We start from the raw sequence: 230,686 nt of genomic DNA, 5'->3' as shown, positions 1-230,686 counted from the left end.
GCAAAAAGGAATATAGAAATATTGCTTGCCGTAGAATCAGGAAGCCGGGCTTGGGGTTTTGCGTCTCCCGACAGCGATTATGACATACGTTTTATATACAGACACGAAAAAGACTGGTATCTGTCGCCGTGGGATAAAGATGAAACGATAGAATTCATGACCGAAGACGATTTAGACGGTTCGGGATGGGATTTGAGAAAGACTTTTCATCTCCTATTAAAGTCGAATGCCGCTTTGTTGAGTTGGTTCTACTCTCCTATCGTTTATGTAAAAAATGAAAAGTTTTATGAACTTTTTAAACCTTTAGCAGATTCCTGTTTTTCTCCTATAGCGGTTTCTTACCATTATCTGAGCATGAGCAAAAAATATCTCGAAGCCTGCAGAACCGATGAAGTCAAGCTGAAATCTTATTTCTACTGCCTGCGAACTGCATTGACCGGAAAATGGATATTAGAAAAAGGAACAGTTCCACCGGTTTTATTCAGCGAATTGCTGGTTTTAGTTGATGATTTTACGAGAACCAAAATAGAAAATCTTGTTGCCTTAAAAGCCACAAAAGGAGAATCTTATTATCATGCAAATGACTGGGAACTTTTTGGTTTTTTGGAGGAGATGGTGAAGGATAATGAGGAAAGAGCGAAGAGTTTGAAAGGAGGAAATTCGGATAAAAATGAAATGGAGAAAGTTTTTAGAAAAATATTACATTTATAACCATGAAACCAACATTAGAAACACTTATTGAGGAAACATTGCAAAAAGAAAAAAGAAATATCTTCACTTTTCTTACAGGAGCCGGAATTTCCTCTGAAAGTGGTTTACCAACATACCGTGGAAGTGACGGTATTTGGATAAAAGGTACAAAATATCATAAACCGGAAGAATTTGGAACATTTAGATATTTTAATCAAAATCATGAAGAAGTTTGGCAATACAATTTATTCTGGAAAAAACTGATTGAAGAAGCAAAGCCTAATCAAGGACATTTTGCTATTGCAGAAATAGAAGATTTACTTGATAGCAAATATCAGTTGATTACTCAAAATGTAGACGGACTTCATCAAAAAGCTGGAAGTAAAAATGTATTTGAAATTCATGGAAATAAACAAACCGTACGTTGTTCTTCAGAATGTAGTGGCGTAATGCAATTTTCTCCAGAACTGAAATCTAAAGAGTTGACAGAAGATCTTACAGAAAGGGATATAGAACTTTTGCATTGCCAAAATTGCGGAGATTGGCTTCGTCCAAACACATTATGGTTTGATGAATCATATAATGAAAAATTGTATTTTTTCAATTCTGCTTTAAAAACCGCAAAAAACACAGGAATTCTTTTTGTAATCGGAACTTCTGGAGCAACGACATTGCCGCAAATGATTGCTGAAACAGTTTTACAATATGGTGGTTTTTTAGTAGAAATTAATACTGAAGAAGACAGTTATTTCTTTGAGCGTTTTTCAAGAACTAAAAAATATATTCTTATCAAAGAGAAAGCAAGTGATACTTTGATTAGGATAAAAGAAATGATAGAGAAGTACAAATAAACAATCTTATGAAAAATATAATCGCCCTCTCTCCCATATACACGGAAGACAGCAACAACCTGAAAAAAGCATCCATCAATTCGCCTTACGAATTGAATCGTTTTAATGCAAAATGGAATGTTCCTGAGGAATTTCGTACAGATGTGATTGCGGTATATGGTGAAGATATTTATGCAGAAATCGTTGCGGAACAATGCAATCTGACATTAACAAAACCAAAAGATAATTGGCTTGTAGAAATCTCTGAAGAATTTACCAAACGTAAAATTTCTTACGGTCAATTGAAAGATTTTGTGAACGAAGAAAATATATTCATTAAATGTTCTGATTTTAAAAGCTTTAAAGCTGGAGTTTTCGATAAAGTCACTGACATCAAAGGTTTTGACACTTTAGATTCGGACAGCATGGTTTTTACATCAGAAGTTGTGGAATGGGAACTTGAAGTACGTTGTTTTGTTATAAATAATGAAATCAAAACTCATTCTTCTTATTGGCGAAATGATGAATTTGATACCAGTCAACTTTCTGAAATTGAGCAAAATGATCTATTTGAGTTTTTTGAAAATTTCATCAGACAATATTCTGAAACTCTACCAAAAGCGATTGTTTTAGATTTTGGAATTATCAAAGGAAAAGGCTGGGCTTTGATTGAAGCGAATCCGGCTTGGTGTTCAGGTTTGTATGCTTGCGATGCGGCCAAGGCTTTGGGGGTCATTGTGGGAAGTTGTGTGAAGAATTAGGAATATTATGAAAATTGCCAAACTAAAAGCATTAGGAACATTACAAATAAAAAACATAATTTTATTGGGTTAAGAAAAATTTTTGGCAAAACAAAAATAATTTTCTAAGGCTATTAAAATTATTTTAATAAAATTAATAGTAAATTTGTGATGCTTAAAAATACTTAAATAATAAAGGATGTCTAAAAAGGCTTTAAAAATAGAAGAGGTAGACCAAGCTGTAAAATTTAATGAAATTATTGCTCCAGATCACGAGTTTTTTACCGATTTTTCTGGTTTAAGAGGTGAATTTGAAGACAGAATTGTTTACAAGAATATGAATGTGGTTAAAAGAAATGACACCTATAAATTTAATATAGACAACAACACTTCTAACAAATCGTTATTATTTTTGGGAGGTATGAGAGGTTCTGGAAAAACATCAGAACTGGCAAAATATGCCCAAAATCTCCATAATCCAGAATGCTTTTATTGTATTACTTGTAATATAGATGTAGAATTAGACATTAATGAGCTAGAATATATGGATATATTAATTTTGCAATTGGAAAAATTAACACAAAAATTAGCAGAAGATAATGTAAATGTAGATTCTGGCATTAAAGACAAAATGCTGAAATGGTTTAGCCAAAGGGAAATAGAAATTAAAAAGGAATTAAAATCTGAGGCGGGAATAGAAACAGAAGTAGGGATCTCTACCAAAAATCCGTTTTTTAATTTACTAAGTATTGTTGCAAACTTTAAAGCTAGTGTTATAGGAAGCATTGAAAGAGCAGACGTTACAAGAAAAAATTTAAAAAACAATTTTATCAACTTTGCCAATATATTTAATGAATATATACAAGAAGTTAACGTTTCTATAAGAGAAGAAAACAAAGGTAAAGAAGTGCTTTTTATTGTAGACGGCTTGGAAAAAACAATGAGTAGCGAAACCCGAAGAAAAATTATAATAGAAGAACAAAACAGAATAGAAAAAATAAAAGCCTATACTATATTCACTTTGCCAATAGAGCTTATTAGTCAAAGACCCAATCTTACTCAGTTTAGTACGGTAGAATGTTTTCCTTTCGTAAAAATATCCGAAAGAGACGGTACTAAAAACGAAGATGCTTACCAAAGACTAAGAGAATTTGTTTACAAAAGAATAGATAAAAATATTTTTGAAGACGAAGACATAGTCAATCAAGCTATTTATTATTCTGGAGGTTCGCCTCGTCAACTTTTGCAAATTTTAGAAATATCTGCTTTTTTTGTGGATGACGACGCCACACAAATAAACCACACTGCATTGCAAAAAGGCTTACAACGTTTGGCAAACCAAACCTCACAGTTTGTAGAAATGCCTATGATAGATAAACTGAAACAGATTAATGAAAATAATTCTAACGGTATAGATACGCCGTATGACGAGGTTTTACAAAAAATGCTAGAAAACCTATATGTATTAGAATATAACAGCGGGACATATAAAAGACCCAATCCTATACTTGAACTCACCAATCTATATAAGCAATATGTTGCTAAAGAATAATAATCGAGATGAGGAATATGGTATTTTGCTAAAAGCCGTAAAAAATAAAGTATTCCATTTCATCGTGGTGCAATATAACCATTACAATTTGGTAAGGGAAGCACAAACTTTGTTACAACAAACTTATCCAAAAAAGAAAACCCAAAAGATAAATCTTTTAGAAGAATCCACAGAAAACCTTATATCTCAGTTATTAAAAGATAACAGTGACGTTTATTTTATCGAAAACTTTCAAGTGTTATTTCAGGATGAAAACCAATCTGTTGCCATTGGGATTAACCAACGCAGAGACAAATTAAGCCAAAAAAAAGGACAAATTATTGCGTTTCTTCCTAATGGAAATGCGTTTCTGCGAAATTTTCAGAAAAAAATGCCAGATTTGTCCTCTATTACAAGTATTATTATACAGCTGGAAGAAGAGCAGCTAAAAAGTACAGATTTACATAGCAATCTTTCACTTGTTACACAAAATGATGATTATGATAATATTCCTGATGCTGAAACTGAGATAAGACGAATAGAAAAACGATTAAATACTTTAAGCAACAAATCAGAAAATAATAATCTACGTATACAATTGATTTCTGACTTAGCGAAAGCCTACCGTTTTACAGGACAATATATAGAAGCAAAAAAAAGATTAGAAGATTTAAAAAAGTACGTTGAATCTTTATCTTCAGAAAGTAGGGAAGTTGTTATTAATGATATATGTAGTGATTTAGCTTTAGTTTTAAAAGATCTCGGAGATTACCAACAAGCTAAAATATATCTTGAAAAAGCGCTAAATTCTTCCATTAAAAACTTTGGAGAAGAACATCCTACTACTACAATTAGTTACTCTAATTTAGCCACAGTTTTACAAAATTTAGGAGATTACCAACAAGCTAAGATATATCTTGAAAAAGCGTTAGATTTTAACATTAAAAGCTTTGGAGAGAAACACTCTAACACGGCAATAAGTTATTCTAATTTAGCAACAGTTTTAAAAGATTTACGAGATTACCCACAAGCTAAAATATATCTTGAAAAAGCATTAGATTCTAACATTAAAAACTATGGAGAAGAGCATCCTAATACTGCAATCAGCTATTCTAATTTAGCCACAGTTTTACAAAATTTAAGAGATTACACACAAGCTAAAATATATCTTGAAAAAGCATTATATTCTAACATTAAAAACTTTGGAGAAGGACATCCTATAACTGCAATAAGCTATTCTAATTTAGCTACAGTTTTACAAAATTTGGGAGATTACCAACAAGCTGAAACATTCCTTAAAAAGGCACTTGATTCTAACATTAAAAACTTTGGAGAAGAACACTCTACCACAGCAATCCGATACGCAAATTTAGCCTCGGTTTTACAAGATTTAACAGAGTACCAAAAAGCAAGAGCTTATTTTGAAAAAGCATTGGATATTTTCGTTAAAAGTCTTGGACAAGGACATCCTAATACTGAAATTACAAAAAAAAATTTAGATTATTTAAATGATGCCATTTCTAAAATAAAAAATGACCATCCAAACCCTAAAAAATAACAACCTCATCCTCTTCGAATCCATTTCCGGAAGCCGCTCTTTCGGGCTCGCAACGGAAAACTCAGATACAGACATCCGTGGAGTATATTACTTACCGAAAAAAGATTTTTTTGGTTTAAACTATATTCCGCAGATTTCTAATGAGACGAATGATATTTCGTATTATGAAATCGGGAGATTTGTAGAATTATTACAGAAAAACAATCCGAATATTCTGGAAATTCTGGTAAGTCCGAAAGACTGTATTCAACAGAAAAATCCGTTGATCGATTTGCTGAAACCTGAAGATTTCCTATCGAAATTATGTAAAGATACTTTTGCAGGTTATGCGATTTCGCAGATCAAAAAAGCAAAAGGACTCAACAAAAAAATCTTAAACCCGATTGATAAAGAAAGAAAATCAACTCTCGATTTTTGTTATATTTTACAAAATAATAGCTCTATGCCGTTGAAAAAATGGCTTTCAGAAAACGGAAGAATTCAAGAAAAATGCGGATTGGTCAATATTGACAACACCAAAGGAATGTTTGCCTTATTCTACAATGAATTGGGAGATTTAGGCTACAAAGGAATTATCCAAAATGAAGAAGCCAATCAGGTTTCTCTGTCATCAATTCCAAAAGGAGAAAAATCGGTCGCTTTTATGTTTTGCAATCTCGACGCGTACTCCACGTATTGCAAGGATTACCGTGAATATTGGAAATGGGTTTCAGAACGCAACGAAGACCGCTATAACGTTAACCAAAATCACGGACAAAACTACGACAGCAAAAACATGATGCATACGATTCGTCTTTTGCAGTCTTGTGAGCAGATTTTCAAAGCCAATTCTTTAAACATCCGTGTAGAAAACCGGGATGAATTATTAGATATCAAAGCAGGAAACTGGTCGTATGATAACGTAATGAAAAAAGCCGAAGGATTGATTCAGTCAATTGAATACTATCATTCGATTTCGACACTTCCGGAATATCCGGATTTAGAGAAAACCACAAAAATTTTAATAGAAATAAGAGAAAATCTTTATAAATAAAAAGAAAACCGCCTCATCACTGAAGCGGTTTTGTTTTTATATATAGTTTTAAAACTATCTGATGATTTTGATATTGATCGCAGAGAAACCTTTTGGTGATCTTTCTTTCTCGAAAGATACTTTGTTTCCTTTTTTGATGATATCCACACAGTTGTTACTGTGGAAGAAAACGTTCTCTTTAGAGCTGTCTTCTGTGATAAATCCGTAACCTTTGTCGCTGAAAAATGTAACGATACCAGATTTGATCGGATCTTCTTCCTGAATCGGAGCCGCACCCAACTGAATGTTATCTAAGTTGATAGCTTCTGCATTAGAGTTATCGGGAGGAGTACTTGTCAACTGACCGTTTGCATCTACATACATGATCATATCATCAAGACTTTTTCCTTTGTCATTGCTGTTTTTTCGGTCTTCGCGACGTATCGCTTTTTCCTTTTGCTTCTGTAATTTTTTCTTAAAGTTTTCTTTTTTTGAGAAAGAATCCGCCATATATTATTGTATATTAATTGTTATTTCTTGACTAAATTTTGATTCACCATCTTTAAAATTGATAAGCTCATCAAAGGGTATTATCGATCATCATAAAAAGATTTCTGTTGAATTCTTCTAATGATTCCGCTTCATTCAGATAATAAATTTTTTAGGATTTACGATCGTTGCCGGGAAGTTGGTTTGATTACTTTAATCACTTTTGCCTCCTGAAAAAGAAGTAAAAAGGTGTTCTGGTCGTTGGTCAGTTATTGGTGATTCATTTTGCCGGCACAAGTATTATTTAGAAAAATAAAAGTGAAAAGACGGCAGTCAGAATAAAGAAAACTGAGGGATAAAGAGTATTCTAAACTGTAATAGTTAAAGAAAAGCAGAAACCTTCTTCTTAATTATAGTACAAATATACGACAATTCCACGGAATATGACGACTATTATTTAATTTATTGAATTTCAGTTAATTTCTAAAGCAAAACCAGTTGCCGGATAATATATTAGAAGAATTTCACCACAAAGACACAAAGATTTTCACAAAGGATACACAAAGAATTATAAAACCAATTTAAAAACTTACGAAAAGTCATAGTGAAACCTTGTGCTAAAGACTTTGTGACCTTTGTGATTAAAAAAAGGTTTAGTGGTTCAATTAATTTTAAACGAAAAATAAATCTTCCACACTATTAAGATAAAAAAAATCCCTCAAAAGAGGGATTCTATATACTGGGATGATTAGTCCTGTTGTGGTTCGTTCAAAGGCTTGTGTTCTCCCGGACGGTCTTTACCTTCAGGGTTTACGTTACCTTCATTTCTTGGCTTTGGTGCCGGTCTTTCTGGTCTTGGCAATAAAACTTTTCTTGAAAGTTTCATTTTTTTACGGTCATCATAACCCATAAATTTCACCTCAACTTCGTCACCTTCTTTGTAAGGAACTTTATCAAGACGAGCCCATTCGATTTCAGAGATGTGAAGTAATCCTTCAGTACCTTTTGCAATCGCTACGAATGCTCCAAAATCCATTACTTTCACTACTTTCCCCTGGTAAACTTCACCTACAGTCGGTACAAAAGTAATCTCGTTGATTCTCGCAATCGCTTCGTTGATTTTCTCTCTGCTCACTCCAGAAATTTCGATTCTACCGATTTCGCCAACTTCTTCAATTGCGATCACAGTATCGGTATCTTTCTGCATCTGCTGGATGATTTTTCCACCAGGTCCGATTACAGCACCGATGAAATCTTTAGAGATCTCCAACATTACCATTTTCGGAGCGTGAGGTTTCACGTCTTCTCTTGGAGCAGAAATCGTTTCATTCAATTTATCAAGAATGTGAAGTCTTCCGTCTCTTGCCTGTAGAAGTGCTTTCTCCATAATGTCCATAGACAATCCCTGGATTTTGATATCCATCTGGCAAGCGGTGATTCCGTCTGCAGTTCCTGTTACTTTAAAGTCCATATCACCTAAGTGATCTTCGTCTCCTAAGATATCAGAAAGTACAGTGAATTTTCCTGTTTTAATATCCGTTACCAATCCCATTGCAATACCTGAAACCGGTTTCTTGATCTGAACACCCGCATCCATCAATGCTAAAGTTCCTGCACAGACAGTTGCCATAGAAGATGATCCGTTTGATTCTAAAATATCAGAAACGATACGGATTGTATAAGGATTTTCTTCCGGGATCATGTTTGCCAAAGCTCTCTGAGCTAAGTTTCCGTGACCTACTTCTCTTCTTGAAGTTCCTCTTAAAGGACGCGCTTCACCAGTTGAGAACGGCGGGAAGTTATAATGTAAGAAGAATCTTTCGTCATAGTTTACCATTACGCTGTCTACCATGTTTGCATCTTTTACTGAACCTAAAGTTACAGCCGTTAAAGATTGAGTTTCACCTCTTGTAAAGATTGCAGAACCGTGAGCTCCCGGTAAATAGTCGATTTCGCTCCAGATCGGACGAATCGTTTGAGGATCACGACCATCAAGACGGATTTTATCATTGATAATCATCTGACGCATCGCTTCTTTTTCTACATCGTGGAAATATACTTTAGCGAAAGGAGTAACTCTTTCAAGCTCTTCAGCATGCTCTACATACTGAGCTAAAAACTCAGCCAATACAGCTTTGAATTTTTCACCTCTCTCCTCCTTTCCTGAAGGAATTTTTGCTACTTCGTATACTTTATCGTATGTTTCTTTCCATACTTTCTCACGGATTGCTTCGTCGTGATTTTCGTGGCTGTATTCTCTTTTTGGGAATGATTTGCCTACTTTTTCAGCCAATCTTTCCTGAGCTTCAACTTGTTTTTTGATTTCTTCGTGAGCAAAAGTAATCGCTTCAAGCATTTCTGCTTCAGTAATTTCTTTCATTTCACCTTCCACCATTACGATAGAATCTTTGGTTGCTCCAACCATGATGTCAAGGTCAGCCAGTTTAAGATCTTCGAAATTAGGGTTTACCGCTAATTTTCCGTCAATTCTTACTACTCTTACTTCAGACATCGGTCCGTTGAAAGGAATATCGGTAATCGCAATTGCTGCAGACGCTGCCAAACCTGCTAAATCGTCAGGAATTGACTGTCCGTCATAAGAAATTAATGAAATCATCACCTGAACTTCCGCGTGGAAATCTTCAGGGAATAATGGTCTCAGAACTCTGTCTACCAAACGCATCGTCAGGATTTCCTGATCAGATGGTCTCGCTTCTCTTCTAAAAAAGTTTCCAGGGATTTTTCCACCTGCGTAGAATTTTTCTCTGTAATCTACTGTCAATGGTAAGAAATCTACACCATCTTTTGCTTCTTTGCTGGCTACAACAGTTGCTAAAAGCATTGTTCCGCCAATTTTTACTACAACAGAACCGTCCGCTTGTTTCGCCAGTTTTCCTGTTTCTAAAGTGATCTCTCTGCCGTCTGCAAGAATGATCGTTTCTGTAATTGCTTGAGGTATACTCATAAATTGTTTTGTGTTGCACTCCGTATTGAGCGCTTTAATTATTTATATTTCGTCTAAATTTCGTTTGCAAATTTAATGCTTTTGTTTTAAATAGAAGATTTAAAGTTAATAAGAAGAAATATTCATATTAATTTCAACTAAAATATTAATTTTTCTTAGTAAAAATCCTGTAACCCAGTCTCCACTCAATATAATCAGCTTTGTGGAATTTAAATGATTTCAAACCAATTCCTATTAACAAATTCTTTCCGATTGTATATTGAAATCCTACTCTCTGATAGAAAATTGTTTTGTCATAACGTCGGTCTATCTCTTTTTTAAATAAATAAAATCCCGGCTGAATCTGAATGGCAAATTTAGAAATAGAAAGTCGGTAAGACGGAAAAATATTCAGAAGTAAATTATCATGCGTAAATCTTCTTGCAGTTTGAATTTCTCCATTTTCATCCTGATAAAACCTGTGATTATAATCTTCATCATACATGACACCAATTCCCAAACCAAGTGATGATTTGTACGTTACCTGCCTATGATAAACTGTTTCTATCCCCCAATTCTGATAATACTTACCTTCAAATTTCTTAATCATATCGACCTCTGAAGCTTGAAAACCTGGATCTACGCCATAAAAAATAGAATGTCTTACCCCGCCGAAAACATTGACATCCAACGTTGAATATTTATCAAATTTCGATAAAGAATCTTGTGGGGCGAATTGTCTATCATCAAAATGATACGTCAGAGACAATTTTGGAGAAAAAGTATTCAGACCTTTATTCGGAAGTTTCAAAGCACCGTTTGAAAAATGATTAAAATTCATTCCCAAACCTAAATCCAGATGTTTCCCTAAATAATATTTGTAACTAGCTCCTAAATTAATATAAATACTGACAGATGAACCGAATGTCTGATTATTATACCCTTTTCTTAGGTCATAAGGAGTCCAGCCAAAAGCAAATCCACCACTTGTCTCATAATTCCATGAATGCTTTTTTGTTTCTTTAATAACTCCCCCAAAAGTACCGTAAACAGCAAAAGGTCTTCCCATTTCACTGTTTTTCAAGAAATCAAAAGCGATAATTCCTCCTCCGTAATATGGTCTGCCAAATCTTTTGTGCCATTCCTGACTTCCGTCAGTTTGTACGGTAAGTTCAGCAGCTGCCCCAATAAACTCTCTATGATCAAGAGTTTTCAGATAATCATTTGTGCCTAAAAATGTTCCGATCTGCATGCTTACAGTTCCTCTCAAATTTGATTTGGGAATGGTATCTAAGTCCTGTGAAAAGAAAAAAGAAGATATGAGAAGAAAAAAATATTGGTAAAAGTGTTTCAAACTCTTTATTTAAAATGTGAAAAGCGCAAATTTAAATATTCTTTTTATCAAAGTAGATAAAGATTACGGAAACATTTAATGGTAGTTTCACATTAAACATAAAAAAGCAACTCCTTGCGAAGTTGCTTTTATTTTTGGAAATCGGATCGATTATTTTCTTAAACCAAGTTCAGCAATAATTGCTCTGTATCTTGTGATATCTTTTTTCTTAAGATAATCTAATAAGCTTTTTCTCTTACCTACTAATTTCACCAAAGATCTCTCAGTGTTGAAATCGTGACGATTAGCCTTCAAATGCTGAGATAAGTGGTTAATTCTAAAAGTAAATAGAGCTACCTGTCCTTCAGCGCTTCCTGTGTCTTGTGCAGATTTTCCATGTTTTGCGAAAATTTCTGACTTTTTTTCTGTTGTTAAGTACATTCCAATATTGTTTAATGATTATTATGTAACGGCTGCAAAAGTACGACTATTTTCTAAATCACCCAAACATTATTGATACCATAAATCTAATTTAATAGAAAAATATGTTAAAAATTTCTTAATAAAATTATGTTATCCCGTTAAAAGGCAGTAGTTTTGCATAGACGAAAAGATGAAAAAATTTTTACTTTATACATTGATTTTCACTGTCTTTATAAGCAGTCTTTCTACCCTAAAAGCGCAGAAAGCCAACACTCACGACAAAATTAAGAAAATCTTATACTTCAATCCTGAAGTTGAACCTGACTTGGAGGAAATTAAAGAACCAACGAACCACGCATTTTTCAGCGCGGTTTCAGATAATGTAAGTGCATTCAGAAGAAATAAAATGCTGAGATCGGAAGTTCAGGTTTCTTACGACAGCATTGATTCAAAAACCATTTTGGAATACAGCAAAAACAATGATGCAGACTTTGTCATTGTTCCTAAAGTAAAATATTTTAAAGTAGGATTAGGAAAATATGTATTTTCCAATCAGGTTGTTATAAGCTTAAAACTATTTGATTCGGAAGGAAATTTCATAGCATCTTCAGACTATGATACTTATCGCAAAAACATGCGTCTCTTGGGTTCTGCAGCAAATTCAATCAAGATCGGCACCAATGGAGCAATGAAAAACATCTTAAAAGAACTGCGAAAACTGAAACCCTCTTCAGAAGCAGGTTTTTAAGCTTTAATAAATCCTTAAATTTCTACTATCGTACTCGTTTGTTGAAAATTTGAATTATTTTTGCTTATCCAAAAAATTCAGGTTTTGAATCATACAGACGAACTTACCTTTAATCCAGCCGATATTGCCGAAAGACTTAGCGAACTTCATGCTGATGAAAGGCTATTGGCTTTTCTAAAAGTTCCGAAAGATTATAAAGCAGATGTTTTTTCCCACTTAGATCCTGATTTCCAAGAAGAAACCATCAGAAGCATCGGCAGCGACGAAGTTTCGGAGATTCTGAATGCGATGACTCCCGATGACAGAACTGCACTTTTTGAAGATTTCCCGGATGAATTGATTAAATACTCAATCAATCACCTTAATCCACAGGAAAGAAGAATCGCACTGAAGCTTTTGGGTTATGATTCTGATTCTATTGCCCGTTTGATGACACCTTATTACATCCAAATTAGGAAAGAATGGACGGTAAAAAGATGTCTTCAGCAAATCAAAAAAGTTGGAAAAAGAGTAGAAACCATCAACCATTTGTATGTAGTTGATGAGAGAAACCGATTGATTGACGATTTGGCATTGGGAAGTTTACTACTGGTTGAAGAAGATACTTTAGTTTCTGATCTTACAGACAATCAGTTTGTTGCCATTAAAACAACAACATCAAAAGAAGATGCAGTAACTTACTTTGAAAAATATGACCGTACCGCACTTCCGATTATTACCGATGCAGGAGTTTTGGTAGGAATTGTTACAATTGATGATATTTTAGATCAAATTGAATCCCAAAACACTGAAGATATTCAGAAATTTGGGGGTGTTGAAGCTTTGGATGATCCCTATATTCAGACGCATTGGTTTGAAATGATCAAAAAAAGAGGTCTTTGGCTGATTGTTTTATTTTTTCTGCAACTGATTACCGCTTCTGTGATGGGATATTATGAAAACGAAATTGAGAAAGCCGTTGTTTTGGCACTTTTTATTCCTTTAATTATATCAAGTGGTGGAAATTCAGGTTCGCAGGCTGCGACTTTGATTATCCGTGCAATGGCGCTTCAGGAAATTACCATCAAAGATTGGTGGGTTGTCATGAAAAAAGAATTGGTAACAGGTCTGATTTTAGGAACATTCTTAGGAGTAATCGGTTTTTTCAGAATCATGATCTGGCATGAAATGAGATGGTTTGACTATGGTGACTATTGGTTTTTTATCGCACTCAGCGCAGGAATTTCGCTTGCCATGATCGTACTTTGGGGAACTTTATCAGGATCAATGGTGCCCTTTATTCTTAAAAAATTCAATCTTGATCCGGCTACTTCTTCCGCTCCATTTGTGGCGACATTGGTTGACGTTACAGGTTTAATAATTTATTTTACGATTGCCGGAATGTTCTTAACCGGAAAACTTTTGTAATTTTAAGCAAAGTCTAAAATTTTATGAAAGTTATTTCTTTAGTTCCTTCAATTACTGAAGCTTTATTTGATTTGGGATTAACCGAAGATGAAGTCATTGGAAGGACAAAATTCTGTGTTCATCCTGAAGAAAAGGTAAAAAATATAGAAATAATCGGTGGAACAAAAAACCTTAATCTTGAGAAAATAAAATCTTTAAAACCTGATTTAATTTTAGCCAATAAAGAAGAAAATATTAAGGAACAAGTTGAAATTTTAATGAAAGATTTCAAGGTGATCGTTTACAATACGGAAACGATTGAAGACAATTATTATTTAGTTAAAAATTTGGGTTTACTTTTTAATAAAGAAGAAAGAGCGCAGATTTTTAATTTAAAAATTTACGAAATTCTCAACGAAGCAAAAGTAAATTCAAAAATAAAAGCTGCGTATTTAATTTGGAAGAATCCTTATATGACGGTTGGTTCAGATACTTTTATTCATAATATTCTTTCGGAAATTGGCTTTGAAAATATCTTTAAAAATCAAACCCGTTATCCTGAAATTCATACTGAAGATTTGGCTGAAGCTGATGTGATCATGCTTTCTTCAGAGCCTTTTCCTTTTAAAGAAAAACATATTGCAGAACTGAAAGCATTTTATTCCGAAAAGAAAATAATCATCGTTGATGGAGAAGCGTTCTCATGGTACGGAACGCATATTGCGAAGTGTGAGGATTATTTTAGGGATTTGATCGCTGAATTTAATAATTAATTAAACATAGACTTTGTCATTTTGTAGGAATCTAAATGTTTGAATTTTTCTACGCTGTTGAGATTCCTACTAAATGATAAACTTTGCGGTTGATTATATTTGCTAAAATTTCAAACAGAAAACTCCGACAAAAAATCGGAGTTTATATTTTAATTTTAATAAGATTATAAAATCTTGGAAACCTCATTACAAAGCCATTCCAGCAATTCTAAATCTTCTTTTGTAAAAGGGTCGATGGTATGAGAATCGATATCGATCTGACCGATATTTTCACCGTTTTTAAAGATAGGAACTACAATTTCCGCTTTTGTGTCGATCGAACAGCTCAGATAATTATCCTGCAAATGAACATCCGGAACGATGAACGTTTCGTTTGAAACGGCAACCTGTCCGCAAATTCCTTTTCCATAAGGAATAATGATATGATCGGTTTCTGCACCAACGTAAGGACCTAATTTCAACTCGTCTTTATCACCGTTTTTGAAATAAAAACCAGTCCAGTTGAAATAAGAAATTTCCTGGTCCAGCAAATGACAAACTTTTTCAAGTTTCTCCTCAGTATTATGTTTTGGACTTTCAAGAATAGACGAAAGTCTTTTTTTTAATTCAGACATTTTAAATTTGTTTTAAGAAAATTGTTTTAGAGAAAGCTCCTGTTTGTAACCAAACATTCCTCTGTCTTTTATCATTTCAGCAACACCTTCCGGCACCTGATTTTCCCAACCGCTTACGTTGCAGGCAATTTTTCTCAGGATTTCTCTCGAATAAATTTCCAAAAACTCAGGATCGTAGTTTTTAATATCTACAATACGGTTATTCAATTTGAAATATTTATATAATTCCTTCAGACTATCTCCAACCTTTAAGTTTTCAGAATCCAGCAATTCGTGAGTTTCAGGATCTTTGTAAGGATAAAGATACACTCTCATCCCATTTCGGAAAAATTTACCGAAGGCTTCCAAAATTCCACCAGATAAATCTTTGTAATACTTCTCGTCAAATACCATCAACATGTTATTTACTCCCATCGCAACACCAATGTCACCATTTGTATAATGAGAGAAATAGTCAATCAGTCTGTAATATTCTGAGAAGTTTGAAATAATTACAGTATACCCTAATTTACCAAGAACGTCTACTCTATCCAAGAAATCACGTTCATCAATATCTCCATCTGCACGAAGGTTTGAGATGGTAATTTCGATCAAAACTTCTGTTTCCTCCTGAGTACAAATAGCATCTTTCAGAAACATATCCATTCCGTTTCTGAGCATATCGATATTCACTCTCGTCACCGGTCTGAAACTTCCTCTTACCGCAAAAATATTTTTTTTGTACAAAACATCTGCAGGAAGCATATTGTTTCCTTGAGAGTTAAAGATTACCGCATCGGTCATGTTGTTTTTCACCAATTGAAGAGACATCAGTCTATTGTCAACATAAGCGAAAGCAGGACCGCTGAAATCAATCATATCAATTTCAAGATTGTCTGTTGCCACGTCGTCATAAAGAGACTCAATCAACCTTCTCGGATTATCAAAATAAGTAAATGCTCCGAAAATAAGATTCACCCCCAAATTCCCAAGAGTTTCCTGCTGCAAAGTAGCATCATTCTCTTTAAATTTTACGTGAATCACCACTTCATTATAATCTTCATTTTCCTTTACCTGAAAACGAATTCCTACCCAACCGTGACCTTTTACCGTTTTGTCAAAATTAATGGTAGTTACCGTATTTGCGTAAGAAAAAAACTTTCTGTTTGGGCTGTTCTCTCTGGAAATTCTTTCTTCGATCAAAGCAACTTCGTAGCGAAGCATTTTTCGAAGTCTGTTTTGGGTCACATATCTGTTTTTAACCTCTTTTCCGTAGATGGCATCACTAAAATCTTTGTCATAAGCTGACATCGCCTTAGCAATTGTACCGGAAGCTCCCCCTGCTCTAAAAAAGTGTCGTACAGTTTCCTGTCCTGCTCCAATTTCTGCGAAAGTACCATAAATAGTAGGATCTAGATTAATTGTTAATGCTTTTTGTTTAGGAGTTAGTTTCTGATACATTAGGACATTAAATTTTTCGTAAATTTACCAAAATTAAACCAACCTCAAAACAAATGAAGTTGAAATTTTTAGGAACCGGAACTTCTCAGGGCGTTCCCGTTATTGGCTGCACTTGCGAGGTATGTACCTCGAAAAATCCGAAAGATAAGCGTTTCAGGGCTTCTGCAATGGTAACAACCGATGAAAACAAAAAAATTCTCATCGATTGCGGTCCCGATTTCAGACAGCAGATGCTGATCAATCAAGAAAATCACGTGGATATTGCACTTCTTACTCATGAACATAACGATCACGTTATTGGTCTTGATGATATGCGTCCTTTAATTTTTAAGAGCGGAAAAAACATGCCTCTTTATAGCAGCGAAAGAGTGGGGAATGAAGTTAAAAACCGTTTTCCGTATGCTTTTGTGGATGAAAGATATCCCGGAGCTCCTGCATTTGATCTTCATACTATTGAAAATAAACCTTTTGAAGTTTTAGATCTTACAATTACTCCAATTGAAGTTATTCATTACAAAATAACTGTTTTCGGATATAAATTTAAAAACTTAGCTTACATCACAGATGCCGGTTTTATCTCTGAAACGGAAAAGGAAAAATTACATGATCTGGATGTTCTAATTTTGAACTGCATCCGCAAATTTGATCCTCATCCTGCACATTTTGTGTTGGCAGACGTCATAAAATTATACGAAGAACTACAACCTAAAAAATTATTTTTAACCCACATCAGTCATCATTTCGGATTGCATGATATTGAAGATAAGTTACTTCCTGCCGGAATACACTTTTCTTACGATGGTTTGGAGATTAATTTTTAAAGAAAAGTTTGCAAAAAGTTTTTGAACATATCAAAAACTTTTCTATATTTGCACACCAATTTAAAACAAGCCCAGTTGGCGGAATTGGTAGACGCGCTAGACTCAAACTCTAGTATCGAAAGATGTGCCGGTTCGATTCCGGCACTGGGTACAACAGTTAAAAGCAATCTATTTTATAGATTGCTTTTTCTATTTTTTAGACACTGAAATTCAAATACTTAGAAAATAATTAAAATCAAAAATTTTTCAAATATTTCGATAAAAATCGATAAAAAAACTAATAATCAATTAGTTAAAGTCTACGTTGTGATAGATTTTATTTTATAGTATCATATCATAATTGAACCATTAGCTAGTGCAGGTGTTTAGAAATACAGTTCGACTAGCTTACCACTAAACGCTATTCATAGCTTTGAGATATGTTTAAAATTGAGTAAATTGCAGGCCTTTAAGTATTTTTTACAATGTCCAATTTTGAAATATTTTTCGATTACATTCAAGAAATATCAGGCAAGATACTGTCGGAAGAAGATAAGCTATTACTTACAGCGCATTTTAAACCTCGAAAACTTCGAAAACGACAATATTTTCTACAGGAAGGCGACGTTTGCAAATTTATTGCGTTTATTGTGAAAGGTTCTGCCAGGACATTTACAGTAGATGAAAAAGGACACGAACATATATTGAGATTATCTGTGGAAAGTTGGTGGCTCACAGATTTCGAAAGCTTTTACCGTTTGACGCCAAGCCTCTATAATATCGAAGCGTTAGAAGATTTGGAACTACTGCAAACAACAAATGCAGAAATTGGGGAATTTCTCAAAGATATTCCCGCCTTTTCAGCAATGTCAGACATAATCAGTCAAAATAGTACTATTGCTTCGCAAAAAAGAATGAACACAATTAACTACTCGGCTGAAGAACGATATGAGGAACTAGTGAAAAACTATCCGTATTTTTTACAGCGATTTTCGCAGCAAATGATTGCTTCTTACCTTGGATTATCTTCTGAAACTCTTAGTAGAATCAAGAAAAATGCGTTGAAATAAATCCTTTGCACAAAAGTATTGAAATCCTCTCTCCTTTTGTTACAATATCTTAATAATGAATGCTTGATTCTTTAAAACCTTTGTTAATTTGTTCTTCCTGATATCTCAATTTTTATTTGTTTAAGATCACAGTTTTCAACAAATCAAAAAGTTTTAAGAAAAGATTCTAGGCGCTTGCTATTCTACTCCATCTGGAACTTTTGATTTTTTCATTTTCATAAAATTCTATTTTACAATCATTTACTAATATTTCCTGATTAAAGTCATTGGTTTCAATTGATATTTATCACCATTAAACAGTGATGAATATCAATGCACAACTTGATGTGATCCTGCAACTTTGTAATCGAATTCAGAGCGTAAAAATCTGAAAAGTATTAATCAAATTAATAATAAAATCATGAGTAAATTAGAAAATAAGGTAGCGATAGTTACCGGTGCTGCTAAAGGTATAGGCGCGGCTATTGCAAAACATCTTGCGCACGAAGGAGCAAAGGTTGTTGTAAATTACGCTTCCAGTAAAGAAGCTGCGGAGAATGTGGTAAAAGTGATCACCGATCATGGTGGTGTTGCCATAGCCGTACAGGCCGACGTATCCAATGAAGCGGACGTGAACAGATTGTTTGAAGAAACAAAAAGGGCTTTCGGCACGCTTGATATCTTAGTTAACAATGCCGTATCGCAAGGATTTGCAGCAATTGAACAAATTACGGTGGAAGATTTCCATAGAAGTTTTAACGTTAATGTATTAGGAACTATATTGACTATCCAGTCCGCTTTGAAACTTTTTGGAGAAAAAGGTGGAAATATCATCAATATCAGTTCAGGCGCAAGTAAATCGCCACTTCCTAATGCATCAGTTTATTCTGCAACCAAGGCTGCAATAGACGCTTTCACCATTGCATTGTCTAAAGAATTAGGCGCAAAAAACATTCGTATCAATTCCATTTTACCGGGTGCTACAGATACAGAAGGTGCAACGAATGCGGGTGTAACAACTGGCAGTGATTATGAAAAGATGTTTGTTGAAAAAACTCCGCTGGGCCGCAGAGGACAGCCTGAAGATATTGCGAAAGCCTCGGTATTTTTGGCTTCTGATGATGCAGCATGGATCACGGGTGAGCAGATTTCCGTTTCAGGTGGTATGTATGGTTTCTAAATCGTAGCTGCAAAAATGAAAAATTGCAAAGTTTATTCCCACAAAAATGCTCAATAATTAAATTACGAAACTATAGGTATCATCGGGGCGGAAAACATAGGTAAAGCCGCTGCCAGTCATTTTTTTGCTAAAGGTAAGTTCTGTTCAGTAACAGCAAAGGCCTGAACTTTTATAGAAAAAGTCTCAAAACCGGGGTCGGGAGCAAAAGCTGCTATTTATGTTCAAGTTGACACACCGTTTTTTTGTAAAGCAAACATTTGAAGCAGTTAGTTTTTGTTCTGTCCCGCAAAAAAAATTCAGTACAGTTTATTAAAACCTCAGTATTTTCTGGGGTTTTTAGTTTTTAATAAAAAGAAAATATCCAACAAAAAAAATTCTTAAATTGATAATGTTTTTGACATACATATAAATCCTTTTTTATCTGAAGGTCTGAGGTAAAATTATACAAAAAACAAATGGTGAAATTTTGATAATAATGTATTTAGCATAAATAAAAGTGCCAAATATTCTTATTTGGCACTTTTGATATTGGAAAAATGATTTGAATTAACTGCTACTTTACAAGATAGGTCATTCCCCCATCAACAAGTATTTCAGTACCAAGCATAAAAGATGAATCGTCGGAAGCCAAAAATACTGCAGCATTGCCAATATCAGCAGGTTGTCCGATCCTTCCAGCAGGCACAGCTCCAGCGAATTGCTGCTTTACAGCATCTATTTGCTCAGCGGGGATAAACTTTTCAAATGCTGGAGTATCTGTTGTACCTGGTGTTATTACATTGGCTCTTATTTTTCTGTCTAAAAGATCTGTAGAAAATCCTTTTGCCAAATATATTACACCAGATTTTGCTGCGCCATAAAGTGTGAAGGAAGCATAAGCACGGTGTGCTGCATTCGAACCGATAAGAATAATGGAACTACCATCATTTAAATATGGTAATGCTTTCTGAACCGTAAAATAAACAGCCTTCAGATTTAAATTCATTAATTTATCATAATCTTCTTCGGTAGTAGTTGCAACTGTTCCTACACTTCCAGCACCTGCATTGGCGACCAAAATATCAATCTTTCCAAATTTCTCAGATGTTGTTTTAAACGCTCTTTCAAGATCTTCTGATTTGGTCACATCTGCATTAATCGCTATAAAACCATCTCCAAGAAGTGCTACTGCACTATCTAAAGTTTCCTGATTTCTACCTACAATTGCTCCTGTCGCACCTTCATTCTTTAATGCCTCCGCAATACCAAGACCTATACCACTGTTACCTCCGGTGATCACTGCAACTTTGTTTTTTAATTTACTCATAATTGTACATTTTAAATTTATCAGATATTCTGTTTTGAATTATAGCACAAAGATATTTCCACAGCACTAATGCGTTCTTGACCTGAATCATTAAATACACTTGATCTAAATCAAGTCAAGGATTTGAAGTTTAGGAATTATTTTTTAGAAAGTACAAGATGGAAAATATGACAGAGAAGGCATCAAGGTAAATTTACTTTGAATTTAATTTTTTCCGTAATCTGCTCAAGGTTTCAGGAGACAAACCTAAATAGGAAGCAATCACATTTTGCGGAAAGCGTTGTAAAAAGTGTGGGTAATTATTGACAAAATCGGCATAACGTTCTTCAGCAGTATAGCGGATTACGGTTTGCATCCTTTTCTGATTGGCAATTGCATTATTCTGCTTGATGACCTCCATCATCGTTGAAAATGCAGGGATATGTTTTAAAAACTCTTCAACTTGTGCATTTGTCGTTTGCAAAACTTCAAGATCCTCCATTGCCTCTATATTGTAGCGACTTGGCGTAAGCTGATAAAAACTTTCAAAATCTGTGAGCCACCAATTCTCGAGAGATAGTTTCAGAATGTTTTCATTTCCTTCTTCATCCACAGAAAATGTTTTGGCAGAACCTTTTACGATAAATCCAGTGTATTTGCAGACATCACCTTCCTGAAGAAAATATTGTTTTTTTCTAAATTTTCTGGGTTTCATTTGAGTCTCAATCACAAATTTGTCATGTTCAGAAAGAATTTCTCCGGACAATTTTTGAATGTAATCGTAAAAAATTTCAAAATTGGACATTTATAAATATCTATTTGTTTGTAATATAGTAAGACGTCCTTTTAAATACAAATTCATTTTTGAACAAAAATTTAAACTGAATTATTCTTCTGAATGAATCTAAAAATCATCACTTTCTTAAAAACTAAGATATCCCATAAACTTACTTTCCTAATTTACTCTTTCGGATACGACTTAATGTTTCAGGTGAAATTCCCAGATATGAAGCTATCATCGTTTGCGGAAATCTTTTTAAAAATTCCGGGTAGTCTTTTGACAGGTTATCATATCGATCTTCAGCGCTCAAACTTATGGAGCTATGGATCCGTTTCTGTGTGGCAACGATTCCTTTCTTGTCAATTAGTTTAATCATTTCATCTACTGCGGGAATCTTAGAAATAAGTTCTTGTAGCTTATGATATTCAATCATTAAAACCTGTGAATCTTCAAGTACCTCAATATTATAAAGTGAAGGTGTTTTGAAATTGTAACTTTCATAATCACCCATCCACCAGTTTTCTATAGCAAAACGGATGATATGGTATTGCCCTTTATCATTTACACTATACATAAATCCCGCACCCTCGATAAAAAATGACATATACTTACAAACATCGCCTTCCTGAAGTAAATATTGTCGTTTGCGTAATAATTTAAATTTGAAAGCATCCCGAATAAGTTCTTTCTCTTCAGCGTCTAATATTAGTGCTGATTTTAACTCGATGTATATAAAAAGTTGTTTAAACGGTAATGAATCCAACAGAAATTATTTTTAATATCAACGTGAAAATACACATTATTTTCAATACCTGCTTGATAAATGTCAAGATTAATTTACTGCATTTGTCAATATCTATGTTGTCTGCTTGAAGCAATTTTGCTGCATCAAAATCATTTACAATGAAAACAGATCAAAATAATGTTATAAGAATCTTCAAACAAGGTTCCCCAGAAGTTCTTGAGTACGGAACAGATGTTATCGGAACACCATCAGCAGGTCAGGTTTTGCTTAAGCAAGAAGCCATAGGCCTCAATTTTGTCGATGTAATGTTTCGAAAAGGAATTTTTCCTTTAAGCAACTTTCCACTTATTATCGGAGTTGAAGCCTCCGGAGTTATAGAAGCCATCGGACAAGGAGTAAGCGGATTTAATATCGGCGATCGCGTCACGTACTACTTTTCTTTGGGAGCCTATGCGGAAAGAAGGATCATTAATGCCTCAAGTCTTATTAAAATTCCTGAAAATATTTCTTTTGATCAGGCAGCAGCGATCACAGCCAAAGGTCTGACCGCAAGAATGCTCGTTAAACAGGCTTATCCTGTAAAAAAAGATGATATCATTCTGGTACACGCAGCAGCGGGAGGTGTCGGTTCTTTAGTAAGCAGATGGGCAAAATCTTTAGGAGCTACAGTGATCGGAACAGTTGGAAGTAGCAGCAAAAAAGCTTTTGCCCTTAACCACGGAATTGACCATATTGTGACTCTCGATACTGAAGATTTAGAAGAATTTGTATTAAAATTTACAGGAGGCAAAACCATAGATGCCGTATATGATGGTGTCGGAAATTCAACATTCAACACTTCTTTACATCTTATAAAAAACGGAGGTACAGCAGTATTATTCGGTTCATCTTCAGGTGCGCCAAACATCGACACAAAAACAATGAACGATAATAATATTCAGCTCATCCGCCCTGATCTGGGCAGTTATTTTAATGGTCCTTCAAGTATTCAAAATGCAGCTACAGAAATGTTCGAAGCGTTTGAGAAAGGAATTCTTGGCAAAATAAATCCAATTGTCTATTCCCTGAAAGACGCTGCAAAGGCGCATCAGGATCTGGAATCTGGTCAAACAACAGGTTCGGTAATATTTCACATTTAAATTCAATTCAATTATAATTATGTCTAAATTAAAAAACAAAACAGCCTTTGTAACAGGCGGGAGCCGTGGTATCGGTGCAGGAATCGTAAAAGAACTTGCTACGCAGGGAGCGAACGTTATATTCACATATCTAAGTTCAGATCAAAAAGCTAAAGAACTCGTAGATCTTATTGAATCATTGGGTGTCAAAGGAAAAGCTATTAAAGCCGATACAGGGAATAAACAGGATATTGAGTCTGCGATCAGATCAGCAACTGAACTAGGAAAAATAGATATCCTTGTCAACAATGCAGGTCTGTTTATCAATGGAGCGGTAGACGATGAAAGTATCAATATAGAAGAAATGGAAAAACAGTGGAATGTCAATGTATTGGGCGTTGCTCATACAGTCCGCTCTATTCTACCCTTGATGAATGACGGTGGCAGAATCATTTCTATCGGCTCAACAGGTGCCAGCCGAAGCCCTTATCCCGGATTAGGCGACTATTCGGCTACAAAGGCAGCATTGGCAGCCTATACCAGAAGCTGGGCAAGAGATCTTGGAGGAAGGAATATTACTGTAAACATTATTCAGCCGGGCCTGATCAATACTGATATGAATCCTTCTGACGGTCCGTTCAGTGAGCATATGCTTCAGGCAGTTGCTTTAGGTCGTTATGGTCAGCCAAAGGACATTGGTCTTGCGGTAGCATTCCTTGCGAGTGATGATGCTCAGTACATTACAGGAACTACGCTCAATGTCGACGGAGGACAAAGTGCTTAGTAATTATAAGATTAACTACAAAAAAAGGGACATTGATGAATGTCCCTTTTTGTATTAAAATTCAATAAAATGATTTGAAAAACATCCATCAAATCATTAAAATCATCCATTTTTAGCAGGTTCCGATAAATGGAACTTTGCAACAGACAAAATCAATATATGTCCAACCAAAAAATTTAATAAAATGTCTGTTTCAGATTTATTTAAACCACTTACTTTTCTTCATGGTCCTTCAATGAGAAACCGTTTTATGATGGCACCACTTACGAGTCAGCAAAGTGATATTGATGGCACAGCTTCTAAATATGACCAATTTTGGATGGAACAATTGGCACAAGGCGGTTACGGACTCATCCAAACCAGCGCTTCTACGGTAGAAGCCGGAGCAATAGCATTTGAGCGTCAACTCGGCATTCACAGTGATAAACACTTGCCTGGATTGACGAAAATGGCTACGGTTGTTCGTGAAGGAGGTGCACTGTCTGCGGTACAACTTCACCATGCAGGACATCGTGCCGTGCCTTCTGTAGGTGGAATTCCGGCTCCTGCATCAAGCAAAACATTAAAGAATATAAAAGCAATCTCCACCGAAGAAGTCGAAAGAATCCGTGATAGTTTTATTACAGCCGCAAAGAGAGCACAATTGACTGGATTTGATGGTGTTTCCGTTCACGGTGCTTTTGGCTGGATCTTATCTGAATTTCTTTCACCAAATCTCAACGACAGAACCGATAAATACGGCGGAAATGTAGAAAACCGAGCACGACTTACGATCGAGGTCATTGAAGGAATCCGAAAAGCCTGTGGTCCTGATTTTCAGATCGGTTGGCGTCTGTCTATAGAGCGGTATGGACTTCGTTTGGAGGAATTACGGGAAATTACCGCTGAAATATTTGATAAAGAATTAATTGATTACCTGGATCTGGCGCTTTGGGATTCGGCGCAGTTGGCTAGAGAAGGAAATTTTCAAGGAAAAACAATGTTAAGTGTATTTACAGAGCTTCCGCGTAAAGGTGTACGTTTAGGTACTGCAGGGAAAATAATGAGCGCGCAGCGTGCCAGAGAACTGCTGGATGAAGGCTGTGATTTTGTCCTGATTGCCAGAGCAGGAATTCTTCAACGGGATTTTCCGCTTCAGGTAAAAGCTAATCCTTTGTATGATAGTCCGCAGCTGCCTGTGACGGCAGATTATCTTCGTGAGGGAGGACTCAGTGAGCGATTTATCGAAACGATGAGAGGCTGGCAGACCTTTGTAAAACCAGGGTCATAATGAATTTAGAGTTTTCAAAATTTATAATTAAATCAAAGCGAACTTTTTCAGTAGAGTTCGTTTTATTTTTTGTTAAAAAGTTTTAAACTGAACATTTAAATCGATAGCTGAAAACCCTAGCCCCGATAGAAGCGGCATCCTTTTTTGTTGCGGCTGCAGCGAAGCGGAAGCCGTAACAAAAAAGATATAGCGGATAGCGGGATTAAGCTCCTAAAAAAAAGAAAAATCAGGTTTAAAAATCTCCATTACAAAGTGAAAATCATCCATTCTTTAGCGGCCGTTATTCCCACATCTTTGCAGTGTAAATTAAATTTCTATACAATGAAAAAAACAGCAATTATTATTCTTTCTGACCCAAAATCTGGGTCAGAAGAATCTTTAGGAAGAGTGTTTAATGCTTTGGCATCAGCTTACGAATTTAAACACGCAGGAGAAGATGTAAAAATCATTTTCCAGGGAACGGGAATCAGATGGCCGGAACAATTGGAAAAAGCAGATCATCCTGTACACGGACTTTACAACGAAGTGAAGGCTTACGTTCACGGTCTGTCAAAAGGTTGTGTTGCGGTATTTGGAACTGAAGTTTCAGGGTATGAATCATTAAATGAAAACGAAGTTCCGGGAACTCCTGGTCTGCCAAGTTTTCTTAATTTGAGAAATGACGGTTACGATATTTTAATATTCTAACCAAACTCTGAAACTGCCCTTTGAAATTTCGGAGGGCAGTTTTGATTTAAAAATAATAATTAAATTGCAAGTACAATGTTATCACAATCTGTATACGCTCGTGAATGAGCAAAACGGGAATCTGGCTTTCAAGCTTTTTGAGTTTGATAACAACAGCTATTTTGACCATATTCAGCGTAATAATTATTTTACGTTGATCCTGATCACTTCGGGAGAAGGCGTCGCCACAGTTGACCTTTGTGATTATCCTTTCACAGAAAATACGCTGTTTGCATTCTATCCTTATCAGCCTTTTATGTTGCAGTCTGAAAAATCAATTGCAGGAATTTCTATACAATTTCACCACGATTTTTTTTGTATTTACAGACACCAAAAGGAAATTGCAGCGAACGGCATTTTATTCAATAATGTCTATCAACAACCATTTATTGGTTTAAATGAATTCAGTAAAAGTTCTATCTTAAATTTGATCAATGGTATCGCGAATGAGCTTAAAAATGATGCATTCAGAAAGGATGAAGTTCTGATCTCATACTTAAAGATTTTGCTGGTTACTGCGACAAGAATTAAACTTGAACAACAAACGATTCAAGATTCTGAAACGGTACATATTAAGCAGCAATTTGTCATCCAGAATCTTAAAAATGCCATTGAAGATCATTTTCGCACCAAACATTCAGCCAGTGATTATGCGGATTTATTAAATCAAACACCGGCTTCGCTTGCAAGAATTACAAAGAATCATTTCAATAAAACACTTTCTGACCTGATCACTGAACGAATTATCATTGAAGCAAAACGCGAATTATACCTTACCGATAAAACCATCAAAGAAATAGCCTATGAACTCGGATATGAAGACGAATATTATTTCAGCAGGCTTTTTAAAAATAAAACGGATATTTCACCTCAAATTTATAGGAATACCATCGGTTTTAACAGAGGTGCAGAATCTAACTAAAGATAAAAATGGAAAGCTACAATAAATATATGCTTGAATGCATAGAGCTCGCAAAACAGGCATTAACAAAAGGAAATCCGCCAGTTGGTTCTATTCTGGTTTTTGAAGATAAAATTATCGGCCGAGGAATCGAATCCGGAAAATCGAGCGGAGATATTACAAAGCACGCTGAAATTTTAGCGGTAAAAGATGCTTTGAAAAATGGTTACCGAGAGGTTTTGGATCAATCTGTGATGTTTTCTACCCACGAGCCGTGCATTATGTGCTCGTATCTCATCAGGCATCATAAAATTGCAAAAATTGTATTCGGAGTTTCCGTTCCATTTGTTGGTGGACAATCCTCGGAATTTAAAATTCTTGAAGCAGAAAACATTCCTAAATGGGGCCGTAAACCTGAAATTGAATCAGGAATATTACAAAATGAATGTGAGATACTGAATGAAAAGTTTGCCGAATATCTTTCGAAGCAATAAACTCCTTAGTGTTTCAAAACTGATAACAGCTCAATAATTATTTTGGCGGTTGCACCCCAAACTTTATGGTTATTTACTTCAAAGTAAGGAGTTATTACCATATCACCGGGAATGCTGATTTCACTGCAACCTATGATATTTTGGTCTAAAAAATAGTTCAGTTTTAATTCAAAAACCTGTTGAACTTCCCGTGGATCAGGTACAAAATCCGGTCGAAACGGAATATATCCGACAACAGGCAAAACATTGAAATCACTTGGACCGATAAAAATTTCAGTCAGTGTTCCTAAAATAGCAATATCTTCAGGATTTACTCCGATTTCTTCCTGCGTTTCCCGAAGTGCGGTTTGAATAAGATTTTCATCTGTCATCTCAAATCTGCCTCCCGGAAATCCAACCTCATCGGAATGAAAACCTTCGTAGGAATTTCGCAGGATCAGGGGAAAATAAACCTCATTATCAATTGGGTACAAAAGCATCAATACCGCACTTTTCCTGGTTTTCTCAGTCGGTTGTAAGGTCAGGTATTTTGCTGAAAAAGCTTCCATTATTTGGTGTGCTTTTTCTCCCGGAAGTTCTTTTTTGAGATTTTCATTAAGCCTTTTGATCAACGAAGAAAATGCCGGCTTTTTCAAATGATTATACATCAGTCAAATTTTTAATAAATGTAAATTTCATCCAATAAACTGAGTTTGTAAATGGACAAATTTAAATTTTTAATGGATGAATCTTCATTGATGACAAACCAGTTAATTTTAAAAAATGTAAAATTAAAATACTATTTATCATCAAAAATTTACAACTATTTGGCTGTTGTATATCGTTGCTTTTGACTTTTATTCGTTATAATTTTGGATACAATAGTTTAATGATTAACTTTACAATTCACCGAATTAAACTTTATCCCATGAAAAAAATTGTAATGTTTCTTTTACTGACTTTTGTTTTAACAGCTTGTGGTGATGAGTGTTACAATGCTCCTCAGCCAATTGTTTTTGAATTCGTAGATGCTGATGACAAAAATCTGATTATCAATGGAACGCTAAATCCGTATTCAGTGAGTGACGAAAATAATGTCGGAGTACAGCTAACCAAAACTGATGACGGTAGAATTATTTTGGAAAACGTGGGTGCTTATAACGGTACAAAAAACTATACTTTTTATTCTGCACTTAAAATTTTTGAATTTTCAATACAGTCTTCCGAATTTAAAGGTGGTTGTGATGGTTACCAGATTAATAAATTAACTTTTAAAGGAGTGGGAATTGATGTAAAAGATGAAAACGGATACTATAAAATTATTCTGCAATAGTTTAATAATTATTTTAAACGCCTCGTCTTTAATATTATATGACTTCTAATTCACATAAAACACCAAAGAATTCTATCAATCAACCGTGAATTGCCCTTTTTTAATTATTAGGGAAATCGTTTTTTTATAAATCATATTTAGTAATCATTTGACTGATATATATCTTATTGTTACTGACCAGATATTTATTAACTGGCGAAATATTATTTACTCCATACAGCATTTCAAATTATTTTTTCTAGGCATAAAGTCTAGGCTGAAAATAGCGCACAATCTCTTAATTATTTACAATTATTTCCTCGAAAATAATCGTTTTAAATTTTAAATAAAGAACAATATATGAGTGCCGAAAGTGCAGGACACTCTATTGATATGTTCATAGTAATTTAGCTGTAAATCAAGACGGTGAGCAATCCAAAAATTTCATACACAGAGTTTTTTGCAAATCTTTCTTGAGAAACGCAAATGCGATGATAGGATCTGTTATAAAGTAGTCAGGGTTTATTAAAAAACACCTCAGATTTATCTAAATATCAAGATGGTCTCATACAGCAATCTAAAATGAAATGAACCTCAAAAAATATGTATCAATTATTTTTTAAAGAAAAAGGATATTCACTTCTCTTCACTTTGTGTTCTGTTATTATTTCGATGACTGCCAAAGCACAAAGTATTGATCGGTTTGATTTGGTGAACAGGCATAATGTGATCTTAAATGAAATTGATCCATTGTCTCCGCTTTCGATAGGCAATGGAGACTTTGCATATACCGCAGATATTACAGGTATGCAGTCATTGGAAAAGTATTATTACACAAACGGAATTCCATTAGAAACACTTTCTACATTTGCATGGCACTCTTTTCCCAATACGAAAAACCTGAAACTGGAAGATGCCATGAAAGCAAGTGACTTTCACGGTCGCAAAATTATGTATGCAAGTCAGGAAAAAAGTGCTGCAGGCGAATATTTCAGGCAAAATCCTCACCCTGCTCCACTGGGACAGATCAGTCTGGTCAGAGGAAACGGTAAATCTCTGGAAGTAAGCGACATCAATCACGTTAATCAAAAACTCAATTTGTGGAAAGGACTATTATCAAGTTCTTATGAGATAGACGGAAAATCAGTTACTGTGGAAACAGTGAGCAGCCCGGATCAAAATATTGTTGCATTTTCTCTGAAGTCATCATTGCTAAAAGAAGGAAAATTAAAACCTGCATTTCGTTTTCCTTATGCCTATGATTTATCTATTAAAAACAAACCACCCTTCGAATGGAATAAACCCAGTCTGCATACAACCACAATAATCAGCAAAGGATCTAATAATGTACTCCTGAAAAGAATCATTGATTCTACTGAATATTATGTAACTATTTATTGGCAGGGAAAGGCGAAATTTGAATCAGACGAACCACATCATTTTTATCTGAATGCAACAGGTTCAGAAAACCTTCAGATTGTTTGCCGATTTTCTCTTAAACCTATTAAACAGTATCCTCCACAGTTTTCTGAAGTGCGTACTGCAAGTGAACTTTCGTGGAAAGATTACTGGACTAAAGGCGGTGCAGTAGATTTTTCGGGCAGCAAAGATCCGCGTGCGGGGGAATTGGAAAGAAGAGTTATTCTTTCACAATATCTGATGAAGATAAATTATGCAGGTTCTTTTCCTCCTCAAGAGACGGGTTTAACTCATATCAGTTGGTATGGTAAGCATAATTCAGAAGTATATTGGTGGCATGCGGCGCAGTTTTACCAGTGGAATCATACCGATTTATTGGAAAAAAGCTTTAGCTGGTACAAAACGATATTGCCTATTGCTTTAAAGGAAGCAAAACGTGAAGGTTTTGAAGGAGCAAGATGGCCAAAAATGGCAGGTATTGATGGGAGAACAAGTCCGGGAGGAATCAATCCTTTTATTATTTGGAACCAGCCCAACCCTATTTATTTAGCCGAATTGATATACAGGAAGAGCCCAAATGATGCAACTCTCCAAAAATACAGCGATGTTGTCTTTGAGTCGGCTAATTTTCTGGCTTCTTACGCTTTTTATGATGCGAAAACTGACAGATTTATTCTCGGACCACCTCTAAAAAGTGTAAACGAAAAGACCAATGAAAATACTACTCAGAATCCAACTTTTGAGTTGGTACAGTGGTATTACGGATTAAAAGTTGCTCAGGACTGGCGCGTTCGTATGGGGATGCCGCGAAATGTACGCTGGGACGAGATCCTGAAAAAATTATCATACCCGACAATAAAGGACGATAAATATCTGGAAATGGAAACAGACCCCGATATGTATGACCAAAGAGGAGGCTTTTCTTCTGCAATGCTGATGAGTTTAGGATATTTACCTCAAACACCTCTCATAGATCTTTCTGTGATGCACAATACTTTTAATACTATTTATGAACGTAATGGTTTAAGGAGTTTTGTGAGTTGGAGCTTAGGGAAAGGAGCCATGACAGCGGCACGCTTAGGCGAACAGGAAAAAGCGATAGATATTTTGTGTAATGCCCTTCCCGGTGCAGTATTTTTAAAGAACGGACATGTACAACGTGCTAAAGAACCATTAGCCTGCCCTGCTTATTTACCTGCAAATAGTGCTTTTCTTTCAGCTGTTGCTTTGATGGCTGCGGGATGGGATAACGGACCGGAAAAAAACGCACCCGGTTTTCCTCAAAACGGAAACTGGAATATCAAAGTGGAAAATCTAAATAAATTACCTTAAACACTATCAATAAAATTATCATTATGTTTCGAAAAATATATCTATCCTTATCTTTAGTAAGCTCATGCTTTGTCTTAACTAATGCACAGCAAATCGCATTTCCAGGTGCAGAAGGTTTTGGACGTTTTGCAGCCGGCGGTCGTGGTGGTACTGTTTATCATGTGACCAATCTTAATGATACCGGCGCGGGTTCGTTCAGAGATGCAGTAAGCCAAAGCGGCAGAACGATTGTTTTTGATGTTGCCGGTGTGATCAAAATCAAAGAAAAGATTGCTGCTGCTTCCGGAATTACCATCGCCGGACAAACTGCTCCGGGAACAGGAATTACTGTTTATGGAAACGGTGTGTCTTTTGGCGGTAACAGTATTATCAGATATATAAGATTCAGAGGAAGTATCAATATGCCGAAAGGAGCATGTACCGTAGTTGCAGATGAACTGAAAGATATTATCTTCGACCATGTTTCCATAGAGTGGGGAAGATGGGACAATCTGCATATAAAAAACAGTACCAATATTACTTTGCAATATTGCCTTATTGGCGAAGGTATAGATCCGCAGCGTTTTGGTGCCCTACTGGAAAATCCTGTAGATATAACAGTGCATCATAGTTTATGGACAGGAAATCAAAGCCGTAATCCAAAAGCTAAAGCAAAAATCGAATATCTAAATAATGTAGTGTACAACTGGGGTAAAAGTGCTTTTATAGGAGGACATTCAGCAACAGACCATTATCAGGATCTTGTAGGTAATTACTTCATTTCCGGTCCGAGTTCTACCGATGATTTTTTAAGCATGTTTACCTCTACAGATCATGTTTATCATAAAGATAATTATGTGGATCTTAATAAAGATGGTAAAATAAACGGTCGATTGGTCACCGACCAAGATTTTATCAAACAAACAGCAACTTTAGTAAAAGCACCTTCAGCAATGTCTAGAAGTAATGTAACAATAAATTCTGCGACTGATGCTTTAAAAATAATTATGAAAGAAGCAGGTTCTTCTATAAAGCGTGATGAGGTGGATAATCGCATCATCGGTTATTTTAAAAGTCTCGGTAAAAAAGGTCAGATTTTTAAAACTGAAGCCGATGCTGGCGGACAACCGGAAGTGAAACCTGAGACTTCAAAATTAAAAGATACTGATTCAGACGGTATACCAGATAAATGGGAAGCTAAAAATAAACTGGACATTCAAAATCCTGCGGATGCTGCACTTATCACCAAGACAGGTTATACAAATCTGGAAAATTACATCAACAGCCTTGTGAATAAATAGTTTCATTATCAAGAAGTCTGATATGACATATTTCTTGATTTCCTTTTAGATACAAAAAACCCTCTGAAAAATTAATTTCAGAGGGTTTTTATTTTTTAAAATCAGATGTGTTAATTTTTCTTTTTATTCTCTTGTTCTTTTAAGTTTTCCTGAAGAAATTTGCTGAATATCTTCTGCATATCCGGAAAATCAGAATCTTGCCAATATTTTGTTGTATAGTTACTGCTATCGGTATTGAAGTTTACTTTCTGTATTTTTTCGGTATTGTTAAATGTAAACTCTGTCGGATAAAAGTTGCTGTATATCGCAATCGAATTAAAATCGGTTTCGCTTTTATGCTTTACTTTTTTGTATTCTACCGTATTATATTCGAGTAAGTTTTTCAATTTTTTATCACTGTTTTTTTCATAAGCGATAGTTATGATATTTCTGAAATCAAAAAATCTGTAACCGAACATCCCGACATCTTTAGACTGCAATTTTGCTTCTGAAAATTCTACCTCATCCCGAAGATCACCTTTCAATTCACGGAACTTACTGTTTGGGTTGTTTATATGTTGCTCAATATTTCCTGCGTTTTTAATTTCAGGAACTTCCATGAACATTTCGTAGTCCCACGAATCAAGATTTTTTCTATTCATATCAGGATTATCAAGTCTGAACATTCTGTATTGCTCTACAATGGCATTCTTAAGCTTTTTGGTTTTATTATCGAAAATGTACGTGATAATTCCATCTGCAAAGGTGTTGATTTTATTGTTCAGCGTCACATATGTATTGAAATTTCCTCTGACGTAGATGTTTTTCGCAACATTATTCCCCTTGATCACAACTGCCTGAATATCTTTCACTCTGTCATTTAGCTTAATGATATTTTGATTAATATCCACTTGCGATAAATTGGCTACAGATATATTGTCATAGATAAGCTCATATTTTTCATCAGGAGAAATCAATAATTTTCTGTCTATTTTTCCGTCGATGTCAGATTTTGCGAGAATATTTCCTTTGCTGTCAAGGACTAAAACTTTTGGTAATGGTTTGTTATTTTTTTCTGAAACAAATGTTATCGTTTGTGCTTTTGTAAAAGCTGCCAAAAGGATAAATAAAAAGGTGAATATTTTTAAATTTTTCATGTCGTAATTCTATTTAGTATTCTAATTTATAACAAACAACTTTTTCCATTTTATGATGGTATTCCTGCTCAGCTTTGTATGTCTTGAGAGTTGCGAATTATTCATATTATTTTTTTTCTGGAATTGGAGCATTTCAATGATTGCGGCTTTATCATAGGACCGATGCAACTGATTGGCTGTGTTTTCCCGCTCCTGCCCCTTTCCGAAAATCATATTGTTGATCGTGATCACATCTAATGTCGAAAACCGTTTCTTTTTGAGGATTGCTTCACATGATTCTTTTTTGTGAGGATATTTCCGGCTGATCATATCGGTATAAATTCTTTTATAATCAGGCTGATTATTACTTTTCATTTTTTATTTACTTTTATTTAATCGATTTATTATTTTTTATACTTCTCAATCCATTTATAGAGTGTGGTTTTTGGGATCTTATATTCGTCTATAATCTGCAATCTGGTTTTCTCGTTATTTTCCAGAAGCTCAAGAACAAATTCGATGATTTCTTTGGTGTAAATGTTTTTCCTGAATTTAGGAAGCGAAGTTTTTTTGGCATCTTTTAAACTAGTAACCGGAGGCGAAAACAATATCAGATGCTGTACATAAAGCCTGAAAAAATCATACTTAAGCAATTTTGACCATCGAAGCAGTACTTCCGTATCTATAGATTTCTGGTTATACATCTCATTAACTTCTTTTTCTGTACAGCTGAGAAAGTTGCAGATACGCGGCATTTCTATATCAGTTTCAGCAACACATTTTCTAATAAATTCTCCAATATGTATTTCCTTTAAAGACATATTTAATTTCTTTCTGTTTCTTTTTTTATAATTAAATCCATTCTGATTATTCCATACCTTTATTTATTTTAACCGGTATCATATCGGAACCTGCCATTGCTTACTCCAGTTGAGCCAGCCTTTATCCTAATTCTGACTTTGATTGTTTTACTTCTGACAAGGCTTATTCGGGTTGCGCCAAAGGTTATTCTATTTTTGCCAAAGACTATTCGAATTGAGCCAAAGGCAGTTTTATTTCTGCCTAAGGCTGTTTGAATTATCTGTTTTTAAATTTTATTTTTGAAATGGCTTTGTACTGCGGAGAAGATGTATCCAGTATTGTAAACAAATAATCTTTTGCTTTATTGGCTGTATCTACGAGATTATCCTCAGCATTATAAAGGGTGAGATTTCTTTTTGATCTAGCATTATTAAGCGGAACAAAAGCATCTGCTACCTGCTGTGTAGAATCCAGCATATTTTGTTTTAAAACCTGCAGTGAAGCTGTGGTAAATTCCTGCTCATTGGGAAGATAAGTGGGTGTATTTTGTAAAAGTGAGATGAGCAGATCCAGATTATTCGTACGCTGATCAAAACTCAGTTGTGATGATGAATGCTGATATTCTTCTTCTCCAGGAGCAGTAGTTTCTATTATGGGTTTCTGCTTTTTCTGATTTCCTTTTATTTTTCTGGCAATCGACATAAAGTTTTCCAATTCTGCCTGATTTACATTCTCTGTAGCTTTATACGCTTTTCGCAGCTTGGTTACCAGTCTGCTAACCGGAGCAAAAACAGCCTGCCTGTCGTTTACCGCATTAGAGTACGGAGCTGATAAAGTATTTACTGCTTCCTGAGCCTGAAATGCGGCAGCATATAAAGAAAGCAAATTGGCAGGACTTAATTTTGAATTGCTCGGATTATAATTTTCTACTTCAAGAATATGCGTGTGCAATAATTTTAGGTTAGCAATATTTTTTGCGTGTCCTGTTTCTTTTGATGACATTTTAATATTTTTTTTGTGTTTGTAGACTGTTGATGTTTGCAGATTTTTAAAATAACCAGTATTACCTTTTTTACTTGTAATACTGGTTGGTTAAACAGGTGATCTACAAAACACTCTGTCTAAAGAAAATAATTAAATGAAAAAAATTTTGGAAAAAGTATTTAAAATTAATCTTAAACACTTTTTCCTATATATATGAATGTGTTTTTAAAAATTGGCTGAATTATTTATTTCCAAAAGCTCCAGACTGTTCCGTTGTATACTGCAAGCTGCTTTTTTACCGTATCATACACCATCATTCCCGGAGCCGGGTTCTGAATATTCAGATGAGGAGAATCTACTTTCGGAAGGATCATCGCTTTGTTATCATCTTCCAGTACCAGAATACCGGGAACTGTAGTCGGAGTTCCTGTAGTGATACTTACTCTTGCAGCGGGATCATCAGTCTTAGAATTCTGTATTGTTGTATCTGCGGCTCCTGTAGCATCTAATGAAAGATCTTTCCAACCTGATGCGTACTTTACTTTTACTCTATGATCCGATGTATCATACACGATGGTTCCGTTGACGGCACCTGTTACAGCAGCAGTATTGGTTACATACGGCAATACCATGCCTTTATTTCCTGCACCGAACTCCAGAGAAACTGCATTAGAAGACACCGAATCTTTTCCGATTGCCACCTGTGCCGAAGCTAAGGTTCCTATAAGTGCAAATGCTGTTAAAAATATATTTTTCATTTTGTTTTTATTTTTTGTTAATGTTTAAACAGATTGAGGGGTTTTGAGTTGGGGGGCTTGAGTGTTGGAGGGTCTGAGGGTCTGAGGGTCTGAGGGTTGGAGGGTTTGAGAGTTGGAGTGTGGGAGAGTTTGGGAGTATATAAGTTCCGATATCTCTTCTCACTAATACTCTCCCACTCTAAAACTCTCCCACTCAATTACTCTCCCACTCTAAAACTCTCCCACGCTTTAACTCATACTCTGATTAGTCCGGACAGGTTTGCGTATTGAAACATTTCCATCCTGTAGCCGTTCCGTCGGTATTGACCTGAAGACAGTCCTGATTAATATTATATATCATCATTCCTTCTCTGAGATCTCCTGAAGGGATGGCTGCAACCTGAGCATTATCGAGTCTGTTCACAACAAACCCTTTCGTTTTAGCTTCAAGAACCGTCCACGCTCCTTTTCTCAGCATCGGCCAATTATCATTATCGATACCCGCTCTTCCAAGAGCTGTGATTCCGTGCTGTGTATCCAATACTGTTCCGCCTGTAGCACCCGGTTTGTAGCAAACTTGTGCTGATTGGTTTACACCGAAATTAGCCTGACTTATATCTGCCGATACTGTACCTAAAGAAAGTATTCCGTTTGCAGTACCATCACTTCCTGTACAACCTGCTGTGTTACCACAATTATTTTCTCCCGAATTTACCCAACCTAAAGGTAATGCCACCACAGGAACGGCAGTTTGACCTACTGTTGCCGTGTTTGTCGTGATATATATGGTGTATGAGTTCCCAGGAATTACTCCGAAAGCATACGTTCCGTTTGCTGCTACAGGATTTACTGCTGCTACCGCACCCGTTGTATTGTTATACAAGATTGCATTCAACGAGTTGGTTAAATTGGTAGGGGTACCATTCACAATACCGTCTGTAAGAGCATTCGTATCGTCAAATACATTTCCCTGTACTGCATAAGCAAAAACTGCTGTCGGACAGTTGGCACCGTCCATATTGGCTATTGCGGTTGCTGATGGCATTAAAATAGCCTTGCCGGAAGGAATTTTAACGCGATAAGTTACTCCTGTATTCACATTTATTGAATAAAGAGATCCGGTAGCATCAATATAGCTGGCAACATAAGCAGAAGCATTTGCCGGAGTACCATCCGGTAAAACGACCGTATTACCAGTTGTGTATGCACCTGTTGCAATATTAAGGCTTACCAGTTTTCCTGTCAGATCCATACCGTATAATAAACCGTCTGCATTATTGTAAGCAAAATCTGCTACATTAATCAATACGTTTCCGACCGTTTCCTTATAGTAAGGTGCAGTCGCCACTGCATATCCGTTTGCAGGATCGATCACTTGGAGATACGTTGCTCTTGAAGGATTCACATCTATTACTACATAATTATCTCCGTCATTAGCATTGGCTCCGCCGCCCGGTGCAGCCAAAGGTGAGGCACTTACTTTTGCCACATAATATCCTGTGGATGTAATGGCACCAGAAGTTGGATTGGATCCTAATGCAGCCGGAAGGTTTGGAACATCAAATGTTGTTACAACTCCTGCTGCATCGATTCTTGTTAATTTAGCTTTTGAAGTGGCAGTAGGTGCGGGAGTTACCAAAATCCACAAAGTATTATTAATAGGATTGTAAGCTAAACCGTTTGCCAGTGTATTAAAACTTACTAAAGGTGTAGCATCCGTAACACCAGTCAGAAGATTATGTTTAAACAACTGTACATTGGCATTCATTCCTTTCGTTAAATATGCGCTGTTGTCACATGGGAATGGGGTAACACAATCGGTAATAACCACTGTTATTGCACCTGTTGTAGGACTATAACATCCACCTGCGATATCGTGAAAAGATGCATAATAAGTACCACTTACAGAAACGGCAGAAGGATTTGCCACTTTGTTGGCATCTGTTGCAGGAGTTCCTGTATGCCATGTGATCTCAATATTAGGGTCTGAAGAAGCTGCCACTAAAGTTGTAAGGTTAACCGTTGTTGATGGACAGGTATTCGTTACCGTCGTACATTTACTAATGGTTACTGTTACAGGAGTTGATCCCAAACTATAACATCCAAAAACCGAATCATAAAATGCTGCATAATAGGTTCCTCCCTGATTGATTGCAGCAGGATTAGCAATTTTATTAGCATCTGTAGGAACCGAGCCTGTATGCCATGTTAAGGTAACATCACTGTTTTGGTTGGTTGCCGTTATAGATGTAAGATTTGCGGTTGCAGATGGGCATACATTAGTTAATGTTGTTGCCGTCAAAACAGGATTTGGATCGTCTGATGCTGCACAAGTAGGACAAACATTGATCACTACCGTTACGGCTCCTGTTGTGATACTATAACATCCACCTGCAATATCATGGAAAGATGCATAGTAAGTTCCGGCACCTACTGCAGCAGGGTTTGCCACCTTGTTTGCATCTGTTGCAGGAGTTCCCGTATGCCATGTCACTTCAATATTTGGATTTGAAGATGCCGCAACTAAAGTTGTAAGGTTAACCGTTGTAGCAGGACAGATATTTGTTACTGTAGTACATTTACTGATACTTACCGTTACTGGAGTTGTTCCTGCGCTGTAGCATCCTCCAACTGCATCGTAAAATGCTGCGTAATAAATCCCTGTCTGATTAATTGCAGAAGGATTGGCAATTTTATTGGCGTTGGTTGGTGTAGAACCAGTATGCCACGTTAATGTCACATCACTGTTTTGGTTGGTTGCCGTAATAGATGTAAGATTGGCAGTTGCCGAAGGACACACATTGGTTAGTGTAGTTGCTGTCAGTACAGGGTTAGAATCATCTGATGCCAAACAAATAGTATTAATACTGTTAGGGCAAGTGAAAGATGTAGTCGTTAGACTACCGGAAGCATTATTGTAACTATTCGTTGCATCCATTATATATCGGTCAACCGTATTTAGTACATAAGGGACATAAGCAGCATCACTTGATAATTGCATTTTACTGTTTGTAATAGTATACTGACCGTAAGTATTTAGCTGTCCTGTGTATAATCCTACATCACTTCCTGCGGCTACAGACGAAGTTCCTATTTTATTATTTACAAAAGTACAATTGTCAATAGCTATATTACCACCACTAAAACTGTTGCTATAATATATCGCTCCACCATAACTATTAGCAGGGACACTATTATTATCAAAAACACAATAAGAAATAGTGACATTACCTGCAGCTGTATTATTACGAATAAGAATAGCGCCACCCCCTTCACCAGAAGCACTGGTTGGAGAAGTAGTCGGCGCAGCAGAATTTCCATAAAAGTCACAACGTGTAATAAGTGTAGTAGTTGTAGTACCTTTATTAAAAGCAATAGCACCACCACCCCAACAACAGCTTGTTTCTTTGTTGTTATAAAATTTACTATCACTGATGCTAAGTGTACTTCCTATGCCACCATTTAAATTGATAGCACCACCAAAATATCCGGCAGCTCTGTTATCATTAAAAGTACATCCCGAAATGGTAAGATCTACAGCACCCGCACCTCCAGCATTTGCACCTGTACCAATAGCACCCCCTGCACCTGTTGTCATTTTATTTTCACAAAAAGAGGAATTTGTAATTGTATTTGTACGGGCACCAGTTGCAATGGCACCACCGCCACCTTGCTGACCGGAGCTACTGACATTATTCGTAAATACACAATTATTAACTTTTAGTACTGTATTTGCCTGAGCCACAATGCTAAAGGCAGCACCATCATTTGCAGCACCATTGTCATGGAAATAGCAGTTTTCAAAAGAGTACATACCCATGTCCTGAGTCCATATTGGCTGTGCTCCTGATCCGGAAACAGTGTCACCAAATGCAAAAAATTCACAATCGGTGAAACTTAAACTCATAGCCGACGAACCTATTGTACCGCGATACACCATAGGACTAAAGATTACAGCATTATTACCACGAAAACGGATTCCTTTAAAAGCTGCTGTCTCATTATTATTAAGTGGACTCAGCATTCCGGAACTTGCTCCCGTAAGATAGATCGTTGTAGGATACAATTTAGGATTGTACTTGGAAATATCTGTTCCCGTAGAGGAAGGAGCATAGCCACCATTGATCTCAAAACCAGTTCCATTGGTTAAAAAACCAACAGCCTGGCTGTAGTTATAGGTAGTAGCACTTCCCATCACATATATTTTGGTATTGGCAGGAACTCCTGCCACTCCGTAGATAGTGTAAAGATCATTAATAAAAGAAGGACCTTTTGCAGTTTCCCATGTTAGTCCGTTATTGGCATTGTTCCCGTTTTGGGTAACAAAATATTTTGTCTGGGCATTGATTTGAACTAAAACCAACAACAAACAAAAAGTCAAAATTGTTTTGAGCAATCCAAAGGATTGGTTTTTTGTTTTGGTAATTTTTATATTACGTATCATAATCTGTGTTTTTAATTGAAGATTGGCGTCATAGTTCCGACATTACATATTCTTGAAGGACAACCTCCTGAAGGAGCACCCGTAATACCACCATTATTTCCGGTAGTATTATTATTATAAATTGTACCTGTCCAAGCAGAAAAAGGTAAAGCACTATTATCATTCGGGTATGAAAGATAGCTTCCTGAAGCATTTTGAACAGTATTTCCCGATCCTGTAATTTTACCACTTCCCGACAAACCATTGTAAGCGGTTATATCTGCACCATTAATAGTAGTAGAACCATTGGCCGTATTATCGTAAAAAATATTATTATTTAATATTAACTGAGTACTGCTTCCATTAGAATAAACTATGGCACCACCTCTATATGAGCTGCCAGCTTTATTACTGATAAACTTACTGTTGCTAATGCTGTAGACAGCGCCGTTGTTCCCTCCATTATTAAGATTTGTGGAAATAGCACCGCCAAATGATAAGCCATCAGCATTTGCACGGTTATTATAAAAAACAGAATTACTAATTGTTACTGAACCGCTGTTTGATGAACCATGGCCAATCGCTCCTCCATTTGACTGAATTCCTGCAGCTAAATAATTACCATAAAAACCTGTATCTGTGATTGTTGCCGTACTATGTCGAGTAAACATAATTGCGCCTCCATAACTTGATGAAACTCTAGTATAGTTATTTGTAAAAGTGTCTCCTGTAATTTGTATGGTGGCTGAGGCATTGTTCATATTTATAGCTCCGCCATATCCAAGACTATTGTTTTCACAGAAAGTACTGTAAGTAACAACATATTTGCTATTAGAAGAAACATCAATCGCACCTCCTGTTTGTCCTGCTGAAGATGTGTTTCTTACAAATCTGGAATTGTTAATTGTAACAGGAATCTGACCGCTACCACTGTGATTATAATCATTAATAACCGCACCTCCGGAAGTAGTCGAACTGTTATCTGCAAAGTAGCAATTATCTAATGTAAGACTGCTGTTTCCTGAGCTATTATCAAAACGCTGTAAATAGAAAAGAGACTGACTTGTTGTTTGGTTAGTAATCGTAATGTCCTTAAAAGTAAACTTACCTACTAGAGTAAATGTTATTGCTCCAAAAACTACATTATTTGCATAACCATTCACTAATTTAAGCCCCTGAACTGTTACATTTTTAGCAGTTGAGGTATTGGAAGTAAACATTGCATAGGCAGTTCCGTTAACTCCAGTATATCCCGAAAAAGTTGTAATGTAAGTAGTAGGATCATAATTGTATGGTGTAGAAGGATTATAACCACCTTTGATCAGAATATCATCATTATTTAATAATATCCCAGAATAATTTACGGGAATATTATAATTAACTCCACCTGTGATATAGATGTGTGTTCCGGCAGCAGCTGGAGTTGTAAGGAGAGCATTAAGATAAGTTGTTGCATCTTTACCGTTGGCAAAGCTGCTTCCACTTCCGTTTCCCTGATTCCCATTAGTAAGATAAATATCAGCGGCGCTCAATGTGCTTCCAATGAATAAGAAAAGCATTAAAAATAGTCTGTTGAGAGAAGCTGTTTTTAAAAACTTCTTCTCATACAATTTCGGAGTGTATATATTTTGTATCATAATGTGTATTTTATTAATTGAAGATTGGCCCAACTGTTCCGATATTGCAAATTGTAGTTGGACAAGCGTAAGTCGGAGTACCTAAAGAACCACCAGTATTACCGAATGTATTACCCGCACCAAAAAAATATTTGTACGGCGAAGTTGTATTATTGATGAAAGCTCTATAAACACCAGTACCAGGAGCAGCTAATTGCATTGCCGAATTGGTAATATTAATTTGGCTGTTACCAGCTCCATTGTATGCACCGATATCGCTTCCAACTGTGTTCAGTGTTGCACTATTTTTATTGTTAATAAAAGTACAGCCATCAATATTGAGTGGTGATGCTGCACTTCCGTAGTTGTTATCAAACATAACCGCACCGCCAAATCCTCCTGCTCCATTCCCCGTGAAATTACTATCGAAGACACTGGTTTTAATATCTATCGGATTACCACCCGGTCTTAAATGTATAGCACCACCACTATTCATTGAACCAGGATTCATAGCAGTAGTAGTAACATTATTGCTATAGAATTTGCTGCCTGAAATAGTAGATCCTGCAGCATAATCTACAAAAAGTATCGCACCACCACCCTGTGTTGCCTTATTGTTATAAAATGTACAATTGATCACCTCAAGAATTCCACTTTGTTTTGATATTGCACCACCGTAATTATTTGAAGTATTTCCACTGAACGTACAACCTATGAATGTTGTTTTTTTATTCATATTATTAGTCCAGTCACCATAAGCAGCCCCTCCAAATGTACTTGAGGTTACAGTATTTCCACAAAAAATAGTATTGGTGAATGTACTTGCTCCTGTACTGGCAATAGCACCACCACCTACAGAACCTCCACTATTACCTACAAATGAGGAATTTGTAACATTTAAAGTAGCATTATTACCTAGAGAAAGCGCACTTCCTGATGCACCTGTATTCTGGTCAAAATAGCAATTATCAATATTTATGGTTTTATTTCCATTTGTCCATAATGCAGGACTAAATTTGGTAAAGCGACAAGATTTGAAATTATAAACATTCACACTTGCATTACCAATATCTTCTTTCATTAAATAACCACTTGTTGCATTTACAAAGTTTAACCCACTCAAAGTAAAACCGTTAGGAACACTACTGCCCAACCCGAAAATTCCGTCAGTAGGCATTCCTGTAATCGTAAATGTTGTAGGATATAAAACAGGATTGTTGGTAGAATTGTAGTAAAACCCTGTAGAAGAAGGATCAAAACCTCCCATAATTAAGAAATCGTCATCTATACCAATTCTCCCGGAAACACCCCAGCTATAACTTGCATTTCCTTTTATATAAATATGAAGATTAAGAGTAGATGCTAAATTTCCATTTGCTATTGTGTTCAAATATGCTATTGTTTCCTTTGGAGTTGCGAAACTGTTTCCGTTGTTAGTTGCCAAACCTCCTTGTGTAGAAGAAGCTAAGTAAACGTCCGTCGCTTTTAGTTGTGGTGCAAAACCTATTAAAAGTAAAACGGTAAATAGTACTGTCTTTTTAAAACTACTTTGCTTCGTTTTAAAGCATTTTTTACCAACAAAAGTTAGATGGGAATCACTTGCTGTGCTGATACCTAATTGAGCACGCAAAGAATGTAAAGAGAGATTTTTTTTCATATAGTAGATTTTAATTGTTTCAAAACAACTTCGGTTTTTCTACGCCGAAATAATTTTGCAAATATTAAAATAACATCTACTAAACGTCGAAAATGTACATACAACAAAGGTACGCACGCTATTTAACTAACTGAAAAACAAACAACTATATTTCACCACATTTGATCATGATTTATGAAAAATTCATCATCCATTTATTAAGATCTTCTTCCGATGAGAGATTTAATTGCTTTCTTAATCTCGTTTTTTTGGTCTGCACACCTCTTACGGTTGTGTGATGATAGTGTGCAATTTCTTTGGTTGAAAAATTTAATTTCAACATTGCACAAAATCTCAACTGACTAATTGTAAGATCTGGATAAGCTGAGGTGAGTTTACAATAAAATTCTGGATATACTTCTTTGAATCTTGCCAAAAAAGCAGGATCATCGTTTTTTGCCAATTCGAGAACTTCTTCGAAAGCGTTATTGATTTTTGATTCTAAATGATTGAGTTGAGTATCTTTTTCAAGGATGGTTTCTTCCTTAAATTTTTTTTCTTTTCTCTCTTTCTTATAGATTTTAAAATAGCGATACGCAAGATAAAGACAAGCGACGGCCAATAAAACAGAAGACAGAATAATGATATATAATTTTAGTTTTGTCTCACTAAATGATTCTTCTTTTCTCTTCTTGATCTGAGTAATAGTGGTTTTAACTTCCGCTCTTTCCAACAAATCGAGGCTATCCTGAAGAATGACCGACTTTTCTAAATATTTCTGATATTTAACTGTATTATTTGTGCTTTTATAGCATTTTATCAAATTATAATAGATGTCCTTATCCAAATAGGGATCAGTTCGGTTGTTTGCCTTCAGAGCTTTTTCAAATACATCTATTGCTTTGATGTGCTCCTTCATTCCGCTGTATAAAACACCTAACTGAACAAGTGCCCTTGCTTCACTGAATTTGTCTTTTCTTTTTTGGGCTATAACAAGGGATCTTTTAAAATAATAAGCTGCGCTGTCGTATTTATTTTTCTGACTGTATGAATTTCCGATATTGATGTAAGTACCTGTAAGAACAAACTCTTCAACTTTTGCTTTGCGCAATTCTGACATCTCTTTTTTTCTCCAGACAAATACAGAATCGTAATAAGTCTGATCTTTATCTGTAACAATATTTTCTTCTACATAGCAAGAAGCCTGATAAAGCAATCCTCTGATTTTATGATATTTTTGTTTATCAGATATTTTGTGGGTATACCTGAAAGCATTTTTCATACTTTCCCGTGCCTCATCAGAAAATCCTAATTTGGAATATCCGATTGCCTGATAACGCAGAGCATTGCAAACCAGCAGATAGTTTTTTAATCGCAAAGCCATCTTTTCTTCCAATCCGGAGAATTCGATTAATTTTTGAAAATCTCCTGCTGCATAATATGCATATGAGAGCGTTTCATATATTTTCAGTTTTCCTTCATCAAATTCTAACTTTTCGGCATCCAGAAGGTTTTTAGAAGCCTGCTTTATAGCTTTGTCAGGATCGGTTAAACTTATTTTAGAAATTAAAGAATCATTTTTGAGGATTGTATGTTGGGCAGGTGTATATTTCTGGGCATTTACTCTAAAAAGTGCCGCAGTTCCCAAAAAGAAAATAAAAATCAGAAAATTTTTCATGATCAATTGCGTAATTGCAAACCTAATCTTATTTATTTTAATGACTATAGAAATGTATTAAAATTTATTAAAATTCCATCATCCACTTATTAAGATCTTCTTCAGAAGGTAGGTGGAGTTGTTTTCTTAATCTCGTTTTTTTAGTCTGCACACCTCTTACAGTCGTGTGATGATAGTGTGCAATTTCTTTGGTTGAAAAATTTAATTTCATCATTGCACAAAATCTCAACTGACTAATAGTAAGATCGGGATAAGTTGAGGTCAGTTTATCATAAAATTCAGAATATACTTCTTTGAATCTTGCTAAAAAAGCCGGATCGTCGTTTTTTGCCAATTCGAGAACTTCTTCGAAAGCATTATTTACTTTAAGTTCAAGTTCAGATATTTTTTCTTCTTTTTTGGTAAGGTGAAGTTTAGTTTCTTCTTTTTGCTGCTTTTCTTTGCGATAATTTTTGAAAAATCTGAATGTGAAGTAGACAATTATACTTATAATAATTAAAAGACTTAAAAAAATAAAATAAAACCATTTATTCTGTTTTTCCTTTTCTTCATTTATTATTTTTTTCGAAACCTCCTGTATATTATTTATTCTCCCGTGTTGAAGGCTATCTGAAAGAGTATTTACTTTTTCCAAATAATAAATATATTTTTTCTCATCTCCCTGATTTTTATAGAGAGAAGCCATACTCTCGTATATATCCAGTAAATCATCTTTTTTCCCAAACTTTATAAGATAAGCTTCTGTTTTTTTGTAATAGAAAATTGCGCTGTCATGATTTTTCATATCACGATAGGTCTCGGCAATTCCATAAGTAATATAAGTATCATTAATGCTGTCTTTCGCAATTTTCGAAGCAGATAATGCCTTTATATTATAGTATAATGCCGAATCCAGTTGTTTAAGATTAAGATATCCCATCCCTATATTATGAAACTGCATTCCTAAGAGATGATTTTTCTTCCAATTATTTTTAATTTTCTGATAAGATTCGGCACCTTTTTTATCAAAGGATAGGATGATGTTTTTTTTCGCATCAGAGCCTTTCGAATATTCGATTTCACTTCTGCTCCAATAAATTGTTCCCATCATATCAAAATATTCATCGCCCGTTAAATGATGGCAAAGTTTTTCAGCCTCATCAATAGTTTTATAGGCTTTATCATAAAAACCCAAATAGGCATAAGTAGGAGCTTTGTATCTGAGAGCATTAAGCAGAAAATAAAAGTTTTTATCTTTTGCGTTGTCTGTCAGTTGCTGTAATTTATCGGCATATTCAATCACCTTTTTGTAATCGGTCAATATGAAATAAGAGAAGACAATATTCGACAATGCCTTTGATTGTCCTTTCTCGTATTTGATTTCTGAAGATTTTTTATAGCAGTCAAATGCCATATTAATTGCCTTTTTTTTATCTGATAAATAAAAGGCTGCATTATTCAGGCTATCAATTTGCTTAACAGTATAGCTCTGAGCGTAAGTGCTCAGGGAAAAAACAAACAAAATAAAAATAAAAAGTCTCTTCACGCCACAAATTTAAGAATATGAAAAAGTAAACATAATTTTAAAATTCCATCATCCACTTATTAAGATCTTCTTCAGAAGGGAGATTGAGCTGTTTTCTTAATCTCGTTTTTTTGGTCTGTACTCCTCTTACCGTTGTGTGATGATAGTGTGCAATTTCTTTTGTTGAAAAGTTTAGCCTCAACATCGCGCAAAAACGCAGCTGACTGATGGTGAGATCGGGATAAGATGACGTTAGCTTATTATAAAATTCAGGATATACCTCTTTGAATCTTGCCAAAAAAGCAGGATCGTCGTTTTTTGCCAATTCGAGAACTTCTTCGAAGGCGTTATTGATTTTAGACTCTAATTGGCTAAGCTTTGATTCTTTTTCAAGAATTGTTTCTTCTTTGGAAAACTTGTCCAGTTTTTCTCTTTGGTAGTTTTTGAAATATCGGAGTACAAAATAAAGACAGATAAAAATCACAAGAGCCGAAAGACAAAAAATAATATAGAATTTGGTTTTAGTATTGGTAAAATCTTCATCCTTTTTTCTCTCAATTTCTTTAACAGATGTTTGTAGAGATTTTCTTTCTGCTGTTGAAAGACTGTCATTGAGATTATTGTATTTCAGCAAATATTTTTCTTTGTTTACAAGATCATCCAGTCCATTATATGATCTTTGTAAGCCAATATAAATAGCTTTTAAGGTATAAGGATCTTTATTTTTTTTCGTTAAAATATAAGCTTTGTCAAAATATTCTATTGCCGTTTTGTAATCTTTTTTACCCAAATAAAGCCATCCCAATCCATTGAGTGACTTGTATATATTGTACTCGTTATGTGTTTTATTCGCTATTACCAGTACCTTGTCAAAATAATATTGAGCAGAATCAAATTTTTTGTTATTGGTGTACGCATTTGCCAGATTAATATAAGCAGGACTAAGTGTTCCTAAACGTCTTTTTGAAGACTTAATCTGTAGAAATTCTTTCAGAGCTTTTTTATGGTAAAACAGAGTGGAATCTTCGATGCGACTTTCGCTATATATAAGCTGTTTTGCCTGATACATTGATCCTTTTGTGTTATGTAATTCGTCAGTATCGGTAATTTTATCTGCAATAACGACTGCTTCGGAAATGGTTTTGATAGCTTCATCCAATAATCCTAATCTAGAATAGCATGATGCTTTGGTACGAAGAGCACTGCAAACGAGAAGATATTCCTTCTCTTCTTTGGCTTCTTTTTCCTGACGAATAGAATATTGAATAGCAGTCTCGTTATCACCTTTCAAATAATAACTGAACGCTAAACTGTTGAGACAATTGATTTTTCCTAAATTATAATCAATCTCTTCAGCACTTTTATATAATTTTTGAACCTGCGCTATTGCTTTATCTATATCGGAATTTTGCTCAGCAACTTTTATTAAACTATCTATTTCTTTAGCAGAATATTTTTGCGCAACGAGTTGCGGTAATGAAACCAAAAACAGAAGGAAAAATAACAGCTTTTTCATAGGCGCAAAACTTCAATACCAAGTTGTGCAAATTTATTATAAAATGTTATGTTTTTGCAAGTAAAGTTTATTTTCCCGCTATAATATTTCTTTTTGAATATTTTCGAACTGTATATAACATAACTGTTCTTATGTTTTTTTACTGTCAAATTAATTGTGAAATTTTTCTAATAGTGACTTTAGACAAGATTTAATGTAGGATTTATTTTCTTCTGAACTTGCTTCAACACTTTAGAAGTAGTTGCGGGAGAAGAAAAATCAAAAAACTGCTTCAGGTCATTATAGATCACATTTGTTCCCGGTACATTTTCACCTGAAAGGAATTTTATATTTCTGTAGCAGGTGATAGAATTGTGATAGTTATCGTGGTCAAGCAGTACTTTAGTATCCGATAACTGTTCAGATACTGAGCTGAATCTCTGCAGTCTGGATTCGATCTGTTGTCTTGCAGTATAGTCTTTGTCAAATTCTGTTTTGTTAAGGAAATTAGGAACATGTTGCTGATATACTTCCATATAACTTTTGGCTTTGTTTACAAAGAGTTTATTCTGTTCTGCAATACTACCGTATTGCTGCCTTTGTTCGGGAGTAAGATTGATTGTTTTTCCGTTAAGAACAGTTTCGATATCCTGTATTGCCTGTTCTAAAGTTGCCAATTCAGTTTCTGAAAATGTAATGCTGATCAAATTGTCTAATGCCATTATGTTATATTTTTATTGTTAAACAGATCAAAAATATTAATTAAGTCAATTACGGTTTATTAACATAATTAAATTTATTTAAATAATTTTTTCCGCTGAAGATGGATTTAACATAATAAATATCAACGAAAAGGATTACCTTGAATAAATATTGAATATTTTTACGAGTCTTGTTCAGAATTGATTTTTGATTTGTAAAGTCACATTTATTCCGTCTGTTATGTCTCAATAATTAAAATTTACTTCAAAGAAATTACCTGACGCAATTTTTTGTTGATGACAATAATATCACCTGAAGCTTTTGAAAATAAGTTAAAATAATAATATTATACATGCATATGAATTAATTATTTATTTTTACTTCGCTATTTAATGCATCTTATGAAGTTTATCCTTTCACTTGTATTCGTTTTGCAATTTTGTATTTGTAATTCACAATCTACTAAGCAAAAAGAAATTGATAGTTTAATAACAATAGCTAAAACCGGCGGTTTATCAAAAAAAATGGTAAGCGATGATCAGCAATTGCTTTTTTTAAAAGAAATCTATTATAAATCAAAAGAAATAGGATATCTTGATGGGCAATTGCCTGTATTGTTGATGAGTTCTAATATTTATTACAATACAGGAAAGATCAATGAGGCACTAAGTAACCTAAAGGAAGCAGATGCTCTTTCCCGCGGTACAAATGATATTGATATTTTATCTCATATAAAACTTGGCAGAGGATATTGCTTTACGAAACTCGGATTATATGAAAAATCTTTACTTGAATTTAAAAATGCATTAAAGAACAGCCAACTTATAAAATCTGATGGAAAAAGGCATTATTTGAGAATGTGTGCTTATATCGGGATGTTCTTTAACCATCTGAAAATTAAAGAATATAATAAGGAGACACTTATTCTTTATGCTAAAAGTGCATATCTGGAAGCAAAATCATTAGATCGAAATAGAGAAAAAGTATGGCTGATTCAATGTACAAGTAATCTGGCATATGCGTATTTGGTTTCTGATAAGAATCAGGATCAAGGTGTTTTGTACATAAAGGAAGCCGAAAAGCTGCTTGAAGGTGAAAAGGAAAATAAATTTTTCAGTTCTTATTATGTTGCAAAAGGAATGCTGGCGAATAAAACCAAAAATTATGATGAAGCTGTTTCGTATTTCCAAAAGTCAATACAACTAAATACTGAAAATAAACACGAATATGATTTATTACTGGTATATCCCGAAATTTCAGCATCATACAATGGTCTTGCTGACTACAAAAATGCTGCTTTATATTTGGATAAATTCAAAAAACTTTCAGACAGTATAACTTATGTAGAGAAAAAAGCTGCTGAGAACTATTTTAATAACAGTAAGATAACAAATCAGTCATCATCTTCCATGATTTATTATTATATAGCTTTTGGATTATTAGGCGTTTTTGCTTTATTTGTCTTTCTTTATTTCAGGCTTAAACAAAAAAGAAATATATCTGTTGATCAAAATCAGCTGCCAGAAAAACCTGCAGATGATTCTCATCTTGTACCTTCAGATGATGCTGAAAAAAAAGCTTCACTCACAAAAATTGTGTTCAGTAATGATCAGGATTTTTATTCTGAATTTATTTCGGCTTATCCTGATTTTATACAAAAACTACTCTCCATCGATACGAGTTTCAAAACCTCCGATTTGGAATATTGCGCACTGATCAAACTGAACTTTGATACCAAACAGATTGCAGTATTCAAAAACACTTCTATAAAAGCTGTGGAAGGAAAAAAATACAGGCTGAAAAAAAGACTGTCAGTTCCTTCTGATACAAACCTCTATATCTGGATATCTCAGCTATAAAAATTTCTTTCTGATTTCAAAAAGTATGTTTCTCATCGCTTTCGAGTGCTTTTGAGTGTGTTTCGAGTGCTTCTAAGTGGTTGTTAATTATCGTTACCGTTCTTTTTCAATCTATTTTTGCTCTATCAATAATTTTGAAACGGAGAGGATCAAAAGCTTACTATTAATCTATTTAAAGATCAGTTTTCAGCAGTCTTTGTGATATTTTTTCTAACTCAAATTATCATACAATAAAAACATAAATAAACTATACTATATTATATTTTCATTAATCCTTATCCATCTTCAACCGAGTAATTGAGTTACGTTTTCTTTATTATTGATCTCGGTTGAATTTTTACAAAGCAAATAATGTAGATAGAACCAAACTATTTGATGATAAAAGAAATTATTAATATAATGATGAAGAATGAATTGTAATTATAAAGAGGTTCAATTTCATTTCGGAGGTTGAGTTCAGGCTCAATAGAATAATAGAAATAGTATTGATCTTTTACAGAACCAAAGTAAAATAATGGTTTATATCTTTTACTGAACATGTAGAGTGTAAATTTCATTATTCTTCAACCGAGTAATGGTGCGTTTTTACTTTTCATCTGCTGTTTTCTCGGTTGAAGTTTTAGAAAAGTTACGGAAGATGTTTTTAAGACTACAGCTTTTTTCTCCAAGCAGTTGAGTTAGTTGTTTTTAAAATATAATTTTTTCTGCATAATACTTGAAAACTTGTCATATGATAAAAAAATACAAATGGTTATATTTTTGGGTTGTATTCCTCTGGAGTCACCCAACATTGAATGCACAATCCTGTACGCCAGGTCAGCTTTATGCAGTGAATGGTAGCGCAATTACAACGCCCGCAAATCAGGCAGCAGCTGTCCAACAGGGCTTATATTTAATGAATACTACTACAGAAGCTGTTACTCTTAGGGTTCAAAATTTATTTGCGGGAGGAGCTGCATTAGCAGAAGTAAACGCGGGAGGCACTCCTGCAACCAGCGCTTTTGGGCTGGATATACCCAACAATATTATTTGGTTTTGCAATAGAGGAATCGGAACAGTTGCCCCAAATAGTCTTCCTAAAATATTTTCATATAATCTAAATAATAGTACTTATGGTACTACCGTTGCCACATTTGCAGGTATTAGTGGTGTACAAAATATTAATAAAGCAGCATATAATCCGGCAGATGGAAATATTTATTTTCATAACTCCGGTAATAATCATCTATATAAATTTAATCCCTCTACTCCTTCTGTAGCAGCAATAGATATTGGTGTTCTCTTTGAACCAACTGTCGGATCAACTGTTTCAAGCTATGGAGGTGGAGATATTGCCTTTGATGGATTAGGAAATCTTACAGGTGCATTTAGCTCAGCTAACATCTTGGCTATTTTTCCGGGATCCTACAATTCAGCAGGTGTTTATTTAGGACTTGCGGGATCAGGAACTTCTACAAGTACTATCACAGGACAAAAATTTGCTAATCTAACCTCTGCTCCGTCATCTGTTGGATTTTTAACCGATGGTAATTTTATTGTAGGAGGTCTAAATGGCACAAGTAATATCAATACAACTACTGGTGTGGAAAACGATTTAGGGTCTACTAATTTTCCATCTTCGGATTTTGCTTCCTGTGCAGCACCTACTCCCAATTTAGTGGTAAATAAAGCTGCAACGATTAATTGTGATCCTACAACATCTACTATTATCTATACTATTACTATTCAGAACACAGGATCTTTCCATGCAATTACTACAAAATTAATTGATGCCTTACCTTCTGGGATCACATTAGTTTCAGGAACATTAAACGGAACAGCAATACCGGGACTCACAGCTACAGCGCTGGCAAATGGGATAGATGTAAAATCACCTACAGGACTTTCTGGACAGATCCTAAAAGGAGAAACGGCTACAATAGTTTTAAATTGTACTGCATCTACTAACGGATCAGTTCTTACCAACCAAGCATTTGTAAAATATACCGGAGTAGAATCTTTAAATTTACCGAATGATGAAATTGTTTCCAACGACCCCAGTACATCTATAGCAAATGATGCTACAGTAATTAGATCATGTGCTATAATCGCAAGCGGAAATGTATTTAATGATATTAACGGACTTTCAGACAATACGGTTAACGGAATAGGAACTAATGCTGGTGGAGTAAACGCAGTTCTTTACAATACCACAACCGGAGCAGTATCACAAGTGGTTCCTGTTAATTTAAATGGAACATATGCATTATCAGGTTTGTTAGGAATGGGATACACTATTGTTCTTACCACGGCTAATCCTGTAATAGGTTCCACAATGCTTCCCACGTCAATACTACCCAATAACTGGACTTCTGTCGGTGAAAATATTGGTACAACAACAGGTAATGACGGAACAGTCAATGGAATTATTCCTCTTGGTACTCCGACTTCAGGTCTTACCAACGTCAACTTTGGAATAGATGAAAGACCTACTGCAAACAACAATACCTCATCTACTATTCTTAATCCTGAAGGATCTAATAGTGCAATTGTCCCTGCAAGTGTGTTTAGTGGTACGGATCTAAATGGCGGAATAATAACTTCAATAACTATCACTGCATTTCCTACAGGGATTAGTTCAATAACAATTAACGGTAATAATTATACTTCAGGAACATTTCCTTCAGTCGGAATTACTGTACCAGCAACTTCTACAGGTAACCCAACACAACAAATTTTAGTAGATCCTTCTTTTACAGGTGTAGGCAATGTGGTTATTCTCTATCAAGTAACAGATAACGCAGGTATAAAAAGCTCTAATACAGCATCGGCCACAATTCCTTTTAATAATCTTTGCGACAGTAGCTCACCTAATTTTGTAGACACCGATAGTGACGGAAATGGTAATGTCTGCGATATAGATGATGATAATGACGGGATTCCTGATTCAGTAGAATTCAACGAACAAATTAAATGTTTAGATTGGTCAGGAATTAGTGACAGCAATCCCAATATCACAACACCCCTGACACTTAACAGCAACGGGGCAGGAAGTTATTCTGTAAATTATACTGCAGTTTTTACAAAAAACGGTGTTTCCTCTACTGAAATATCAAGTTTTACTGCACCGAAAGGAAACAGTAGTGGTGATGTTTCTTTAGGAATTAATGCTACAAGCGGCACAGGAAATGAAAGCGAGTATATGCAGTATGTGATTAATTTTACGAAACCTACCATGGTACGAATATCTGAGCATGTACAAAGTTTTGGTCCTTTCAATGCTGCTGATAGCTGGAGGTTAACGGCTGCAGGAGGATTCATCATAGTGAATAGTACAGGAATAAATGTTATATCAAACACAGGAAGCGAAATAAGGTTTGATCCCGCAGCAACTGCCAATCAACCTTTTGAGATACGCACTACACAGCCTGTCACTTCAATAACGCTTAAAATGTGGACCAACAATAATACCAACAATTTATCACCTCTAAAAGTCTGTGCTGTCTTGCCAATGGACACAGATAATGACGGAGCACCGGATTATTTAGATTTAGATTCTGATAATGACGGTTGTTCGGACGCAATTGAAGGCGATGAAAATATTTTATCTACACAGTTAAATGCAGATGGAAGCATCAATACTAATTTACCATCACCTAACAATGGCGTTGGAAACACATCCGGAACTAGTTTAGGAGTTCCTAATTTGGTAAATTCCGGAGGTTCAGCAGATTTGGGAAGCGATATCGGTCAAGGATCAGGAAGTTCTTTAAATAATTTAATCAATGCATGCGCTTGTTACAATAATCCCAATACTTCAACACTAGGGATACCAACAAACCACGGTATTACCTTGTTGAAAAGAGCGGGAGCAGAAAACGGTAACTGGCCAATGATAAGAACTTCTGCGCATACTGTGTTGGAGTCGAACACTAAAGGATTTGTGATAACGAGAATGACCTCGGATCCCGCACAAACAAGTGCTGCAAATCATCTCAATAAAATTACGAATCCACAGGAAGGAATGATGGTATATGATTTATTCAGCAAATGTTTGAAGATTTACTCAGATGCTGCATGGAGCTGTTTCTCAACTCCAGCTTGTCCGTAAATTTTGTAGAACGGACACAGTATGCTGTAACAAATGTTTAGGAAGTACATTATTGATGACTGTCAGGTACTTTCTCAAACATTTTTAAATAATTTATAATTAACAAAGATGAATTCACTTAAAAATATTATCGTAATAATCGCATTTTCACTTTCAGGAAATACCTTTTCACAGGTTCTCATAGGAGGTGCGGTAGGAACTGCAACTGATAAAACTTCTGTCTTATTAGAATTTGCCAATACCAATAATAAAGGTGTTATTTTACCTTATGTGAGAGCAAAAACAACAACACCCACTCAAGGCTCAATTATCCTGGACGCAAGTATTCCCACCGATGCAAGAGTAAAGTTTTATAACGGAAACACTGCACCGGGTTCCGGAGGCTGGGTAGATATAAGTGGGCAGGGAGCAGACATCACCAATGCATTAGCAATTCAGCCAACATCGGCACAGGTACCGGAACCTGACGAAGCGAAAACCATTATTGGAGCGAATACCACAAGTATTAATGATGGTGTCATAGTATTAGAATCCACGACAAGGGCGATGGTTTTGCCGACAGTAAGTGATGTAAATAACATTCCTACCCCATCACCAGGAATGATGGTTTATGTGAATAAAGCCGGAGCAAAACGCCTCGCTGTTTATAATGGCAGTAAATGGTCGTTCTGGAAACCTTAAAAATATTTTGCTGCATGCATAATTATTTTAATTTAAAAAAAATAAGAGTCAGATTTAAAAAATTAATTAGAAAAATAATAGTGACGATCAAGAATTATCTCTTCGTAAAAGACCTGTAATAGAAATATTCTCTGGCAAACAATTATTAATTTTTTTACTATTAACTATTTGTCAGATTAGATTATAAAACCCTTTTTTATCTTCAACCGAGAGTTGTGTTGTGTTAAGCTTTCATTTTTATTGATTTGCTCGGTTGAAGTTTAAAATATTATTTATAATAAAATTTTAATATAAAGTACTGTAACTTTTGAAAAAAGATATTAAAGAATAACTAATGACCATCATAATAGTGATTTTTGGTTTGTTACAAAATCATTAAAACTCAATTGATGAGAAATGAAGCTTTCCTTTGGTAAGTTTCATGCCTCCAGCAGACATACAATCTTCTCATGCATATTTTGTGTCAATGTTGGAGGCTTATTTTATGCAGAGATTAAAACGGATGTGAATTCGTATTGACTATATACTTTTACTTTCGTGCCTTCAACATACAGTATTTCCATAGGCATCGCAAATTTTGTTGTACGGATATGTTGAAGGTTCATTTTTATTAATAAATATGCTATGAGTACAGACTTTAAAGATATTGTTATAGGAAATTTAATCAGACAGAGAGTGTCAGACAGAGATATTGGAATGTCAAGAATCTGTAAATTTTTAAATTCTACTGAAGAAGAGATCACACAAATGTACAAATCTTCAAGCCTGGATACAGAGACTTTGCTCAGATGGAGCAAATTGTTAGAATATGATTTTTTCAGACTTTACTCTCAACATCTGATTTTGTATGCACCTCCTGCCAACAGTAACTACAATGTTATTAAAGAAAAGCAATCAATATTGCCAAAATTCAGAAAGCATATTTATACTTTTGAAATCATCCGTTTTCTTTTGGAACAGATACAGACAGGACAAAAAACGAAGAAGCAAATAATCGAAGAATATCGTATCCCAAAAACAACTTTATACAAATGGATTGACAAATATGATGAAAAAAAATAATCAATCATCGGGTCCGGATTACAAAAAGATCTATATGGATATTATACACTTAAAATATCCAGAAAAGCAACAATATTGCATCAAAATATTGTCAAAAGATAAACTTTCTGCGACAGACATTATAAGACTTAATAAAATTATATTCTCTCTACATAGTGAAACAACTTTTTCTCTTAATCAGAAACATAGATGTTACGATAAGCCCGCGATCTTAGAAATACTTGATTATCAAAAAAAACATAATTTAAATAACACTCAAGTATCTAAACATTTTAAGATAAGCAGAAATACTTTAGCAAAATGGAAGAAAAAGTTTTTGGTTTAATTTAAACATTATACCTCTAGAAATTCTTCTATTTTTATTTTATTCATCTTATCACGAAATAAAACAATATTCTTTGATAGTTTCTTGATACCGAAAACACTCATTTTTGTAATCGTCAAAAATCACTTATAAATCCACATCAAGACCGGCTTCGCAGATTTTTCAATCAAAGGATCAATCTTTCTCATTGCGTTATTTGAAATCGTAGGACAACCCCAACCTTCCGGTGAACCATTAGGGAAAACCTCTTGATCACTCATCAAATTCCAGGAATGAAAAACGATGAATCTTTTCAGAGCATTGCTGTTGGTATTTTCCAAACCGTGCATAAGGTATTTGACGTTAATCCCCCAATCACTCCTACCTCTCTCGCCCAATTGATATTTCCCCAACGCTGAAAGATGACTTCCGTCTTCATTGCTGAATTCCGGGTTTTCTTTTGATTCATCGCTGCTCCAAGAATTTGTACCGCAACCGTGACCAACCAGATATTTACCTGAAATTCTGTTTTCTTTAAAATTCCATACCACAAAGCGATTCACTCCGGAATGAAGACTCATATCAATTAAAACACAGAAATCAGTATTCATCTTTTTGCTTTTGCAAAATTGTAGCGCTTCCTCCGCTTGCTTTTTTGTTTTGACTAAATCTAATTCAGGTTTGTCTGTTTCTTCTATATTTTTATTCTCAAAAATGATAGAACCGACAGATTTTTTCGGCTCATTTTGGCAAGACGAAAAAATGAATACAAAGAAAAATAAATAGAATATTCTAAACATACTTATTTATAATGCTGGAAAATCCCTGTATCTGTCGGAGTCCAAAGTGCAGCTTTTTGTCCTGCAGATTTTAATGCATTATTTGCCCAGGTATTGCAGGTATCGAGAAAACTGTATCTTCCCTGTGCATCGTAAAAAGCATCATTATCACTATATACCGCGTTGGTTGGAATTAATACATAATTTCCGTTTTCATCTTTGTCAAATTTGGAATCAACGAATTTTACCAATTCTCTGTACTGACTTTTGCTGATCATGATTTTTTTGCAATCTGCAGCTTCTGTCATTTTTTTGTAGTATGAACAGTGCATTGCCGATTCGCTCAGCCAGAATGCAGCTTTAAATGCCGTTGAGAATTTCAGGTCGGCCCAAGTCGGAGTATCCAAATAAAAACCTTTGTCGCCCCACCCGATTCCTATATAGTTGTAGTCCGTTTTTTTCGATTTTGTATTGGCAAAAGGAATTTTAGAACTCCAGTCATAAAGATCATTTTTTACAGGCATCACAATATCTGTATGAACTCCGTTGGTATAAATGTAAATGGGAATTTCCTTTTTCTCACCATCATCTTTGGCTGAAACTTCTATAAAAGGAAGTGCCAATCCCAAAAGAACATACAGCACGACAATTCCCAGAATAATTCCTAAGGTTTTTAAAAAGTAGATCAATATAATTTTAGCACTCATGTTTTTAATTATTGATTAATGAATTTTAATTTCAATTTTTCGTAAAAGTATTTGTTTTAATCGGAAAAATCAGTAAATTTAGATAGTAAACTTTCACAAATATGCACAAAAACACGAAATCTCAGAAAAGATTCAAAGTAAGAGTAAAAACAGCGCCGAAAAGAGTACCAAAAAAACGTTGATTTTTTGAGAGATCTTATCTCCTAAAAGTCATCTTTTTCTTTTTTTGGAAAGGCTTTTTTAAATTTACAGATCATGTTCTTTTAATCTCCTTGAAGCTAGAACTTCAGGGCATGATCAACAACCCTCTTTATTTTTGGAACCGAAAATTCCGAAAAGGATATTTAATCAAAAAATTTAGATTAAATTTAAATCTAAGATCAGTCTAAAAATTCAATATTTCTTTTCAATCCCGCAAATTTCGTTCTCTTCACAGGAGATTTTCTGAAAATTTCTGAGAATATTTCCTGAGTTAGTTCTTTCCATTCTCCTTTTTTGAAGTTTTTTAAAAATTCGTTAGGCTTAAATCTGCTCTGAAGATTAGGAGCCGAAAAACGATTCCACGGACAAACATCCTGACAAATATCGCAACCAAACATCCAGTCCTCCATTTTATCTTTAAAATGATCAGGAATATCATCTTTCAGTTCTATCGTTGCATAAGAAATACATTTACTTCCGTCAATAATTTTGTCTGAAACAATCGCATCTGTGGGACAGGCATCAATACATTTCCGACAGCTTCCGCAATGATCTGTCGTTTCGTTATCAGCAATTAATTCCAGATCACAGATGATTTCAGCTAAAAAATAGAATGATCCACTTTGTTTTGTAATTAAATTGGCATTCTTCCCTACCCAACCAATTCCTGATTTTTTTGCCCAGCTTCTTTCTAAAACCGGAGCAGAATCTACAAAAACACGAAAACCAAAATCACCGATTTCATCCTGTAATTCGACAACCATTTCACGAAGAATTTCTTTTATCACTTCATGATAATCTTCAGCATAAGCATATTTTGAAATTTTAAAATTCTCTAAAGTAGAAATCTTCTCTTCAGGAAAATAGTTGTAAGAAAGCGAAATCACAGATTTTGAACCTTCCACCAGCAATCTAGGATCTAGTCTTTTGTCGAAATGATTTTCCATGTATTTCATCTCGCCATGGAAACTATTTTTCAGCCACTTTTCCAAATGTCGCGCATCATCTTCGAGAAAATCTGCTTTCGAAATACCACAATTCTGGAAACCAAAACTTTTGGCTTTGGCTTTAATTAAATGTGAATATTTTTCTGCAGATGAATTCATGATTTTACATTGCAAAACTAAGATTATTTTATAAATTTGTTGGTCTTTGGATTTGTGAAAAATTCATAATCCATTTTATCAGTTTTAACTCTAAATAATAAAATACTATGTCTTTATCAGAAGTTATAAAATCAGGAAATTATGAATTAATCGACGTTCGTGAGCCAATGGAATTGGAAATGGACGGAAATATTGAAGGTGCTCAAAATATCCCTCTTGGGGAAGTAGAAGACAGAAAAGAAGAGATTTTGTCGATCGAAAAGCCGGTGATTCTATTTTGCAGAAGCGGAAATAGAAGCGGAAAAGCTTTAGACTTTCTGGAATCTCAGGGATTAAAAGACGGTTACAATGGCGGAGGCTGGGCTGAATTAAAGGCAAATCTGGAAGCAAATCAAGGAACTTTTTAAGTTCCTTTTTTTATTTAAAATCTATTAATCATGAGCCTTAAAGAAAATTTCATCAACCTCTGTCTTCAATTTAATGAAGATCATATTTTCATTGAAAATCTTTGGACAGAAATTGAAAAGAAATATTCTGAAAAAGGACGGCATTATCACAACCTGCAACATCTTGAGAATATGTTTTCTGAATTGGAATTGGTGAAAAATAAAATCCTGAATTTTAATACTATTTCTTTTTCAGTTTTTTATCATGACGTGATTTACGATGCAACTTCAAAGCTGAATGAAGAGAAAAGTGCAGAATTTGCAGAATCAAGACTTCAAAAGTTAGGTTTAAATGAAACTGATATTGCAGAAATCTCAGAGCAAATTTTAGCAACAAAATCTCATCAACAATCCGAAAAAAGTGACATCAATTATTTATTGGATGCTGATTTGTCTGTCTTAGGGAAAGATTTTAAAACCTACTTAGAATATACTAAAAAAATCAGAAAAGAATATTCAATTTATCCCGATTTGCTTTATAAACCTGGAAGAAAAAAGGTTTTGAAGCATTTTATTGAGCTTGAAAATATTTTCAAAACTGAGGAGTTTAGGAATAGATATGAAAATCAGGCGAAGGAAAATATTGAAGTTGAGATTTGTACTTTATAAGTACTTACAATTTGTTCAATATTTAATAGTATTATTTTACTGGATATTTTATTACTTCAGAAATTTCAATTGGGTTGTTATTTCTTCTAATAAACTCCTGTTTTTCTTTTGTCATTTGATTTATGTTAGGTTTGTCAAGTTCGCCAATAGAATTTTCTATCATTTCGCCGTCATTTCGCATTTCTCTATAGGGATCATTGTAATAATCTAGACTTATTTTCACATATTCTTTTTTAGAAATTTTAATTGCAACAAAATCGTTACCTGTATTATTGTTAGTATAATATTTTTTAATACTTTTAAATTCAAATAAATAGTTTTGCTTAGAATCTTCTAAATATAAAATTGCACCTGGAAGTCCATCAAATAGATATGGTCCGAAATTTAATGAAACATCACTCGTAAACCATGCGATCCAATCTCTTCCTTTGTATGTTAAAGTCGCTTTCTGACATTGATATTTACCTATTTTTTTTGTTTCCTTTAAAATTTTCCAATTAAATTTATTTTTGATTTCAGTTAACTTATATATGTTGCTGTTAGGTGGAAAGTTATAAAATTTGGTTATTGTCGAGTTTTTTTTATCATTAATAATAAAAAAATTAGAATCAAACATTGATTTATATGCTTCTTTCCCAAGTTTTATATTTTCATTATAAATCGAATCTCTTTTATAAAAATCGTATGAATAAAATTTTGAAATATTATCATTTATTTGCAGTAGTATATTTTTTCTAGATACTACATTTTTGGTAGAATCTGTCCTGTAAGTAAGCTCATAGATTACTTTATACTTTTGCGAGTAAATATGGTTATTTATCATAAAAATGAAAAAAAAATTGAATAAATATTTCATATAAATAATTTTAGAGAATGGCATGAGAGTCATGCCATTCAAATTTTAATAACATTTACCGTCAGATCCTGAAGAATATGTTTCACAAATTTGACCTGCCTTTGCGTGACATGGACCTTTTCCTGAAGATAATATTTTTCCCTTAGAACCATCTGGATTTCTAGCATAATGTACATGGCAATCATTTGCTGCACTAATGTCAAAAGATGCTTGAAGAGTACCTCCTTCAATTGTTTTTAAGCTATTTCTTGAAAGTTTTTTTTAAATTTTGCATTTTTTAATTAAATTTAAAATTATTGATTAGATTTTTGTCATACAATCCCTGACATGGGATTTTTGCTGATCAGCATTATTATTCTTTTTTGCGCGCACAATAAAAATAATTTTGTCACTCTTGACATTCCAAAAATATAGATCTACCCTGAAATAATTTCAAGGTTTTTATGTGAATTTTATGTGAATATCACAACATAAATAATATATTTGTACTACACAAAATTTAAATGATGGTAAAAAATAAACTTATTCAGGCTCGTAAGGCAAAATATACTCAGGAAAACATGGCTAAAATATTACACATGACACAATCTCAATATCAAAGAAGAGAAAAGGGAGAAATTAAAATCTCGGATGAAGAATGGGAGCGTATTGCCAAAGCTTTAGATACCAAAGTAGAAGATATAAAAGAAAATGATTCTAATCTTCAAATAAATAATTACGACAATCAGTCAAGTAATTATTCCGCGAGTAATAATTATTTTCATAATATCCCAGATTATATCCTAGAAAATCAACAAGATTACATCAATCTTTTAAAAAAGGAAATTCAAAATTTAAAAGAAGAGATTATTACTTTAAAATCGCAATAAGATTTTCTACTTTCTCATAATAATCAAATACAAAAAGCATCTCGTAAGATGCTTTTTGTATTTGAAGTTATTCATAGAATATATTTTCTCTCATTTATATATTTCCTCAACCAAAAAATTCTTACAAATAAAATCACAAAATAAAATTTACATTTTTTTTATTTATAATTTTTGATAAAAAAAATATAATCGTATTATGTTGATTGATAAATCAATATGACTAGAAAAAACACGCATAATAATACCATTTGCTGTCATATAGATAAAATTTCAAATAAAAATCAACCAGTATATTTGCATTCACAGTTAATATGTTCCTGTAAATCAAATTAACAAAACACACTTTATGAAAAAAATTTTATTTGCATTCTGTGCAGTCATCTGCTCATTTGCCTACTCACAAACCCTTTCTTTTACCGATCCTAAATTCAAAACGTTAATCCTAAGTTCTAATTCGAACAATGAAATTGCGAAAAACGCAACTGGAAACTATATCGCAGTTGATACGAACGGAGATGGTGAAGTTCAAGTTTCTGAAGCACAACAAGTGAAAATACTGACAATCAAACTTTCAGTCTTTAATTCTAATTCAGTTCCTGATAACATCAATGATGCTACCAAATTTACAAATGTAGAAGAGCTTTATATTTACCATGCAAATTCTATTATTTTAGATTATACAAACAACAACAAAATTAGAAAAACCAAATATGTGCCTACGGGTGATGTTTATCCATCTGTAATCTCATATTCCTTCAATAATTGCTTATCATTACAAAATCTTAATGATGTAATAACCTCTCCCATTAATTCATTTTTTCCAATAAATGCAGAAACTTTAACAGTAAAAAATTGTTCTGGAGTTAATATTAATCAAAATATAGAAGGCAGACTTAAGGATCTCTATATTGAAAACTGCCCTATAGTTAATTTAGGAATAATTATGGGTAATGACTTCAGGAAGCTACATGTACCCAATAATAATTCTTTAGAAAAAATTAATTTTTCCACAGTTATATTTCCATACTACACCTATTTGGAGACAGAATTAGTTGCGAATAATTGTGAAAACCTGCAGGAAATTACTACAGCAGGAGATTCTAGTAACAATTCTATGGTTTTCATTTCTTCTATTAATATTAATGGATGTAGTAACTTAAAAAAACTTAAAGGAATAAACTATCAGAATATTAATCTTTCTGGTGCCGGTCTGATCAATCTTGAAGAATTAGATTGTGCATTTTATAACAGATACGGTTACACAGCAAGTTCGATGGGAAATGTAGTTACAGGAAATGTTAATACATTAAATCTTGCAGGACTGCCTAAACTAAAAAAATTAATAGCCTTTAATCAGCCTCTCAATTCTGCAAATATAAATGTTTGCCCACTTTTACAAGAAATAAATATTGTAACATCATGTCAATATTTAAGTAATTTAGACGTTAGCAATTTAACTGCATTGCATACACTTTTAGCTTTTGACGGTGCTTCAAATGACTATACCCTACCTCAGAATTTGCAGAATATAAATGCACAAAATTGTACCGCTCTTATGACTTTAGAAATCTGGGGGAACAATGATTTGAAAAGTTTAAATTTACAAAACTGTTCAAGTCTGCAATCTCTCAATCTGGGCATCAACTTATCTGCATCTACATATTACAACTTTAATGAACTCAATACACTAAGTCTTCTTCAATGTACTTCTCTTGAAGAATTAGAAATGATAGAAACAAAAGTAAATACTTTAGATATTTCCGACTGTACACAATTAAAATCATTAAAACTTAAAGATCTTGAATTTCTATCTCAAGTAGATATATCAAATAATGTTGCTTTAGAGGACTTAGCTATAAAAAATTTACCCTTACTCTCAAATATAAATTCTTCTAATAATGTCAATTTAAAAACCGCAGTTATCAATGAATGTCCACAAATTACTCAAGTAGATTTCTCAAGCAACTCTTACTTAGAATCACTTTCTGTAGCAGATATGATCAATCTCACTTCAGTCAATATTAGGAATGGATCTATTGAGCAGTCAATTATGTTTTATGGCACGATGTACAATCCCACTCCGTCTATCAATCCCAATTTGTCAGTATGTGTAGATGATGGTCAATTGACTCAGTTATCAACTACTTATCCGGATATTAATTTTTCAAATAATTGCAACAATTTGATCACCACTATCTGGAACGGAACAAACTGGAGTAATGGCATTCCTACAGCCTCAGTAAATGCAATCATCAATGCACCATATTCTACAGCATCTAATCCTGCTTTCACGGCTAAGAATGTTATTGTTAACAACGGAGGTGTTTTAGAAATCACTTCAGGAAACACAATCAACGCATTGGATATGACACTAAAAAATGGTGGAAATCTTATTCAAAGAGATGGTTCTACTTTAAATTACACAGGAAGTTTTAGAGTGAAAAAGTTTGGCACAAGTGAAATCGATAAATATGCATTTTGGTCTTCTCCTGTTGTTGCACAAAATTTAAATACGATCTATCCAGATGTTGTTCCTGCATTCATTACAGAATACAATACGGCTACAGATTACTTTGTAACTGCAACGTCAAACAATTCAGCTTTTGCCAAAGGATATTCCATTAAAACTCCGGCTGCATATACTACATTGACATTCACAGGAGTTCCTAACAATGGGAGTCAAACGTACACTTTGGCAACTGGCGGAAACGGATTCAATTTAGTAGGAAACCCTTATCCATCAAACTTAAATCTGAACACTTTTTATACTGCAAACGCTGCAAAAATCTCAAATACTTTCTATTTCTGGGATAATACAAGTAATTCAGTGACTACTCAGAGTGGATCATCAACAACAAACATAGGATACGCTACCTATAATGCGTTAAGCCAGACTTGGGTACAAGCACCAAATGTTTCAGACGTACCAACCGGAAATGTTGCCAATATTGGTCAGGGCTTCTTCGTAAAATCGACCTCTGCAACAGATACTTCTTTAAATTTCACCAACGATATGAGAGTTGCAACTACGGGATCATTTTTTAATAAAAACAATTCTTCAACAGAAGGTAAGTTTTGGTTAAAACTGAACTCTTCTTACAATACGAGCAACACATTTGCAGTTGCTTATATAAATACAGCTTCAGATGCGTATGATAATTATGATTCTAAAGCGATTGGTACAGGATCAGACGCTTTCTACACTACAGCTGATGCACAAAAAATAGTAATTCAGGGGAAAGCCGGTTTTGATATTAATGACGTTGTTCCTGTAGGTTCTAAGCATTTTCAAAACGGAAACTTTGTGATCTCAATGGTTCAGAAAGAAGGAATTTTTGATAGTGCACAAGCAATTTATCTTCATGATAAAAACCTGGGAACATATACAAATCTTCAGAACCAGCCATATTCATTTACGGCAAACGCTGGAGAATTTGGAGACAGATTTGAGATCGTTTATAAATTGGATGTACTGTCTACATCAGAAGTGCAGAAAGATTCTTTTGAAGTTTACAGAGAGGGTGAAGATTTCTATGTAAGAAATAGTAAAAACATCGACACAGTAGAAATATTCGATGCATCAAAAAGAAAGATTCAGCAACTGAAAGCAAATTCGAAATTAGTTCGTGTAAAATTAGAAGCTAAAGGATTATATATTTTGAAAGCAGTTTCTGAAGGAAAAGAATACACTAAAAAAATAATTAAATAACAAAAATGAAAAAGATATTAATAACGTGCTCAATTGTACTTTCTGGTTTTGCTTTTGCGCAAGAGAAAACAGATAATCCATACTTATATAATGAATCTGCTGATACTTCTGCAGGTGATACTTTCCCGGGTAATCCCGGAGATCCAAATGCAGCTCCGATTGATCAATACATTCTTCTTCTTGCATTGGTGGGAATAGCTATAGCTTTCAATTACGGAAGAAGAAAAAAGATTGCTTAGCTTATTAATATTGCATCTGTACATTGCACCCGAAGTTGAACTGCGGGTGTTTTTTTTCTACAAATACTTCAAAAGTTTAGCTTTAACTTTTAATACTAAAGCTTAAGAAACATACGCCAACGATAAAAGCATCTTTTACAAGATGCTTTTTTTATTATTCACAAAAAAAAAATTTGATCATATGTTAAACGTTATTCGATTAAAATCTAGGCATTTTAGCATCTTCAAATTCTTTCAGCAAATTACTGAAAACCATTTCTACCGGCAGAATATCATTAATCAAAGCTGAAACCTGACCGATTTCCAGTTCACCATCTTCCAATTCACCTTCAAACATTCCGCGCTTTGCTCTTGCTCTTCCCAACGCAGCAATCAGAGATTCGGAATTTCTTCCTACATTATAAATTTCTTCAAGTTCGTTAAAGAATTTATTTTTAACCATTCTTACAGGAGCCAATTCTTTCAGAGTAAGATGAGTATCACCCTCATTGAGTTCGGTAATTTTTTTCTTCCAGTTTTCGTGTGCACTTGCTTCAACAGTAGCGGCAAAACGACTTCCGATCTGTACTCCGTCAGCACCTAAAATCATTGCAGCTTTCATCTGTGACCCTAAAGCAATTCCACCAGCGGCAATCAATGGTTTCGAAATATGATTTTTCACGTTAGGAATAAGACAGAAAGTTGTGGTTTCCTCTCTACCGTTGTGACCTCCTGCTTCAAATCCTTCAGCAACAACAGCGTCAACTCCCGCATCTTCACATTTCATGGCAAATTTCGTTGAAGAAACAACATGAGCTACTTTTAATCCTTCTTTTTGAAGAGTTTCTGTATAGGTTTTTGGACTTCCTGCAGAAGTGAAAACTATTTCTACTTTTTCTTCCAAAATAATATTGATGATTTCTTCTAAATTAGGGTAAAGCAAAGCGACATTCACTCCAAATGGTTTGTCTGTAGCTTTCTTGCATTTCTGAATATTTTCGCGTAAAACATCAGGATACATACTCGCAGATCCAATCAAGCCCAATCCGCCACAATTTGAAACAGCCGAAGCTAATCGCCATCCGGAATGCCAAATCATTCCTGCCTGAATGATAGGATACTGAATATTAAACAGTTCGGAGATCCTGTTTCTACCTTCCTGCATCGCTTGAAGTTTTTTGGCTGAATTGAAATCGATAAAATTGCTCATGCTGTAAAAATAGTAAAAACTGAGATTCTACAATAGTTCCGAATCATAATTGCATAAAAAAACCTCCAGAAAATTCTGAAGGTTTTAATTTTATTTTTTCATGGATTCCTTTTTCCAGTTTCCTTTGAAGTTACAACTGTCATATCGACCGTCGATTGAGATAAAAGTTGTTGATATTTTTGAATTTACAAATTTCTCAACCATCTCGCCCTGTTTTTTTCTCAGCGCCATCTGCTTGATCCTGTCGTAATCTGTTTCTAGAGTAATTTGGTGAGAAGGAATGACATCTTCAATTTTAACGATTTTAATAACCTTTCTTTTTCTGTCATCTTCATCTTCAAATGCTGCAGTGATATCACCTTTATTCAAACCAGCCAATTCATAGCTGATTGTCCCCGGAATACTCTCTCTCTCAATTTTATTAGAACCATCCGCTCCGGGAATTACTCCGGCGTTAAATTTTGTTCTTTTATCGTCAGAAAATTTAAATGAAGCATCTTTAAAAGTGATTTTTTCAGCCAAAATTAAACCTCTGATACTGTCTAATTTCTTTTTAGCAGTCGTGATCTCTTCAGCAGTAGGTGTTGCCATCAAAAGAATATGTCTTGCGTCGTAAGCTTTCCCTGATTTTTTCACCAGCTGAATGATGTGATATCCAAATTCAGATTCAATAGGATCAGAAATTTCGCCTTCCTGTAAATTTAAAGCTGCAGCTTCAAATGGTTTTACCATCTGACCCTTGAAAACATTCTTCATCAAACCACCATTTGGCGCCGAACCCGGATCTTCAGAATAGATTCTTGCCTGGCTTTCAAAACTTTCTCCACCTGCAATATCCTGCTTGATTTTCTTTAATTTATTGATCAGTTCTTCTTTATGAGCTTCTGTCAATTTAGGATTCATCACAATTTGAGAAATTGAAACTTCATCCTTTATTTCAGGAAGCTGAGTTTTAAACATATTAAAGAAGTCTGTTACCTCATTTGGAGTGACATCTGCCTTTTCTGTAATTCTCTGATATTTTGCCTGACCGTAATAAGTATCTGTATCTATCTTTTCGATAGCATTTTTCATTTCGTAGCCGGTTCTGAATTTATAAGCCGTCAACATTGTTTTTTCGTCAGGAAACTGAGAAAGCAACTGGTTGTATTTAGCATTTGCCTGATCTTTGATTGCCGCAGAACGGTTTTCTATAAGTGTGTCTTTTTTAGCCTCATAAACAAGAAATTTGTTGTTGATAAGATTTTCTAAAAAGTCACATTTATCTGTGGTACCTGCACCTTGCTGTTTACCATAATTCATCTGCTCCTCAACATCAGATTCCAGCACAATTTCATTGCCTATCACAGCCGCAATACCGTCGATTAATTGACCCGGCTTTAGCTGAGCATTCACTTTTGTTGAAAACAACAAAGTAAAAATCCCAAAAAGAAAAGCAATTTTTAATTTATTTATCATTTTACTATTTTAAACGAGTTGCAAATTTATAATTCTTAACGAATTACACTCAATTTTTTATTATAAATATTTCTTAAAAAAGCCTGATTGATTACAACTCAACAGCAAAAGTCGTCAATTCTTTGAATTGATTGATTCTTTCCAACATATCAGCTTCATTTACTTCTTCAATTCTCTCTGTTCCGAATTTTTCTACAGTGAAAGATGCCATCGCAGAACCTACGATTAATGCAGACTTCATTGTTTCGAAATCGAACTTTCCTTTTTTAGCCAAATATGCCGCAAAACCACCTGCGAAAGTATCTCCAGCTCCTGTTGGATCAAAGACTTCTTCTAAAGGAAGTGCAGGAATCGCAAATATTTTTCCGTCGTGGAAAAGAATGGCTCCGTGCTCACCTTTTTTGATAATTACAAACTTAGGACCCATTGTATGAATCTTTTTTGCCGCTTTTACCAAAGAATACTCTCCTGAAAGCTGTCTTGCTTCTTCGTCGTTGATGCTTATCACGTCAGTTTTAGCAATCATATCTTTCAAAATATCCATTGCAGAATCCATCCAGAAATTCATGGTATCCAGAATAACCAATTTCGGACGCTGATTCATTTTTTCAAGAACTGAAAGCTGAACACCCGGATGAAGATTTCCTAGCAGTAAAATCTCAGCATCCTGCATAGATTCAGGAATTTTTGGATCAAAATCTGCAAGAACGTTCACTTCAGTTGCTAAAGTATCTCTAGAATTTAAATCGTTGTGATATTTCCCAGACCAGAAAAATGTTTTTCCGTCTTTTACAATTTCCAATCCTTCAATATTGATATCTCTTTTTGTGAACATATCTAAATGTTCCTGTGGAAAATCTCCTCCAACAACAGAAACAATTCCTGATTTTACTCCCATTACAGATGCTGTAATTCCGATATATGTGGCAGCTCCTCCTAAAATTTTATCTGTTTTACCAAATGGTGTTTCTATTGCATCAAATGCAACACTTCCTACAACTAAAAGTTTCATATGTATTTTTATATTTTTTTTTAAAGATCATATGTAATCTTGCGATGTCATATGTATTTATATTTTTTTTATTAAATCTTAGAGATTTATATAATTATCAATGTATTTTTTTAATTAGTTCTTCCATTCAAAAGTATCCAGCATGTGCTTAATATCTTTTTTGATATAATCAATTGCCGGAGCCAGAGAATCCGGCTTTGGTCTTGTGTCGAAATATAGATATGCCGTAACAAAATGTTTTGTACTGTCTGTAGCATAAAACTGAAGATTAGAAGCACTTTGTCCTTTCAGTTCATAAAAATTTCCGTAAACTTTCTTTTCAGGATATTGAAAAGATTTAGCGTCAATAGAACTTGCTTTAATCGTATGTTCGTAAACCATTTTTTCAGATTCTCTCACATGATCTGCAAAATCACCTTTCACAGGAAAATAAGTAATGAAAACTTTCGCTTTCATTTTTGGATAATTCATGTAGTACCAACAAGGTTTTTTGGCGTCAACAATCTTAGCAAAATCTGAATATTCAAAAGTGTATGCACAATTTTTGTCAAATTTCTGATATTTCGGCGTGGGATATTCTAATCTCAATTCACCATAAGGTTTTGGCTGAGTCTCTTTCTCACAAGAAATAAGGAGCAGTGAAGCGAAAATAAAAATGACTTTTCTAATCATTTTGCAAAAATACAAATTACATTTCAGATTTTAAGACACAAATTTCAGCATTTCAAGGAGTTTATATTTCAATTTGACAAATTAAGCTTTACATTGAAACATCATATTTGTCATTCTGTAGAAATCTCGACTCCTTTATTCAAATTATTATTTTAATATTATTGCTTAGATTCCTGCGGAATGACAAACTATATATTATTTTTAATTAAAAAAACCTATAAGCCGTTTGATAATTCTGAATATAGTTTTCCAAAGGTTTCGGAAATGATTTTTCCTGAGAATTTTTAACGTCTGTGATCATGTAATCATTTGTAGCAGTAAAATTTTTCCAAATCTCTTCTGAATCAACCTCAACATTAAAAATTTCTATGCTCAAATTCTTGTGAGTCAATTTATGATTGATTGTTTTTACACTTTTAATAAAAGGCATTAATTCTTCTGATATTTGAAGCGGAAATTCAAACAGTTTTTTCCAGATGAAGTCATCTTTTCGCTGCTGAATCAAAAATTCTCCGTTTCTGTGAACGAAATAATATTGTAATCCTAAATCTGTCGCTTTTACTTTTTTGGTTTTAACTGGAAATTCCGAGGTTTTATTTAATGAAAAAGCAAGACAATCTCGATTTAAAGGACATTCTCCACATAAAGGATTTCGTGGTTTACAGATTTCTGAGCCTAAATCCATCATTGCCTGATTGAAATCTCCTACATTTTCGGGCATAATTAGATGCGCCAATTCTGAGAAATAATTAAAAGCTCTGGAATTTGAAACATCGAAATCATCGGCAAAAATTCTGCTTAAAACTCTGTAGAAATTCCCATCTACGGCAGGCATTTTTCCATTAAAACAAATACTTGAAACTGCTGCTGCTGTATATTTTCCGACTCCTTTTAATTTTAAAATTTCTTCGTATTCAGGAGGGAAAACTCCATCGTAGTCATTTATGATTTGCTGTGCCGCTTTGTGAATGTTAATTGCCCTTGAATAATAGCCTAGACCTTTCCAATATAATAAAACCTCATCTTCCGGAGATTCTGCCAAAGTTTTCACATCCGAAAATCTTTTTATAAAATTATTGTAATGATTTAAGCCCTGTGCAATTCTGGTTTGTTGAAAAACAATTTCGCAAATCCAGATTTTGTAAGGATCTTTTGTATTTCTGAAGGGTAAATCTCTTGCATTTTTATCATACCACATCAAAAGTTTGTTTCCGATATGAAGAAAGTCTGATGTTTTTTTGTTGTTTTCCAAAAAGCCGTCTCATTTATATTTTGCAAAGATAATTTATTATTCTTCGTTTTTTTATGATTTTAAAATATGGAATTTGAAAAATCAACACAGAGTTTTGCAGCAAATTCAAAGAGATAGCGCTCCTACGGAGCGCAGGATTTTTCTAACTTCTTTTTCTACAAAAATATTGCTCCTACGGAACATATTTTTGTTGCTGTAATTGTGTGAACAAACATTTCGCTCATACGGAGCTGAAACGTTTTGAACGTTTATCTGTAATTTATCCAATAAAAAAACCGATGCTTTTTGAACATCGGTTTTTTTATATTAAAATGGTTAATCCTGAATATATTCAGCATCCCACTCATTACCGTCATCTCCTTTATGACCATCAAGCTTGATCACAAAACTTTTAGTTGGGAAATATGGTGTCAAGCGAATGTCTAACCAAACTCTGTCTTTATTTACTTTATCCTGCTCAAAACGAACAATTTTGAATTTCTCAATCAATTTATCCGCACCTTTAATTCCGTCTAAGAATGTTACAATCTGCTTTCTCAGATCATCTTCGTTTCTGGCATTCCAGTTTTCGAAGGCTCTCCTGTTTAAGAAATCCAGTAAAACTTTAGTTACATAATCGAATACACGAACTACAGAATACGTTTGAAGACCAATATTATCACCTGTAAATAATGTTTTTGCGGAGAACGCCATGATTTTACCATATTCGTTTACCATTGGAACCAGTCCCATTTTTTCCAACTGAGAAATTTCACTTTTCTTCAATTCGAATTTTACGGCGTCAACTTCATTAATGTTACCATGTTTTTTACCTGCAGCAACCTGTGACATTAAAGTTTTGTGGATTTTCCCAGCTAATGAAGTTGAAGGCGGAAGTTCTACGTTTTCTTCTTCACCAACTTCTTCTGCTCTTCCACGACCGACAAGCCAGTTACAAGTCATGATCACATTACTTCTGTGCAATTCTCCACCTGTAAGATTTGCAGAATGGAATAAATCTACTACGTCGTCCGGTTTATCCAAATTCGCAAAATCGGTAACCATCATTACTTTATTCTCGTTACAGATTTTCGCCCACTTTTCAATTACTTTATTCGATCCCAAATATCCCGGAATTGCTAAAATTGAATAGTTATCACGTAGATCTAATCGATCATAGTATTGCTTAAATTCTTCAGCAACAGCATCAATAAACAAAGGATTGTCAAGATCAGAAACCTGCTCCAAACTTGCATTGACAATACTAACATTATCAACTTTATCTAATTCTGTATTTTTATAAAACTGTGCTACTGTTCTGTAAGAAGTTTCTAGCTGACGAACCGCATCCAACGAATTTTTTAAATTTGTCTTTAAATTCTGCTCGGCTGCCTGTGCTTTTGTTTTGCAGGTATCTGCCATTTTTTCTGCAGATTCGTTACTTCCTAAAAGCTCTACCCAAAGATTAATTTTCTGAAGTAGTTCTTTCCTTTCATCTGTTTTATTGGCATCATTTAAAAAGATTTCCTTTCTAGCCTTTCTGGTGGGATTCATGTTGGCAATTCCGTCTACGACAGATTCTATAAAGCCAAAACCACCTATCTTATTAAGTTCTTCAACAGGACTTACTTTCGGTTTCCCGGTTTGTTGCTGCTGATTATGTTGTTGGCTTTCCGCAGCCTGTAACTTACTATCCATAATATTTGTGTGTGGTGTTTAATTATTTTTCAAGTTCTTGAGCAACTTCTTTCAATGCTTCAATAAATGCAGCTCTTGACTGCTCATTCTCGAGCATATTGCGTAGAATTTTATTGGTTTTCAGCTGGCGTACAATTTTATTGTACTGTTCCTGCTCCATACTGAGCTGCTGAAGATAGTCTGATTTCTGAACAAGATTTTTGGGAGTAAAGTCTGCAAGATTCTGAAAACGAAATTCTTCTTCCACTACATTTCCGTCTTCAGTTTCGTGCTGTACGGATACTGCGGGTTGAAAATGTCTGAAAACGTCGTCAACAGTTTTTAGACCTGTTACAATTTCGGGAACATACGTTTCATCTGTTGTAAGCTGACTTACGATGAGGGATTTGTTTTCCTGGATTTCCTGAATAGCTTCATTAGCGTCGACCTTGACTTCGTTTCCGCCAACACCGTAATTAAACATTGCCATATTATTATTGTTTTGTGATTGTTGATTTTGGTTTGAATTAGCAAATTTTTGACCAATCCATTGTTTAAATTTATAAAAAAACTGTAACATACAAAATTTTGTGATGGTTTTTCTTTAAATAAATGAAAATCAATGCAGATAATCTAATGATTATTAATACTTTTTGGTATCACTAAGCTATGAAAAATAAACAAAAAAACGCACCTTTCGATGCGTTTTCTGTATTAATATTTGTTTAAAAACCTACCAGATTTTAATTCTTTCTGAAGGAGCTTTATATAACTTATCACCCGGTTTTATATCAAATGCTTTCATAAAGCCATCCTGATTCACCAAAGGCCCAAATGCTCTGAAATAACCCGGCGAATGCGGATCTGTTTTCACCTGATTGATCATATACTGATCTGTTGATTTGGTTCTCCAAACTGTTGCCCAGCTCATAAAAAATCTCTGATCCTGGTTGAATCCGCTGATCAATCCCGGATTTCCTTTATCTTTCAAATACATTTGAAGCGCATCGTAAGCTACGGCTACTCCACCAAGATCTCCAATATTCTCTCCACTTGTGAATTTACCGTTTACAAAACTTCCTTTTACCGGCTCGTAAGCATTGTATTGAGCTGCTAACTGTCCGACTTTTGCATCGAAGTTCTTACGATCCTGCTCCGTCCACCAATTATTAAGATTTCCGTCACCATCAAATCTTGATCCGCTGTCGTCAAATCCGTGAGAAATTTCGTGACCGATAACGGCTCCGATTCCACCAAAATTAACGGCTGCATCAGCTTTCGGGTTGTAGAAAGGCGGCTGAAGAATTGCTGCGGGGAAAACAATCTCGTTATTCGAACCGCTGTAATATGCATTGACCGTTTGTGGAGACATTCCCCATTCTGTTTTATCAACAGGTTTTCCTACTTTTTCAAGACTCTTTTCATATTGCCAAGCCGAAACATTCTGCAGGTTTGAATATAAAGTTGCACCTTGAGCCGGAGCTTCCACTTTTAATTTGGAATAGTCCTTCCACTGATCCGGATAAGCGATTTTAACTGTGAATTTAGAAAGTTTTTCCTGAGCTTTTACTTTGGTTTCAGGAGACATCCAGTCCATTTCACTGATATGATTTTTGAATGATTTTAAAATGTAATCAATGTAGATTTCCATTTGCTGCTTGGATTCTGCTGTAAAATATTCATCCACATACAATTTTCCGAAAGCTTCACCCAAAACTCCATTGACAAGGGCCAAACCTCTTTTATCCATCGCACGTTGTTCTTTTTGACCCTGAAGATATTTAGAATAAAAATCAAAACGGATCGTGTCTAAACTTTCACCCAAATTGCTTGCATTTCCATTTACAACATGATATTTCAAATAATCTTTCAGCAACGGAAGATTTCTCTGAGTGATAAACTGATCCATATTCTGGTAATATTTCATTTCACCAACGATCACTTTATCAGTGTTTACTCCTGCATCTTTGAGGTATTTTGCAAGATTTACATTTTTCACCAACCCGGATAATTCAGAAACTTTTTTAGGATTGTATCTTAAATTCGCATCTCTGTTCTGCTCTAAAGTCAATAAATAATTGGCCAATTGCTTTTCGAAATCAACCACATTTTTTGCTGCAGCATCAGAATTTTTGTAGCCTAAAACTCCAAACAATTGTGCAACGTACTTTTGATATTCTGCCAAAGTTTTTGTATTGGCCTCGTTCACTTTCTGGTAATAATCTCTTCCCAAACCAAGATCCGGACCACCAAGATAAACCGCATTCATTTTAGAATCTTTCATATCGGCACTCACTCTCCATCCATAGAAAGAATTGTCGCCCAATTTTGTAGCTTCCAAAAGATATTTCTGCAGATCATTTACATTTTTAATAGCATCAATTTTTGCCAGATCAGATTTTATAGGAGATATTCCTGCTGCATTTCTTTTTTCAACATCCATAAATGACGCGTACAGATTCTGTATTTTCTGACCTTCAGAACCTTCTGCATATTTTTCAGTTAAAATTTTATTTAAAATACTTAAAGAAGCATCATCCACATTCTCTCTCAAAGCATTAAAAGATCCCCAACTCGCTTTATCAGACGGAATCTGCGTAGTTTTTACCCAGTTTCCATTCACATAACTGAAAAAGTCATCCTGTGGACGAACCGTAGTATCCATATAAGATAAATTCAGTCCTTCTTCTTTAGTTTCCTCTTTCACAGGTTCTGGAGTTGCTGTTACGGTTGTTTCTTCTTTTGGTGTTTCGACTGTTTTTCTCGTTCCGCACGAGTTTAGAAATACAATACCCGAGAATGCAAGTACTGCAATATTTAGTTTTTTCATTAAATTAATTTAGATTGTAATCAGTTTGATCAAATATAAGAAATTATGTTAAATGATAATTTATCATAATCAGGATTTTAAAGAAAATGATGACTCTGAGAACCTGAGTCATCACTAATAAGAAATAATATAAATAAAAAAACCGCTCATTTCTGAACGGTTTTGATATTGATTACCAGATTTTAATTCTTTCTTCCGGTTTTTTGTATAATTTGTCACCAGGTTTCACATCAAACGCTTTGTAGAAAGCATCAACGTTGGTCAACGGACCGAAACTTCTGAAATACCCAGGAGAGTGCGGATCTGTTTTTACTTGGTTCACCATATATTTTTCGCTTGATAAAGTTCTCCAAACCGTTGCCCAGCTTAAGAAAAATCTCTGATCCTGAGTATAACCACTGATTACGCCCGGATTTCCTTTATCTTTTAAATACATCTGCAATGCATCGTAAGCAATGTTTACACCACCAAGATCGGCAATGTTTTCACCGTTTGTGAAAGTTCCGTTCACGAAAGTTCCTTTTACCGGCTCATATTTGTCATATTGACCAGCCAAAGCTTTTGTCGCTTTTTCGAAGTTCGCTTTATCTTCCGGAGTCCACCAGTCAACCAAGTTACCGTCTGCATCGAACTGCGCTCCGGAATCATCAAATCCGTGGCTCATTTCGTGACCGATTACAGCACCAATTCCACCGAAATTAACAGCTGCATCAGCTTTAGGATTAAAGAAAGGCGGCTGAAGAATCGCAGCAGGGAAAACGATCTCGTTGTTTACCGGATTGTAATATGCGTTGACAGTCTGTGGAGTCATTCCCCATTCTGTTTTATCAACAGCTTTTCCGATTTTTGCTAAATCTTTATTGTATTGCCATTCTGAAAGGTTCTGAAGGTTTGCATATAAATTTCCTCCTTTTGCTTCAGAAACCACATTTAATTTTGAATAATCTTTCCACTTATCAGGATAAGCAACTTTCACAGTAAATTTATTCAGCTTTTCTGTTGCCTTCACTTTAGTTGTAGAAGACATCCAAGCTAAATTATTGATATGAACTGCGAAACTTTTCTTTAAATAATCGATCAATTCAACCATCTGAGCTTTTGCTTCAGCCGGGAAATATTTTTCAACATATAATTTTCCGAAAGCTTCACCTAAAGAACCATTGATCAACTCATATCCTCTTTTGTTAAGTGCTCTCTGTTCTTGCTGACCTCTTAAATATTTGCCATAGAAAGCAAACTTCATATCACCTAATTTTTCGCTCAGGTAAGATGCACTTCCGTGGATCATGTGGAATTTCAAGTAATCCTTGATTACAGGAAGATTCTGAGTGCTCACCAATTTGTCGAAATCTTTATAGTAACCAATTTCTCCGATGATTACTTTATCAGTGTTTACTCCAACTTTTTTAAGATAAGCAGGAATATCAACACCTTTCACCAAAGTTTTAAGTTCAGCCATTGTTCGTGGGTTGTACTGAAGCGTATTATCACGGCTTTGCTCGTTGGTAAGGTAAGTTTTTGCTATACTTTTTTCATATTCTACGATACCTTTTGCTGCTGCATCAGCATTTTTGTAGCCTAATTCTGTAAGCATTGAAGCTACATATTTCTGATATTCAGCAAGAGCTTCTGTATTTTTTTCGTTTACTTTCTGGTAATAATCTCTTCCTAAACCTAAAGATGCATTACCTAAGTAAACAGCATTCATTTTAGAATCTTTAAGGTCCGCATCAATTCCCCAACCGTACAATGTATTATCGCCGTCTTTCGTTACAGAAATTAAATAATTTTGAAGATCAGAAACGTTTTTTATCGCATCAATTTTGTTGATATTTGCCTGAATAGGCTTGATTCCGTCTGCATTTCTCTTATCCATATTCATGTACGTTGCGTACAGATCCTGAATTTTTTTACCTTCGCTTCCGTCTGCAAATTTATCTTTCAGAAGAGAATTTAAAATCGTCATCGAACTGTTGTCTGTATCATCAGCCAATTTGTTGAAACTTCCCCAAGTCGGTTTATCAGAAGGAATTTTAGCAGTTTTCATCCACGTTCCACTTACGTAATTGTAGAAATCATCTTGCGGACGAACAGATTTATCCATCAAACTAAGGTCTAAACCTTTATCCGTTGAAGTTGCTGTTTGAGTTGATTTAGCCTGCGCGTTCAGCGTATTTTGCGAACAAATTCCAGCTAATAAAAACAAAGAAAGCGTTAATTTTTTCATTATAGAAACTTTTTATTTTTTTTAAATGTCATATATAATCGCCAATAATTCCGTGATCTTATTCACTGAAAAACATAGTGATTTCATTATGATAATAATTTATACAATAAGTATATTTAATTTAAATTTTGTTACGGTAAAGTTAATTTATTTTTCGAATTAGATTTTTCGAAAATAACATCTGCACTGTCTTGTTTTTTTAACGAAAGTCCACAAAGTTTTTTTACCATTAATCGTTTTAAAGTTCGCAAAGGCGTTTCACTTAACGAAGATCTTTTATGTATAGATTGGCTTATTTCCCAATTAATATTCCAATCAAATCCTGAATGATTTTCTGAGAAACAAAATAAATAAAATCCTGCCTTTCCAAATGTGGAAGATGAAGTTTAAAAGTTTCGGACTCATTATTTACTCTAATTGTATAATAAACCAATCCCACGTCTTTACCATCCTCACCTTTTCCGGGACCGGCAACTCCCGTTGTAGAAAGAGAAATATCTGTTTTAAATAAATTCTGACAACCTTCTGCCATCTCACGCGAAACTTCTTCACTTACCACTGTAAAACGTTCAATTGTACCTTCAGAAACATGAAGAAGATCGATTTTCTTTTGTGTTGCGTAAGTCACAATTCCACCGATGAAATATTTTGAACTTCCGGGAACAGAAGTTAACAAAAGAGACAATTCTCCGCCGGTACAACTTTCAGCTGTAGAAATTGTCAGTCCTTTTTGGTTTAAAATTTCACCTAAAATCTTCTCGATTTTATCTTCTGAAGTCGCAATAATATTTTCACCAATAATTGGAAATAATTTCTGGATTTCATTTTCAAGCTGAACCTGTAATGAATTTTCATCAGTTCCGGTTGCGGTCAATCTCAATTTCACTCTAGTTCCTACTGGAAGATACGATAAAGCAAGATTCTCGGGTAAAGCGAGTTCCCAATTTTCAATCTGATCAGCCAAAATACTTTCCGGAATACCGACTACAGAGACAATTCGGGTAGAAATATAATTCAGATTAAATTTATCTTTTAAATAAGGAACAATTTGATCTTTAATCAGAGGTTTTACCTCGTAAGGAACGCCGGGTAAACTGAAAGACAATTTCCCATCTTGTTCCATCATCATACAAGGTGCAGTTCCGTAATGATTTTGAAAAACGGTAGATTTTGTCGGTACAAAAGCCTGTTCGCGGTTTCTTTCTAAAATTTCGATGCGTCCACGTCGTTCCATGTATCCTCTAAGATGTTCAAAAGTCACCTCATCCAAAGCAATTTCATCATCAAAAAATTCAGCTAAAGCTTTTTTGGTTTTATCATCTCTGGTCGGTCCCAAACCTCCGGTCGTAATGACTAAATCTCCGATTTCAAAAGCTGATTTCAAAGTATTTTTAATGATTTCAATTTCGTCTGAAATGGTGAAAATCTGTACCACTTTGACTCCGATATTTTTGAGTTCGGTTGCGATAAAATTGGAATTGGTGTCAACTGTATTTCCTGAAAGAATTTCGTCACCAATAGTGATAAGAACTGCGTTTTGCATAATTTAAATTTGAATAAATTCATTACAAATGACGTGAAAATCTCTGTAGCGAACAAAAGAAAATGATTTTTTATATCTTTGGTTTGAACTGTCTACAACTATAAGTAAGATTATGACCAAATATGATGATGCATCGTGGCATTATGGCGGAGATTTCCCTCAAGAGTTACCTCAAAAAAACAGCGCAACCCACACCGGAATGTTCCTTAATTGGTGCATTAATAATAATTTACATTCTGATGAACTCAGCGAAGACCACGAAAATGAAATTGAAAGTCTGAAAAAACGTGAAATCACGGGAGCAGACTTTGTAATCGATGCCCTAGATGGAAAATTTTCTGAATATGATCTGAACGATTTGGGAAATGCTTTCGCCAAAGATTATTATGTTGATGAGACAGATTTCGGAGATAAATTCAGTTCATTTGCTACTGATTACATTAATATTTTTGATTCTTTAGCGGAAGAAAATGATTTTGAATACGAAACATTTTATCATATTGAAGACACTTATGAAAATTATGATCTGATGAAACAGATTATTGATCACCGTTTTTTGGAGTGGAAAGAATATAAGAATTTGAATTAATCTTCTAGTTGTCATTCCAGAGGAATCTAAGCTATTATTAAATTCTTTGTTGAGATTCCTCCGAAATGACAAATTGTATGTGTATTTTTTGAAATTGCTTTTTCAATTTGTTTCTCACAACAATTATTAATTATGCTTTACCCAAATCAAATCATCTGTATTATATCCCAATTTCTGAGCTTTTGCTAAAAATCTTTCTCTGATGCTGTTTGGAATCTCTTTATTTCTTGATAAAATCCAAATGTATTTTGTGCTGTTCCCAACGACTAAAGCATTTTGATAATCGTCATCAATATCAATCACATTATAACCAGCCCAAATCGGTTTAAAAAAAGAAACCTTCAATCTCGCCTCAGATTTATCATTGAAAAATCTTGCTTCCCCAATTGATTCTTTCCATTCTTTTTTGACGTAATCGTAACCTCTGTTCTGAACTTTAATTGTTCCATCAGGATTTAGTGAATAATTAGCAGTCACATTATCCATATTTTTCTCGAATCTATAATCAAAACGGGCAATTTCGTACCATTGTCCGAGATATTTTTCTGAGTTGAAATTTTTGATTGCTGTTGCACCTTTCGGAATTCCTACTGAACAGGAATTGAAAATCAAAAATCCGATAATTCCTAAAGAAACGGGAATGGCTATTTTTTGAAAAGTTTTCATATTGAATATTTTAGACTGTTAAAAATTCAAAAATGATGCCTTTTAAATTAAACCATTAAGATTTATTTAGAAGTTGAAAATAGTTAAGTTGAGCTTCGCTTTAATTCAAACTTAATAAAAATTTATTTGATTTACTTAAAAAAACTTAACTCCTAAAATGATCTTAATGGTTAAAATAAATTTTTTGATTTGAAAATTTTCAAGAAAAAACTTTCAAAAACTGATCTTTAAAGCTTGAGGAAACTTCAATTTCTGTGTCATCAGATAATGTTGCAGTACCGCTTTTGTGATAAGATTTCACAAAGTTGGTGTTGATAATATGGGAACGATGAACGCGTACAAAAGGACTTTCGAGCAGATCATCAAAATGTTTCAAAAATCTGCAAACCATCTTTTTAGAATGATCAGTAAGATACACCTGTGTGAAATTTCCATCCGCCTGAAGTCTTACAATATCTTCTGTTTTTACCACGTCGAAACCTTGCAATGTCGGAAGGATTAATTGCTGTTTTTCAGGTTTTAATTTTAAATTTTCGAGGAGAATTTTATTTCGGTTAAGTTCTTCGTTCTTTTCAATACTTTCAGAGACTTTATTGACCGCCAAAATAAGTTCCTGAATATCAATTGGTTTTAAAATATAATAACTTGCAGATTTGTTTAAAGCCTGTAAAGAATATTGTGGAAATGCGGTGATAAAAATCGTTTCATAGGAAAAGTCTTTGGTCGCTTCCAACACATCAAAAGCATTTCCGAAAGGCATTTCAACATCCAAAAAAACCAATTGTGGCTGCTTTTCAGCAATCAACGGAACGGCATCTTTGATATTTTCGGCTTCACCCAAAATCTCTATTTGCGGACAGTATTTTGTGAGATAATTTCTGAGAACATCTCTCGCAATTTTTTCGTCGTCTACGATTACGGATTTTATTTTCATTGTTGAGGTTGTAGATTGTAGGTTGCAGGAACTAGAAAATTATTTGTAAGTAGATTTATTGAATTTCAATGTTTTATAAGAAATTTTCGACTTTATATCTTCACTGCATTCTCCATTAAGCTCTTTGCTGATCGTCTTTGTACTTTCTGTTTTGATTTTAAGGTTGGCAAAACCATTAGTTTTCGCCTGATCTACAATGATCACAGATGTATCACCTTCAAATTCTCCGGAGCAATTCGTATCCCATTCGCCGCTAAATGTTTTCAAATTATATCCATCAAGAACTTTTTTTAAAGTTTTTCCGTCAGGATAAAATAATGAAAGATTAGAAGAAGAATACGGATTGGGTCTGCTGCTTCCGTAGTATTCAGCTATAATCCCAAAAGCACGAACATTGGAATTTAAATTATAAAGTCCGGTATCTATCGTAAAACTTTGCAACATGATAGCATCCGAACCAAATTCTGTCGGATCTATATATTTGTTTTTAATAATTCCTTCATTGTCCGTAATCAAAATAGTATTTTTCACCGAAAAACCGTCAACTTCAAGCTTGCCCTGCAAAACAGGCACAACAATGATGAACGAGTTTTCAGCATTTGGCATTTTCTTTTCCGTATACAATTCGTTGTGAATTTGGGTCGAACTGAGCTTTAATTGATTTAAAACTTTCGTATATCTTCCCTTATCATATTCTTGTGCAGAAAGCATTAAAGTAATGATAGTCAGTAATAAAGTTGTCAGTTTTCTATGTAATTTCATTTGCAATTCGATTTAAATAATCATTATAATCTCAACTAAAACTCCGTTTTCAGAATCTTTTATCGCACAAAAAATATTTTTTTTATATAAATCATTGAGCAGTCTGATTCTTTCCAACGTATTTTTCATTCCGCGACCTTCTCTGTTTTTCTGGTGAATGGTTTTCTGTTTTTTGCTTTCTTCGATTCCGATTCCGTTATCCTCGATGGTGATTTTTAAATACTGATTTTCTTTTTTAAAACTAAGTTTCAAAAATCCTTTTTCAGTTCTGTAACGCAATCCGTGCCAGATTGCATTTTCCAAAAACGGCTGCACCAACATTCCGGGAATCAGTAGATTTTGTTGGTTTAAATTTTCATCAACAAAAATTTCGTAATCAAATTTATCTGCAAAACGTGTTTTTTCTAAAGCTAAATAGTTCTGCAACAAATCTAATTCCTGCTGAAATGGAATAAAATCTTCGGCAGAATTTTCCATTACGCCTCGCATCAGTTTTGAGAATTTAGTTAAATATTGATTGGCCTCCAGTTCATTATTGGTTGAAATAAATTGGTTCACAGAATTTAAACTGTTAAAAATAAAATGCGGATTCATTTCACGTCTCAATGATTGCAACGCAATTTTTTTATTTTTAATCTGAACTTTATTAAGTGTTCTGAATATAAAAAATATTAAAACTGATAATATCAACAGAGCTCCAATTAAACTGTAATTAAAAATATTTTTCTTGCGAATCAATTCATCTTTAAGCTTTTTTTCCTTTTCGAGCTGTGAAATTCTTTGTTCGGTATCTTCAAGGATTTTATTATCAACCAAACTTCGGTCTTTCGAAACCAAATCGGGAAGTTTCCCTAAAAAATCACGGTAAAGATTCACAGAAGCAGCCGTATTTTCAGAAATTGAATATAAGCTGTCGAGTTTTTTTACACTTTTCTGAGCTTCCAAAGTATGACCTTTATTTAACGCAATATCATAGGCTTTTTTTAATAAAATAATCGCTTCTTTCGGATCATTTTTCTTGATGTAAATTTCTGCCAATTCCTGAATCTGCTCGACTTTTTTCTGAGAATTATCTTTGACGAAATCTTCTTTTAAGACTAATTTTTTAGCTTCGATTGCCTTATCAAAATTCTTATTTTCAACATAAAAATCAGTTAATTTCTGGTTGATTGCCAAAGCTTGTTGCGGAGCCTGATCTTTTGAAATTCTATAGGCATTATTAAGATTTTCCTCGGCTTTCGGAATATTTTTATTTTCAATGTTTACATCCGCCATTTGGCTGTAACTGGCAGCGAGATCTTCTTTGTTATTTTCTTTTTCGCTGATATTGATATTATTCTGAATTGCTTCTGCTTTTTGAGAAACTGATGGTGATGAAAGTCTGGAAGCATCATTAGAATTCAGCGCTTTGCTTTTCTTAGAATAATTGACATTCGATGCAGTCTCATAATTACTGACTGCTTCTTTCAGCTTATTTTGATTTTCCTGAGACTGAGCAAGTTTTCGGGTTACTTTTTCAAGATTCTGCTTATCATTCAGTTTTTCGTAGATATTTTTTGATTTGATAAAATATTCTTCGCTTTTCGGGAAGTTTCCATTGTTATAAAATGTTTCTCCGATGTTGTAATAAGAATCTGCTTCAGCGGATTCGTTTTTTGTGTCGACAGCCTTTTTGAGTTTTGAGGTTTCAGCGATAACTTCCTGCGTGGCTTTATTTTGCGAATAAAAACTATTTGCAGAAATCATCATCAAAATAAACGTAAAAAACCGAATCAAATTCATAAAACAAAGATATACATATCTATACATCTTTCAAAAATTACTCACCAAGTGGAAAGTGGTGTTCGCCAAGTCTTCTGTCTTAAAAATATTTCTGACCAGTATGTTTGCAGTGTAATTTAAACTTAATTATTATGAAAAACATTTCAATTTTAAACAGAAACAAATTTCTTTATCTTCTTTTTGCCTTCGTTTTTATCTCAAATATGAAAGCTCAGTACGCAGTTTCATCAGGTTCAGTTTCGCATACAGTAAGCAACGGTTTTTACAGTACCAATGAACGAGGTTTTATCAATGAAAATACCATTATCGTAGAAGATTTTATGAATTATCATAAACATCAGATAAAAATTCCGAAGAAAAATGAAGTAGCTGTAAGCATTGATTATGACAACAAAATTCTTGATTCTGATGACACATTTCTATTGCAGATCGGAGTTGCCACACAAAATGTCGTGAATAGAGAAAAATCAAATAAAGTAAATGTATCTCTGGTCATCGACAACAGCGGATCAATGGGCGGAGGAAAACTTGAAAAAGTAAAAACCGCTTTGAAAGTATTTGTAAAAGGTCTGAAACAGGATGATATTATTTCAATCATCAAGTTTGATGGAAATGCGCATCTTGTTTTGAACTCAATTAAAATGAAAGACGTCACAGCTTTAGACAAAATGATAGACGGAATTTATCCCGCAGGTTCCACCAATATTCATGACGGAATGATGCTTGGTTATCAGGAAGCGCAAAAGCATAATACAAAAGAGTACAACAGCAAAGTGATTTTATTGACAGACGGAATGACCAATACGGGAGTTACCAATCATGAAATTATCTTGAAAGACTCAAAAGAATTTAATGATAAAGGGATCGATATCAGTACAATCGGAGTCGGTTCGCAACTCGATTTTGATCTCTTGAGGAAAATCGCAAATAATGGAAGAGGTTCAAATTATTTCATCGGAGATACCGAAAAAGACATTCAAAAAACTTTTATCGATGAGCTGGAAAGTCTTCTTTACAATATTGGGAAAAGACCAAAACTCAGCATCAATCTTCCAAAAGGGATGAAAATTAAAAAGTTTTATGGCTATCAACCGCAATATGTTTCTGATCATCAGGTAAATGTGGAACTTGAAAATTTAGATTGTGGTCAGACGCAGATTTTTCTTTTGGAAGTTGAGAAAAACGAGATTGAAAGTCGCACAATTTCCACAACATTGACCTATGAAAAAAATGATGAAATGCAAGTGTCAAATTCCAAAAAAAGTTACAATTCTTTCACAGAAACCACAGATATAGAATTGAAGAAAAATTATCAAATCGCAAAAATGATTTCTGAATTAAAACAGGCCGCAAAAGATTTCTCAGAAAACAATGCTGGAAGTGCAAAAAGAACGATTCAAAATATTATTGATTATTATAATTCATTCTCGGATAAAAATGATGAAGACCTAAAACGGGTTTACGATATTGCGTTACAATATTCTCCAAATTACTATCCAAATTACTATTAAACCAAACAAATATAATATCAAAATGACAACTTGACAGTTGTCATTTTTCATTTTAAAAATCTTTACCAAGTGAAAACCTCAGTTCACCAAGTCTGTAAGATTTCGGTTGAGATACAGTGTAATTTTACTTTAGAAATCAAAAAAATAATAAACAATGCGACACTATTTTTTAATACTCATTCTTTCAGTTTCGTTTTTTAAATCTCAGGAAATTAAAAAGGAAATTGATGTAAAACAAGCAACCGTTTTTCTACAAGGTGCTAAAGTTTTTGGAAGTACAAACGTGAATCTTCAAAAAGGAAGAAACACCGTGAAAATCATTAATCTTCCAAATGATCTTGACGAAAATACCTACAGAATCAATCTTGAGAAAAATACAACACTTCTCTCAATTACTCCACAAAGCAATTATCTGAAAAATGATGAATTATCAGATGGCGAGAAAAAACTGGATGATGAAAAGAAAAAATTTCAGAGACAGGTCAATTTATTGAATATTCAAATTAAGAATCTTTCTGGCGAACAAAATATCATTAATGACAACTTAAAAGTTTCTACCAACGACAAATCTACGCCGCAAGAACAGTTGATCAAACTTACAGAATTCTACAGAAAAAGAATGCTGGAAATCGACAATCAGGTTTTTCTTCTGAACGAACAAAAAATGGTGTTGGACGAAAGCATTGCCAAAATCAATAAACAGTTTTCTGAAGAACAAACGCACAAAAATCAAAATAAAAAAGAGCTTATTCTCGAAATTCTGGCTGAAAATGAGATGAATCTGAATCTTGGAGTGAGTTATATTGTTTCCAATGCAGGTTGGGTTCCTTCTTATGATTTGAAAGCTTTATCAACGAAAAAACCTCTTGAAATTGTCTACAAAGGAAAAATTTATCAAAAAACCGGACAGGATTGGAACAACGTAAAACTTTTCGTTTCCACTTACAGACCATCTTACAACCAGGACAGACCGATTCTACTACCACTGTATGTTGCGGAATACACGGCTCACAATTATGATGATGCAAAAGTTGGATATACTCAAAAAGCGAAAGCTGATATGTCAAATTCTTATCAAATGCGTGAAGAAGTTGCAGCGCCAAGTCAAATCCCTGTAGCGACAGTTTCTGATAATCAGATGAACGTTTTGTATGAGTTGAAATTTAGCCAAACCATCGTCAGTCAGGAAAAAGAACAATATGTAATTCTTGATAAAAAAGAAGTTGATGCAACGTATAAATATCACACCGTTCCGAAGCTTAACAGTCAGGTTTTCCTAATGGCATTTGTGAAAAATTGGCAGAATTTAAATCTAATTTCGGGCGAAGCGAATATTTATTTTGAAGATAATTATATCGGAAAAACCAATATCACAAGCACTTATGTAAAAGAAGAGTTCCCGATTTCTTTGGGTGTTGACGAAAGAATTGTTGTGAAAATAATCAAGCTTGAAGATAAAACTTCACAGAAAACACTCAACTCCAACAAATGGGAAACAGAATCTTATGAAATCACTGTAAGAAACAATACAAAAGAAAATATCGAACTGGAAATTCTTGACCAGCTTCCTATAAGTGAAAACTCAAAAATCACCGTGAAATCTCTAGAAATCGGCAACGGAATTTACGACGATAAAACAGGAAGTATTCTTTGGAACAGAAAAATTAACAGCGGAGCTTCAGATAAAATCAATTTTTCTTATGAAGTTAAATATCCGAAGGAAATGCAGATTCAGTATTACAGCAGATAGTTTTAGAGAAAATTAAATAAAATATTAATCAATTATTAAAAACATATGTTATGAATACCTTAAAATTTTTAACAATCACAACAAGTGTAGCTGCTTTTTTAAGCGCAGGAAAAATATCAGACATCCGTTGCAGCAACAAAGCCAGCGAGAGAGAAGTGGTGGAAAGTAATATTTCTGCTCAGCCAAAAATTACGGTTTCGAAAGATAATAAAATTCAGGTTGCATTACTTTTGGACACTTCAAATAGTATGGATGGATTGATCGATCAGGCAAAATCAAGACTTTGGAACATTGTAAATACTTTAACGACTTTGAAGTATAACGGACAAGCTCCACAAATTGAAATTGCTTTATATGAATATGGAAATGACGGTTTAAATGAAGAAAATTACATCAGACAGGTCACCGCATTGACTCAGGATTTGGATCTGGTTTCAGAAAAACTCTTTGCTTTGAGAACCAATGGCGGAAGCGAATATTGTGGTGCCGTAATTCGTGATGCTTCAATGAATTTGAAGTGGGACGGAAATGAAAAAAGCATGAAGCTAATTTATATCGCCGGAAATGAACCTTTTGATCAGGGAAAAATCAGTTACAAAGACGTGATTTCGAAAGCCAAAGCAAAAAACATTTACACCAATACCATTTTCTGCGGAAGTCGTGATGAAGGAATTCAAACTTTCTGGCAAAACGGAGCTAATCTTGGTGATGGGAAATTTTTCAATATCGATAGCGACCGGAAAGTAATTTATATTGAAACGCCTTATGACGTGAAAATTTCACAATTTAATTCCAAACTCAATGAAACTTACATTTCTTACGGAAGTCGTGGTTCTGAAATGAAAAACAAACAGGCTGTTCAGGACGTCAATGCAGAATCTCAATCGGCTTCAAATGCTGTTGAAAGAGCCGTAAGTAAGTCTAAGAAAAATGCTTACAAAAACGATCATTGGGATTTGGTTGATAAAGTAGAAAAGGACAAAAGTTACATTTCATCTATCAGAGAAGAAGAATTACCTTCTGAATTAAGAGGAAAAAGCAAAGAGGAAATCAATAAGATTGTTACTCAAAAATCTGCAGACCGCGATAAAATTCAGAGAGAAATTGAAATTCTTGCAAAACAGAGACAATCTTTCATCGATGCAGAAATGAAAAAGCGAGGAAGCTCTGAAAGTGATGATTTAGGAAAGGCAATTGAGAAGTCTATTTTGGAATTGGGTAAGAAAAACGGTTATAGTTTTTAATTAAAAATACTTAGTTTATTATTTTTTGTTTCGGGGTTCGGCTTTGCCGAACCCCGAAACTTTTTCAGTCAATTTTCAAATCAGCAAAAATTAAAAGTAAAACTATCTCCCAAATTTAAAATATTCAGAAAGTTGATGTTTTTTATTTTTCATAAAAGCAGAAGCCATTTCCATACCGGTTACCGAAAAAGTAATTCCGTTTCCGCCAAAACCTAAGACAAAGTATGAGTTTTTAAAATTCTCATGAGTTCCGATATACGGAAGTCCGTCTTTCGTTTCCCCGAAAGTTCCGGCCCACACAAAGTCGGTATAAAAATGATAATCCGGTTTTATTCTTTTCAGGTTTTTGAGAATTTCTTTTTCTTTCTTATTTAATAAAGAATCTCGTTTTTCAGGATCACTAAAATCTTCATCACCACCACCGATTAAAAGTCGTTCATCATCGGTAGATCTCATGTAAATATAGGGTTTATCGGTATTCCAGACGAGTGTGTTTTCGATATTTTTAAATTTATCGGTATCCACTTCAGAGACAATGGCAAAAGTACTTTTGAGATCAACAAAGTGTTCTTTAATCATATTTTTACTTTCGTAGCCGACACAGTAAATGACTTTTTTTGCTTTAATATTAAATCCATCCGTTGTCAAAACAAGGTTATGATCTCTCAGATATTTGACTGATTTCATTTCTGTTTTATCAAAAATTTTCAAGCCTTTACTGACATTAAATCTTAAAATTTCGTGGGCGAATTTAAAGGCATCAACACTTGCGCCCTGTTTAGATAAAATTCCACCATATGTATTCTGAAAACCGAATTTTTCCTCAATATCCTGATCGCCAAGCCAGGTCACATCAAATCCGGCCTTCCTTCTCGCCTCATATTCTTTCTCAAGCCAGATTGCATCTTTCTTTTTTGAAGCAAAATACAGTGACTGTTTTCTCTTGAAACCTGATCGTGATTTTATTTCCTTTACTATTTTTTCGATATCATCAATAGCTTTCGAACAAGCCTTATAACTTTCCAACGCTCCTTTTTCGCCAATCATTTCAATCAATTCATACAACGGCGTATCAATTTCATATTGCAGCATCGAGGTTGTTGCTGAAGTACTTCCGTTGCATATTTCACGTTTATCAATTAAAATGGTTTGGTATCCGTCTTTTATCATTTGGTGAGCAATAAGACTTCCGGTGATTCCGCCGCCGATGATAAGAACATCACATTCTTCATCAGATTTAAGAGACGGATAGGAAGAAATAATACCATTCTTTAAAAGCCAGAAAGGTTCGTTAGATTTCAAGTCCATAGATTATTTTTCAAAACACAATCAATAACTGCGCCTTAAACGTGGTATTACGTTAATTGTGGTTTAATTATTGATAAACTAAAATCACCAAAACCATTTAAAATATACATTATGATATCAATAATTAATGATGCTCCGGAAAATGTAGCAGCATTCAACGCTACAGGCGAAATTACCAAAGAAGATTTTGAAAATTTAGTTATTCCCCACGTAAAAAACAAAGTGGATGAATTCGGAGAACTGAACTACCTGCTTTACCTTGACACAGATTTAGGAAATTTCACTGCAGGAGCATGGCTTCAAGATGCATTTTTAGGCATAAAAAACATCACAAAATGGAATCGTGCAGCAATCGTGACCGATAAAGAAGGGGTACAGAATTTTACTGACATTTTCAGTGTCGTGATGCCGGGAGAATTTAAATCTTTTCCAAAAGAAAATTTATACAACGCTTTATATTGGTGTCAAAACGGTAATGAAGTTCAGGATTAAAAAACAAAAAGAGAAGCAATTGCTTCTCTTTTTTTATTGGTCACACGTAACACATTCTGCGACAATATCTTTTTCTGCAAGATCCGAAGATCGGTATAAATAAAAGTAAAAAATACTTATTACTAAACCGATAACAGTCATTCCCACTCCCACAAGCGACGGATAATTATATGGCAAACCATGTTCTAAAGGAATTCCGCCTAAAAAAGCACCCATTGCATTGGCAATATTAAACGCAGCCTGCATAAAAGCTGCAGCCATCATTTCACTTTTCGGTGCAGCTTTCATCATCATAATATTAATTGGTGCGGCAACTGACATTGATAATGCCCCACAAACGAATGTCAATACTAACGAAATACTTTGATATTGAGAAAGGAAAAATACTCCAGACAAAGAACACATCATCAGAAACAATAATAATACACAGGTCTTTTCCGGCCCCAATTTATCTGAAAGAAAACCTCCTGCTAAATTCCCTACAACCATTCCGCTACCGGCAAGAATCATGACATATGCCATATAACTACTTTCGATTTTTGAAACAACGGTCATCAACGGCGTTATATAACTAAACCAAGTAAACAATCCTCCAAAACCAATTGCAGTGATCATTAAAACCAACCAAGACTGTTTACCTTTCAGGAATTTTAATTCTTCCAGGAAATGACTATCCTCCTTTCTCTCCATTGCCGGAAGCCAAAGTTTTAAAGCCAGTAAAGTGGCAAGACCAATCACACCAACAATGGCAAAATACCAACGCCAATGAAATGCATGTCCGATATAAGTGACTAAAGGAACCATCGCCAAATTAGCAACCGTCAATCCGGTAAACATTAATGAAATATACAATGCCTCCTTCCCTTTTCCTGCCATTCTTGAAGCAACCACAGTTCCGACTCCGAAGAATGCACCGTGCGGTAAACCAGACATAAATCTGATGATGAGCATCGAATTGTAATCAGGTGCAATTGCTGAAAGTGCATTAAAAATGGTAAAAATCACCATTAAAACAAGCAATACTTTTTTAGGTGGAAACTTCACCGAATATCCAATTAAAATTGGTGCACCAATCACAACTCCCAAAGCATAAGCCGCAATCAAATGTCCCGCCTGCGGAATTGTAATTTGCAACGTTTTTGCAATATCGGGAAGCAATCCCATAATCGTAAATTCTGTAGTTCCGATTGCCAAACCACCGATTGCCAAAGGCAATATTCTTTTATCAAACATCTTTTCCTATTTCTGAATGCAAAATTCGAGAGAAATAATGGTTTTTATTTGTTCTGAAATGATTGATTATTGCTCTGTATTGACAATTTTAAATAAATTTGTAATAATAATCAATCAAAACAGAACCTAATGAAAATCCAGAAAGAAATCATTGATTTTGAAGAGGGTAAATCTTTTAAAATTTTCGAGGCCTCCATGAAACATCATTTTTTCTGGCATTATCACCCTGAAATTGAATTGGTCTATGTGGAAGCAATAAGCGGAATTCGTCACGTCGGTAAAGATATTTCCGGTTTTATGGAAAGTGATCTTCTTTTGGTAGGCTCAAATGTTCCGCATTTAAATTTTGATTACGGAATTAAAACCGAATACAAACAGCTTGTATTACAGTTTAAAGAAAATTTTCTGGATGAAATAATTCTTCCCGTTCCTGAATTTGATGATATTAAAAAACTTTTAGACCGCTCTTACCTTGGACTATCATTTTTTGGAGAAACTAAAAAAATTGTAGCAAAAAAACTTCATTTAATGAAACAAAAAAATCCTTTTGAATCACTTATCGCTTTGATGGAAGTTTTGCAAATCCTTTCTCAATCAACAGAAGTCAAAGAACTGAATAAAGAAGATACCCGCGTAAAGTGGTTTTTAAATGATAAAATCAGAATGGGAACCATCTATGATTACATCAATGAAAATTATGATAAAAATCCAAATGTGAATGTGATTGCCGAAATGGTGAGTTTGAGTACTCCCGCATTTTGCCGATATTTTAAAAAGCAGACCAATATGACTTTTACAGATTTTGTAAACAATTACAGAATCAATCAGGCAAAAATGTTGCTTTTGCAGAATTTATGCATTTCTGAAGTTTCTTTTCAGGTAGGTTTTGAAAGCCTTTCTTATTTCAATAAATTATTTAAAAATTACATCGGAGAAACTCCAACCGCTTTTAAGAAAAAGCATTTGAATAAGGTTGAAAGTTAATTTAAATAAAACTTATTACAAATTTAATTTCTCAAATTTGTCATTCCGGAGGAATCTAGGCTTCTTTATTAGAGTTCGAATAACAACTCTATGTTTAGATTCTTTCAGAATGACAAACTGTATGTTTATTCTCAATAACCATAAAAAAAATCGCTCCAAAACGAAGCGATTTACATTTTTAATGAATATGTTTCTCAGCGTGGTAAGAACTTCTTACCAAAGGCGAACTTTCAACGTGTCTGAAGCCTAAACTTCTTGCAAAATCTCCAAACTCATCGAACTCTTCAGGAGTGATGAATTTTTTCACAGGCAAATGTTTTTTAGTCGGCTGCAAATACTGCCCCATCGTAATTACATCTACATTCGCATTTCTGATGTCTTCAATTGTCTGGAAAACTTCATCTTTATTTTCTCCCAAACCAAGCATCAATCCTGTTTTGGTTCTGTTTTGTCCTGCTTCTTTTAAGTATCTTAAAACCTCAAGGCTTCTTTCATATTTCGCCTGAATTCTCACTTCTCTGGTCAAACGTTTTACCGTTTCCATATTGTGAGAAATCACTTCCGGAGCTACATCTACCATTCTGTCAAGATGTTTAGTCAGTCCCTGGAAGTCAGGAATTAAAGTTTCCATTGTGGTTCCCGGAGAAATTCTTCTTACTGCATTTACAGTTTCACCCCAAAGAATTGAACCCATATCTTTCAAATCGTCACGGTCGACAGAAGTCAAAACTGCGTGTTTGATTTTCATCAATTTGATCGAACGAGCTACTTTTTCCGGTTCGTCCCAATTTACATCCATTGGTTTTCCGGTTTTCACACCACAAAATCCACAGCTTCTGGTACAGATGTTTCCCAAAATCATGAAAGTTGCTGTTCCTTCTCCCCAACATTCACCCATATTTGGGCAGCTTCCACTTTGGCAAATTGTATTTAATTTATATTTATCAACCAAGGTGCGGAGTTCTCTGTAATTTTTTCCGGTGGGAAGTTTTACGCGAATCCATTTTGGTTTTTGAACGGTAGTATCCTGAACTAAATTCTCCATTTATTTCTAAAATTGACTTCAAAGTTAAGGAATTTTTTATCGAAACAATCAAAGACAAAGATTGATGAAACGTATAATTTCGTAGTTTTAAATTTTATTTTAAATTTATGAAAAATATATTTTGCTTTTTATCTCTAATTTCGACAGTATTCTGTTTTGCGCAAAAAGAATTTCAACCAAAAAACTCAACAATCAATGAAACTGTTGATGGTGATCTTGATGGTGATAAAATTTCTGAAAAAGTCATTATTTATAATATTCCAACAAATGATGATTCAGGAGACATTCGTGAAATTCAGATTTTGAAAAAGATTAATAATAAATGGACGATTTTGGAAAAATCCAGAAAAGCAATCTACGGAAGCAAAGATGGCGGAATGATGGGCGATCCTTATCAAAGTACAACCATTGAGAATGGTATTTTGAATATCTCTCATTATGGAGGAAGCAGCTGGAAATGGGGAGGTACAGACAAGTACATATTTCAAAACGGGCATTTTGAATTGATCGGAATTTCTTCAGAAAATGGCAAACCCGAAGAATATTGGACTACAATTGATTTTAATCTTTCAACAGGAAATCTGATTTTTGACAAAGAAGTTACAAACACCAAAGAATACGGAAAATCTAAAAAGGAAATTTTTATTAAAAAAGGAATTAAAATAAATCTTCAAAACAGACATCAGGAAAAGCAAAGAGAAATTGCACTTCCTAAAACTAAGGAAAAAGTATATTTATAATTAAAATTTACATTGCTTTTGTCATTCCGGAGGAATCTCAACAAAGTTTTAAAAACATAATTTAGATTCCTCCGGAATGACAAAACTTTGTATATAAAGTTAATAAGTTTACTTTATATATTAATTATCCTCAAACTCATTATTTTTCAGCAATTCAGCTAAGACTTTTTTAGCACGCATCACACGAACTTTTGTATTGGCAACAGAAATTCCCAATTCCTCGGCAATTTCTTTAATACTTTTTTCTTCAAAGAATCTCAATTTGATAATATCCTGATAATTACCATCTAAAGACTCGATGGTTTTAATGATTTTTTTCTGCTCTTCATCAGAAATCATCAGTTCCTCAGGAGATTTTGCATAGTGATTTTTTACTTCATCTAAATTCTCTGTCGGATCTTGATTTTCTCTGCTTTTTCTTCGCCAAAAATCGATAATGGTGTTTTGAGCTATCGTAAGAATCCAGGTTTTAAATTGGAAATGAGGATCGTACAAATCCAATTTAGATAAAACTTTTGAGAAAACATTGACGGTAATTTCATCGGTATCATTTTCGTCATGTACTTTTTTCATTACAAAAGAAAAAACATCTACCCAGAAAACATTGATGAGTTTTGTCTGAGCTTTTTGATCTTTTTCTTTTGCCAGCTGGATGAGCGAAAATAACTGTTCGTCTTTCATTACTAACAAATTTATTAAAATTAAAAGAGTAAAGAATTAAAAAATTTAAAGAAATTTAATTTTAGAGATTTAAACTTTGTAGCAGATGAAGCCTATTTTATTTAACATTCTATATTTTACTTATCTTTGCACCTTAAATTTTAAACAAAAAATAATGAACTCTTTTATTGAAGAACTGAAATGGCGAGGTCTTTTTTCTGACATGATGCCCGGAACCGACGAACAACTGGATAAGGAGATGACAACTGCCTATATCGGGTTCGATCCTACCGCAGATTCTTTACATATCGGAAGTCTTATTCAGATCAAAATTTTGGCTCACTTTCAGCAGCATGGTCATAAGCCGATTGCTTTGGTTGGTGGTGCGACGGGAATGATTGGTGATCCCTCAGGAAAATCTGCCGAAAGAAATCTTCTTGATGAAGAAACTCTTTTGCATTATGTTGATTGCCTGAAAAACCAGCTTTCAAGATTTTTAAATTTTGAAGGAAACGAAACGAACAAAGCAGAATTGGTAAACAATTACGATTGGATGAAACAGATTTCATTTCTTGATTTTGCTAAAAACGTTGGAAAAAACATTACCGTTAATTACATGATGGCGAAAGATTCTGTGAAGAAGAGACTTTCAGGAGAAGCAGGTGTTGACGGAATGAGTTTTACAGAATTTACTTATCAATTGATTCAGGGCTATGATTTCCTTCATTTATACCAAAACAATGGCGTAAAACTTCAAATGGGAGGTTCTGATCAGTGGGGAAATATCACTACAGGAACAGAATTGATCCGTAGAAAAGCTCAAGGTACAGCATTTGCATTGACGGTTCCTTTAATTACAAAAGCAGACGGATCAAAATTTGGAAAATCTGAAAGCGGAGAAAATTACTGGTTAGATAAAAAGAAAACTTCACCTTATAAATTCTACCAATTTTGGTTGAATGCAACCGATAGTGATGCAGAAAGATTCATAAAATTCTATACGTTCTTAGGACAAGAAGAAATTGAAAGTTTAATTGCAGAACATCAAACAGATCCTGGCGATAGAAAATTACAAAAGAAACTAGCTGAAGAAGTTACAGTTTGGGTTCACAGTAGAGAGGATTATGAAAGATCTTTAAGAGCCTCTGAAATTCTATTTAGTAAAGGAATGGAAAATATGACTAGCGAAATTTTTACGGAAATTTTTGACGGAGTTCCGAATAAAGAAATACCAAAATCTCAAATAATTGGGTTAAATATAGTTGATTTACTTTCCGAATCAGGTTTTCTGAAATCTAAGAGCGAGGCTCAAAGACAAATAAAAGGGAATGCAATCTCTGTAAACAAACAAAAAGTAAATAGCACATTTGCAATTAATGAAACAGATCTTGTTGATAGTCAATTCCTTTTGTTGCAAAAAGGCAAAAGAGAGCAATTTATTGTAAAAGTGATTTAATTCTTAAATATATACAAAACAAAAAACCGCCAATCTGGAGTGCCCCCAAAAAGTTAGACACTTTTTAGGGGCATTTTTATTTTATGGGACAATCAAAATATAGTTTAGAATTTAAGAAAAGTTGTGTGGATAAGATTCTGCAGGATCATCTTTCGTTGAAGGCATTAGCAAATGAGCTTGGATTGGATAGGACGATGTTGCATAAGTGGTGCAGATTTTATGAGTTACACGGTACTGCAGGACTGCAACGCAGAAGCAATCGCCTGTATGATGTAAAATTCAAGTTGAAGGTTTTGAAAACGATTAAGACAGGTCAGTTTTCAATAAAAGAAGCGGCTGTAAAGTTCAACATTGCTGCAGAATCCAGCATCCTGAATTGGCAACGGGATTACAAAAAAAGTGGTATTTTAGGGTTAGAAAACAAACCCAGAGGAAGACCCAAGATAATGAGTGATTACAAACGTAAGAAAAGAAAGTCTGACCAGCCATTGACCAGGGAAGAAGAACTTTTATTGGAGAATGAAAGGCTGCGTGCCGAGATTGCAGTTCTAAAAAAGTTGGACGCCTTAATTCTGGCAAGGAAAAAACCAAAATCATAGGAGAATTAAGGCAGGAATTTGATCTTGCAGTATTGCTGGATTGTACATCTATGGCGAGAAGTAGTTTCTATTACCATCAGAAAATGCTTCGGAAGAACGATAAATATGCTGAAATAAAAACGATGATCAAGCAGATCTATCACAGACACAAAGGATGTTTTGGATACCGTCGCATCACTTTGGCCATGAAAGAAAAAGGAATTATAATCAATCATAAAACGGTGATGAGACTTATGAAAGTTCTGGGACTGAAAAGCATTATCCGGATCAAAGAATACAGATCCTACCGTGGAGATCTGGGCAAAACAGCACCAAATATACTGGAAAGAAATTTTAAAACAAACCAACCGAACAAGAAATGGGCAACCGATGTGACGGAGTTCAACGTCTCAGGAAACAAACTGTATTTATCACCGATAATCGATCTGTTCAATGGCGAGATCATCAGTTATGAACTTGCGGAGAGACCCGCTTTTGCACAGGTAGTGAATATGCTGAAAAAGAGCTTCAGAAAGATAAAAAACACTGAAAACATCATCCTCCACTCGGATCAAGGTTGGCAATATCAGATGAAGGCCTACAAGCACTTATTAAAACAGAAAGGAATCATCCAAAGTATGTCCCGCAAGGGAAATTGCCTAGACAATGCTATCATCGAAAACTTCTTCGGAACTTTAAAATCCGAAATGTTTTATACCAAAAAATTTAAAACCATTGAGGATTTGAAAAAGGAAATAAAAGAATATATCAATTACTATAACAACGACAGAATAAGACTCAATTTAAAAGGAAAGAGTCCGGTACAGTACCGAACTCTTTCCTATCAAAATATTATTTAATTTTGTCTAAACTTTTGGGTGCAGTCTAATCGGCGGTTTTTTTTATTTTATTTTAATTTTTTATAGTTCTAAGAAGCTATAATCGATAGATGCATCTTGGGTTCCTGATCCTGTAGCGGTATCAGATTTTGCTACTACTCCATCAACATATAGAGTAACGATCAATTGAGAGTCTGCATTAGGCAAAACTGCATTTGCGTCTAAATTAAGCTGAGACTGACTTGAATTTACAAAAAATTCGTCACTTTTCCAGCTAATTCCGGGAGGATCAAAAGTCGTATTCTGGCTTACCCCAACCTGTGTAACGATCGTTTTCAAAACCGGATCTCCAGATCCTGTTCCCTTTACTGCTTTTACTTCAAACTGCACAAGGTGATCCTGAAACTCGTCTTCTTCGTCATCTTTACAAGAATTCATAAGAGATACAACTGAAAACAATGCGACTACTAAAAATGAAAGTCTATGTAATTTTTTTGATTTGTAAATTTGCTTCATTTCTCCAAATAGATTTTTAATGTTTCAAATATAGGTTTTTTATCAATATAAAAATAACTTTTATGAAAAATTTCCAATAAAGATTTGCAAACAATATCAAATCAATAAAAGATTCTCAAGCAATTATACTCTAAAATTTAAATCTTTGAAGAGACATTTTAAAATTAAAATAAATCATTATTAATTATCTTTGTTCCTTCAAAATCGCTGAAAATAACAATTAGAAATAATCTACAATAAAGCGGTTTCAAATAAATAATAAAAATAGATTCCTAATTATATGAATTTAGATTACATCGTAAGAGAACCGGAAAATATTACTTCAAAAACACCTATTCTCTTTATGCTTCATGGTTACGGCAGCAATGAGCAGGATTTGTTCAGCTTCAGAGAAAGCCTTCCGGCTGACTGGATTCTGGTAAGTTTCAGAGCTCCCAAGACAACTCAGTTTGAAGGTTATTCATGGTTTGACATTGATTTTAATAATCCTGAACAGTTCATCGATATTGATCAGGCAAAAGAAGCACTGGAAAGCGTTTTGGAAAACATCATGGCCATCACCAACAAATACGGACTTACAGAAAACAAAACACACCTTTGCGGATTCAGCCAGGGAGGAATTCTATGCTATAGTTTAGCTTTAAAATATCCTGACCTTTTTAATTACGTAGCTTGTTTGAGCAGTTATCCTGAAGAAAAACTGTTGACAAATATTGTAAAAGATAAAAAGAAACTTGAAAAACTACGATTTTTCGTTTCTCATGGTACAGATGATGCGATCATTCCTTTTGATTGGGGGAAAAAAGCAGCAGATCTATTGTATGACTTAAGTTGTTATTTCACTTTCAGAGAATACATGAGCGGTCATGGAGTCAATCAAAAAAATTACATTGATCTGATGGAATTCTTTTCGAAATAAAAAAGTTTGCATCAATAATATAAAGACATTCTCATCAATTGAGAATGTTTTTTTATTTCTGTATGAATTATTTTACTACATTCATTAGATGAAATTTTCGCAATTTTTATTCATTATTTTCTTTAGCATTTTTACGAGTGCTCAAAATAGTTTTGAATTAAAAGATGCTAAAAAGACAGTTATTCCTTTTAAGTTAATCAACAATTTAATTTTCATTCCGATCACGGTAAATGGTGCCGAACTCACTTTTCTGTTGGATACCGGAGTTGCCGAAACTACAATTTTCAGTCTCGAAAATAAAGAAATGAAACTTTCTCCATTAGAAAAAATGAAATTTTCTGGATTGGGAGGAAGTGAAAGTATTGAAGGATTTAAATCTGATCACAATCTTGGCAAAATCGGAAAGCATTTCATTAATGATTCTTTTACGTTATTTATCATTCTTGATCAGGATTTTAATATTTCATCTCACGTAGGAATTCCCGTGAATGGAATTATCGGCTATCATTTCTTTAAAAATCATCCTGTGATTATTGATTATGCTTCAAAAAAAATAACGATTTATCAGGACACGGAACTATTTAAAAAAAAGATCAAAAAGTTTGATGAATTGCCGATTTCTTTGGAGAGAAACAAACCGTACATTTTTGCCGATGTCGAAATGACGAATGACAAAAAAAGCTCAAAACTTTTAATAGATCTTGGAAATAGTGATGCAATCTGGCTCTTCCCTACTTTAATTAAAAATTTTGTTTACAACCGTCCCAATATTGATGATTTTCTTGGAAGAGGTTTCAACGGAGATATTTATGGTAAAAGAAGCAGAATTCATAATTTTTATTTAGGTGATTTTAAATTTGTAAAACCGTTGACGGCAATGCCTGATGAATTTTCGATTCAGCATGTAAATTTGGTGGGCGATAGAAAAGGTTCTGTAGGTGGAGAAATTATGAGAAGGTTTACTGCAGCTTTTGATTATCCGAATCAAAAATTATATTTAAAGAAAAACGGAAATTACTATGATCATTTTCATTTTAATATGAGTGGTTTAGATTTTCAGCAGGATGGAATGCAATGGGAGAAAGATCTGGTAAACCTTGAAAGTAAAAGAAGAGACAATGGCACAACAGGAGTTGAATTAATCAACAACAGTTTGCAGTATAAATTTGTCTTAAAACCATTATTTTCGATTGCAGGAGTACGAAAAGATTCTCCATCCGACAAAGCAGGTTTAAAAAAAGGAGATCAGCTAATTACCATCAATGGAAGAAAAACTTCGGAGATGACTCTTAATAAAATCATGGAAATGATGAAATCTGATGAAGGCAAAACAATTAATATGGTTATTGTGAGAAAAAATCAGGAGCTTCGCCTTACCTTTACATTGGAAGACCCAATCCCTTATCAAGAATAATATGCAGACAGAAGAAACGACATTAGATAAAATAAGAAACCGCCCGAGATTTAAGATGTTTACCCATCTGAGTAAAGAAACTTATGCTGAAAATCTTAAAAAATATCTCGCAGAACATAAAGGCGAATTTTCAGGTAATATCAATCAAGAAATAGCAACTATTTGTGTAGAGACAGAATATGATAATTACTGGAAACCAAGATTATCACTTCGTACAGAAATTGAAGACGATCAAACCGTTATCCGTGGAGTTTTCGGACCAAGTTCCGCAGTCTGGACTTTTTTTATGTTTCTTTATTTCCTCTTTTCAATCTTCTGGATGACTTTTTTCACCATGTATTATGTCGAAAAACAAATCAAAAGTTTTGAATATCCATGGGCTCTGAATGCTTCTTTTGTGATGCTGTTCTGTATTGCTGCAACGTATGCCGCAGCAAGATTCGGTCAAAATAAAGCCAAAGGCGAAATGAGAAAACTTAGAAAATTCGCAGAGGAATCGACACTTCAGTTTGAGAAGAAAATTTAGTTGGAAGGTTCCGATTCTTTAATCGGAGCTTTCACTTCTATCGCTTTTGCAGATTGTATAGAATCGGCAACCTTTTCTCTATTCGTTTGTTCAGCAACCATTTTTTCAACGTGAGGTTTGATCAGATTGGTCATTTCTTCTACAGAAATATTATTAGCATTAGGATCGTTCAAAAGTTTTCTCCACGGTTTTCTTTTCCCCCAAGGATAATCTCCGAATACTATTACGGGAGTACCATTGGCTTTTTTTGTAGCTCCGCCAGGATTTAAAATCCAGGTATCTGCATAATTATATAACCATTTTGCGTCATTCATTAATAATCTCAAACAAGAATGTGATGCAGGATAACCTGGAAGATCATACTGATGCCACCCGATTCCGCCTGTATTGTGAATATTAAAATTGTAAGGTAATTTCCATTCGCTCTTCACAGTTGAGATCGCTAATTTCTTTTTCCAGTTGGCGAACATCAAACCTCTTGTTGTCTGAGCAGCTTTTTTACCCATACTTGTCGGTCCCCATTTTACCAAAGCTCCATTCGAATAAACCGCGTAAGCTTGGATAGGATAAGAGAAAACTACAAACTTCTTCACGTCACTCAATACATCCAATTGCATCGGAAATGGTGAATAAGCCATTAAGGTTGTATCAATTTTTGCAGGAACAACCAACGTGTCGGAATTCCATTTGCTTTTTGAGTCTAATCTATTAAGAGCTAAAATTGCGTAACGCTCTCTCTCAGTATATTTTTTACTGAAAATTGCATATAAAGAATCTCTTTGCTTTTTATCTTTGGGAATTGGAAATGCATTGTAAAAGCCATTTTCCTGAATTGCGGGCGGTACAGATTCCTTCACTTCAGCTTTAGTTGCCAATGAATCTGATTTTTCTTCGTCCGATAAAGTTCCTGTAGAAGTATTTTGTTGCTGATCGTTTATTTTTTCGTTGTCTTTCTTACAAGATGTAAGCAATAACGCAAATAATAGAGTGTATAAGAGTGATTGTTTCAAAAATAATTTTTTCATAAATATAAAGAGGTCATTGAGTTTGAACTAAAGATACAAATATCAGACCTAAAAATATTTTAAACACAAAAAATATTTCCCAACATCACGTACTTAATTTAGATTGAAGAATTTAGATCATGAATTAAAAATTTTTAATCACAATAGTTCAATGATTTAATATGAGTTAAATGTTTTTTGATGAAATTTCATTTGTTTCAAATAACAATAGAAGGAATCTTTTGAAAATTAATTTATACGAACTATCCAGACAAATTCAGTCTTTCCAAATTGATAACAGACTTGAATAAAAGTTGTAAATTTGTAACATTAGCAAATTATATAAAAAATAATACAACGTAATATGTCAAAAGCAATTTCGCAAGTACCATTTGCAGTAAACGAACCGGTAAATTCTTACGAGCCGGGTTCTCCGGAAGTAAAATCTTTGATCGCTCAGTACAAAAAAATGTGGGCGCAAAAGATCGAGATTCCAATGGTTATCAATGGTAAAGAAGTAAAAACTGATGATAAAGTACAGCTTCAGTCTCCTCAGGATCATGCTCACGATTTCGGGTTTTATCACAGAGGAACAATGCAGCATGTAGATGATGCCATCAATTCTGCCTTAGCTGCAAAGAAAAAATGGAACGAACTGGGTTGGGAACACCGCGCTGCGATTTTCTTAAAAGCTGCTGATCTTTTGGCAGGACCTTACAGAGATGTAATCAATGCTGCAACGATGATCGGACAGTCAAAAAATGTTCATCAGGCTGAAATTGACGCCGCTTGTGAGTTCGTCGATTTCTTGAGATTCAATGTAGAATTCATGACAGAAATGTATTCTGAGCAGCCGGTTTCCGATGCAGGAATCTGGAATCGTGTAGAATACAGACCATTAGAAGGATTTGTTTTTGCAGTAACTCCATTCAACTTTACAGCAATTTCAGGAAACTTACCGGCTTGTATGGCAATGCTTGGGAATGTTGTGGTTTGGAAACCTTCAGACAAACAAATTTATTCTGCAAAAGTAATCATGGATGTTTTAACTGAAGCGGGTCTTCCTGCAGGAGTTATCAACATGATTTTTACTGACGGAAAGGAAACTGCTGAGAAAGTTTTAGCTCACAGAGATTTTGCAGGACTTCACTTTACAGGTTCAACAAAAGTTTTTCAGGGAATGTGGAAAATGATCGGTGACAATATTCATAATTACAGAACATATCCTAGAATTGTTGGAGAAACCGGTGGAAAAGATTTCGTAATCGCTCATCCTTCTGCAAACGTAGAAGCTGTAGCAACAGGTTTGGTAAGAGGTTCTTTCGAGTATCAAGGACAGAAATGTTCTGCAGCTTCAAGAGCTTATATCCCAAGATCACTTTGGGCAGATGTGAAAAAAGTAATGGAAACTCAGATTGCTTCAATTAAAATTGGTTCGCCTGAAGATCCTTCAAATTTTGTCAATGCTGTAATCGACAAAAATTCATTCGAAAAATGTAAAGGTTATATTGAAAGAGCTGAAGCATCAAGCAATGCTGATGTAATCATCGGTGGGAAATGTGATGATTCTAAAGGTTGGTTTGTAAGTCCTACAGTAATCGAAACTACAGATCCTCAGTACGAAAGTATGGTTGAAGAAATCTTTGGTCCTATTTTATCAGTTTACGTTTACGAAGACAAAGACTGGACTGAAACACTTAAAATCGTAGATTCTTCATCTCCTTATTCATTGACGGGTTCTGTATTTTCACAAGACAGATACGCAACTGACGAAGCTTTCAAAGCTTTAGAGAATGCATCAGGAAACTTCTATATCAATGATAAACCAACAGGTGCAGTTGTAGGACAGCAACCATTCGGTGGTGGTAGAGCTTCAGGAACCAACGACAAAGCTGGTTCTAAAATGAATCTTCTAAGATGGACTTCTGTAAGAAGCATCAAAGAAACTTTTGTATCTCCTAAAGATTATAAATATCCATATTTGGGATAATAATAAGTATAAATAATTTGTAATAAGTAATTAATTATTATTTAAATTTAAGTATAGCCTCGGAATTTGATTTCCGGGGCTTTTTTATTGAATTTAACAATTATTTAATACTTTTAAATTATAATTAATAATAAAACAATACTTTTCGGAATAGTTATTGAATAGGAACTGATAACACCATCTAAAAATAATATTATGAAAAAGTTATTGTTATTAACCTTAGGAATAGGATTTATTGCAGCAAGCTGCGGCACAAAAGAAGCTCAAATGTCATCCAGTAACACAGATTCTACGGCAACAGATTCAACGATGAGAGTTGCACCACCCGTAGCAGATACGATGACAACAACAGTTCCGATGGACTCTACGAAAGTAGATTCAGTTGCTACACCTGCAACCAGATAAAAAGTCTAATGGAAAAATGGAAGATCCGCAGATGAAAGTTCTGCGGATTTTTTTATATTTGAATGATAAACATTAAAAAAATTTACTATGAAAAAATTATGGATAGGAGCAGTTTCAGGATTGTTGGTTTTTGCAAGCTGTGCAGATAAAAAAGAAAATCGAGAAGAATTTAAAGCTGACCACAACAAAGATTCTATGAGAAATCATCTTGGAGATTCAGCTGTAGCTAACTCGGAACATAATGCTGCTGATACTACAAATCTGGCAAATGATACTGTCAAAAAGCCAACAGATTACGAAAGCAAAGAATCTCGACCAAATACTAAAGTAGGCGGTTCAAGATAAGATACAATCCACAGAATTTCTGTGGATTTTTTATTTTCAAAGAATTTATTCAAATTATTTCTAAAGATTTTAACTAAATTTTATGAATTGAATTATCAATAATTATAAAGCCTTATGTTGACATAATTATTACATTTGTATTCAATAAAATATTTCATGAAAAAAACAGCAATATTATCACTTCTTTTCTTTGCAGTGATCGCTTTCGGACAAGGAATCAAATTTGAAGAAGGCAATTTTAAAAGTCTTTTGGCAAAAGCTAAAAAAGAAAACAAACTTATTTTTATAGATGCTTATGCAGTTTGGTGCGGACCGTGTAAACTGATGGTAAAAAACATATTTCCTCTAAAACCTGTCGGTGATTATTACAATTCAAATTTCATCAATGCAAAAATTGATATGGAGAAAGGTGAAGGCATTGAATTAGCTAAAAAATACAATGTAAGAGCTTTCCCAACTTATCTTTTCATCAATGGTGACGGTGAAGAAGTACACAGAACATTAGGTTACGTTGAAGAAAAAGATTTTATCCAGTTTGCGATGGATGCAGGAGATCCGAACAAAAGACTGACAACTTTAAAACAAAAATTCGAAAAAGGAGAAAATGATCCTGAATTTTTGAAAAACCTTGCAAATCTTACGATTTATAATGATGCAGATTTTGCAGGAAGAGTTTTAGACCGTTATTTCAGCGCAAAAACAACTTTCGATAAAGATGATGTTCAAATGATTCTTTCAGGAACGCAAAGCACCGAAAGTCCTTTGTACAAGATTTTCCAAAATAAAAAAGAAGAAATCATTAAGGTTTTCCCGGCTGAACGTTATGAGATGTTTGATAAAAACGTAAAGCTGAATACAATCATGAAAAAAACGTACAGCGCTGATACGAAAAAATGGGACGATGCTTATTTCTACGCAGAAACTCAGAAGTTTTTGACAAAAGAAGAATCTGAAAAACTATTGAAGAGAGCAAAATCTAACAGAGCTTTAAAAGATAAAGACTTCACAACTTATGAGAAAATGACTCTTGATCTTTACAAAGATTATTCTGCTGCAAGTTCAGAAGAATTGAATTCAATCGCGTGGAATTTCTTTGAAAATGTCAACACAAAATCTTCTCTTGAAACTGCTGTAAAATGGGCTCAGGAATCTGTAAAGAAAAATGAAGAATATGCAAATACAGATACATTAGCAAATCTATACAATAAAATCGGTGACAAGAAAAATGCTAAGCTTTGGGCTGAAAAGTCTATCACACTAGGCAAAGCAGAAGGTCAAGATACTGCAGACACAGAAAAGATATTGAAGAGTTTATAAGCTTTAATTTAAATCATAAAAAAATCCGCTGAAATAAATTTCAGCGGATTTTTCATTTATCGACTAACTGTAAGTTTCGTCAGTTCGAGTAGCGAAGCGTATCGAGAAATTTTTGCATTATTTAATGGAAATTTCTCGATACGGTTTTCTTCAAAAACGTACTCGAAATGACGTAGCATTTGAAATTTTCTGTAAAAATATTTATTTTAATATTGAAACAACACACTTCCCCAGGTAAATCCACTTCCGAAAGCTGAAAGAAGAACCAAATCTCCTCTTTTAACCTTTCCTAGTTCTATTGCTTCACTCAAAGCAATCGGAATAGAAGCTGCAGTCGTATTTCCGTATTTCTGAATGTTGTTGTGAATTTTTTCATCCGGCAAACCAAATTTCTGCTGAACAAACTGAGCAATTCTCAAGTTCGCCTGATGCGGAATAAACATGTCCAAGTCTTCAACCGTTTTTCCAGCTTTATTTAGAGCTTCCATCATTGTTTCAGGAAATCTTGTCACCGCATGTTTGAAAACAAAATTTCCATTCATGATCGGGTAAACTTCTTTGTCGGTTACATTTTCAGGTTCCTTTCTCATTCTGTCACTCCAACCAAATTTTGAACCTGGAAACTGCGTACACAATTCGTCTGCATATTTCCCTTCAGAATGCATATTCATGGCTAAAATATCTCCGGCATTTTCATCTTCAGTTGCAGAAAGCACAATGGCTCCTGCCCCATCTCCGAAAATTACTGAAACTCCTCTTCCTTCATCCGAAAAATCAAGTCCGAAAGAATGAACTTCAGCGCCTACAACCAGAATATTTTTATAAGTACCAGATTTGATAAAAGCATTGGCAACACTCATCGCATAGACAAAACCAGAACACTGATTTCTCACATCCAGTGCACCAATCGTATCACAACCCAACATATCCTGAAGTAAAACGCCACAACCAGGGAAATAATAATCCGGTGATAATGTTGCAAAAACAATATAATCAATATCTTTTGCCGTCAAACCAGCTTGTTGAATTGCTTTTTCTGAAGCTTTGAAACCGAGGTATGCTGTAGTCTCCTGCGCATCATTTCTGTTGGCTCTGTGTCTACGCTCCTTGATGCCCGTTCGCTCTGTAATCCACTCATCATTGGTGGTCATTAATTTTGCTAAATCATCATTGGTGACAACATGATCCGGAACATGAAATCCGATCCCTTTTATTGTACTTTTAATCATATAGTTTGTTTAATTTTGGTAAAGATAAAACTTTATTTTACACATAGGTTTTTTTAAAATTTATAGTATTTTTACTTTATGCCTATCAATACACTTTACAGAGATTCGGGATGCGAATGGATAGACGTAGAAGCACCTACGGACGAAGACATCAAGTACCTTCATGAGAGATATGAGATCAATAATCTCCTTTTGGAAGACACTTTAGATCCCAATCACTTACCCAAATACGAGGAAGACGGAAATGTCAAATTTTTCCTTTTGCGTGAAAGCACTGAGCTCGAGCGCAAAAACCTCAATACCATCAGCGACATCAGTACCAAAATCGGAATTTTCCTTTTAGAAAAAACGATTATTACGGTGCACAGAATGAAGGCTAAAAGTATTACTGAAACCAAAAAAGAGCTCACTTCAAGTAAGGATAAAGTGCACACTCACAAAATTGCATTGATGATCACTTTGGTTATTATGAAAAGTTTTGATGATGAAGCGATCAGCCTTTTTGAAACAATGGACAATATCGAAAATGAAATTTTCCTTAAAAATACCAATCACACCAATCAAATCAGAAGGCTTTATAAACTGAAAAGAAAGTCAGGGTTAAATTCGAGAGTTTTAACGATCTCCAATGATGCAATTGATAAATTCAAATTGTTACAGCTTGAAGATTCTGAAGTAGTCGATTTAAAGGACAAACAGAAAGATGTCGTTGCCGATTTTGATCATTTAAATATTCAGATCACCAACTTAATTTCAATGTTTCTTGCGTTGTCTGATCAGAAAGCGAATCAGGTAATGAAAGTTTTGGCAATTTACTCAGTGTACTTTTTACCAATCACCTTTATTGCCGGTCTGTACGGAATGAACTTCGACAATATGCCCGAACTTCACACAAAACATGGGTATTTTTATACTTTGGGATTAATGGGCATGATTGTGATTTGTACGTTTATTTATGCGAGGAGGAAACAGTGGTAATTCATTTTAAATTATAAAATACCGTTTGTCATTCTGTAAGAATCCCAACAGCGAAAATTTCAAGCATTTAGATTCCTACGGAATGACAAACTGAGTGTAGATTTTTTTTTAATAATTAATCGAAATTCAAAAACAAAAACACCAAACCAAAATCATGAAAACCGAAATCCTTCAAAAAATCCTTGAGGACGACGTACTTTCTCAGGAATCGAAAGAAAAGCTCAACGCTTTGCACGAAAACATTTCGACCAAAGAATTTTCCGACATTCTTGATGCTGAAGGAAATCAGTATATTGAGTTTGTGCAGGAAGGAGGCGGCGTTTGGGGAAGTGCACTGGTCGGATATCTTTATGCTTTAGAAATTTTCGGAATTAGATTTCTGAAAGTTGCAGGAACAAGTGCCGGAGCCATTAACACCATGCTGATTGCTGCATGTAAAACTAAAGAAGAAGCAAAAGCCGGAGTCATTAAGGACATTCTTTTCAACTGGGATTTTTCAGATTTTATGGATGGTAGACCGTATGTGAGAACCACCATCCACGCGATGCTCAACAATAAAAATTTCATTAAAATCAATGTGATTATTATTTCTGTAGTCATGATAATTCTCGTTGCGCTGCCGTTTATCATCTCATCTGAAACAATTGTTAATGCTAAACTTTTATTTTTAGTACCGCTGATTCCTATTATCATTGGCTTTATATGTTTTAAAAAATTTTATAATGATTTCAGAAAAAGCAACAGCGGACTGAATCCCGGAAACGTCTTCCTCAAACAAATGACCGATGTAATGAACGGATTCGGAATTAAAACAGTTGCCGAACTCAACCAGAAATTCATTCAGAAAGAAGAGAAGATGAATCTGAATTACCGTTACGGAAACGGTATGGAGTTTTACACTAATGCACTCAATGGAATTGAAGAAATCAAAATGAATAATCTTGAACACATCGACGAAACCCGCTATCGAATATTCTTTGAGAGTGCCGAAAACAATGATTACTATAAAAATAATCCTTTTTATCAGCTTCAAACAGAATATATTGTCATTGCAACCGACATTAATGCAAAAATAAAAGTCGAACTTCCCACAATGTCGAATCTTTATTGGTCGGAAGAAGAACTGAAACACATCAGTCCGGCTGAATTTGTTCGTGCTTCGATGTCTGTTCCTTTCTTTTTTGAGCCGATGCAAAAGCTCATCAATAAAGACGATGATTCGGTAAAGTACGCCTGGAAATTCTGGATGAACACTCAAAAAGAAGACATTTATCCTGTCGGGATTTTCATTGATGGCGGTACACTTTCCAATTTCCCGATTGATCTTTTTCACATGAATGATATTTTTTATCCGAGACTTCCTTTGTTTGGTGTACAACTTACAAGCGATTCTGAAATTTTAGGTGAAAAAGGAAAAACGAGCGAACAAATTCTGAAAACTCCTCTCTCCTATGCCGTAAATATCATCGGAACTTTAAAAGGTTTCAACGATAAAACATTTCTGACCAAATACTCTTTTTACAATCTTTACAGCATCAAAACCGTGAATTGCGGAACGAGCAGCTGGCTTAATTTCTTTATGAAAAGAGATGAAAAAGAACAGCTCTTTAACGCCGGATTTTCTGCAGCTTTAGATTTCCTCAATCAATTTGACTGGGCACAATATAAATGCGAAAGAATGATGGTTGCCATGAAAGAGAAAAAGATTTTGAAGGAGGAGGATACGAAGACGGTGGGGTGAGTTTGGGTTGGAGAGTTATAGAGTTGGAGCGTGTTGGCGTTATAAAGTTTTCGATGTCGGGATTTGCAATCTTTTCGTATTTAAAAAATTATCATCGTTTAAAAAGGAAAATTTAATCAATGATAGCAAATCTAATACATCATTTAAAAAATGAAAAACCGATGGTTATAAAAAATAAAGTTATAAAATTTTTAACAGAAAAATATTATTTAATACTTCTTTTAATACCTTCATTTATCATTTTTGGATTCATAGATGAAAAAATGTGGGTTACAAAAATGTTAAAAAACCCGAGATATAAAATTGGAGTTGCAACAACAGATTGGCATCAGAAAAACAATAATGGTGTTGGTACTGATTATAAATATTATTTTAAAAAAGTCGAATATTTACATACTACAAGCTATTCATATAAAAAAGGAGATTCATTTTTAATAATTTTTGATTCTCTTAAACCCAAAAACAACAAAGTACTTGGATTTTATAACATTGAAAATTATCTGATTGATTTGAAAGTTCCTGATAATGGCTGGAAATACAATGAAGTTCCATTTAATGTTGATAGCTTAGAGATAAGAAATAAATTGACAGAATAATGTTCATCATTAAACAAAAACAATTTTCCAATACATTAAAATTTAATAATAGATTATTGAGATTCTTCCTTCGTCAGAATAACAAATAACTAATTATATTTTCACAGACATAAATTAACCAACAAAATCATATGACCTCAAAAATAAACCTCAGAGAATCCCTCAACCTACCCAACTCTGAAACAACCTCTCCCGCAGAAATATTTCAAAACCAAACCCTGCGTCCCATTTTAAAATTACAGAACGATCTTTATCTTTCGCTGTTTACAAATTATGCATTACGACAAAAAGCGGATTTTCCTACATTATCATCTTTTAAAAAGCAAAATTTTATAGAACAAAGCCTGCAAAAAGATGCAGTTCTGAAAAACACGTTCATTGGGATGACCATCGGAATGTTTACTTTGGAGGAATTGGAGGTGTATCAATCTGACAGCAAAGTCTTCAATAAAAGAATCATCACAATGCTGATTGAGAGATTGAAGAGTCAGATGAAATAATAAACATATAGTAGTTTTTATTATTTCGCTGTTTCTGTATTCCAATCATGATAAATTATTGTATCTGTTTTGTGAATAGCAAAAATGAGTTCTCCTTTCTTTTTAACAATTGTATCTCCTACATCCATTTGAAGAGCAAACATATTCCACCACCTATTGTGAGTTCTACATATTTTTGGTTTCTGTGTTATCGGGTCATATCCTTTTGCTTTAAACCATACAGAATTGTCGAAAGGCGGAGATGAGATCACGAGATTACATTCTTCATTGGCAAGAATTTGAGCATAATTTTTTCCTTTCTTCCTCTGTATTTCTGCATGATACTAGAAATAGGAAAACTATACAATATTTCATAGAATCAAAAGTCTGAATAATTATCTATCCTCTCCTCCAAATCGGATCAAACTTCAAAATCTCCTCATTCACCACACAGTCTTCCGCATGAGCACCTTTGAGAAAACCGATACTCATCAAAAATTCATTCACAATTTCTCCGCCTGTGAATTTGAAAGTTTTTTTGAAGAGTTTCATCCATTCCTGTAAAGTTTTGGGATGATGATGTTCCAGCCATTTTTCAAAAGATCCGAACTCTTTTTGTAATTCAATAATTGTTTTTGCGTTCTCTATTGCGGCGTTAACTTTCAATTTATTTCTGATAATTCCGGGATCAGCTAATAATCTTTCACGGTCTTCTTCGGTGTAAGCGGCGACTTTTTTAATATTAAAATTGTCATATGCTTTTCTGAAACCTTCTTCTTTTTTCAGGATCGTTTCCCAGCTTAGACCTGCCTGATTGATTTCCATGATCAATCTTCCAAACAACTCATTATCATCATGAATCGGAAAACCGTAATGATTGTCGTGGTATTTTTTGTGCAGCTCTCTTCTGCTTTCTGGCTGCATTCTTTCGATTACTGAACAATAACTCATGAGAATAGATTTTCTGTTTTGGTTAAAAATTTATTTAAAGCTTCTTTCATATCAATTCCGGTCCGGTCAGCGAGGACAATCAGCCACCAGAAATTTTCGCCTAATTTATGCTCCAACTCTTCTGCGGAATTCTTTTTCGACCATGTTTTTTCGTGCGACATGACGTTTCTTCCTACCAATCCTGCGTTGGTAAGATAAGCCAAAGCATCCTGTTCGGCAGTCCACTCTTTACCATTTTGCCGAATTTCCAGTTCGTGATATTTCTCTCTGATTGCCAAAGAGCTTTCTATGATTTTGTCGAGATTATTTTGATCCATTGTTTAATTAATTTTAAAGTGTTGTTTAAATTCGTTGGGAGTCTGTTCCGTTTTCTTTTTAAAAAGTTTACTGAACGACTGCGGATGCTCAAAACCCAACTGATACGCCGTCTCTGAAACCGAAAGCTGATGATCAGACAGATATTCTCTAGCCTTTTCAATCAACCTGTTATGAATATGTTGCTGAGCATTTTCTCCGGTGTGTTGTCGCAACATATCACTGAGATATCTTGGAGTAAGATTTAATTTTGAAGCTATATATTCTACAGTCGGCAAACCTTTGATTCCTTTTTCTTTATCAAAATAATCATTCAGAATGGTTTCCATTTTAGATAAAAGATCATTGTTAACAGATTTTCTGGTAATAAACTGTCTGTTATAAAAACGATTGCTGTACGTTAACAACAATTCGATTTGCGAGATAATCACATCCTGACTAAACTGATCGATCCGCTCATTCAGTTCATTTTGAATCTGGCTAAAAACCTCAGCAACCGTTTTCTTCTCTTTTTCCGAAAGATATAAAGCTTCTGCCGCCGAATAGGAGAAAAATCCGTAATCTTTTATTTTCTTTAAAACAGAATAAGACCTTAGAAAATCCGGATGGATGTGCAGAGACATTCCGCTGTAATCTGCTTCTTCATCACCCATTTTGAGAATCTGTCCGGGAGCTACGAAAGACATTCCTCCTGACTGAAAATCGTAATAGCCTTGTCCGTACCGTATTTTTCCGTTGAATTTTGTTTTAAAGGAAATTTTATAAAAATCCAGCTTGATACCGTGTTCAAAATCTTTAGGATCAAATACAGCTTCCCCATAATTGATAATACTGATCAGCGGATGCAAAGGTGGTGGAATTCCCATCGCGTCATGCAATTCAGATAAAGACTGAAAATATACAGGTGATTTTGCGGTTTTCATAATACAAAGATAAACAGGTTTGTGACAACAGTCAGTCAGGAGGGATTTAAAAGTGAATGGTCAATGGTGAATTTTTTTCGCTTGTCAATTTAATGCAAAACATTTTTAAAAATGACCATTTAGAATTTTTAAAATATAAATTGAGATCTGATATTTTGAATCTGATTTTCAATTCCGTTTTCATTTCTTTCATTATATAGAGTATTTGCATCATTTCCGGCAATATATCTGAACTGATTTTTATCGTCGGTTGCTGCTTTATAGATAATTTCAGCAATATCTTCAGGTTTTGAGTAATTGGCAACCTGTTCCGGACTGTAGCCTTCCTGAACTTTTTGTGCCAGTTTCTGATAAGATGCATGTTGAGAACGATCCAAAGATCGTCCTGCAAAATCAGTCTGAATTCCGCCTGGAGCAACCACTTTTACTTTTATTCCGAACTGTGCCAATTCATAAAACAACGATTCCGAAAACCCATCAACCGCAAATTTTGTTGCACAGTAAACCGAACAGGTAGGAAATCCCATTAATCCGAAAGTCGAAGTAATATTAATAAAAATTCCGTCTTTTTTCTCTCTGAAATAAGCAGTAAAAGCCTTTGATATACGGATAACTCCCATCAAATTGGTTTCAATCTGTTTGCCGATCTGTTCATCAGTAAAACTTTCCAAAGGACCGATTAAACCATAACCGGCATTATTTAAAACAACATCTACGCTTTGATTTTCCACAACATAAGAAATTGTTTCGTCGATTGTTTTTGAATCTGTAACGTCTAGTTTTAATAATTTTATATTTTCTAAAAGATTCAGTTCGGTTTCTTTTTCCGGATTTCTCATCGTTGCAATCACAGTCCAGCCTTTGCTCTGAAATAATTTTGCTGCCGTTTTTCCTAAACCTGAAGATGCTCCTGTAATAAAAATTGTTTTTTGCATTGTAATTTGTTTAATTATTATGAAGCAAAGATCCTGAGATTTTAAGTTTTGAAAGTAGCCAAACCGAGTTTGGTTGTAGTTGTTTTGACGGAAATATATTTGAGAAACATAAGATAAAGATGTATTTTTATCTTTTAGTACATAAATTAATTTATGCAATATTTTCTCTCTCATTGACATTCTTATTTTTTGAGTTGTAAAAGAACTTGATAATTTTAAATTTTAACAAATACTTTCAAAAGTTCAGGCTTTAAAAATTCAAAGAATTTGCTTAAAATAAATGATGAGAAACTTAATGAAATTTATAGCGAAATCAGATCTCCAAATGAGGGTCTAGCTCTGTAATTCAACAAATAATTTAAAATGCTTCGATTACTTTTTTTTATATTCACAATTCTTTCAATAAATATTTTAACATCTCAAACGATTCAGGAGTATGACAAATTTTTAAAAATTGAAAACCTGAAATTCAATAATAATGAAATACGTATTTATAAAAAATATGCTACTTCGACAGGTTTGGAACTTTTCAGATTGTATCAGGATGAAAAAGAAAATTGGAAAGCAGAGTTTTTTGAAACTGTTGCTTCCAAAAATAATAATGATTTTAAGATAAGAACAAGAAAGTCTAAATTAAATTCTTTGAAAAATTTTGAATTGATCTGGGCTCAAATTTTAGATACTGATGTCATAGATCTTCCAAAAATTGAAGAATTTGAATATAAACTAAAAAAGAAAAATAAAGATTATCAAATTGAGGATGGAGAAATCATATCATCTATTTCCAGAACAGCCGTAATGGATGGAACATCATATTCTGTGAAAATAAAAAATGCATTACAAGAAAATGAATTTGAATATCATAACCCTGAATCTTATTTGAAAATCTATCCGGACGTTGATGAATTGCTTTCTTTTCAGGAATTATTGGATCTGCTTCGTAAAGATTTTAAAATTTTTCTAAAAAATTAATTTGCAGATAGATCTACCCTTCATATTTTATGATCTCGTGAAAAGTCTTTTTATAACTTTCGCCCCAGCTTTTCATGGCATATAAAACTTCAAGAATGCTTTCGCCTCCGCTTGTTAAAGAATACTCAACTTTCGGAGGTAAAACATTGTGGATTTTCTTGGTGACAATTCCGTGAAATTCCAGTTCGGATAATTGTTGATTTAATACTCTCGCTGAAGCCTGAGGAATAGATTTATGCAATTCTGAAGGTCTTTTGATTCCTTTATTGATATTGGCTAAAAGGTTGGATTTCCATTTTCCGCCAATCACTTCAATGGCGATATTCAGACCGCAGCTCAGATCTTTGGGTATCTTTTTTTCGTACATTTTCAATCATTTAGAATACAAATATAGCAGTAAATCCATTTAATTCCATACTGCGAAAATTATCAGTATAGGACAATTTTAACCTTGATTGTAATTGATCTGATAAAACTTAATCTTTACATTCTAAATTTATAATGATGAATACAACTTTCAACACCTTAACAAAATCACTTGTCTTTTTTGTAATTCTTGATTTCTTTATGTTTTTTGTACTTGAAGTAATCTTTTGGATGCAGCCTTTTGTTTATAACATTTTGCTTGAGATGTTTAATAATCCGCCCAAAACTTTAGACTTTTCCATGCATGCTTTAGTTCTGAAAAAACTCTTTATCAATCAGGGATTTTATAATCTTTTCTTTGCTTTTGGAGGTCTTGCAGGACTGTATTATTTAAATAAAAATAAAGCAGTCGGCTATGCTTTGACCGCATTGGTTTGTTTCTCCGCAGTTGGAGCAGGAATTGTTCTCGCCATCACTTCAAAGGCTTATATTCTGGCATTTTTTCAGGCTGTTCCGGCAGCAATTGCTCTCGCGAAAGTTTATCCTTTATTTAAAAATGAATTGAATCAGTTGAATTAACTAATGAACGATTTGGGATCATTCCAGTCAGAACCATTTTTAGTTTTCGCAAATCACGATCGGATGATGAGAACCTATTCAGAGGGAAGCAAAAATGATCTCATACTTGCTTGCCTCTGTTTAGAGGGAAGCTTTCTGAACTTCAGACGATGCAAACTACTTCAAGGGCAAGAATTCTGAGATTCAGACGAAGCAAACCAATTCAGGGAGAAGCTTTCTGAACTTCAGACGAGATGAACCTTTAGAGGGGCAGCAAATCTGAACTTCAGACGGCGTGATTTTTTATCAATTCAATAAAAAACCTCTGAAAAATTTCAGAGGTTTATATTTTTTAGTGTACTCCACTCAAATCTATTTTTTCTTTGCTCTTCCGCTCTTTGATAAAAAGAATAAACGGAATACATATCAGAAATGCGATTCCCAGATATAGGAAAACATCCATATAAGACAAAACGGTTGCCTGTTTGGTGACCGAAAGATCCAGAACTTTGTATGCGGCATTCATTGCTGCATCGGGAGTCATTCCTTTTGCTATGAAACTGGCTTTCAGTCCGGCCAATCTTTGTTGGACATCCAAACTATCTGCGTCTAAGTGCGAAATCAAATTCACCCTATACTTCTGACTTGCATTGGCAATAAATGTCGTAATTGCTGCAATCCCGAAAGAACCTCCAAGCTGTCTCATCATTCCTGTAAATGCTGCACCCTGACCAATCTCCTGACCTTTTAATGTACTTAATGACAAGGAAGTAATCGGAATAAATAATAATCCTAATCCCATTCCTCTCACGATAAGCATCCAGAAGAATGCATCTTTACTCGTATCAGGAGTCAAAATTTTGTAACCCCAGAAACTGTAAACAAAGAAGATAAATAGTCCTAATGAAACCAAAATCTGTTGTTTAGCACCCTTGGAAAGCAATCTTCCGATAATCGGCATCATGAAAGCGGTCGTCAACGCTGCCGGAATCATCAAAGCTCCTGACTGAAGTGCCGTCCAACCCAAAATACTCTGCGTATACAACGGAACAATAAACGTGGAACCATACAAACCGAATCCTAAAACAAAGGACATGACCGTACCAATTCTTAAATTACTGTTTTTCAAAACGCGAAGTTCGACAATAGGATATTTGAAGGTAAGCTCTCGCCAAAGGAATAAGATAAATCCTAAAACTGCAGATACCGTCAAAACTACAATCCATCCACTTGCAAACCAATCTTCTTCATGACCTCTTTCCAGAATATACTGTAATGATCCAACAGTAACTGCCAGTAATGCAATACCAAGCCAATCGACATCTGAAGCTTTACGCTTTTCAGCAAATTTCGGACTTTTTACAAACTGCAACGTCATCAAAGTCGCCGCTATTCCGATCGGAATATTGATATAGAAAATATATGGCCAGCTAAAATTATCAACAATATAACCTCCCAATGGCGGACCTAAAGTAGGACCAATAATTACTCCCAAACCGTAAATCGCCTGAGCCATACTTCGTTTTTCAACAGGATAAGATTCTGTAATAATGGTTTGTGAGGTTACGAGCAGTGCTCCACCTCCAATTCCCTGACAAAGTCTAAAGAAAACCAACTCCCAGATATTGTCTGCATTTCCGCAGAGAAATGAGAAAATGGTAAATATTACGATGGATGCGGCAAAGTAATTTCGTCTTCCAAACTGCTGAGAAAGCCAACTCGTCATTGGTACAACGATCACGTTACCAATTGCATAAGCCGTGATCACCCAACCCACTTCGGAAAGTGTGGCTCCCAAGTTACCTTTCATCTCGTTCAGGGCAACGTTCACAATCGTGGAATCCACAATTTCAAGCAGAGCACAAAGAATAGCCGTGATCGTAATGATCACTCTTCGGGCTCCATATTCTACTAATGAATCTTGCATAGTTTTTTACATTGTAAAAAAGTGAATTGTCAATAGTCAACCAACATCGTCGTCAATTTTACTACTTCATTTCCAAATTAACATCAATCATACTGCATTTTCAATTAATCATTGACTGCTTCAGCAAAATTGACAATTCACTATTTCAATATTATTTTAAAGAAACTTCTGCTTTCACATTCATTCCTGTTCTTAATCTTTTTGCAATGTTTGGATCCAGTTTCACAAAATCGATTTTAATAGGAAGTCTTTGTACAACTTTTACGAAGTTTCCGCTTGCGTTATCCGGAGGCAAAATTGAGAATGTAGAACCTGTAGCCGGAGAGAATGAGCTTACCACTCCTTCAAAATCAGTATCAGGAAAAGCATCGATCTCGATTTTCACTTTCTGTCCTTCAACCATTTTAGCAACCTGCGTTTCTTTAAAGTTGGCAATTACCCATTTCTGATCGTTTTTAACCAAGCTGAAAAGTTGAGAACCTGCCTGCAAAAACTGACCTGCCTGAATCGGAACTTTTCCTACGAAACCATCTTCTGGAGCAACAATCACAGTGTAAGAAAGATTTAATCTAGCACTTTCCACATCCACTTCTCTTTGTTTAGCCACAGAACCTGCAACAGAAATCTGTTGAGAACTCGCTTCAGTTTGAGAAGAAGCAATACCTGTTTGTTGTGCAATCTGGTTTCTTGTATCAACCAAAACCTGTAATTGCTTATCTGCAGACTGTTTTGCTGCCAAAGCCTGCTCGTATTGTTGTTCTGTGATCGAATGATCTTTTACAAGAATTGAATATCTTTTTAAATCCTGAGAAGTTTTCCAGACATTTACTTTTGCTGCTTCGATCTGCGCATTTGCAGTTGCTACAGCCGCTTGCGAACTGTTAATATTTTTTGAAGTCGCATTGGTAGAAGATTGTGCAGAAGAAATATTGCTTTTTGCAGTTGATAACGCTGCCTGAGCCTGTTCCAAAGCCATTTTCTGATCTTTATTATCTAAAATAACCAAAGTATCGCCTTTTTTTACAAACTGGTTATCTTTTACTTTCACTTCTGCAACGTAACCTGAGATTTTAGAAATTACAGGGTTTAAGTTTGAAGCGATTTGCGCATCATCTGTTTCTTCGTGAATCTGCCCGTAAGTATATGTTCTGTAACCGTAAATTCCTCCTACTACGATGATAACGGCTAAAATAATAGGGAAAACTAAACTTTTTTTCTTTTTAGGTTCAGTTGCTTGAGTATTGTTATTTTCCATTTGGATATTATTCTGTTTTTATTTGATTGTTAAAGTTCCTGTAGTTTGTAAAAGTTTTCTGTAAGCCAATGCTGCATCAGCTTTAGCGTTGATCACTCCAACGTTTGCAGAAATCTGAGCTGCATCTGCATCCAACAATTCTGTCATTGTTGCAAGACCGTTATCATATTTATTTTTGGTAATTCTGTAATTTTCATTAGCCTGAACAGCCGCTTTTTCGAAAACTGCGATTCTCTTTTTAGAATAATCGGTGTTTTGAAATTCTCTATTGACGTCTAATTTAATATTGTCATTCAACAATTCATTGGTTGCCGACAATTGCATCTCTCTAGCTTTTGATTGCTTCAATGCAGAATTTTCCTTCCAGAGATTTGATAAATTGTAAGAAACTCCTACTCCAACATTTACTGCATTATAAATCGTTAAAAATTTCGGAATATCTGCTGCAACATAACCACTTGTAAACGCTATTGAAGGAAGATTTTCTGCTTTTGCCGATTTCGTTCCCAATTCTGCTGCTTTTCTCTGTTGGTCTAAAGCCTGCAAATCCTTACGGTTTTCTCTTGCTTCATTTAAATAAAAATCAACAGGTTTCACGTCATCCGCTTCATCAATATATTGCTGATCCACTTCAATTTCGGTAGCTTCGGGAAGTCCTAAAAGCAAATCCATATTGATGTTGGCAATGTTGTAATTGTTTTTTGCTTCCAACAATTGCAATTCGATATTTGAAGTCTGAAGATTTGCCTTTAAACGGTCGTTTCTTGCAATGACTCCGTTGTTTTCTAGCTTAAGAAAAGTTTCGTCTCTTTTTTGAGACGCACTTAAATTTTCTTCTAAAACTTTAATTGATTGATTGGCTTTAAATAAATTATTATAAGCCTGTGCAACATTATAAGCAATAGCAACTTTGTCGTTTTCAGTGCTTAATTTTGATGCTTCCACCAAATATTTTGCCGACTGAATTCCGTATTTGATTCTTCCTCCGCTGTAAATCGGAACACTTAAATTCGCTGATCCGTAAGCAACCTGATGAACTGAAGGTCCTCCAGCAGATGCAACTCCCGGAATTTTGAGATCAATCGTCGGTTTGATCGGAAGGTAAAGATAACTTCCTGAAATAGAAAGATCGGGAAGCTGTCTGTTCTTTGCTGCCAAAAGATCTGCCGTAGCTTCTTCTATTTTTGCAGCATCAATTTTTAAACTTTTGCTGTTCTGGATTCCCAACTGTACGGCTTCATCGAGGCTAAGCTGTTTTTTTTCCTGAGCATTTGCGTTTGCGATTCCTATGAACAAGGAAAGAGCAATAACTGAGTTATTTATTCTCTTCATAACCTAAAAGGTCTTTTAAAATGTATTTAATATGTTTATTAAGTTCTGTATAATATTTCTCCTCAAAAACTTCTTCGTCTTCTGTATTATTCAGGAATTCTTTGTACATCTCTTTTGCATTGGATGCGTAGAATAATGTTCCGCTCACTGTAGAATGCAACAAATAGATCGGTGGATTTTTAGTAAAAATTCCTTTCTGAAGACCACTTTCAAGAATTTTTGAATACATAGAGATAAAACTAAGTTTTGTCTGCTTAAGAAATTCTACAATCTGAGGATTTTCTGTGTGAAGCTGCTCTCTCTGCATGATTCTGTAAAAACATTTGTGATGCCTTACTCTACCCGAAAACTGATCTACAATCTTCTCTATTTTTTCCCATTCGTTGATGTCAGTTCTTTCTAAAATATCTTTTGAGAAGAACTGACTTTCATTCATTCTAAACTCAACTAATTTCTCATACAACTTTTCTTTTGAGCCGAAATAATAAGAAATCATTGAAATATTTACGTTTGCCGCTTTGGAAATTTCTCTTGTTGAGGTTCCCTGAAACCCGTGTTCAGCAAAAAGCTTTTCAGCGGCAAATAATATATTTTCTTCTTTTGAAATCATTATGTTTTCATTTTTGAAGGCACAAAGATACACAAGATTTTCATAAAATCAAACGATTGATTGATTTTTAATTAAAATTTAATATTGGTTAATTTATTTTCTGAAAAATTTACATTTTGAAAATAAAAAAGACTCAAATAAAATCTGAGTCTTTGGAAAATTATTTTATTAATTATTTTTATGAATATACCTCGAAAGCTTGATTCCGAGATCAGTCCAGACAATTTTGGGATTTCCGTTTCTAGTTAAATGAAGATCTGCTGCGTTGATTTCTTCTAAAATACTGATGATATTTGCGCCACTGATAAATTTAGAAAAACCAGCCCAGTTGAAGCCGTTTGCATCAATTTTTTTATAAACCAATTCTTCCGACTGATAATTCTGTAGCAAAGCTAATCTGAAAATTTCTGAAGCATAATTGAGAAAATTTTTCTGTTTTTCTCTGTTCCAACCTGCGATTTCTTTTGCCCAGATAATGATATTTTTTAGAAATTCAGGTTTCTTTTTTACCTGAAATGCATCACGAACCCATTGTACAAAAAGTCTTTCAAATTCCGGGTTTTTGATCTCAGCATTCAGAAGTTTTATCGCTTCATTCAAATTTCCTTGTGCTTCGTGAGCAACAGCTTTTGCCTGATCGTCAGAAGCTGACAATTGATTTTTAAGATGATTCATTAGATCTACATCCGCAATTCTGGGAACTTCAATAATCTGAGTTCTTGAAATAATAGTTGGAAGAATATCATCCGTGCTTTCTGCCGTTAAAAGAATAATAGTTTTTGCAGGTGGCTCTTCAAGAAACTTTAGAAATTTGTTTGAAGCCGCAACGTTCATTTTATCTGCTCGCCAAACGATGAGAATTTTGGTTCCGCCTTCAAAACTTTTCAAAGCAAATTTCTGATTCTGATCATCAATTTCATCTGCCGAAATAAAAAGCTGCTTATTTTCAGAATCTAAAAAAGCTGTCCAATCGTCATAACTTGCATACGGCGACTCCAACATCATCTCCCGAAACTGCTCGAATTTATTTTTACTTAAAGAATTTTTGTTATCGGTAAATACAGGAAAACTGAAATGTAAATCCAGGTGATTCAGGTGTTCCACTTTTGACGCGGCGTGTTCGTTTTCACGTTTCAGGATTTCTCTTGCATATGCTAAAACCAATGGCATCGTTCCGTACCCTTCTTTTCCGATGAAAAGCTGAGCGTGGCTTACTCTGTTTTCGGCAATGCTGTCCTGAAGAAGTTTTTTAAGATTTTCCTGTCCGGCGATGTTTTCCCAATTCATGTTTCAAAGATAAAAGAATTTTACGGAAAAGGGAATTGGTCAATTGTGAATTTTGCGGAGCAATTGAACTGTGAATTTCTTAAAGACGGTAAAAAAATTGACAGCGAAGCGGATTCAGTACTGACAATTCACTATAAAATCCCCTTAACAAACTTTAACCTCGGTAAATTTTTACAATTCATTAATATTTAAGATATTTGCGCATTATTTTAAAAATCTAGAATGAAAAAAATTTTTGTACTATCATTCATTTCTGTTGGGTACTTCCTTAACGCGCAAAGTTTGAGCAATTCACCTTATGCGACTTATGGAATTGGTGATGTTAAATATGATAATACGATTGAAACTTCCTCAATGGGAGGTATCTCAACTGCTTATATCAGTGACTTTACAAGTAACTTTAATTTCGGAAACCCTGCGAACAACAGCAATTTCGAACTGACGAGCATCAAACTAGAAGCTACAAACGAGAATAATTACTTTAAAACTGATTATAACAATACAAAGTCTACAAAACATTCTACGTATTTATCTAATATCTCATTGGCTTTTCCGATTTCTTCGAAAATAAAAATGGGACTTTTGTATCAACCTTACAGCTCTAAAAGCTATGATATTGTGAATACAAAAACAATGGACGACGGAACTGTTTACGGTAACCGTTTTACAGGTAGCGGAACTTTGAACACTGCACAAGCTGCAATATCATACAAAGTAAATTCTCAATTTGCAGTTGGTGCACGCGCCAATTACTATTTTGGAAATTTATATGACACCAATGAATTTACTACTTCTAATGCTGAGTTGATCAACGGATATGAAACTAAAAACAGTATCAGAAATTTTAATTTCACTTTAGGAACAAGCTACCAAAACCTAAATACAAGTACTGACCGCAAACTTACTTTAGGTGCGACAGCTACTTTTGGGAACACCAGTAATATGTCTACAGAATATCTGAACAGTACCTATTACTATACTGATGGTGATGTAAAAGCAGGACAAACTACTATTGAAACCAAAAATAAGAGTTCTAAAAACTTACTTCCGCTCCAGGCTTCTTTAGGAGTTGGTTATGGAAGCGAGAATCAATGGTTTTTATCTGCTCAGTTAGATTACAAAAAAGGAGAAACAGTAACTTATTTCGGAGATACATTTGATTTTAATGATTCTTACAGAGTTTCTGCCGGTGGTTGGTATCTGCCAAATTACAATAACTTCAGAAGCTATTTTTCAAGAGTCGTTTACCGTTATGGTGCATTCTATGAGAAAGGAAATCTGAAAATTGCAGGAACCGACATTAACAAATTCGGAATTTCTGCAGGAGTTATGCTTCCTTTCAAAACCAGCAGTATCACAAGAATGAGCGGTCTTGAAATCGGTGTAGAATTAGGAAAAAGAGGAACTCTGAAAAACAACCTGATCAATCAGAATTTCGTTAATTTAAAAGTAGGATTCAATTTTGCTGATAAGTGGTTTAGAAAATCACTTTACAACTAATCATGAATTTGATTTCAAACATATCATATAAAAATATAGCATACCTTTTTAGTTGTGCTATATTTTTTGTGTTCACATCCTGTGAAGAAGATTTGACCAAGCAAGATAAAAATCAGAATAAAAATTTTCCTTCGCAGATCATCAAAAATGCTAAAATCATCCAGAGAGATTCAGGATTTGTGTCTTTGAGAGCGTCTGCTCCTATCATCGAAAAATACGAATTGATAGACAGTCCTTATACTGTAGCAAGAAAGGGTATGAAAATCGAATTTTTTGATAAGAAAAAACCTAAAAATCCCGGAAACATTACTGCAAAGTATGCTAAAATATATGACTATAAGCAGTTTTTTGAAGCCCGTGGAAATGTAAAAATTTTAACAAGCGACGGACAGCGATTTGCTACACAAAGTGTTTTCTGGGATCAGAGAAAAAAGAGAATCTATACGAGAGATACTGTTTATGCCACAATGGAAGACGGTTCTACTCTAGTTCATGCCAATGGAATGACGGCAAAAGACGACTTTTCTGAATATACCTTCTACAATAATTCCGGTGATCTTGACATCAGCAAGACCAAAATTGCAGAATCTAAAAGATAAATTTTAAAAATGACGACTTTTCAGGCAATAGGATTGATGTCAGGAACAAGCTTAGACGGTTTGGATATCTGTTTTGCAAGGTTTGAAAAGCAAAATTCAGTCTGGGAATTTCAGATTTTAAAGGCTGAAACGATATCTTATTCAAAAGATCTTGAAGATCAACTGAGAAATTCTATCCATTTATCTGCTGAAAAACTTTTGGAACTTCATTCAGAATACGGCTTTTACTTAGGAAAAGAGGTTAAAAATTTTATTTTAAAAAATAAAATTGAAAATATTGACATCATTTCGTCACACGGACATACCGTTTTTCATCAGCCTCAAAAAAAATTCACCTTACAAATCGGTGACGGAAGAGCCATTAAAATCGAAACTGGTTTACCCGTCGTCTATGATTTTCGTTCTCAAGACGTTTTACTGGGCGGAAACGGAGCTCCCTTAGTTCCGATAGGAGATGAGCTTCTGTTTTCAGAATATGATGCCTGTCTGAATCTGGGAGGATTCTCAAATATTTCATTAAAATTAAATGACAAAAGAATCGCTTTTGATATTGCTCCTGTCAATATTGTTTTAAATAAACTTGCTGAAAATTTTGGTAAGAATTTCGACGAAAACGGAGATTTAGCAAGAGAAGGAAAAATAAATACAGAAGTACTCATTAAACTTAATTCAATCGAATTTTACGGTCAATCTCACCCAAAATCACTGGGAATTGAATGGTGTAATGAAAATATATTTCCTTTATTCACTGATCTAGATCCTAAAGATCTTATAGCAACATTTACAGAACATTCTGCACAACAGATTTCAAAAGTTTTCAATCAATATCGATTGAAAAAAGTTCTTTTAACCGGAGGCGGAACTTACAATTCTTATTTAATTGAAAAAATTAAAGAAAAAACAAATTCACAAATTATTATTCCTGAAAGAGAAATAATTGATTTCAAAGAAGCTATGATATTTGCTTTTATGGGAGTTTTGAAGATTAATAATGAAATCAATGTGCTTTCTTCTGCAACGGGAAGCAGTCATGACCACTGCTCCGGAATTATCGCATAAAAAAACCTTCATTTCTGAAGGTCTGATCTTATTTATAAGCTTCAATCTTATCTGTCAAAGTATTAATGAAATTCTGAAGCGGCTTTTCGACCATCATTTTGATGAAAGGATTAAATTTCCCTTCAAAAATCATCTGAACTTCGGTCTGATTTTCACTAAGAGGCTTTAAAGTTGCTGTAAGAGCGAAGTCTAAACTTGAACTTGCAGACTTTAAAACTGCCTTTTCTTCGGTCACTTCATCAATCTTCAAAGCGATTTCGGGCATACCCTGAAGTCCGAATTTGAACCCATCTTCTCTGCTTTCAAACTTCTGAAGACCGTCTGGCATAAAATCTTTGTAATTTTCCGGTGTTTTCAGCAACTCAGATAACTCTTTAGATGATTTATTGACAACAATTTTTCGTCCTTCTAAATTCATTTTTTTATTTTTGTATTTAAATTCCTACAAATGTATAAAGTTTTTGTGAACGAAAAAAAATTATTACTCTCTAAGCAGTCCGAAGACTTAGAAAAAACTCTGAAATATGAAAGTTTCACAACTTTAGAGATTGCGCTTGATCTCCTGCAAAATACATCGGTAAAAGAACTGAATGTTTTTGGAGAGCAGATTGACGAAATTTGGGAAGAATTTAAAAAACTTTTCAGAATCATTGAAGCAGCAGGCGGTATTGTCAACCGACCAAATGGGGACATCCTTTTCATTAAAAGATTAGGAAAATGGGATTTGCCAAAAGGTAAAATGGAAAAAGGCGAATCGCGTGAAGAATCTGCCGTTCGAGAAATTGAGGAAGAAACTAATTTACAAAATGTAGAACTTTTAGATTTCATCAATACAACCTATCACATTTATATTGAAAGGAATGGCGACAAAGTTCTAAAATACACGCATTGGTTTGAGATGAACTTCGAGGGTGAAGATACTTCAAAACCACAATTGGAAGAAGGTATTACTGAAGTCGCATGGAAAAACACCTCACAGATAGAAAGTGAAGTTTTTCCAAGTACATTTAAAAATATTCAATTGATTATCAAAGAATTCTGGGAAACGAAAGCTAAATAAAATCAATCGCTTTTTCTAAAGAAATTCCTCGTGAAGCTTTTAACAAAACATTTTCTGACTGAATTTTGTTTGAACGGAGGTATTCAATCAACTCGGCTGTATTTTCAAAAGATTTTGAGGAATCATCCACTGCTTTAAAATGTTTTCCTACAGTAATAATTTCGTTAAAACCTAAATCGTGAGCTGTTTTTAAGATGTTTATATGCTCGACTACACTTTCTTCACCCAACTCAAGCATATCGCCAATAACAATGGTTTTTGTGCCTTCAAAAGTGATGAAATTATGCAGTGAAGCAGTCATTGAACTTGGGTTTGCGTTGTAAGTATCTAAAACCAAAGTTTTATTGTCTTTTTTAACAATTTGGGAACGCATATTGGTCGGCGTATAATTTTCAATTGCTTCTTTAATTTGATCAATTGGCACACCAAAATGTAGTCCGAAACTTGCTGCTGCGCAAAGATTAGTGAAATTATAATCACCCGTAAGTTGTGACAATGCTTTTACATCTTGGAAATCTAAACCAACAAAATGCACATCTGAAAAAATCTGGAAAAAATAATCTGAAGTTATTTTTCCAAAAGTTATTTTTGAATGATAATCAGACGTTTTTTCAGCCTGAATATGATCATTTTCGTTGACCAAAATGGTTTGCTGATTACTTTTAAGATAATCGTACAATTCTGATTTCCCTTTTATTACTCCTTCAAATCCTCCAAAACCTTCTAAGTGTGCCTTTCCGAAATTGGTAATGTACCCAAAATTAGGTTTTGCTAAAGAACACAGAAGCTCAATTTCCTTTTGATGATTGGCTCCCATTTCGATTACAGCCATTTCATGTTCAGGTTTTATTGATAAAATGGTAAACGGAACTCCGATATGATTATTTAAATTCCCGTAAGTATATTGTACATTGAATTTTTGTGAAAGGACCGCATGAATCAACTCTTTTGTTGTTGTTTTACCATTACTCCCAGTAAGTCCAATTATAGGAATTTGCAAGTGGTTTCTGTGATGTACAGCAAGATTCTGCAGAAACTCTAAAGCTGATGGAACATAGAATATATTTTGATCTTTATCTTCAAAATTTTCATCTTCAACAATTACTGCCAAAGCTCCGTCTTCAATTGCTTTTTCAGCTAAAGATGCTGCATTGAAATTGTCACCTGAAAAAGCAAAGAAAATATCATTCGTATTGATTTTTCTACTATCGATGGTTACTTTTTCTGCTTTTAAAAATAAAGGATAAAACTGTTCTACATTCATGCATCAAAAATAAAAAAACCTCCCGAAAAATCGGAAGGTTTTTTATAAGTATTTTGAAATATTATCTTCTTGTTCTAGCTTTGTCGCTAACTCTTGCATCCTGAGCTACACGGAAACCAATCCATCCGTAACCAGAATCTTCTTTCTTGTATCTTCTTTGTCCCGGGTCTAACCAGTACGCTGAATCTTGCCAAGAACCACCCTTGATTACTCTGATGTCATTAGTCATCGCTGAAGTTCTGTCTTTAGTATCTTTCTGCATAATCACTCTTCCGTTTCCGTCGACTACAAATTTTGTAGTTGGAGCATTGTACATGTTGTAAGAAGCTGAAGAATCACTTGCATTTCTATAATCTAATGAAGACATTCTGTCACCATCTCTATAGTTTCTGTAATCAGCAATTGTTTGTCTTTCAAACTGACCCGGTAAGTTTTTGTAAACTAATCTTCCGTCAGCCAAAGTATCATATTTAATAGTACCTTCGTCTACCATTTTGTAAGTTCCGTCACCGTTTCTTACGATAGCTTGAGGCATATTTCCTCTGTAATAATTGAAGTCTGTAAAGTCTTCGTCAATGATTGGTCTGTACACATCAGCCGTCCATTCTGCAACGTTTCCGTACATACCGTAGATACCAATATCATTTGAAGGGAATTGTCTAACATCAGAAGTCTGAGCAGCACCGTCATTTTTCCAACCTGCAGGTCCAGAATAATCTCCTCTACCTTGCTTGAAGTTAGCTAAGATCATCCCTCTGTCTTTACCCTTAGTTCCTCTAAGTTTATCGATCTGTGGTTTCTTTTCAAGATAGTTGTTATACTCTCTGTTTTTCTCCATACCAAGAGCTGCATATTCCCATTCAACTTCTGTAGGAAGTCTGAATTTTGCAACCATTGCTGAGCTAGGAGATCTGTTAGCAGCAAGTAACCTTTGGTTGGTAGTTTTCATACCGGATTTCTGTGCCAATCTTTGCTGATTGATATAACCTTGCATTTCAGGATCATTCGATTTGAATTTATCCATGTTGAATGCAGTTCCACCTTGGTTGTTAGATTCGTTGATATACAAATCTTTTGCAATAATACCTGCTTGCATTAAAGCTTTTTCGTTCGCTCTGTCTGTCAACCATTCACAGTATCTGTTGGCTTGTGTCCAAGAAACACCTACTACCGGATAATAATCATAGTTCTGATCTCTGAAATAAGTTTCATTAAGATCATTTCTAGATAATTTATTATCCCACAATAAAGTATCAGGTAACGCACCATTGTAGATTTCCTTGAAACTTGGATCACTTGGAGGAAATACATACTTCAACCATGTAAGGTATTCGCGGTATTCGTAGTTAGTAATTTCTGTTTCACCAACAAAGAACGAACTTACCTGCATTCTGCGAGGCGAGTTATTCCAGTCGTGCATAACATCATCTTTCACTAATCCCATGGTAAAAGTTCCACCTTCCACATATACCATTCCTGGCCAACCTTTCTGCTTTTGTTGCTTTCCTGCAAAAAACCAACCTTGTTTTTCGTTTGGTTTCCAACCTGTCTTGCTGACAAATTTTTTAGTACCGCCTCCTTTGCTGGTACTAGACCCTCCACAGCTGGTTAATGCAAGTGTAGAACTTAATGCTATTAATGAAAACAACTTTAGTTTTTTCATAGTCGATATAAATATTATTCAAAGTACAAAGAAAAAATAAATTATTCAATAAATCAAGTAAAGATTTGATTTTTTTTGAAACGTTAACAAATTAATTTTATTGTATCACGGTTTAATTCTAAAATTTTCATTTATTTTGTAATTTAGAAATTTCAAAAACCAACATGAGACTAAAAACGACTCTTTTCTTTCTATTTGCTTTCATATCAGCAACTTGGGCTCAACGAATCTCCATAGAATGGAACGGATCAAAAGTTGAAGACTTCGGCGACATCAAAAAGACTCTACCCAATTTTAAAAATGAGGGTTTTTCTTACGGCCAAAATAACATTTTCATTCTTAATAAGCAAAAAATTGGTGAAGGTCAGTTCAGAGTTACAAATCTTGTATGGGAGTCGATCTCTCCAAAAGATTTATTTGACATTAATAAAGATCTGCTCCCCGATTATGAAATTGCAGATATTAATTATTATTATGTCGAGGGTGAAAGAGTAGCCAATACAACAGTTGGATTATTTAAAAATGTAAAAGGAAGAGTGCAAAGACTTTCTTCTTTTGAATTGGCTCCTTCCAATACACCTTCAAATTTTAATGCACTGAAAGTAGGATCAACAGTAAATCCTTTAGCAACAGGAGGTTTTTATAAAATTAAAGTTGATAAATCGGGGATTTTTAAAATTACCGCACAGTTTTTAAGAGATATTGGAATCAACCCATCAAACGTAAATCCTAAAAATTTCAGAATATACGGAAATGGTGGAGTTATGCTTCCTGAGCATAATCAGGATGTGAAATACAGTGCACTTCAGGAAAACTCAATCCAGGTAGTTGGTGAAGATGATGGCGTTTGGAATGATGGAGATTATGCGTTATTTTACGCTCAGGGACCAAATGGTTATAATCTTTATAACAATACTAACGGAAACGGGTTTAAACGAAGAGAAACCAGATCTGACCGATACGAAAATGTAAAAAATATTTATGAAGATTTTTCGTATTATTTTATTAATTATGATAAAGGAGCAGGAAAAAGAGTGCAGAATGTCGATTTAAATTTGCCATCTTCAGCTCCTATTACAAGATATGACAATTATCAGGTAGTTAATAATGACCAGAAAAATCTGCTTAAGGTCGGAAGAATTTGGGTAGAAGATACCTCTTTTACTACTGATAAAACGGTGACTTTTAATCTAAACTCTCCTATTCAGGGCGGAGACAACATCAGATACACGGCACAAGTTGTTGGTTATAGATCTCAGGGAAACAATATTGGATTTAATATCAACAATCAAAATGCGGTTTCACAAACTTCTCCATCTAATGATCTGGATTTCAGACCTTTCACATATACGGGAATCGTTAATAACCTGAGTGGGAATCAACTTTCGATCAACATCAAACCCAGTATTACAACAAATCCTAACGGTTTATTCTATTTAGATTTTATTGAAGTTCAATATAAAGAAGATCTTAAATTCAATGGAAGTCAGATGAATTTCAGAGATTTCTCACTGCAAAGCGGAACGAGCACCAATTATGGTTTCAGCATTTCGACAGCAGCTAATATAGAACAGGTTTGGGATGTCACAGATATTACCAACGCAAACAGAAGGGTCAATAAAGCAGTAGGAAGTGGCTCGTTTAATTTTGGCTATTCAACTGTAGATCCTAATTTTAATAATGAGTTTGTAGCCTTTAGAGCAGATGCTGCATTTACTCCACAATTTGTTGAAAGGATCAATAATCAAAATCTATCTGCATTACAGAATGTAGATTATCTTATTATTGCACCCCCAGAAATGATGTCTCAAGCACAGAGATTATCTACTTATCATCAGACAAAAAATAATTATAATGTACAGATTGTAGACCCTTCAAAAATTTATAATGAATTTGGCAGTGGAAGCCGCGACCTTACAGCAATCAGAGATTTTGTTACTAAGTTGAATACTCCACTGGGAAGTTTAAAATATGTTTTCATCTTGGGCGATACATCTTATGATTATAAAAATAGAATTCCAAATAATTCTAATATCGTATCAAGTTATCAGAGTGAAAGCTCTGCAGATTTTATCTCTTCTTTCGTTACTGATGATTATATCGTAATGACAAAACCGCAGACCACATTTTTCATCGCCAATAATTTACCGGATCTTCCTGTCGGAAGAATTCCTGCAGCAAACCCTACAGAAGCAGGAAATATGATAGATAAAACATTAGCCTATTATAACTCATTATCAGGACAGTCAACACCTTTTGGAGAATGGAGAATGAAGCTCGATTTTGTAGTAGATGATGATGATGACAATGATAATTTCCCTGGAGGAACTCCTTTTCATACGACAATGAATAATACTTTAGCAAGTATTTTTGAAACAGGAACTGCACTTAAAGAATATAATGTAAGAAAACTATATCTGGATGCATTTCAGGCACAAAGTACAGCGGGTGGACAGAGATACCCCCAAGTAAATCAGGCTATTTCGAATGATTTAGGTAATAGTTTATATCTTTTCTATTTCGGACACGGAGGAATTACAGGTTGGGCACAGGAAAGAGTTTTCACTTTAGATGAAATTCAAAATGCTAATAATTTTTCTCCGGTATATAGCAGATTCCCGTTTGTATCAACAATTACATGTGAATTTACACTTTGGGATGAACCAGGAACATCATCTGCGGGAGAACAATTACTGAAGTTGAAACAAGGCGGTGCAGCTGCAATGATTACTTCAAGCCGTGCAGTAAGTATTGCCTATGGCGTTCTTTTTACAGATGATTACACCAAAGATATTTTTAAGTTGACTACAGATGATTTTCTATCTTTAGGTGATTCTCATTTAAATGCTAAAAAAGCTAGAGGTGCAGATTCAAATCACCTTAAAGTAAATTTTCTTGGGGATCCTGCTATGAAATTGAGCAGACCAAAAAGATTATTAATGATTGATGCAATTGAAACACCAGTTCCTGGGTTGATAAGAGGGTTGGATTTTGTGAAGATAAAAGGTCATATTAATAATGCTAATGGATCTATAAATACAACATTCAACGGAAGAGTAGTTATTAATATTTTTGATAAAAGACTCAATAAGGCAACCTTAAACAATGATGGAGCTTTGAGCCCTACATTAAATTACACAGAAGAAGGAAGCGCCATCGTAAAAGCATCGGGAACTGCCGTAAATGGAGTTTTCACCGTAGAATTTTATGTTCCCAAGGATATCAACTATGCTGTTGGAGAAGGCAGATTATTAGGATATGCGGACAACAAAGCGACTGATGTATTCAATAATCAGGCAGTTCAGGTAGGTGATCTTAATCCCAACGGAATTAATGATAATGAGCCACCTAAAGTAAAACTGTACATGAATAATACCAATTTTGCAAACGGTGGAATTACGGATCAAAATCCTATGCTCCTTGCTTGTGTTACAGATGATACAGGAATAAATTCTACAGGTTCTGGTATTGGTCACGATATTACTGTATATTTGGACGGACAAATTATTAATACCGTAGTTTTGAATGATTTCTACGCTTCAGGTGAAGGAAATGGATGTCTTAGTCCGAGTTTGGCAGATTATCAAAAAGGAAATGTAAGCTATCCCTTCAGAAACCTGGCAATAGGACAACATCAGTTGACATTTAAAGTTTGGGACATAAACAATAATTCGACAACTGAAACGTTAAACTTTGAAGTTAAAGATGAAGCAGATCAGCATTTAGTAATCAACAGACCGCTAAACTGGCCAAATCCGTTTACAAATAAAACATATATTCATTTCGAACATAATTGTGATGATATTTTAGATGTAAACGTTCAAATCTATACCATTACAGGAAAATTGGTAAGAACTTTAAGTCAACCAGTGGTTGCAGAACCGTTCCTACAGGGCTTTAGAACACCACGTCAGGCAATAGAATGGGACGGAAAAGACGATTTTGGCGACACAGTAGCAAAAGGTACGTATATTTTTAAGATATTTGCAAAAAGTCAAAATCAAGAAAAATGCAAAGGAAGTGCTACAGCTGTAGAAAAAATGGTACTTTTGAAGTAAAAATAATAAGTAATTAAGAATATCAATAAAAAACTGATAATATATAAAAGACAACATATGAATTTAACTACTAAACTGCTTTTGGGGATTGGTTTGAGTGCTGGGTTTTTAGGCTATGCACAGGATTTGAGTCAGGTAAGACCTGTGTTAACCGGAGCTCCATTCCTGAGAATTGCACCAGATGCAAGATCGGGAGGTATGGGAGATCAGGGAGTCGTTACTTCCCCAGATGCTTTCTCTCAATTTTGGAATGCAGCCAAATATCCTTTTAGCAGAACAAGTTCTTCTGTGGGTATTAACTACACACCATACATGGGAAAACTTACAAATGATGTATTTTTACTATATGGAGCTTTCCATAAATTTTTAGGTTCGGAGGAAAGATCTACAATTTCTGCAAGTATTTATTACTTTAATATGGGTGAAGTTGATCTTACTTCTCTTGTAGGAAATGAAGTAACTTCTAACGGTACTTCGAAACCAAACGAATTCTCAGTAGATATTGCTTACGGTCTGAAACTTTCTGATTCATACTCAATGGCTGTTACAGGTAGATTTATTCGTTCAGATTTGGCCGGAGGATTCAACACAGATACTACACTAAAGCCTGCAAATAGTTTCGCAGTAGACGTTTCAGGATACTATACTTCTCCTAAATTCTCAAGTTTTGGAGGTTATGATGGTAAATTGAATGCTGGTTTTGCAGTAACTAACTTAGGTCCGAAATTAGATTATACAGGAAACGAAGAATCTAGATCTTATCTTCCAACAATGGCAAGATTAGGTGTTGGTTATGATATGTATTTGGATGATGTAAACAGAGTAGGTTTGAGCGTTGAAGGTTCAAAAATTCTAGTACCGGGATCAGAATTCGTAGGAAACGATCCTAATACAAGACAACCAATTTATGCAGTTCCAAATGTTGGAGTAATGTCAGGAATTGGAAAATCTTTCAAAAATCCTGAATCAATCATGTATAGTGGTGCTTTAGAATATTCTTATGACAATGCATTTGCTGTAAGAGGAGGTTATTTCCACGAAAGTGATGTGCAGGGAGCAAGACAGTTTGCAACTGCAGGTATCGGTTTAAAATACCGTTCTTTCGGATTAGATATTTCTTATTTGATCAATATGTCTAAAATCAACACAGCTTTGGATAACACACTACGTTTCGGTCTTACCTGGAATATCGGTGATGAAACTTCTAATGTAGATAACTAAGAAAATCAAACATAAGATATAAAAGCTCCATTCATTGGAGCTTTTTTTGTTGATCTAAATTCACAACTCATTTTGAAGAAACTCGGAATTCATATATTAATAAAATATGTTAACAAAAGTCTAGCAATTATGGGGCTTTTTGTTTTTCAATAATTATTTTTGTAGCATGAACTATTCTGCGGAACTAAAAAAGATCGTCACCAGTCAATATGTGTATTCTTCGATAAGAATTACCTTGGCAACGGTGCTTCCTTGTTTGGTACTCTCCCACTTTGGGATTTTAAAAGAATATTTCTTATTCCCTTTGGGAACAAGTTTCGTAGCGCTCACAGATCAACCCGGTCCTTTTATCCGAAGAAGAAATTCATTAGCTTTTGCTATTTTCTGTTTTGTGATAGTCTCCTCAATTGCAAGTTTAGTCAAAGGAATTATCCCACTGGTGATTTTGGAGATCTTCGTCTTCGGTATGTTTTTTTCTCTGATTGGCATTTACGGTCAGCGACTCGCAGCAGTTGGATCTTTGGCATTGGTTGTATTGGCGATTTTTATTGACGGACATTTAACCGGAGCCAATATTTTAAAAAGTTTAATAATTTTCGCCGCAGGTTGTATTTGGTTTTTATTGATTTTTTTAATTGTAACCACTATTCAGCCTTATAAACTCGCCAGTCAGATGATTGGTGAAAATTATCTTCAGCTTGCGGAATTCCTGAAAATTAAAGCCAATTTTTACCAGAAAAATCCAGATTTTGACCGTTTGAATATACAGGTTATTGCAAAGCAGATAGAGATCAAAAACCTACAGGAAGAAACCCGCGAGACTGTTTTTAAAACCCGTACGATTGTCAACGAATCTACAACCATAAGCAGACTTCTGATGTTGACGTTTTTGAATTCAATGGATTTGCATGAGAAACTCATGACTTCAGAAAGTGACTACAAAAAACTGCAGCAAAGTTTTGAAGACTCTACGATTTTAGTTAAAATTCATGATTATTTAAATATCCTTTCAGAAGAAATTGCCAACATCGGAATTTCGCTTCAAAGCAGCACAAGAGCAAAACCTGTCTTTAATCTGGAAGTGCGTTCGCAGGATTTGAATGTCCATTATTTTGAACTCAGAAACAAGCAGATGACTCCTGACAATCTCGAAAATTTTATGGTTTTGAGACAGATCATGATGCGTATCAATGAGATCACAAAAGAGATCAACGAAATTTACAAAGTATTTGCTCAAAACGTAAAACTGGCCAAAAGTCTTTCGACAGGTCTAGATCTGAAAAAATTTATGCCGAATGAAGAGAAAATTAATTTTAAAGTTTTAAAAAGTAATATTTCTCTCACCTCATCACATTTCCGTCATGCAATAAGAATTACGGTTGCATTATTCTTAGGATATTTGGTTTCCTTTCTTCCATTTTTAGTGATTGGTCATACGTACTGGATTTTAATTACCATCGTTGCTATTCTGAAACCGGCCTACTCTATTACCAAACAACGGAATTTCCTGCGTTTCTGCGGTACAGTTGTCGGTGCGGTGGTCGCTTATGGAATTTTGTACTACGTTCATATCAATGCCATTTTGTTTGTCATTCTTTTGCTGAGCATGATCCTATGTTTCAGTTTACTGAAAGGAAGATATTTTTGGGCAGTCCTTTTTATGACGATGTATGTTTTTATGAGTTTTAATTTTTTAAATCCCGGAAACGTCAATGTGATATTTAAAGACAGGATTGTAGATACCATCATTGCAGGAATTATCGCGTTTCTGGTTTCTTATATTGTGCTTCCGGTTTGGGAGCACACACAGAATTTAGAATTAATGAAAAAATCGGCAGCATCTAATCTCACTTACTTTCATAGTGTAATGGCTAAATTTCTGAATGAAGATTTTGATATTGAAGATTATAAAGTAAAGCGAAAAAATGCCATTATTTCATTGGCAAACCTATCGGATAATTTCCAAAGAATGATTTCTGATCCTAAAAATCAACAGAAAAAACTGGAAGTCGTGCATCAGTTTGTGGCAACCTCACATCTGATTACAGCTTATACAGCTTCACTTTCACAATATTCTAAAAACAACAAAAAATATCCAGAAATAGATTCTGAAAGCTGGACAAAAAAAATAGAAGCCGAAATGAATCAGGTTTCCGCATTGCTAAACGATGAAAAAATCACAGAAACTCTGAAAATGGACAGCCGTTTGGAACCGGAAGATTCATCAATAGAAAATTTGTTACTTCAAAGAAAATCTGAACTTTTGGAAAACGAAATCTTCGACCGCAGAGATCCGAATAAAATTTCACATTTAACAGAACTTAAAAACATTCATGATGTTTTGGAGCTGATTTATGATGTAGCAAAAGAACAGCGAAAAGTAATTCAGACTTATAAAGCAGAAACCTCTACTCTTCCACAATCGTAAAGCAGTAATCGTCAAAAAACTTCACACTTGCTTTAAACTCATCCGAAATATTTTCGTCATGCACTCTGCAACTGATGTCGAAAAGATGTTTGAGTTCGAAAGGTTTGACTTCGTAATGCTTTTTCAGTGACCAGTGTTTCGAATGGTGAATTTTATACATACTTTCTTTCACGCTCCAGATAATCGTATAAAAAGTCACTTCATTATCAAAAGGTATAAATCCTCTCTCGTTTTCATACGTAAATTTATCAATCACCCTTAAAATTTTAGGATTAAATTTTTCAATATCAATTCCTATTTTATTTTTTGAAATGGCAATTGCTGCAAACGGGAAAGAATGGGTAATTGAAATTTCAGCATCTTTCGGTGAAAGAAAAGGCTCTCTTTCTTTATATAATATCTTGGAATTTGGCTTTAAACTCTTTAAAAGTTTTCTCACCATCAATACCTCCAATAATTTTTTCGGATGATAATCTTTTACTTTTTCGGCATTTTCCGGCTCCAGAAGTTCATCAGGATTCAAATCTTCATCTTCCTCATATTTCCATACGAGAATGGTGGCGTTGTCATCAGAAAAATCGCGGTAAAGAGGCATTGCTTAATTTATTGAGTAAAAGTAATAAAAATTACAGGAAGTTTTTCCGAATAGAAAGTATAGAAGACATTGAGCAACGAAAAATCCATTATAACAAAAACATTTATTTTGCTATAATGGATTGTACTATTGAATTTTATAAAAAAACTACTGATTATTTTTCAGCAATTTAAAAGATAGTATTAGACTAAAGGTTCCTGCTGACTCAAACAGTGAAAGCTTCCCAATCCCCAAATAATATCAGTAGAATCTATCCCAACCACTTTTCTGTCAGGAAAACAGCTTTGAATAATATCTAATGCTATCTGATCTTTTTCACATCTGTAAGTCGGTACAATGACCGATTTGTTGGCAATATAAAAATTAGCATAAGAAGCCGGCAATCGCTGATCGTCCCAAATTACAGGATCAGGCATTGGAAGTTCTATAATATTTAAAGGACTTCCGTCAAGCAAACGCATTTCTTTCAACTGTCTCAGATTGGTCTGAAGAATTTCATAATTTTCATCTTCCACATTATCTTCTATTACAGTAATAACTGTATTTTCATTTACAAATCTGATGGTATCATCAACGTGACCATCGGTATCGTCACCAATAATTCCGTCTTCTACCCAAAGAATTTGTTCTACACAATAGTAATTTTTCAAATATTGTTCTATTTCTTCCTGTGATAAATGAGGATTTCTGTTTTTATTCAGCAGACAGGATTTTGAAGTTAAAATCGTTCCTTTTCCGTTAAATTCTACCGAACCGCCTTCCATAATAATTCCTGGATAAATGACAGGAAGATCAAACTCTTGACCTATTTTTGTTGGAATGACATCGTCCAATTCAAACGGTGGATATTTTCCGCCCCACGCGTTGAAACCCCAATCTAGAATGATTTTTGGTTCGTCTGCATCTTTATTAATTAAAAAAGCAGGACCGTGATCTCTGCACCACGCATCGTTGGTTTCGTGAAAGTAAAACTCGATGTTTTCTAATTTTGCTCCGGCCTGCATAATGCAATCCATCGCAAATTTTCTCATCTCTTCGTCTTTAACATTAATTCTCACGAACTCATCCTGAGAAATAACTTTGATAAATTCGGCATAATTCGGATAAATTTCCTGCAATTTATCTGGCCACGATTCTTTTTTGTGAGGCCAAGATAACCAGGTTGCTTCATGCTCTTCCCATTCTGCCGGAAAACGGTAGTTTTTTAAATCTATATTTTTTGTATCGTTCATTTTAAAAAAATTAAAAGTTGGGAGATTTATGAAAGATTATTAAAGTTTCTGAATTCATTTTCAATTTCTTCAATGGTCGGCAAACTGCTTTTCAGATTTTCCGGTAAACTTTCTACAAGATGAATTTCGCTGATGCCTATCGGTTTTTTTAATATCCCGTAATGCAAATTCTGCCTCAATATTATTTTTGTCTTTACAAAGTAAAATACCAATAGTAGGATTTTCAGTTTCGTCTTTTATTAAACTGTCAACAGCCGATAAATAAAAGTTTAATTTTCCTGCAAATTCAGGTTTGAATCGTGTGTTTTTTAATTCAATTACAATATAACATTTGAGTTTGATATGATAAAAAAGTAAATCGATATAATAATCCTGATCAGCGATTTGCAAATGATACTGATTTCCAATGTACGCAAAACCTTTACCTAATTCCAGTAAAAATTTTGTAATATGCTGTATCAGTTGTTTCTCAACATCTCTTTCACGAAAACCTTTATCCAATGTAAGAAAATCGAAGATATAAGGATCTTTAAGTGTTTCATTTGCCAAATCTGAAAGTGGTTTTGGCAATGTACTCTCAAAATTATTAATAGACTTACCCTGTCTTTCAAATAAACTTGATTTGATTTGAAGATCTAATATATCTCTGCTCCAATTATTCTCTGCACATTTTTCGACGTACCAAAACCTAATATTTTGATCTTTTATTTTTTCTATTAATAAAATATTATGCCCCCAAGGTAATTTTGCCACAGCTTGTGGCAAAATTACCTCGTTAGGATATTCACGATAGAATGCAAGCATTCTTCCTAAATTTCTTTCAGAATAACCTTTTAAATTTGGGAATTCTGCTTTTAAATCTTTAGATAATTGCGGAATTACACCTGCAGACCAGCCTTGTACACTTTGTTTTTGAGCAATATCATTTCCTATTTGCCAATACAAAAAGATCATTTCTGCATTTACAGACAGAGCCGCCTTAAGCTGAGCGCTTAAGATTTTTTGTTTAATGTCTTTAAATAAGGTTTGATAAATGCCTACTTCCATTTTATGGTTTTATATCAAGAAAAAGTTTAATATTAAAAACTTTGATCATTAATCTTCGTCAATAAAACGTTTGGTAATCGGGGAATAAGTTTCGATTCTTCTGTCTCTCAGGAAAGGCCAGTGTTTTCTCATATAATCGGTTTGAGTCAAATCCACTTCCGTTACAGCTACCTCTTCCTGATCATGAGAACCAAGATATAGTAATTTTCCCTGCGCATTGGTTACAAAACTTCCGCCCCAGAATTTCATTGCTCCGTCCTGTTCAAATCCTACTCTGTTTACGGAAACTACAGGAAGTCCATTGGCTACAGAATGAGAACGCTGAATCGTCTGCCAAGCATTATATTGATCCTGATTGGTTTCTTCATCCTGAGTGGTGTCCCAACCTATTGCAGTCGGATAAAACATAATATCGGCTCCCATTAATGCAGTAATTCTTGAAGCTTCCGGATACCATTGATCCCAACAGATCAAAACACCTACTTTGCCGAACTTTGTAGGAAAAATTTTGTATCCTAAATCTCCAGGTGTGAAATAAAATTTTTCATAAAACGCAGGATCATCCGGAATGTGCATTTTACGGTATTTTCCTAAATAAGTTCCGTCTGCATCTATAACAGCCGTTGTATTGTGATATAAACCTTGAGCTCTTTTTTCAAAAAGTGAAGCAATAATCACCACGCCCAATTCTTTTGCCACTGGCGAAAGCGCATCTGTAGATGGACCTGGAATCGGTTCTGCCAAATCAAAATTATCGTAATCTTCTACATCACAAAAATAAAGCGAGGTGAATAATTCCTGTAAACAAACAATCTGTGCACCTTTCGCTGCGGCTTCTTTTATTTTTTCGATGGCTTTATTCAGATTTTCCTGCTTATCTGCAACACAAGACATCTGAACGGTACCTATTTTTACTTTTGACATGTTCTGAATTTTTATGGTACAAAAATAATATTTTTAAAATTGATACTAAACTACTTTAAGGAATGATGGCTGCTTTTATAATAATTTAAGAGAAACTTAATGTATAAAATAATTTAAACAACAAAAAACCTCACAGCTTAAAATCTATGAGGTTTCTTGATGGTTCAGATCAAAAAATATTCTTTGCGAAAATTTAATGATCAAAACTGAGTTTATTATTTAGACTGATGATTGGTTTCGTTTCTATGCTGCATAATTTCAAGATTCTCATCTACGAAATAAGCACTTCCAAATCCGTTTACATAAGCGCCTTTTACAGGGTTTAAAGCAATTAAGATAAAATCTTTCATTTCAGAAATTACCTCCACAACTTTTCCGTGAGTTTCTTTTAAAAGTTCTACAACCTGATTCCAAGTTTCAGAATCTCTTTCGATCTGCGTTGTTGTTGCTTCGATTGTTAATCTTTCACGAGCGTAGATCTGTTTTGTTGCAGACTCATCTTCGATGAACATCATAGAAGTTTTTCTACCTTCCGAAAGATTCTTTGTATGTTTTGCCATGAAAGAAACCAAAATATAAAATTTATTATCGATTTCTACAAACGGTGCATAGCTGGAGTTAGGAGTTCCTTCTGCATCTACGGTTGCCAAAATAATACTTTGGGTTCTTGCGATTAATTCTTTCACTTTTGGAGCAAGAGGTTTAGCCTGTCTTTGAGCTTCCTCTTGAGTATTGGTATGATTCATAAAAAGATTTATTTCCGCAAAAATACGTAATTTAGAATAAATAAAAATTAAATTTTGATATATTTCATTTCATGATGGTTATCAGGAACATTGTTTTTTTATCTTAATTATATGTTGTAATTTTGCACTTTAATTATTTGAATTTAAACTTATTCATAAGATATGAGTACTACAACACAATACATTCCTTATAAAGTTAAGGATATTTCTCTAGCAGAATGGGGAAGAAAAGAAATTACTTTGGCAGAAGCAGAAATGCCGGGTTTGATGTCAATCCGTGAAGAATTCGGACCATCTCAACCATTGAAAGGAGCAAGAATAGCAGGATGTCTTCACATGACGATTCAGACTGCAGTTTTGATCGAAACTTTGGTTGCTCTTGGAGCTGAAGTTACCTGGTCTTCTTGTAATATTTTCTCTACACAAGATCACGCTGCTGCTGCTATTGCTGCTGCAGGAATTCCTGTTTATGCTTGGAAAGGTCTTAACGAAGAAGAATTCGACTGGTGTATTGAGCAGACTTTATTCTTTGGTGAAGACAGAAAACCATTGAACATGATTTTGGATGATGGTGGAGATTTGACAAACATGGTTTTTGACAGATACCCTGAATTCACGAAGGACATTAAAGGACTTTCTGAAGAAACTACAACAGGTGTTCACAGATTGTACGAAAGAATGAAAAACGGAACTTTGGTAATGCCTGCAATCAACGTAAATGATTCAGTGACTAAATCTAAGTTCGATAACAAATACGGATGTAAAGAATCTGCAGTTGATGCTGTAAGAAGAGCTACTGACATTATGCTGGCTGGTAAAAGAGTTGTAGTTTGTGGATACGGAGACGTTGGTAAAGGTACTGCTGCATCTTTCAGAGGAGCTGGTTCTATCGTTACGGTAACTGAAATCGACCCAATTTGTGCGCTTCAAGCTGCAATGGACGGTTTTGAAGTGAAAAGATTAGATACTGTTGTTGATAATGCAGATATCGTAATCACAACTACAGGTAACTTTAACATTGTAAGAAAAGAACATTTCTTAAAATTAAAAGATAAAGCAATCGTTTGTAACATCGGTCACTTCGATAACGAAATCGATATGGCTTGGTTAAATGAGAACTACGGTCACACAAAATCTGAAGTTAAACCTCAGGTTGATATTTATACTTTGGAAGAAGGTAAAGAAGTGATCATCCTTGCAGAAGGTAGATTAGTAAACCTTGGTTGCGCAACAGGTCACCCAAGTTTTGTAATGTCTAACTCTTTCTCTAACCAGACTTTGGCTCAGATCGAACTTTGGACTAATTCTGAAGCTTACGGAAACGAAGTTTATATGCTTCCTAAGCATTTGGATGAGAAAGTAGCTGCTTTACACCTTAAAAAATTAAGTGTTGAGTTGGAAGTTCTTTCTACTGAACAAGCTGAATACATCGGTGTTGATGTGAAAGGTCCTTACAAACCGGAATATTACAGATACTAAGATTTTCAATCCTTATAAATACAATCCCATTATTCTAAATAGTGGGATTTTTTATTACCAAATATTTTCAATCCCAATAAGGAATTCTTACTTTTGAAAAACTAAAATTTTAACATGAAAAAGTATTTTTTCCTAAGCTTAATGACTTCAGTTGTATTCCTTAACAGTTGTGAAAGTGAAGACGTGATTGATTTAAGTAATGATTTTGAAGAGCCTAAAATATTACTGAGTAAAGTCACAACAACTTATTACGCTAATCCTGCAAATCCTGATATAGATGTTGCTAAGCTTATTTATAATAATCAGGGAGAATTATTAAAAATACTCTCGGAAGATAAAAGTTCAAGTTTTGAGTACGACAATGCAGGCAAACCAGTAAAAACAAATTATTACAAAGCTGACGGAACTTTAGATTACTATTCAACATACACTTATAACGGTGATCAGCTTTTAAATATCAAAGCTATTTACACCAATCCTGATTTCAACAGAACCATCAGTTACACTTATGAAAATGGTAATATGGTAACTTCTACTCTATGTCAATCAGCGAATTGTTCAAATCCGAGTACATCATCTTATACTTATAATGGCGAAAATATTACTGTAGAAACTTCTGTGATTGGTGGTACTTTTTCTACATCAACAAAACATGAATATTTATATGACAATCAGCTAAATCCTTTTACTTACACCAATAAATATTTTAAAGTTTCAATGGGTGGAGCTTACGTTTTGAGTAAAAATAATTACACGACAGATAGAATCAGCTATAAAGACAGTGCAGGAAATTGGATACAGAATCAATATGTCATCTATGATGTTCAATATAACAGTGCTCAGTTACCGACTCAGGTTGTCGGAAAATTATCAGACGGTAGTAACTACGTCAAATATAATTACGAATATATTACTCAATAAAAATTTGATACGTTTTTTGATGAATATTAAATCCTTCAAAGAATGGTGATAAAAATTGAGTTTAATTATAGGTTTCCATTTAAAAATAATATATTTGGCTCAAATTAAATATTAAAAACAAAATAATGAAAAAACAAGGAGTATCAAATGCATTTGTCGCAGCTTCATGGGTAGCTTTAGGAGCCGGAATGGTTGGCTACATTGTAGGTTTGGTAAGAGCAGAAATGCAGTTGAATGAAAAAGGATATTATTTTACAATCCTTCTTTACGGATTATTTGCTGTAGTATCTTTACAAAAAGCTGTACGTGACAGAATGGAAAATATAAAAGTAACAGATATTTACTACGGAATCTGTTGGTTTGCCACTTTATCATCGATTGTTTTACTGACTGTTGGATTATTTAATGCAACTATTTTACCGAGTGAAAAAGGGTTTTATGCCTTTGCTTTTTTATTGGCATTATTTGGTGCAATAGCCGTTCAGAAGAATACTCGTGACAATATGATGGAAGATTAATTATCAAAAAATAAATCATACAATGCTCATCAAATTGATGAGCATTTTTATTTTTCAAATAATTATTTCACAAATAATTGACATGCTTAAAAAATTCTTATCTTTGCGTTTCATAAGATTAACAAAATCGCAAAACAAATTTATTATCATTAGGAATATTCATACTTTCACGAAAAATATATTATTTAAAAATAAAAAACAGGACAGAAAAACAAATTCTGTATTAAGTCTCAATTAATACTAAACACCAAAATATTATTTATGCAAAAATTACTATTCGTTGTTATTTGTATTTTTTTCTTTCAGATTACAAAAGCGCAGAATGAGTTTATTACTGTTTGGAAGCCCGGTAATATTTCTACGCAGAATATATCTGGCGGAATTCCTTCCACTTCTACACAGATCTGGTTTCCGGGAAGAGGCAACAATTTTAATGTCACTTGGGAAGAAGTAGGATATCCTTCTCATAATGGTACTTTGTCCAATGTCAGTTCAACGATCAATTTTTTAATAGATTTTGGAACTCCGCAAAATCCTGTTGCAACTGATGCCACTTATAAAGTGAAAGTGAGTAACGGAGGAGGGAGTTTTAATGCAATAAAATTCCCCGATACTGTCTTTATTCTACCCATTGACTCACCTCCAATTGTCAATTTACATGCTGGTGATATTAAAAAAATTCTCGAAGTATCTCAGTGGGGAAACATCAGTTGGGACACTTTTACCTTTGCATTTTTTAATTGTTCGTATCTTGATGTCACCGCAACAGATCTACCCGATTTATCGAATGTAACGACTACAGAAGGCATGTTTTTTTCGACGGGAATTATAGCAAACTCCAGTATTTCTTCCTGGAATACTTCTAATGTTACCAATATGAGATATATGTTTGCGCAGACAACATTCTTTAATCAGCCTGTGGGAAATTGGGATGTGTCCAACGTAACAGATATGGGCTGGATGTTTCACGCATGCGTATCATTTAATCAACCATTAAATAATTGGAATACTTCTAAAGTCATCCTTATGGATCACATGTTTCATTATTGCAATGGTTTTAACCAAGATCTTTCAAACTGGAACACTTCTAAAGTTACCAACATGAATTTGTTACTGGGTGGAGCCAATATTTTTAATCAAAACTTAGGAAATTGGGATTTATCGTCTTTGGCAAATGGGTCTCAGATGCTGAGTGGAACCAATTTAAACTGTAGCAATTGGGATCAGACACTTGTCGCATGGATGAATAATATTACACTACCCTCAAGTTTAAATATAGGAAATGTTTCTACTGCTAAATACTCTCATCCGAGTGCGGTAAACGCAAGAAATTACCTGCTCAATATCAAAGGCTGGACTTTTTCCGGTGACGTTTACGATCCCAGCTGCGAATCAAACTTATCGACTTCTGAAAACATCAGCATTAAAGAAATTTCGATCTATCCAAATCCGGCTACCAATTTTATTTTCATTAAAAATCTTCCGAAAGAGAATGTAAAATACAGAATTACAGATTTTAACGGAAGGCTCATTACTCAAAATATTTTGGAAAGAGAAATGATTTCTATTCAACAGTTGGATCCTGGAAATTATATTTTAACAATCACAATAAAAGACAAGGCTAAGAATTTTAAGTTTATTAAAAATTAAATAACCAATCAAAAATATTATTTTCCTCAAACACCTGATTTTAAAATTATCTTATGAAAAAACTAATATTTTTCTTCACTGTGATGCTTTCATTTCAGATTGCAAAGGCACAGAATGAGTTTATCACCATTTGGAAACCTTCGGGAATTAATCCGAATTTTATCACCTCAGTTTCCGGTCAAAATCCTTCCACATCGAGTCAGATATGGTTTCCCGGGACGGGTCTTAATTACAAGATTCAATGGGAAGAAGTAGACTATCCGCAGCACAACGAGACGCTGAACAGCGTAACGTCGATAGGTCAGACATTAATTAATTTTGGCACACCACTCAATCCAAATCCTGCTGCAGCTACATACAGAGTAAAAGTAAGCAACGGAAACGGGGTTTTTACCCAAATAAAATTTGCCACGGTTGCGAATCCAACAACGGGAGGAACTATTTGGACTCACCACGGAAATTCAGACAAATTACTTGAAGTAGCGCAATGGGGAAATATTCAATGGCAAACGATGTACAATGCATTTTCACATTGCAGATATCTACAGATCACAGCAACAGATTCACCTAATCTTTCGGGAGTTACAGACGCATCTTACATGTTTTATAATGCCAATTCATTAACAGGAAATGCTTCAATGGCAAACTGGAATACTTCAAATATTGAAAATTTCCGAAATATGTTTTCTCATTTAAGCATGTTTCAGATCCCCGATACCTTTAATGCTCCCATTGGTTCTTGGAATACATCAAAAGCGACTGACTTCAGATATATGTTTGAAAACAGAGCTGCATTTAATCAGAACTTAAATAACTGGAATACGTCGAAAGTTACCGACATGGGCTATATGTTTTCCGGAACTCAGGCTTTTAACCAACCTTTAAATAACTGGAATACCTCAAATGTGACCAACATGATGTGGATGTTTCATTTTAATCAAAACTTTAATCAACCTTTGAATAGCTGGAACACTGCTAAAGTAACGGATATTTCTCACATGTTTCATGGCTGTAGCTCATTCAATCAACCTTTGAACAATTGGAACACGAGTGTTTTAACAGATTTCAGCACTTCATTTTCTGGAGCTACCAATTTCAATCAGAGCCTTCAAACCTGGAATCTTCCTGCACTTACATCTGGATCACTCGCACTTTTAGGGGCAGGTTTAGATTGTGATAATTACAGCGATACGCTTTTCGGTTGGGGAAGTAATCCTAATACGGCCAATAATATCAATCTGGGATTTGTACCCAATTTTACATACTCTGTTGATGTTATACCAAACAGAAATATTTTGCTCAACAAGGGCTGGACGATTACTGGCGACACCGTTGGCGAATGTAGGAAATTATCTACTCATGAAAGTCAGTTAAAGAATTTAGGCTCGATTTATCCTAATCCTGCGGAAAATTTTATTTATTTAAAAAATATTAAAGACGCAAAAGAATACACGATCACTGATTTAAGCGGAAGATTGATAGCCAAAGATTCTCTGACAAAAGATTACATCAAGATCCAAGATCTTTCACCCGGAAATTATATTTTACAGATTTTAACGAAAGAAAAAATTCAGACTTTCAAATTCATTAAAAAATAAAAAAAATGCCTCGTCAATTTGCGAGGCATTTTCTTATATCAAATTTAAATTATTACAAGTCGTAAAGATTTGGATGTTTAGCTTTAATGTCATCCACAGTTCCCAAAACTTTATCTTTCAAAGTATCCTGATAAATCTGAAGTTTTTCAGCTACATTTTCGTCTCCTGTTCCTAAGATTTTCGCAGCTAAAATTCCGGCGTTCAAGGCTCCGTTTAAAGCAACAGTTGCCACAGGAATTCCGCCCGGCATTTGAAGAATCGATAAAACAGAATCCCAACCGTCAATCGAATTGCTTGATAAAATCGGAACTCCTATTACAGGTAAAGTTGTACAGCTTGCAACCATTCCCGGAAGATGCGCTGCTCCTCCCGCTCCAGCAATAATTACTTTTAAACCTCTTTTTTTCGCATGTTTTGCATAATCAAACATTCTTTCAGGCGTTCTGTGTGCCGAGACTACTGTCAATTCATACGGAATGTCTAAACTTTTCAAAAAATTCGCCGCCAGTTCCATGATTGGCAAGTCACTCTGACTTCCCATGATAATTCCTACCATTTCTTCAATTTATTAGATTGTTCAAAGATAAGAATTTTAGAAAGGTGATTGTTGAAAAGTGAATTTTGCTTTGCAAGTGAATATGTGAAAAGTCAATCCGCTTTCTTTTCAATTTTTAATCCAAGCATAGAAAATTCACATTTAACAATTGACTTATGCATCGGATTGGCATCATTTTTCATTCTAAAATAAATATCTTTACATCATTATTTCACATCATTTTGAAAGACTACAAACTTATTTTTGCCGTTCTTACCGTTGCTATCGTTTGGGGAACTACTTTTTTGGCGATTCGTGTTGCGGTAGAAACTATTCCGGCCTGGTTTGTGGCAGGAATCCGTCAGTTTTTAGCAGCAACCATCATGCTTATTATTCTACTTTACCGAAATGAATTCAAATGGATTGGGTGGAAGAATTTAGGATATCAATTAATTTTCTCAACATTAATGCTGATTGTTGCCAACGGAATGACCACGGTAGCTGAAGAAGAGGTGACAAGCAGTTTAACTTCTCTTATCAGTGCATGTTCTCCCATTGTAGTCTTTCTGGGCAGTGTTGCAATTGGGTTACAGAAATTTACTTTTAGAGCATTTTTTGGAGTTTTAATGTGTTTCAGTGGAATCCTTTTTATTTTCTGGGACGGCTTGAGCGATCTGGAAAATCCTGATTACACGATGGGAATTATTTTCTTATTTATCGCAATTGCAGGTTGGGCTTCCGGAACGATTTTCACCAAAAAATTAAATATTCAGAGCAAAAATATTTCGTTAAATCTATTTTATCAGTTTGCTTTTGCAGGTCTTATTCAGCTTTGTTTTGCATTCCTGTTTTCAGATAATTATAATTTTGAAAGCTGGAGTATCAAAAGTATTTCGGCAATGCTTTATTTGGCAATTTTCGGATCTGTTTCGGCATTTTTTGCGTTTCATTATGCTTTGACCAAAATTTCTCCTGTTCAGGTTTCTATTTTAGCCTATGTGAATACGGTGATCTCCATTTTCCTGAGCTGGCTGATTTTAGATGAGAGTATTTCAGTTAAATTTATCGTTGCGGCAATTTTAATTATTTTGGGTGTTTTTATTATTAATTACAATCCTGAAATGTTTAAAAGAAAGAGACTTGAATCATAATTCATACCTCAAATATTCATCAATCCACCAATTCACATGTTTTTTTTAGATAATTTCTCTTCACTTGTCATAATTTTTGCATTTGTATTCGGATCAAATAGTGCATTATGACCAAAAAATATCTTTTTATACTGTTCATCTCTTTTTTTCTCCTTCAAAGTTGCGAAAACAAAGAAAAACAGCAACAGCTGACTGAACGAGAAACAAAACTACTGGAAAAAGAAAAATTATTTGCCCAAAAAGAATCAGAATATCAGACTTTACTAAAAATGCGCGACAGTATTTTTAAAAAGAAAGATTCTATCCAGATTGTGTTATGGCCACAGGAAATTTCCGGCGCGTGGAGCGGAAAAGTGATCTGCACAGAATCTAATTGCAGCGATTATGCAGTTGGAGATCAACGGGTTGACAATTGGGAATTTGACAGCGATTCTATCCAGCTTTCAACCAAAATCATTAATAACAGTAACCTCATAAGAACTTACATCGGAAAATTTGAAAACAATGAGGTTAAATTAAATTATAAAACAGATTCTACAGCCAAAAAAAATGTAGAAATGAATATTTTACTGAATGAAATTTCGTCCAACAAAATCAGAGGAATACGAACGGTAACCGTAGACAATAACTGCACTGCAAGGTTTTCTGTAGAGCTTACACGAATTCAAAAATAACAACTATGATTCTAAGCATACACAACCTGAGTCTTCCCATCGAAGATCCCGTACTGAAATTTCTGCTGGTTTTAATCATCATTTTGGCGGCACCGCTTCTTTTAAATAAAATAAAAGTTCCGCATCTATTAGGATTAATTATCGCAGGAGCCATCATCGGACCAAACGGTTTCAATGTACTCGCGAGAGACAGCAGCATCGTAGTCACCGGAACTACAGGATTGCTCTACATCATGTTTCTTGCCGGACTGGAAATCGACATGGGCGATTTCAAACGAAACAAGTGGAAAAGCCTCACTTTTGGATTATATACATTTATCGCACCTTTCGTTTTAGGATTTATCGGAGCGTATTATTTACTAAATTTCTCAATGCTCACCTCTATACTGTTTGCAAGTTTATTTTCTTCGCATACTTTAATTGCCTATCCTTTGGTCAGCAAACTCGGAATTGCTAAAAATCTTGCTGTAAATATTACCGTTGGCGGAACGATGATCACTGACGTACTTGCACTTTTGGTTTTGGCAATCATAGTCGGGATGTCGCAAGGAGATGTTGGAACTGCATTTTGGGTAAAACTTTCAGTTTCATTTATCGTATTTGCACTGGTTGTATTATTCGTGTTTCCGATGATCGGAAGGTGGTTTTTCAAAAAAGTGGATGATAAAATTTCACAGTATATTTTTGTTTTGGTAATGATTTATCTTGCTGCAATGTTGGCAGAATTGGCAGGAGTTGAGGCGATTATCGGAGCATTTTTCGCAGGTTTGGCTTTAAACAGATTGATTCCGCATACTTCATCTCTGATGAATCGGGTTGAATTTGTCGGAAACGCTATTTTCATTCCTTTTTTTCTGATCAGTGTAGGAATGCTGATTGATTTTAATGTATTTTTTAAAAGTCTGGAAACCATTGGAGTTGCAGCCATAATGCTCGTTGCTTCGATTGGAGGAAAATATTTGGCAGCCGTAGCAACACAAAAAACTTTCAGACTTTCCAAAGACGAAGGAAAACTGATTTTCGGATTGAGTTCTGCTTCAGCCGCAGCGACTTTAGCTTCCGTGATGGTGGGTTATAACATCATTATTTCCGAAAGTGAAAACGGAGAACCCGTAAGATTATTAAATGAACATGTTCTGAATGGAAGTATTCTTTTGATTTTAGTTTCTTGTACCATTTCATCGTTTATCTCGATGGCAAGTGCACAGAAAATTGCAGAAATTGATAATGAAGACACCGTTTCCGGAAACAATCATGAAGAAGAAAATATACTTTTGGCCATTAATTATGAAGAAACGGTTGAAAGGATGGTGAATTTGGGAATTCTCATAAAAGCACATTCAAATACCGAAGATTTTTTTGCTTTAAATATCATTAATGAAGATAAAAATGAATCTTCCGTAAAAAATGCCGACAAACTTCTCCATCAGGCAATCGACACTGCGGTAGCTGCAGATGTTAAGCTTCAGGCATTAAAAAGATACGACAATGATGTTATAAACGGTGTCAACAATGTGATTAAAGAACAGAAAATCACAGATTTAATTATTGGACTTGAAGATGAAAAAGGCTTCTCACCATCATTTGTATATAATCTTTACAACGGATATCTTCAGAATGATGATGTGAATGTTTTAGTTTATCACGCTGCACAACCGCTTTCAACGATTAAAAAATATGCAGTGATGATTCCTGAAAATGCTCACAAAGAAGCCGGATTTTTCCATTCGCTTTTAAGGGTTTGGAATATTGCGAGAAATTCTGGTGCTATACTTGTTTTTTATGCTCCGGAAACGATCCTGAATATTCTTCAGAGAATTATAAAAAAAGCCAACATCGAAGCTGAATTTATTATCATGAATACCTGGAAAGACGGTGAAAAAACTGCAGCTCAGTTAAAAGATGACGAAGCGCTAATTCTTTTTATGGCTAAGAGAGGAATGCAGTCGTATATTCCGAGAATGAGACTGATTCCTGACCTTCTTAATAAAAGCCTGAAAGACAACAATTATCTGCTCATTTTTCCTTTTTCAAAGTATGATGATGAAAATAATGCTGAAATACGTTCAGTAGGAAATCACGATGATTTTACGGAGATCGGAAATGTGATTAAAAGGATTTTTAAGTAGCAAGAAATAATATTATTTTAATTTTTGAGAAAAAGATGTTTGATGTATTTTTATCAATTAAATACAAGCCTTAATATAAAACAAATTATTAAAAAAACACTTAAAGATGTCCGAAATTAAATATTATAAAACATTCTTTAATTATGATGAAATTGATCATTATAAAATTGAAATTGATGATGCTGATGATTTATACTTTGATCAAAATATATCATCCATTGATCAGCTCAAATATAAAGTAATCTATCAAAATACACCTGAAAACATTGATGATCTTGACTTTCTGAATTTCTTGAATGAGATAGGTTATCTAAAGCAAAAAATAAATTCAACTGATTTTAATAATATTGATAATATATTTATTGAGAAGCCAGAAGAGGAAATGATGACTGCAGGTTGTATTGCAATTTTCAGAGATATTTTAGTTTTTAAAAAGAATAACGAAGTTACTGGTGTGGCCAAAATATGTTTTAGCTGTCATAAATATCAAATTGTAGGCACAGAAACCAATACTGATAATTTTGGATCTAATAACGATTACTCGCAGCTTGCAGATATTTTGTACAATACATAATTTAATTCATGAAAAAAGCTCTCATCATCTCAATTTCAGTAATAATTGTAATCATTCTATCTTTTATAATTTATTGGAATTTACCCATTGAAGTAACAAGAAAATCTGACATCAAATTTGGAAATGAACTGATACTAAAAATTGAAGATTATAAAAAAAACAATCGCAAACTTCCAACAAACCATGATTGGCAAACTTTTGAAAAGTTAGTATTTAAAAAAGATGAAGCCGCAAATCCTGTTTATACATCTGATGAAAAAGGTAATTTTGAGCTGGTTTATTTTGAAGGTTTTGACGGTCCCTATTTGATGTGGAGTTCTCAGGAAAGAAAATGGACGATTGATTTTCCAAAAATAGTATCAAAATAAAAAGACTGCCCAAAAGCAGTCTTTCATATTTTTAAGCAATCACTCTCACCATCGCTTTCACTTCCACCAATTTCTCCATCAATTCTTCTCTTGAATCTGCCAAAACATTGATGTGTCCCATTTTTCTCCCAGGTTTGGTTTCTGTTTTTCCGTAAAGGTGAATGTAGGTTTCAGGAAGTTTTAAAACCTCTTCCATTCCTTCATAAATTACTTTTCCCGAGAAACCTTCTGCGCCAACCAAATTTAGCATTCCGCTGTAAATAATGGCGTCGGTATCGGCTAAAGGTAAATTTTTTACCACACGATACATTTGTTCGAACTGCGAGTTGGCGTTTCCTTCCTGACTTTGGTGTCCTGAATTATGCAATCTCGGAGCCGTTTCGTTGACCCAAACTTTTCCTTCTTTATCTAAAAATAATTCAATCGCAAACAATCCCGGAGAATTGACCGCTTTCAAAAATTTGTCTGTAATTGAATCGATCTGATTTTCAATTTCTTCACTTAAAAAAACCGGACAAATATTAAAATCAAGTAAATTTAACTTAGGATCGGCAACCATTTCTGTCACAGGAAAAGTTTTTGTCTCTCCGTTTTCGTTGATGGCAACAATTATAGAAAGTTCCTTATCAATATCTACCAGATTTTCCAAAACAGAATCTTCAGTCCACAGGTTTCTCAAATCATCAGAATTGCGGATAATCTGAACGCCTTTTCCGTCATAACCTCCTGTGTTTAATTTCTGAACAAAAGGAAACTCAATTTTTATTTCGTCTGAACTTCCGTCCATAATTTCAAAATCCGGACTTGGAATGTCGTGCTCCTTATAAAATTCTTTCTGAAGGATTTTCTGTTGGATGGTTTTAATGATTTGTGAGTTCGGAACTACTTTTACCCCTTGATTTTCCAGTTCAGCTAATGCATCTGCGTTTACGTGCTCAATTTCAATCGTCACTACATCTTTATCTTTTCCGAAATCTAAAACGGTTTCGTAATCATTAAAACTTCCCTGTGTAAAATATGAAATATTGTGACAAGGCGCATCTGAAGCCGGATCTAATGTGTAAAACTCATCATCATACTTCAACGCTTCCTGAATTAACATTCTACCGAGCTGTCCGCCGCCTAAAATTCCTATTTTCATTTTTTATTTTATTTATTTTTAATTATCCTGATGAAACAAATTCGCCGCTTTATCAGTTATTTAATTTTATCGAGCATCAAATACCCTAAAAAAGTGTAATTTTCCTGATTATCAGCGTCTGATTTTCTTAATTTAAGAGAATATTTCTGCTTCATTTCTTCCGGAAGAATTTCGTTAACACTGAAAATATCATCAATATCAACCCCGAATTTTTCATCAATATGACTTCCGGCACCTTTAAAACCCATCGTCTGATAAAATTCTGTCGCCTTTGATTTTTTTACGACTTCACCCAATGTTTTCCCAACCATCAAATGCTGTTCGTGAAACTCTTTAAAATGATCTGCCTTGTAACCTCCGAGATTCACAAAGAATAATTTTTCTTCATTCTCAAACGAGTTTTTTGGCTCTACAGAAATTTCATATCCATCGGCAAACTTCACCTCCTGATATGCATCAATATGAATTTTCCCTTTAGCTTCAGTCCAAAATTCTTTCATCGCAGGAACCAAATCCTTCAAAGATTCTGCAATACCGAAAAAAACATCGTGCTGCTCTATATTTCTACCTTTTGGAGTTGCCCCAAGAATGATATAAAATAACTTCATTTTGAATTTTATTTTTGCAAAAATACGGCAAAAAATAATCTTGAGTTAATGTTTGCCTGAAAACCGCAATAGTTTTACAGCGACAAAATCTAAAAATCATATATCTGTGTAAAAAGAATTGTTTGGATTGTTCACAGTTGGTTATTTAATGAAACCGAAAAGAATTAGATTTTTAAAATTTAAATAGACTTTTTGCGTTAGATTAAAAACTTTTCTAATAACACATGAAACTATCTTCCACAACTACCATATTGGTACTGCTCCTTTTTTCGGAAAAATATTATTCTCAATCTGATTATTCTTTGGGAGTTACTGTAGGATCAGGCATGAACATTTATAGAAACAATTTATCGAGTGACAAAAGTCAGTTCAGCACAAACAAACCCATATCTTTTTATTTTGGAGCAAAACTGGTGAAAAATTTAGACGAAGAAAACAAGTTATTCGCTGATCTTTTAGTCACCAGGAAAAAAATAGAATACGAGTACAATCTCAATGAGCCTGAAATTCCGTTTACGAATAAAGAAATTTTTGGACAAAAATATGATTGCATCTCGCTTTTTGTAGGCTATAGGAGGTTGTTTCCTTTCAATGAAAATTTCATTTACATTGAAGGAAGTGTGGGTGCAGACTATAATAATAACGTCATGATTTATAATCGTGGAAATGGACAATCGCAGGACGGGCTAACCGAAACCATTTACTATGAAAGCTCTTACAACACCAATATTGGCGAAAAAAGCTATACGATCAGTTCAAATATAGGATTTGGTTTAAATTTCGGGTTGAGAAACCAGTTTGACTTAGGGATATCTATAAATGTACCTTTTCAAAAAATCCAGACCAAAGAATCTAATTTTCAGTATTTATGGACATATAAAAATAAAGAATATTTGCATCAACTGAAATACATCGGCACTATATATTATCCAAGTTTAAGGCTCACTTATTATGTTTTTTAAGAATTTACGATTGAATTCATTAGCTTAAATCCACTAAAAAAAATAAATTTTTCATTCAATAAAAACCAATTAAGAGAGCTTGTTTTCGTTACAAAAATTGTCAAAAAATAATCTTGAGTGAATGTTTGCCTGAAAACCGCAATAGTTTTATATTTGTAGCATGTCGGAGATCATTATTCTTTTTCTTGGCGCTATCTCAGCAGGTCTTTTGGGTTCACTTACAGGTTTGGGAGGAGGAGTTATCATCATCCCTTTACTGACGCTGGGTTTTGGCGTTCCGATGCATTACGCAATCGGTGCTTCACTGATTTCGGTAATCGGAACTTCTTCCGGAGCAGCCGTAGCTTTTGTAAAAGAAGGATTTACCAACATGAGAATCGGGATGTTTCTGGAGATTGCGACGACTGCCGGTGCTATCGTTGGTGCATTAGTTTCCGGAATGCTGAATCCAAATACGATTGGAATTATCTTCGCAAGCATTCTTTTGTTGACCGTAATTTTAAATCTGAAAGGTAAACCAGATCATCAGGAACCCCGGATTAAAGGAACTTTGGAAGATAAATTAAAATTATACGGCACTTTCCCAGATAAGGGAATTCTTAAAAGTTATTCAGCAAGAAATACTGTTCCCGGATTTTTTATGATGATGTTTGCAGGTGCAATGTCCGGACTTTTAGGTATTGGTTCCGGAGCCTTGAAAGTTTTGGCAATGGATAATATGATGAGACTGCCGTTCAAAGTTTCTACGACGACGAGTAACTTTATGATTGGCGTGACTGCCGTTGCCAGTTCATTAATATATTTCCAAAGAGGTGAAATCATCCCTGTAATTGTTGCTCCGGTTTTAGTTGGTGTTGTAGTCGGAAGTTTCATCGGATCAAAAACTTTAATGGTTTCTAAAACTAAAAAACTGAAGACATTTTTCGCTATCGTGATTACGATTCTCTCCATTTATATGATGTATAACGGTCTAAGAAGCAATTTCTCATGAGAAAAAATTTCACTGATGTTGATCTGAACCGTTCTGTCGGAAATTTGCTGAGATTAGGGGTAATTTTATCGGTAATTACTTCGTTGATCGGTTTCATTAAGCTTTTTACGGAAGGCTTTAAAATGCCGAGAAAGTACAAACTTCTCGACATGGGAACTTCTTCGGAGAAAGTTTGGGGACATTTCTGGGAAACCCTTTGTAAAGGTGAAGGAATGGCCATTATTCAATTGGGAATTCTGATGCTGATTTTCACGCCTTTAATGAGAATTATCTTTGCTTTAATCGGATATTTGAAAGAGAAAGATTATTTATATGTTGCAATTTCTTCTATTGTTTTAATTATTATGGTCATCAGTTTTGTGACCGGATATGCACATTGATTTACTTTTTAATTAAATTCTCCAAATGTTAGTATTTATGCTGAAAAAAGTATTTCTATTTATCATCATATTTCTTAACTCAAATTTCCTATCCGGACAAAATCAATATTCCAAAAGAGAGCTCGAAAGACTTCAAAATCAAACACACCTCTGTAGTGAGCCAACATCATCTACTACCACTACCGCAAAAGATTGGTATGAGATGGAGTATGTTGAAGATAAAAATTTAGTTCTTATTATTAAAAGTAAGATTAAAACCGTAAAGTTTTTTTTAAAGAAATAATAAAAAGAAAAGATAATCTTCACATTATTAAACTTGTTAAAATTTGATTTTTACATTTGATAAAATTCTAGAGGCAATTGATCGGGATCCTGAGTAAAGAAAAACTCTTTTCCGGTAAATTCATCAATGCGGATCTCTTCACAGCTTAAACCTTTTCCAATTAACTCTTCCCGCTCTTCATTGACATTCTCAACAGAAAAAGCCAAATGTCTCAATCCGCAGGATTCCGGTCTTGACGGTCTTTGTGGAGGATTTGGGAAAGAAAATAATTCGATAACATAATCATTTCCGATGGCTAAATCCAATTTATAAGATTGTCTTTCTTCACGATAAACTTCACGAATAATATTTAAACCTAAAACTTCGGTATAAAACTTTTTTGAAATCTGATAATCTGAACAGATAATCGCAATATGATGAATTTTCATTTTTAAAATTATTTTTTACAGTCTTTTCTTCTCGTATCAATCAGATACTGAATTTTCCAGACATTATTTTGTTTTATCAATTGGAAACTGTTGGCTCCGCAATGTGAGAATTTTCCTTTATAATAGAATTCATAGGGTGTAAAAACGCTCGCTAAATTTCCATCAATATGAATACCTTCGAAAGTAATTCTTTCGTCTGCATCATTTTTTGAAAGTTGAGAAATCGAAGCTATAAAATTTTCAATATTTTCATTTTTCAAAACACCATCTTTCGTTATACTTTGCATGATCGGACTTTCTGCAAAGGTAGATTGAATAATTTCCGCATCTGCATTTTTCATTCCTGTAAAGAGCTTTTCTACCGTTTGCCTTACTAAATCATTTTCAGATAATTGCCCAAAACAATATGAACTTAATAAAATAAAAATTCCAATAAATATTCTCATAGTGATCATTTTTGAACAATAAAAGTAAGAAATATATTACTCGGAAACAGCTTTTATTCTTAAACTTTAGATGGAAAGAGAGCAAAAAATGTATCAAAATATCTTACATTTACGTGTTATTAAAAAGATATGTGGGAAGTTTATCTGGTATTTGTTGCTTTATTATTGATTTTAACGGTGTTACCCAAAATTCCAAGTTCACATTGGATTTTTCGTGTTCCTGATTTTGGTAAAATTCAGATTGCTTACATTACTTTAATCACTTTTGCTTCTGGCTTTTTTTTAAGCTTTGAGTATTTTTGGTATTACCAGGGATTGTTGCTGGCAATTTTTATTTACCACGGAATTACTCTGGTTAAGTATACTCCACTTTATAAAGTAAAAAAACATCCGCAAAGTCAAAATTCGTCAGAAAAATATCATTTTATTTCGGCAAATGTTTATCAGTTTAATAAAGATTACAATCAGTTTATCGCTCTCATTAACAAGAACAAACCCGAACTTTTCCTGACTATGGAAAGCAATGGTGATTGGGAAAAAGCGTTACAGATTTTAGAAAAAGATTATCCTTTCCAACATAAAGTGACCCTTGAAAATACCTACGGAATGCATTTTTATTCTAAAATGAAAATTGAAGAATCAAAAACGCATTTTTTCGTAGCCGATGACATTCCAAGTATAGAAGCACATCTGAAAACCGAAGATGGCTTTGAATTTGTCTTTTTTGGAGTTCATCCACCGCCACCAAGTCCTACCGAAGAAGAAACTTCGAAAGAAAGAGATGGTGATCTTTTAAGCACCGCAAAACGCGTTCAGGAAATTGAAAAGCCAGTGATCGTAGTGGGAGATTTCAACAATGTAGCGTGGTCACAATCTTCTATTTTATTCAGAAAAACAAGTCATTTGATCGATCCGAGAGTTGGTCATTCTTTCGTTTCGACATTCCATGCAAAATACCGTCTTTTGAGATTCCCTATCGATCTGATGTTTCATAGCGAAGATATTTTCATTAAAGATTTAAAAACACTTGAAAATTTTGGTTCGGATCACCTTCCTGTTTACTGCGAATTTTTTATCGATCATCACAACGACGATCAGGAAGAACGTGTAGAACAAGCTGATGCTGAAGAAAAAGCTAAAGCTGAAGAAATTATTGAGGAAGGTAAAAAAGAGGACGGAGAACGTGATGCTGTGGTTACTGAAGATTGATCATTTTAACTCCCCCGTTAATTCCCCTCGTTTGGAGGGGTGGCGAAAATTCAAAGAATTTTTGACGGGGTGGTTTGTTACGTTCAGCTAAAGCTATAATGTTCACAAAAAAAAGCGAACCAAAGTCCGCTTCTATTGATATTTATTTAATTAAAAACTCATCACATCCTTCACTACTCCGTTCTTCTGAGTGTGTTGCAGCAATTCATTTTCAATAAAAGTTTTTATTTTCTCTTCAGAACCATCATTTGGGAATAATAGGTGAACATTCGCTCCTGCGTCCAAAGTAAAAAACAATGGAAGTTCTGTCTCTCTCCTGAAATCCCAGATTTTATTGATCACCTCTAAAGTTCCTTTTTTCATCAAGATAAAAGCAGGATCGCTCATCATCATCATAGCGTGAAGCGTTAAAGCTTCGTGTTCGACCAATTTGATGAAAGCTTTCATATCCCCACTTTTAAGAATTTCTTTCATCGGAACAAAATTCTCTCTTGCTTCCTGAAATCTTCTTTCTGCATAAGGATTCGTATTCATCAAACCGTGACCAACTGTTGAAGAAACGCTTTTTACACCTTCATGAATCAATAAAACCCAGTCGTTAAAATCTTTGAAAACTGAATGAATTTCATCGTCAGAATATTTAACCGCAAATAAATCTGAACTGCCTTCAACCTCATCAGATTCGCCCCAAACTACCAATCCGCTATAAAGGCTTCTACAAGCACTTCCGCTTCCTAATCTGGCTAAAAAGGATGCTTTTTGTAGAGAAACTTCGTCTGAATCTTTTCCTGAAAAAGTTTCATCTAATTTCATCATACATTTAGCAATAGCTCCAAAACCTGAAGCTGAACTTGCAATTCCTGAGCTGTGAGGGAAAGTATTCTCAGTTTTGATGATGTATTTTCCTTTTAAAATCCAGGGAAGATATTGTTCAATATTTTTAAAATACTTTTCTATTTTCTCGGCGAATTTTACTTCTTCGTTTCCAGAAAGAAAAGTCTGAACAGAAAATACTTCATTTGCTAAAAATTCTATTGTCGTATTGGTTTTACAGTGATTTAAAGTGTAACTGATACTCGGATTTGCCGGAATCTGATCTTTGTATTTCCCCCAATATTTAATTAAGGCAATATTTGACGGACAGCTTTCTGAAACTGTTTCTGAGCTTATATTGTAATTTTCTTTTCCTAAGAAGTCTCGTGTTGTCATAGTTTTATTTTAATGATAACTTATTATTATCACCACAAAAGTCACAAAAGTTTTAGATTTATTATTGAAGTTTACTTAAACTCTTTTGAAAGTTCAAATAAGCTTTGGAAATATTTGAACTGTTTTTGTAAACGTTAAAGATTTAAAATTTCAACTTACTTTATCTTTTGTGACTTTTGTGGTTAATGTTAATACATTTTTTCGATTAAATCAGCATATTTTTTCAGCACTACATTTCTCTTTACTTTCAAAGTCGGAGTAATTTCTCCGCTGCTGATCTCAAATTCTGAAGGCATCAAAGTAAACTTTTTCACCTTTTCAAAATCTGAAAGTTCGTGCTGCAATTCTTTAATTTTATCTTTATAAAAATCGATGATTTCTTTCTTTTGAACAATTTCTTCCCAATTGGTAAAGGCAATATTATTTTTCTTTAAATGATCTTTTAAAAATTCAAAATTCGGAACGATCAATGCAGAGACAAATTGTCTTCCTTCCGCAATTAAAACAATCTGCTGAATAAAATTGTTATTGGTTAGTATATTCTCAATCTGCTGTGGTGCAATGTATTTACCATTGGAAGTTTTCATTAAATCTTTGATACGGTCTGTTATGAATAGGTTTCCGTTTTCATCTATTTTTCCTGCATCACCGGTTTTAAACCATCCATCTTGTGTGAAAACTTTTTCAGTTTCTTCAGGTTTATTGTAGTACCCTTTCATGATTCCGTTTCCTTTTGCCAGAATTTCATCATTTTCTCCGATACGAAGTTCAACTCCTGGTAGAGGTTTTCCGCAAGATCCATGCTCAAAATGAGTAAATGGGAAAGCCGTCAAAGTCGCTGTAGTTTCCGTTAAACCATAACCAACGGTGATATGAAGTCCCATTGCTTCAAACAATTGCGTCACATCGGGCGAAACGGAAGCTCCACCACAAGGCATAAACCAAAGTCTTCCTCCCATTTTCTGTTTCACTTTACTGAAAACTAAAGTGTTGGCAACAGAATGTTTTAGTATTAGTCCAAAAGGAACTGATTTTTCAACTCTTCTCAATTCGGCAGTCTGTTTTCCTACTTCAAGAGCCCAATCGAAGATTTTCTTTTTAAATGATGAACCTTCTTTTGCTTTTTCTAAAACTCCGGCATAAACTTTTTGGAAAAATCTTGGAACAGCGCACATCATTGTTGGTTTTACTTCTTCCAAAGTGGCTGCAATGTCCTTCGGATCTTCAAGAAAATAAACTCTTGCACCACCATACAAACATAATAAACTCCAGCATCTTTCGAAAACGTGAGTTAGAGGTAAAAACGCCAACGATAGTTCATCTTCGAAATTTTTAAACTTAAAATATTCAAAATGAGCATCAAAAGCCTTGATGAAATTTCCATGGGTTAACATGACACCTTTTGGCGTTCCTGTTGTTCCCGAAGTATAAATAATTGTTACTAAATCTTCAAATTCCTTTTTAACGATCTCTAATTTTGGGGAAGTTTTAGCAATAAAATCTTCTAAATAAAAAGTATGTTCTTTTTTTACCCAAACTGCTTTTTTAGAAACAATGATGGTTTGAAGGCTGTTTTCTTTTTGTACAATTTCAAAACAAGCATCATATTGAGCCTGATTTCCTACCAAAATAATTTTGGATTGAGAATCATTGATGATATATTCTGCCTGTTCGGTATTGTTGGTGGAATAAATGGGAACCGTAATCGCACCAATCGACATCGCGGCTAAATCAAAAATCAGCCACTCAGCAGAATTGTCTGCGTAGATGGCGACTTTGTCGTTTTCTTCGACTCCGTTACTTTTTAATGCGTTTGCCGTTTTAAAAATAATTTCGCTGAATTTTTTCCAACTCAATTCTTTCCAGCTTTCTTTCTTTTTGAAGCCGACAGCCGATTTGAAAGAATGCTTTTCTACATTTTTACTGATAATTGCTTCTGCAAGATTCATTATAATTGATTCAGCTTTTTGTCATTAATATAATTGTTGAGATGGAAATCTACACTTTCCTGAACGGGAATAAATTCGTAATTCAAAGTATCTTTCACTTTTTGATTTGAAATAATATTGGAAGAATTCACCGATTCTATATTGGTTCTGGTTGCCATTTTCAACTGTGGAATCAGCCACCCAAAAAAGATATTGAGCCATCTTCCGATATTTAATATAGATTGAGAAAGAATTTTCGCATCCTTTAAACCTAATTTTTTTCTGATCTGATTTCCGATTTCTGCATATTTTTTACTTTCAGAAATAAGAATAAACCGTTCTCCGAATTGATCTTTTTCCATCAAATCGATGGCAATTTTTGCAACGTCACGTACATCAACATATGCCGAACTTCCTGAAAATGTAAAACTATTCTTTTCAAAAGTCGAAAACAATTCTCCACTACTCTGTTTCCAGTTCCCTGTTCCGACGATCATTCCGGGATTGATGATGATGGTATTTAAACCTTCGGCGGAAGCTCTCCAGACTTCCATTTCTGAAAGATGTTTTGAAATTGCATATGCGGAATGTTCAATTTTCGGATTAAAATCTGACTCTTCATCCAACTCTCCTTTTTCATTAAAACCATCCAAAACAGCAATCGAACTTACATGAAGAAATTTCTGAACACTTGAATTTTCGCAGGCAAATAAAAGATTTTCTGTGCCTTTGATGTTGGTGTGATACATTTCCTTTTCATCTTTCGGATGAAAACTTACTTTTGCAGCACAATGATAGACTTCTGTAACGCCAATCAAAGCGTCTTGTAAAGAATGAATATCGTCAAAATCAACATTTACCCATTCAATTTTATTAAAAAAATCTTCCGGATTTTCTGTATAAAACTGATAAGAATGTTTTACTTCATCAATATTGCTCGCAGATCTTTTTGCAGCACGAACTGTTTTCCCTTTTTTCAAAAGTTCCAAAACGATGATTCTGCCTAAAATTCCTGTTGCTCCTGTTACAAAAACCATGAATTTATTTCCTGCTTGATTAGTGAATTACAAATTCCTGCAAATTTGCAAATTTTATGTGGTTATTTGATTGAATTTGCGTGATATAATTAATTAATTTTAAACGCAAAGTTCGCTAAGATTTTTTTAACTACTAACTGTTTTTAAGCTCGCCAAGGCGTTCCACTCAGCTAAGATCTCAAAGATTTTGATCCTATTTTAATTAAATTTAATTTAAACCTAAAAAATTTCTTACCACTTGACTGAATTCCACGGGATTATCTGCCTGAACCCAATGTGCAGCATTTTTTACCGTCACAATTTGAGCTTTTGGAAACTGCTGCTTGATCGCAAATGCATCTTGTGGTAAAATATAATTTGACTTTTCACCTGCAATAAATAATGTTTCACCTTCAAAAACTCCGAATTTGATCGCATTTGAAACAAACTGATTGTATTTTTCTGAAAGTGTTTTCAAATTGAATCTCCAGTTAAGTTTCTTTGCATCACCAATTTCTTCCCAATACAAATTTTTAGCTAAAAATTGAATAGTCGATTTTTCAGGAATGTATTGAGTGAGAATTGCTTCAACTTCATTTCTTGATTTTACGGTTTCAAAATCAACCGTTTCAAGAGCTTTAATAATTCCTTGATGATGTGGAGGATACGCTTTTGGACCGATATCAACCACAATTAATTTTTCAACTTTTTCAGGATAGCTCAATGCAAACTGCATCACGGCTTTTCCGCCTAAAGAATGTCCCAAAACATGAGCTTTTTCAATTCCGTAATGAGTCATATAATTGGCAATATCATTTGCCAAATCATCATGCGACATATTTTCAGAATGAAAACTTCTTCCATGATTTCTGAGATCAATTAAATGAACAGGCAAAAACTCGCCCAGTTCTTTCCCAAAACTTCCCCAATTATCGAGCATTCCAAACAAACCATGAAATACTAAAAGCGGTGTTGACGATAAATTTTCGCCAAATATTTTTGAATGCAGTATATTATTTTCCATTATTTTTTAATCTAAAAATGCCGAGAAAAAATCTCCAATAGCTCCGAAGATTTCTCCCAAATCTAACCAAGATGAATCTATATTAATATCCGAATCTGTAAATTCTAAAAAACTAAAATCAAAATTATTTCCAGAAATTCCTTCCAGCATGGTTTGTTTCATTTCTACATAATCACAAACTTCACCTTTACTATTATGATAAGCATCAAAATCTTCATGTGAAGAAAAAACTGACATACTCCAGCAAGAAAAATCTGTTCCAGAGCTGCCCCACGATGTTTTCTGATTGGCCTTTTTTACATCTTCCGGTTTATAGAAATCTTTTTTGCCGTAATCATTTACAAGAACAGTCCCAATATCTTTGATGTACTGTTTTTTATTTTCCGGTAAAGGTGTGCAAAAATCTTTCATCGAAAATTACCATTTTGCCAATCGCTTCAGATATGCCTGAACTGTGTTTTCCATCCCCATATACAACGATTCTGAAACTAAAGCATGACCGATGGAAACTTCTAAAAGATTTGGGATATTATCCGCAAAATATTTTAAATTGTCTAAACTCAAATCATGACCTGCATTAATTCCCAAACCAAATTCATTGGCAATAACGGCAGTGTCGTAATAAGGTTTTATCGCTTCTTCTTTATTTTTAAAATAATCTTTTGCGTAAGCTTCGGTATACAATTCAATTCTGTCGGCTCCTGTTTTAAAAGCATATTCTACCAATTCTGGAGTCGGGTCAAGAAAAACAGAAGTTCTGATTCCTGCATTTTTAAATTCAGCAATAATTTCAGTTAAAAAATCAAAATGCTTTTTCGTGTCCCAACCTGCATTTGAAGTAATTGCGTCATCTGCATCCGGAACCAAAGTTACCTGCTCAGGTTTTACCTCCAAAACCATATCGATAAAATCTCTGTGGGGATTTCCTTCAATATTAAATTCTGTCGTCACCAAAGGTTTCAGGTCATAAACATCTTTTCTTGTGATGTGCCTTTCATCAGGTCTCGGATGAATTGTAATTCCGTGTGCTCCGAATTCCTGAATTTTGACTGCAGCTTCTGTCACGCTCGGTGTTTCTCCGCCTCTTGCATTTCTTATGGTTGCAATTTTATTGATGTTTACGCTTAGTTTTGTCATTTCTATAGTTGTTAGATCGCAGATTTCAGATATCAGATTTAAAATGATTTAAACTAATACTTAATCTATAATCTTATTTATTTTTAATTTATTTCGGCAAACCGATTTGCATTATCTGAAGATCAAATTCTTTTGAAGCAACCAACAGGTGATCAAAAATATCTGCCTGAATCTGCTCAAATTTTTCCCATTTCGAATCGTTTGCAAAACAGTAGACTTCCATCGGCAGACCTTGAGTGGTAATTTCAAGCTGACGAACCATGATCGGACTTTCTTTAGCTATTTCAGGATCGTTCTCAAGATATTTCTGAGCGTAGTGTCTGAAAACTCCAATATTTGTCAACTGTCTCCCGTTGATGATTTTATCATTATGCTCAATTTTTTCTTTTTCTAAATTGATTTCTGATGTTTTTTCGTTCAGATACTGTTCAATCAGATTGATCTCTTTCAATTTCTCAATCTCTTCAACATTTAAAAATTTAAATGAATTAATATTAAAGAAAATTGATTTTTTGATTCTTCGGGTATTAGATTCAGACATTACCTGAAGATTTTTTATTTCAGTAGTCAATAAATCATAAGTTGGAATTGACGAAATCGTTTTATCAAAATTTGTAATTTTCGTTGTTAAAAGATTGATGTCAAGAATATTACCTTCAATATTGTATTTTGGAATTCCGATCCAATCACCAACCTTTAGACTTTTTGATGTCGCAACGTGAATACCTGTAATAAATCCTAAAATCGTATCTCGGAAAACCAAAACCAAAACTGCAGTAATTGCTCCCAAACTTCCGACAATCGTAGTTCCTTTAATCCCGAAAACCACACAGATACTGACAATCGAAAAGATGAAAATTCCAAGAATCTTAACCGTTTCAGAAATAGCATTGATTGCCATCACTTTATAATAATCCTGCTTAATAGTAAAGTAGTACCTAAAACCTGTCAAAGATCTGTACAACATACCCGCAAGAATCAAAACCAATCCCAGATTTACAGATCTGTGAATAAAAATGGTTGTCTTTTCTAAAGCGCCTACAAAGATTGATTCGTGTATTGATCCGATAATCGCTAAAGCCACAAAATGTGCAACGGAATTAGTAATTCGTGATTGATAGACCGATTTTACAACAGGGAATTTCTCTTCATTATGAAAGAAACGAAAGACATAATTGATAATGATTTTAAAAATTAAATCTAAAACCATGAAAATACCAAACAGCATAGCCATTTTTACAATAATATGAAAAATCCACTCAAATCCAGTCGGAGAAATCTTCGATATATAAATATAGAGCTGCTCGCTAAGTTCCTGCAAAAAACTTTTGGTATCTTTTATTTCGTCTTTCATTATAGCAAATTTAATAAAATTAGAATCAGCAAAACCTTTACCATAACAATTTTTCACAACAATTGTCTTTTAAAATTACAAATACAATAAATTTTTATCTGAAATATCGATAATTTAATGTTAAATTCATTAATTTAGTAGTCTAAACCAAAAAACTACTATTATGAGAAAATTCAACCTTCTTTTTATTTTCATTATTCTATTATCTCTCGGAGCATGTCGTTCCGAATCTGAAACTCCCGCAGAGCTAACTACAGAAACTGTACTGAAAACCGGAAAACTATCCGGAAAGGTAATGTCACAAAACGGAAGCAAACCAATTGGCGGAGCTTCGGTTTTTACATTTGATGACAAATACAAAATTTACCACACCTTGTCAGATTCTGACGGTAATTTCGTTTTAGAAGCTCCTGTTGGCGCAAAAACAGTCTACATCCAAACCGGAAATGGAAGTAATTTCCGAACAGAAATTTCGGCAACCATCAAGGATAACGAAACGGTAAATCTAACTACAAATCAGACAAAACTAAATCAGGTTGCGAAAATAGCGTATGTAAAGGGTTCGTATGATAAAATTGAAGATATCATTACAAACTTAGGATATACTGCAACAGAAATCACCAATGCTGATCTTGCAAACATCAATACCATTGCGCAATACGATATTATTTTCCTTAATTGTGGTTCTAGAAATTACGCAACCAACCAATCACTTTACCCTTTGATCGACACTAATTTAGCAATTTTCGTTGCTAATGGGGGAAGTATTTATGCTTCAGACTGGGATGTTTCATATCTTGTTGGCGGAACCGACAATACCAACAACTGTTCTCTTTCAGGGGGATTTGTTCCTGACTCAAAATTATGCTCGAAAAATATTGGCTCCACCGGCCTTCTAGCAGCAAGTGTAAATAACGCCGGTTTGACTGCTGCGCTTGGATTTAACACCTTAAATATTAATTATGATTTGGGAGCGTGGCAAAAAATCATCAATTATGATCCTGCCTATTGGGAAGTTTTAGTAAAAGATGCAACAACCAATGATGCATTGATGTTGAGAACAAACCAGTTTACAGCAACGGGAATCCCTACTACACCGATCGGAAATGCACCCAATACAACTTTTACAACCGTTTGTATTACACTTCCAGGGAATATTCAGATCACTCTTTCTGTTCCTACAGTTGCAGTTCCTTATTTGGTAGCGCTTGGAGCAACCGTTGGTCCGTGTTCAGGGGCATCAGGAAGTGGTTATATTTACTACACTACTTTTCATAATCATGCCACAGGAAACATCGGAAATGCTGGTGTAATTTTACAATATGTAATTCTGAATCTCTAAAAAATCGGCTTAAAAATTGATACTTATCAAAAGTGGCTTTTCGAAGTCACTTTTTTTTATTAAAAACTAAATTATGGATCACGCTTTAATCTCACTAATCAGTATTGTTTTACTTGTTTTAGGAGTACTCGGAACATTTCTTCCTGTTTTACCCGGATTGGTTTTAAGTCTTGGTGGACTTTTAATTTACAAATACGGAACAGATTCTGATATGCCGATGATTTACATTTGGGCATTTGTCTTTCTTACCTTGGCTTCGGTAGTTTTAAATTATGTAATTCCCGCAAAAACCAATAAAAAATATGGCGGAACAAATTGGGGTAGTATAGGATCAATCATCGGAACTTTCGTAGGAGTTTTTCTACCAATTCCTTTAGGATTTTTGGTAGGGATGTTTGCCGGAGTTTTTATCGGAGAACTTTTGCATGACAGCAAAGACATGAAAAAAGCATTGAGATCTACAAAAGGAGCTTTCATAGGATTTATTTACGGAACAGGTTTTAGTCTTGTTGTGGGTTTGGCAATGTTATTTGTTGTAGTTTTGGATATCACTAATGTAATTTAAAAATATGTTTTACAAAATTATAATATCCGGTTTTGCTTTATTGTTTCTAACGAACTGCAATGCGCAAAAAGAAACGAAAAATTCAGGTAAAGTGGCTACAAAAGATAAAATCAGCAAAAGCATAGAAGGAAAAATCATTTATTTCACAGAAGGAGAAAATAAATTCCTGCCAGAATATCAAATGAATGTCACTTTCAAAAATATTTCTGAAGACAGCCGTTGTCCGGAAGGCGTAACTTGTGTGTGGCAAGGTGCAGCCGTGGCGAATATTGAGTTTATGGGAACGACAACAAGACCAATGACGATTCCATTAGCAACAACAGAAAATGCAGGAAGAAATTATCACAAATCAACTTTTTTCAACGGATATACGATTTCTTTGGTTGAAGTAAATCCCGCTCCAAGTGCAGGAGAAGGAGCAAAATCTCTCGCCGGAAAATACAGAATAGGAATTGTGATTACAAAAGGTGGAGAAGATTCTACCACGAGATAGGCTTCTTTCCTTTTGAAACTAAATATTCATTAATTTTTGAGAAAGGTTTGCTTCCGAAAAACCCTTTATAAACAGAAAATGGTGACGGATGCGCCGATTTTAATATAAAATGCTTAGACGGATCAATGAGTTCGGCTTTTTTTTGTGCAAAAGCGCCCCATAAAACGAAAACCACATTTTCTTTTTTATCAGAAATTTCTTTAATAATATAATTGGTGAATGTTTCCCAGCCGAGATCTTTATGAGAATTTGGAGAATGTGCACGAACCGTTAAAGTTGCATTGAGCATCAAAACGCCCTGTTTCCCCCAATCGTCCAATTCTTTTGAAGTTCTTTCAATTCCCAAATCATCTTTTAGTTCAATAAAAATATTTTTAAGAGACGGCGGTGCAGTCACCTGTTCGGAAACTGAAAAACACAAACCGTTTGCCTGAAAATCATTATGATATGGATCTTGTCCTATAATCACAACTTCGATATCATCAAAAGGCGTAATTTCCAAAGCTCTGAAAATCTGTTTTTTTGGCGGAAAAACTTTTGTGGTCGCATATTCCTGTTTTACTTTTTCCCAAAGATTGGTAAAGTGAGGTGTGCTTTTTATTGGGGCTAAAATTTCGGTCCAGGTCATGTAATTTATTAATTTATGGGTTTCAATTCTAAATATTGATCTTTTCCAAATGTAATATAAAATAATGCCAAGAAAGGGTTTCTGCCGTTTAGATTGTATCTTAAAATTTCATCTTCCTTAATATTTAGATTAATCAAATTTGAATTACACCAATCAATTTTTGCTTTCAAAGCATGATTTCCCGCAGCAATTTCAAATTCCTTCGCTTCTCCATCTCTTATTTCTCCTATTTTTTCATTATCAAGATAGATTTCTATTGAACGTAAACTATTTGAAAATTCTGATGAACGGTTAATAATTATTTTTGCCATACTCTTGGTGCAATTTTAAAATTTTTATTAGGATTTTTTCTCGATAAGATTGAAATACTTAACCTTATTTCTTCAAACTAAAAACCAAATTATCCGGAAAACCATCATCAGTTCTTCCCTCTTCCAAAACAAAATCATGTTTCACAAGAAGTCCTTTCGAGTTTTCATTAAATTTATTGGTCATTGCTACAATCTCCTGCAAATTTAATTCATTAAAACCAAAATTTAAAACTGCAGATAAAACTTCAGACATGATTCCTTTTCTGTGATGATCGGGTAATAATTCGTAACCTACTTCCGCTTCGGTTCTGTCTTCTGAAAAGTTCCAAAGACAGATAGTTCCGATAAGATTTTGTTGATTTTTGTAAGTAATTCCCCAATAAAGAGATTCATTATTCTGAATTCTTTTTTTTATCGTTAAAATAAAATCCAGCGCATCGTAATTTGTTTTTGGCGGAATTCTTTTTACAAATTGATTGACTATTTCATTGCTTCGAATCTTTAAAATATCCTCGACATGGCTTTCGTCAATTTCCTTTAAAATCAAACGATCTGTTTCTATTCTCATATTTCAAATGTACTAAAAACTAAACCTAGAGAGAGAAGTTTTTTAATTACCACGAAGTTTGTCATCCCGTAGGGATCTCAACTCGAATCTTACCAATCTATTTTCTAATGCTAAGCTTAGATCCCTACGGGATGACAAAGCGTATGGTGAAAATTTGACTTATAAAACTGTATGCATTAAATTTTTGAATTTTTTTTGGTTAAATACTGTGTAAAGAAACTCATTTTCAAACACCACAACATCACATTCACATTTTCTCACTAAATTTGCAATGTGTATATAAATAAAGAAGATTTAAACGAATTAGAGTTTCCGCAATTGCTCGCGGAAATTGCTCCTTTTGCATATTCTCCGAAAACGCGAGAAAAAATCCTTGAGCTTCGTCCGATGAAGATTGATGAGGCTGAGCTTTCGCTGAAAAAAACTTCAGAATATCTGTCGAGTTTTGAAAGTTCAAATGCGATTCCGTTTGACGAATATGAAGATATTGAGAGCGAACTGAAACTGATGCTGATCGAGAATTACCGTCTTGAAAACGTCGCTTTCATCAAAATAAAAACGCTTACCGAACAAATAGGAAAACTTCAGAAGTTTTTCCCGACAATGCCCGATACTTTTCCAAATCTGATGCAGGATGCTTCTGCTTTGGAATATAAAAAAGAGATTATTGATAAAGTGGATAAGGTCTTTAACCGTTTTGGAGAAGTAAAAAGTGAAGCTTCCCCAATTCTGAAAACCTTGAGAGCTGAAATTCAGGTGTCGAAAAAAGCTATTCAGGAAAATTTCAACAGAGTTTTATTCAATTACAGTCAGAGTGATTTTCTGGATGACATTCGTGAAAGTATTATAGAAGACCAAAGAGTTTTAGCGGTAAAATCTGCGTATAAAAAAAGAGTTCCGGGAAGAGTTTTAGGACTTTCAAAAACGGGTTCGATTACTTTTATTCAGCCGGACAGCGTTGTGAAGCATTACTTCAAACTTCGTGATGATCAGGAAGAAGAAAAGAAAGAAATCGATAAAATTCTGAGACAGCTTACTGCAGAACTGGCGGTTTTTCAACCACAACTTTGGAGATATCAGATCTATATTTTTGATTTAGATTTAACGAGAGCTAAAGCAAAATTCGGTGAATTAGTCAACGGTATTTTACCTAAAATCAACCGTCACAAAACTCTAAAGCTGAGAGAAGCATTTCATCCGTTACTTTGGCTGAGAAATAAAGCAGAAAATAAAACCATTTTCCCACAAACATTAAGTTTAACCGAGCATAATAGAATCATATGTATTTCCGGACCAAATGCAGGTGGAAAATCGATTACTTTAAAAACAGTCGGATTGCTTCAACTGATGATTCAGAGCGGAATTTTGGTTCCTGCGCATCCAAAATCTGAAATGTTTTTCTTTGATAAAATCATGACCGATATTGGTGATAATCAATCAATTGAAAACCATCTTTCGACCTATTCGTCAAGATTAAAGAAAATGGGTGGAATAATTCGTGAATCTAATCCCGATACGCTTTTATTGATTGACGAGTTTGGAACGGGTTCTGACCCGGAATTGGGAGGAGCTTTAGCCGAAAGTTTCCTTGAATTTTTCTATGATAAAAAGAGTTTTGCGATCATTACAACGCATTACACCAACATCAAACTGGTTGTAGAACAGCTTCCAAATGCCATCAATGCCGCAATGCTCTTTGATGAAGAAACTCTTGAACCGATGTACAAACTGGAGGTCGGACAAGCCGGAAGTTCGTTCACTTTTGAAGTTGCCGAAAAGAATAAAATTCCGAGATTTATCATTCATTCTGCAAAGAAAAAAGTGGAACATGATATCGTCAATTTAGATAAAACGATCGTTAAGCTTCAGCAGGAAAAGTACGAAGTTGAAAAACTGAAAACCGATCTTGCCGAAAGAAAAGGTTCTGTAGAAGACAAACGAGACAACCTTCAGAAGTTGAATGAGCAACTCCAACAAAAGTTGTTCAATTTTCAGAAATTGTATGAAGATGAGCATCGTAAACTTCAGTTCGGGACAAAAATTGAAGGTTTTATCGACAGCTATGTAAAAGGAAAATCCCGAAAAGATGTTGTGAAAGATTTTGTAAAGATTCTAGAGCAGGAAAAATTCAGGAAAATAGGAGCTGATAAAGATGAGACAAAACGTATGCAAATCGTTAAAAGAAAAATCACTCAACAACTTAAAAAAGAAGATGTTATTGAAAAAATAAGCGAAACCAACGAAAAAATAGAGGAAAAACGCAAAACTGATCGCGCTGTCTGGATGAAAGTGGGACAACGTGTAAGAATTACAGGAAGTACAAGTGTTGGGACAATTGAAACGATTTCTAAAAACAAAGTAACTGTCAATTATGGAAGTTTCAAAACCGTGATCAGCTCTGATGAATTGGAAAGAATTTAAAATTTATTTATGATTGTCAGAACTCATATTACATTCAAGGATTTTTTACATTTCAATGTTAAAAATTCATTTTCCCGAAGTATTATTTTTTCAATAATTCTATTATTATTTTTAGGCCTGAATTTTTATAATGCTGAAAACGATACACAGGAAATATTCAAATCTGCTGCAATCTGGTTTGCTGCCTTAGTTGTTTTCATTTTCGTTCGCACTTATTTCCGGTTAAAAAATGCATTTTACTCAAATAAGAAAATTCAGGAAGAGATCATTTATACTTTTACAGATGAAAAAGTTCAGACGAAAGGAGAAACTTTCGAAGGAGATTTTACTTGGAATACTGTTTTTAAAGTAAGAGAATTAAAAGATTGGTTTCTGATCTATCAAAGTGCAAAAACCATGAATATGATCCAAAAATCAAAAATGGGAAAAGATCAAATTTCAGTACTCAGAAAAATCATTACTGAGAATGGAGTCAAGGCAAAACTCAGAAAAGATTAATCAAAAAAAGAGAGTGTTTTTTATACACTCTCTTTTTTGTTTTATTTTTTTATAAATTTCAATCGACCCGTTTTTTACTTTGTCATTGATCTGAATAAAATAAACACCTTTTAAAAACTGATGAACATCTACTTGATAATCTTTAGTTTTGCCTAAACTAACTTTTTGTCCGGTTATATAGTAAATTTCAAAGTCTGTTTCTGTGGAAATTCCTGCAATATTTAAAATATCTGAAACAGGATTTGGGAAGATGCTGATTTCTTTGGTTTTTTCTGTTTCATTAGTAGAAAGATTAGCAGTTGGCAATATATAAACTCCGTAATCTTCAACTTCTCCATAGCCAAAATTTCCGCATCCGTTGGAAACAAAAGTATTTGAAAAGATAACCCTCATTGTTACTGCACAATTGATGACACCTCCTACAGCTGCTGCAGTTGGAACAGTAAAAGAACTAGTGATTGTATTGTTTGTATTGGATGTAGCACTTACAGTCAATTCAGAATTTTCAAAAATTCCGTTTGCATTGTAATCTATCCATACATTAACATAAGCAGCTGAAGGATTCACAGAACCACTTTTTGTCATAGAAAATAAATTCCCTGTAGATCCATAAACCAAATTTACTTTTCTCGTGGGGTCAGGACGATAATCTGTATAATTAGAATTTACGGAATTACTTATCATCGGAGAAAAACCAAATACTGGCAATGGTGTAACTGTTACATTTGAAATATGCATTAAACCCGAATCTGTAGACGCAGATGTACAATTGTCAACCGACAATGTCGTAAAGACTATAATAACAGAAACATCAGAAGGATTGCTCACATCTTTTACTCTTACATCATATTTTGTACAAGATTGCAAAGAATTTATGGTGAGTATCGGTACATTGGTTTGGGCAGAAGTCCATGCAGCTCCTACTCCAGAAAGCCTGTATTCAAATAAGTAATTTGAACTTGGTATAGAACTGCAAGTTACTGTAGCTGAAGTTGCTGTAATATTGGAAACTAAAACATTTGTAGGAACAGTAAAGGCTGCTTCACTAAAATTCTTATCAAAATTTTTACTTTGGTAAAATGAAATTCCCGATAAAACAAGTAATAAAAAAAGTAGTTTTTTTGTCATATTTTCTGATTTTGAGTTATTTGTCTAAAATTAGTATTAAATTGTTAAATATTAAGTCAAACATATAAAAAATAATCCAACATAAGTGATAAATAATACTCTTACTTTTGAAAAATGCTGACCGATCTTAAAATTTTATGGATCTTTTACAGAAAACTGCTGATTCCGGCGGTTTTATTTTCTGTATTACTCGCCTTTCAATTAGGATTCAGTTTTGAAAGTTTCGGACTATGTTTTGTTTTGCTTTTACCTTTGATGCATTATTTTATTTACGAATTGAGATTTAAAAATGAATATTTCTTCTACGCCAATTTTGGGTTTTCCAGAGTATTTCTGTGGATTTTCACATTTGCTTTTGGTTTAATTATAAAAATCATAACCCATATTTTATGAGTACGCTTCACATTGACAGCATCACAAAATCGTTTGGTGAAAAGAAAGTTTTGCAGGATATTTATTTAAGTTGCGAAACCGGTAAAATTGCTGGAATTCTTGGCAGAAACGGCTCGGGAAAATCAACGCTTTTTCAGATTATTTTCGGCACTCTAAAAGGAGAAACTCAATATGTGAAATTTAATGAAATCATTTTAAAGCATCAATTCGATCGCAAAAACAAGATTTCTTATTTACCGCAATCTTCTTTTTTAGCAAAAAATATTAAAATAAAAAAATTGATCGCATTATTTTGTAATGATGAAAACTCTGCAAAAATTATAAATTCAGAATTATTAAAACCTTTCATCGATGAAATTCCCCGTAATCTTTCCGGTGGAGAACTTAGAATTTTGGAAGTTTTATTAATTATTTATTCAAATGCAGAATTTATTTTACTGGATGAGCCTTTTTACAGTCTTTCTCCAAAAACTGTAGCTGAAATAAAGAAGAGCATCAGAGAAGAGTCAAAAAATAAAGGTTTCCTCATTTCAGATCATCAATATCAAGATGTTTTGGATATTTCAGACAATATTTATCTACTTACTGATACTTATTTAAAACCACTAAAAGATTTAACAGAATTGCAAAGGTTTAATTATCTTCCGAAAAATATTTAATTTATATCTTTGAGGTATAAATATTCTTTCCAAATGACTTTCATCAACAAAGCGATTTATTTATCGATATTCAGTATTTTCTCTTTCTCGCTGCTTTTTGCACAGAATAAAGTGCCTTTCGGTGTTGTAAAAGCAACAGAAGGTTACGCAATGGTGCGTGTTCACAAAGAAGATTACCGAAAAATCGTAGACAAAATCCGAATGAAAAGAGGTGATGTTTTTGTTTATGTAAAACCCGCTCCCGGAGAAACCGACTGGATCTGGATCAAGTATCCAGAAAAGGATGAAGTAGAAAAGCCATTTGTAAGATATGACAGTCTGATGAAAGAAGGTATGGTGAATAAAGACCGTATTGCTTTTATTGACCAACTTCCGCAATACACTCCAACAAAGTCAAAAAACGGAAAATCAATCATTTTCACAGACAATAACAATCCTAAAATCCCGACGGCGCAGAGAAGTAAAGTCGTGATTGATATTTATCCGTCAAACGCCGGATTCCGTAAGCAGGTAAAAGATGCTGATGGAAATATTACAGCCATCGATAAAGTAAAACCGTGGGGAATTGATAAAGAATTACCTGTAGGAATGACCGAAATCAAATCGATCAGGGTACAGCAACCCGGAAGAGGTTCTGTTTTTGTGAGAGAAGCTATTAAAAATATGTTTCAGCCTACAATGGATTTTGAAAATATGGGAGTCACTTCTATTGATGACGATCATATTTTCCTATACATGATCAATGGTTCCGGATCAAACAGATACATTACTCTTTGGACAATCAAGGAAGGGAAAGTAATCAGCCAGATTATTTTCAAAAATCCTGAATAATTCATCTAATTATCATTATTTTTGCAATCGGAAAGTTAGTATATAACTTTTCTGAAATTGGTTTTGCTTAACCGCAAATGAAAAGGGGAATCGTGTGAAAATCACGAGCTGTCGCGCAACTGTAAAGTAACCGAAATCTTTATTAAAAACCACTGTGCAAAATGCATGGAAAGGAAATAAGGATGTTACAAGTCAGGAGACCTGCCATTTTTCTTTAGACAAAAACTTTCGCGATCTGAAGTTTGTTGATCTTATGGTTTTCAGGAATTTTCGTGTTCCTGATATTTCTGTTTGTTTCAATATATTTCATTTCGTTTTAATTTAATAATGAAATATGACTACTGAAGAGAGAATTGAAGCCTCCGAAACCCGAATTTTTAAAGCGGTTTTTCCCAACACAACCAATCATTACGACACTCTTTTCGGCGGAACGGCAATGCAGTTGATGGATGAAGTTGCATTTATTACTGCAACCCGTTTTGCAAGAAAACGCGTGGTAACCGTAAGCAGCGACAAAATCGATTTTAAAAAACCTATTCCTGCAGGAACGATTGTTGAATTAATCGGAAGAGTTTCTCACGTTGGAAAAACGAGTATGAAAGTGAATGTAGAAATCTATACCGAACAAATGTATTCTTACGAAAGAGAAAAAGCTATTGTCGGTGATTTTACTTTTGTAGCGATTGATGAGTTTAAGAAACCAATTCAAATACTATAATTTCAGAGAGGTTTCGGCGGGCTTTGCCCGCCGAAACCCATTTTTTTTATATCTGTAATTAGACCTCATCGTCTACAATCTCAAGCCGAATATCGATAGGAATCGTCGTTATAATTAAAATATCATGTTCTTCATCACGCACTTCAACCTCTGCATCGGAAAAACTTCCGTCAGGATTTTTTTTCAAAACCTTTAGATCTTTTGCGCTCAAAAACTTTTTGGGTATTGAAAGTGTGTAGTTGTTTTCACTTTGATGATAGTGTAGCTCTTCTCTGCTGTAATCTTTTATCTGCATAATATTTTTTTTTAAGCTATATAACAATCTGTACACCAAAGTTTTTTAAGATTAATTTAAACTTATCTCAGAACCTTCTCCGTTTCAAGATTTTTAATCATCAAAAACTGAAAAGCCTCTCCCATTTCGTCTGAAGCTCTGCTTATAGCATTTTCTAGCATACTTCTTACCTGCTTTTCGGTTACAGCAGCTTCTGTCCAGCTTTTTCCTGACGTATGAGAATTGAGAATGAAAGGCATTATTCTGTCGATGGCGCAGGCGAAAATCGCATCGGGAGTCTGCTCTTCTTCAAATTCCAGCCAGAGATTAAAGAATTCTGAACGGATTGGTTCGTCTAAAATACCGAAAATATTCTGAGCAGATAATTTTTCTCTTTCAAATTTCCCAACCATTGCTGCTTCGTCAAAAATAAAAGTATCACCCGCTTCAATTTCTACTAAATCGTGTATTGACAGCATTCTGATCACTCTCAACAAGTCAATATCTGCACGGTTTTTCGCGTAGGGAAAGAGAATTTGAGCCAAGATGATAATCTGCCACGAATGTTCGGCGGTATTTTCTCTTCTTGAATCGTCGGCGTTGTAATTTCTTCTTTGTACGTTTTTGAGTGCGTCGACTGCGACAATAAAATCAATTTCCTTTTGTATTTTCATCATTATTTTCTTTGTAATAAACTTCTCTTGGATATGTTGTAGTTTTTGTGAACCATTTGTAATCTATAAATTCGGTTTTTTTAGTGATTACTGTTTTAGGATCTCGCGTGTCTTCTTCAAATTCATATACTTTGAGAGGATCTCTTCCCTGAATCACTTCATATTCTTTTGTAATATGAATACAGCAACCTGATTTCGAATGAATAACCAATCTTTTCCTTCCCGCATCTGCTGTAAACATTCCTGAATTGTCTTTGACTAAGTCTGTCAATCCTTCGCTGAGCAAAAACTGTTTCTGAATAGAATCGTAAATAAAAATATCATATAAAGACTTATCAGCGTTTCTCGAAGATCCGTTAATCAATGCGAGATCTTCATGGCCGTCAAAATTAAAATCGTCAAAAATTAATGGAATCTGAGCATCTTCAAAGTTAATCTTTTTCGAATTTACTGAGTCTGTTTCAAAACTGAATGTAAAGTTTTCTGATGTGAGAGTCGGTAATTTTTCCAAAGTATTTTTATTGATAAAATTAATTGAAGTCTTTCCAAAGCATTCCTTTTCATTGCATGTTGCTATATCAATACTTACACGATAGTTTTTGGAAATCTCATCCATTTCAAAATGAGTTTGAGCTAGACATAAAGTTCCCAAAAGGATAAACAGAAGTTGAAATTTAAGTTTCATCGGGATTAGTTTTTAAAGAAGATTATTTAACATAATTATAATCGGCAAAACAAAATGTCAAAGATGTTAAAACAAAGTGTCCAAAAATTTCTTTCTCATTACATTAGATTTCAACTTAAAAAGCACTCAATTTGAGTGCTTTTTTTTATCTTTAAATGACATTTAAACAGTATTTAAAATGAAAGTAAGAGCCACAATAGTAGAAGAAGTAAAACCTGCTGATAAATCTGTAATCGTCGAATTTCATGGAGATAAAGAAAGGCAACATTTTGAGCTGCACTGTAACTTTAGTCCGTTTTATCAGGAATTGAAATTGTTGGATTCTTGGATTTTTACTTTCAAACTTAAAAGTGAAATTTTCACTGATTCAAAAACTGGTAAAAAATCCTACTTTACACATTTAATTTGTAAGCGTGTGGATGATAAATTAGGTTTTGGTGAAATTCCTGACAAATACAAATAATTACTGAAACCCGTAAACTACCAACTCTCTAGTATATGTTGCAACATCAAGATGATTCAATGTCTTTTCTTGCATCTTCAACAAGATAAGATTAATTATCTCTTGCTTTTTAGTTTCTTCGGATGTATTACTGTGCAATTTGTCAAAGATTGGTGCAATTTCAGTCATTAATCGTTCTGTTTCTTGCGTGTTATTTTCTTCCATTGCAGAAACATAATTCATTAAGTAATCTGTTAGATATTTAATATTCATTTTCCACTCCGTCTTGTTAGCTATTTTTTCCGCTTTATCATTCAAAGTTCTGAACCATGATTCTTTTGTCACATTCTTTCCTTTGATTTGAAAATTAACTACGTTCTTTTTCATATAATTATATTAGAATATCTCTAATATAATATTTTTTTTGCGAAAATGCAATCTTTTATATTAAAGTTCTACTATTGACTTCAAACCATGATTTTCATCTAATTTATTTTTAATTCTATATCTTTACTTGATAATAATTTTATAATATGTATATCTATTTGATTGGTGTCTTTATGTCAAAAAAACAAGTTGATTCTTTTCTTGAAAAAAGAGTAAAAAGTTTGAATGAATGGCTCAATATTCAAGATCAAAACTTAGATGAAAAAGAACAGCAGGAAATTGACAAACTATATGAGAAAATAAAATCTTCTAAAAATAATAAGTGGAAGAAAATTTATTTGTCCGTAGTTATTGACAACATTGCTACTCGTTACTCACAAGTTGATGTTTGGTGATTATTGAAAAATCATTGCTCTATAACCGTCTATTTGAATATCAGCAGCATCTTGGTTCTGATGTATATCATCTCCACAATTATACTGAGCTGCTAAATTATCATTCCCATCACTAAGCAGAGAAACGTGATAATTATTTCTTTTGTTAACCCCCGTAATCGTAGTCATTTTAGCGTTATTTAAAGTCACCCAATTAGCGTAAGCTTGTGGTTTACCTGCATCCAAATAAGCTTTTTTCGCCGGATTCATACAGCTAATCCAAATCTCTGCATCAGGTCGTATATCTGATCTGATTTGATTTATGTAATTTTGATAGTTTGTTAAGACTGTATTAATGTTTTGCTCTACATCATTCAATCCGATTTGAACTAAAACGACATCAAAGAAATTTTTGTTAGATAAAGCATTCCAAGCTGCCAGCTGTTGATTAATTGTGTGACCAGGCACTGCTATATTTTGCGCTGAAAACCCCTGACTAATTTCATTTTGTGTAAATAATTGAGATGCTATTGTTTGACTTCTACAAGCGTATGCTGCAATTGTTGAATCACCTGAAATCAAAAACTTTTTTTTAATATTATGATTTTCAATTCCGTCAATCGTCATATTTAAAATCATAATTATAGGTTTAATAATTTGACATACTCGGTAGTTGCAGTGCCTCCCACGGGATTAGACAATTTCAGCCAAAGTTCTCCAGATATTGCATTTGGGTAGTTGTACAAATCGGTGAAATTTGTCCCATCCGTCGATTTTAATAACTTGACTTGTGTCCCAGTTCTACTTAATCTATATTTCAATATTCCTGAAGGACTTCCTTGTTGACTTTGTGATCCATTGCGATAATTAACATAATTATCACCTAAGCTATTTCCTACTATAACATGACAATTCCACACTAAAGGATTGCCGTATGATCTTAAAGTGGAAACATCGTCTAAACCAAACATCATACTTCCTATAACATTACCGCCAAACTCAAAGTAACCATCACCAGTTAATGTTTGATCTGATACTCCAACCTCATTTTGATTGGTTATACGATGCACTCCATCTGATAATGTCGTAAATGATCCATCATGTACTGAAAACGTCAAACTAGTAGGTACTGCTTGAGCAAGAGTTGTGGCACTTACTATATTACTAAAAACAGACACATTGCCTGCTGCGTCTTTAGATTTAACTTTAAAAGAATAATTTGTATTTAAAGCTAATCCTGTTACTTTATAATTATTCAAATTAGTTGAAACTAAAAAAACGTTGTCTTTATAAATGTCAAATCCAACAACTCCAACATTGTCAGTAGCTCCGGTCATAATTAAATTGACTGAATTATGTGTGATATTTTCTGTCGTTAATGTTGCTGGGCTTGGATTTTGAGAATCAGGAATTGCTACGGTTGTTTCAATTAAATTTTTATTAATTGAAAACATTAATTCAGTACCTATCAATATATAACCTATTAATGTTTTTTGATTTGCTAATAGATTAATGTCCAACAATGTACTCTCAACAGTTAGGGTTTTATTTCCGGTTGAATCTTGCTTGACAATTAAATACCCCTGTTTCTTGGTCTTATCAATATTTAAACTTCTATTAGCATTTAAGTTTAAAAAATTATTTCCAGACCACAAATTATTAAATTCTGTAAATTCTGAATTATTACTATTATTTGTAGCACTTATTTCAACAGAAATAATTTCCCACCCTCCAGAAGATAAAAATCCAACATTCCATTTATTAACTTCAGTTGTTCCAAAAGCATAATCTCCTATTTCAGCTAAGATATATCCACCAATTTGTGTAGGTACTGGGTCAGATATTTTTAAAGGTTTTTCATGTAGACCTGAACCGAAAAGCATTTGTAATCTTTGCAACTTTACATCGGTTTCTGTTTTACTATAAGATGTTGTTAATCCCATTTTATTAATCTGTTTTTAAATGTGTGTATTGAACCTCAACCACATTAGCAATTGGAGGTAATAATGTATATTTTCTGACGGATAAGATTCTAATCCTTGTAGGACTTATGATTTCATATTCGTTAGTATTCAGTTTTAAACCACCATCATAAACGCCCAAAATTTGAATTGCAGAAAAGTTTAAAACAACAATATCTGTCATTAAACTTTCAAACTGATCAGAGAATAATGAGACATTTGATTCTATATTTTTTGTGCTATTTTCAATTAAAATAGATTCATCATCACTTGTAAGAGTAACATCAAAATTAAGATTAGCAATCTTTTCTTCAATCTGATCTTTGTTATAAACATCTTGAGATTCACCGTTATCGACTAAAGCTACATTATCAGGAATGCTGCCAACCCCTAACGCTGTTTTCCAAAGTTGAATATTATCATAATTTAAATTTGATGCATCAAGCTTTGCAAGTACTGAATTATGAGCGTTTGCATCTGTACTGTGATTAGAACCGAGTTTATTATTTAAAGCAGATTCTAAACCTGTAATTTTATTTATTGTGATACTTTCTTCACGATGAATAAAAGATGAAAAAGTCTGCTGAAATTGCTCCTGTGTCGGAATATCTCCAGTTTCAAACCAAGAGTATATTTGTTGTATTGTTGCCATTATTGGAAATTTGGTTCAATGAAATTTGCTATCCTTGAAGGTTGAATATTGTTGTGAGGTTGATTGTTTCCAAAATTTAATCTCAATGTTTTATGTTGAAATTGTCCATTATTACTACCTAATATATAGGCTGCAAAACCTGACTGAACAGTTATAAAACCATTACCACTACCATTGTAACCATTTCCTGTTATAGTTAAAAAATCGCCGTTAATATTAGGTAACTCCTCTTTAGTCAAAGTGTGAGTTTTCGATCCTACATTAGCACCCAAAGTTGAAAACATTGGATCATTTGGATCAAGACCCACAATCGTTTTTCCTGCATAATCAGTTGCCTCTTTCCATCCAATAGGTATTTCGTTCACAGGACGACCAAACGCCCAAATTACACCTCCGTTGATAATTGGTGCTGTTTTCAGTTCCACGATATCAAGTCTGCTTTTTACAAGATCAAGTTCAGATTTATCAGCTTTTAAAGCTAAATCCTCCTTAATTTTTTTGAGTGTATCAATTTTTACAAATTCTGACCAATTATAAACAGTTGATGCATTACCGAATTTGACAGTTCTCTTTTCAATTAGAACTTTTGCCTGCTGATTTTTAAATGTCTTCAAAATGTCTTCCTGATGAATAAATACATTTTGATTAACAGTACCACCCTCAAAAAACAATACGTCGCCATTAATCACAACAATGCCGGGATTAACTAAAGTACCGTTGATCTCACAACCTGAAAGGATCGTAAAGTTTCCGGCAACACTTCCGATCACGTTGAAGATAGCGTACGCTTCCTGAATCTGATCCATCAGATCAGCAGTCAACGGCACGCCGTCCGTTTGCATAAATTTAAAATTCAGTCTCATATTAATTCGATTCTGTAGTTTTTTGATTGCAGCATATAATATTCAATTTCTGCACGTAGTTGTAATTCGTTAATTCCTGTGTTGGGTATCTTAACTATGAAATCATAATCACTATTTAATTCGGCTTCAGTGTAAAGATAGATTGGTAAATTGTCTACATAAAGCCATTGCGTTTTTGTTTTCCATTGGTCGTCCTCTGCTTCTGTGTACAAGTAAACACCATCAAACAAAACCGCTTTTATTATCTCAATTCGCCTTTCTAACGGATCAAAATAATCATTCAGCCTTTTTTGCATTGAAAACTTTTGACAGGTTGTATTGATCCGGATTAAGTTTTGCTTTCGAGATCGCAAAAAATCAATATAAAGAGATTCTAGAGGAACAATGAGAACCGAAATACAGGCAATCCAGAATGAAGTTCTTAAAAAAGTTTCACGCCATTCGATAGCCAATTTTTTAAAATTAATATTGTAAACTTTTTCCATTATGCCACATATTGAAGTCCTGTGAAATCTTCTATTTTAAATCTTCCGGATGCAGGTAAAACCGACATGTTAACAGGCTGATAAAAGCCATAACCATTTTGCGCCGGGTCAATCCATTTTGATTGAATTTGCAGGGTTTGTAAGTCTTCCACACCGTCAACGGCTAATATTGCAGTTTCTAATCTTTGTACGCTTAACTCGCCGTTGAATGGAAGATTTTTTAAAAATGTTTCAATAGCTTCCTGCACCGGATATTTTGCCGTTATTATATTCATTCCATCGGCTTGCAAAACCATTGGATCATATTTAATTTTAAACGCAAACTTTAAAATATCCGGCAGATAATTGATGATTGTTACATGATCTCCGGCAGGCGATATTTCTTCAATATATTTTGCAACGGCTGCCATAACTTGAGCCGGGAAAATATCATCAAGAATTGCGGGTGCGATCTTCATCACAATTTTTGCCCGACCGCCATCAATAACACGGTTACATGCAGCATATTTAATTATTTTTGAATTTTCGATTTCTTCGTCTGTGGCAATTACATCAATGCCATTATCTTCATAAGTGGGCTTAAATTGATCACTTTCGTTGATCAAATCAAAACCGTATTGAAATCTTAAAGCTTCTGATCTGTATCTTCGAAGATTGAAAACTTTTTGATTAGCAATCAAATCCCTTATTTCCTGCAAATGTAAATTTGCAGCTTGCATGAAATTAAAAAAAACGTAGGCAATGACTTTAAATAAACCTAACCAAATAGATGTTTTCGACGTACTATCTAAACCATTTAATTCAGCTTTTTTTTCTTTTTCAGCTTGTAATTCTGCCAATATTTCTTCAAACGTTTTATCCATTTTTAATCTGCTTTAAAAGTGCTGCCTATTTTCATTTTTCCAATACCGCCACGTTCAGGAAGTAATTCTAAATTTGTTAATGAAGTTGCAGGTTCAATTTTGTTTTTTTTATACTTGCTATACACATCCATATTTGTATCTAAAATCGGAATTGCTAAAGATTGTCCGGTCGTTAAAGTTTCTGTGACAGGAAGCCCATTAGCTACAGCAATAGCAAAAGCATTATAAACACTTCCTGTGTGCTGAATTGCTATATCCAATAATGACTGATTAGGAAGGACTGTTATCGTCATTAGTTATATTTTTAACTGATTTAACAGCTGTTTTTATTTTTATAAAAATCAATTTGACCTTACTTTCAATACTAAATCCGGCTTTTGGTAGATTTTCAAAAAAAATAGAATAAAATTCAATAGCACATGCTACAGCAATAGCAAACAATGTCAATGTAATTTGATGCTCTGAATAACTTTCGACTTTAAATGTTTTGATTTTGAAGGTCGTTTCAATCCAATAGGCACACATTATCAAAAGAAAATACGTTACACTTTTTACAACCGATTCTCTTATTCTTAAACTCGAAAAACCGTACTTCCAAAAATTACTTTCAATCTTTGAATCTTTCCATAAATTCCAAGAAGCAAGAACTCCGGTCAAAAAATCGAATGCCATCAAGCCAAATAATAGAAACATTCCCCATTGGCAATCTGACAGCGTGAGCATTCCAATCGCCGGAACAGCTACAGCAGGTTTTTTAATTGCAGTTAACAAGCTAAAAGCATGTTTTTTATATAATAATAGTTCTCTCATTTTATCAGTATTGAGCATCAATATTTATTTCAAAATTCTCCTTAATTTCTATTTTGTTTACCGTCATTCCATCGGCGTAAAATTGCTGTCTGATTTCTCGTGCAAAATCGTTTTGTTTCGAAGTTTCCAAAAATCTTCGGGAGCCTACTCCGACCAACGGATCGGCTTTAAATTGTCCTTTGTCGGCATACAATAACATCTTTTGATGCTGATATGTGCTTTCACCAATTGTAAAATCGCCATTACTTAAAACGGGATTAAAATTTTCATCTAAGAGAATATCGTAAGGCATTTATTCTATATTTCCTGTTCCTGTTCCGGTTTGGGCTGCTGCCGTTCCGGTGGTTGCAACGGTAACTTTTACCATTCCTGTTTTTACAAAATCATAAATTGCATTCGTCAGCTTTTCGGCAATTCTCTCACGGGATTGTTCCGGGCTTTCATTTGCTTGAGCTTCAATCTCAAATATTTGTAAAATTGTTTGTTTTAAAATCGGTTTTCCTGCTGCTAAACTCATTTTAAATACTGTTTAAACACTTTTAAAGCTATTTTAAAAGCTTTTTAAAATCTTGTTTTATCAATTCAAATTGTGGTTGCAAAACCAATTGAATTGTTACACCTGTGTTGGTTTGATAACCTCTGTCTAAAACCGTGAATAGTCTTTCCATCAGACTTAACAGGTTTTGATTATTTGCTTCCATGCAAATTTTATCTGTAAGCTCCAGCTTAGTATTTCCAACGATCCACAGAAATTTGTCAACTTCATCACATGCGATAACCATCCAGTCGTCATCATCTTCAACTCTGACAGCCAAAACGAAAGTTCCGACTTTCGGAATCTGAAGAAAACTTTTATTTTCAGATAAAACAGGTTTTAACCTTACATCCAAAAACTCCTGATCATCCTCATCTATTAAAATACAAGTACCTTCCTCTTCATCTACAGATTTTACACGAGCAATATTGCTCACAGGTGGAGCCATGCTTCTTGCATAGCTATCAAATCCTCTACGAAGTTGTTCCGCTGTTGTCATGCCAAATAAATCCTAATTGTGCTGTCTGCCGACCGCCACTCATTCCATATTCTCCGGAAACACTTTCGATGAAATAATCTCCAGATTTTTCAGGAAACATACCGCCATCAACTTGTAAAACCATACCTTTATTTATGTAAGGCTCTAAAAAGAGCTGAATACTTCCTTCGTAGCCTGCATAATTCTCTTTAAGCTGTAATCTGTTCACAATTTCCTGTACTAATTTTGAAGGGATTCCCGCTTTGATTTTAATTTCTTTCTGATCATCGTATTTTCTTGTAATTCTATTTATAGCGTTTTCCTGACGCTTTTTTTCTCTTGCAATTCTTTCTCTTTCCTTTTCTTCATCTGTCTTTTTAAGCTTGCTTTTTGTTTTTGTGACAGCTCCTTTTTTATCTTTTTCCCGAACTACAATTTTTACATTTTTATCAACTTTCCTTTTTTGAAAATCATCATCTTTAACGGTATTCCAACCAATTCTAATAGGAACTTTTTTCTGAACTTTACCGTAAAGTGTTCCGACATACAGTTCGTTGAAATTAAAATAAACTGATAACTGACATTCTTTTTTTAAATATTCAAGAACCTGAATTCCGGTTGCGTTTTTAAACCGTACATTCTTTAATGGTACATCTGCCATTTCCTGTGATAAAACTATATCCGTTCCTGCTGTTACGTCCTGCAATAATTGTTTTACCGTAACTGTAGAATATGTTTTATTGAATATGATATCATACAACTGATAGCCGTAGCCTTCACATTCCAATTCGACAGGAATACCCATTTTTACATTTCTTACAAAACCTTCAAATCGCTTTTCAAAACGTTTATTATATCCCAGTGATACAGAAACTTTGTCGCCTTCTTTAAATTGATAGATTTTTGTTCCGCCTAAATCTTCTGTTTTATCAGGAAATTCGTTGATCATGTGCGTTATTCTTGGAAGTGTAATCATGCAGCTATCAATGAATGAATTAACATCTGTTTTCCAAGAAACTTTATTAGGTTTAATATTAGAATAGCCACCTATTGAAATATTGCTTGTTAGATAAAATGCCATTATCTGAAATTTAAATCGACAATAAAATCACTTTTGCAAGTCATTGTAAATGGTCTTATCCAATGATTTTTACCCTGAACTTCCGGAAATTCTAAGTCTGGAATAACAATTCTACAGGTTTTATCAAGAAATAGTTCAGGATAACCGCCATGTAAGAACTTCTCTTCAGTACTTTCTTTCAAATCAACTAAATCTAAAATTTGTTGATCAGGTACTTTTCTGTTTTTATCAATTAAAAAACCTCTGATTGTAAATTTGTAATCGTCAATACTTACAATTTCATTTACAGTGCCTTTTCTTTCAACCACTGGAGTGCTAACGATGTTACTTACCAAGTTCACAGAAACTGTACAAATGTCAATTGGTAAAATTATTTCTTGTAATTCTCCAGATTTATCAACCCTATAACCTCTTAATTCTATAGGAAACCAAATATCCTGACCATAACTCCCAATTTTATTAAACTGCTGACCTCTACGACCACCATAATGTAGTGTGCCTCTTGGATTTGGATTTTGTGGAAGTCCGGAATACAAAATTTCTTCAGCAGGTTTTGCGACACCTGAATTATCAACGTAGTAAGAACCACGCCCGAAATATTCTTTATAAAGAGTAACTAAATTAAAAACGTTTGCCGTTGTTGGTGTCATTACATATTATTTGATCCGTTAAATAAAACTCTTCCCATGCACTCCATTAATATTCTCTCAATATCCTGTTCGCTTTCTTTCATATTCATGGTTGTAAACTGAATGTTATCAAAGAATTTTCCTAAATTGATTGTGATATACTTTGTCCCACCGCCTCCGATGATATCGCCTTTTTCCTTGGATTTTTTCTTGTTCTTTTCTTTTTCATCTTCACCTGCAGGTTTTAAATCCTTGAATCTTGTTAAGTCCGCAAAGTAGCTAGGTGAATCAGGTTCCTTGTCGTTCGGGTTTTTTCCGGTTGTTTTTTTAACTTCAACTGATAATTTATTATCACCTAAACCTATTAACTCTTTAACCCACTTATAAGCACTTTCAAGACCGTCGAGTATTGGTTTTAATACATTTTCCCAAATCCACACTAATGCATCACCAAGCCATCCGATGATAGGTTTTATCACTTTTTCAAGCAACCAACCAATAATTCTGAAAACATCTTTTATAATTTCTGATTTCCAAACCCACTGTACAATTCCTGATAAAATTTTAAATACCGACATTCCTGCAGCTTTTAAAATATCCCAAATTGTTGTCAGGTAATCAACACCAATTATAATGTAGTCAGTCCATCCTCCAGTACCGCTTGAAAGATTCATCACGTAATCAATTGCGATTCCCAATCCTTTCGAAATCATGTCAATATAGGGAGCAGCCTTAGCAAGTAATGGAGCGATATAACCACTCATTTTTAGTGCGACATCAAGAATTCTGACAATTATTGGAGCAAAAGCATCACCGATATCGGTGAGAGCATTTTCGCCTCTATCCTTCACCTGTTCCCACTTTCCGGACATTGTTTTTCCCATTTTTTCCAAAGCTCCTTCGTACAAACCTCCTTGACTACGTGCCATTGCCAATGATTTCGCAAGAAGATCATAAGAAACGTCCATCTTTTTGACTTCATCTGCACTTTTTCCGGTTGCTTTTTCCAATATTTTATAAATATTGATACCTGCATATCCGAACTGCTTAATATCCATTGCTGAAGCTTTTCCGAGTGATTTGATCTGTTGCATATTGATTGCCATACGCATCAACTCATCGTTTCCGCCTCCAGTTGCTGAAATTGCATTTGCCAAGTTCATTGCATCCTCCCTCGCATCTTTGGCATTTAGCCCGGAAGAAATCAAAGCACGGTTTACTTTTAACAGTGAAGCCGTATCGAAAGGTGTTATTTCCGCATCTTTTCTGATATTGGCGTATGCATCTTTAGCTCCTTTTTCGCCAATGAAAGTGGAAAGACCTACTAAGTCTTTTTCCTTCTGCATACTTCCGGCGATTGCAGCTCCGATTCCGTCTTTAACAGCTCCTAAAAATGCAGATGCTGCATTAGTTGCGAAATTCCCGAGCATATTTCCCATAGCCATTCCGCCAATAGAAAACCCGCCTCCTCCTCCAGAACCACCGCCCGAATTCCCACCAAGATTACCTCGATGCGTTGAAGCTTGACGTTGAAGCCTTTCGAGCTCACGTCTCGCAGCTGCAATCTCACGAGGAATTACTGAGTTTCGAATGGTAGCCTCAACATTCCGCATATTTCTTTGAATCTGATCAAAGCTTTGACCCAATACACGGTTTCTTCCTGTTGCTCTGTCAGCGTGTTGAGACATTGCAGTAAATGAAGACCTTGTCGTAGCGCTTAAACGATTTAAGCCACCACTCATAAGGTCTTTCATTCTAACAACAAACTCAACAATATTACTCACCGTTACATTTTATTTTCGCTTTCTTTTTTCCAAATTTCGAGAGCAATTCCCGTTCGGTAAAAGAATTTTTCTTCGCCCCATTCTTTAAGAGCATTTGCTCCAAATTTCATGGAGCCGAAAACGATCATAAATTCAATACCGTCTTCTCTTTTTTCAAAGGATTTTGCGCCTTTGTCGCTAAGCGCGAAAAAATTCTCCTTTCTTTGATTCTAATATATTGTTCATCTGTAGGAATACAGCGATAAATAAATCTTCGTCTTCGATCAAAGCGTAATCACCATCAAGCCATAAAGTCTCAATAATCATTACTACAGCTTTTGACATTCCATCCATTCCAATACCCGTCAGATAATCACCTAAATCATCTGCCATTGGTGGACGTAAAACCGCTAACTTATCGTCAACTTTCAAATAAATTAGTTCACGACCACCGTATGCAATTTTCCAGTCTTCCAACTGTTTTTCGCCAAACCTTTCAATAAAAGGAGTACGGTCGTATACTTTTGATTTTTTAGCTTTAGCATCTTTATCCGCTTCAGCAGATTTTCTCTTTGCAAATAGTGATTGCAGTGCTTCTGATTTATTTTCAGTTTGCAATTCTTTTTCTTTTGTTGACATTTTTTGAATATTTGTTGTTAGTGAATCATTTGTCTTGACATTGCGATATAAGGCAATGTGATTTCGCGCATTTTTGCGTTTTGTTCCATGGAAAAACCATCTTCAGTGAACTGAACACCTGTAGTAACGATAGTTTTAATTTTGTCCGTAAGCCTTCTTTTGTAAGAAATTGTAATTACGATTAATTCGTGAGGCACTTCGGTAAGATCATCATAACCTGCATCCTGTGCAGCTTTGTTCATTGCGTCTCCCTCGAATCCTAAAACTTTGATATTTCCTTCGTACTTATTATTTCCGGTTGTAATATCAATAGGCTCACTACCTGCACCGTAAAGATGTTCCGCTTCCTTCGTTTTTTTAGATTCAAAACCTCGCAAACCTTTGATAACACGATTAAGGAATTTTACTTCAAAATGCGACCATGCACACTCTGAAGATGTAATATTTACATTCATTTTTTAGATTGTTTTAGTAAGTCCAAGGTCAATGATGATCCAAGTCATGTAACCTAATGGAATAATTTTGATCTGTTCCCGAAGTGTACTTCCGTTTATCAAATCCTGATCGGGATTGATAATCACATCAGCATCACTAATTTGTCCAGCCATCTGCGAAAGCAATTGCTGTTTAATGGTCTGTTCCAAATAGACTGCATCTGCATCGTTTATTTTTCCTTCCTTCGTCATTCTGACATTCGATTCCAAAAAAGGAGTAGTTGAAGATGTTGCAACTCTCTGAGCTTTGTCAATCAATCGACCATGAACTAAAATTTTGAAATCGTCATTTCCTGCCATTTTATCGACTGAGAAAAAATATCCGGAAACACCTTCACGGGTGTGATAATGAATGTACCCGGCGTTTGTGAAATTATCCAGTTCAACAGGATCAATCTCATCAATTGCACGACTGCCAATAAAAGCAGATGTAATACTTAAAACACCGTTAAGACCGTCACCTAATTTTACATGAGCAGGATATTTTACAGCACGTCCCAAAGCAACTCCTACAGATGCAGAACCATCATTTAAAGTACCACCCAAAGCAACACCTGAAAAAGTATTTTCAGCGGTCACAGGTTGATAAATTGGCGTTACATCCTCATCATTTACTCTACCTTCAATAATAAATCTTACAGGTCGGTTAATTGATTGCTGATGCAAAGCCAATACTTTTGAAGTAATCAAAGCTTTTGCAACATCCTGATCCAAAAATCCTGCACCTGCATTGTATGCAACAGCCGGATTTCTGCAAACTCCTACAAGATTTACACGACCTTTTGAGACAGTCAACATTTTTTTTACTCCGTTGGCATTGGTTGAAGTACATGCACTTTCCATGCTCATGGTGTCTTCAGTTCCCAAAATCCACAATTCCATGCTTCCGCCAACTTCATTGAAAAATTCAAGAATATGACGGTGCAGATAAGGTTCTGCCGTTGCTGTATATCCTTTAGTTTCGGCATCCGTTAATGAATAAACAGTCGCAATTCTTCCGATATTACCGGAAACTTTTGCCGTGCCTACAATTCCTGCAACACCGTCGGTAATCTGAACCTGACGTTGCAGGTTGCCGTTGGTAACATTTGCCGTTACCGATGGCGTTCCAGTTCCTTGTGCCATTATTGTTGGTTAAGAGTGTTTTTGAATTCTGTTAATGCAGTGATTAAAGTTTCCGCTTTTTGATTTTCAACTTTTAAATCGAAAAACTTCACAAGAGCTTTCATTTCATTGTAGTTTGCAGTCACGAGTTCCAAAGCTTCTAATTCTTTGATTTTAGCTTCTCTGTCAGCAGCCCCATTTTCAAGAACTTGTTTAACCTGTTCAGCAACCTGTTCTTTAGTAGGAATCAATGTATTAATTGTAACCTCTAAAACTTTATCGTTTTTTACATTTACAATCTCTTCACTTAAAGATTTTTCTTTTTCAAGAACCTTTCTCGAAAAAGATTCGATGTCCTGATTGTCTAGTGTATTGGCAAAACTTGTGGCGTTACCTTTTTCGTGAAAAACACGACCGTCAGAAGTGATATGACATTCATTGCTCGATGGGTGTCTATCGAAATAGTCCTGAGCAGATTCAGTGAATTTTTTCATTGTATGATTAAGTATTAATTATTATTTAAATTGATTTTTAAACGCTTTTAAACACTATTTAAATAATGTTTTTCCAACGTAAAATAAAACAGAGAACTCCAAGCGAGATCAGACCTAAAAAGATTCTTCCGAGCCATTGTTGTGTGTTTTGCCACCATGTTAGAGGTTTATCCTTATAGACTAATTGTGGTACATAGATTGGTTTTTGCTCGTGTTCTTTGATATAGGTTTCCTCCCATTTTGCGTGGAGTTCTTCTAAGTTTTTATTGCAGTCGACTTTGAGTTTATCACCGTCAATTTTTGCTGTAGGTTGTTTAAGACTTTTACCGGGTTTTGAATTGGCTTTTGTTTCCGGTGTGTCGACTAATACGGGTTTTCCGTTGACGCACTTGATGTAAGCTTCATAATACGAGCTGTCGGCTTCCACTTTGAAAACTGTATCTCTTACAATTTTTGTGATTTCTTTTGTGTTGGTAATGATCACCGGATCGAGTGGTTTCTTGCTTGTACAGGAAACCACAGCTCCAATGAATAAAAACAAAAAGATTATGAAGAAAAATTTACGTTTCATAATTAAAAATTTATTGATTTAAGCCATGCTTTAACGTCGAAACTTGGACATGCTTTATTGACTTTTGGGAAATCCCTGTGACCTTTAATTTCCGCATTGGGAAACTTCTTTCTAAGCTCTTTTAAAAGCTTGATTTGTGATGCTTTTTGCGCATCTGTTCTGTTGTCAATAGGTTTTTCGTTTTGATCTACACCTCCGATATAGGATATGTGAATACTTGGCGTGTTATATCCTGCAACGCCATTGGATATTTGTTCAATTGGTAAAGTGTTTACGACTTCGCCGTCCGCTTTGATCATAAAATGATATCCCGGACTTTTCCAGCCTAATGTATTTTTCCAATAGTTTTTTATACTTTCTATTGTTGTGTTTTGAGGTGTTGCTGTACAATGCAGCACTAAGTATTTGATAGATCGCATAATTGAATTTTAATAAAAATCGCCTGCCTAAAAACAGGCGATTTATATAATATTTATCTTATTTTATTTTATGAAGCTTGAACCACGACTAAAACGCCTTTCCAGTCTTCACGTCTGCATCTGCCTCCCATTTTCAAAAGAGTTGAGAAAATATCACCATAGTATAATGGGTTTCCTTTGTCGTCAAACATTTCAGTATCTCCCATTGCTTTCGTTACTGAATTTTTTTGCCAGAAAAGACATCCAAGATTATCAGTTGCTGCAAGAGCTTCACCCGGCATTACAGCAGTTCCTGCTGAAGTAAATGCCAAAACTGAACTTCTGTCTAAGATTTTAAAACCTGCAAACATTCCTACAATACCTTTTTCCAAATCAGCAGAACCTTGAAAGGCTGCCATCTGATTGTCAGATAATGAGTCCAAAAACTGCTGATACATATAAGATTCAATCATTGCATATCTTTCGGTTTTTGCAACATTGTCTTTATTCATCATCGCCTGAGCCTTCTGAATATCTCTGTAATGTAAAGCTTTACGGGTTCCAGTTTGACCATCATCACCGTTTACGGCAGTTGCTGCACCACTTGTAGGGATTTTTTTATTTGCGGGTAAATTATCAGCCGTTACACCGCCATTTACAGCAGGTTTGAAAGCTCTCACCCAGTTGTATATTAATTCGTCTCCGACAGCTTCAATAAGTGTGTTAACATGATCACCTAAAACAGAATCTGTTTTTTGGTATGAAAGTTCTAACTGTTCAGCCAATGGTAAATGTGAAGGATCAGTCGTCCAAACATCCAGTGCATAAACCAAAGCTGTGTCTGCTCTCTTAGTTGCCGTTGCAGGATAAACGTTCCTGTTTTTTTGCGTTGCAGGTTTTGCTCCTGCTTGTGGAATGTAAACCACTGAACCACCTTTTACAAACGAAGACTCATCGTAGCAAAGTGCTAAATGTGGGTTTTCTTTCCATAGCTTTTCAACTACATATGATGCCCACAATTCTTGTGGTACTTTTGGATTTTGTGCCATATTTTAATTTGATTTTAAATTCGGGTATTTTTCAGCTCTCAACTTATCGTACAAGTCAGGAAACTTTGTCATAATACCTTGCAGCTCTTCAGAAGCATAAAGATCATCCCAAGATTTACCTGTGTACTTTTTAAGCTCTTCGTCTTTGTTGATTTCGTCAGTAATGGAAACCTGTGCAGGCATCTTGTCGATCAAGTCTTTCAAGCCATCTGGATTTTCAGCAAAGTTTTTCTTTAAAGATGCTGCAAGTTCATTCGTCAACTTCTTATCAGTTGTACCTTTGGCGATCAGGTCTTCAACCTGTTTTGTAACTGATTCCGCTTTCAGGTCATTTAAGTCCTTTTCGAATCCGTCGGCTTTGTCAGCCTTATCAACAAGGTCTTTAATTGCGTTAACCACATCAGATTCGTCACCGTCTTTAAGGTTTAGGGCTGCATATATTGAAGCAGCAAGTAGAGTATTACTCATATTTTCGATTGTATAATTTTTGAGATCAGACAGGTTCAAATCTTTATCATCCTTATCATAAAGATTTGCTAAAGCACTGTAGTTTCCGGGAATATCCACAAGGGAAATCTCACGGGGAAACCACTTAGTTACGGTTGCTTTATCCTGTTTTGGAAGCATTAAGTTTTTTGCATTTGACGCCTCTATAACCTTAATTTTCCCAACTGAGGCAGCGTTTAAAAATCCCGATTCCACTTCATCGGCTGTTCTTTGTCCTCTTGGGTGCGATAAGTTGACACATGGTTTTGCAAATACTTTGTCACCGTCTTTTCTGAAATCATCCCAACGAACCAAAACACCCGCCTCTCGTGGAAATTCATCAGTTCCGTGCAGGTAGTACCCGATAGGATTTTTTTTGACTTCATCAAGCATTAAACCTGCTGTCAGACATCTATATCCATATACATTGACTGAATCATCAGTAATGCAAAATTCTTTGTCAATTTTTTTAAACTTATCGCTCATTTAATTATTTATAAGTCAGGTTTGTAAAAGTTTTACCGTTTTCTGTCATGATGTAATTGCAATGATCTTTATATAAAGGAACTAACTCACTTCCGTCATTGTAGACCACAATCCCCTGACATTTTTTTGAAAATCTGTCGCTCGTTTCATCGAGATCAGCAACATGAGTAATTCCAAACGCAGCTTCATAAGCTTTGCAGAATTCATCGTATTGAGTTTCTCTGTTTACATAGGAATAATTTTTCCCGATTGCTCTGTTGTGTTCGTACCCATCCGGGGTAACTGTTCTTAAATAAAAGCTCATAATGTATGTGTGTATTTTAATTCTGAAGCAAACTTCCGAAATCCTGCAAGCCTTTGAAATTAAGTACGCAAGGATTGCACAACTATTTCACAAACAAGCCTTTAAACTTCAATTTTGTATCGAGAAATACTATATATGGCAGTAAGCAAGGTAGAACAGAAGGAACACGCACGCCTTTTATATGTGAATGAAAAAATCACATTAAAAGAAGTTGCTGAGCGTGTGAAGGTCACAGAAAAGACCGTTGGTAAATGGTGCAAAGAAGACAATTGGGATGAACTCCGAAAAAGCCTTCTAAACACTCGTGAAAATCAATTGGTTCATTTTTACAATCAGTTGGATGCAATCAATATGGATATCGCCAACCGTCCTGAAATCCTGCTGAATGGAAAGCCTATACAAAGACCTCAAAAAAACATTCCTACATCTGCTGAAGCTGATGTATTGATAAAAACAACTTCTAATATTAAAAGTTTAGAAGTTGAAATCGGTTTGGGTGAAATTGTAGAAACAGGAAAAAAAATGATCACTTTCATTCAACAGATCAACCTTCCAGATGCCAAATTATTTAAAAACTATTTCGACGAATACATTAATAATCGTTTGAAAAATGGCTAAAAGAAAAAAGTCGGATAAAGAATGGCTGACCGAATGGAAAGAGTTTGGAGCCAATATCGACAACGCTACACCAATAGACCTGACAGAGTCTTCCGTGGACAGACTTAAAAGAGTAAAACGTTTAGAGGCAAATGATGAGGAATGGTTTAAATATTATTTTCCTAATTTCTATACTTCCGAACCTGCTGATTTTCATTTAAAGTCTACAAGAAAATTCATGAACGTTGCTGAATATTATTTGGTGCGGTCATGGGCTCGTGAGCTTTCAAAATCCGGAAGGACAATGATGGAAGTTTTGAAACTTACTTTAACAGGAAAAAAGAAAAATGTCATTCTTGTTTCAAATTCTTATGACAACGCTGAAAGGTTATTAATGCCTTACATGGTGATTCTCGAAAGAAATAACAGGATTATCAGCGACTATGGAAATCAGAAGAAAATAGGCTCATGGGAGGCGGGAGAATTTACCACACGGAAAGGTGTTGCATTCCGGGCATTGGGTGCAGGACAATCACCGAGGGGTACACGTAACAACGAAATAAGACCCGATGTCATTATCATTGATGATATAGACACCGACGAAGATTGCCGTAATTCTGAAATTATTGAAAAGCGTGTAAAGTGGATTGATGAAGCTTTAATCCCGACACGATCTATTTCTAACGGATTATTGATTATCGCATGTGGAAACATTATCGCAGATTATTGCTGCATTACGGAAATGGGATCGAAAGCCGATTCGTGGGAAATTATCAACATCCGGGATGATGAAGGAAAAAGTACATGGCCACAAAAAAACACAGAAGCGTTAATTGACATTGCTTTAAGAACTACATCATATGAGTCCATCCAAAAAGAATATTACAACAATCCAATGGATGGCGGAAAAGTATTTAAAAACATCATAGACAAACAGCCTTTTAAACTAAAGCAATGTGATTATGTTGTGATTTATGCCGATCCTGCAACCAGTAACAGCGAAAGTAAAAAATCATCTTCCAAAGCTATTGGTATCATTGCTAATAAACTTTTTGACTATAATATTCACAAAGCATGGGTTGACCAAATGACCAATGCAAAATTTATTGATTATCTATTTGAAGCTTTTCAAATCTGTGTTGCAGCAGGTGTTGAAGTTATCTACATATACATCGAAAACAACACACTCCAAAATCCTTTTTATGAGCAGGTTTTATTACCTCTTATCTACAAAAAATCACAGGAGACAGGGATCATTTTGCCGATCCGTCCAGATGAGAGAAAAAAGCCTGATAAATGGACTCGTATTGAGGGAAAACTGGAACCATTGGTAAGATTAGAACATCTGACATTTAATGAAAAGGAGAAAGACAATCCTCATATGATCAGATTAAAAGCTCAATTCAAAAATGCCAACGCAAAAGCGAAGTTATTAGATGGTCCGGATATGGTGGAAGGAGCAGTCGCAATTATCGACGAAAAAAGAGCAGCTGAAGCTTTGGGAGCTGTAGAATCATTCAGACGTGAACCAAGTAAACACAGACTTTAAAATATGTTAGTAAAAATACAAGATTTAGAAACCGAACTATATCCGGAAGTAATCGAAGAAATTACAAGAGCTTCAGAACAGGAAAAAATAACGCAGATTCAAGCTGCTGAAGATTTTGCCAAAGGATTTCTATTTAAATACGATTTAACTGCTCTATTCGGCACAAAAACAACGGACGCAACACATGTTGACGAAAGTCTTAAAAAATGTGTAAAAATTATTGCTGCTTATTTTCTTGTCAGAAAAGCAAATCCCAATGTTCAGATGTCAATATTCAAAGATGATTACATGATGATGATCGGAACTAAAGAAGAGCCGGGTTGGTTGTATGAAGTACGAAACGGTGCAATAAATCCTGCATGGCCATATAAACAGGACGATCCGGAAACTCCTGAAGATGAAAGCCAACAAAACAATGATTTTTACTGGACATCTGATATTAAAAGAACAAACCGATTTTAAACCATGGAAAAAAATAGAATGAAACCAAAAGCACCGGAAACGGCTGCTCCAACATATCTGATTCACGACTTAACAGTTGTTTCACCTGACAGACAAAGAAAAGATGTTCAGTCTTTAAAAAACGCCGTAATAAGTGGTGAACAGGTGCATTTTCCGAACCGTACTTTACTATACGATTTATATCATGACGTTTGGTCTATGGATGGTTTTCTGCGTGGAATTGTCGATAAAAGAATCAATACTGTTTTAAACAAAAAACTAAAATTTATTGATAAGTCGGGAAAAGAAAATATTGAAGTGTCAAAACTGATGCGTTCCAAAGCCGGAAGAGGTCTTATCAAAAAGATTCTGGAGTCTATTATTTGGGGCGTTTCAGGAGTTGAATTTAAAATCGGTCAAAAGTTCGAATGGGAGGAAATACCTAGAAAACATATAAAACCGGAAAAAGGCTTAATCACAAAAAGTCAGTACGGAGTATCAGAAGACAATGGATATAAAATCGATGATCTTCCTTTTGCATGGGTGATTGGTGAAAAGACCGATTTAGGTTTGCTTTTAGCGTGTTCTTTATACGCAATTTACAAACGTGGTAATTTCGGTGATTGGGCTCAATATGTTGAGATTTTCGGTCAACCCGTCCGAATTATGGAATACGATGCTTACGATACCAAGACGAAAGAAGAACTGCGAAAAGTACTTAATGAATCCGGGAATTCTTTGGCGATGATGATTCCGAAACAAGCAACATTTCAAATGTTGGATGGCAAACAAAGTAATGGTGACGGACAACTACAAAAGACTTTTAAAGATGCCTGTAACGAAGAAATGGCAATTGCTATTTTGGGAAATACCGAAACGACTTCGAGTTCTTCATCTTCCGGTTATGCTCAATCCAAGGAACACGGTGAACAACAGGACGAGATCACAGCTTCAGATTTGATTTTTGTCGAAAATTATCTTAATTCTGATAAGTTTTTAACAATTCTAAAATCATACGGGTTTGACGTTGAAGGAGGATTTTTTGAATATGACCTTGATATCAACCTCGCAAAACTTAAATTACGAATTGAGATCGATATGCAGGTTTCGATGAAAGTTCCTATAGGTGATGATTATTGGTATGATACTTACAGAATCCCAAAACCCGATAATTACGATGAGCTAAAAAAGAAGATGGAAGAAAAATCAGCAGTTGCAACACTTCCAAAAGCGGAGGAAAAAACCGACAAAAAAGAAGATCCCGAAAAAGAAGATCTTGCAGATTTTTCACAGCCTAAATTTTTAGATAAATTCTTTACAAGACTTGCAGATTTTTTCGACCAAGCCCGACGCTGATCGGGCAGTTAAACCAAATGTATTCGCATGAATGCGAGGTTTGCGGAGGATTTAAAGACCTGTCTGATTTTTATGATTTAGGCGATCCGCCTTTAGACCCGATTTACGAGCAAATTACAAGAGATTTGTTGGCAGGTAGAATAACGCCTATCAATGCAGCATTGCATTTGCAAACAGCAGCGAAATTAAATAAAGCAATCGAAGTAAGCGAAAAGCCAACTTCTTTAGAACCTTATTTAAAACGAAATATTTACCATTTTTCGGCTGCAAAGAGTTTTGCTCAAATGCAGTATTATCGCGATGGAATGGTTGACGAAAATGGAAATATCAAGAGTTTTCAGACCTTCAGGAAGTGGGTTGCCAATGCCGGGGAAATGTTCAACGAGCGACATTTGAAGGTAGAGTATGATATGGCTCATTCATCGGCTTTGATGGCTCAATCGTGGGATGAAATGGATTCTGAACTGATTGAGTTCTCAACAGCAGGAGATAGACGTGTAAGACCAAAACACGCTCTGTTAGATAAGTTCACCGCTCCGAAATCTGATCCGATCTGGAGACGTATTTGCCCGCCACTTGATTGGGGATGTCGCTGTATAATTGTTCCGGGTAATCCAAATACAAAAAAGAAGCTTACCAATACTGAAGCTTATAACATTGTGAAGGAAGATGTGAAAGGAACTGTTTTCGAGAATAATTCTGCTGTTTCAAAAATCATTTTCAACGATAAACATCCTTATTTCCAAAATGCAAACGGAAAAGAAAAACAGTTGTCTTGGTCACAGTACGGAATGGAACCTATCACGAAAATAAAAACCCGTGAATTGGAAATTTTTCAAAACCGTGAATCAGGAGCAAATGAAGCGATAAAATCACCTCATGAAAGTTGGATGAATCCGGACAAAGGCACTACTAATCATGTTCGCTATTATGAGGATAAAACGGTTATTGTAACTATAGGAAAAGATAATGAAGTTGAAAAAATAAGAGTGATCGGTATCAGTCGGGAATCGACCATTAATCAATATCGTAAAGGCGTTTTAATGCATCGGGAATAGTATGACACCACAAGAATCAGAATCTGTTATCAGAGGAAAAGCCTACAGGCTTCAAAATTATATGCAGCACACTTTGCCAAAAAAACAGGCAAATGTGATGCTCCGATATGTCAACGGAAATTTTCGTGCACAGGGATTTCAGGGAACCTACTTTAAAAAATGGAAACCGACTAAAAATAAGAAAGGCAGTACATTGATTGACAGCGGAAGATTGAGAGCTGCAACACGAGCAATTATCGGGGTGGGTGAAGTGACACTAAGAAATGATTTGCCATATGCAACTGTTCACAATGAAGGTTTTAAAGGCAAAGTTTCCGTAAAGGCACATTCGCGAAATAAATATTCTAAAGGAAAATTTGGAACAGGAAAGTTTACAAAGAGCGGAAAGGAACGACAAAAAACAATGAAGTTTAAAAGTGGTGAAAAAAGCATAAAGGCTCATTCAAGACGGGTAAACATTCCAAGAAGGCAATTTATCCCAACAGCTAAAAGACCATCTAAAACTTTGGAAAACTCGCTGTTAAAAATGGTAGATAAGGATATTCAAGAAATAATGAAATAATGAATAATTTTTTTGCACAATTTATATTAGACATTCAGGCACGCATCAATTTGAAAATGCCGGAAATAAAATACATTGATCAGGATTTAGGTCAATTAGGTCAAGTTGGTGAAGACGAAAGACCGTCAATAACATATCCTGCTATCTTGATCGATTTTCCCGATACTGACTTTTCTGATCTTTCAGGAGGCGCACAATTGGGAGTTGTTCAAATTTCAATTCAGTTGATCTTTGCGCCTTTCAGTCAGTCATGGCAAAATGCTCCTTTATCTGTCCGCGAGAAAGCACTTGAATATTTAGCCACCGAACAAAAATTACATAAAACTTTGCAGAATTGGGAAACCGAATATTTTCAAGCTCTTAACAGATCGAAAATCAGAAGTCAAAATAATAACGATCTTGGTTTGCGAGTAAGAAATATTATATATACAACACAATTTGAAGATTATAGCCCGATTGATGAAGAATTTAAAGAGATTGAATTCACTTTTAATGGGAGTTTAAATACTAATTAAAAAGCGATAATTGAGACTCGTCAACTTTTGGAAAAACCATTCCTTTTATATTCATCCATTGACGATATGAGATATAAATATTATGGTTGGGAAAATAGTTATTGAGGATTCTTGTATCAGGCACATCGACATGCTTATACTGGTTGTACACCGATATAATGTATTGAGCACGTTTGATATAATTACGTCGATTGTACGCCATTGTGACAAAAGTACACTCAAAAAGGTTACAAGTCAAGTCGGCGTTACATGGCATGAAAAAACCCGCTTAAATGCGGGTTTCATTATTTAATTTTTGAAACTGAACAATTTTTATAGTCCGTTTCTGTAGTTGTTAGGTAGTACTTTACTTTTATTTCAGGATTGTCATAAATAAAACTATTTCGTTGACCTTCTACAATTTTTGTATCTGGCTTAATTTCAGTGATCCAAAAGGGTAATATAATACTACACTTAGCCTTTATAGAATTAAATTTGAGTGTTGAGCCATAAGCCCTATATGATAGAGTTACAGCTTCACTATCTAAATTGTTTTGCAAGTAAAGCGTAATATTTTCGTCTGAAGTTTTTTTTGGAAGATAAATGAAATAAATTTGGTCTCCATATACTGAATCGATTTTTTTTGTTTTTATCAGTTTATACTCAGGGATAATTTTTGTCGCAAAGAATGTTGGTGTATTTTCGTCTCCGTTATCAAACTTTTGTATGAGTTCAACATTCTGCCCTAAAGCAAAACCTGAGAATAAAAGTAGTAGAAATATATTTTTCATTGTAGCATTTTTACAAAATCAAAGATATAAAAAAAGGCGTGAACCCGTCGGTACACGCCTCAAAAAATCAACTACTTATTTGATTCGGAAACAAAATCAAATATTTTTTTACAATCTTCTTTTGAAATCTCTTCAGAACCGATTGGCGTAATAACCAATATCTGTTCAAAATTCGGCTTTACAACTTTTAAATTAAAAGTAATCGTCCGCTTAATGCTGTTTTCACTAATAATGAAGCCCATAAGAGCTTTGAAGACTCCTTTTTTTCCTTTGAATTGTATTTCTGTCATATAATAATTATTTAGTATTGTAAAAGTAGAACCAAAAAAAATACCTGCATTACGGGAAACCGTTTTTTAGATATTTTTTATATATTATGAAGTTTAAATGTGAATCAAAATCTTAAATAATCATAAAAAAAATAATGTCTATTTTTTTTCTAACATTATAAACATCGATGAATAGGAGGTTGTAGAAAGTTTCGAACAAAATTTAGGTATTACCAACGATACAAGTTTGCATTTACCATTTAAAAATGTAAAAACTCTTTAGTATCTTTGGAATAGAAAAGCTCAAGAAAACTCGAAACGTTTGAACTGTCTTGAATCCTTGAGCTTTGAATATTAACACTTTAACCGTTTGCTTATGAAAAAGAGAACGACTAAAATTGTTAAAGCATTGATTCTTTTGTTTGAATTAGCACTGTTGGTCGCATCGCTAATTTATCAATTGAAACAAATTTTTTAGCTTTTTTCCCACCTCCTACTGTGAGGTGGTTTTCTTTTTTTTTAGTGAATGAATGAATCATTATCTTCATCAAAAATATAACAATATTTTATATTACCAAAACAATTTATTATAACTTAGCCCTTATGTTTAATAGTAGTTACATCAATAGTAACATCCATCGGTCTTGCAGGAGTATGTTAAATTTTATCTAATTGTTTTAATAATTGCTTCACCTCCTTATCAAAAACTTCAGTATAAATAGTTTCTTCACACTGATCATCACCTTCTTTAGTAGCAGTAAAAGTCCAACTTTCATGTAAAGTTACTCCGTTGGGAAAAGTTTCATCTTCATATTCCCAAAGCCAACTTTTAACCTCGTAGCCTTGTTTTGACAGAAACTCAAAAACTTCCTGTTGTAGTATTATCATTTCAATCTTCATCTTTATTGTCTTTTCGTTTACTGTTAGATTTATCATTTTTCCGTCTCTCTTTTTCCTGCAGCAAAATTTCCCATGCAGTTTTATTGTTGTATTCAGTTCTTTTTATCTCGTAGCTCAAATCACTATCTGAAAGTTTTTTGCAGCTTTCCGGAAGAGAATCGAGATAATTGTCAACGCTTGACAAAATACTTTTCACGCTGAAAACCTCTTTTGATTTTTTTACAGGTGTGCTGATCCGATTCTGCAACTCTGTAAATTTTTCGTAGGCTTCATCTGACATTCCTTGCGGTTCCGGTGGGTTTTGCTTCCGCTTTCTTACCTTAATGAGCCTTTCTCTTTCGGCTGACTTGAAATCGAAAAACAGAGGCACATATGACATTATTTTCTCGTGAAAATTATCTGTGTAATGTGGTTTTCCCAAATCTCCTGTTCGGATCATCTGAAACATCAATATCAAATCTTCAAGTGTATCATGTATAAACTTTTTATAGAGATCACCCGCCAAAATTCTTATCTGATAATTTTCAAGCTTCTTTCCGGTGACTTCAAGATAAAACTCTATAATTTTTATGATCTCAACAATGATGTCGATTTTTGAACCTTGAGACGCAAGCAACTCACCGTTTTTTAGACTTTCTGTTACGGTGAGTGACTGCTCTATTTTTGCAATCTCGTTAAATGCCTTTTTTTTATCCGAACATTGCTTCAAGATCATCAACGTCGTCGGCTGCGCTTGTTTTGATGTTGTTAATTGTTTTGAAGTATTTGGCATACATTGTCGGATTTTGCTTTATTCTTTCGATTTCATTGATGTAATTCTCAAAATTGCTTTCTAAAAATAAAGTGCTTGGTCTGAGATACATTGCCATTTTCGGGTTATTCTTCCACTGAACTACTTTCAGTTGGATCACTTCAATAATCTGCTCTTTGGTGAAGTCCTGTTTTAAAAGTGATGTTATCTTCGAGATATTACTTTTAATCTCCCTGAACTTCGAGCCTGTAACTTCATTTAAGAAGTTTAAAATTTCAATTTCGTTTGTATTCATTACATTTGATAAAACTTTTACTATGATTGATCATAAATATTTAGATGCAGCTTTAAGACATTTGCTAATTTCTGAAGACTGGAATAAATCTTGTTCTGATTTGCCTCAGTTCGATAAAGAACAAAATGATAGTCTTTTTGCAGCATATAGAAAAATGGAAAAAGATGGTTTTACATATAGTGTCTATACCAAAATAACAACATTTTATATTTCTTTGGATGGAATTATTGCTTTGCAAGAGTCCGGTGGAATGCCATATCAGGAAAAAGCAAAAAAAGAAAGGCTTTTAAAATATTGGAACGTTGCTAAAATTGTTGCAGTTGCTATAAACGCCGCCGTTGTTCTATTTTATACAATTATGTCATTTTATAAAAACTAATTCATTTTTAAAACATCATTCACCAGTTTAAAAGTAGGGGCTTTATTGACTGTAAACTCTCTATCTGTCGAAGTGCTTACTCCTTTAAAAAGATAAATTGTCTTCTTAATTCCCTGCTTTTTTATGGTTTGCTGACCTTTGTATTGATAACTGTGATTGTCAATCATTACAACTTTATCAAGTGCCAATCCTGAGACTGGAATACGTGTTATTTGTTCCACTGTTTTTGGTTTGTTTATGTGATACATTCTGATATTGTCACGTTCAGGAAAAAGAACGTCAAGCGGTGATTTTCTTTTCTTGAGCATTTTTAATTAAGTTTTACATTTTTCTCTGCCTTATCCCACCATGCCTTTGTCATTGGTCGGTTTGCGCTTCTTGCATTGTTGGTCTTTACAGCATGGAGCTGTCGGTGAACTTCTTGCAGCTCCTCAATTGAATGAGCGTTTAAATGCTTTTTAAACTTGCTTGAAACGTACATCCAACCGTTGAATTTTTCAAATCTTCCTTTTTCCTTGATTCCGGTTTCTTCAGCAATTTTTAAAATTTTAGAAATCCATCCGTTACGCAGAAGCTCGTGTTTTAAAGCGTTGTTTTCCTCTTCTACAGATTTCTCTTTCGGGACGTGAATGGAAAGTAATTTCATTGCTTCCTGCTCTGTCAGTTCATCAATTAACGTGGTTCTGAAACCTGTATAACCGTTAATTTCAATTGCCACATCTATGGGTTTTCGATCGGCAAAAAGTTGTTTTAATTCTTCTTTTGGGTTCATATCTCTAATTTTTATTGTTTAAAATATATTCCGTCCATTGCTCAGCCATTGCGGTAGCTATACCTTGATGAAATTTTGATCTTTCGTGACCGTGTCCTTTTCCTAATTTCCATAAAACACTGTATTTACTTTTTCCCGATTTGGTTGTTTTAGAGTTGTAGTAAACGTATTCAGGTTCAACAGCGGTTTTAGTCTCAAATAGATTATCATGCATTGCGTAAGTAAGAGGCGGTAAATTTTTTAACCAAAGACAGGTTTTTTTTGGGATATTATCACCGAAATAATAAGGGTGAATAATTTGATCAGGCTTTCGTATGTATGTCGAAACTACTCCTACAGGATTTTCAATGCCTATATATTTTATATTTGAATTAAGCAGATTATAAAAAAATGTAAGTGCTTCAACCTGCTTTTGCCAACGATCCGGATTATTGGGAATATGTCGGTTTGCTGCAACGGTCAAGTATGTACACGGAGGAAAAGCTATCATCAAATCATAACCATCATTAATGATATCGAATACATCACCTTGATAATGTTTTCCCGGCTTTTCTGATGGCAAAATATCGCAGCTTGTAACATCCCAACCTTTTGCAACAAAAGCGTCACTTACAATTCTTGAATATTCACAGGCAATTAATGCTTTCATAAATTTTATTTTTGTTCCCATTGGCGGACTCGAACCGCCAATTAAAACCGTTTGGGATTATTTTTTAATGCTTTTATAAAGGATGGTAAATGTTGCAGCTACTCCTAAAAGAAAACCTCCGAGAAAACAAGCTGTTCCTACTATTGCTAAATGTTCCATAATTACAGTGATGAGAAATTAAGTTCAATAGCTTCATATTTGCCCTCTTCATTTTTCAACCATATTTTATGATATGATTTGCTTTTCGGTCGAGAAATACTTTCGTCAATCAACGTCATAGCCTCCTCCCAACCTTGCTTAATGGCTCCGTTTTTAATTCGGCTTGAGTGTTTCCGTAAACTCAGGATTCGTTTTGCATCCAGTTTGCCTTTGGAAGTCTGGAAGGCATCTTCTACAAGAGAAATTATAAAATCATCACCTGAGATATTGGTACGGATCAGATTCATCAGTTTTTCTTTGGCAGATGCAATTTTGATCTCATCAAATTTGATGGCTTCGTTGATATCTACCTGAATCTTGATTGAGCGGTCGAAGTTGTACCAAGTGTAATTTCCTTTTCCGTCTAATTTTACATTGTTGGCTTCACGTTCGTCGTTCAGAATTTCATCAGTTGCAGTGGAAACCGCATCTTTTACTTCTTTTAAAATCTTGTGAGCGTTTTGCGCTTTTTTTGCCACTGAAAAAGCTGTTTTTTCTTTTTTCCGTTCGGTGGCTGTGGTACGGTTGTACGGAATCTGCATTCCGCTTTCATCCGTCCAGAATTGATTTTTTGCTGTTTGCTGATTAACTGTGTTCATTGATGTAAATTTTATTTATTGAAGCTTTTGTCAAATCAAAAGTCACTGTGATACCTTCGCCTGATCTTTTCATGTTGCACATTCCTAAAGAGAATAAGTGACCCAACTCATGACGGCATAATTCTCTTTTGATATTGTATTTTACCTGATTAATGTCATTATCACCAGCCATAGAAACAAGAACCGCATTTGCTTCCGGGATTATTTTTTTTAATTCTGTTTTGTGAGCGTCGTAATTCATAATATATTATCGTTTATTGTTAATTGTTTTAGTTGTTTTTCTTTGATCATCAGCTCATCGTGGATTTTTACCCACTCTTCCTGATAACTGTCATCTTCTAATCTTGCTTTAAGACCTTTGATGATTTCTTCAAGCTCTTTCGCTGTTAGAGGAAACATTTCTGATTGTGACATTAATTTTCCTTTTGTTGTTTGATCATTAAAGCGTTTTGTTTTTCATCCGTTGCTTTATTATAACCCCTCATAAATTCCTTTGAAAATTCATTCTTCAGAATACTTTTTACCTCATTAAAAGCACTGACAAAATCTGTCATTTTACCAGAGGCTCCTTTGTTGAGAATTTCCTTGAAAATATTATCGGCGATTGAGTTTAATTTATCTTCTTTCATAATAAAATATTTAGTAATGTAATTTTGGTAAATCAGGCTTTATATATTTTAATTCCTCAGTTAAAACCCATTCATCAGGGCTATTCTCAAAATACTGAAGGCGATCCTGTCCGTATTTTAATTTTGGCGGTAACCACATCCATTTTACACACCAGTCATACAGAATTTGGATATTTGGCGTTACTTCTGTGTTTTTATCTTGCAGGAGAAAATGAATTCTCACTCTATCTTTCCAATCCAAAAGCTTATAAATGCTGTCGAGGATCAATATATTTTTTAGTATTTCTTTATTCATATAGTTTTTTTATGATGATGTTGTCCAGTATTTTTGCGCTCCCTCTTCCCAAATCGTCAATCCTTCAGCATAATATTTTCCGAGAGATCGTCCTTTTGAAAATGCTTTGAATCCCTCAACCCATATTTTCAAATCTGCATCATACTGTACTCTTAATGCTGTTTTTCCCATTGGTTTGTTACCGTCCATCTGACTATTGTAGATAAAAAGCTTTTTAGGAAACTTCCTTTTCAGTGCTAAATATTTTTCAAAAGTCAATCCTGTGTATTGAAAACTATCCATGATGATAAATCGGGGACTTTGGCGTTTATCAAGGCGTTTTATCAATTCTTCAGGCTCTTCTTTGATCAGTTGAATCTTTCGCTTACATTCTGAGACTTGATGCCTTCGCCACGCTTTCTGCATTGTAAGGCTGTCTCCCTCTTCTAATGAATTATAAAGAACTCTGTCAAACTTTGATAATGCTTTGGCGAGTTCAAGAAGAAAAGAGGTTTTACCGTTTCCTGAGTGACCGCTTATGAACCAAGTTCCGGAAGCTTCAGGCTCATCAAAATTGTCAAACCATTCGCCATCCCATGTGATCAGATCATACTTCTTTGAGAGTAGGTCTGTTGATGATATGGCTTTGCTCACACTGACTGTTTTGGAAGGTTCAACACTTTTCTCACTAGATTCTCTGTCAATGGCTCATTCAATCTTTCAGCTTCACGCATTGCAGGAAGTAATGCATCATGCAGCTCACCGTAATTTTCGCATTCGTCTTGAAGGAATCTCTTCAAATCTCTATCTGCAATACTTGTTAAAAACTCTTTAAAGCGTGTATCAATAGGTTTTAATTCTCTGATTCCGTATTTTACTCGTCGATAAAACTGAGGCATTCCGGAAGCGTTTTTATTTTTGAGCTTTTCAATTTTGGTAAGAAGCTGATTGGTTCCGATCATTACAAGTCCGCACTTTCCGTAAAGGTGGTCGTGCATTTCCTTGACATTGCAAAGTGTAGCCTGTTTCATGTACTCTGACTCGTCCCATACTACCGTTGGATTTCTGCCGTCAAGTTTCAGCCTGATAAGTTCCTTTGTAATGGTGTTCAACTTTTTAGACTTGGAACCGGAAAGAGGCAATCTCATAGCAACTCCGAGTTTATCCATCAAATCTCCGATAGTGTCCATAGAGCCGACAGTGATTTTAAAATTGTCTTTAGGATTTTGCTTGATAAAAATATCTGTACAATATGTTTTTCCGCTTCCTGTACTTCCAATGATTATCGTTGTATATCCGTATTGTTTTGCATCTTCGAGATAAGAAATCATCTGCATAAATTGCGGGGTTTGTCTTGGCTGCCAAGAAACTTTGTTTTCGGGATCAAAACCAGTTACTTCGCAGATCATTCTGAAATACTTATCATCAATCTGTACATCTTTACTACCCGAATTGATGAAATACTGATTTTTCCTCATGTATGACAGATAGCTCGAAGGAACGCCCGATTTTGTAGCAAATTCATTCGCAGAAAAATTATTTTCCGATAACCATTTTTCCAATGATTCTATAATTTTGTCTTTAACTGTATTATTCATGATCTAAGTTTAAATATTTGTTAAAATCCGTTTTGCTACTCAGGTAATCATTCTGTTCCTTTTCCCAATTCGTTTCTACTGTTTTTTGTTCTGTTTTATTTTGTTTTGCTAAAAGCTTCTGAGCGGGTTCCAATCGTTTGGAGTTTCGTTGATCTTTGTGTTGTCCTCTGCTGTCAACAATCAGCATTTTTGCGAGCGTGTGATCAAGCTCCGGACTCTGAATAAACATCTGATTAACTATTCTGCTGTCCTCTGCCTGAGTTTCCAATACTATTTTTTTTGCATCTTTATTGAAATCTCTGATCTTTTCAAGCTGCTCACTGTCTCCGTCTTTGCGGTCATAAAGTGCCATTGGCTGAACGTATTTCTGTTGGAGAATGAAGCTTATATTTTGCTTTTCATTGTAGGCTAAAACTTCCTGAAGGTTGTTTGAATCAAATTTGATCGTCCAATCTAAATGAGCATTCATTCTGAAATTGATATCAAAACTGTCGTACTCCATCTTTCTTCCGTTGATTGCTACATGCAGACCGTTGTGGCTTAATTTATTGGTGAATCCTGTAGTTTCTCCGAAATGCAGTAAATACTCTTGTTGTGAAATTGCTTTTTTAGCATCTTGAGGCATTTCTGCATAGGCTTGAAGATATTGATCCTGTAATCTTTCACGCTCCATTTCAATCATTCTCATCAACTGCATCATGCAACCTTCCTGATCGGGGAATGAGTGGCGAATTTTATTCAGGTACTCATCATTTGGCTGAACCTTCGATTTGATTCCCTGACCGCTCCAGTTTGGTGCGAGTTGGCAATACGTTTTATTAAAATGCTTAAACCACGGCTCAATTACTTTAGATTTTGCGTTTCCAACTTTGGCAGGTGTAAATTTGTCTGAAACAATCTCGTAAAACGATGTCATTTCCTTTTTTGCGTAGTTATCAGCCTGAATCTGTAATACTTTGTGCTTTGATCCGAATAACTCTTCTGTGTGTTGCACTGCATTTCTTAAAGCTGCTTTGATCAACTGTGCATTTTCCTGCGTTCCAATCGCATAACCTACAGGATATTTTACGGAAGGATCAAGAACAACCACCATCGTCAATCTATTGTGATAAGTCGTTGTAGAATTACCTTTTAAGTTGGTAGACGATTTCTGATAGAGCAATTCAGCATCCCAACCATCGACAGTCCAAAATAGCATTGGTGAAGTCGGAGCTGATCTCTTAACGTGCATTGCGATTGCGTTGTCAAATCCTTTTTCTCCTTTGGTTCCTGCATAAACCAGTAAATTCCATTTTTTTCGGTAGTTCCCGATTGTCGAAGCAGATAATTCCGGAAACTGTTGAACTTTTGCAACCGAATTGTAAACCATTGCGATCTGTTCGTTATCAAAAGTCCTGTGATCTCTCAATAAACTTCTCAACAATGCTTCCTGCTGACTGTCTTTAACTTTTGAAGCTTTTTTGTTTCCAAAATTTTCAGAGACCAAAGCTGCATAACTCTCTTTTTTAAATTCATCAAGCTTTTCCTTCAATCGTCTTGATGATTTCGGCAAGGTATGTCCTATCTGATCTTTTACTTCAGCAACGGCAACCGCTGCATCGTTCCAAATTTCGGTTAAACCTCTTTTTCCGTTTCTGCTCTTTACAAACGCTAAAGTTTCTTTAATGTAAATCTCTAAAGCCTGAAGCATTTGAGCGTTTTTTACATACTCTTCCTGCTTTTCTGTAGACAATGTTCTATATTCATCGAGCAGATAGTAAGCGTAAAAATCAACCGCTTCATAATCATCTTTGTAATAATTTAAAATCAGATTCTGAGTGCATTTCTTTGGAGGATATCCAAGTTTCTTTACAATCTGAACTCTGAACCGTTCTGGGATGCTATCGAATTCTACCTGAGCCTTATTTCCCAAACCACGACCTGTGACCATCTTGTTTATTTTTCCAAGACTGCATAACTTTTTATAATTAGATTCTGACATGATATCAGAATTTTCATATAGTGTGGTAGCGGGTATTGTTAAGGTATTTTGGTAAAAATTATACATCTTTTAAACGGTGTTTAAATTGCTCCTTACGGTAGAATCGAACTACCGAGAAACCATTAAGGAATTATTGATATTTTATACTGATTGGAAAACCGAAAAGTAAATTGTAAGAAGCTTTTTGCTTTTCCCCTGTTTTTGCATCTGTAACAGGAATTGTCTTGATGCGAAAGATGAGTTGAATGAATTTTTTCATAACTTTATTGTTTTAGTAAATTTTTACGACTCTCTATAACGGTCTGCAATGCGTTGACAGATTCAAAATGATTCTTCTGATACACCCTAAAAAAGGATTTCTCTGCCGAACCTGCTGAAATACTAAGCATTTCACCGACTAACTTCCAATCACCTCTTCTTTTATCAATTAAAAGAGATTCTAACACCTGTAAATGTGCTTTTTCTTCGTCCGTCTTTGGAACAAAAGAAAACTTTGATTTTGTAGGTATTTCTACGGTATTTACGGTTTCCCCCATTTTGATATATTTTAATGTCGTATTTTTGTCTTGTTAATGATACAAATATCGTAAAGTTTTGCGAAACACAAAATAATTAGTCGTATTTTTTTGCGATATTATCATAAGTGATTGAATATGAATGGAATAAATTTGCGAATAAAACAATTAATGGAGGTTTTCGCTGATGGAAACAGGTCAACATTTGCGAAAATGTTAGAAATTGGCGAATCAAATGTAAGAAGCTATCTCAATGGAACTGAGCCAAAAGCAAATGTAATTGAAAAAATATGCGTTTCGCTCGCAATAAATCCCGAATGGATAGTTTTGGGTTCCGGACCAATGCAAAAGTTAAATAATATTGTTGCTGAAGGTAAGTCTGACTACCAAAAATTCCCCAAAGTTATTACCGTTGATTCATCAAATCAGGATAATATAGTACTTGTACCTCAGACTTTAAAAGCAGGATATTTATCAGGCTACAACAATCCTCAATTTATTCAGAAATTACCTTCTTATAGGATGCCGGGATTAAATAACGGTATTTTCAGAATGTTTGAAATAGAAGGAAATTCAATGTTTCCTACACTGCCAAATAAAAGCTTTGTGGTTGGTCAATTTGTAGATGATTGGATTAAATCCATTAAAGACAATCAGATTTACGCAATTATTTCTAATGAGATAGAGGATGGTTTTGTAAAAAGATGCACGAACCGTATAGAAAAGTACGATAATTTAATGTGTAAATCTGATAATAGAAGATCTTATCCAACGCAAAATATTAATCCATCCACTATAAAAGAAGTTTGGGAGATTAAACTTCACTTAAATTTCGATCTACCTGATCCTGCTGACATTTATGACAGAATGAATGATCTGGAAGCTGAAGTACAACAAATGAAACGTCTACTACCTAAATAATACCCCACAGTACCATTAAAATTTCTGAAACCTCCTATTCATGGTAGTTTTCGCTATTTTATGCGTTATAAATAGGGTGTTGAGTTTTACATAAATCTACTTTTTTATGCTAAAAATAACATCAATTAACATTCAAGTTCACATTTTTTAACTTAGTTATGGTAACTCCAAAGGTAACCGCTAAGGTAACCGCTATACTTTTCTTTGTCAAAATCATATGTATTTTTAAATCCTGTTTAAATCCTGTTTAATAGCTTGCAGAAGCTAAGTAAGTTGAATGTATTAATGCACGAAAACGCCCAAAAGCTACTATAAAAACACGTTTTTGGGCGTTTCGTTGTTTGTGTGGTAGATGAAGGTTTAGATGTAGTAGTTAATGTATTTGACTATGGTAGTAAAATGGTAGTAAAATGACGTTTTGTTTTTTATTTTTTTTCTTAATGAATTTCACTTTTTCTCTTATTCATCGGCTTTTCCGCTTTTTTTTGACCATTCTTTTTTTGACCTTTTGTTTTATGCCCTATATAATCTAGATAAAGATAAGACATTTTGCCCTGAAATGTTATTTCTGAATAGTAATTTTTCAAAACTTCAAAATCGGTTTCAAATATTTGTAACCGAAAATCAAAGACTTAAATAAAATTTAAAAATAATTTCACTACTTTGTATTGCATATTACCATTTTAATTACATATCTTTGTAATGTAGAATCAGAGAAAGTTTATCTAGCTAGGAACCAAAACTGATTTTATATAACTAATTAACAAACTTAATAAAGATGAATACTGAAAATACCAAAGCGCAAATGCGAAAAGGGATTCTGGAATTCTGTATTTTAAGCCTCATCAACAATCGCGAAATGTATGTTTCCGATTTAATAGATGAACTGAAAAAAGGAAAACTGGATGTAGTGGAAGGAACCCTCTATCCTCTTTTGACCCGATTGAAAAACGGAGAATTTCTCTCTTACAGATGGGAAGAATCTACGGGAGGACCGCCAAGAAAATACTACCAAATCACAGAAAAAGGCAAAACTTTTTTAGCTGAACTGCAAAACACCTGGAAAGAACTGACAGATTCTGTAAACCAAATCACTCAAAAAATTTAAAAACAAAAGCTATGAACAAGACACTCTCAATAGGACTCGCAGGTTTTTCTTTCACAATAGAAGAACACGCATACATAAAGCTCAGCGATTATCTTAATGCACTGAGAAGCTCTTTGGACGCTTCTGAAGCAGATGAGGTAATGCACGACATAGAAATCAGAATGGTTGAAATCTTCAGAGATACTTTAGGAAAACGTGAAGTAATCAATGATGGTGATGTAGAAAGAGTAATCGCTCAAATCGGTTCTCCGGAAAAAATCGAAGAGCAGGAAGAAGCATATTATTCTGAAAAAAATACTAACTCAAACAGAAATAATTTTTCAGGAACTACCCACACTGACAAAAGACAATTGTTCCGTGATCCTGAAAGACAAAAAATTGCCGGAGTTTGTGCAGGTTTGGCTCATTACGTTGGAATGGATATAACTGCAATGAGAGCAATATGGCTAGGAATCTTCGTTCTTGGAATCTTTACTGCAGCAATTTCTTCGTCATTAATTGGCCTTTTGTACATAATTCTTTGGATCGTTTTACCAAAAGCAGAAACTGCAGCCGATTTTTTGAAAATGAAGGGAAAACCAATGAATTTTGATAATTTAAAGGAAGAATCTAACAAATTGGTTCAGTTTGCGAACGAATCCACGCAAAGAGTTGGTGAAATTTACATCGAAAACAAACCTTACATTAACAATGCAGGAAGTGGGATTTGGAATGTGATCAAATATTTTGTAGGTGCAATATTTGCCATCATGGCAGTAAGCAGTATTATTGGAGTATTTGTAGTATTCGGTCTTTTCGGAATAGATTCAAATTTTCCTGGAGCTAATGAGATGAAGTTCTATTTTGATGACGATGGTCTGTATAAAGTTTTAGCAGCTTTAATTATTATTGGTTCATTAATTCCAGCAATTCTCTTTAGTTTATTGAGCATCAAAATTTTCTCGCCAAAAACCAAATTGAGAAATATTGGTTGGGTAATTGGGGCTTTATTTATTTCATTAATGGCTTTAGGTGCTTATTTCGGAGTAAGCATGGCTAAGAAAGAGATGTTTATGAAAGGTCACAAGGAAGACACGGAAGAAGTTGCAATCAATACTTTGTCAGACAGCATTTATGTTGATGTGAAAAATGTAACGATCCCACAAAACTTCATTGGATATGATGATGATCTTTATTCTGATAAAGTTTCTGTTTTCAAGAAGGATTGGATTCATGTTGATATCACAAGAAAAGCTAACATTAAAACTCCTTATTTAATCATTAAAAAAGAAGCGAAAGGTTATAATATACCTTTGAACGCAAGTGTTCCTGTGGAAATCGTTGGCAATAAGGTGATTCTTCCAAACTATATCAAATATCCTTATGAACATCGTTTCAGAGATTACAGCATTGATTATGAATTGGTAATTCCTCAAAATGCAGTCGTAATTCCATTGAAGAAAGACGGAATCAACTTTGACGGAGACACCGACGGAAACGGAATTAATGATAATGATGAAGAAGACAATGATGATGAAAACGGAAATATTTCTATTGAGAAAAACAAAATCTCTATCAACGGTTCCACCATAGAATACAGCGATAACGACAAAGACAGCGTAATTATCAACGGAAAGAAATATCAAAAGAATGAAGCCGAAAAAATAATGGATACCATGAAGATGAATATTGATAAAATGAAAGATGTCGACATCAAAATAAAAGACGGTAAAAAAGAATTTTCTATCAAAACCAAATAATTAAACTTGAGAGAGTGGCAGAAGGTGTGGATGAATAGCAACAGTTTGAAACCCACACTCTTCTACTCTCAATAAAAACGAAAAAATTTTCAATAATTAGTGGTTTATATGCCAAAATAGTCTTATATTCGTAAAAAATTTAACCAACACAAAAACATCAAATCATGGTACAAGTAGTTTTAGAAATCGCAGTAAAAATCGCAGATTTAATCAGCGGATTATTTTAAGAGCCATAATATTTCAATATATTTGTAAAGTGTAACCATTGTTTGGTTATACTTTTTTTTGTTTTAAAATTAAATTCATGAAAAAGCTGATTGGCAAACTGATGCTAAAAATTCTTGGGTGGAAAGTCGTTCTTCAGGGCGATGTCAACAGTCTCAACCGTTGTATTCTGGTTGTAGCTCCTCACACCCACAATATGGAATATCTTTTGGGAAATCTTGCCTACTGGACTTTAGGAAAGCCTTTGAAAATAATTATCAAAGATGCTCACACGAAAGCTTGGTATGGTTCTGTAGTCAGAGGTTTGGGAGGAATTGGTATCGACAGAAGCCAAAAAAATGATCTGATCAATTTTGTAGCCAATGAATTTAAGAAAGATGATTTCAGTTTAGTAATAACTCCTGAAGGTACAAGAAGCTGGGTTCCGAAATGGAGAAAAGGTTTTTACCATATGGCTTTAGCTGCAAAAGTTCCAATCGTTTTAGCTGCAGGAGATTTTAAAAGAAATATTGTTTACCTAGGTTACACGATTCCATACGAAAGAATTGAATCTGCATCGTTTCTGGAAATCATGGAGGAAATTCAGAATTATTATATCAAATACGACATCGGACCAAAAATTCCTTCTAATTGGAATCCTAATATAATTGGGGATGAAGTTAGAAGTTAGAAGTTAGAAGTTAGAAGTTAGAAGTTAGAAGCAAAATTACTCATTACTCATTACTCATTACTCATTACTCATTACTTATATAAACATGTATACAGAAGGCAAAACAAAAGAAGAAATATTAGAATTTATTAATAATTGGGGAGAAGAAACTTTTGCAAAAACTCTAGATATACAATTCATTGATATTGATCTTGAAAACGAAACATTGACTGCAACAATGTCTGTTTCACCAAAAATACACCAACCTTTCGGAATTATGCACGGTGGAGCAAGTTGTGTTTTAGCAGAGACGATGGGTTCTAGCCTTTCTAATATTTTCATCGACGGAAGCAAATATTTCGGAGTAGGAACAAATATCAATTCTAATCATTTGAGAAGTAAAAAAGACGGAATTGTAACGGCTGTTGCAAGATTCATCAGGAAAGGAAAAACAATGCACGTTTCAGAAATTGAAATTCGGGATGAAAAAGGTCAGCTAATCAATCATACGACAATGACGAATAATATTATTAAAAGGTGATAAGCAAAATTAAAATATAGAAGGCTCAAAAAAATTTGAGTCTTTTTTTATTTATTAGCTGCAACCTTTTGAGTTTTCAGCATCTTATAATAAAATAACGACCATGAGAAATTTAATTTTACCTTTTCTACTTATACTGACTTTACTGTTTTCCTGTAGAAGTGAGGATTATGGATTGCTTGAAAAGAAAGTCAACTCGTATGATGTATATATCGCTGGTAAAGAAAATAACATTGCTTGCTATTGGAAGAATGGGATTAAAACCAATTTAGTCAACGGCAATGCTATTACTCCTACCAAAATTATTGTTGAAAATAATGATATTTTTATTTTCGCAGTAAGTGATGTCTCCCCAGATAACTTTTATATTTGGAAAAACAATGTTAAGATTGACATTAATCAGTATATAGGAATTAATATCAATACTTCAAATCCATCAGAATATCACCATATTATCAGTGATATGTGCATTGACCAGGGAAATATATATCTTTTAGGAGTAGTGCGTAGTCCCATTATTCAAATATTTCCAAGCGGAAGTAATGTTTATACTACTGAACTTTGTTATTGGAAAAACGGTATAAAAACATCTCTATTTGTTGCGAATTCTCCATTTGACCAACCATATATTACAATAAGAAATTTTACAGTATACAATGGAGAAGTATACGTCCCTGTTCATAAAATTTTAAATAAATTTATCGATTCTCCATATGAGTTGGGTTATTTTAAAAACAATACTTATCATATGATTGCATCATTATCTGAACAGAAAAGTTTTAGACATATTTCAAAAAACTTAAATGGTATTTATCTATCAATTTACGATAATATTAATAACAATACTTATTATAAAAATCTTATAAACAATACTGAAAGCTATTTTTCTCTATCGACAAAAAGTAAATTCCATATTGATGGAAGTGATATATATGACTTTAGCAGTGGGCAGAATTACTTTAAAAATGATATTGCAATATCTGTAACATATGCAACAGGATTTAATAATATTGATGATTTAAAAGCACTCGATCAAAATGTTTATCAAATCAGATCCAATCTGATCAATGATAAAAAAGAATCGTATAAAGTCTATATAAATGATACTGAAGTTCAACACATTAATGCCATCAATGGTGTTTTCACCTCCATTTTTGCCGTTCAAAACTAAATAGTATATAAATAAAAAAAACTTACAACGAGCTCACCTAGATATACAGAAATTTTTTCTTATCAATCAAAACAGCTGCACAAAACTTTAAAAAAAACACAAATCAATTATATTTCAAATCTATCTGCAACCTTTTTAGTTTTCTGCATCTTATAATAAAATAACGACCATGAGAAATTTAATTTTATCGCTTTTATTAATACTGAGTTTAGTATTTTCTTGTCGTGCTGAGAGAGATGAGGTGCTTGAACAAAAAAACACATCATATGATGTTTATGTCGCCGGACTGGAAAATAACAAAGCCTGTTTTTGGAAAAACAATATTAAAACTGATCTTGCTAATGGTGACAATTTAAACACCAGACAAATAATTGTTGAAAATAATAATGTTTATATTACAGGTATTCAAATAAACAATACTGATAATGGAATACATTTTTTTTGGAGAAACAATGTAAGAACAGACGTTAAACAATATCTTAATATTCCCAATAATGCTCAATATAATATTGAAAGATTTACTGTCAGTAACGGAGATATTTATTTTGCTGGATATGTTGAAAACCCAATTCCCGCAAGTCCATTAGAAAAATATGAACTTTGTTTTTGGAAAAATGGAGTAAAAACTGTTCTCTCTAAAAGTCAATACGTTTCCACAGCTCGGAGTATTTTTGTAGATGGCTCAGATGTTTACGTTTCTACACACAAATTTGACGGAATAGGATACTTTAAGAATACAACATTCAGCATGGTAACGGCATATTACATGCATAATTTTGCTAAGAACAATAACGGTATACATCTCCTATTTCATAAGGACAATAAATATTATTCGAAAAATCTAAATACAAATGCCGAAACCTTAATTGGTGACTACATCAATCCCATTGCTATTTGGGGGAAAATCATCTCTCATAACGCTACTAATGATTTATATACAATAGAAAGTTCCTATGGAGATTCATATTTTAAAAATGGTTCACAAATTTCCCCTGCATTTTCTTCACTACCATACATTCAAGACCTTTTTGTCTTAGACAATAATATCTACATGATAAAATATGATCCAAATATAAATAATCCTAATTCAACTTATAATGGAAAAGTATTCATTAACGGCATAGAATCGCAAAATATTACGAATATAAATGGTGGAGGATATTTCAATTCTATCTTTGTTGTCCAAAACTAATACAAAATGAATACACACAACTGGCAAAAAATCTATCTCGAACATTCCCCAAAACTTTTGGGGATTTGTCGAAGATATATCGCAGACTTACAGACTGCGGAAGATCTTTTGCAGGACAGTTTTATCTTGGCAATGCAAAAAAGCCATCAGCTGAAAGATGAAAAAGCTTTATTTGGCTGGCTCAAAACCATTGTTGTGAATAATGCTTTACAATATATTCGAAGCAGCTCCAAAGAAATTTTCGTATCAACAGAAATATCAGAAATACCGGAACAATTGACCGAAATGAACAACTCTTCCACAGAAAAAAATCACGTTTTAGCCTATGATTTCACCAGAGAAGAACTGTTGAAGTCTATCGACAGTCTGCCATTGCATCACCGTTCGGTTTTCAATTTATATTTTATCGAAAACAATTCTCATCAGGAGATTGCAAAATTATTAGGAATCAATGTAAATACTTCAAAATCGCATTTACTGAGAGCAAAAAAATCTGTTCAGAATTATTTATTAAACAATTTCGTCAATCAGAATACTCCGAAGAACAGTAATAAGATCACACAACTGTTTATATTTTTGGGATTGGGCGGCTTGATGTGGGCACAGACTTTTCAAAGCAAATTTTCCGATTTCAAAATTACTCCGTCAAATAATCTTTCAATTCCGGATGATGTTTCGTTAAATACCGTTTCTTTTTCAGGTTCGGGCAAAAGTTTACAGAAGAAACTGGTTATTACCGCTACATTATTTCTTACACTTTTTATTTCAATTGTGGCATTTGAAGAAAATAAAGCATCTAAACAATCAGTTTTACAAGAGAAATCTCTGGTAAATAATGAAATAAAAAATAATTTAATTGATAATAAAAGTAATTTTTCCTCAGAATCAAAAACAGAAAGTATTAAAAAAACCGATCCTCAAAATGAAGGATTAAACAAAATCAATGTAGATCAACAAGAAGAAAATCAAGAGACAATTTCAAAATCTATTCTTACAAAAGAAAAAAAATTACATCCAAAAGATTCCGCCGAAACTGTTTCTCACAAAGTAATTGTCATAAAAAAAGTCATCCAGAGAGACACCATTTTTATTGAACGATCAAACTAATAACCTCAACATGTTTTTAAAAACCATAATTTTCATTTTTACAATTTTATCATTACAGTTCACAGCGCAAAAAAGAAAAACAGATACCGTATTTTTATATGAAAAAGTGATTGTCTACGATACCGTTTATTTGGAGAAAGCAGTGAAAAGCAGATTCAACGATGTCCAAATTTCTCTTCCAACTGTAAAAGATCAACCTGTAGAAAACAGAATTTTCAAAGCAAGGAAAACAACAACAACGAAAAAAACTTTTCTGCAAAGCTTTCAATACGGTATGGAAGGTGGAGTCGGTTTTAAAAACACAACTTGGGCAAGAGAACTGAATAATGACAAACAGCAATTCGGAGAAAATTTAGGAATATGGGTTTCCAAAAGTGTAAGTCAAAATTTATATCTGCTGTTATCTGCCAACGTCTATCGCTGGAACTCCACATTTGATCTGGATGCTAATAAAGAAGAGACTTATCTTGACGGATTTTATTTCACTCAAGACAGTCAACCTCTGCTTTTTCAAAGATTTAATAACAAGCATTTTGAATATACAGCACAGCTAAAAGTCTTGTATGAATGGAAAAAATTCAGACCGTTCGTAGGATTTGCTGTCAATAGAAACAGTTACAAAATGCAGTTTTTGGTTCCTGAAAACCAAGTTTTAAACAAATTAGATGATTTCAAAAGCAAAAACTTCAATCTGGGATTTTCATTCGGACTTCAATATCAAATTTTGCCGAAAATCATGATATCAGCAGATTATCAACAGTTTTCTCTGAATAATTTATCTTTAAAAAACAGCTCATTTGATTTTGACATTTTTAAGACTAATAATACCTTTGCTGAACGAAAACTGAATTTTGGAATTTCTTATTCCATTTCCAGATAGTGGTTTTCAAAAAGCATTGAACTTATGATTTATTTCAAATTTCCTTTTGACGAAAAACTTTATTCAACAGACGAAAGTTCAGATCAAAAATCGGTTATTTTCAAATCTTTTGATCAGATTGAAAGTATTAATTTTAACGGAAATATTTTCGAAGTAAACAACGTTGCAGAAACTTTCTCCAGCAAATTATTAGTTCAAGAAAAATCTAATTTTTCAGAAGAAATACATGAAGAATATTTAGAAAAACTTCAGGAAGTAATTCAGGTTATTAAAGAAAACGATCTTCCAAAATTGGTTCTTTCACGAAGAAAAATTTTTAAAGATTTTACTGACATCAATTTAAATGAAAGTTTTAAAAATCTTTGCAAAGCTTATCCGAATGCGTTCAGATATATTTTTGTAAAGGGTGAAGACTCATGGATTGGCGCTTTCTCGGAAGTTTTAGGTAAATTCAATAAAACGACTTACGAATTTGAAACGATGAGCTTAGCAGGTACGATTCCTGTATCCGAAAACTGGTCTGAAAAAGAAATTGAAGAGCAAAAACCTGTGTCTTCTTACATCCGAAATGTTTTGGAAAAATTTGATTCACAAAATGATATTTACGAATCGGAAACTCACGATCATATTTCAGGAAACATCAAACATTTGAGAACCGATTTTATGTTAAAAATAAATCCGGAAGATCTCGATTCGATTATTCAGGAACTTCATCCGACTCCGGCAGTTTGCGGAATTCCAAAAGAATTCTGTAAAGAGAAAATTGAGCAATTTGAAAAATTTCCGAGAGAATTGTATGCAGGATTTATCAGAATTGAGACTGACGAATTCATCCAATATTTTGTGAATTTACGTTGTGCAAAATTGTATAGCGACTCTGTACATCATTTCGTAGGCGGCGGAATTACGGCTCAAAGTAATCCTGAAAAAGAATGGATTGAGACTGAACTGAAATCTGAAGCAGTTTTGAAAAATTTGTCATTTAGAAATTAATAAACCTTAAACTTTGTCATTCCGCAGGAATGCAATGCAAAAGATTCCTGCGAATGACAAACATACTATTGATTTTTAATTGCGAAAATATTCAATAAGGAATTAATATACACAAAAAATCCTCTCTCAGAGAACTAAAAGAGGATTTATTTTTATAATTTATGTAAAATAATTTGATTATTGTTTTTCTAAAACAATCCTGCTTATTTCTACGATATCTGTTTTATCGACATTCAGTTTTATTTTGGTTATCGTTCCATCAGTGTCATTTTGTCCAACATTATCTAAAGCAAAAAACCTCTTTTTACAGAGGTCTTATTTTAAGGCACTTTAGTCATGATCACATTATTTGGAATACTAAATACAGGCTTCCCATTGTATGCAGGATTTTTATCCTCTCCAAAATGCGATGCTCGTAAGAACAATTTAATTTTAGGAGCTTCAGCAGCACCGTTTAATGTTATTAGAGAAGGAAGTAATTCAATCCTGCAATCTGCATTAAATACGCCATCGCCTATCTCTTTGATTTTAATCTGTGAAAATATTTTTTTTGATTTTTTACATCATCATAAATAAGATAAAAACCATTTCTTTTTGGTACCAGCTTAATAGTATTTGTAGACCATCCTCTTTGAGGATGAAGCAACATATCTTTACTCATATAAATGCTATATAAAAAGTTATTATATTTTATGCTATCTTTCTGAACAATGAGGTCTGCTTTTTCATCAATTGATATAATCAAACTATCTTTATATTTTAGCCTTACTGTATCATAGAGGATTTTAGGTGTCAGAAATAATGTATCCTTTCTTTGCTCCCAAATTCCATAAGAAAAGCTTTCGTAAGTATCATATGAATACCAATATCTGTATGAGTTATCTTTCTTCAAATCTATAAAATAGCGTCCCCAATCATTATCTCTATATTTACCTATGAAGTTGCTTTTGCAGGATAACAAAATACTAAAAACAATGAATAACCAAATAAATTTTCTATACATTATGGCAATTTAGTCATGATCACATTATTAGGAATACTAAATGTAGGCATCCCATTGTATGCAGGATTTTGATTTTCTCCCAAACGTGATCCCAGTAAATAAAGATCAAACTTAATCTTAGGAGCTTCAGCTCCTCCATTTAAAGTTAATACAGAAGGAAGTAATTCTATTCTGCAATCTGCATTAAAATACGCACCGCCCTCAATAAAAACTCCACCACCTATTGCCTGTGGATAATTTACTGTTACTGTTACTCTGCCATAATCTCGTGTATTTCCTCTCAACAGTTTACCGTCAACGCTATTGAACGAAGGGTAATCTTTAGTCGGTGATTCGAAAACTAACGTGTTATTAATAAATTTTTTATACTTAAAGGATATGCCATCTCTGTAAACATTTCTATTCATATCTGGAATATTAAAATGATGTTTTGTAATTTTAGTCAAAACAATCTGAAATTTCTCGTTACCATTGACATACTCCCATGTTCCCGTAAAGTTATTAAGATAGTTATTAACATCTTTGAGATAATAATTTCCTGTTTTATCATAATCTTTGGGCAATGGAGTATTAGAGGCATAGTCTACTACAATTTGTCCTTTCATAAATGATGTTATACTTATTAGTATCAACAATAGATTTCTTGAATATTGTATCATAAATATTTTATCTTTCATAATTGAGTTTTTATAAATTGCAAGGTATCTTAGTAAAGCTAAACGTACCATTTCCGTTGTCTATTAATTCTAATTTTTTCCAACCTCCATAAGTATCTTTATTACCCTCGTATAATTCTATACCAAGATCTTCATCTTGCATGAAACGAAGAAATCCTGTCACCTGCTGCTCATAAGTCGAGGTTGGTTTAATATTATAATCTTTATTTCCTGTAAATTTTTCTATAAATTCATCATATTTTGTAGTGTTTGAATCTTTCACCATATTCGTATATCTTATAAGAAAAGCATCAAGTTTTGTCATATCAGTAATTTTCATTGCAAAAAGACCTATATTGGTAATCGCTATATCAATTGCGTTTTCCGGTTTGTTTTTTCTGAAGGGATTAATTGAACCTGTTTCAATAGCTCCGGACCAGAGAAGTTCATTCAAATCTCCTGGTGTGAATATACCAATATGTTCCGGATTACTTGCTAAATGATTGTGAGCTGTACCATACGATTTATAAAGTAAGTTAATATTTTGAAGCTGTAAAAGCTTATAGTAATCTCCAAAAGAAACATTACCATCGTTGCCGCCACCTTCTACAACGGGAGACGTAGGTGCTGTAGAATCATCATGAAGTACAAAACCTTTTTCCATTGCTCCATTAGGAATATTACTTTTCAATGTATTCATTTTATCGGTAAAACCTGTCTTATTTTTCAAAGATTGTAATTGGGTACACGGTGTACTGCTATTACCCAATTCCAGATTTGGTAAGGTAGGTACACCTTCACAACCGCCGCTACCTGTTCCCGTTGAAGGATCTTGCGGACCTGTTAAAACTCCTGGACTGGTGCAGTTACTCGGTGTTCCCGGTTGTTCTATTGCAGGACTTCCCGGGTTGCCTGCATATCCGGGACCTGTGGCTACAGGATTTCCTGCACTCGGATTATTCGGGTCTTCAATATTATTGCATTTATATACAGATATGGTATATACTTTCGGTGGTCTTTGTCCGGTTGCCGTGGCATCACAAGATCCCCATGTTTCTACATTAGAACCGTTGTGATCTCCCGAGTAGCAAGATTCCCATATCGTTTCGTCTACATATCCGCAAATCCATGAGGTGGTTTTATTGATGAGTCCGCCATTGTTATAAGTACCCTTGTTCAGTTCTGTAATCGTTACTTTTCCTTTGGTATCTACACCATTTCCGGCTGCCAAAATCTGTTTTTCCTGTGGCGTAAAATTATAAACAAACAGCAATTCTTTATACGTACCGTCTGTAAGAGGAGTCAGCACCAAATTTTCTAAAGGAGCATCGGCAGGAGCGTTCTCTCTCTATTGATTCGGAAAGTGTAGGTATGATAATTCGGTCCGTTCTCGATATAGATCACATCATCGGTATTGATGGTAACACCGTTTCCGTAATTCACAACTTTACCTTGAGTATCGTTTTTTTCAAAAGACTCAATCCCTATTTCTGCTTTCTTTAGCTTAGGAAGAAGTTGAGCTTTGTGCTTAGATTCGTCAAGCGAAATTCTTTTGGAGGCGAGCTGAAATGCGCTCGTGTTGTTGTAGGTTTCCTGCTCATGGAGAATATCCTGTCAGCATGAATTGAGAAACAGTGCGACGGTCATTACCAGACAGAGTCTGAGAAATAAATTTTTCTTCATTATTTTATTGTGTTAGAAAATACTTTTACAATATTAAAACATTTTTACAAATCATTACATAACTTTTTCGAAAAAAATATTACTTTTGCTGCTATAATTACAATTTATAGTTATGGATACTATGGAAACCATCATTGAAAAAATAAAAGAATACCGCAAGAAGAAAGGCTTTTCTCACGAAAACATGGCAGAAGAGTTACACATCAGCCAGGCAGCCTACAGCAAAATAGAAAAGAACGAAACAAAACTGACAGTCGACCGATTGTATCAGATTGCAGAGATTCTGGAAGCTCCGGTTTATGAATTATTGGACGCAAATCCAAATAACATTTATAATCAGCAGAATTTCTATGATGCTTCTGTAGGTTATCAGGATATTCAAAATCTTTATCAGGAAAATAAAGACAAAACAGAAAAGATAGAATCTCTGTACGAAGAGAGACTAAAAGACAAAGATAAGATGATACAACAACTGCAAGATATTATCACCACTCTAAAAAAGTAAACAAAAAGCAGTAAATATTGATTTATTTTTTATCATTGCGCAGTAATCTTAATATTCAATGTAATGCAAAAGATTCCTCCGGAATGACAAACATAATGTTGATTGTTTAATTGTATCAGATGAAAAAAAACTCATTAAACATAAAAATCCTCTCTCAGAATCTGAAAGAGGATTGTATTTTATATCTGAAAAAGATTATTTCTTTACTCCGATTTTGCTCCATGTATTCATGATGAAGAGTACAAACAGTCCGATAACACCACAAATAATAGAAATTACATACTTCATGTTGTCTTCTGAAGAAATCTCAGAATGCCAATCTATTGCGTAAATATTGATTGCGATAACTACAATAAAAATGATTAAAAATACTTTATAAAACTTCTGCATGACTTAAAAATTAATATAATTCTGCACTAACTGTGCAAAGTTTGCTGTAAATAATTTAATTGAAATTGCTAAAAGGATAATTCCGAAAACTTTCTGTAAAATCGACAAAGTCGCCTCTCCCATTTTTTTCTCTAACCACGGAGCT

General features: G+C 34.2%; 240 protein-coding genes, 1 tRNA gene and 1 riboswitch (2 of these 242 only partly in view). Of the genes, 106 read left to right on the top strand and 135 right to left on the bottom strand.

Going from position 1 to position 230,686, the window contains the following annotated elements; translation table 11 throughout:
• The 6 genes from NZ698_RS01465 to NZ698_RS01440 form a co-directional block, all read left to right on the top strand.
• Positions 1-711, top strand: the 3' portion of a protein-coding gene (locus tag NZ698_RS01465; protein ID WP_263001154.1) for a nucleotidyltransferase domain-containing protein. It extends 39 nt beyond the left edge of the window; the window shows 711 of its 750 coding nt (coding positions 40-750); its start codon lies beyond the left edge, outside the window; its stop codon occupies positions 709-711.
• 2 nt (positions 712-713) lie between these two features.
• Positions 714-1,541, top strand: coding sequence for an SIR2 family NAD-dependent protein deacylase (locus tag NZ698_RS01460; protein ID WP_263001153.1), 828 nt, complete (start codon positions 714-716; stop codon positions 1,539-1,541).
• 8 nt (positions 1,542-1,549) lie between these two features.
• Positions 1,550-2,281: an ATP-grasp domain-containing protein gene (locus NZ698_RS01455; RefSeq protein ID WP_263001152.1), complete on the top strand. Its 732-nt coding sequence runs from the start codon at positions 1,550-1,552 to the stop codon at positions 2,279-2,281.
• Positions 2,282-2,459: 178 nt separating this feature from the next.
• Positions 2,460-3,812 carry a hypothetical protein gene (locus NZ698_RS01450; protein WP_263001151.1) on the top strand — a complete coding sequence of 451 codons (1,353 nt, stop codon included), beginning with the start codon at positions 2,460-2,462 and terminating at the stop codon, positions 3,810-3,812.
• Positions 3,796-5,349: a tetratricopeptide repeat protein gene (locus NZ698_RS01445; protein ID WP_263001150.1), complete on the top strand. Its 1,554-nt coding sequence runs from the start codon at positions 3,796-3,798 to the stop codon at positions 5,347-5,349. The genes NZ698_RS01450 and NZ698_RS01445 overlap by 17 nt, the downstream gene beginning before the upstream one ends.
• Entirely contained in the window at positions 5,324-6,382 is a 1,059-nt protein-coding gene (locus tag NZ698_RS01440; RefSeq protein ID WP_263001149.1) for a nucleotidyltransferase domain-containing protein, read from the top strand. Before NZ698_RS01445 ends, NZ698_RS01440 begins: the two co-directional genes overlap by 26 nt.
• Positions 6,383-6,436: 54 nt before the next feature.
• Here the strand turns inward: NZ698_RS01440 and NZ698_RS01435 are convergent, their stop codons facing one another.
• The 4 genes from NZ698_RS01435 to rpsO form a co-directional block, all read right to left on the bottom strand.
• Positions 6,437-6,871, bottom strand: coding sequence for a cold-shock protein (locus NZ698_RS01435; RefSeq protein ID WP_263001148.1), 435 nt, complete (start codon positions 6,869-6,871; stop codon positions 6,437-6,439).
• A gap of 727 nt (positions 6,872-7,598) precedes the next feature.
• Positions 7,599-9,815, bottom strand: coding sequence for a polyribonucleotide nucleotidyltransferase (locus tag NZ698_RS01430; RefSeq protein WP_263001147.1), 2,217 nt, complete (start codon positions 9,813-9,815; stop codon positions 7,599-7,601).
• A gap of 145 nt (positions 9,816-9,960) precedes the next feature.
• Positions 9,961-11,148: an acyloxyacyl hydrolase gene (locus NZ698_RS01425; protein WP_263001146.1), complete on the bottom strand. Its 1,188-nt coding sequence runs from the start codon at positions 11,146-11,148 to the stop codon at positions 9,961-9,963.
• A 150-nt stretch (positions 11,149-11,298) separates the two neighbouring features.
• Positions 11,299-11,568, bottom strand: coding sequence for a 30S ribosomal protein S15 (gene rpsO, locus NZ698_RS01420; RefSeq protein ID WP_263001145.1), 270 nt, complete (start codon positions 11,566-11,568; stop codon positions 11,299-11,301).
• A gap of 172 nt (positions 11,569-11,740) precedes the next feature.
• Here rpsO and NZ698_RS01415 point away from each other — a divergent pair, with 172 nt between their 5' ends.
• The 3 genes from NZ698_RS01415 to NZ698_RS01405 all read left to right on the top strand — a co-directional run bounded on the left by NZ698_RS01415 (position 11,741) and on the right by NZ698_RS01405 (position 14,457).
• Entirely contained in the window at positions 11,741-12,298 is a 558-nt protein-coding gene (locus NZ698_RS01415; protein WP_263001144.1) for a pyruvate decarboxylase, read from the top strand.
• Between the two features lie 84 nt (positions 12,299-12,382).
• A complete protein-coding gene (gene mgtE / locus NZ698_RS01410) occupies positions 12,383-13,705 on the top strand; it encodes a magnesium transporter (protein WP_263001143.1) in 1,323 nt (440 codons plus the stop codon).
• 23 nt (positions 13,706-13,728) lie between these two features.
• On the top strand, positions 13,729-14,457 hold the full coding sequence (locus NZ698_RS01405; protein WP_263001141.1) for an ABC transporter substrate-binding protein: 729 nt from the start codon (positions 13,729-13,731) through the stop codon (positions 14,455-14,457).
• 164 nt (positions 14,458-14,621) lie between these two features.
• Here the strand turns inward: NZ698_RS01405 and NZ698_RS01400 are convergent, their stop codons facing one another.
• A complete protein-coding gene (locus tag NZ698_RS01400) occupies positions 14,622-15,071 on the bottom strand; it encodes a GAF domain-containing protein (RefSeq protein ID WP_115950968.1) in 450 nt (149 codons plus the stop codon).
• Between the two features lie 12 nt (positions 15,072-15,083).
• A complete protein-coding gene (locus NZ698_RS01395) occupies positions 15,084-16,511 on the bottom strand; it encodes a TonB-dependent receptor (protein ID WP_263001137.1) in 1,428 nt (475 codons plus the stop codon).
• A 53-nt stretch (positions 16,512-16,564) separates the two neighbouring features.
• Between NZ698_RS01395 and NZ698_RS01390 the strand changes: the two genes are divergently transcribed.
• The 4 genes from NZ698_RS01390 (at position 16,565) to NZ698_RS01375 (ending at position 19,540) form a co-directional block, all read left to right on the top strand.
• Positions 16,565-17,332, top strand: coding sequence for an MBL fold metallo-hydrolase (locus tag NZ698_RS01390; RefSeq protein WP_263001136.1), 768 nt, complete (start codon positions 16,565-16,567; stop codon positions 17,330-17,332).
• A gap of 69 nt (positions 17,333-17,401) precedes the next feature.
• Positions 17,402-17,483 (top strand) — tRNA-Leu (locus NZ698_RS01385).
• Positions 17,484-17,796: 313 nt separating this feature from the next.
• Positions 17,797-18,381: a Crp/Fnr family transcriptional regulator gene (locus tag NZ698_RS01380; protein WP_263001134.1), complete on the top strand. Its 585-nt coding sequence runs from the start codon at positions 17,797-17,799 to the stop codon at positions 18,379-18,381.
• Positions 18,382-18,781: 400 nt separating this feature from the next.
• On the top strand, positions 18,782-19,540 hold the full coding sequence (locus NZ698_RS01375; protein WP_263001132.1) for an SDR family NAD(P)-dependent oxidoreductase: 759 nt from the start codon (positions 18,782-18,784) through the stop codon (positions 19,538-19,540).
• A gap of 553 nt (positions 19,541-20,093) precedes the next feature.
• On the opposite strand, the gene NZ698_RS01370 is transcribed toward NZ698_RS01375, so the two are convergent.
• The 3 genes from NZ698_RS01370 to NZ698_RS01360 all read right to left on the bottom strand — a co-directional run bounded on the left by NZ698_RS01370 (position 20,094) and on the right by NZ698_RS01360 (position 22,369).
• Complete coding sequence (locus NZ698_RS01370; RefSeq protein ID WP_263001131.1) at positions 20,094-20,846, bottom strand: SDR family NAD(P)-dependent oxidoreductase; 753 nt, start codon at positions 20,844-20,846, stop codon at positions 20,094-20,096.
• Between the two features lie 193 nt (positions 20,847-21,039).
• On the bottom strand, positions 21,040-21,630 hold the full coding sequence (locus tag NZ698_RS01365; protein WP_263001130.1) for a Crp/Fnr family transcriptional regulator: 591 nt from the start codon (positions 21,628-21,630) through the stop codon (positions 21,040-21,042).
• Positions 21,631-21,772: 142 nt separating this feature from the next.
• Positions 21,773-22,369 carry a Crp/Fnr family transcriptional regulator gene (locus NZ698_RS01360; protein ID WP_263001127.1) on the bottom strand — a complete coding sequence of 199 codons (597 nt, stop codon included), beginning with the start codon at positions 22,367-22,369 and terminating at the stop codon, positions 21,773-21,775.
• Positions 22,370-22,509: 140 nt separating this feature from the next.
• On the opposite strand from NZ698_RS01360, the gene NZ698_RS01355 reads away from it, so the two are divergent.
• The 6 genes from NZ698_RS01355 to NZ698_RS01330 all read left to right on the top strand — a co-directional run bounded on the left by NZ698_RS01355 (position 22,510) and on the right by NZ698_RS01330 (position 27,644).
• Positions 22,510-23,490, top strand: a complete 981-nt coding sequence (locus tag NZ698_RS01355) for a quinone oxidoreductase family protein (protein ID WP_263001126.1) — start codon at positions 22,510-22,512, stop codon at positions 23,488-23,490.
• A 19-nt stretch (positions 23,491-23,509) separates the two neighbouring features.
• Positions 23,510-24,253, top strand: coding sequence for an SDR family NAD(P)-dependent oxidoreductase (locus tag NZ698_RS01350; RefSeq protein WP_263001124.1), 744 nt, complete (start codon positions 23,510-23,512; stop codon positions 24,251-24,253).
• Positions 24,254-24,437: 184 nt separating this feature from the next.
• Positions 24,438-25,523 carry an NADH:flavin oxidoreductase gene (locus NZ698_RS01345; RefSeq protein WP_263001122.1) on the top strand — a complete coding sequence of 362 codons (1,086 nt, stop codon included), beginning with the start codon at positions 24,438-24,440 and terminating at the stop codon, positions 25,521-25,523.
• A 321-nt stretch (positions 25,524-25,844) separates the two neighbouring features.
• Positions 25,845-26,210 (top strand): DsrE family protein, encoded by a 366-nt coding sequence (locus tag NZ698_RS01340; RefSeq protein ID WP_263001120.1) that lies wholly within the window; start codon positions 25,845-25,847, stop codon positions 26,208-26,210.
• 100 nt (positions 26,211-26,310) lie between these two features.
• Positions 26,311-27,171: a helix-turn-helix domain-containing protein gene (locus NZ698_RS01335; protein WP_263001119.1), complete on the top strand. Its 861-nt coding sequence runs from the start codon at positions 26,311-26,313 to the stop codon at positions 27,169-27,171.
• Positions 27,172-27,179: 8 nt separating this feature from the next.
• Complete coding sequence (locus NZ698_RS01330; protein ID WP_263001117.1) at positions 27,180-27,644, top strand: nucleoside deaminase; 465 nt, start codon at positions 27,180-27,182, stop codon at positions 27,642-27,644.
• A gap of 5 nt (positions 27,645-27,649) precedes the next feature.
• On the opposite strand, the gene NZ698_RS01325 is transcribed toward NZ698_RS01330, so the two are convergent.
• Positions 27,650-28,291, bottom strand: a complete 642-nt coding sequence (locus tag NZ698_RS01325) for an NUDIX hydrolase (protein ID WP_263001116.1) — start codon at positions 28,289-28,291, stop codon at positions 27,650-27,652.
• 260 nt (positions 28,292-28,551) lie between these two features.
• Between NZ698_RS01325 and NZ698_RS01320 the strand changes: the two genes are divergently transcribed.
• The 3 genes from NZ698_RS01320 (at position 28,552) to NZ698_RS01310 (ending at position 32,966) form a co-directional block, all read left to right on the top strand.
• Positions 28,552-28,956, top strand: a complete 405-nt coding sequence (locus NZ698_RS01320) for a membrane lipoprotein lipid attachment site-containing protein (protein WP_263001115.1) — start codon at positions 28,552-28,554, stop codon at positions 28,954-28,956.
• A 582-nt stretch (positions 28,957-29,538) separates the two neighbouring features.
• Positions 29,539-31,686 carry a hypothetical protein gene (locus tag NZ698_RS01315; protein WP_263001114.1) on the top strand — a complete coding sequence of 716 codons (2,148 nt, stop codon included), beginning with the start codon at positions 29,539-29,541 and terminating at the stop codon, positions 31,684-31,686.
• Between the two features lie 23 nt (positions 31,687-31,709).
• Complete coding sequence (locus NZ698_RS01310) at positions 31,710-32,966, top strand: hypothetical protein (protein WP_263001111.1); 1,257 nt, start codon at positions 31,710-31,712, stop codon at positions 32,964-32,966.
• A 110-nt stretch (positions 32,967-33,076) separates the two neighbouring features.
• Here NZ698_RS01310 and NZ698_RS01305 read toward each other — a convergent pair whose 3' ends face one another.
• The 12 genes from NZ698_RS01305 to NZ698_RS01250 form a co-directional block, all read right to left on the bottom strand.
• On the bottom strand, positions 33,077-34,102 hold the full coding sequence (locus NZ698_RS01305) for a hypothetical protein (RefSeq protein ID WP_263001109.1): 1,026 nt from the start codon (positions 34,100-34,102) through the stop codon (positions 33,077-33,079).
• Between the two features lie 21 nt (positions 34,103-34,123).
• Entirely contained in the window at positions 34,124-34,456 is a 333-nt protein-coding gene (locus NZ698_RS01300; protein ID WP_263001107.1) for a helix-turn-helix domain-containing protein, read from the bottom strand.
• Positions 34,457-34,485: 29 nt separating this feature from the next.
• The gene (locus tag NZ698_RS01295) at positions 34,486-34,902 is read right to left on the bottom strand and encodes a transposase (RefSeq protein WP_263001105.1); all 417 of its coding nucleotides are present in this window, start codon (positions 34,900-34,902) and stop codon (positions 34,486-34,488) included.
• Between the two features lie 256 nt (positions 34,903-35,158).
• The gene (locus NZ698_RS01290; RefSeq protein WP_263001103.1) at positions 35,159-35,884 is read right to left on the bottom strand and encodes a hypothetical protein; all 726 of its coding nucleotides are present in this window, start codon (positions 35,882-35,884) and stop codon (positions 35,159-35,161) included.
• 227 nt (positions 35,885-36,111) lie between these two features.
• Positions 36,112-36,624 (bottom strand): phage tail-like protein, encoded by a 513-nt coding sequence (locus NZ698_RS01285; RefSeq protein ID WP_263001101.1) that lies wholly within the window; start codon positions 36,622-36,624, stop codon positions 36,112-36,114.
• A 244-nt stretch (positions 36,625-36,868) separates the two neighbouring features.
• Positions 36,869-41,047, bottom strand: a complete 4,179-nt coding sequence (locus NZ698_RS01280) for a hypothetical protein (RefSeq protein WP_263001099.1) — start codon at positions 41,045-41,047, stop codon at positions 36,869-36,871.
• A gap of 11 nt (positions 41,048-41,058) precedes the next feature.
• Complete coding sequence (locus NZ698_RS01275) at positions 41,059-42,663, bottom strand: hypothetical protein (protein ID WP_263001097.1); 1,605 nt, start codon at positions 42,661-42,663, stop codon at positions 41,059-41,061.
• A 13-nt stretch (positions 42,664-42,676) separates the two neighbouring features.
• Positions 42,677-44,299, bottom strand: a complete 1,623-nt coding sequence (locus NZ698_RS01270; RefSeq protein ID WP_263001095.1) for a hypothetical protein — start codon at positions 44,297-44,299, stop codon at positions 42,677-42,679.
• A 172-nt stretch (positions 44,300-44,471) separates the two neighbouring features.
• Positions 44,472-45,956, bottom strand: coding sequence for a tetratricopeptide repeat protein (locus tag NZ698_RS01265; protein WP_263001093.1), 1,485 nt, complete (start codon positions 45,954-45,956; stop codon positions 44,472-44,474).
• A 67-nt stretch (positions 45,957-46,023) separates the two neighbouring features.
• Entirely contained in the window at positions 46,024-47,349 is a 1,326-nt protein-coding gene (locus tag NZ698_RS01260; RefSeq protein WP_263001091.1) for a hypothetical protein, read from the bottom strand.
• A gap of 169 nt (positions 47,350-47,518) precedes the next feature.
• Positions 47,519-48,976 carry a tetratricopeptide repeat protein gene (locus tag NZ698_RS01255; RefSeq protein ID WP_263001089.1) on the bottom strand — a complete coding sequence of 486 codons (1,458 nt, stop codon included), beginning with the start codon at positions 48,974-48,976 and terminating at the stop codon, positions 47,519-47,521.
• A gap of 179 nt (positions 48,977-49,155) precedes the next feature.
• On the bottom strand, positions 49,156-49,677 hold the full coding sequence (locus NZ698_RS01250; RefSeq protein WP_263001087.1) for a hypothetical protein: 522 nt from the start codon (positions 49,675-49,677) through the stop codon (positions 49,156-49,158).
• 504 nt (positions 49,678-50,181) lie between these two features.
• Between NZ698_RS01250 and NZ698_RS01245 the strand changes: the two genes are divergently transcribed.
• The 3 genes from NZ698_RS01245 (at position 50,182) to NZ698_RS01235 (ending at position 56,287) form a co-directional block, all read left to right on the top strand.
• Positions 50,182-51,516, top strand: coding sequence for a tetratricopeptide repeat protein (locus tag NZ698_RS01245; protein WP_263001085.1), 1,335 nt, complete (start codon positions 50,182-50,184; stop codon positions 51,514-51,516).
• A gap of 730 nt (positions 51,517-52,246) precedes the next feature.
• Positions 52,247-55,606, top strand: coding sequence for a beta strand repeat-containing protein (locus NZ698_RS01240; RefSeq protein WP_263001083.1), 3,360 nt, complete (start codon positions 52,247-52,249; stop codon positions 55,604-55,606).
• Positions 55,607-55,714: 108 nt separating this feature from the next.
• Positions 55,715-56,287, top strand: coding sequence for a phage tail-like protein (locus tag NZ698_RS01235; RefSeq protein ID WP_263001081.1), 573 nt, complete (start codon positions 55,715-55,717; stop codon positions 56,285-56,287).
• Between the two features lie 482 nt (positions 56,288-56,769).
• Here NZ698_RS01235 and NZ698_RS01230 read toward each other — a convergent pair whose 3' ends face one another.
• Positions 56,770-56,892 (bottom strand): hypothetical protein, encoded by a 123-nt coding sequence (locus tag NZ698_RS01230; protein WP_263001079.1) that lies wholly within the window; start codon positions 56,890-56,892, stop codon positions 56,770-56,772.
• A 19-nt stretch (positions 56,893-56,911) separates the two neighbouring features.
• Between NZ698_RS01230 and NZ698_RS01225 the strand changes: the two genes are divergently transcribed.
• Positions 56,912-57,349 carry a transposase gene (locus NZ698_RS01225; protein WP_263001077.1) on the top strand — a complete coding sequence of 146 codons (438 nt, stop codon included), beginning with the start codon at positions 56,912-56,914 and terminating at the stop codon, positions 57,347-57,349.
• A 447-nt stretch (positions 57,350-57,796) separates the two neighbouring features.
• Here NZ698_RS01225 and NZ698_RS01215 read toward each other — a convergent pair whose 3' ends face one another.
• The 3 genes from NZ698_RS01215 to queG form a co-directional block, all read right to left on the bottom strand.
• Positions 57,797-58,453 carry a murein L,D-transpeptidase catalytic domain-containing protein gene (locus NZ698_RS01215; RefSeq protein ID WP_263001075.1) on the bottom strand — a complete coding sequence of 219 codons (657 nt, stop codon included), beginning with the start codon at positions 58,451-58,453 and terminating at the stop codon, positions 57,797-57,799.
• 2 nt (positions 58,454-58,455) lie between these two features.
• Positions 58,456-59,139, bottom strand: a complete 684-nt coding sequence (locus tag NZ698_RS01210) for a TIGR02117 family protein (RefSeq protein ID WP_263001073.1) — start codon at positions 59,137-59,139, stop codon at positions 58,456-58,458.
• Between the two features lie 380 nt (positions 59,140-59,519).
• Positions 59,520-60,446 (bottom strand): tRNA epoxyqueuosine(34) reductase QueG, encoded by a 927-nt coding sequence (queG, locus tag NZ698_RS01205; RefSeq protein ID WP_263001071.1) that lies wholly within the window; start codon positions 60,444-60,446, stop codon positions 59,520-59,522.
• A 107-nt stretch (positions 60,447-60,553) separates the two neighbouring features.
• On the opposite strand from queG, the gene NZ698_RS01200 reads away from it, so the two are divergent.
• Positions 60,554-60,853: a rhodanese-like domain-containing protein gene (locus NZ698_RS01200; RefSeq protein WP_263001069.1), complete on the top strand. Its 300-nt coding sequence runs from the start codon at positions 60,554-60,556 to the stop codon at positions 60,851-60,853.
• A gap of 30 nt (positions 60,854-60,883) precedes the next feature.
• Positions 60,884-61,501, top strand: coding sequence for an HD domain-containing protein (locus NZ698_RS01195; protein ID WP_263001067.1), 618 nt, complete (start codon positions 60,884-60,886; stop codon positions 61,499-61,501).
• Positions 61,502-61,532: 31 nt separating this feature from the next.
• On the opposite strand, the gene NZ698_RS01190 is transcribed toward NZ698_RS01195, so the two are convergent.
• Positions 61,533-62,357 (bottom strand): GLPGLI family protein, encoded by an 825-nt coding sequence (locus tag NZ698_RS01190; RefSeq protein ID WP_263001065.1) that lies wholly within the window; start codon positions 62,355-62,357, stop codon positions 61,533-61,535.
• Positions 62,358-62,863: 506 nt separating this feature from the next.
• Between NZ698_RS01190 and NZ698_RS01185 the strand changes: the two genes are divergently transcribed.
• The 3 genes from NZ698_RS01185 to NZ698_RS01175 all read left to right on the top strand — a co-directional run bounded on the left by NZ698_RS01185 (position 62,864) and on the right by NZ698_RS01175 (position 67,174).
• Positions 62,864-63,226 carry a helix-turn-helix transcriptional regulator gene (locus NZ698_RS01185; protein WP_263001063.1) on the top strand — a complete coding sequence of 121 codons (363 nt, stop codon included), beginning with the start codon at positions 62,864-62,866 and terminating at the stop codon, positions 63,224-63,226.
• Between the two features lie 346 nt (positions 63,227-63,572).
• Positions 63,573-66,935: a T9SS type A sorting domain-containing protein gene (locus NZ698_RS01180; protein WP_263001061.1), complete on the top strand. Its 3,363-nt coding sequence runs from the start codon at positions 63,573-63,575 to the stop codon at positions 66,933-66,935.
• A gap of 5 nt (positions 66,936-66,940) precedes the next feature.
• Positions 66,941-67,174: a hypothetical protein gene (locus NZ698_RS01175; RefSeq protein ID WP_263001059.1), complete on the top strand. Its 234-nt coding sequence runs from the start codon at positions 66,941-66,943 to the stop codon at positions 67,172-67,174.
• 199 nt (positions 67,175-67,373) lie between these two features.
• Here the strand turns inward: NZ698_RS01175 and NZ698_RS01170 are convergent, their stop codons facing one another.
• The 10 genes from NZ698_RS01170 to NZ698_RS01125 all read right to left on the bottom strand — a co-directional run bounded on the left by NZ698_RS01170 (position 67,374) and on the right by NZ698_RS01125 (position 81,013).
• Positions 67,374-68,363, bottom strand: coding sequence for an NAD(P)H-dependent flavin oxidoreductase (locus tag NZ698_RS01170; protein ID WP_263001057.1), 990 nt, complete (start codon positions 68,361-68,363; stop codon positions 67,374-67,376).
• Between the two features lie 90 nt (positions 68,364-68,453).
• Positions 68,454-69,821 carry a peptidylprolyl isomerase gene (locus tag NZ698_RS01165; RefSeq protein WP_263001055.1) on the bottom strand — a complete coding sequence of 456 codons (1,368 nt, stop codon included), beginning with the start codon at positions 69,819-69,821 and terminating at the stop codon, positions 68,454-68,456.
• A 91-nt stretch (positions 69,822-69,912) separates the two neighbouring features.
• On the bottom strand, positions 69,913-70,833 hold the full coding sequence (locus tag NZ698_RS01160; RefSeq protein ID WP_263001053.1) for a PfkB family carbohydrate kinase: 921 nt from the start codon (positions 70,831-70,833) through the stop codon (positions 69,913-69,915).
• Between the two features lie 114 nt (positions 70,834-70,947).
• On the bottom strand, positions 70,948-71,505 hold the full coding sequence (gldD, locus tag NZ698_RS01155) for a gliding motility lipoprotein GldD (RefSeq protein ID WP_263001051.1): 558 nt from the start codon (positions 71,503-71,505) through the stop codon (positions 70,948-70,950).
• A 205-nt stretch (positions 71,506-71,710) separates the two neighbouring features.
• On the bottom strand, positions 71,711-72,757 hold the full coding sequence (gene mutY / locus NZ698_RS01150) for an A/G-specific adenine glycosylase (RefSeq protein WP_263001049.1): 1,047 nt from the start codon (positions 72,755-72,757) through the stop codon (positions 71,711-71,713).
• A 315-nt stretch (positions 72,758-73,072) separates the two neighbouring features.
• Positions 73,073-74,434 carry a DUF5458 family protein gene (locus tag NZ698_RS01145; protein WP_263001047.1) on the bottom strand — a complete coding sequence of 454 codons (1,362 nt, stop codon included), beginning with the start codon at positions 74,432-74,434 and terminating at the stop codon, positions 73,073-73,075.
• 22 nt (positions 74,435-74,456) lie between these two features.
• The gene (locus NZ698_RS01140) at positions 74,457-74,993 is read right to left on the bottom strand and encodes a type VI secretion system contractile sheath small subunit (RefSeq protein ID WP_263001045.1); all 537 of its coding nucleotides are present in this window, start codon (positions 74,991-74,993) and stop codon (positions 74,457-74,459) included.
• A 153-nt stretch (positions 74,994-75,146) separates the two neighbouring features.
• Complete coding sequence (locus NZ698_RS01135; RefSeq protein ID WP_263001043.1) at positions 75,147-77,243, bottom strand: M13 family metallopeptidase; 2,097 nt, start codon at positions 77,241-77,243, stop codon at positions 75,147-75,149.
• Between the two features lie 172 nt (positions 77,244-77,415).
• Entirely contained in the window at positions 77,416-79,470 is a 2,055-nt protein-coding gene (locus NZ698_RS01130; RefSeq protein WP_263001041.1) for a M13 family metallopeptidase, read from the bottom strand.
• A 292-nt stretch (positions 79,471-79,762) separates the two neighbouring features.
• On the bottom strand, positions 79,763-81,013 hold the full coding sequence (locus NZ698_RS01125) for a CinA family nicotinamide mononucleotide deamidase-related protein (protein ID WP_263001040.1): 1,251 nt from the start codon (positions 81,011-81,013) through the stop codon (positions 79,763-79,765).
• A 112-nt stretch (positions 81,014-81,125) separates the two neighbouring features.
• Here NZ698_RS01125 and NZ698_RS01120 point away from each other — a divergent pair, with 112 nt between their 5' ends.
• The gene (locus NZ698_RS01120) at positions 81,126-81,602 is read left to right on the top strand and encodes a DUF7832 domain-containing protein (protein ID WP_263001038.1); all 477 of its coding nucleotides are present in this window, start codon (positions 81,126-81,128) and stop codon (positions 81,600-81,602) included.
• A gap of 126 nt (positions 81,603-81,728) precedes the next feature.
• Here NZ698_RS01120 and NZ698_RS01115 read toward each other — a convergent pair whose 3' ends face one another.
• From NZ698_RS01115 to NZ698_RS01100, 4 genes are all read right to left on the bottom strand, one after another.
• Positions 81,729-82,268 carry a lipocalin family protein gene (locus NZ698_RS01115; protein WP_263001036.1) on the bottom strand — a complete coding sequence of 180 codons (540 nt, stop codon included), beginning with the start codon at positions 82,266-82,268 and terminating at the stop codon, positions 81,729-81,731.
• Between the two features lie 199 nt (positions 82,269-82,467).
• Positions 82,468-83,202, bottom strand: coding sequence for a LytR/AlgR family response regulator transcription factor (locus tag NZ698_RS01110; RefSeq protein ID WP_263001034.1), 735 nt, complete (start codon positions 83,200-83,202; stop codon positions 82,468-82,470).
• 39 nt (positions 83,203-83,241) lie between these two features.
• Positions 83,242-83,964 (bottom strand): PA3715 family protein, encoded by a 723-nt coding sequence (locus NZ698_RS01105; protein ID WP_263001032.1) that lies wholly within the window; start codon positions 83,962-83,964, stop codon positions 83,242-83,244.
• Between the two features lie 12 nt (positions 83,965-83,976).
• A complete protein-coding gene (locus NZ698_RS01100) occupies positions 83,977-85,773 on the bottom strand; it encodes a histidine kinase (RefSeq protein ID WP_263001030.1) in 1,797 nt (598 codons plus the stop codon).
• Positions 85,774-85,877: 104 nt separating this feature from the next.
• Between NZ698_RS01100 and NZ698_RS01095 the strand changes: the two genes are divergently transcribed.
• The 3 genes from NZ698_RS01095 to NZ698_RS01085 all read left to right on the top strand — a co-directional run bounded on the left by NZ698_RS01095 (position 85,878) and on the right by NZ698_RS01085 (position 90,251).
• Entirely contained in the window at positions 85,878-87,257 is a 1,380-nt protein-coding gene (locus NZ698_RS01095) for a vWA domain-containing protein (protein WP_263001028.1), read from the top strand.
• 154 nt (positions 87,258-87,411) lie between these two features.
• On the top strand, positions 87,412-89,007 hold the full coding sequence (locus NZ698_RS01090) for a DUF4139 domain-containing protein (RefSeq protein WP_263001026.1): 1,596 nt from the start codon (positions 87,412-87,414) through the stop codon (positions 89,005-89,007).
• 50 nt (positions 89,008-89,057) lie between these two features.
• Positions 89,058-90,251: a vWA domain-containing protein gene (locus tag NZ698_RS01085; RefSeq protein WP_263001024.1), complete on the top strand. Its 1,194-nt coding sequence runs from the start codon at positions 89,058-89,060 to the stop codon at positions 90,249-90,251.
• A 102-nt stretch (positions 90,252-90,353) separates the two neighbouring features.
• Here the strand turns inward: NZ698_RS01085 and NZ698_RS01080 are convergent, their stop codons facing one another.
• Positions 90,354-91,559: an NAD(P)/FAD-dependent oxidoreductase gene (locus NZ698_RS01080; protein WP_263001022.1), complete on the bottom strand. Its 1,206-nt coding sequence runs from the start codon at positions 91,557-91,559 to the stop codon at positions 90,354-90,356.
• Positions 91,560-91,670: 111 nt separating this feature from the next.
• On the opposite strand from NZ698_RS01080, the gene NZ698_RS01075 reads away from it, so the two are divergent.
• Entirely contained in the window at positions 91,671-92,051 is a 381-nt protein-coding gene (locus NZ698_RS01075; protein WP_263001020.1) for a SpoIIAA family protein, read from the top strand.
• A gap of 33 nt (positions 92,052-92,084) precedes the next feature.
• On the opposite strand, the gene NZ698_RS01070 is transcribed toward NZ698_RS01075, so the two are convergent.
• Entirely contained in the window at positions 92,085-93,284 is a 1,200-nt protein-coding gene (locus NZ698_RS01070) for an MFS transporter (protein WP_263001018.1), read from the bottom strand.
• Between the two features lie 129 nt (positions 93,285-93,413).
• On the opposite strand from NZ698_RS01070, the gene NZ698_RS01065 reads away from it, so the two are divergent.
• Complete coding sequence (locus NZ698_RS01065; protein ID WP_263001016.1) at positions 93,414-94,268, top strand: AraC family transcriptional regulator; 855 nt, start codon at positions 93,414-93,416, stop codon at positions 94,266-94,268.
• A gap of 178 nt (positions 94,269-94,446) precedes the next feature.
• Here the strand turns inward: NZ698_RS01065 and lipA are convergent, their stop codons facing one another.
• A complete protein-coding gene (lipA, locus tag NZ698_RS01060; protein ID WP_047445627.1) occupies positions 94,447-95,313 on the bottom strand; it encodes a lipoyl synthase in 867 nt (288 codons plus the stop codon).
• A 107-nt stretch (positions 95,314-95,420) separates the two neighbouring features.
• On the opposite strand from lipA, the gene NZ698_RS01055 reads away from it, so the two are divergent.
• Complete coding sequence (locus NZ698_RS01055; RefSeq protein WP_263001014.1) at positions 95,421-96,053, top strand: hypothetical protein; 633 nt, start codon at positions 95,421-95,423, stop codon at positions 96,051-96,053.
• Positions 96,054-96,173: 120 nt separating this feature from the next.
• On the opposite strand, the gene NZ698_RS01050 is transcribed toward NZ698_RS01055, so the two are convergent.
• Positions 96,174-96,734: an RNA polymerase sigma factor gene (locus NZ698_RS01050; RefSeq protein ID WP_263001012.1), complete on the bottom strand. Its 561-nt coding sequence runs from the start codon at positions 96,732-96,734 to the stop codon at positions 96,174-96,176.
• 154 nt (positions 96,735-96,888) lie between these two features.
• On the opposite strand from NZ698_RS01050, the gene tyrS reads away from it, so the two are divergent.
• The 3 genes from tyrS to NZ698_RS01035 all read left to right on the top strand — a co-directional run bounded on the left by tyrS (position 96,889) and on the right by NZ698_RS01035 (position 99,607).
• Complete coding sequence (gene tyrS, locus NZ698_RS01045; protein WP_263001010.1) at positions 96,889-98,169, top strand: tyrosine--tRNA ligase; 1,281 nt, start codon at positions 96,889-96,891, stop codon at positions 98,167-98,169.
• Between the two features lie 83 nt (positions 98,170-98,252).
• A complete protein-coding gene (locus NZ698_RS01040) occupies positions 98,253-98,768 on the top strand; it encodes a helix-turn-helix domain-containing protein (RefSeq protein WP_263001008.1) in 516 nt (171 codons plus the stop codon).
• The gene (locus NZ698_RS01035; RefSeq protein WP_368407652.1) at positions 98,762-99,607 is read left to right on the top strand and encodes an IS3 family transposase; all 846 of its coding nucleotides are present in this window, start codon (positions 98,762-98,764) and stop codon (positions 99,605-99,607) included. Before NZ698_RS01040 ends, NZ698_RS01035 begins: the two co-directional genes overlap by 7 nt.
• Positions 99,608-99,667: 60 nt before the next feature.
• Here NZ698_RS01035 and NZ698_RS01030 read toward each other — a convergent pair whose 3' ends face one another.
• The gene (locus NZ698_RS01030) at positions 99,668-100,102 is read right to left on the bottom strand and encodes a hypothetical protein (protein WP_263001006.1); all 435 of its coding nucleotides are present in this window, start codon (positions 100,100-100,102) and stop codon (positions 99,668-99,670) included.
• Between the two features lie 280 nt (positions 100,103-100,382).
• Between NZ698_RS01030 and NZ698_RS01025 the strand changes: the two genes are divergently transcribed.
• The 3 genes from NZ698_RS01025 (at position 100,383) to NZ698_RS01015 (ending at position 102,961) form a co-directional block, all read left to right on the top strand.
• A complete protein-coding gene (locus tag NZ698_RS01025; protein ID WP_263001004.1) occupies positions 100,383-101,021 on the top strand; it encodes an alpha/beta hydrolase in 639 nt (212 codons plus the stop codon).
• A gap of 88 nt (positions 101,022-101,109) precedes the next feature.
• The gene (locus tag NZ698_RS01020; RefSeq protein ID WP_263001002.1) at positions 101,110-102,435 is read left to right on the top strand and encodes a PDZ domain-containing protein; all 1,326 of its coding nucleotides are present in this window, start codon (positions 101,110-101,112) and stop codon (positions 102,433-102,435) included.
• Between the two features lies 1 nt (position 102,436).
• The gene (locus tag NZ698_RS01015) at positions 102,437-102,961 is read left to right on the top strand and encodes a hypothetical protein (RefSeq protein WP_263001000.1); all 525 of its coding nucleotides are present in this window, start codon (positions 102,437-102,439) and stop codon (positions 102,959-102,961) included.
• On the opposite strand, the gene NZ698_RS01010 is transcribed toward NZ698_RS01015, so the two are convergent.
• Positions 102,958-103,971, bottom strand: a complete 1,014-nt coding sequence (locus NZ698_RS01010; RefSeq protein ID WP_263000998.1) for a L,D-transpeptidase — start codon at positions 103,969-103,971, stop codon at positions 102,958-102,960. The genes NZ698_RS01015 and NZ698_RS01010 overlap by 4 nt on opposite strands.
• A 358-nt stretch (positions 103,972-104,329) precedes the next feature.
• Here NZ698_RS01010 and pruA point away from each other — a divergent pair, with 358 nt between their 5' ends.
• The 4 genes from pruA (at position 104,330) to NZ698_RS00990 (ending at position 108,022) form a co-directional block, all read left to right on the top strand.
• Positions 104,330-105,955, top strand: a complete 1,626-nt coding sequence (gene pruA / locus NZ698_RS01005; protein WP_263000996.1) for an L-glutamate gamma-semialdehyde dehydrogenase — start codon at positions 104,330-104,332, stop codon at positions 105,953-105,955.
• A 195-nt stretch (positions 105,956-106,150) separates the two neighbouring features.
• Positions 106,151-106,360, top strand: coding sequence for a cytochrome C551 (locus tag NZ698_RS01000; RefSeq protein ID WP_263000994.1), 210 nt, complete (start codon positions 106,151-106,153; stop codon positions 106,358-106,360).
• Positions 106,361-106,447: 87 nt separating this feature from the next.
• A complete protein-coding gene (locus NZ698_RS00995) occupies positions 106,448-106,705 on the top strand; it encodes a hypothetical protein (protein ID WP_263000992.1) in 258 nt (85 codons plus the stop codon).
• Between the two features lie 156 nt (positions 106,706-106,861).
• A complete protein-coding gene (locus NZ698_RS00990) occupies positions 106,862-108,022 on the top strand; it encodes a thioredoxin family protein (protein ID WP_263000990.1) in 1,161 nt (386 codons plus the stop codon).
• Between the two features lie 206 nt (positions 108,023-108,228).
• Here the strand turns inward: NZ698_RS00990 and NZ698_RS00985 are convergent, their stop codons facing one another.
• Positions 108,229-109,251, bottom strand: a complete 1,023-nt coding sequence (locus NZ698_RS00985; RefSeq protein WP_263000987.1) for a 3-oxoacyl-ACP synthase III family protein — start codon at positions 109,249-109,251, stop codon at positions 108,229-108,231.
• A 78-nt stretch (positions 109,252-109,329) separates the two neighbouring features.
• Between NZ698_RS00985 and NZ698_RS00980 the strand changes: the two genes are divergently transcribed.
• The 4 genes from NZ698_RS00980 to NZ698_RS00965 all read left to right on the top strand — a co-directional run bounded on the left by NZ698_RS00980 (position 109,330) and on the right by NZ698_RS00965 (position 113,066).
• Positions 109,330-110,229 carry a magnesium transporter CorA family protein gene (locus tag NZ698_RS00980; protein ID WP_263000985.1) on the top strand — a complete coding sequence of 300 codons (900 nt, stop codon included), beginning with the start codon at positions 109,330-109,332 and terminating at the stop codon, positions 110,227-110,229.
• A 154-nt stretch (positions 110,230-110,383) separates the two neighbouring features.
• Positions 110,384-111,970: a patatin-like phospholipase family protein gene (locus NZ698_RS00975; protein ID WP_263000983.1), complete on the top strand. Its 1,587-nt coding sequence runs from the start codon at positions 110,384-110,386 to the stop codon at positions 111,968-111,970.
• Positions 111,971-112,089: 119 nt separating this feature from the next.
• Positions 112,090-112,566 carry a hypothetical protein gene (locus NZ698_RS00970; protein WP_263000981.1) on the top strand — a complete coding sequence of 159 codons (477 nt, stop codon included), beginning with the start codon at positions 112,090-112,092 and terminating at the stop codon, positions 112,564-112,566.
• A gap of 131 nt (positions 112,567-112,697) precedes the next feature.
• Complete coding sequence (locus NZ698_RS00965; protein ID WP_263000979.1) at positions 112,698-113,066, top strand: glyoxalase; 369 nt, start codon at positions 112,698-112,700, stop codon at positions 113,064-113,066.
• A 20-nt stretch (positions 113,067-113,086) separates the two neighbouring features.
• Here the strand turns inward: NZ698_RS00965 and NZ698_RS00960 are convergent, their stop codons facing one another.
• The 5 genes from NZ698_RS00960 to NZ698_RS00940 form a co-directional block, all read right to left on the bottom strand.
• Positions 113,087-113,317: a hypothetical protein gene (locus NZ698_RS00960; protein ID WP_263000977.1), complete on the bottom strand. Its 231-nt coding sequence runs from the start codon at positions 113,315-113,317 to the stop codon at positions 113,087-113,089.
• A 127-nt stretch (positions 113,318-113,444) separates the two neighbouring features.
• Positions 113,445-113,996 (bottom strand): DNA-3-methyladenine glycosylase I, encoded by a 552-nt coding sequence (locus NZ698_RS00955; RefSeq protein ID WP_263000975.1) that lies wholly within the window; start codon positions 113,994-113,996, stop codon positions 113,445-113,447.
• Positions 113,993-114,313 (bottom strand): nucleoside triphosphate pyrophosphohydrolase family protein, encoded by a 321-nt coding sequence (locus NZ698_RS00950; RefSeq protein WP_263000973.1) that lies wholly within the window; start codon positions 114,311-114,313, stop codon positions 113,993-113,995. Before NZ698_RS00950 ends, NZ698_RS00955 begins: the two co-directional genes overlap by 4 nt.
• A 3-nt stretch (positions 114,314-114,316) precedes the next feature.
• Positions 114,317-115,234: a helix-turn-helix domain-containing protein gene (locus tag NZ698_RS00945; protein WP_263000971.1), complete on the bottom strand. Its 918-nt coding sequence runs from the start codon at positions 115,232-115,234 to the stop codon at positions 114,317-114,319.
• Positions 115,235-115,362: 128 nt separating this feature from the next.
• Complete coding sequence (locus NZ698_RS00940; protein ID WP_263000969.1) at positions 115,363-116,169, bottom strand: SDR family oxidoreductase; 807 nt, start codon at positions 116,167-116,169, stop codon at positions 115,363-115,365.
• A gap of 363 nt (positions 116,170-116,532) precedes the next feature.
• On the opposite strand from NZ698_RS00940, the gene NZ698_RS00935 reads away from it, so the two are divergent.
• Positions 116,533-117,141 carry a hypothetical protein gene (locus tag NZ698_RS00935; RefSeq protein ID WP_263000967.1) on the top strand — a complete coding sequence of 203 codons (609 nt, stop codon included), beginning with the start codon at positions 116,533-116,535 and terminating at the stop codon, positions 117,139-117,141.
• A gap of 13 nt (positions 117,142-117,154) precedes the next feature.
• Here the strand turns inward: NZ698_RS00935 and NZ698_RS00930 are convergent, their stop codons facing one another.
• A complete protein-coding gene (locus NZ698_RS00930) occupies positions 117,155-117,508 on the bottom strand; it encodes a winged helix-turn-helix transcriptional regulator (protein WP_263000965.1) in 354 nt (117 codons plus the stop codon).
• 137 nt (positions 117,509-117,645) lie between these two features.
• On the opposite strand from NZ698_RS00930, the gene NZ698_RS00925 reads away from it, so the two are divergent.
• Positions 117,646-118,086, top strand: a complete 441-nt coding sequence (locus tag NZ698_RS00925; RefSeq protein WP_263000963.1) for a DUF1304 family protein — start codon at positions 117,646-117,648, stop codon at positions 118,084-118,086.
• Positions 118,087-118,417: 331 nt separating this feature from the next.
• Here the strand turns inward: NZ698_RS00925 and NZ698_RS00920 are convergent, their stop codons facing one another.
• The 5 genes from NZ698_RS00920 to NZ698_RS00900 form a co-directional block, all read right to left on the bottom strand.
• Positions 118,418-119,992 (bottom strand): DHA2 family efflux MFS transporter permease subunit, encoded by a 1,575-nt coding sequence (locus tag NZ698_RS00920; protein ID WP_263000961.1) that lies wholly within the window; start codon positions 119,990-119,992, stop codon positions 118,418-118,420.
• 151 nt (positions 119,993-120,143) lie between these two features.
• The gene (locus tag NZ698_RS00915; RefSeq protein ID WP_263000959.1) at positions 120,144-121,247 is read right to left on the bottom strand and encodes an HlyD family secretion protein; all 1,104 of its coding nucleotides are present in this window, start codon (positions 121,245-121,247) and stop codon (positions 120,144-120,146) included.
• Between the two features lie 18 nt (positions 121,248-121,265).
• Positions 121,266-122,579: a TolC family protein gene (locus tag NZ698_RS00910; protein ID WP_263000957.1), complete on the bottom strand. Its 1,314-nt coding sequence runs from the start codon at positions 122,577-122,579 to the stop codon at positions 121,266-121,268.
• Complete coding sequence (locus tag NZ698_RS00905; RefSeq protein WP_263000955.1) at positions 122,563-123,189, bottom strand: TetR/AcrR family transcriptional regulator; 627 nt, start codon at positions 123,187-123,189, stop codon at positions 122,563-122,565. The genes NZ698_RS00910 and NZ698_RS00905 overlap by 17 nt, the downstream gene beginning before the upstream one ends.
• Positions 123,190-123,357: 168 nt before the next feature.
• On the bottom strand, positions 123,358-124,476 hold the full coding sequence (locus NZ698_RS00900; protein WP_263000953.1) for a DNA polymerase III subunit: 1,119 nt from the start codon (positions 124,474-124,476) through the stop codon (positions 123,358-123,360).
• Positions 124,477-124,698: 222 nt separating this feature from the next.
• Between NZ698_RS00900 and bamG the strand changes: the two genes are divergently transcribed.
• Genes bamG through NZ698_RS00885 form a run of 3 tightly spaced genes read left to right on the top strand, consistent with a single transcriptional unit; the run spans position 124,699 to position 127,634 of the window.
• Positions 124,699-125,976, top strand: coding sequence for a BamG family beta-barrel-assembly machinery protein (gene bamG, locus NZ698_RS00895; RefSeq protein WP_263000951.1), 1,278 nt, complete (start codon positions 124,699-124,701; stop codon positions 125,974-125,976).
• A gap of 2 nt (positions 125,977-125,978) precedes the next feature.
• On the top strand, positions 125,979-126,575 hold the full coding sequence (lptC, locus tag NZ698_RS00890; protein ID WP_263000949.1) for an LPS export ABC transporter periplasmic protein LptC: 597 nt from the start codon (positions 125,979-125,981) through the stop codon (positions 126,573-126,575).
• 9 nt (positions 126,576-126,584) lie between these two features.
• Complete coding sequence (locus tag NZ698_RS00885; protein ID WP_263000947.1) at positions 126,585-127,634, top strand: anhydro-N-acetylmuramic acid kinase; 1,050 nt, start codon at positions 126,585-126,587, stop codon at positions 127,632-127,634.
• 28 nt (positions 127,635-127,662) lie between these two features.
• On the opposite strand, the gene NZ698_RS00880 is transcribed toward NZ698_RS00885, so the two are convergent.
• Positions 127,663-128,052, bottom strand: a complete 390-nt coding sequence (locus NZ698_RS00880; protein ID WP_263000945.1) for an SRPBCC family protein — start codon at positions 128,050-128,052, stop codon at positions 127,663-127,665.
• 30 nt (positions 128,053-128,082) lie between these two features.
• Between NZ698_RS00880 and NZ698_RS00875 the strand changes: the two genes are divergently transcribed.
• The gene (locus NZ698_RS00875) at positions 128,083-128,694 is read left to right on the top strand and encodes an NUDIX hydrolase (protein WP_263000943.1); all 612 of its coding nucleotides are present in this window, start codon (positions 128,083-128,085) and stop codon (positions 128,692-128,694) included.
• Here NZ698_RS00875 and NZ698_RS00870 read toward each other — a convergent pair.
• Both NZ698_RS00870 and gldJ read right to left on the bottom strand, forming a co-directional pair.
• A complete protein-coding gene (locus tag NZ698_RS00870; protein WP_263000941.1) occupies positions 128,687-129,958 on the bottom strand; it encodes a UDP-N-acetylmuramoyl-tripeptide--D-alanyl-D-alanine ligase in 1,272 nt (423 codons plus the stop codon). The genes NZ698_RS00875 and NZ698_RS00870 overlap by 8 nt on opposite strands.
• A gap of 61 nt (positions 129,959-130,019) precedes the next feature.
• A complete protein-coding gene (gene gldJ, locus NZ698_RS00865; RefSeq protein WP_263000939.1) occupies positions 130,020-131,621 on the bottom strand; it encodes a gliding motility lipoprotein GldJ in 1,602 nt (533 codons plus the stop codon).
• 164 nt (positions 131,622-131,785) lie between these two features.
• On the opposite strand from gldJ, the gene porU reads away from it, so the two are divergent.
• The 3 genes from porU to NZ698_RS00850 all read left to right on the top strand — a co-directional run bounded on the left by porU (position 131,786) and on the right by NZ698_RS00850 (position 139,328).
• Positions 131,786-135,679 (top strand): type IX secretion system sortase PorU, encoded by a 3,894-nt coding sequence (gene porU, locus NZ698_RS00860; RefSeq protein WP_263000937.1) that lies wholly within the window; start codon positions 131,786-131,788, stop codon positions 135,677-135,679.
• A 57-nt stretch (positions 135,680-135,736) separates the two neighbouring features.
• Complete coding sequence (gene porV, locus NZ698_RS00855) at positions 135,737-136,900, top strand: type IX secretion system outer membrane channel protein PorV (protein WP_263000935.1); 1,164 nt, start codon at positions 135,737-135,739, stop codon at positions 136,898-136,900.
• A gap of 166 nt (positions 136,901-137,066) precedes the next feature.
• Positions 137,067-139,328 (top strand): FUSC family protein, encoded by a 2,262-nt coding sequence (locus NZ698_RS00850; protein WP_263000933.1) that lies wholly within the window; start codon positions 137,067-137,069, stop codon positions 139,326-139,328.
• Here the strand turns inward: NZ698_RS00850 and NZ698_RS00845 are convergent.
• From NZ698_RS00845 to NZ698_RS00825, 5 genes are all read right to left on the bottom strand, one after another.
• The gene (locus tag NZ698_RS00845) at positions 139,309-139,923 is read right to left on the bottom strand and encodes a 4'-phosphopantetheinyl transferase family protein (protein WP_263000932.1); all 615 of its coding nucleotides are present in this window, start codon (positions 139,921-139,923) and stop codon (positions 139,309-139,311) included. The two genes, NZ698_RS00850 and NZ698_RS00845, sit on opposite strands and share 20 nt — an antisense overlap.
• Before the next feature lie 182 nt (positions 139,924-140,105).
• A complete protein-coding gene (locus NZ698_RS00840; RefSeq protein ID WP_263000930.1) occupies positions 140,106-141,155 on the bottom strand; it encodes an agmatine deiminase family protein in 1,050 nt (349 codons plus the stop codon).
• Between the two features lie 69 nt (positions 141,156-141,224).
• Positions 141,225-142,202, bottom strand: coding sequence for a PDDEXK nuclease domain-containing protein (locus NZ698_RS00835; RefSeq protein WP_263000929.1), 978 nt, complete (start codon positions 142,200-142,202; stop codon positions 141,225-141,227).
• A 48-nt stretch (positions 142,203-142,250) separates the two neighbouring features.
• Entirely contained in the window at positions 142,251-143,126 is an 876-nt protein-coding gene (locus NZ698_RS00830; RefSeq protein ID WP_263000927.1) for a carbon-nitrogen hydrolase, read from the bottom strand.
• Between the two features lie 215 nt (positions 143,127-143,341).
• The gene (locus tag NZ698_RS00825) at positions 143,342-143,872 is read right to left on the bottom strand and encodes a HugZ family pyridoxamine 5'-phosphate oxidase (protein WP_263000925.1); all 531 of its coding nucleotides are present in this window, start codon (positions 143,870-143,872) and stop codon (positions 143,342-143,344) included.
• Positions 143,873-144,034: 162 nt separating this feature from the next.
• Between NZ698_RS00825 and ahcY the strand changes: the two genes are divergently transcribed.
• From ahcY to NZ698_RS00800, 5 genes are all read left to right on the top strand, one after another.
• Positions 144,035-145,351 carry an adenosylhomocysteinase gene (gene ahcY, locus NZ698_RS00820; RefSeq protein ID WP_263000924.1) on the top strand — a complete coding sequence of 439 codons (1,317 nt, stop codon included), beginning with the start codon at positions 144,035-144,037 and terminating at the stop codon, positions 145,349-145,351.
• Between the two features lie 114 nt (positions 145,352-145,465).
• On the top strand, positions 145,466-146,272 hold the full coding sequence (locus NZ698_RS00815) for a hypothetical protein (RefSeq protein ID WP_263000922.1): 807 nt from the start codon (positions 145,466-145,468) through the stop codon (positions 146,270-146,272).
• A 125-nt stretch (positions 146,273-146,397) separates the two neighbouring features.
• Positions 146,398-146,790 carry an inner membrane protein YiaA gene (gene yiaA / locus NZ698_RS00810; RefSeq protein WP_263000920.1) on the top strand — a complete coding sequence of 131 codons (393 nt, stop codon included), beginning with the start codon at positions 146,398-146,400 and terminating at the stop codon, positions 146,788-146,790.
• Between the two features lie 261 nt (positions 146,791-147,051).
• Positions 147,052-148,440, top strand: a complete 1,389-nt coding sequence (locus tag NZ698_RS00805) for a BspA family leucine-rich repeat surface protein (RefSeq protein WP_263000918.1) — start codon at positions 147,052-147,054, stop codon at positions 148,438-148,440.
• Positions 148,441-148,493: 53 nt separating this feature from the next.
• The gene (locus NZ698_RS00800) at positions 148,494-150,038 is read left to right on the top strand and encodes a BspA family leucine-rich repeat surface protein (RefSeq protein ID WP_263000916.1); all 1,545 of its coding nucleotides are present in this window, start codon (positions 148,494-148,496) and stop codon (positions 150,036-150,038) included.
• A gap of 52 nt (positions 150,039-150,090) precedes the next feature.
• On the opposite strand, the gene purE is transcribed toward NZ698_RS00800, so the two are convergent.
• The gene (gene purE, locus NZ698_RS00795) at positions 150,091-150,594 is read right to left on the bottom strand and encodes a 5-(carboxyamino)imidazole ribonucleotide mutase (protein ID WP_263000914.1); all 504 of its coding nucleotides are present in this window, start codon (positions 150,592-150,594) and stop codon (positions 150,091-150,093) included.
• A gap of 221 nt (positions 150,595-150,815) precedes the next feature.
• Here purE and NZ698_RS00790 point away from each other — a divergent pair, with 221 nt between their 5' ends.
• The 5 genes from NZ698_RS00790 (at position 150,816) to NZ698_RS00770 (ending at position 155,469) form a co-directional block, all read left to right on the top strand.
• Positions 150,816-151,724 (top strand): DMT family transporter, encoded by a 909-nt coding sequence (locus NZ698_RS00790; RefSeq protein WP_263000912.1) that lies wholly within the window; start codon positions 150,816-150,818, stop codon positions 151,722-151,724.
• A gap of 107 nt (positions 151,725-151,831) precedes the next feature.
• Complete coding sequence (locus tag NZ698_RS00785; RefSeq protein ID WP_263000910.1) at positions 151,832-152,398, top strand: hypothetical protein; 567 nt, start codon at positions 151,832-151,834, stop codon at positions 152,396-152,398.
• 5 nt (positions 152,399-152,403) lie between these two features.
• Positions 152,404-154,527, top strand: a complete 2,124-nt coding sequence (locus NZ698_RS00780; protein ID WP_263000908.1) for a cation:proton antiporter — start codon at positions 152,404-152,406, stop codon at positions 154,525-154,527.
• Positions 154,528-154,633: 106 nt separating this feature from the next.
• On the top strand, positions 154,634-155,101 hold the full coding sequence (locus NZ698_RS00775; RefSeq protein ID WP_263000906.1) for a hypothetical protein: 468 nt from the start codon (positions 154,634-154,636) through the stop codon (positions 155,099-155,101).
• A gap of 8 nt (positions 155,102-155,109) precedes the next feature.
• Complete coding sequence (locus tag NZ698_RS00770) at positions 155,110-155,469, top strand: hypothetical protein (RefSeq protein ID WP_263000904.1); 360 nt, start codon at positions 155,110-155,112, stop codon at positions 155,467-155,469.
• 31 nt (positions 155,470-155,500) lie between these two features.
• Here NZ698_RS00770 and NZ698_RS00765 read toward each other — a convergent pair whose 3' ends face one another.
• Positions 155,501-156,610 carry a 5-(carboxyamino)imidazole ribonucleotide synthase gene (locus tag NZ698_RS00765; RefSeq protein ID WP_263000902.1) on the bottom strand — a complete coding sequence of 370 codons (1,110 nt, stop codon included), beginning with the start codon at positions 156,608-156,610 and terminating at the stop codon, positions 155,501-155,503.
• Between the two features lie 56 nt (positions 156,611-156,666).
• The gene (locus NZ698_RS00760; RefSeq protein WP_263000900.1) at positions 156,667-157,218 is read right to left on the bottom strand and encodes a DUF1543 domain-containing protein; all 552 of its coding nucleotides are present in this window, start codon (positions 157,216-157,218) and stop codon (positions 156,667-156,669) included.
• Positions 157,219-157,442: 224 nt separating this feature from the next.
• Here NZ698_RS00760 and NZ698_RS00755 point away from each other — a divergent pair, with 224 nt between their 5' ends.
• From NZ698_RS00755 to NZ698_RS00740, 4 genes are all read left to right on the top strand, one after another.
• A complete protein-coding gene (locus tag NZ698_RS00755) occupies positions 157,443-158,180 on the top strand; it encodes a hypothetical protein (RefSeq protein WP_263000898.1) in 738 nt (245 codons plus the stop codon).
• 160 nt (positions 158,181-158,340) lie between these two features.
• Positions 158,341-159,171: a sulfite exporter TauE/SafE family protein gene (locus NZ698_RS00750; protein ID WP_263000896.1), complete on the top strand. Its 831-nt coding sequence runs from the start codon at positions 158,341-158,343 to the stop codon at positions 159,169-159,171.
• The gene (locus NZ698_RS00745) at positions 159,168-159,551 is read left to right on the top strand and encodes a DUF1634 domain-containing protein (protein WP_263000895.1); all 384 of its coding nucleotides are present in this window, start codon (positions 159,168-159,170) and stop codon (positions 159,549-159,551) included. Before NZ698_RS00750 ends, NZ698_RS00745 begins: the two co-directional genes overlap by 4 nt.
• Before the next feature lie 37 nt (positions 159,552-159,588).
• Positions 159,589-159,834, top strand: a complete 246-nt coding sequence (locus tag NZ698_RS00740; RefSeq protein ID WP_263000893.1) for a hypothetical protein — start codon at positions 159,589-159,591, stop codon at positions 159,832-159,834.
• Between the two features lie 50 nt (positions 159,835-159,884).
• Here the strand turns inward: NZ698_RS00740 and gloA2 are convergent, their stop codons facing one another.
• Both gloA2 and NZ698_RS00730 read right to left on the bottom strand, forming a co-directional pair.
• A complete protein-coding gene (gene gloA2, locus NZ698_RS00735; protein ID WP_263000891.1) occupies positions 159,885-160,262 on the bottom strand; it encodes an SMU1112c/YaeR family gloxylase I-like metalloprotein in 378 nt (125 codons plus the stop codon).
• An 8-nt stretch (positions 160,263-160,270) separates the two neighbouring features.
• Entirely contained in the window at positions 160,271-160,708 is a 438-nt protein-coding gene (locus NZ698_RS00730) for a nuclear transport factor 2 family protein (RefSeq protein WP_263000889.1), read from the bottom strand.
• A 129-nt stretch (positions 160,709-160,837) separates the two neighbouring features.
• On the opposite strand from NZ698_RS00730, the gene NZ698_RS00725 reads away from it, so the two are divergent.
• Positions 160,838-161,917, top strand: coding sequence for an endonuclease/exonuclease/phosphatase family protein (locus NZ698_RS00725; protein WP_263000887.1), 1,080 nt, complete (start codon positions 160,838-160,840; stop codon positions 161,915-161,917).
• Between the two features lie 150 nt (positions 161,918-162,067).
• Here NZ698_RS00725 and NZ698_RS00720 read toward each other — a convergent pair whose 3' ends face one another.
• The 7 genes from NZ698_RS00720 to NZ698_RS00690 form a co-directional block, all read right to left on the bottom strand.
• Complete coding sequence (locus tag NZ698_RS00720) at positions 162,068-163,126, bottom strand: diphosphomevalonate decarboxylase (protein WP_263000885.1); 1,059 nt, start codon at positions 163,124-163,126, stop codon at positions 162,068-162,070.
• A 188-nt stretch (positions 163,127-163,314) separates the two neighbouring features.
• The gene (locus NZ698_RS00715) at positions 163,315-165,075 is read right to left on the bottom strand and encodes an AMP-dependent synthetase/ligase (RefSeq protein ID WP_263000883.1); all 1,761 of its coding nucleotides are present in this window, start codon (positions 165,073-165,075) and stop codon (positions 163,315-163,317) included.
• On the bottom strand, positions 165,075-166,091 hold the full coding sequence (locus NZ698_RS00710) for an NAD-dependent epimerase/dehydratase family protein (protein ID WP_263000881.1): 1,017 nt from the start codon (positions 166,089-166,091) through the stop codon (positions 165,075-165,077). Before NZ698_RS00710 ends, NZ698_RS00715 begins: the two co-directional genes overlap by 1 nt.
• Before the next feature lie 208 nt (positions 166,092-166,299).
• Complete coding sequence (locus NZ698_RS00705) at positions 166,300-167,094, bottom strand: alpha/beta fold hydrolase (protein WP_263000879.1); 795 nt, start codon at positions 167,092-167,094, stop codon at positions 166,300-166,302.
• Positions 167,095-167,100: 6 nt separating this feature from the next.
• On the bottom strand, positions 167,101-167,505 hold the full coding sequence (locus NZ698_RS00700) for a DUF6559 family protein (RefSeq protein WP_263000877.1): 405 nt from the start codon (positions 167,503-167,505) through the stop codon (positions 167,101-167,103).
• Positions 167,506-167,511: 6 nt separating this feature from the next.
• On the bottom strand, positions 167,512-168,231 hold the full coding sequence (locus NZ698_RS00695) for a pyridoxine 5'-phosphate synthase (RefSeq protein WP_263000875.1): 720 nt from the start codon (positions 168,229-168,231) through the stop codon (positions 167,512-167,514).
• Between the two features lie 88 nt (positions 168,232-168,319).
• Complete coding sequence (locus NZ698_RS00690; protein ID WP_263000873.1) at positions 168,320-169,585, bottom strand: mechanosensitive ion channel family protein; 1,266 nt, start codon at positions 169,583-169,585, stop codon at positions 168,320-168,322.
• A gap of 163 nt (positions 169,586-169,748) precedes the next feature.
• On the opposite strand from NZ698_RS00690, the gene NZ698_RS00685 reads away from it, so the two are divergent.
• From NZ698_RS00685 to NZ698_RS00675, 3 genes are all read left to right on the top strand, one after another.
• The gene (locus tag NZ698_RS00685; RefSeq protein ID WP_263000871.1) at positions 169,749-170,927 is read left to right on the top strand and encodes a carboxypeptidase-like regulatory domain-containing protein; all 1,179 of its coding nucleotides are present in this window, start codon (positions 169,749-169,751) and stop codon (positions 170,925-170,927) included.
• 73 nt (positions 170,928-171,000) lie between these two features.
• A complete protein-coding gene (locus tag NZ698_RS00680) occupies positions 171,001-171,492 on the top strand; it encodes a DUF456 domain-containing protein (RefSeq protein WP_263000869.1) in 492 nt (163 codons plus the stop codon).
• A gap of 4 nt (positions 171,493-171,496) precedes the next feature.
• Positions 171,497-171,985, top strand: a complete 489-nt coding sequence (locus NZ698_RS00675; protein ID WP_263000867.1) for a hypothetical protein — start codon at positions 171,497-171,499, stop codon at positions 171,983-171,985.
• Here the strand turns inward: NZ698_RS00675 and NZ698_RS00670 are convergent.
• The 3 genes from NZ698_RS00670 to NZ698_RS00660 all read right to left on the bottom strand — a co-directional run bounded on the left by NZ698_RS00670 (position 171,972) and on the right by NZ698_RS00660 (position 173,492).
• Entirely contained in the window at positions 171,972-172,613 is a 642-nt protein-coding gene (locus NZ698_RS00670; RefSeq protein ID WP_263000865.1) for a uracil-DNA glycosylase, read from the bottom strand. The two genes, NZ698_RS00675 and NZ698_RS00670, sit on opposite strands and share 14 nt — an antisense overlap.
• Positions 172,614-172,621: 8 nt before the next feature.
• Positions 172,622-172,924, bottom strand: a complete 303-nt coding sequence (locus NZ698_RS00665) for a YusG family protein (protein WP_263000863.1) — start codon at positions 172,922-172,924, stop codon at positions 172,622-172,624.
• 64 nt (positions 172,925-172,988) lie between these two features.
• Positions 172,989-173,492: a GNAT family N-acetyltransferase gene (locus NZ698_RS00660; RefSeq protein ID WP_263000861.1), complete on the bottom strand. Its 504-nt coding sequence runs from the start codon at positions 173,490-173,492 to the stop codon at positions 172,989-172,991.
• A gap of 273 nt (positions 173,493-173,765) precedes the next feature.
• On the opposite strand from NZ698_RS00660, the gene NZ698_RS00655 reads away from it, so the two are divergent.
• Both NZ698_RS00655 and NZ698_RS00650 read left to right on the top strand, forming a co-directional pair.
• On the top strand, positions 173,766-175,913 hold the full coding sequence (locus NZ698_RS00655) for an endonuclease MutS2 (protein ID WP_263000859.1): 2,148 nt from the start codon (positions 173,766-173,768) through the stop codon (positions 175,911-175,913).
• A gap of 9 nt (positions 175,914-175,922) precedes the next feature.
• On the top strand, positions 175,923-176,411 hold the full coding sequence (locus tag NZ698_RS00650; protein WP_263000857.1) for a YcxB family protein: 489 nt from the start codon (positions 175,923-175,925) through the stop codon (positions 176,409-176,411).
• On the opposite strand, the gene NZ698_RS00645 is transcribed toward NZ698_RS00650, so the two are convergent.
• Positions 176,412-177,539, bottom strand: a complete 1,128-nt coding sequence (locus tag NZ698_RS00645; RefSeq protein WP_263000855.1) for a GEVED domain-containing protein — start codon at positions 177,537-177,539, stop codon at positions 176,412-176,414.
• Between the two features lie 114 nt (positions 177,540-177,653).
• Here NZ698_RS00645 and NZ698_RS00640 point away from each other — a divergent pair, with 114 nt between their 5' ends.
• The 4 genes from NZ698_RS00640 (at position 177,654) to NZ698_RS00625 (ending at position 180,140) form a co-directional block, all read left to right on the top strand.
• Positions 177,654-177,932: a hypothetical protein gene (locus tag NZ698_RS00640; protein WP_263000853.1), complete on the top strand. Its 279-nt coding sequence runs from the start codon at positions 177,654-177,656 to the stop codon at positions 177,930-177,932.
• Complete coding sequence (locus NZ698_RS00635; protein WP_263000851.1) at positions 177,929-178,591, top strand: ATP-binding cassette domain-containing protein; 663 nt, start codon at positions 177,929-177,931, stop codon at positions 178,589-178,591. Before NZ698_RS00640 ends, NZ698_RS00635 begins: the two co-directional genes overlap by 4 nt.
• A 33-nt stretch (positions 178,592-178,624) precedes the next feature.
• A complete protein-coding gene (locus NZ698_RS00630; RefSeq protein WP_263000850.1) occupies positions 178,625-179,422 on the top strand; it encodes a hypothetical protein in 798 nt (265 codons plus the stop codon).
• A 41-nt stretch (positions 179,423-179,463) separates the two neighbouring features.
• Positions 179,464-179,645, top strand: a riboswitch (cobalamin riboswitch).
• A 111-nt stretch (positions 179,646-179,756) separates the two neighbouring features.
• Positions 179,757-180,140: an acyl-CoA thioesterase gene (locus tag NZ698_RS00625; RefSeq protein WP_263000848.1), complete on the top strand. Its 384-nt coding sequence runs from the start codon at positions 179,757-179,759 to the stop codon at positions 180,138-180,140.
• Positions 180,141-180,198: 58 nt separating this feature from the next.
• Here the strand turns inward: NZ698_RS00625 and NZ698_RS00620 are convergent, their stop codons facing one another.
• From NZ698_RS00620 to NZ698_RS00610, 3 genes are all read right to left on the bottom strand, one after another.
• Complete coding sequence (locus tag NZ698_RS00620; RefSeq protein WP_263000847.1) at positions 180,199-180,435, bottom strand: hypothetical protein; 237 nt, start codon at positions 180,433-180,435, stop codon at positions 180,199-180,201.
• Positions 180,436-180,497: 62 nt separating this feature from the next.
• Positions 180,498-181,088: an HD domain-containing protein gene (locus tag NZ698_RS00615; protein ID WP_263002581.1), complete on the bottom strand. Its 591-nt coding sequence runs from the start codon at positions 181,086-181,088 to the stop codon at positions 180,498-180,500.
• Entirely contained in the window at positions 181,066-181,773 is a 708-nt protein-coding gene (locus tag NZ698_RS00610; RefSeq protein WP_263000845.1) for an XAC2610-related protein, read from the bottom strand. The genes NZ698_RS00615 and NZ698_RS00610 overlap by 23 nt, the downstream gene beginning before the upstream one ends.
• 178 nt (positions 181,774-181,951) lie before the next feature.
• Between NZ698_RS00610 and NZ698_RS00605 the strand changes: the two genes are divergently transcribed.
• Positions 181,952-182,236 (top strand): hypothetical protein, encoded by a 285-nt coding sequence (locus tag NZ698_RS00605; protein WP_263000843.1) that lies wholly within the window; start codon positions 181,952-181,954, stop codon positions 182,234-182,236.
• Here NZ698_RS00605 and NZ698_RS00600 read toward each other — a convergent pair whose 3' ends face one another.
• The gene (locus NZ698_RS00600; protein ID WP_263000841.1) at positions 182,237-182,602 is read right to left on the bottom strand and encodes a hypothetical protein; all 366 of its coding nucleotides are present in this window, start codon (positions 182,600-182,602) and stop codon (positions 182,237-182,239) included. It abuts the gene before it with no gap.
• Between the two features lie 173 nt (positions 182,603-182,775).
• Here NZ698_RS00600 and NZ698_RS00595 point away from each other — a divergent pair, with 173 nt between their 5' ends.
• Positions 182,776-182,997 (top strand): hypothetical protein, encoded by a 222-nt coding sequence (locus tag NZ698_RS00595; protein ID WP_263000839.1) that lies wholly within the window; start codon positions 182,776-182,778, stop codon positions 182,995-182,997.
• Here the strand turns inward: NZ698_RS00595 and NZ698_RS00590 are convergent, their stop codons facing one another.
• The 24 genes from NZ698_RS00590 to NZ698_RS00475 form a co-directional block, all read right to left on the bottom strand.
• Entirely contained in the window at positions 182,998-183,615 is a 618-nt protein-coding gene (locus NZ698_RS00590) for an SGNH/GDSL hydrolase family protein (RefSeq protein WP_263000837.1), read from the bottom strand.
• A 2-nt stretch (positions 183,616-183,617) separates the two neighbouring features.
• Complete coding sequence (locus NZ698_RS00585; protein WP_263000835.1) at positions 183,618-184,919, bottom strand: fibronectin type III domain-containing protein; 1,302 nt, start codon at positions 184,917-184,919, stop codon at positions 183,618-183,620.
• 4 nt (positions 184,920-184,923) lie between these two features.
• The gene (locus NZ698_RS00580) at positions 184,924-185,589 is read right to left on the bottom strand and encodes a hypothetical protein (RefSeq protein WP_263000833.1); all 666 of its coding nucleotides are present in this window, start codon (positions 185,587-185,589) and stop codon (positions 184,924-184,926) included.
• Positions 185,589-186,431 (bottom strand): phage baseplate protein, encoded by an 843-nt coding sequence (locus NZ698_RS00575; protein WP_263000831.1) that lies wholly within the window; start codon positions 186,429-186,431, stop codon positions 185,589-185,591. The genes NZ698_RS00580 and NZ698_RS00575 overlap by 1 nt, the downstream gene beginning before the upstream one ends.
• A 17-nt stretch (positions 186,432-186,448) precedes the next feature.
• Entirely contained in the window at positions 186,449-186,937 is a 489-nt protein-coding gene (locus tag NZ698_RS00570; RefSeq protein ID WP_263000829.1) for a hypothetical protein, read from the bottom strand.
• A complete protein-coding gene (locus NZ698_RS00565) occupies positions 186,937-187,800 on the bottom strand; it encodes a baseplate J/gp47 family protein (protein WP_263000828.1) in 864 nt (287 codons plus the stop codon). Before NZ698_RS00565 ends, NZ698_RS00570 begins: the two co-directional genes overlap by 1 nt.
• Before the next feature lie 2 nt (positions 187,801-187,802).
• Entirely contained in the window at positions 187,803-188,093 is a 291-nt protein-coding gene (locus tag NZ698_RS00560; protein WP_263000826.1) for a hypothetical protein, read from the bottom strand.
• Positions 188,071-188,610, bottom strand: coding sequence for a phage holin family protein (locus NZ698_RS00555; RefSeq protein WP_263000825.1), 540 nt, complete (start codon positions 188,608-188,610; stop codon positions 188,071-188,073). The genes NZ698_RS00560 and NZ698_RS00555 overlap by 23 nt, the downstream gene beginning before the upstream one ends.
• A 4-nt stretch (positions 188,611-188,614) precedes the next feature.
• A complete protein-coding gene (locus NZ698_RS00550) occupies positions 188,615-188,902 on the bottom strand; it encodes a hypothetical protein (RefSeq protein ID WP_263000823.1) in 288 nt (95 codons plus the stop codon).
• Positions 188,903-189,127 carry a hypothetical protein gene (locus NZ698_RS00545; RefSeq protein WP_263000821.1) on the bottom strand — a complete coding sequence of 75 codons (225 nt, stop codon included), beginning with the start codon at positions 189,125-189,127 and terminating at the stop codon, positions 188,903-188,905. It abuts the gene before it with no gap.
• A gap of 28 nt (positions 189,128-189,155) precedes the next feature.
• Positions 189,156-189,644, bottom strand: a complete 489-nt coding sequence (locus NZ698_RS00540; RefSeq protein ID WP_263000819.1) for a hypothetical protein — start codon at positions 189,642-189,644, stop codon at positions 189,156-189,158.
• Complete coding sequence (locus NZ698_RS00535; RefSeq protein ID WP_263000818.1) at positions 189,619-190,704, bottom strand: hypothetical protein; 1,086 nt, start codon at positions 190,702-190,704, stop codon at positions 189,619-189,621. The genes NZ698_RS00540 and NZ698_RS00535 overlap by 26 nt, the downstream gene beginning before the upstream one ends.
• Positions 190,704-191,354: a DUF6046 domain-containing protein gene (locus NZ698_RS00530; protein ID WP_263000816.1), complete on the bottom strand. Its 651-nt coding sequence runs from the start codon at positions 191,352-191,354 to the stop codon at positions 190,704-190,706. Before NZ698_RS00530 ends, NZ698_RS00535 begins: the two co-directional genes overlap by 1 nt.
• The gene (locus tag NZ698_RS00525; RefSeq protein ID WP_263000815.1) at positions 191,354-193,117 is read right to left on the bottom strand and encodes a tape measure protein; all 1,764 of its coding nucleotides are present in this window, start codon (positions 193,115-193,117) and stop codon (positions 191,354-191,356) included. Before NZ698_RS00525 ends, NZ698_RS00530 begins: the two co-directional genes overlap by 1 nt.
• Positions 193,118-193,119: 2 nt before the next feature.
• Positions 193,120-193,245 carry a hypothetical protein gene (locus NZ698_RS00520; RefSeq protein ID WP_263000813.1) on the bottom strand — a complete coding sequence of 42 codons (126 nt, stop codon included), beginning with the start codon at positions 193,243-193,245 and terminating at the stop codon, positions 193,120-193,122.
• Between the two features lie 49 nt (positions 193,246-193,294).
• Positions 193,295-193,735: a hypothetical protein gene (locus tag NZ698_RS00515; protein WP_263000811.1), complete on the bottom strand. Its 441-nt coding sequence runs from the start codon at positions 193,733-193,735 to the stop codon at positions 193,295-193,297.
• 17 nt (positions 193,736-193,752) lie between these two features.
• Positions 193,753-194,190, bottom strand: a complete 438-nt coding sequence (locus NZ698_RS00510) for a hypothetical protein (RefSeq protein WP_263000809.1) — start codon at positions 194,188-194,190, stop codon at positions 193,753-193,755.
• Between the two features lie 3 nt (positions 194,191-194,193).
• On the bottom strand, positions 194,194-195,354 hold the full coding sequence (locus NZ698_RS00505) for a DUF2586 family protein (protein ID WP_263000807.1): 1,161 nt from the start codon (positions 195,352-195,354) through the stop codon (positions 194,194-194,196).
• Positions 195,354-195,827, bottom strand: a complete 474-nt coding sequence (locus NZ698_RS00500; RefSeq protein ID WP_263000806.1) for a hypothetical protein — start codon at positions 195,825-195,827, stop codon at positions 195,354-195,356. The genes NZ698_RS00505 and NZ698_RS00500 overlap by 1 nt, the downstream gene beginning before the upstream one ends.
• A gap of 58 nt (positions 195,828-195,885) precedes the next feature.
• On the bottom strand, positions 195,886-196,398 hold the full coding sequence (locus NZ698_RS00495) for a hypothetical protein (protein ID WP_263000804.1): 513 nt from the start codon (positions 196,396-196,398) through the stop codon (positions 195,886-195,888).
• Positions 196,399-196,400: 2 nt separating this feature from the next.
• The gene (locus NZ698_RS00490) at positions 196,401-196,817 is read right to left on the bottom strand and encodes an N-acetylmuramoyl-L-alanine amidase (RefSeq protein WP_263000803.1); all 417 of its coding nucleotides are present in this window, start codon (positions 196,815-196,817) and stop codon (positions 196,401-196,403) included.
• Between the two features lie 68 nt (positions 196,818-196,885).
• A complete protein-coding gene (locus NZ698_RS00485; protein WP_263000801.1) occupies positions 196,886-197,845 on the bottom strand; it encodes a major capsid protein in 960 nt (319 codons plus the stop codon).
• A gap of 3 nt (positions 197,846-197,848) precedes the next feature.
• Complete coding sequence (locus tag NZ698_RS00480) at positions 197,849-198,817, bottom strand: phage protease (protein ID WP_263000799.1); 969 nt, start codon at positions 198,815-198,817, stop codon at positions 197,849-197,851.
• 4 nt (positions 198,818-198,821) lie between these two features.
• A complete protein-coding gene (locus NZ698_RS00475) occupies positions 198,822-199,121 on the bottom strand; it encodes a hypothetical protein (RefSeq protein ID WP_263000797.1) in 300 nt (99 codons plus the stop codon).
• Positions 199,122-199,256: 135 nt separating this feature from the next.
• On the opposite strand from NZ698_RS00475, the gene NZ698_RS00470 reads away from it, so the two are divergent.
• Genes NZ698_RS00470 through NZ698_RS00440 form a run of 7 tightly spaced genes read left to right on the top strand, consistent with a single transcriptional unit; the run spans position 199,257 to position 205,199 of the window.
• Positions 199,257-199,739 (top strand): DUF1804 family protein, encoded by a 483-nt coding sequence (locus NZ698_RS00470; protein ID WP_263000795.1) that lies wholly within the window; start codon positions 199,257-199,259, stop codon positions 199,737-199,739.
• Complete coding sequence (locus tag NZ698_RS00465) at positions 199,732-201,267, top strand: hypothetical protein (protein WP_263000793.1); 1,536 nt, start codon at positions 199,732-199,734, stop codon at positions 201,265-201,267. Before NZ698_RS00470 ends, NZ698_RS00465 begins: the two co-directional genes overlap by 8 nt.
• A 3-nt stretch (positions 201,268-201,270) precedes the next feature.
• Complete coding sequence (locus NZ698_RS00460; RefSeq protein WP_263000791.1) at positions 201,271-201,729, top strand: hypothetical protein; 459 nt, start codon at positions 201,271-201,273, stop codon at positions 201,727-201,729.
• Between the two features lie 3 nt (positions 201,730-201,732).
• Positions 201,733-203,064 (top strand): phage portal protein family protein, encoded by a 1,332-nt coding sequence (locus NZ698_RS00455; protein ID WP_263000789.1) that lies wholly within the window; start codon positions 201,733-201,735, stop codon positions 203,062-203,064.
• 17 nt (positions 203,065-203,081) lie between these two features.
• Positions 203,082-204,122, top strand: a complete 1,041-nt coding sequence (locus NZ698_RS00450; protein ID WP_263000787.1) for a phage minor head protein — start codon at positions 203,082-203,084, stop codon at positions 204,120-204,122.
• Between the two features lies 1 nt (position 204,123).
• The gene (locus NZ698_RS00445; protein ID WP_263000785.1) at positions 204,124-204,684 is read left to right on the top strand and encodes a hypothetical protein; all 561 of its coding nucleotides are present in this window, start codon (positions 204,124-204,126) and stop codon (positions 204,682-204,684) included.
• Positions 204,684-205,199, top strand: a complete 516-nt coding sequence (locus NZ698_RS00440; protein WP_263000783.1) for a hypothetical protein — start codon at positions 204,684-204,686, stop codon at positions 205,197-205,199. The genes NZ698_RS00445 and NZ698_RS00440 overlap by 1 nt, the downstream gene beginning before the upstream one ends.
• Before the next feature lie 284 nt (positions 205,200-205,483).
• Here NZ698_RS00440 and NZ698_RS00435 read toward each other — a convergent pair whose 3' ends face one another.
• The 5 genes from NZ698_RS00435 to NZ698_RS00415 all read right to left on the bottom strand — a co-directional run bounded on the left by NZ698_RS00435 (position 205,484) and on the right by NZ698_RS00415 (position 208,184).
• Positions 205,484-205,969, bottom strand: a complete 486-nt coding sequence (locus tag NZ698_RS00435; RefSeq protein WP_263000781.1) for a hypothetical protein — start codon at positions 205,967-205,969, stop codon at positions 205,484-205,486.
• A 71-nt stretch (positions 205,970-206,040) separates the two neighbouring features.
• Complete coding sequence (locus NZ698_RS00430) at positions 206,041-206,259, bottom strand: hypothetical protein (RefSeq protein WP_263000780.1); 219 nt, start codon at positions 206,257-206,259, stop codon at positions 206,041-206,043.
• Positions 206,260-206,895: 636 nt separating this feature from the next.
• Complete coding sequence (locus NZ698_RS00425) at positions 206,896-207,126, bottom strand: hypothetical protein (protein ID WP_263000778.1); 231 nt, start codon at positions 207,124-207,126, stop codon at positions 206,896-206,898.
• 1 nt (position 207,127) lies between these two features.
• Positions 207,128-207,910, bottom strand: coding sequence for a hypothetical protein (locus NZ698_RS00420; protein WP_263000776.1), 783 nt, complete (start codon positions 207,908-207,910; stop codon positions 207,128-207,130).
• A complete protein-coding gene (locus NZ698_RS00415) occupies positions 207,828-208,184 on the bottom strand; it encodes a conserved phage C-terminal domain-containing protein (RefSeq protein ID WP_263000774.1) in 357 nt (118 codons plus the stop codon). The genes NZ698_RS00420 and NZ698_RS00415 overlap by 83 nt, the downstream gene beginning before the upstream one ends.
• A gap of 22 nt (positions 208,185-208,206) precedes the next feature.
• Here NZ698_RS00415 and NZ698_RS00410 point away from each other — a divergent pair, with 22 nt between their 5' ends.
• On the top strand, positions 208,207-208,563 hold the full coding sequence (locus NZ698_RS00410; RefSeq protein ID WP_263000772.1) for a hypothetical protein: 357 nt from the start codon (positions 208,207-208,209) through the stop codon (positions 208,561-208,563).
• On the opposite strand, the gene NZ698_RS00405 is transcribed toward NZ698_RS00410, so the two are convergent.
• From NZ698_RS00405 to NZ698_RS00345, 13 genes are all read right to left on the bottom strand, one after another.
• A complete protein-coding gene (locus NZ698_RS00405; RefSeq protein ID WP_263000770.1) occupies positions 208,560-208,871 on the bottom strand; it encodes a hypothetical protein in 312 nt (103 codons plus the stop codon). The genes NZ698_RS00410 and NZ698_RS00405 overlap by 4 nt on opposite strands.
• A 2-nt stretch (positions 208,872-208,873) precedes the next feature.
• Positions 208,874-209,335 (bottom strand): hypothetical protein, encoded by a 462-nt coding sequence (locus tag NZ698_RS00400; RefSeq protein WP_263000768.1) that lies wholly within the window; start codon positions 209,333-209,335, stop codon positions 208,874-208,876.
• A 4-nt stretch (positions 209,336-209,339) separates the two neighbouring features.
• On the bottom strand, positions 209,340-209,984 hold the full coding sequence (locus NZ698_RS00395) for a hypothetical protein (protein ID WP_263000766.1): 645 nt from the start codon (positions 209,982-209,984) through the stop codon (positions 209,340-209,342).
• 161 nt (positions 209,985-210,145) lie between these two features.
• The gene (locus tag NZ698_RS00390; RefSeq protein ID WP_263000764.1) at positions 210,146-210,781 is read right to left on the bottom strand and encodes a DUF3164 family protein; all 636 of its coding nucleotides are present in this window, start codon (positions 210,779-210,781) and stop codon (positions 210,146-210,148) included.
• Complete coding sequence (locus tag NZ698_RS00385) at positions 210,768-211,022, bottom strand: hypothetical protein (RefSeq protein WP_263000762.1); 255 nt, start codon at positions 211,020-211,022, stop codon at positions 210,768-210,770. Before NZ698_RS00385 ends, NZ698_RS00390 begins: the two co-directional genes overlap by 14 nt.
• Complete coding sequence (locus tag NZ698_RS00380) at positions 211,019-211,195, bottom strand: hypothetical protein (RefSeq protein ID WP_263000760.1); 177 nt, start codon at positions 211,193-211,195, stop codon at positions 211,019-211,021. The genes NZ698_RS00385 and NZ698_RS00380 overlap by 4 nt, the downstream gene beginning before the upstream one ends.
• The gene (locus NZ698_RS00375) at positions 211,195-211,410 is read right to left on the bottom strand and encodes a hypothetical protein (RefSeq protein WP_263000758.1); all 216 of its coding nucleotides are present in this window, start codon (positions 211,408-211,410) and stop codon (positions 211,195-211,197) included. Before NZ698_RS00375 ends, NZ698_RS00380 begins: the two co-directional genes overlap by 1 nt.
• 10 nt (positions 211,411-211,420) lie before the next feature.
• Positions 211,421-211,705 (bottom strand): hypothetical protein, encoded by a 285-nt coding sequence (locus NZ698_RS00370; protein WP_263000756.1) that lies wholly within the window; start codon positions 211,703-211,705, stop codon positions 211,421-211,423.
• Between the two features lie 9 nt (positions 211,706-211,714).
• Positions 211,715-212,338, bottom strand: coding sequence for a P-loop NTPase family protein (locus NZ698_RS00365; protein WP_263000754.1), 624 nt, complete (start codon positions 212,336-212,338; stop codon positions 211,715-211,717).
• Positions 212,335-213,282: an AAA family ATPase gene (locus tag NZ698_RS00360; RefSeq protein WP_263000752.1), complete on the bottom strand. Its 948-nt coding sequence runs from the start codon at positions 213,280-213,282 to the stop codon at positions 212,335-212,337. The genes NZ698_RS00365 and NZ698_RS00360 overlap by 4 nt, the downstream gene beginning before the upstream one ends.
• Entirely contained in the window at positions 213,275-215,263 is a 1,989-nt protein-coding gene (locus NZ698_RS00355) for a hypothetical protein (protein WP_263000750.1), read from the bottom strand. The genes NZ698_RS00360 and NZ698_RS00355 overlap by 8 nt, the downstream gene beginning before the upstream one ends.
• Before the next feature lie 130 nt (positions 215,264-215,393).
• Positions 215,394-215,522, bottom strand: a complete 129-nt coding sequence (locus NZ698_RS00350) for a hypothetical protein (protein WP_263000748.1) — start codon at positions 215,520-215,522, stop codon at positions 215,394-215,396.
• Between the two features lie 4 nt (positions 215,523-215,526).
• Entirely contained in the window at positions 215,527-215,799 is a 273-nt protein-coding gene (locus NZ698_RS00345) for a hypothetical protein (protein ID WP_263000746.1), read from the bottom strand.
• A 117-nt stretch (positions 215,800-215,916) separates the two neighbouring features.
• Between NZ698_RS00345 and NZ698_RS00340 the strand changes: the two genes are divergently transcribed.
• From NZ698_RS00340 to NZ698_RS00295, 10 genes are all read left to right on the top strand, one after another.
• Positions 215,917-216,699 (top strand): S24 family peptidase, encoded by a 783-nt coding sequence (locus NZ698_RS00340; protein ID WP_263000744.1) that lies wholly within the window; start codon positions 215,917-215,919, stop codon positions 216,697-216,699.
• 778 nt (positions 216,700-217,477) lie between these two features.
• Positions 217,478-217,807 carry a PadR family transcriptional regulator gene (locus NZ698_RS00335; protein WP_047442550.1) on the top strand — a complete coding sequence of 110 codons (330 nt, stop codon included), beginning with the start codon at positions 217,478-217,480 and terminating at the stop codon, positions 217,805-217,807.
• 11 nt (positions 217,808-217,818) lie between these two features.
• Positions 217,819-219,546, top strand: a complete 1,728-nt coding sequence (locus NZ698_RS00330) for a PspC domain-containing protein (protein ID WP_263000742.1) — start codon at positions 217,819-217,821, stop codon at positions 219,544-219,546.
• Positions 219,547-219,850: 304 nt separating this feature from the next.
• Positions 219,851-220,441 (top strand): 1-acyl-sn-glycerol-3-phosphate acyltransferase, encoded by a 591-nt coding sequence (locus NZ698_RS00325; RefSeq protein ID WP_263000740.1) that lies wholly within the window; start codon positions 219,851-219,853, stop codon positions 220,439-220,441.
• 85 nt (positions 220,442-220,526) lie between these two features.
• Positions 220,527-220,961 carry a PaaI family thioesterase gene (locus NZ698_RS00320; RefSeq protein ID WP_263000738.1) on the top strand — a complete coding sequence of 145 codons (435 nt, stop codon included), beginning with the start codon at positions 220,527-220,529 and terminating at the stop codon, positions 220,959-220,961.
• 103 nt (positions 220,962-221,064) lie between these two features.
• A complete protein-coding gene (locus NZ698_RS00315; RefSeq protein WP_263000737.1) occupies positions 221,065-222,132 on the top strand; it encodes a hypothetical protein in 1,068 nt (355 codons plus the stop codon).
• 169 nt (positions 222,133-222,301) lie between these two features.
• Complete coding sequence (locus tag NZ698_RS00310; protein WP_263000735.1) at positions 222,302-223,324, top strand: hypothetical protein; 1,023 nt, start codon at positions 222,302-222,304, stop codon at positions 223,322-223,324.
• 6 nt (positions 223,325-223,330) lie between these two features.
• Positions 223,331-224,431 (top strand): RNA polymerase sigma factor, encoded by a 1,101-nt coding sequence (locus NZ698_RS00305; RefSeq protein WP_263000733.1) that lies wholly within the window; start codon positions 223,331-223,333, stop codon positions 224,429-224,431.
• A 10-nt stretch (positions 224,432-224,441) separates the two neighbouring features.
• On the top strand, positions 224,442-225,311 hold the full coding sequence (locus NZ698_RS00300; RefSeq protein ID WP_263000731.1) for an outer membrane beta-barrel protein: 870 nt from the start codon (positions 224,442-224,444) through the stop codon (positions 225,309-225,311).
• A 24-nt stretch (positions 225,312-225,335) separates the two neighbouring features.
• Positions 225,336-226,304, top strand: coding sequence for a chorismate-binding protein (locus tag NZ698_RS00295; RefSeq protein WP_263000729.1), 969 nt, complete (start codon positions 225,336-225,338; stop codon positions 226,302-226,304).
• A gap of 514 nt (positions 226,305-226,818) precedes the next feature.
• On the opposite strand, the gene NZ698_RS00290 is transcribed toward NZ698_RS00295, so the two are convergent.
• Genes NZ698_RS00290 through NZ698_RS00275 form a run of 4 tightly spaced genes read right to left on the bottom strand, consistent with a single transcriptional unit; the run spans position 226,819 to position 229,406 of the window.
• A complete protein-coding gene (locus NZ698_RS00290) occupies positions 226,819-227,307 on the bottom strand; it encodes a hypothetical protein (protein WP_263000727.1) in 489 nt (162 codons plus the stop codon).
• Positions 227,307-227,966: a DUF6705 family protein gene (locus NZ698_RS00285; protein WP_368407640.1), complete on the bottom strand. Its 660-nt coding sequence runs from the start codon at positions 227,964-227,966 to the stop codon at positions 227,307-227,309. Before NZ698_RS00285 ends, NZ698_RS00290 begins: the two co-directional genes overlap by 1 nt.
• A 28-nt stretch (positions 227,967-227,994) precedes the next feature.
• Positions 227,995-229,272, bottom strand: coding sequence for a hypothetical protein (locus NZ698_RS00280; RefSeq protein ID WP_263000724.1), 1,278 nt, complete (start codon positions 229,270-229,272; stop codon positions 227,995-227,997).
• Positions 229,273-229,280: 8 nt separating this feature from the next.
• Positions 229,281-229,406, bottom strand: coding sequence for a hypothetical protein (locus NZ698_RS00275; RefSeq protein WP_263000722.1), 126 nt, complete (start codon positions 229,404-229,406; stop codon positions 229,281-229,283).
• Positions 229,407-229,758: 352 nt separating this feature from the next.
• On the opposite strand from NZ698_RS00275, the gene NZ698_RS00270 reads away from it, so the two are divergent.
• Entirely contained in the window at positions 229,759-230,151 is a 393-nt protein-coding gene (locus NZ698_RS00270) for a helix-turn-helix domain-containing protein (RefSeq protein WP_263000720.1), read from the top strand.
• Positions 230,152-230,346: 195 nt separating this feature from the next.
• On the opposite strand, the gene NZ698_RS00265 is transcribed toward NZ698_RS00270, so the two are convergent.
• Together NZ698_RS00265 and NZ698_RS00260 are read right to left on the bottom strand one after the other, a co-directional pair.
• Positions 230,347-230,541: a hypothetical protein gene (locus NZ698_RS00265; RefSeq protein WP_263000718.1), complete on the bottom strand. Its 195-nt coding sequence runs from the start codon at positions 230,539-230,541 to the stop codon at positions 230,347-230,349.
• Between the two features lie 3 nt (positions 230,542-230,544).
• Positions 230,545-230,686, bottom strand: the 3' end of a protein-coding gene (locus NZ698_RS00260; RefSeq protein WP_263000716.1) for a MarC family protein. 461 nt of this gene lie beyond the right edge of the window; the window shows 142 of its 603 coding nt (coding positions 462-603); the start codon falls outside the window, past its right edge; it ends in the stop codon at positions 230,545-230,547.

Origin of the sequence: Chryseobacterium edaphi (genome assembly GCF_025628985.1) — a bacterium.
GTDB classification, from domain to species: Bacteria; Bacteroidota; Bacteroidia; order Flavobacteriales; family Weeksellaceae; genus Chryseobacterium; species Chryseobacterium edaphi.
This window is presented reverse-complemented; position numbering and strand designations above follow the sequence as displayed.

Excerpts from the sequence above, each read along its gene's own strand:
- NZ698_RS01460 (WP_263001153.1), top strand. The coding sequence starts at position 714 with ATGAAACCAACATTAGAAACACTTATTGAGGAAACATTGCAAAAAGAA.
- NZ698_RS01455 (WP_263001152.1), top strand. The coding sequence starts at position 1,550 with ATGAAAAATATAATCGCCCTCTCTCCCATATACACGGAAGACAGCAAC.
- NZ698_RS01450 (WP_263001151.1), top strand. The coding sequence starts at position 2,460 with ATGTCTAAAAAGGCTTTAAAAATAGAAGAGGTAGACCAAGCTGTAAAA.
- NZ698_RS01445 (WP_263001150.1), top strand. The coding sequence starts at position 3,796 with ATGTTGCTAAAGAATAATAATCGAGATGAGGAATATGGTATTTTGCTA.
- NZ698_RS01440 (WP_263001149.1), top strand. The coding sequence starts at position 5,324 with ATGACCATCCAAACCCTAAAAAATAACAACCTCATCCTCTTCGAATCC.
- NZ698_RS01435 (WP_263001148.1), bottom strand. The coding sequence starts at position 6,871 with ATGGCGGATTCTTTCTCAAAAAAAGAAAACTTTAAGAAAAAATTACAG.
- NZ698_RS01430 (WP_263001147.1), bottom strand. The coding sequence starts at position 9,815 with ATGAGTATACCTCAAGCAATTACAGAAACGATCATTCTTGCAGACGGC.
- rpsO (WP_263001145.1), bottom strand. The coding sequence starts at position 11,568 with ATGTACTTAACAACAGAAAAAAAGTCAGAAATTTTCGCAAAACATGGA.
- NZ698_RS01415 (WP_263001144.1), top strand. The coding sequence starts at position 11,741 with ATGAAAAAATTTTTACTTTATACATTGATTTTCACTGTCTTTATAAGC.
- NZ698_RS01405 (WP_263001141.1), top strand. The coding sequence starts at position 13,729 with ATGAAAGTTATTTCTTTAGTTCCTTCAATTACTGAAGCTTTATTTGAT.
- NZ698_RS01400 (WP_115950968.1), bottom strand. The coding sequence starts at position 15,071 with ATGTCTGAATTAAAAAAAAGACTTTCGTCTATTCTTGAAAGTCCAAAA.
- NZ698_RS01395 (WP_263001137.1), bottom strand. The coding sequence starts at position 16,511 with ATGTATCAGAAACTAACTCCTAAACAAAAAGCATTAACAATTAATCTA.
- NZ698_RS01390 (WP_263001136.1), top strand. The coding sequence starts at position 16,565 with ATGAAGTTGAAATTTTTAGGAACCGGAACTTCTCAGGGCGTTCCCGTT.
- NZ698_RS01380 (WP_263001134.1), top strand. The coding sequence starts at position 17,797 with ATGTCCAATTTTGAAATATTTTTCGATTACATTCAAGAAATATCAGGC.
- NZ698_RS01375 (WP_263001132.1), top strand. The coding sequence starts at position 18,782 with ATGAGTAAATTAGAAAATAAGGTAGCGATAGTTACCGGTGCTGCTAAA.
- NZ698_RS01370 (WP_263001131.1), bottom strand. The coding sequence starts at position 20,846 with ATGAGTAAATTAAAAAACAAAGTTGCAGTGATCACCGGAGGTAACAGT.
- NZ698_RS01365 (WP_263001130.1), bottom strand. The coding sequence starts at position 21,630 with ATGTCCAATTTTGAAATTTTTTACGATTACATTCAAAAATTGTCCGGA.
- NZ698_RS01355 (WP_263001126.1), top strand. The coding sequence starts at position 22,510 with ATGAAAACAGATCAAAATAATGTTATAAGAATCTTCAAACAAGGTTCC.
- NZ698_RS01350 (WP_263001124.1), top strand. The coding sequence starts at position 23,510 with ATGTCTAAATTAAAAAACAAAACAGCCTTTGTAACAGGCGGGAGCCGT.
- NZ698_RS01345 (WP_263001122.1), top strand. The coding sequence starts at position 24,438 with ATGTCTGTTTCAGATTTATTTAAACCACTTACTTTTCTTCATGGTCCT.
- NZ698_RS01340 (WP_263001120.1), top strand. The coding sequence starts at position 25,845 with ATGAAAAAAACAGCAATTATTATTCTTTCTGACCCAAAATCTGGGTCA.
- NZ698_RS01330 (WP_263001117.1), top strand. The coding sequence starts at position 27,180 with ATGGAAAGCTACAATAAATATATGCTTGAATGCATAGAGCTCGCAAAA.
- NZ698_RS01325 (WP_263001116.1), bottom strand. The coding sequence starts at position 28,291 with ATGTATAATCATTTGAAAAAGCCGGCATTTTCTTCGTTGATCAAAAGG.
- NZ698_RS01320 (WP_263001115.1), top strand. The coding sequence starts at position 28,552 with ATGAAAAAAATTGTAATGTTTCTTTTACTGACTTTTGTTTTAACAGCT.
- NZ698_RS01315 (WP_263001114.1), top strand. The coding sequence starts at position 29,539 with ATGTATCAATTATTTTTTAAAGAAAAAGGATATTCACTTCTCTTCACT.
- NZ698_RS01310 (WP_263001111.1), top strand. The coding sequence starts at position 31,710 with ATGTTTCGAAAAATATATCTATCCTTATCTTTAGTAAGCTCATGCTTT.
- NZ698_RS01305 (WP_263001109.1), bottom strand. The coding sequence starts at position 34,102 with ATGAAAAATTTAAAAATATTCACCTTTTTATTTATCCTTTTGGCAGCT.
- NZ698_RS01300 (WP_263001107.1), bottom strand. The coding sequence starts at position 34,456 with ATGAAAAGTAATAATCAGCCTGATTATAAAAGAATTTATACCGATATG.
- NZ698_RS01295 (WP_263001105.1), bottom strand. The coding sequence starts at position 34,902 with ATGTCTTTAAAGGAAATACATATTGGAGAATTTATTAGAAAATGTGTT.
- NZ698_RS01290 (WP_263001103.1), bottom strand. The coding sequence starts at position 35,884 with ATGTCATCAAAAGAAACAGGACACGCAAAAAATATTGCTAACCTAAAA.
- NZ698_RS01285 (WP_263001101.1), bottom strand. The coding sequence starts at position 36,624 with ATGAAAAATATATTTTTAACAGCATTTGCACTTATAGGAACCTTAGCT.
- NZ698_RS01280 (WP_263001099.1), bottom strand. The coding sequence starts at position 41,047 with ATGATACGTAATATAAAAATTACCAAAACAAAAAACCAATCCTTTGGA.
- NZ698_RS01275 (WP_263001097.1), bottom strand. The coding sequence starts at position 42,663 with ATGATACAAAATATATACACTCCGAAATTGTATGAGAAGAAGTTTTTA.
- NZ698_RS01270 (WP_263001095.1), bottom strand. The coding sequence starts at position 44,299 with ATGAAAAAAAATCTCTCTTTACATTCTTTGCGTGCTCAATTAGGTATC.
- NZ698_RS01265 (WP_263001093.1), bottom strand. The coding sequence starts at position 45,956 with ATGAAAAATTTTCTGATTTTTATTTTCTTTTTGGGAACTGCGGCACTT.
- NZ698_RS01260 (WP_263001091.1), bottom strand. The coding sequence starts at position 47,349 with ATGGCATTTGACTGCTATAAAAAATCTTCAGAAATCAAATACGAGAAA.
- NZ698_RS01255 (WP_263001089.1), bottom strand. The coding sequence starts at position 48,976 with ATGAAAAAGCTGTTATTTTTCCTTCTGTTTTTGGTTTCATTACCGCAA.
- NZ698_RS01250 (WP_263001087.1), bottom strand. The coding sequence starts at position 49,677 with ATGGCATTAGACAATTTGATCAGCATTACATTTTCAGAAACTGAATTG.
- NZ698_RS01245 (WP_263001085.1), top strand. The coding sequence starts at position 50,182 with ATGGTAAGCGATGATCAGCAATTGCTTTTTTTAAAAGAAATCTATTAT.
- NZ698_RS01240 (WP_263001083.1), top strand. The coding sequence starts at position 52,247 with ATGATAAAAAAATACAAATGGTTATATTTTTGGGTTGTATTCCTCTGG.
- NZ698_RS01235 (WP_263001081.1), top strand. The coding sequence starts at position 55,715 with ATGAATTCACTTAAAAATATTATCGTAATAATCGCATTTTCACTTTCA.
- NZ698_RS01230 (WP_263001079.1), bottom strand. The coding sequence starts at position 56,892 with ATGAACCTTCAACATATCCGTACAACAAAATTTGCGATGCCTATGGAA.
- NZ698_RS01225 (WP_263001077.1), top strand. The coding sequence starts at position 56,912 with ATGAGTACAGACTTTAAAGATATTGTTATAGGAAATTTAATCAGACAG.
- NZ698_RS01215 (WP_263001075.1), bottom strand. The coding sequence starts at position 58,453 with ATGTTTAGAATATTCTATTTATTTTTCTTTGTATTCATTTTTTCGTCT.
- NZ698_RS01210 (WP_263001073.1), bottom strand. The coding sequence starts at position 59,139 with ATGAGTGCTAAAATTATATTGATCTACTTTTTAAAAACCTTAGGAATT.
- queG (WP_263001071.1), bottom strand. The coding sequence starts at position 60,446 with ATGAATTCATCTGCAGAAAAATATTCACATTTAATTAAAGCCAAAGCC.
- NZ698_RS01200 (WP_263001069.1), top strand. The coding sequence starts at position 60,554 with ATGTCTTTATCAGAAGTTATAAAATCAGGAAATTATGAATTAATCGAC.
- NZ698_RS01195 (WP_263001067.1), top strand. The coding sequence starts at position 60,884 with ATGAGCCTTAAAGAAAATTTCATCAACCTCTGTCTTCAATTTAATGAA.
- NZ698_RS01190 (WP_263001065.1), bottom strand. The coding sequence starts at position 62,357 with ATGAAATATTTATTCAATTTTTTTTTCATTTTTATGATAAATAACCAT.
- NZ698_RS01185 (WP_263001063.1), top strand. The coding sequence starts at position 62,864 with ATGGTAAAAAATAAACTTATTCAGGCTCGTAAGGCAAAATATACTCAG.
- NZ698_RS01180 (WP_263001061.1), top strand. The coding sequence starts at position 63,573 with ATGAAAAAAATTTTATTTGCATTCTGTGCAGTCATCTGCTCATTTGCC.
- NZ698_RS01175 (WP_263001059.1), top strand. The coding sequence starts at position 66,941 with ATGAAAAAGATATTAATAACGTGCTCAATTGTACTTTCTGGTTTTGCT.
- NZ698_RS01170 (WP_263001057.1), bottom strand. The coding sequence starts at position 68,363 with ATGAGCAATTTTATCGATTTCAATTCAGCCAAAAAACTTCAAGCGATG.
- NZ698_RS01165 (WP_263001055.1), bottom strand. The coding sequence starts at position 69,821 with ATGATAAATAAATTAAAAATTGCTTTTCTTTTTGGGATTTTTACTTTG.
- NZ698_RS01160 (WP_263001053.1), bottom strand. The coding sequence starts at position 70,833 with ATGAAACTTTTAGTTGTAGGAAGTGTTGCATTTGATGCAATAGAAACA.
- gldD (WP_263001051.1), bottom strand. The coding sequence starts at position 71,505 with ATGATTAGAAAAGTCATTTTTATTTTCGCTTCACTGCTCCTTATTTCT.
- NZ698_RS01145 (WP_263001047.1), bottom strand. The coding sequence starts at position 74,434 with ATGGATAGTAAGTTACAGGCTGCGGAAAGCCAACAACATAATCAGCAG.
- NZ698_RS01140 (WP_263001045.1), bottom strand. The coding sequence starts at position 74,993 with ATGTTACAGTTTTTTTATAAATTTAAACAATGGATTGGTCAAAAATTT.
- NZ698_RS01135 (WP_263001043.1), bottom strand. The coding sequence starts at position 77,243 with ATGAAAAAACTAAATATTGCAGTACTTGCATTCTCGGGTATTGTATTT.
- NZ698_RS01130 (WP_263001041.1), bottom strand. The coding sequence starts at position 79,470 with ATGAAAAAATTAACGCTTTCTTTGTTTTTATTAGCTGGAATTTGTTCG.
- NZ698_RS01125 (WP_263001040.1), bottom strand. The coding sequence starts at position 81,013 with ATGCAAAACGCAGTTCTTATCACTATTGGTGACGAAATTCTTTCAGGA.
- NZ698_RS01120 (WP_263001038.1), top strand. The coding sequence starts at position 81,126 with ATGACCAAATATGATGATGCATCGTGGCATTATGGCGGAGATTTCCCT.
- NZ698_RS01115 (WP_263001036.1), bottom strand. The coding sequence starts at position 82,268 with ATGAAAACTTTTCAAAAAATAGCCATTCCCGTTTCTTTAGGAATTATC.
- NZ698_RS01110 (WP_263001034.1), bottom strand. The coding sequence starts at position 83,202 with ATGAAAATAAAATCCGTAATCGTAGACGACGAAAAAATTGCGAGAGAT.
- NZ698_RS01105 (WP_263001032.1), bottom strand. The coding sequence starts at position 83,964 with ATGAAATTACATAGAAAACTGACAACTTTATTACTGACTATCATTACT.
- NZ698_RS01100 (WP_263001030.1), bottom strand. The coding sequence starts at position 85,773 with ATGTATAGATATGTATATCTTTGTTTTATGAATTTGATTCGGTTTTTT.
- NZ698_RS01095 (WP_263001028.1), top strand. The coding sequence starts at position 85,878 with ATGAAAAACATTTCAATTTTAAACAGAAACAAATTTCTTTATCTTCTT.
- NZ698_RS01090 (WP_263001026.1), top strand. The coding sequence starts at position 87,412 with ATGCGACACTATTTTTTAATACTCATTCTTTCAGTTTCGTTTTTTAAA.
- NZ698_RS01085 (WP_263001024.1), top strand. The coding sequence starts at position 89,058 with ATGAATACCTTAAAATTTTTAACAATCACAACAAGTGTAGCTGCTTTT.
- NZ698_RS01080 (WP_263001022.1), bottom strand. The coding sequence starts at position 91,559 with ATGGACTTGAAATCTAACGAACCTTTCTGGCTTTTAAAGAATGGTATT.
- NZ698_RS01075 (WP_263001020.1), top strand. The coding sequence starts at position 91,671 with ATGATATCAATAATTAATGATGCTCCGGAAAATGTAGCAGCATTCAAC.
- NZ698_RS01070 (WP_263001018.1), bottom strand. The coding sequence starts at position 93,284 with ATGTTTGATAAAAGAATATTGCCTTTGGCAATCGGTGGTTTGGCAATC.
- NZ698_RS01065 (WP_263001016.1), top strand. The coding sequence starts at position 93,414 with ATGAAAATCCAGAAAGAAATCATTGATTTTGAAGAGGGTAAATCTTTT.
- lipA (WP_047445627.1), bottom strand. The coding sequence starts at position 95,313 with ATGGAGAATTTAGTTCAGGATACTACCGTTCAAAAACCAAAATGGATT.
- NZ698_RS01055 (WP_263001014.1), top strand. The coding sequence starts at position 95,421 with ATGAAAAATATATTTTGCTTTTTATCTCTAATTTCGACAGTATTCTGT.
- NZ698_RS01050 (WP_263001012.1), bottom strand. The coding sequence starts at position 96,734 with ATGAAAGACGAACAGTTATTTTCGCTCATCCAGCTGGCAAAAGAAAAA.
- tyrS (WP_263001010.1), top strand. The coding sequence starts at position 96,889 with ATGAACTCTTTTATTGAAGAACTGAAATGGCGAGGTCTTTTTTCTGAC.
- NZ698_RS01040 (WP_263001008.1), top strand. The coding sequence starts at position 98,253 with ATGGGACAATCAAAATATAGTTTAGAATTTAAGAAAAGTTGTGTGGAT.
- NZ698_RS01030 (WP_263001006.1), bottom strand. The coding sequence starts at position 100,102 with ATGAAGCAAATTTACAAATCAAAAAAATTACATAGACTTTCATTTTTA.
- NZ698_RS01025 (WP_263001004.1), top strand. The coding sequence starts at position 100,383 with ATGAATTTAGATTACATCGTAAGAGAACCGGAAAATATTACTTCAAAA.
- NZ698_RS01020 (WP_263001002.1), top strand. The coding sequence starts at position 101,110 with ATGAAATTTTCGCAATTTTTATTCATTATTTTCTTTAGCATTTTTACG.
- NZ698_RS01015 (WP_263001000.1), top strand. The coding sequence starts at position 102,437 with ATGCAGACAGAAGAAACGACATTAGATAAAATAAGAAACCGCCCGAGA.
- pruA (WP_263000996.1), top strand. The coding sequence starts at position 104,330 with ATGTCAAAAGCAATTTCGCAAGTACCATTTGCAGTAAACGAACCGGTA.
- NZ698_RS01000 (WP_263000994.1), top strand. The coding sequence starts at position 106,151 with ATGAAAAAGTTATTGTTATTAACCTTAGGAATAGGATTTATTGCAGCA.
- NZ698_RS00995 (WP_263000992.1), top strand. The coding sequence starts at position 106,448 with ATGAAAAAATTATGGATAGGAGCAGTTTCAGGATTGTTGGTTTTTGCA.
- NZ698_RS00990 (WP_263000990.1), top strand. The coding sequence starts at position 106,862 with ATGAAAAAAACAGCAATATTATCACTTCTTTTCTTTGCAGTGATCGCT.
- NZ698_RS00985 (WP_263000987.1), bottom strand. The coding sequence starts at position 109,251 with ATGATTAAAAGTACAATAAAAGGGATCGGATTTCATGTTCCGGATCAT.
- NZ698_RS00980 (WP_263000985.1), top strand. The coding sequence starts at position 109,330 with ATGCCTATCAATACACTTTACAGAGATTCGGGATGCGAATGGATAGAC.
- NZ698_RS00975 (WP_263000983.1), top strand. The coding sequence starts at position 110,384 with ATGAAAACCGAAATCCTTCAAAAAATCCTTGAGGACGACGTACTTTCT.
- NZ698_RS00970 (WP_263000981.1), top strand. The coding sequence starts at position 112,090 with ATGATAGCAAATCTAATACATCATTTAAAAAATGAAAAACCGATGGTT.
- NZ698_RS00965 (WP_263000979.1), top strand. The coding sequence starts at position 112,698 with ATGACCTCAAAAATAAACCTCAGAGAATCCCTCAACCTACCCAACTCT.
- NZ698_RS00955 (WP_263000975.1), bottom strand. The coding sequence starts at position 113,996 with ATGAGTTATTGTTCAGTAATCGAAAGAATGCAGCCAGAAAGCAGAAGA.
- NZ698_RS00950 (WP_263000973.1), bottom strand. The coding sequence starts at position 114,313 with ATGGATCAAAATAATCTCGACAAAATCATAGAAAGCTCTTTGGCAATC.
- NZ698_RS00945 (WP_263000971.1), bottom strand. The coding sequence starts at position 115,234 with ATGAAAACCGCAAAATCACCTGTATATTTTCAGTCTTTATCTGAATTG.
- NZ698_RS00940 (WP_263000969.1), bottom strand. The coding sequence starts at position 116,169 with ATGCAAAAAACAATTTTTATTACAGGAGCATCTTCAGGTTTAGGAAAA.
- NZ698_RS00935 (WP_263000967.1), top strand. The coding sequence starts at position 116,533 with ATGCTTCGATTACTTTTTTTTATATTCACAATTCTTTCAATAAATATT.
- NZ698_RS00930 (WP_263000965.1), bottom strand. The coding sequence starts at position 117,508 with ATGTACGAAAAAAAGATACCCAAAGATCTGAGCTGCGGTCTGAATATC.
- NZ698_RS00925 (WP_263000963.1), top strand. The coding sequence starts at position 117,646 with ATGAATACAACTTTCAACACCTTAACAAAATCACTTGTCTTTTTTGTA.
- NZ698_RS00920 (WP_263000961.1), bottom strand. The coding sequence starts at position 119,992 with ATGCAAGATTCATTAGTAGAATATGGAGCCCGAAGAGTGATCATTACG.
- NZ698_RS00915 (WP_263000959.1), bottom strand. The coding sequence starts at position 121,247 with ATGGAAAATAACAATACTCAAGCAACTGAACCTAAAAAGAAAAAAAGT.
- NZ698_RS00910 (WP_263000957.1), bottom strand. The coding sequence starts at position 122,579 with ATGAAGAGAATAAATAACTCAGTTATTGCTCTTTCCTTGTTCATAGGA.
- NZ698_RS00905 (WP_263000955.1), bottom strand. The coding sequence starts at position 123,189 with ATGATTTCAAAAGAAGAAAATATATTATTTGCCGCTGAAAAGCTTTTT.
- NZ698_RS00900 (WP_263000953.1), bottom strand. The coding sequence starts at position 124,476 with ATGAATTGGGAAAACATCGCCGGACAGGAAAATCTTAAAAAACTTCTT.
- bamG (WP_263000951.1), top strand. The coding sequence starts at position 124,699 with ATGAAAAAAATTTTTGTACTATCATTCATTTCTGTTGGGTACTTCCTT.
- lptC (WP_263000949.1), top strand. The coding sequence starts at position 125,979 with ATGAATTTGATTTCAAACATATCATATAAAAATATAGCATACCTTTTT.
- NZ698_RS00885 (WP_263000947.1), top strand. The coding sequence starts at position 126,585 with ATGACGACTTTTCAGGCAATAGGATTGATGTCAGGAACAAGCTTAGAC.
- NZ698_RS00880 (WP_263000945.1), bottom strand. The coding sequence starts at position 128,052 with ATGAATTTAGAAGGACGAAAAATTGTTGTCAATAAATCATCTAAAGAG.
- NZ698_RS00875 (WP_263000943.1), top strand. The coding sequence starts at position 128,083 with ATGTATAAAGTTTTTGTGAACGAAAAAAAATTATTACTCTCTAAGCAG.
- NZ698_RS00870 (WP_263000941.1), bottom strand. The coding sequence starts at position 129,958 with ATGAATGTAGAACAGTTTTATCCTTTATTTTTAAAAGCAGAAAAAGTA.
- gldJ (WP_263000939.1), bottom strand. The coding sequence starts at position 131,621 with ATGAAAAAACTAAAGTTGTTTTCATTAATAGCATTAAGTTCTACACTT.
- porU (WP_263000937.1), top strand. The coding sequence starts at position 131,786 with ATGAGACTAAAAACGACTCTTTTCTTTCTATTTGCTTTCATATCAGCA.
- porV (WP_263000935.1), top strand. The coding sequence starts at position 135,737 with ATGAATTTAACTACTAAACTGCTTTTGGGGATTGGTTTGAGTGCTGGG.
- NZ698_RS00850 (WP_263000933.1), top strand. The coding sequence starts at position 137,067 with ATGAACTATTCTGCGGAACTAAAAAAGATCGTCACCAGTCAATATGTG.
- NZ698_RS00845 (WP_263000932.1), bottom strand. The coding sequence starts at position 139,923 with ATGCCTCTTTACCGCGATTTTTCTGATGACAACGCCACCATTCTCGTA.
- NZ698_RS00840 (WP_263000930.1), bottom strand. The coding sequence starts at position 141,155 with ATGAACGATACAAAAAATATAGATTTAAAAAACTACCGTTTTCCGGCA.
- NZ698_RS00835 (WP_263000929.1), bottom strand. The coding sequence starts at position 142,202 with ATGGAAGTAGGCATTTATCAAACCTTATTTAAAGACATTAAACAAAAA.
- NZ698_RS00830 (WP_263000927.1), bottom strand. The coding sequence starts at position 143,126 with ATGTCAAAAGTAAAAATAGGTACCGTTCAGATGTCTTGTGTTGCAGAT.
- NZ698_RS00825 (WP_263000925.1), bottom strand. The coding sequence starts at position 143,872 with ATGAATCATACCAATACTCAAGAGGAAGCTCAAAGACAGGCTAAACCT.
- ahcY (WP_263000924.1), top strand. The coding sequence starts at position 144,035 with ATGAGTACTACAACACAATACATTCCTTATAAAGTTAAGGATATTTCT.
- NZ698_RS00815 (WP_263000922.1), top strand. The coding sequence starts at position 145,466 with ATGAAAAAGTATTTTTTCCTAAGCTTAATGACTTCAGTTGTATTCCTT.
- yiaA (WP_263000920.1), top strand. The coding sequence starts at position 146,398 with ATGAAAAAACAAGGAGTATCAAATGCATTTGTCGCAGCTTCATGGGTA.
- NZ698_RS00805 (WP_263000918.1), top strand. The coding sequence starts at position 147,052 with ATGCAAAAATTACTATTCGTTGTTATTTGTATTTTTTTCTTTCAGATT.
- NZ698_RS00800 (WP_263000916.1), top strand. The coding sequence starts at position 148,494 with ATGAAAAAACTAATATTTTTCTTCACTGTGATGCTTTCATTTCAGATT.
- purE (WP_263000914.1), bottom strand. The coding sequence starts at position 150,594 with ATGGTAGGAATTATCATGGGAAGTCAGAGTGACTTGCCAATCATGGAA.
- NZ698_RS00785 (WP_263000910.1), top strand. The coding sequence starts at position 151,832 with ATGACCAAAAAATATCTTTTTATACTGTTCATCTCTTTTTTTCTCCTT.
- NZ698_RS00780 (WP_263000908.1), top strand. The coding sequence starts at position 152,404 with ATGATTCTAAGCATACACAACCTGAGTCTTCCCATCGAAGATCCCGTA.
- NZ698_RS00775 (WP_263000906.1), top strand. The coding sequence starts at position 154,634 with ATGTCCGAAATTAAATATTATAAAACATTCTTTAATTATGATGAAATT.
- NZ698_RS00770 (WP_263000904.1), top strand. The coding sequence starts at position 155,110 with ATGAAAAAAGCTCTCATCATCTCAATTTCAGTAATAATTGTAATCATT.
- NZ698_RS00765 (WP_263000902.1), bottom strand. The coding sequence starts at position 156,610 with ATGAAAATAGGAATTTTAGGCGGCGGACAGCTCGGTAGAATGTTAATT.
- NZ698_RS00760 (WP_263000900.1), bottom strand. The coding sequence starts at position 157,218 with ATGAAGTTATTTTATATCATTCTTGGGGCAACTCCAAAAGGTAGAAAT.
- NZ698_RS00755 (WP_263000898.1), top strand. The coding sequence starts at position 157,443 with ATGAAACTATCTTCCACAACTACCATATTGGTACTGCTCCTTTTTTCG.
- NZ698_RS00750 (WP_263000896.1), top strand. The coding sequence starts at position 158,341 with ATGTCGGAGATCATTATTCTTTTTCTTGGCGCTATCTCAGCAGGTCTT.
- NZ698_RS00745 (WP_263000895.1), top strand. The coding sequence starts at position 159,168 with ATGAGAAAAAATTTCACTGATGTTGATCTGAACCGTTCTGTCGGAAAT.
- NZ698_RS00740 (WP_263000893.1), top strand. The coding sequence starts at position 159,589 with ATGCTGAAAAAAGTATTTCTATTTATCATCATATTTCTTAACTCAAAT.
- gloA2 (WP_263000891.1), bottom strand. The coding sequence starts at position 160,262 with ATGAAAATTCATCATATTGCGATTATCTGTTCAGATTATCAGATTTCA.
- NZ698_RS00730 (WP_263000889.1), bottom strand. The coding sequence starts at position 160,708 with ATGAGAATATTTATTGGAATTTTTATTTTATTAAGTTCATATTGTTTT.
- NZ698_RS00725 (WP_263000887.1), top strand. The coding sequence starts at position 160,838 with ATGTGGGAAGTTTATCTGGTATTTGTTGCTTTATTATTGATTTTAACG.
- NZ698_RS00720 (WP_263000885.1), bottom strand. The coding sequence starts at position 163,126 with ATGACAACACGAGACTTCTTAGGAAAAGAAAATTACAATATAAGCTCA.
- NZ698_RS00715 (WP_263000883.1), bottom strand. The coding sequence starts at position 165,075 with ATGAATCTTGCAGAAGCAATTATCAGTAAAAATGTAGAAAAGCATTCT.
- NZ698_RS00710 (WP_263000881.1), bottom strand. The coding sequence starts at position 166,091 with ATGGTTTTTGTAACAGGAGCAACAGGAATTTTAGGCAGAATCATCGTT.
- NZ698_RS00705 (WP_263000879.1), bottom strand. The coding sequence starts at position 167,094 with ATGGAAAATAATATACTGCATTCAAAAATATTTGGCGAAAATTTATCG.
- NZ698_RS00700 (WP_263000877.1), bottom strand. The coding sequence starts at position 167,505 with ATGAAAGATTTTTGCACACCTTTACCGGAAAATAAAAAACAGTACATC.
- NZ698_RS00695 (WP_263000875.1), bottom strand. The coding sequence starts at position 168,231 with ATGACAAAACTAAGCGTAAACATCAATAAAATTGCAACCATAAGAAAT.
- NZ698_RS00690 (WP_263000873.1), bottom strand. The coding sequence starts at position 169,585 with ATGAAAGACGAAATAAAAGATACCAAAAGTTTTTTGCAGGAACTTAGC.
- NZ698_RS00685 (WP_263000871.1), top strand. The coding sequence starts at position 169,749 with ATGAGAAAATTCAACCTTCTTTTTATTTTCATTATTCTATTATCTCTC.
- NZ698_RS00680 (WP_263000869.1), top strand. The coding sequence starts at position 171,001 with ATGGATCACGCTTTAATCTCACTAATCAGTATTGTTTTACTTGTTTTA.
- NZ698_RS00675 (WP_263000867.1), top strand. The coding sequence starts at position 171,497 with ATGTTTTACAAAATTATAATATCCGGTTTTGCTTTATTGTTTCTAACG.
- NZ698_RS00670 (WP_263000865.1), bottom strand. The coding sequence starts at position 172,613 with ATGACCTGGACCGAAATTTTAGCCCCAATAAAAAGCACACCTCACTTT.
- NZ698_RS00665 (WP_263000863.1), bottom strand. The coding sequence starts at position 172,924 with ATGGCAAAAATAATTATTAACCGTTCATCAGAATTTTCAAATAGTTTA.
- NZ698_RS00660 (WP_263000861.1), bottom strand. The coding sequence starts at position 173,492 with ATGAGAATAGAAACAGATCGTTTGATTTTAAAGGAAATTGACGAAAGC.
- NZ698_RS00650 (WP_263000857.1), top strand. The coding sequence starts at position 175,923 with ATGATTGTCAGAACTCATATTACATTCAAGGATTTTTTACATTTCAAT.
- NZ698_RS00645 (WP_263000855.1), bottom strand. The coding sequence starts at position 177,539 with ATGACAAAAAAACTACTTTTTTTATTACTTGTTTTATCGGGAATTTCA.
- NZ698_RS00640 (WP_263000853.1), top strand. The coding sequence starts at position 177,654 with ATGCTGACCGATCTTAAAATTTTATGGATCTTTTACAGAAAACTGCTG.
- NZ698_RS00635 (WP_263000851.1), top strand. The coding sequence starts at position 177,929 with ATGAGTACGCTTCACATTGACAGCATCACAAAATCGTTTGGTGAAAAG.
- NZ698_RS00630 (WP_263000850.1), top strand. The coding sequence starts at position 178,625 with ATGACTTTCATCAACAAAGCGATTTATTTATCGATATTCAGTATTTTC.
- NZ698_RS00625 (WP_263000848.1), top strand. The coding sequence starts at position 179,757 with ATGACTACTGAAGAGAGAATTGAAGCCTCCGAAACCCGAATTTTTAAA.
- NZ698_RS00620 (WP_263000847.1), bottom strand. The coding sequence starts at position 180,435 with ATGCAGATAAAAGATTACAGCAGAGAAGAGCTACACTATCATCAAAGT.
- NZ698_RS00615 (WP_263002581.1), bottom strand. The coding sequence starts at position 181,088 with ATGAAAATACAAAAGGAAATTGATTTTATTGTCGCAGTCGACGCACTC.
- NZ698_RS00610 (WP_263000845.1), bottom strand. The coding sequence starts at position 181,773 with ATGAAACTTAAATTTCAACTTCTGTTTATCCTTTTGGGAACTTTATGT.
- NZ698_RS00605 (WP_263000843.1), top strand. The coding sequence starts at position 181,952 with ATGAAAGTAAGAGCCACAATAGTAGAAGAAGTAAAACCTGCTGATAAA.
- NZ698_RS00600 (WP_263000841.1), bottom strand. The coding sequence starts at position 182,602 with ATGAAAAAGAACGTAGTTAATTTTCAAATCAAAGGAAAGAATGTGACA.
- NZ698_RS00595 (WP_263000839.1), top strand. The coding sequence starts at position 182,776 with ATGTCAAAAAAACAAGTTGATTCTTTTCTTGAAAAAAGAGTAAAAAGT.
- NZ698_RS00590 (WP_263000837.1), bottom strand. The coding sequence starts at position 183,615 with ATGATTTTAAATATGACGATTGACGGAATTGAAAATCATAATATTAAA.
- NZ698_RS00585 (WP_263000835.1), bottom strand. The coding sequence starts at position 184,919 with ATGGGATTAACAACATCTTATAGTAAAACAGAAACCGATGTAAAGTTG.
- NZ698_RS00580 (WP_263000833.1), bottom strand. The coding sequence starts at position 185,589 with ATGGCAACAATACAACAAATATACTCTTGGTTTGAAACTGGAGATATT.
- NZ698_RS00575 (WP_263000831.1), bottom strand. The coding sequence starts at position 186,431 with ATGCAAACGGACGGCGTGCCGTTGACTGCTGATCTGATGGATCAGATT.
- NZ698_RS00570 (WP_263000829.1), bottom strand. The coding sequence starts at position 186,937 with ATGGAAAAAGTTTACAATATTAATTTTAAAAAATTGGCTATCGAATGG.
- NZ698_RS00565 (WP_263000828.1), bottom strand. The coding sequence starts at position 187,800 with ATGGATAAAACGTTTGAAGAAATATTGGCAGAATTACAAGCTGAAAAA.
- NZ698_RS00560 (WP_263000826.1), bottom strand. The coding sequence starts at position 188,093 with ATGACGATAACAGTCCTTCCTAATCAGTCATTATTGGATATAGCAATT.
- NZ698_RS00555 (WP_263000825.1), bottom strand. The coding sequence starts at position 188,610 with ATGAGAGAACTATTATTATATAAAAAACATGCTTTTAGCTTGTTAACT.
- NZ698_RS00550 (WP_263000823.1), bottom strand. The coding sequence starts at position 188,902 with ATGCCTTACGATATTCTCTTAGATGAAAATTTTAATCCCGTTTTAAGT.
- NZ698_RS00545 (WP_263000821.1), bottom strand. The coding sequence starts at position 189,127 with ATGAGTTTAGCAGCAGGAAAACCGATTTTAAAACAAACAATTTTACAA.
- NZ698_RS00540 (WP_263000819.1), bottom strand. The coding sequence starts at position 189,644 with ATGACAACAGCGGAACAACTTCGTAGAGGATTTGATAGCTATGCAAGA.
- NZ698_RS00535 (WP_263000818.1), bottom strand. The coding sequence starts at position 190,704 with ATGGCATTTTATCTAACAAGCAATATTTCAATAGGTGGCTATTCTAAT.
- NZ698_RS00530 (WP_263000816.1), bottom strand. The coding sequence starts at position 191,354 with ATGACACCAACAACGGCAAACGTTTTTAATTTAGTTACTCTTTATAAA.
- NZ698_RS00520 (WP_263000813.1), bottom strand. The coding sequence starts at position 193,245 with ATGATCGTTTTCGGCTCCATGAAATTTGGAGCAAATGCTCTTAAAGAA.
- NZ698_RS00515 (WP_263000811.1), bottom strand. The coding sequence starts at position 193,735 with ATGTCAACAAAAGAAAAAGAATTGCAAACTGAAAATAAATCAGAAGCA.
- NZ698_RS00510 (WP_263000809.1), bottom strand. The coding sequence starts at position 194,190 with ATGAATGTAAATATTACATCTTCAGAGTGTGCATGGTCGCATTTTGAA.
- NZ698_RS00505 (WP_263000807.1), bottom strand. The coding sequence starts at position 195,354 with ATGGCACAAGGAACTGGAACGCCATCGGTAACGGCAAATGTTACCAAC.
- NZ698_RS00500 (WP_263000806.1), bottom strand. The coding sequence starts at position 195,827 with ATGAAAAAATTCACTGAATCTGCTCAGGACTATTTCGATAGACACCCA.
- NZ698_RS00495 (WP_263000804.1), bottom strand. The coding sequence starts at position 196,398 with ATGAAACGTAAATTTTTCTTCATAATCTTTTTGTTTTTATTCATTGGA.
- NZ698_RS00490 (WP_263000803.1), bottom strand. The coding sequence starts at position 196,817 with ATGCGATCTATCAAATACTTAGTGCTGCATTGTACAGCAACACCTCAA.
- NZ698_RS00485 (WP_263000801.1), bottom strand. The coding sequence starts at position 197,845 with ATGGCACAAAATCCAAAAGTACCACAAGAATTGTGGGCATCATATGTA.
- NZ698_RS00480 (WP_263000799.1), bottom strand. The coding sequence starts at position 198,817 with ATGAGCGATAAGTTTAAAAAAATTGACAAAGAATTTTGCATTACTGAT.
- NZ698_RS00475 (WP_263000797.1), bottom strand. The coding sequence starts at position 199,121 with ATGAGCTTTTATTTAAGAACAGTTACCCCGGATGGGTACGAACACAAC.
- NZ698_RS00470 (WP_263000795.1), top strand. The coding sequence starts at position 199,257 with ATGGCAGTAAGCAAGGTAGAACAGAAGGAACACGCACGCCTTTTATAT.
- NZ698_RS00465 (WP_263000793.1), top strand. The coding sequence starts at position 199,732 with ATGGCTAAAAGAAAAAAGTCGGATAAAGAATGGCTGACCGAATGGAAA.
- NZ698_RS00460 (WP_263000791.1), top strand. The coding sequence starts at position 201,271 with ATGTTAGTAAAAATACAAGATTTAGAAACCGAACTATATCCGGAAGTA.
- NZ698_RS00455 (WP_263000789.1), top strand. The coding sequence starts at position 201,733 with ATGGAAAAAAATAGAATGAAACCAAAAGCACCGGAAACGGCTGCTCCA.
- NZ698_RS00450 (WP_263000787.1), top strand. The coding sequence starts at position 203,082 with ATGTATTCGCATGAATGCGAGGTTTGCGGAGGATTTAAAGACCTGTCT.
- NZ698_RS00445 (WP_263000785.1), top strand. The coding sequence starts at position 204,124 with ATGACACCACAAGAATCAGAATCTGTTATCAGAGGAAAAGCCTACAGG.
- NZ698_RS00440 (WP_263000783.1), top strand. The coding sequence starts at position 204,684 with ATGAATAATTTTTTTGCACAATTTATATTAGACATTCAGGCACGCATC.
- NZ698_RS00435 (WP_263000781.1), bottom strand. The coding sequence starts at position 205,969 with ATGAAAAATATATTTCTACTACTTTTATTCTCAGGTTTTGCTTTAGGG.
- NZ698_RS00430 (WP_263000780.1), bottom strand. The coding sequence starts at position 206,259 with ATGACAGAAATACAATTCAAAGGAAAAAAAGGAGTCTTCAAAGCTCTT.
- NZ698_RS00425 (WP_263000778.1), bottom strand. The coding sequence starts at position 207,126 with ATGATAATACTACAACAGGAAGTTTTTGAGTTTCTGTCAAAACAAGGC.
- NZ698_RS00420 (WP_263000776.1), bottom strand. The coding sequence starts at position 207,910 with ATGCCAAATACTTCAAAACAATTAACAACATCAAAACAAGCGCAGCCG.
- NZ698_RS00415 (WP_263000774.1), bottom strand. The coding sequence starts at position 208,184 with ATGAATACAAACGAAATTGAAATTTTAAACTTCTTAAATGAAGTTACA.
- NZ698_RS00410 (WP_263000772.1), top strand. The coding sequence starts at position 208,207 with ATGATTGATCATAAATATTTAGATGCAGCTTTAAGACATTTGCTAATT.
- NZ698_RS00405 (WP_263000770.1), bottom strand. The coding sequence starts at position 208,871 with ATGCTCAAGAAAAGAAAATCACCGCTTGACGTTCTTTTTCCTGAACGT.
- NZ698_RS00400 (WP_263000768.1), bottom strand. The coding sequence starts at position 209,335 with ATGAACCCAAAAGAAGAATTAAAACAACTTTTTGCCGATCGAAAACCC.
- NZ698_RS00395 (WP_263000766.1), bottom strand. The coding sequence starts at position 209,984 with ATGAAAGCATTAATTGCCTGTGAATATTCAAGAATTGTAAGTGACGCT.
- NZ698_RS00390 (WP_263000764.1), bottom strand. The coding sequence starts at position 210,781 with ATGAACACAGTTAATCAGCAAACAGCAAAAAATCAATTCTGGACGGAT.
- NZ698_RS00385 (WP_263000762.1), bottom strand. The coding sequence starts at position 211,022 with ATGAATTACGACGCTCACAAAACAGAATTAAAAAAAATAATCCCGGAA.
- NZ698_RS00380 (WP_263000760.1), bottom strand. The coding sequence starts at position 211,195 with ATGTCACAATCAGAAATGTTTCCTCTAACAGCGAAAGAGCTTGAAGAA.
- NZ698_RS00375 (WP_263000758.1), bottom strand. The coding sequence starts at position 211,410 with ATGAAAGAAGATAAATTAAACTCAATCGCCGATAATATTTTCAAGGAA.
- NZ698_RS00370 (WP_263000756.1), bottom strand. The coding sequence starts at position 211,705 with ATGAATAAAGAAATACTAAAAAATATATTGATCCTCGACAGCATTTAT.
- NZ698_RS00360 (WP_263000752.1), bottom strand. The coding sequence starts at position 213,282 with ATGAATAATACAGTTAAAGACAAAATTATAGAATCATTGGAAAAATGG.
- NZ698_RS00355 (WP_263000750.1), bottom strand. The coding sequence starts at position 215,263 with ATGTCAGAATCTAATTATAAAAAGTTATGCAGTCTTGGAAAAATAAAC.
- NZ698_RS00350 (WP_263000748.1), bottom strand. The coding sequence starts at position 215,522 with ATGAAAAAATTCATTCAACTCATCTTTCGCATCAAGACAATTCCTGTT.
- NZ698_RS00345 (WP_263000746.1), bottom strand. The coding sequence starts at position 215,799 with ATGGGGGAAACCGTAAATACCGTAGAAATACCTACAAAATCAAAGTTT.
- NZ698_RS00340 (WP_263000744.1), top strand. The coding sequence starts at position 215,917 with ATGAATGGAATAAATTTGCGAATAAAACAATTAATGGAGGTTTTCGCT.
- NZ698_RS00335 (WP_047442550.1), top strand. The coding sequence starts at position 217,478 with ATGAATACTGAAAATACCAAAGCGCAAATGCGAAAAGGGATTCTGGAA.
- NZ698_RS00330 (WP_263000742.1), top strand. The coding sequence starts at position 217,819 with ATGAACAAGACACTCTCAATAGGACTCGCAGGTTTTTCTTTCACAATA.
- NZ698_RS00325 (WP_263000740.1), top strand. The coding sequence starts at position 219,851 with ATGAAAAAGCTGATTGGCAAACTGATGCTAAAAATTCTTGGGTGGAAA.
- NZ698_RS00320 (WP_263000738.1), top strand. The coding sequence starts at position 220,527 with ATGTATACAGAAGGCAAAACAAAAGAAGAAATATTAGAATTTATTAAT.
- NZ698_RS00315 (WP_263000737.1), top strand. The coding sequence starts at position 221,065 with ATGAGAAATTTAATTTTACCTTTTCTACTTATACTGACTTTACTGTTT.
- NZ698_RS00310 (WP_263000735.1), top strand. The coding sequence starts at position 222,302 with ATGAGAAATTTAATTTTATCGCTTTTATTAATACTGAGTTTAGTATTT.
- NZ698_RS00305 (WP_263000733.1), top strand. The coding sequence starts at position 223,331 with ATGAATACACACAACTGGCAAAAAATCTATCTCGAACATTCCCCAAAA.
- NZ698_RS00300 (WP_263000731.1), top strand. The coding sequence starts at position 224,442 with ATGTTTTTAAAAACCATAATTTTCATTTTTACAATTTTATCATTACAG.
- NZ698_RS00295 (WP_263000729.1), top strand. The coding sequence starts at position 225,336 with ATGATTTATTTCAAATTTCCTTTTGACGAAAAACTTTATTCAACAGAC.
- NZ698_RS00290 (WP_263000727.1), bottom strand. The coding sequence starts at position 227,307 with ATGTATAGAAAATTTATTTGGTTATTCATTGTTTTTAGTATTTTGTTA.
- NZ698_RS00285 (WP_368407640.1), bottom strand. The coding sequence starts at position 227,966 with ATGATACAATATTCAAGAAATCTATTGTTGATACTAATAAGTATAACA.
- NZ698_RS00270 (WP_263000720.1), top strand. The coding sequence starts at position 229,759 with ATGGATACTATGGAAACCATCATTGAAAAAATAAAAGAATACCGCAAG.
- NZ698_RS00265 (WP_263000718.1), bottom strand. The coding sequence starts at position 230,541 with ATGCAGAAGTTTTATAAAGTATTTTTAATCATTTTTATTGTAGTTATC.